This window comes from Pusillimonas sp. MFBS29 (assembly GCF_020687695.1).
Lineage (GTDB): Bacteria > Pseudomonadota > Gammaproteobacteria > Burkholderiales > Burkholderiaceae_B > Pusillimonas_C.
Map to the genome: position 1 here is coordinate 57,672 of NZ_JAJEWL010000008.1, position 176,309 is coordinate 233,980.

Sequence of the window (176,309 nt, forward strand, 5' to 3'; positions counted from 1 at the left end):
GGCAATGGATACCCAGATACCGAAGGCGAGGCTGCCGATAAGGGCCACGACGAGAATGAGTGACATCAACAGGTCGGACATTAAAGGGTCTCCTCGGGGTCGGTTTCGGTACGCAACCCTTCGCTACGACCTGCGCGCAGCATGTCGACCAGTGTGTCGATAGCGGCCACAAGAAAGACGCCGGCGCCTATGCACAATACGCTTTGCGGTATCCATAGTGGTACCCTGAGCAAGCCGGAGGCGCGATCTCCCCACATGAACGACTGATAGGTCAGTTGCCCAAGCCCGTAGGTAAAGAGCACGCCCATTACAACGCCGACCAGCGCAACAATCGTCAGGGTCGTGCGCCGGGCCGGGGCCGGAAGCCGTGACTCGAGCAAGGTGACCCGTATATGGGCAGCCTTGCGAAAACCCAGTCCCAGGGAAAGGAATGTGGCGAACCCCAATGCGTAGCCCGACAACGAGGCATAGGATGGTATGAGCAACCCGAAGCTGGTGTTGAACACACTTAATGCCATGAAATCGATGATATTGAGCACCACCTGCCCAAAAACTATCACCACGATGGCCACAAGTGACAAAGCGGCCAGGCCGCCGCTATAACGGTACAGACCGTCAAGGAATCTACGCATAATCAGGTTCGCAACAAGTCAGGACACGGTGTGAGCAGGTCACACCGTGTGGATAGGCCTTTTATTGGGCCTGGTAGGCCTTGAGGATTTCAGCGCCTTTTTCGCCGGCCTCTTTGCCCCAGTCGTCGGCCATTTTCTTGCCGATTTCTTTCAGGGAAGCATTCAGGGCGTCGGAACCGTTGCCAACTTTAATGCCATTTTCTTCCAGCACCTTGCGCTGGGCCGAGTGATCGGCTTCGGACATTTCCCAGCCACGTTTTTCAGCAGCGGCGGCGGCATCAAGCACCGCCTTTTGCGTGGATTCGTCAAGCCCGTCGAACACGCGCTTGTTGACCACAACGATGTTCTTGGGAAGAAATGCGGCTACGTCGTAAAAATGGGTAAGGTAGTCCCATGCCGTGGTGTTCACGCCCGTGGAGGTGGAGGTGATCATGGCGTTGACGCGGCCCGTGGTGAAGGCCTGGGCAAGATCGGGCACTTCGACCTGGGTGGGCACGGCGCCGGCCAGCTGGGCCAGACGCTCGGTTTGCGGGCTGTAGGCACGCATTTTTATACCTTTCAGGTCTTCGATTTTTTCAATCGGGCGATCGGTGTAAAGACCTTGGGGAGGCCACGGCACCGAGAACAGCACTTTCAGGTTCTGGCGCCCCAGCTCTTCTTCGAGTGCCGGCTTGGAAGCCCTGTACATTTTGAGGGAGTCGTCGTACGAGACGGCGACAAATGGAACCGAATCGAGCGCGAAGATGGGGTTTTCGTTGGCCAGGTTGGAGATGATGAATTCGCCGATTTCAACTTGCTGTGAACGTACGGCGTTCTTGATTTCCTGGTGCTTGATCAGGGAACCCGCAGCGTGCACGTTAATGGTGAGCTTGCCATCAGTGGCGGCATCGATATCTTTGACAAACTTCAGAATGTTCTGGGTGTGGAAATTGGACTCTGGGTAAGGCGTGGCCATTTGCCAACTTGCTGCGTGCGCTGCCGTAGCCGAAAGCGCCAGCGCCGCACCTGCGATCATTGTTTTGTAGAAACCCATGTGTCCTCCGGAATGTGTGTATTTGAAAGTAATTGCTCGCTCATGATATCAAGATACCCACCTCGTCATCTACGGGGTTTTCCCGTTTCAGCCCTGGAATATGGTCTTGCCCGTTTTAATCATGGGCAAGAGTGCCGGTCTGTGTAAGCCGGCACTCTGCGTGGTACTGAATGCTCAGGGTTTTTTCAGATTGCGCTCTTTGATGATCGCACCCCATTTGTCCCATTCCTTGTGCACGAAATCGGTAAATTCCTGGCGGGTAGTCGGTTGCGGTGTCATGCCGAACTCCGTTAGCTTTTTCTCGACATCGGGGTCAGTCAGCACCTTGGTTATTTCCTTATTCCAGCGGTCAAGAATGGCTTCTGGCGTGCCGCCCGGCGCAACAAATGCATACCAGTTCAAGGCCTCGAATCCTGGATAGCCCGACTCGGCGATAGTGGGGATATCAGGCAAATAGGCAGGCCGTTTCAAGCCGGTGGTGGCCAGGGGAATCAGCTTTTTTTGCTCGACATAGGGCATGGCGGTGGGAGGAGCCGAATAGTAGGTCATTACACGCTCGCCCAGCAGGTCTTGCATAGCTTGTGCGCCGCCTTTGTAGGGGATATGCACCATATTGACCCCTGCCGCCATATTCAGCAGTTCGCCAGCCATGTGCGAGGCAGCGCCGAAGCCGGATGAGGCATAGTCGACTTTCTCGGGCTGCGTTTTGGCCAGATCCAGCAATTCCTTCAGTGTACTTACACCCGCGGCGGTATGGGCTACCAGCACGTTGGGGAAGTTAACGCCGCCCGAGACCATTGCCAGATCCTTGAAGGGATCGTAGTTCACGTCCATCAAATGAGGGGAAATCGTAAGCGGGCCCACCGAGCCCAGCAACAGCATGCTGCCATCCTTCGGGCCGTTGGCGACGTATTGGTGAGCAATATTGCCACCGGCACCTGGCTTGTTGATGATGGCGATGGAACGGTTGGTGTTTTGCCCCAGCCGTTCGGCAATCAGCCGCGCAGATGTATCGGCCGCACCGCCGGCCACAAAGCCGACAACCAGCGAAATTGGTTTGTCCGGCAGTTCCTGTGCATAGGCCCCCTTCACCATTAATCCAGCCGTGCATAAAAGCACGCCGCCCACCAGTTTGGTAAATTTCATGGGTAATCTCCTTAAGTGTCCCAGTAATTATCAATCGGCATTTTGTGCCGATTTCTTTTGCCGCTTTTCAACCGCATACCTCACCAATGAAGCGCTGCGGAAAAAACCATGTGCAAACTTGCCGTAAGGCATGGTCAGGAACAGGGCCATGACCGCACCAAGGTGCAAGCAGAGCATCAAAGCCATTGCCGTCGTGTCACGGCCCAGCCACAAAGCCAGACCCGTGGCGCTGATCAGGAACAGCAAGGCAATGAAGCCAAGATCCATAGGCTTTTGTGCCGCGTCACCATGCAAGGGGTGACGACGATGGTGCAGGATCCAGAGTCCGGCCGTACCCAGTATCAGGGCCACACCGCCGACCGCGCCCAGCACCTTGGGCAGGCTGGGCAGATCGTAGGGTGCCTCCCATCCGAAGACATAGTGGTACACCGTGCCCAGACTGGTCGCAGCAAAACACAACATAAAGCCGTAGAACGTCAGATGATGAAAGCGCCTGCGCGACAAGGTGAATTTGTCGTCCTCGTTGTTGCAGCCCTGTCCATGCCCGCCGTCCAGGTATTTCAGTTGCAACACGGCACTGCCCGCTTCCAGCGCAGCCGATGTGCCGGCCGGAGCCCCGCTGGTTGCCGGCCCGATATCGCGCAGGAATCGACGTACGCCCATGCCCAGCGCCAGCACCGCAAACAGAAAGATCGGTGCAAACAGGCTTACCAGAAGATTGTGCGGGAAAACGTTATAGAAGTTGCCGGAAGTCGCACTGTTCCATAGTCCGCCGCCCATAGATACCGCGAGCGCCAGGAACAGGGCCAGCCCTGCCGCCAGGGCCAAAGCAACGGCCAGGCCGTTGCGCTCGTAGAGCTTGCCCAGGCTGGGGGGCCAGGCATAATCTTTGTAGGTCTGACCGCGCACCTCAGCCATGACCTGGGGCACATTGATCCCGAACTCGTGGGGAGGCGCATACTGACAGGCGTGCAAGCACGCGCCACAGTTATGACACAAATTGGCCAGATAGTGGATATCTGCCTTTTCAAACATAAGGCGTTGCGTCATTGCCGGGAACATGGCACAGAAGCCTTCGCAATACCTGCAGGCATTGCACACCTGCAACTGTCTCGCCGCCTCGGCCTCGGTCGCGGTCAGGGCAATTGCTCCACCGCCCAGATCCAGTGCGTCTTGGGTCAGGGATTCAAGCTGTTGCATGGTTTGCCTCTGTGCTGTTCGTTTTGTTTAAAGCCACCTTGGCTGCATTGGTGCCGGCAATCCGCCCGAATGCAGTCCCTATCGACATTCCTATTCCCGCGGTATAACCCTTGCCCAGCACATTGCCGGCCATCATTTCGCCCGCGACGAACAGGTTCTCGCTGGGTTGGCCCTGGAAACGCGCAGCGGCTGTTTCATCGGTCAGCAGGCCCTGGTAGGTAAAGGTGACCCCGGGGCGCAGCGCATAACCATAGTAGGGAGGCTTGTCTATCGGCAATGCCCAGTGTGTTTTGGCGGGCTCCAGCCCTTCGGTATGACAGTCATCCAGTTTGGTGTGATCGAAGGTACCAACCCGGCAGGCCTGGTTATAGCTGTTCAATGTGTGCATGAACACGTCAATGTCCAGACCGAGCTTGGCTGCCAGTTCAGGCAGGCTGTTGGCCGTCTCGCCAGGAAACACCGGCGGCATGAAACGTCCGACCGCCTTGCTGTCGATAATGGAATAGGCAATCTGGCCTGGCTGGCCTGCCAGCAAGCGCCCCCAGATGGCATAGCGCTTAGGCCAGAAATCTTCGCCTTCATCGTAAAAGCGCCGTGCCTCGCGGTTCACCACCACGCCCAGCGACACACAGTCGATACGGGTACAGATACCGCCGTCATACAGCGGCGCACGCGCATCAATCGCGACCATGTGTGCCTGAGTAGGATCACCGATCTTGTCGACGCCATGGTCCTCGAACAGGTGCTTGAGCAGCACGCCCTGGTTGTAGCGGGTGCCACGGATAAGAAAGTTGTCGACCGGCCATTCTCCGCGCTCATTCTGGGCCCAGGCTTCGCGCAGCCACTCGCGATTGGACTCGAAACCTCCGGCTGCCAGAACACAGCTGCGCGCTTCTATCCGCACGCCGCCGACGTAGGCCGCGACAAAGCGCCCATCCTTGATCTCGAGCCGATCGACCGGGGACTGATAGCGTATCTGCACGCCCAGATTTTCTGCGCTGCGGTAGTAAGCATTGACGAGGGCTTTTCCGCCCCCCATGAAGAAGGCATTGGTACGGGCAACATGCAGCGCACCCGACAGAGGCGGCTGAAAATGCACGCCGTGCTTGCGCATCCAGCCCCTACAGGTCGAAGACGCGCGAATCACCAGCCGTGCCAGCTTTTCATTGGTCTGGCCGCCGGTTACGGCAAGAAGATCACGCCAGTACTCTTCTTCGGGATAGGCATCGACCAGGACATCCTGGGGCGCATCGTGCATGCAACGCAAGTTACGGGTATGGCTGGAGTTTCCACCCCGCCACTCGCGCGGCGCGGCCTCAAGGAGCAGGACACTGGCGCCGGCTTCGCGTGCACACAAGGCGGCGCACAGGGCGGCATTACCACCACCAATTACAAGGACATCCAACATATAGGGGCTCGTATCGCAATATATATTGGCGATACTGTATGCTCATTTCTGTTGCCCCGCCATGATCTATTTCACTACAGGCATTCACAAACCATGAAGACTTTGTGGTTTTAGTTTGCCAGCGTAGCACCCGGCCAGCGACCGTCGGCCACCAGCGTACGCATGACATCCATCAGGACGACTCTTGCCGCCAAACCCGCGGGAGACAGTTGATCATCGGACAGGCTGGCAACCATATTGCGTCGCACCATCAGCTCGTGCATCAAAGGAATTCGCAGCAATTGCCTGTCGTTTGCCCGCACCACAGCTGCGCCCGGCTGTATGGTGGCTGCCAGGCCTGCGTGCACGATATCCATCAGGACAGACAGGCCGTCCACGTCTGCCACCACATTGGGCTCATGACCATAATGAAAGAACGCGGCATCAATAATCGCCCTCAGGCCGTGCGAGCCTGTGGGCAAAACCAGCGGCAGCTCAACAATATCCTGCAGCGTCAACGCGTCTGCTTCTGGCAAGGGGAAACGATCAGGCCGGAGCACGACAAATAACTGCTCGGTCAGTACAGGCAATAAAGTCCAGCCTTGCCGGCTGCCTGCGTGGAACAACACCGCCAGGTCAAGCTGGCGCCTGCCCAGCAACTGTGACAGGTTGCCCGACAGGCTTTCAACCAGATGCAGCCTGACGTCGGGATAGCGAGCTTGCATGGCCTGCATGAAAGGCACGCCCAATACAGAAGAGGTCGTGGGCGCCATGCCTATCGAAACCCGCCCTGCCAGGCGCGCCGCCTGGGCTGCTTGCACGGCGCTGGCAGCATGGCGCAGCACCAGTTCGGCTTCCTGGCGCAACGCCAGGCCGGCCGCCGTTGGCACAACCCCCGTAGAGGTGCGTTGCAGAAGCCGGGTGCTCAGCTCGCTTTCAAGGCGGCTGATTTGCTGGCTGAGCGCGGAGGTCACCACACCCAGATCACGGGCGGCCCGACCCATGCTGCCCACCTCGACGACCTTGACAAAGTAATGCAGCTGACGCAGTTCCATATCCGTGATAACTCAGCTAGTAAGGAAAATCATGATCATGTCCGGATTGTAGCCAGCCTGGTCCTTAAGCGTAACGGGGCCTGCGGCGCTACACTGCACGACCCGACTACCGCATGCCAACAGATGAAGAAATCCTCCAGAACCTCATCGGCCGTATCCTGCCCTTGCGGCAGTACAGAGACATACGAGGCCTGCTGCGCACGCTGGCATCACGGAGAACGCTATCTGCAGGCGCCGGATGCGGAAACCCTGATGCGATCACGATACAGTGCATTTGTGCTGGACGAGCTGGAGTATCTGTTGAAAACCTGGCATGCCAGCACTCGCCCGGCCAGTCTGGAAGCAAATCCGCCCGGCATGAAATGGCTGGGCCTGCAGGTGCGCAGCCATACCTTGCAGGATGCAACCCACGCTACCGTCGAGTTCGTGGCCAGGTCCCGGCTGGCCGGGGAAGCAACGCGCTTGCATGAAGTCAGTCATTTTGTCCGGGAAGACGGACAGTGGTTCTATCTGAACGGTGAATTTATCCAGAAATAAACAGGCGAAAGCACGCGCTTGCACAGCAGAAAATCTTTTGACTTTGCGCTCATAATGCATTATTTTAGTAGCCACAACTAGAATAAATAGCTTTTTTTCTCACTTTTTCCCTATAGCATCGATCAGATTCGGTCTTTTTTCATTAAGTATAGAATGCATTCTGCATTACTATTTAACCAGTAAACAAATTATTGGAGGAGACATGTCCATGTATTCCCTAAGCAAACTTGCAAGGCTGGGCGCAGTCCTGCTTCTGGCCGGCGGCGCGGTCGCAGGTGCCCACGCTGCATACCCCGAGAAACCTGTCAGCCTGATCGTGCCGGTTGCGCCGGGTGGTGGAACCGACTTCACCGCGCGCCTGCTGGCCGACGAGATGTCCAAAAAGCTGGGCCAGACCGTGGTGGTGGAAAATCAGCCCGGCGGAGCCGGCAATGTAGGGGTAACCCAGGCTACCAGGGCCAAGCCCGACGGCTACACGCTGGTCATGCCCATTACCTCTTTTCCGATCAATGCGACCTTGTACAAGAAGCTGCCCTTTGACACGCAGAAAGACCTGACCCCCGTTGCGCTGGCCGCAACCTTGCCGCTGATATTGGTTGTCAATCCTCAGTTGCCCGCGCAGACGCTGGATGAACTGATCACGCTGGCCAAACAGAAGCCAGGCACCATCAACTTTGCGAACTCGGGGGTTGGAACCACGGCACACCTGTCGGGCGAACTGTTCAAGCAAACGACCAATGCCGACATCGTCAGCGTTGCTTACAAAGGCGGTGGCCCAGCCGTGACTGACCTGCTGGGCGGCCATGTGGAAATGTACTTTTCCACACCCAGCGCCGTACTGCCACATATCGAGGCAGGCAAATTGCGTGCACTGGCAGTGACCAGCAAGAATCGCCTGGATGAGTTGCCTGACGTGCCAACTTTTGTCGAGTCAGGCTACCCTGACCTGCACATTACCGCATGGTTTGGAATATTTGCACCTGCCGGAACGCCCGACGCTGTTGTCAGCAAGCTCAACACCGTGGTGAACGAGGTACTGCAACAAGACAATGTGCGCCAGAAACTGGCCACCCATAGCTTTAATGCCGAAGGCAATATGACTCCGGATCAGCTCAAGGAATTTCTGGATATGGAAATCAACCGGTGGGGCGCCGTGATCAAAAGCCTGGATCTGAGCGTCGACTGATTGTTGAAGGCCATGCCTGCCCGATTGCAGGCATGGCCTGAAGGGTCACGAATCTTTTTTCACGTCGAGCAAGACATCCCAGCCCGACTCGATATGCTTGCGCATTGCCAGCATTGCAGCCGTTGAGTCACCTGCAGCGAACGCACTCAGGATCTCATCGTGCTCATCGACGGCATGCTTGCCACGCCCCGAAGCCGAGTTGATCAGATCAAAGGGATAGCGCGCCCAGAGTATCTGGACAAAGTGCAGGGTTTGGGGCAGCTGGGCAATATCGTAGAGTCGCCGGTGAAAGCGGTAATTGACGCCGCGAGCGGTAGCCCGGTCGCCTGAAGCAAATGCCTGCTCGAACTCGTTGGCCAGAGCACGCAAATCTTCTATGTCTTGTGTGGTGATCTTTTCAACGGCGCTACGCACCAGTTGCGACTCCAGTTGCAGGCGCAACTGAAGGATCTCGTTGGATGCTGACGCATCAAAGGGAACCACACGCGCCCCGCGATACGACCCGCCTTCGACGTAACCTTCGGCCTCGAGCAGTTTGAGTGCCTCGCGCACCGGCGTGATACTGAGTTGCAGCTGCTCTGCGATCTCTGCCTGTTTCAAGCGTGAGCCCCTTGGGTATACACCCGAAATAATGCGTTCGCGCAGATAGTCTGCTACTTGCTCTTCTTTTGTTCGGTAGTCCATAGGTTCAGCTTAATGTGTGCGTTCCAGACCGGAAAACCGATAAAAAGCTTCGGAGCCGGTTCCACTTATAGTTATTGACCCGTAGAATTTTACCTGTTATGCCTTCCCGCGTCGCTCGTTATCAGCCAAAACCTGGCGCGCATGGTCTACGACCGGCTTATCTATCATCTTTCCGTCCAGGGCAGTAGCACCGCCACCACTGGATTCGAAGGCCTGCAGCACCCGCCGGGCCCAGTCGACTTCCTCGGCTGTCGGCAAATAGGCATTGTTTACCGCAGCGGTCTGGCGTGGATGTATGCACAGCTTACCGCCAAAACCCAGGCTGCGTGAACGCAAGGCGTCAGCACGCATGCACTGCTCGTCTGTAAACTCGGTGCTGACCCCATCTATCGGAGCAGCCAGGCCGGCATACCGGGAAGCCAGCACAATCTGGGTCCGGACGGCCGTCAGGGCCTCGCCCTCGTCTGCGATACCGCTATCGACGGAAAAGTCGATGCTGCCAAAGGCAATACGCTTAAGACCTGTTACCGCACAAAGCTCTGACAGCTTCACATAGCCTGCAACAGTCTCAAGCAGGGCGATGAACTGATGGCCGGGCAGTGCATCAGAGGCGCGCGCAAGCGATATATCGTCAGCCTTGGCCAGCATGACGACCGCACTGGGAAACGCCTTCAGCATCTGAAGGTCGTCTTCGTGCCAGGGCGTGTCGACGGCATTAATGCGTACGGCCGCCTGGTTACCTGCTGCCAGCCATTCACGCACCATGGTTCTGGCCTGATCCTTGGATGCCGGCGCAACGGCGTCTTCCAGATCAAGAACGACCTGATGCGCGCCAGAAGCTACCGCCTTGTCGAAGCGATCCGGCCGGTCGCCGGGCACAAACAGCAAACTGCGTTCAGTACCGCTCATGCAGGGCTCACTCAAAAACCACGTCTTTGGAATTGGTGATTGTGCAGAAGCGCTGCAAGCCCTTCAGCGCATTATCGTGCTCTTCTGCCGTAATGCCGGCGCAGCAGTCTTCCAGCACCACAATTTCGTAGTCTCGGTCGTGGCCTTCACGCACCATAGCCTGTACTACCGCATTGGTGGAGATACCTGAACAATAGATACGGCGTATGCCTTTGGCCCGCAATATGGCTTCGAGGTTAGTCGCATAGAACGGGCTGACGCGGTGCTTCACGATATCGAAATCGCCGGGCTGCTTGCCCAGATCGGGGTGCACTTCAGTGCCCCACTCACCCAGCTTGAAGATGCCATTCTTGCGCGCCCCCGAGAATATCGGCGAATTTGGCGGGCATTCACGGTAGTCGGGCGAAAAGCCGACACGGACAAAGCCGATGTGCAGACCGGCGGCACGCGCCTTGCTGATCGCATCACGTGTGTTTTCGACGATCCGGCGGCCACGCACCTGTTCGCTGTACCCGGCCTTGCCATTGGGGCCGTCAGCATGGACCAGGTCATTCTCCATGTCGAGCACCAGGTAGATTGAAGTTGTTGCGTTATCGCCTTGCATAGAGAAGCCCTTTTCAAGTTAACTTTTAAAAATAATACCTTGGAATCAGAAAATGATTTCGCGCTGCTGAAGTTCAGCACGCTGAGCCGTGCTCAGCCCCAATAATTCGCCGAACACATAATCTTCGTCCTGACCCAGTGCAGGTGTGAGCCTGCGTATGCCGACATCGCCGGTTTTACTGTAATGAACGGGAGAACCCACAACCAGCCTGGGCGGGATGTTCTCTCCGCTGACTTCTACCGTTGCCTTGCGCTCGCGCAGGTGCGCATCGCCGGCAACATCTTCCATATTCCAGGAAACATGTGCGCTAACGCCGTTTGCCTGCAACTGCCCGGCAATGCTGTCGGCATCACGGGAGGCGAGCCACTGACCCAGGCAGGCATCGAGTTCTTCGCGATGCTGTCGACGGGCGGCTGCCGTGCTGAAGCGGACATCTGAATTATCCTGCCCCAATACCCGCAGCAATGCCAGCCATTCCTCGTCATCCCTGACTGCCAGAGTCAGCCAGCGGTCGTGCTTGTCGGTGGCATACACACCGTGCGGCGCCATGGCCAGGTCGCCGTTTCCGGTACGTTCCGGAATCTGGCCGAGGCTGGCCAGCAACAGGGCATCGCCTATCATGGCCGAAGCGACCTCACGTGCGGCCAGGTCCACATGCTGAGGCAAGCCTGTACGCCGTTTCTGGTGCAGTGCCGCCATCAGGGCAAGCGCCGCGTGTGTGCCTGCCGCATGGTCCATGACGTGACGCATTTCGACTGGCGGACCATCGCTGTAGCCGCTCATCCAGCCCAGCCCACCCCAGGCGCCGAATAGCGGTGCATAGCCGGCAAAGTGTGAATCCGGACCGTCCTGGCCGCAGGATGACAAGGAAAGCATCACCAGATCGGACTTGATCTCTTTCAGCGCATCAAAATCCAGACCCAGGCGTTTCATGACACCCGGACGGAAGCTCTCGGCGGCGACATCGGAAACACCGACCAGACGCTTCGCCAACGCAACGGCTTCGGGTTGCTTCAGGTTCAGCCGGATGGACAGCTTGTTGGCCGAAACCTGATCAAATGTGGCCGCCGACATCCGGCCGTAAACCGCATGCGGCTTGCGAAAGGCATCGGGCCTGGTCTGGCTCTCTATCTTGATGCACTCAGCCCCCAATTGTGACCATAAGTGCGTGCAGAAAGGTCCGGCGGCATGAATGGTGAAATCAGCAATCCGCACGCCTTTGAGCGGTGCAGCAACAGCCGTCTGGCTCATGATGATGCCTCCTGGGCCAGTTCATTGAGTTCAGGCACTTGTCCACCGCCCTGCAGCGGCGTACAGCGAAACTGAAACGGTGCTTTCAAAAACAGCGCACTTTGCCCACCTGCCAGCGTGCCGGCGGCAAAAAGCTGGCGCGCCCTTTCGTGCTCGCCCTGGACGACCTCGGCAGGCGGGCGGTACTTGCCAACAGGCACACCCAGTTGCTGAGCCTTGTCCACGATCTCGTCAGATGGGTGCTGTCGCATCCACCCACGAATTTTTTCATTGATTTCCGCACCGCGTTTGCTGCGCTCAAGCGGGTCAGAAAATTCCGGTTCCGTAGCCCACGCAGGAGCACCCAACAGTTGCACCAGCGATGCCCATTGCCGGTCTTCGAGCGTAAGCAGTTCTATATAGCCGTCTTGGGTTTCAAACACACCACCGTATTTGAAGCTGCGTTGCAGGCGATGTTCAAGCGACCCATCTCCCAGACGCTGCAGGGCAAACGCCCCCACTGCCAGAACGGCGTCCTGAACAGAGACATCCACATACTGGCCGCCCACCTGATCCACCACCCACCAGGCAGACAATGCGCCAAGGGCAGCCATACAGCCTGCCTGATAGCTGCCAAAGTTTCCGTATATTTTCAACGGCGGGCGATCGGGAAAGAGCTCGGTCGACAAGCCGTTAGGCAGCAAATAACCTTCACCGCCGGCATGCAGCAGGTTGATTTCCTCGCCATCCCAATCTGCCTTCGGGCCGGTGGCACCGAAGGGCAACACGCTGACATGTATCAACCTGTCGTTGATCTGCTTTACCACCTCCGGGTCCACGCCATGCGCGGCCCGGCTTTTTACAGGTGTATCGTCGATAAGAATATCGGCTTCCCGGAGTTCTTGCTGCAACAGCTCCTGGCCTTCCGCCGTATCGGTATCACACACAATACTGCGCTTCCCAACAGACAGGTAGGCGAACAACGCACTCTCGCCGGTTTCCTCGACGAAAGGCGCTGCCCGGCGCAGCCGGGACCCGCCTGATGGTTCCAGCATGATCACTGTCGCCCCCATGGCGGCCAGCAGCCGACCGGCATACGCCGAAGCCGCGGTGCGCGAACGCTCCAGAACCCGGCAACCCGAGAGGGGTTGTCCGGACACACCAGCTGAATCATTCAAATGCATAGGACTGTCTCACAGCTAATCCGGGAGTGATATCTCAACGAACGACTGGCAACTCGAGATCGATTGCCGAACCATCCAGGAATACGGAATGCTTCACATCACGCGAAGGCAATGCAACCGTAGCCAGACCCGGAGTGGTGACTTCACCACGCTGGTTGACTGCTGCCAGTTCGATATCGACCAGGCCGACGTTGTCTTTCACGTACTTGCGGATGACTTTGCCTTTGCAGTAGGTGGTATCGCCCATGATATTGAAACGGCGCATTTCGGTACGAACACGCTTGAGCACACCTGCATCACCCATCCAGTTGGTGACCAGCGAGCACATCCACGACGAACGCTGTGGACCGTAGTCGTAAGTGCCGGGCACACCGACCTCTTTGGCAACCGATTCACGGTGGTGGCCAATACCTGTGTATTCCACGCCGCCGCCCGCTTCAGGGTTGCGGAAGAAGTGGCCAGGGTGCTTGACGGCAGCCTGAAGCACGACACCGTGAGTATGGCCGCGACCGCAGCCCACCAGGAAGCCCATGGTGTCCATCAGCGACAGAGGGCCGCGTGCGATGGTTGGCAACTCTTCACCAACCTCGACTTCTTCCCAATAGCGCACCGAGGCGCCGCGAATATTCTTGGGCTCATTCAGGACCATCATGTCGATGTTGTCGCGCTCTTCATCGGTGTACTGGTGCTGTTCGATTTCCTTGTACTTGCCGGCGTCACGGGCGGCCTTGCGCTCGTGGCGTGTGCAAGTACCCAGCGCACGTGCGAGCAACTCGCCACGCTGGTTGAAATAGGACGCTTCGACATATTGCAGCACCAGGCGGCCGGAGAACTTGCTTTCTTTTTCCTCGACACCCACTACGCGCTCGATCGCGGTTACACGGTCACCGGGACGAACATGGCGGAACAATTCCCAGTCGTTACCGGCATAGAAGCCGTGTACGCCTGGCAGGCCCCAGCGGGTACGACCCAGCCAGCCGAATGCCATGGGAAACATGGGATGGCCGATCTGTGTGCCATAGCGCGTGCCCGAAGCGTAGCCGGTCTCACGGTACAGAGGGTTCAGGTCACCAATACCGTTACACCAGTTGCGCAGCGTATCGGCAGTTGCGTCTTGCAGGTAAGGGCCTTCCGGACGCAGTTGCAGGCCGATCATGGCGCGAGCGGCGGCAACGGCCTCGTCGGTGATGCGGCCTTCTGCGGGTGCGTTACCAACGGCCGATTGGATTTCTTCAACTTGAGCTGTAGTCACTTTACTTTCTCCTGGTCATTTCTTAAATCGATAATGCATAATGCATTTTTTTTAAAAGCGCGTCAAGGCGCTTTGAAGGTATCCAGCCAAAACTATGGTTTATCTGAGTTTGATACCGGCTTCTTTAATGATGTTTCCCCACTTTTCGCGCTCTTTCGCAACGAAATCAGTAAGCTCCACGTCATCCATGGAGAGTGGTTCAACTCCTATATCCTGCATTTTCTTTTGAACTTCAGACTGTTCGACAATCGCCTGGATATGCTTGCTCATGGCTTTGACGATTTCAGGCGGCGTCCCTTTGGGTGCAAATAATGCATCCCAGGCCACAATATTGAAGCCAGGCAGCCCCTGCTCGGCAACGGTTTTCACACCAGGCAGCATGCTGGTCTGACTGGGTGACGTGACCCCCAGCGGCGTTAACTTGCCGCCCGCAACCTGTGGACGGGTTGCCGTGACGGTATCGATAACCAGGGGAACACGGCCGCCGATGGCATCGGTCATGGACTGCGAAGACGATTTATAGCGTACCGAAAACAATGGCGCCTTGGCCGAGCGCACGAACTCGGAAAATACAACTTGTGCGGTCGTACTGGGCAGGCCGACCTCGAGGGCGTCAGGCCTGGCCTGAGCCTGCTTGATCAACTCCTGGATTCCGTTCTGCGGAAACTGGTCTGTCGAGGTGGAGATCACCATGGGCAAGAGGCCGATCATGGCCACTGGTGCAAAATCGCTTGCCGGGTTGAATTCCATGTTTTCATAAAGAAACTCGTTTGCTGCGTTCGTGGCATTCGTGCCTAGCAGAAAGGTGTACCCATCTGGTTGCGCCCTGGCTACCGAAGCTGTCCCTATATTGCCTCCGGCACCGGCCTTGTTTTCGACCACGATAGGCTGGCTTACACGCTTGCCCAGCTCATCCGCAATGACACGGGTCAGGATGTCGGCACCCTGGCCCGGTGCATACGGCACCACAATACGAATGGGCTTTTGAGGCCAGTCCTGCGCTGCGGCGGACAACGGCATACCCGCCACGGCCAGCACCACAGCACCCGTAGCCGCTCCCAGAACGCTACGACGAATAGCATTGATTTTCTGCTTCATGCTTGAATCCTTGAAAGATAGATGGTCACGCACACAGGGGCAGGCCAGCCCTTGGCCATTCCACGGCCAGAAGCTGCCCGTAACCCGATAAGGTGATGTAAGCCGTGCGCCGCTCAGGTCCACCGAAACAAATATTGGTGCAGTAGCCTTCAGGAGCCTCGTGGAATTCCAGCAACTCACCTTCCGGAGAGAAAACACTGATGCCACCCCGCACCAGAGTCGCCACGCAAATATTGCCGTTCTCTTCCACGGCAAGTGAATCAAAGCGTTGATAGCCCGGCAAGCCGTGAACCAGACGCCCGCCATTGGGAGACGGCCAGGGCTCGAGTGCCAGCTCGCCCGGCCCGAGCACAGGATAGGACCACAAGCGACTGGTCTCGGTTTCCGGCACATACAGCGTCTTGCCGTCCGGGGAAAGCCCTATGCCATTGGCGGTCAGAACATGCTTGGCCACACGACGGATCGAGCGCCCGTCCGCCGTGGCGTAGTACACCGCTCCACGCATAATGCGATCATCGAAAGTCTTGCCAAAATCGGTGAACCAGAAGCCGCCATGCTTATCGAAAACGATGTCGTTCGGGCCGTGCAAGGGCTCGCCATCGCATTCGGTGTAAAGCGTCTCGACCTTACCGGTGGCAATATCCACGCGTTGAATGGATCCGTGCTTGTAATCGTGAGCGGCACCGGTAGGCCGTGTAAAACCGTCGTCGGTACGCCAGCTGAAGCCACCGTTATTGCATACATAGCAGTGGCCATCCGGACCCAACGCCGCACCGTTGGGTCCGCCCCCGACTTTGGCCACAATCTGCTTTTCGCCGCTGTCCGTAACCCGTACAAGATTGCCCGAGGCAATCTCGGTTACCAGGACACTGCCATCGGGCAGCGCAACCGGACCTTCCGGAAACTGCAAGCCGCTGGCGATGATCCTGCCTTCCAACTTGAATGTCTTCATCATTTGCTCCTCAGGCGTGAACAGCCTCTTCGGTTTCCTGGCGCGCCCCCAGATAGGCATCTATGGCCTGCTGACGACCTTCACGACTGCGCATGGCCTGCGCATCCAGTTGGCCCACAATGTGACCATGACGCATGACCCAGGCATGATCGGCCAGCTTGGCCGCAACGTGAAAGCTTTGTTCGACCAGCAGGGCCGTCAGGCCCTGTTCTTTCTGAATGGCACCCAATCTTTCATAGACCCGCGCAACCAGCAAGGGCGCCAGACCCAGTGAGGGTTCATCGAGCAACAGCAGGCGCGGACCCGACATCAATGCCCGCCCGATGGCAAGCATCTGCTGCTCGCCGCCACTGAGCAGACCCGCTGGAGACTTCAGCCGGTTGACAATCTCCGGGAAGAATTCCAGGACCATCTGTTGACGCTGCGAGCGGGTATTCTTGTCTACAAAATAAGAGCCCAGCACCAGGTTTTCGGCAACCGTCAGGTCGGTAACGATTGCACGCCCTTCCGGCACGTAAACGATACCCCGCTGGAAACGTTGCCCCGCATTCAGACCGCTTATATCGTTACCGTCGAAAACGATCTTGCCCTGGGCCGGCTCCAGGCCGGCAATTGCCCGCATGGTGCTGGACTTGCCTGCACCGTTGGCACCCAGCATGGCGGCTACAGCAGATTCGTGCATGCTCAGGGATATGCCGTGCACCACAGGCCCGGCACCATAGCGAATCACCAGATCCGAAACTTCGAGCAGTTTGCGACCGCCTTCACTCATCTTCATCCCCCAAATAGACCCGAACCACATCGGGATTGTCCCGAACCTGATCGGGGCTGCCCGACGCCAGGAGCTTGCCAACGTTCAACACATAGATCCGGTCGCATACATCCATGATCAGATCCATGTCATGCTCGACCACGACCAGCACAAGGTCGGGGGAACGCAACGACTTAAGTGCCAGCGCCAGGCTTCTGGTCTCGACCGAGTTCAATCCCGCTGCCGGCTCGTCCAGCAACAGCACCTTGGGTTCTCCGACGATGGCGCGTGCAATCTCGGCCAGCCGCAGCAAGCCTGGCGGCAACTCCGAAGGCATAAGGTCTGCCACGTGGGCTATACCCAGACGTTCAAGTGCTTCTTGCGCACGTTGCCGGTTATGCTGGCGCTCGGCGCGCCCACCGGCCAAAGGCAGGAAAGCACTCAGCCATCCAGTGCGCGACAAACGGTCAAGCCCTATCATCACGTTTTCGGCCACGGTCAGCTCGGGGCACAAGGCAACGTGCTGGAAGCTGCGGGAAAAGCCCAAAGCGGCGCGCTGGGTCGGAGGTACTTTCTCGAGTCGCTCCTCACCCATTCTGATGCTGCCCTTCTGGGGTGAATAAATCCCCGTCAGGCAATTGAAGAAACTGGTCTTGCCTGCTCCGTTGGGACCGATCAATCCGGTAATGTCGCCTGCGTTCAGGCTCATGCTGATATCGGTCAGCACCTTGACCCCGCCAAAGGACAGCGACAGGTTATCGACCAGCAAAGAGTCCACTTTTGTCATGACGGCTGTACTCATGATCGGCTCCCATCCAGACGTGCGCGCAAGTGCGCCGGCAAAGCGTTAAATCCCTGAACAACGGATAGCAAGGCCGCACCGTAAAGTATGGGCACCCAGTCGCCCGCACCGGCAAGCAGCAAAGGCACCAGGGTAAGGAACAAGCCACCAATGACGCTGCCAACCAGAGTCAGTGAATACAGGCTGACAACCGACCCCACCAGCAGGAAAATGGAAGTCCACAGCGTAAAGCTGTTGGGCGATACCGTGGATGAGCTGAACGACAGCAGTGCACCGGCGATGGCAGCGATCCCTCCGCTCAGGGCCATGCACGACAGACGAGCCCAGCTCCTTCTGATGCCAAATGATTCGGCCGCATGTGCCGAGGTGCGAATCAGCAGCAAGGCCATGGCCTGGCGCGAAGAGCGGAAGTGGCGCAGCAGCAAGACCACCGCAATCAGCCCGGCCAGCGGCAGGTAATAGCGCTGAAGGTCCTTGGACACGCCGGCAATTGCATCCAGGCCTACATACAGACCGCCATAGCCGCCTGTGATTTCCGAGAAATGCAACAGCACTTCAGGCAAGGCCAACGCAAGCGCCATCGTGGCCACTGCAAGATAAATTCCCGACAAATGTCTCGACGGGAATGCAAAGATGGCACCGAGCACAGCGCCCACCACAGCGGCAACAGGCAGACCGACCAGCACCGACAGGCCCAGATACTTTTCGACCAGCGCAACCGTATACGCGCCGGACGCGGCAAACACACCGTGACCGATAGACACTTCCCCCCCGTAACGCACAAGGAAGCTGACGGAAAGAATGGCGATGGCATTGGCAAAGCACAGACCAAGGGTAAAGGTCCAGTAACCACCGGCCATCATGGGCAGCACAAGCAGAATGACCAGCACAGCCACGGTGAACGCGCTGGACAGCAGACTGCGCTTCGGCTTGTCCTGCAGTTCAGACGCATCCGAAGCGTCCGGGGCCTGGTTGGCCGATAAACTTAAATTAGACACGAGCACCTCCGCGTATGGACAGCACACCTTGCGGGAAGGCATTCAGCACCAGCAAGATAATAAGCAGCATGTAGGTGTTGCTGAACTCGGCCGCGATGTAGAACGACAGCAGGTTCATGACGACACCGATGAAGATTCCACCCACGACCGCTCCGGGCAGGCTATTGAAGCCACCAACCACGGCAGCACCAAACGCCTGCAGCATGAAAGACGCCACGCTGGTTGAAGAAAGAAAGGTGGTGGGCACGATCAACAGCGATGCAATCAGGCCCAGCAAGCCGGCCACAATAAAGGAAAACATATGAGTGCGCCGCAGGTTCAGGCCGCACACCCGGCTGGCAAACGGATTGGCCGACACCGCCCGGAAGGCAATGCCAAGGCGGGTGCGCTCAATCAGCAGGTACAGGCCGCCAATAGCCAGCGCGGTTACACACAGCACCGCCAGATCGTAGGACGACACACGTATGGGGCCGAGCTCGACCATCCACCTTGGCAAAGGCAGATCCAGTGACACCACGTTTGACCCGAACAGCAATTGCGTGACGCCTTGCGCGATCAGGCCAACACCCAGCGTGGCAATCGTACTGGTCAGATCGGACTTGAACACCAGCGGTGCGATCAGAAGGTAAGTGACCGCCATGACCAGCACCATGATGGCCAGGGATATGACGACCGCCGCCCCCCAGGACAAATTGGCGAAGGTACCGGCCGTGAATCCGAAGACCAGAAACGCCGCCAGGCCAGCAAGATTACCGTGGGCAAAGTTCACAACGTTAGAGCTTTTATAGATAAGCACAAGCCCAACCGCGCCCATCGCATACAGACACCCGCTTATGGTGCCCGCCCAGATCAATCCAATGATGTCAGCCATTTGAGTGCATCCCTTCAGGTTGAAGCTTTTGCCGGACCAATGCCTTGATCAATGACTTCGATGACGGCCGGAAAATAGCGTCCGCTCCATCCTTCGCTGGCCGTAGCCGTGTAGTAGCGCTGGGCCAGCTCGGTGACGTGTGCCGTCAGGCCCGATTGTGAGGCCAGCTCCAGCACATAGCTGATGTCCTTGAGCACGTACTCAGGCGGAAAGGCCTTGTCCGGGAACGTCCTGGGCAGCATCGCCTTGCGTCCGTGATTGCGCAGCACAAAGCTGTCGCCCGATCCCTTGGAAACAGCATCCAGCAATACTTCCGGCTCGACACCGGCACGCTTGCCCAACACCATCATCTCGGCAAGCGCCACGGTGTTCTCGAACACCAATGCGTTGTTGATCAGCTTGACGACCTGGCCACAGCCTACGTCACCACAATGCGTGACATCTGAAGCGATGTAATCGAGCATGGGCTTGACGCGTGCATACACATCGGAGGAAGCTCCGACCATTATGCTCAGCTCGCCGCGCTGTGCCGCTTCACGAGTGCGGGCGACCGGGGCGTCGGCAAACTCCACACCCAGGTCCGCGAGCTTGGCCGCGACCGCACGCGCTGAGGCAACGGTGGTGGTGCTCAGGTCCACGATGGTTGCCGGGCGCCGTGCGGACTCAGTCAATCCGCCGGCACCCAGACATACCTGCTCGACCTGCGGCCCACCGGGCAACGATAGGAAAACGTAATCCGCTTCTGCGGCCACATCGGCTACCGTTTCAACGCGGCGCGCCTTGGTGCCTTCCAGAATCTGGAAGGCTTCGGAATTCATGTCGTAGGCAACGACGTCACCGCCGTGCTTCAGGGCCATGTTGCGGCACATTACACCGCCCATGACACCCAGCCCGATGAATCCAATCACAATCGGTTTTTGTCCTGTCATAGTGTTGCTCCTGATTTAGTCCATCCACATGCCGCCACTGATATCCAGCGACGTGCCGGTAATCCAGTTGGAAGCAGGAGAGCAAAGAAACAGCGCAGCCTGTGCAATGTCTTCAGCATTGCCATAACGGCCGAGGGGTACGGTGGCGTTGGCGGCGGGCGCACCTTCTTTCGTGATACTTGCCCACATCGCGGTTTCGACCGGTCCGGGAGCCAGCGTGTTGGCATATACGCCATGCGGCGCACCTGCCTTGGCCATCCAGCGCACCATGCCGTGCACAGCCGATTTCGCGGCCACATAGGCCGGACCGGAAGCCACACCACCGTTCTTCGCTGCAATGGATCCAGCAGCCAGAATCTTGCCGAAACCCTGCTTGCACATGATGGGGAACAGCTTGCGCGTGGGATTGACGACACCACGAACATTCACCGCCATGATGGAGTCCCATTCTTCGTCTGTACTGTCTTCCAGCGAGCTGCGGGCAATAATGCCGGCACACAGAACGAGAATATCGACCCGGCCGTGTTCAGCAATCACGGCATCAAGCAGAGTGTCGGTTTGCTCGCGCGACGTCACATCGTACTGGCGATATTCAACGCCCTCGCCTATGCTGGCTGATTCTGCAATGTCGGTTGCAATAACCGTTGCGCCGGCTTGTCTGAAAGCATTGGAGATCGCCCGCCCCATGGCCCCTGCTCCACCAGTGATCACCGCCACCTGGCCATTAAGATTTGCCGGCCCACTCATATGCTGTGTCATTTTCTATCCGCTCCTGTCTACGTCTACTAAGTTTTCACTGAAATAAATTATCGAAATGTGGCGGTTGCCGACATGGCAAGCTCGCCGTCTGGCCCACGCGCCCACAGCGCCAGCGAACCGTCGTCCTGTGTACGTCCTTCGATCCTGAAAGACCGGCTCACGAACAAGGGGCTGACGCCGCGAAACTCGAAGCAATCCAGCGACTTGCCTGCACCCTGTTCAAGCGCCAACTGCTGCAGAAGCGTTGCCGTGAGTGGTCCGTGCACGACCAGGTCGGGATAACCCTCTTCGTTGCGGGCATAGTTCTGGTCGTAATGAATGCGATGACCATTGAAGGTCAGGGCCGAATAACGGAACAGCAACGTGGTGTCGGGCTGCACCTCGCGGCCCCACTCGGCCTGTGCGTCGTAACGCTCGGCTGTGGGCGCCGGCGTGGCGTTCGGCGGCGTAGCCTCGCGATAGACAATGTCCTGTTCTTCGACAATGCACGGCTTGCCATTCACACCGGTCGTGTGTTCGACCGTTACGAACCACAACGAACCGCGTTTGCCCACTTTGTTTACCACCTTGGCAATGCGACTGCGCCGGATAGCTTCGTCACCCACATGTATATCGGCGAGATACTGCAGGCGACTGCCCGCCCACATTCTGCGAGGCAGCTCGATAGGCGGCAGGAAGCCGCCGCGCTTGGGATGACCATCAACACCCAGACCGCTGCGGCGTACCGCAGGATTGAAGAACAGCCACTGCCAGCCGGGCGGCAGGGCATCACCTTCTTCAAGGCCGGCCGGCGTATCCAGCGTCGCCGCCATGGCCTGAGCAACCGACGCATGGATACGTTCAGCCCTCTCTTCTTCCCTACCTACCCATGCATCGTATTCGTTGCTCATGACTACCTCTTGTTAACCTACTTTTGCGTTGAAAACATCGGCCGGGAAAGGTTTGAAATCGCGCACCAGCTCAAACTTGCCGCCCTCCTTGGCCTGAATAATCCCTTCCTGGCGAGCGCCGCGGTGATCACCCTTCTCAAAACTCACACCACGCGCACCACCAACCGTCACATTCCGGAGGGTCTCCATAACATCGACCAGCGAAGCTCTGGTTAGCGGTTTGCCGCTATCCAGCAGAGCCTTGAAACCGGTCAGGAATAGCGATGCGTTACTCCAGCCATTCAGGCCAAATACACCGATAGGATCGCCCGGATAGTGTTTGGCCACGCTTTCACGGTAAGCCTTGATGCCCGGATCATCGGCCGTAACGGGCAGCAACCAGGAGGAGAAATAGGTGCCATCCAGCAAGGGACCTGCGAGCTTGTAAGTGGTTGGGTCAGCCGTGAAGAACGGCGCCATCCAGTTGGCCTTGAAGCCCAGCCTGTCGGCAGCCTTAAGCGCAGCCGCCAGGTTGGCATTGGAGCCGAACAGAATCACGGACTCGGCCTTGGCATTGGCGATACGGCGCAGATGCGGGGTGAAATCGGTATTGCGTACCTCGAAAGGAATCGATTCAGCGGCTTCCTTGCCCAGCGTTTTCATATGCATGTCAAAGCCACGCTTGGCCGATCGTCCCAGCTCATCGTTTTCCCACAACAGGGCAACGCGCTCGTTCTTCAGATCATTGATGGCGAAATCGAGGTTCGATGCTGCCGACCAACCGTAGTCGGGCAAGAGCGGAAACACCAGGCGCTCGGAGAATAATGCGGTCGCTCCGCCGATGGGCCCTATCATTGGCAGGCCCACTTCCTTGGCGTAAGGAATTACGGCAACCGACTGAGCCGTACCTACTGGCGCCGCCAGCGCAAAAATCTTGTCCTCTCCGACCAGGCGCCGTGTAACGGCCACGCTGCGTGCAGGCTCATAGCCGTCATCGTAGGTAACGAACTTGATCTTCCAGCCGTCCAGCGCGTTGGTTTCGTTCGCCCACTTGAAGCATGCATCCGCCGCGTGCGTAAGAATCGCATAGAACGGAACCGGGCCGGTAATAGGCGTGAAGGCACCGATAGTCACGGTCTTGCTGGCCATGTCAATACCCGGCGCACTATCTGCGGCCCGCACTATTCCGGGTAGGGAAAATGTCGCTGCAGCAGCAGTGCAGCCTGTAAGAAATGTCCGTCTTTGCACGATGTGCCTCCTGGTTGTAAGAATGGGAAGAGGACTCTTTGGCCCTTAATAATGCATTATATATTTTTCAGTTTGCCAAATAATTCGGGATTTCCCCAGTGCCAGCTAGATTTTTATATAGGCTGATAGTTTCTTTAATAAAAGAATATATAATGCATTATCGATTAGATCAATTGGAGTCTACTACCATGCAACATCCCCGTCCATTAAACGGCCGTCGCGTCATCGAGCTGGGCACCATGCTGGCAGCCCCTTTTGCTTCCCATATCCTGTCGCAACTTGGCGCAGAGGTCATCAAGGTCGAGCCGCCTCGCGGAGACCCTACCCGCAGCCTGGTGCGTGGTGGCCCCAGCGGCACCTTCATTGCCTACAGCCACGGCAAGAAAAGCGTCTGCATCGATCTGTCCAAGCCAGAAGGGCGCACCGCATTCCAAAAACTGCTTGCCACCGCTGACGTGCTGGTACACAACCTGGCACCCAAGGCTGCACGCAAGCTGGGCGTTACGCCCGAAATCTGCAAAGAGATCAACCCGGATCTGATTTATTGTCATATTCGCGGCTATGCCGAAGGCCCTCAAGAAAACGATCTGGCATCCAATCCTGTGGCAGAAGCCTCAAGTGGTGTCATGGAAGGCAACCGCACCAACGGTCGTCCCAGCCGCCTGGGGCCGTCCTATCACGACCAGTTCGCCGGGGCCTATGCCGTCATCGGCGTGCTCTCTTCGTTGCTGCAGAAAAACGCCGGCAACGAAGTGTCTCCCGTCGAAGTCGGCCTTTATGAAATCGGCCTGCATGTTGCTGCACGAGACCTGGTGGGCGTGCAACTGAAGACCCAGCTGCTGGGTAAACCGGAAAGAGAACCTCACGGCGAGTTCAGCATGCCTGGTTATGGCGCCTACCAGACCAGCGACGAACGCTGGATCTACCTTTTGATGCTCACTGACGCCCACTGGCTCAAATTCTGCACGGCCATGAGCCTGCCTCAAGCCAACGACGAACACCTGGCGACCTTGCGCAACCGCAAGAAGGCACGCGAACAGGTGGAAGATATCGTCAAGCAGGCCGTCGCCGCCTGTTCCTACGATGAGGTGGTTGCCAAGCTAAGTGCGGCCGGCGTGGGCTTCACCGAAGTGCTGCCGCTCGAGCGTGTGCTTGAACCCGAGCAGGCCCGTCAACCCGGTAAACTGCGCGACGTAGGGCTGCGCGGCCTGGAATTCGAAGTTCCCGAGTTCCCATGCGTAACAAAGAATACGGCCGCCATTGAGACGCTTTCGCCGCCCGAGCTTGGCGAGCACACGCTGGAAGTACTTGAGTCAGCAGGATTGTCCGCCGAAGAGTGCCAGGCCATGCTGGAAGCTGACGCAGTAGTCGCTGCCCAGCCAGACAGCTTCCCGTGGGCACCGGTGCGGGAAAAGGCAAAAGCAGACGCTTAACCCCCGGATTGCGGTTTCCAGACACAGGGCGCTTGAACCGCCCTGTGTTCGTATGATAAATTACTACACACGTTAATGAATCAAAATGCCTGCATTCTGCCGGCCATTACCTGAAATGCCTTGACGCTGCCGGCGAATCGAGCTTGATACAGAGCGGACCGGTACCGGCAAACGTAATTTACTGGAGACAACATGCCTCATCCCATTCTGACCGCCGCCAGCCTTGGCATTGCCATGGCCCTGAGCGTTGCCGCACCTGCCCAAGCCGATACCTACCCCGACCACGCCGTTACCCTGATGGTACCTTTCGCCGCCGGCGGCGGTGGTGACACCTTGGGCCGCATCTACGCCGACGCCCTGTCCAAAACGCTAAACCAGACCATTGTGGTAGAGAACCGCCCCGGCGCTGGTGGCAATATTGGTACGGCCTCGGTCACCCGGGCCAAACCCGACGGCTACACGCTGGCCTATGGCACCAATGGCACAGGCGCCATCAATCACTGGATCTACAAGGATCCCGGCTTCACCATCGACGACCTGGAGCCCATCTCGCGCCTGACCACCATTGCTGCCGCGCTGGTGGTTCAGCCCGGCACAAATATCCAGTCGGTCAAGGATCTGATCGCCTACGGCAAGGCAAATCCCGAGCAGCTGACCTGTGGCTCTGCAGGCAATGGCACGACCTCGCACATTGCCTGCGAACTGTTCAAGCAAATGACGGGTGTCAAGATCCTGCATATCCCGTACAAAGGCGGCGCTGCGGCAATGACCGACCTGCTGGGCGGACGGATCGACATGCTGATCGATGTCATGCCCAATCTGGCCGGCCAGATTGCTGCAGGTACTTTGCTGCCTTTGGCCGTAACCACCAAAGAGCGCGCGGATTCCCATCCTGAAATCCCGACGATGGATGAAGCCGGAGTGCCTGGCTACTACTTCTTTGCCTGGGACGCCATTTATGCACCCAAGGGCACGCCGACCGCAACGCTGGACAAGCTGAATGAAGCGGTCAAAGCTGCAGTTGCCCGTCCAGAGACCACCGGGATACTGACCTCGCGCGGCGCAACACCTGCAACGACATCGCGCGAAGAGCTGAAGGCATTTGTGCAAGAAGAATATAAGCGTCTTGGCGAAGTCGTCAAAAAGGCCAGCGTACAAATAGACTAACTGGAGCCGGGCAACCATGTGCATCTCAGGCGCACATGGCCGATAAAAAGGGCGGGTGCGACTTAAAGCGCACCCGCCCTTTTATTTAAGCTTCGCGATTCAGTAGGCCGAGCCAGGCTGGCTGGGGACCGACTCAATATTGTGCTTGAACTGCGCCAGCAAGTCGGTTGCAGCACGTCGCAGCAAGACCGCATCAACCCCGACGGCCACAAACTGTGCGCCGAGCTCCAGGTATTGCTTCGCCAGGGCGATATCTCCTTGCAGAATCCCTGCAGCCTTGCCGGCCTTGCGGATACGCACAATCGCATCAGAAATGGCTGTCTTGACATCCGGATGCCCCGGGTTGCCGGTATGACCCATGCTCGCAGCCAGGTCAGCTGGACCGATGAAGACGCCATCGACGCCTTCTACGGCCAGGATGCCGTCAAGCTCTTGCAGGGCACTGGCCGTTTCTACCTGACAGAGCAGGCAGATTTCGTCGTTGGCTCTCGCAAGATAGTCAGATACGCCGCCCCATCGGGATGCCCGGGCCAACGCAGCACCTACGCCTCGCACGCCCTCAGGCGGGTAACGGACCGCCGCCACGGCAGCACGCGCCTCGTCGGCATTCTGCACCATGGGAATCAGCAGGTTCTGTGCTCCGATATCGAGCAGCCTCTTCAGTTCGACCGGATCATTCCAGGCCGGACGCACCACAGGTGCAACCGGGTAGGCTGCCACCGCCTGCAACTGGCTCAATACGGTCTGTATGGTATTGGGCGCATGCTCGCCGTCGATCAAAAGCCAGTCGTAGCCTACCGTGGCACACAACTCTGCCGTGTATGAACTGGCCAGACCTTGCCAGAGGCCTATCTGGGCCTCGCCATTGCGCAATGCGCGCTTGAATGAGTTCGCAGGATGCTGCATGGTGAACCTTCCGTTTTAATTTAATTAAATAAAGCGACAGTTAATGGTGCCCAGCGCACCATAGTCGGCGCAGAATACATCCCCCTTGCGGGCGAACACCGGACGCGTGAAGGATCCCGAAAGTATCGTCTGCCCCGCTTTCAGGCCAACGCCCACTTGTGCCAGCTTGTTCGCCAGCCATACAACACCGTTGGCCGGGTGATTCAGCACGCCGAAAGCCAGACCGGTTTCTTCAATTATGCCGTTACAGATAAGCCCAGCGCCAATCCAGCGTAGATCCAGCTCATCAACACGCGCCGCGCGGCCTCCGGTAACCACCGCAGCATTGGCTGCATTGTCGGAAATGGTGTCCAGCACCTTGCGTGTAGACTTGGTTTCCGGGTCAACCTGATGGAAGCGGGCATCAATGATTTCCAGGGCCGGCATCACATACTCGGTAGCCCGCAATACGTCGACCAGCGTCACATTCGGTCCTTTCAAATCACTGCCCAACACGAAAGCCAGCTCTACCTCGACACGCGGAACAATAAAGCGATCGAAGGGCAGCTGCGCCCCGTCCGTATAGAACATATCGTCAAGCAGCACACCAAAATCAGGCTCGGAAATATTGGAGGCAAGCTGCATCGCCCGCGAGGTCAGTCCTACCTTATGGCCTCGCACAACACGCCCGTCGTTGATCTTGCGCTTTACCCATGCGTGCTGAATGGCATAGGCGTCATCCATTGTCATTTCGGGGTACTGTAGCGACACCTGTCTGATCTGCTGGCAACTTTTTTCGCTCTCTTCGAGCTGATTTGCGATATCCTGAATTATTATTTGATCCAACACTGACTACTCCTGTTAACTAATTTCAGCTCATGACGCATGTCCAACAACGCCTTCAAACACCGTAACCTGCCGCATTTATTCCTTTCAGCACGCGAAACCCTTATGCAGAGATTTCGCCCGATCCTGAACGATGCGGGGCTTACCGAACAGCAATGGCGGGTTCTGCGTACCCTCCACGAAGAAAAAAATCTCGACGCGGCAACTTTGGCACAACGTGCGCAAGTGCTTGCCCCCAGCCTGACCCGCATGCTGCGGGTACTGGATGAAGCCACGCTCATAGAGCGCCACCCCGATCCGGAGGACTTGCGCAGACAAGTCATACGTCTTAGTGCCAAAGGGCGCAAAACAGTCACCCGCCTGAGCCCCAAAATCGAGGCCGTTTACCGCGAGCTTGAGGCCACCATAGGCCCCAAACTACTTACATCGCTTTATAGCAATGTCGACAACATGATGGACAAGATCAAGAATTCTTGATCCAGATCATGCAGTCGCCAGTGCCTTAGTTCTTATCCCACCATGGCTGCAGATCGATTCCCAGGCCTGGCGTAGGCGGAACCGTCATGAAACCATTCACAATGGGAGGCGGTTCTGCAACATCGTTGCTGAAGAATCGCGCTGTACCCATGCCACAAGGCTCGATCGGTTGTTGCAGCAAGGCAGCGCAGTGCAATGCAAGGTGCAAGCCTATCGACGTTTCCAGGCTGGCAGTCACCACACAACGCGTACCCGAGTCACGCGCCATTCTGATCACTTCAGCCGTTCTATCTGGTCCACCCAAACGTGGCGGCTTGAGAATCAACACCTTCGCTGCCTTCATCTCGATAGCCCGACGCGCATGGAATGGCGAACGGGTAGAGTCGTCAAGCGCAAGTGGAATACTCGTTTTGCTCGACAGCTCAGCATAAGTGCTTAGATCAGTACCCCGAGGAAATGGCTCTTCGATGTAATCGATATTGAACTGCTCCATCGCGTGAATCTGCTCGAGCGCCCAATCCAGATGCCAGGACTCGTTCGGATCGAGTCGAATGCGCAGGTCCGGGAAAGCATTGCGCAGGGCTCTGATTCGCTCAATATCCAGCTCTCGCTCGTCAGTGCATTTAACCTTGACAGTATCCTGCCCGATAGCAATGGCGTCTTTTGCCCTTTGTACGCATACTTCGGGATCAGCATCCCCAATCAAATCATTGACTGGCACGCGATCAGCCGGTGTCGAATCCCCCGCCAAATAACTTGCCAACGTTACGCCTTGCGCTGCAGCCCTTGCACTGAGTACAGCCGAGCTAAGGCCGCACCGTACTCGTGCCGAGACCTCACGCAAGTCCAGCTCCTTGAAGAAACTCTCGTCTGCCGGATCCAGGCCGTTAAGCAAGGCCGCGCAGTGCGCAGCAAAGCTCCAGCCGTCAAAAACAACATGAGGAGGCAAAGCCGCCTCACCCCAACCCACGTGGCCATCAATCTCCGCACGCACGAGGAAGCCACGCCGTACGTACTGTGTGCCCTTGGACCAGCGGTACGGCACCTTCAGATGCTGGTTATAAGGCTTTAATTGCAGACCGTTCATGGTCCCTCTCCTGACTTATAGTTGGTTAATCTCTTTCCAGCAGCACGCTGCGCTCGGGCTTGAATTGCAAGGTGACCTGGCGGCCTATCGGCAGATCTATGTAGGACGGTGAGACGGCACTTAGCTTGGTGTTGCCTGCCGTGGAAAATTCATACTCTGTTTTTTGGCCCACAAACACGCGCCGAATGACCGTTGCCGCCACGCAGTTAACTCCCTGCGAACCCTCAGGCAAGATTTCGACCGCCTCAGGGCGCACCATCACATATCCAGCGCGCTTGCCAAGGGAATGCGGATCACTGACGCTGAAATCTCCCAGAGAGGTTCTGACTCGACCCATCCCGTCTTCGGCACCGAGATGCTCACATTCGAAAACGTCAGCTTTGCCGATGAAGCGGGCAGTGAATAAATGGCGAGGTGTGTGATAAAGCTCGGTGGGTGTACCCTGCTCAACAATCGCGCCTTTATTCATCACGACAATGCGATCAGACATGGCCAGCGCCTCGTCCTGATCGTGCGTCACAAAAACGGTCGTTGTCCTGAGCTTGAGCTGCAGTTCGCGCAACTCACCGCGCATCTGCTCGCGCAGCTTTGCATCCAGGTTGGACAAAGGCTCATCCAGCAGCAATACTTTGCCGTTACGCACGATGGCCCGTGCAAGTGCCACCCGCTGTTGTTGGCCGCCTGACAATTGAGTGGCCGAGCGCGCGGCAAAGTCACCAAGACCCACCATTTCGAGCGCACGGGCGACCTGACTTCGAATTTCGCTCTTGTCCATGCCGGCGCCCTCCAACGGGAACGCCACATTTTCATAAACACTCATGTGCGGCCAAATCGCGTACGACTGGAACACCATGCCCAAATCGCGCTTGTGCGTCGGTACATTGACACCAGACTGACTATTGAAGACATCCTCGCCGTTCAACGATATATGCCCTTTTGTAGGCTCTTCCAGGCCAGCAATACAACGCAGTGTCGTTGTTTTCCCGCAGCCGCTAGGGCCGAGAAATGTACAAAACTCACCCTCTTGAATTTCGAGGCCGATCGACTTTACCGCCTCGACTACTCCGTGCTCGGTCGGGTAATGAACCTGCAAGTCCGCTATACGTAACACTTTTGCCTCTCAATTATCGATTATCAGCTTTACGACCGCCCCACATCTGCCATATGAGCATAGTGAGGAACAGCAATACCACCAGCCACAGTCCCACTGCAGCAGCCTTGTTCGGCTCACCGCCGACCCAGAAATTCCACAACACCACCGGCAGCGTCTGGTTTTCACCGCCTTGCAAGAGCAACGCAGAGGACAGCTCACGTATGCAGTGTGCAATAACCCAGATCCATACAGCCAGAGCTGCAGGCAGGGTAAGCGGCAGAACGACTCGACGCATTACACGTCCCCATGATGCGCCTGAAGTCCTTGCAGCCTCTTCCAGCTCTTTGTGTAGCTGCAACATGACCGAGTTGGTGCTGCGCGTTCCGAAAGGAATATAGGTAGTGATATAGGCGATCACGATGATCCAGACACTGCCGTACACGCTAAGGAACGGCATATTCAGATACACATAGACCAGGGCAACACCTATCATGGTTCCAGGTATCGCTATAGGCAGGAAAGCCAGAAAGTCGACAACTTTTCCGCTCTTGCCCCCCTTGCGCACAACAATCCAGGAAACCAATACCGAAAACAACGCCACCACGGTCGCCGCTACGATGCCTATCAGCAGCGAGTTGCCCAACGCACGCAATGTGAGGGAATTGGTGAAAAAGGCCAGGTGATTGGACCAACTTGCCAGACTGATCGCCTTCATCGAGGGTGGCATCAACCATGGCATCAGGCTGGTCCACCCCAGTATTCCCAGCGGAATAATGGTCGCCAGGCAGAAATAGACAAAAATAGCGCCAAGTACAGGCAGCTTCCAGCGTCCAAGCTTGATCAGACGAGGCCGGAAATTCTTGCCGGTGACGGTAACGAAGCGGCTTGCGTTGCGTGTGAGCCGATGATATGCCCAGGCTTGCAACAACAGAATGACGAGGAAGAAGACCGCTATCGTGCTGATGATGTGGTAAGCCGACATGCCTCCGGCGCTATCCGTGGCCAGGTAAACAATACGGCTGGACAGCACAAAGATATTGACGGGCATGCCCAATGTGCCAGGAACGTCGAACACCAAGAACCCCACCATCAGCATGAAAATGGCGGCAGCCAGCAACGACGGCGACAGCAGCGGCACAAAAATTCGACGAAACAGCTTGTAGCGTCCTGCGCCCGACGCCATGGCGGCCTCTTCAAGACTCGGATCCATGTTCCGAAAGGCGGGGCACAGAATAAGAAAGGTTGAAGGAACCAGAGACAAGGCCTGAACAAAGATCATTCCACCCAGCGAATAAATATTGATGGAAAAATCATCTATGCCGGTTATGTCTCGAATCAAGGTATTGATGAAGCCTATACGAGGGCTCAACAGCAGAATCCAGCCAATCGCCAACAAAAACGGAGGGATGGCCATAGGCAAAGTCAGGCAAATGCGCAAGCCGCGCTTGCCGGGCAGATCAGTACGTTCGACCGCCCAGGCCAAGGCAACACCCAGCACCATCGCCCCCAGCATGGAACCCACTGCAAACTGCACAGTGGTCCACACCATTTTCCAGAACTCTGGGTCACCGTATACAGTAAAGTAATTCCCTATGGTCCAACCGGGATCGAAAGGCAGGCCCGACGGCGTCAGGCTACTAACAATAAGGATCCCGAGGGGAACCAATACAAGATAAGCCAGAACCAAAAGAACGACCAATACAGGCAGGCCGTTCGAGAATCGATTCTGTGCTGCTGAACCAGACTTCATACTGCTAGTATCCTATGGGGAAGGCACGCGACACCATCAAGGCACCGCGCGCATAACTGCGATTAAGGCAGTGTGCAGGCGAGTTCGACTTATCGGGCCTTGGGGCCGTCCGCAAGAATCGCGTTATATTTTTCGTTCAGACCGGCCAACTTCTCCGTGTCGTCGAAAGACCATTCAGCCACTTCTTTCCCTTGCAACATCTTATAAGTTTCCGTGCTGGGTACCAGCGGATTGCCCCGGGACGTTGCACTTTCGTAGATTTTGGCACCCTCATCCGTCATCAACCATAAGGCCAGCAACATGGCTGCATCCGGGTTTACCGACGATTTTGTTATGCCGCTCGAGATAGTGTGCATGGGTGTTGGGTCGAGCAAACGAAAGTTGACTGGCGCACCAGCTTTCAAGACCGGCTGCATTGAATGATAGAAGCCAATCGCTATATCGACCTCGCCGGATGCCACACCTTGTGCCAGAGGGAATGTCGACTTGAAAAGATAGGGCTTCATTGTGACCAGCTCACGGAGCTCTTTCTCGGCCTTTTCCTCGCCCCACTTGCTGGCCAGCTGCGCAAACGCTGCCGCGCGCACCCAACTGCCGATCTTTCCATTCCATTTGGGATCGATAAGCTGGTCCCAGGTTGTGGGGACATCCGCCTCCTTGACCAATCCTGTATTCCATATCTGGACATATACCGAAGCCGTTGTCGGCACTGCGTAAGAAGCAGGAAGAAGTTTCTCCGGCAGGCCCAGATTCTCTGCGCTCAGGTCTTTCAACAGGCCACGATTATGTAGCTGCCACAGGTGATCAGGTCCGCCGGTCAGGACATCTGCGCTTTTTCCCGATGCCTGTTCTTCCTGAATGACCCGTGATGCGAGTTCGTTGCCACCAACCAAGCGCACATACCGAACTTTGACATCGGGATACTCCTTGGCAAACCCTTTCAGTACTTTAGCGATTTGATCCTCAGGAGAGCTCTCATACCATGTGATTTGCTGGCCATTGGCCACGGCCGCTTTTGCCAACCTATCCATAACTTCTGCGCTTTGCGCATGTGCCCCGGTACAGAACCCTGCCGCAGCCATAGCGAGAACAGGTGCCAATGCCTTCAGGCGGGTGCGAAATTTTTTCATGCTTGCCTCCATAATTAGTTAACGCGTGTACTAATATAGCATGCCGCTTTTGCCTGCTCAACAAGCAAGCATCACTCAATAATTCTTTAATTCGTCAGGCGCTTATGGCATGGGCCACGAGTTCGGCCGGACCGATATCCGGAAGGTCTCCACGGCTTTCCCGCTGCTGGCGCAGCTCCTCGATTAATTGGCGCTTGTTCTGCCGGCTGCGATAGGCGTGCTCGCGCATCAGAGCTTCGGCGCGATTGGCCTGACGATTTATCAGCGCCTGCAGAACATCTTCGTGGTCGCTTTGGGCTCGCGCCACGAATGAGGTTTCGAGCCGGGTCGGAACCAGCGGCAAGGTCAGTGAGCCAGGCCCCACGAAGGGCAGCTTGTTGTTATGATCCAGCGCCGAAACCAGGGCGGAGTTACCGCAAGCATCTACCAACACTTCATGAAAGCGCTGGTTCAGCCGCCGCCACGCTTCGGCGTCAACCATGCGACTGTCTGAATTGGTGGCCCGGTCAACCAGCTCGCGTCCCAGACGTACGATTGCCTCCAGCGATGCCTGCACGTCCTGACTCAGTCCGTTCTCGGCAATCAGCCGCACGGCCATGCCTTCGAGCAGTCCTCGAACATCGACGGCATCGGCAATATCAGACATGGAAAACGTGCGCACACGATAGCCGCCCGAACGCATGCGCTCGAGCAGCCCTTCTTTTTCAAGTTCGGCGAAGGCCAAGCGCAGTGGCGTACGCGAAACACCCAGTCGGGCGGCATACCCAAGTTCGGTCAGCCGCTCGCCTGGCTGCGCCTGACCGGACAGAATCAGATCCCGCAGCTCAGATATCACACGATCAGTTTGCACAGCCATATAAGTTCCCCTGGTGAGTTGTCGTTCGAGCCATGCATCACCCAGACTCAAGCGTATTGTATGCAATTTGGTTGAAAACAGAATGATTGCATGCAATAATTTAACCGATTAACTAATTATCGCCTTAATTTCGAGTTATTGTATGCAATATACATACACTCAGCGATCAAGGAAGCAAATGCGTATCGCCCGTTATACACATCAAGGTCAATGCCACTGGGGGCTTACCGACGAGAAGCAGGTTTTTTCCCTGGATGCCCGATGGCCCACGCTCGACCAGGGTCTGGCTCAGGGGACGGACGCCCTGCTGCGCGCAGCCAAGGACGCTGCCGGCACCGGCATACCTGTGGATCAGATCCAGTGGCTGCCCCCTGTCGAGGCCCATTCAAAGATTCTTTGCGTTGGTCTGAACTATGGCCGCCACGTACAAGAGACAGGCAAGTCTCAGGCCGATCACCCTTCCCTCTTTCTGCGCCACCTGGATTCTTTCGTCGGGCATGAGCAGGCTATCGTAAAGCCCGTTCATTCCGGGCAGTTCGACTACGAAGGCGAACTCGTGGTGGTCATCGGACGCGAGGGCCGGCATATTGCACCAGAGCAGGCCATGGACTATGTTGCCGGATATACCTGCATGGCAGAGAACTCCGTGCGTGACTTCCAGAAGCACACCACCCAGGTCACAGCGGGCAAGAACTTTGCGTCCAGCGGTTCAATCGGGCCGTGGATCACGCCCGCCGGCGTTGATCCAGCCACGCTGCAACTGACAACACGCCTGAACGGCCAGACAGTGCAGGATGCAAGCGTTTCGGATCTTATTTTCCCGATTCCCACACTGATTGCATACATCAGCACGTTCTGTGTGCTGCGGCCGGGAGACCTCATCGCTACGGGCACACCCGAAGGGATAGGCTCCAAACGCACCCCACCGCTGTTCATGAAAGAAGGAGACATCCTGGAGGTCTCTGTATCTGGCATGGGTGTATTGCGCACGCCGGTCATTAATGAACAGCTCAGCTCATAAAGGAAACACGATGCACGAAGGAGTTCTCTATCTCACCGAACAGGACGTGGTCTCGGTGCTCGACATGCCCGCAGCCATAGACGCCCTGCAAGGCATGCTTACTGCACAAGGTCACGGCAAAGTGAAGAACGTGCCCAAGGCCCTGGGCACCTGGGGCGATGGCAGCTCGATGCACGCCTTGGGGTCGGTCATGACTGAAGACGGTCAGTGCGGATTCAAGACCTGGGTCTACACCAAGAAGGGTGGCGGCTCCATGTACAGTCTGTTCGACAGCGAGAACGGCCGTCTGCTGGCACTGATAGAGGCCCGTGCCCTGGGTATGATGCGCACGGCAGCCATCAGCGGCGTGGCCACATCGGTTCTGGCCCCCCAGGACAGCCATATTGCCGCGCTGATCGGCACTGGCCCCCAGGCCGTCACTCAGCTTTCCACACTGGCCGCCGTCCGCGAACTGAGCGAGGTTCGTGTCTATAGCCCGACACCTGAAAAACGTCAGGCTTTTGTTGAAAAGCTGGCTTCGCGTTATCCGTTCAAGCTGCGTGCCTGCGACTCTCTCGAGGCGGCAATGGATGGCGCCGAAATTGCGACGACCATTACTCGCGCCACCGATCCATTCCTGACGCCCGCCCACATGACCACCTGCAAACATCTGAATGCGGTCGGAGCTATTCTGGCAACCAAGGCTGAAGTAGACCAGGCAGTCATGCAAAGCGCTGATCTCATCGCTGTCGACGACAAGGAAAATGCCGTGCGAGGCTCACGCGAATTGCGTGAATTGCTGGGCACCGACGGTTCCACCTGGACCGATGTGGCCGTGCTGAGCAATCTGCTTGCCCAAGGCCTGCGTCGCCCTGCCGATGCACAACTGACCATCTTCAAGGGCATGGGCATGGGTATGTCTGACCTGGCTGTTGCGGGTCGCGTCTACGAACGTGCGATCGAGCGGAATCTGGGGATCGCCTTGCCGCCCCAGACTCGCGAGAACCTTCTGCTTAAGTAATACACCAATCATCGTCATACCCGAGGAATAATCATGAGCAATCAAACCCATCAGTTCGTCGATGTAAGCGGCGCAGCCCCACGTGAACAAAACATGTGGCCATCCATTGTGATTCCCAAAGAGGCGATCGAGCTGGAAGCTGCCCGCCTGCAGGATATCGCCAAGCCGGACAATGGTCGACGCGCCAGCATGATCGTTCACCCGCAGGCGGCCAAACCGGGTCTGGGCCTGGCCCCGGGCATTGACGTAACGATCAACGTCCTGAATCCGGGCGAGCGCACCTTCAATCTGCGCAAGAATTCCAATATGGTGGAAATCTGTATCGCAGGCAGTGGCGTTGCCGTCTGTGACGGGAAAAGCACGCGGGTATCGCGCTTTGATGTGTGGAACACACCGTCCATGTCCATCCACAGCTATTACAACGACAGCAATACCCCCTGGGTGCGCCTGTCGTACTCGAACGCACCGCTGCTGGAAAAGCTTGAAGTCCACTACGTGGAAGAATTCGAAGGCGATGTGCCTCCGGCCGATGCCGGTACATCGCTGCCGGCTACACCTGGCCAGTCCGGTCCGCGCGCGCGCGATCTGGCCCTGCGCGAGCAGATTACTGAAGAAGGTGCCTGGCTGCTGGGCTATGAATGGCTGATCGACATCGACGTGATCGAATCCAAATCGCTGCACTGGCCATGGTCCAAGGTTTCCAGCTACCTGCCTTCGGTTGAAGACATCGCCAAGGGCTACAACGGGCGCCGCCTCTTCGTGCTGTACAACCCGGCCACCGAACGCCGCATCGGTACGACACACAGCTTCTTCGCCACCATTTCTTCGTCGCCACCCGACACTCACCACGTTCCTCATCGCCATAGTTCGGCCGCAATGAATTACTACCTGCGCGGACGCGGATACAGCAAAGTCAATGGCGAGCGCCTGGAATGGAAAGAAGGTGACTTGATTCTGTCCGCACCCGGCTGGGCCATGCACTCGCACCACTCCGGCGATCAGGTCACGTCAGCCCTGACGATACAGGACCATCCGCTGCAGATTGCTATGGAATCCCTGATCTGGCAGGAACGTATCAAAGAGCCGATTCTCACGCTGGGTCGTCAAGTCGGTTTTGAAAGCAACCGTGCGCAACTCACCACTGCCGGCTGATCGCCGCTACACAGGAGTCTGAATATGAATGCCGTTCTGGAAGCCGACACCCAAGTGTCCGCATTGCGCACCACCTTGCGCGATTTTTACGATGATTACGGAACCTGTCTGGACGAGTTCAGGCTCGAAGACTGGGTCAATTTCTTTACCGACGATTGCCACTACCGTGTGATTTCCCGGGAGAACATGCAGGCCAATCTGCCCCTGGGCCTGATCTACTGCATGAACAAGAACATGCTGGTCGATCGTGTCACCGCCATACATGAAACCACCATGTACGAGCCCCGCATGCTGCGTCACTTCATCAGTGGCGTACACATCAACAGCATCGAAGGCGACGTCATCAAGTCACAAGCCAATTTCATGATCACCGAAGCGCTGTCCGACCAGGAGCCCACAGTCAATCTGGTCGGCCAATACCAGGATGTAATCGTACGCACCGACAAGGGCCTGCTGCTGCAGCGCCGTGACTGCGTCTACGACAACTATCGCATCCGCAACTCGATGATCGTTCCGGTTTAAGCCCGGACAAGGAGAATTTGAACATGAGCTGTACTCACGAACATACGCCGACCGTCGTCAAGGCACCCATAGTCATCAACCGACGCTGGCCAGAAGAAGGCCATACACGCATCCCGGCCTGGGTCTATACCGACCCCGCCGTCTACCAGAAAGAGATGGACGTGTTCTTCGCCGGCAAGACATGGAACTATGTGGGCCTGGAATGCGAAGTACCCGAAGTCGGCAGCTACAAGCGCCAATGGATAGGTGACCGCCCCGTTATTATGGTGCGCAACGAGCAAGGCGAAATCAATGTCATTGAAAATCGCTGCGCACACAAGGGCGCCCAGATTTGCTGGCAGAACACGGGGACCGTCAAGGACTTTACCTGCCCCTACCACCAGTGGAACTATGACCTGGACGGCAACCTGCAAGGCATTCCGTTTCGTCGTGGCGCCCTGGGCAAGGGCGGCATGCCCAAAGACTTCGATCTGAAGAAATTCGGCATCAATCGCTTGCGCGCCGTAAACCGCGGCGGCTCCATCTGGGCCACCTTCTCTGATGAAGCGCCCAGCTTCGAAGAATATTGCGGTGAAGAGGTGCTGGCCGAGATCGACCACATGCTGCCCGGCAAGAAGCTCAAACTGCTTGGCTACAGCCGCCAGCTGATCCCCAGCAACTGGAAGATGTACCTTGAAAACCTCAAGGATCCTTACCATGCCACCCTGCTCCACTCCTTCTACATTACGTTTGGCCTGTGGCGTGCCGACTCCAAGTCGGAGTGCATCCCTACAGGTGGTGGCGCCCACAGCGTCATGGTTTCACACAACGAAGGCAAGAAGAAGACTGAAGCCACCGCGGAAATGCAACGCTTTCGCGACGACCTGCAAATTCACGACCTGGAGACGGTGACTCCTCGCGCCGAGTTCAACCGTGGTCGCGTCGGTGGTGCCTGGGTTTTCCCCGCAGCACAGTTCGGCATTCAGGCCAACTCGTTGAAGACCCGTCACGTCATTCCACGTGGCCCTGGTGCCCATGAGCTGGTGTTTACGTATTACGGCTATGAAGATGACGATGAGGAAATGACCCGTCTGCGCCTGAAACATGCCAACCTGCTTGGTCCTGCCGGCTTTGTGTCTATGGACGACAGTGAAATGCTCAAACAGGTTCAGACCGGCATCTCGGGTTACCCGGATAGCGTCAGTGTGGTCGAAATGGGTGGTCGCGATACCGAGCCCGCCGATTACATGGTCAGCGAGGTCCTGATCCGCGCCTTCTATCAATATTATCGTGGAGCAATGGGACTATGAGCAGCACAGAGAACTGGATAGCCGTAGGCAGCGTATCCGACATTTCACCCGACACGGGCACCTTGCGTGTCATGGTCGAGGGCGAGGCGGTCTGCCTGTACAAGCTGGACGACACGGTCCATGCAACGCAGGATCGCTGCACGCATGGCCAGGCCAGCCTGGCCGAGGGTTATATTGAAGACGGCCTGATTGAATGCCCCCTGCATCAAGGCTGCTTCGACATTCGCACCGGCGCTGCTGTTACGGCACCGTGCAAGGAACCCATCAGGGTCTACCCGGTGAAGGTCGAGGGCGACACGATTTACGTCGAGGCCAACCCATGACGACCAATCGCGTGGTGATCGTCGGGGCGGGCCAGGCCGGTGGCTGGGCTGCCCGCACCTTGCGCGATGAAGGTTATCAGGGAAGCATCGTACTGGTGGGCGCAGAAACACACGCCCCCTACGAAAGGCCTCCGCTTTCCAAAGAGATTCTGCTTGGGCAAAGCGAACCGGAAGCGCTGACCATTGTTGACCACGCAACGCTGGAATCACTCAATGTCGAAACCCGACTGGGTGCCGAAGCCGTCGCCATCGAGCGCACCACACAGCAAGTGGTGCTGACTGGCGGCGAGCATCTACCATACGATAAGCTCATTCTGTGCACGGGCGGACGCGCTCGCCAGCTTCCCATTCCGGGCATGGATGACGAACGCGTTCATACCCTCAGGTCGCTGGACGATGCGCTGCGCCTGAAACAGGCTCTCACCACCCGGCCAGGCCATGTGCTTGTGATAGGCGGCGGCTGGATAGGCCTGGAAGTTGCCGCCTCTGCCCGACAACTCGGTTGCCCGGTCACCATCGTTGAGTTTGCCGACCGGGTATGCCAGCGCAGTATCACCGCCGACGTATCAGAAGTCCTGCATGATCTGCATACCAGTCAGCAGTCCCGCATTTTGCTTGGCACACAGGTCCTGGCCATCAATGCAGCGGAACAGGGCCTGAGCGCCGAACTTTCAAATGGGCAAACGCTTCAGTGCGACCACGTCATCATGGCTGCAGGCCTGCTCGCCAACGATGAACTGGCCCGCCAGGCCGGCCTGATCTGCAACAACCATGGCATTCAGGTCGACGGACAATGCAGGACCAATGATCCCGCTATCTACGCGGCCGGAGACGTCGCGGTCATGGAAACCGCCGGTGCACCGGGCCTGTCGCGCCTGGAATCCTGGCAAAACGCCCAGGACCAGGGCATGGCCGTTGCACGCTCAATATTGGGCCAGGAAGTCGAATACCGGCCAACGCCCATGTTGTGGTCACAACAGTTCGATCAGTTCATCCAGATTGCAGGACATGTGCACGGCGGAGCCATCACCGCCATGCGTACCATGCCCAACGGCGGCACATTACGCTTCTATCTGACTGCAGATGAGGTAGTCGCAGGCGTCATAGGCATGAATGCAGGTCGTGACTACCGTTTTGCAAAGCAACTGGTCGAGCGTGGGCTGCGGGCTGGAGCGGCCGATCTGGCCGACCCCGGGATCCCGCTGAAACAGCTTGCCGCAACAAACCTGGTCGCCTGACCGTTAACAAAAAGATCTTCAAGGTATCTATGTCGACTTCAATACCGTACAGCCAATGCGCGCAAGCCATAGCCCGCTTCTACCTTAACCTGGACCAGGGCGATACCGACGAATTGCTTGCCTGCGTGGCACCCGACACCGTATGGCTAAGGCAGGGCAAGACACTGACTGGCCCGGACCAGATTCGTGCCGCCCTGGCCGAGCGCAATCCCGATCGCATTACGTCGCATCAGTGCAGCAATCTGCACGTCACCATGGAAGATGCTACAACGGCATCTGCTGTGTATTATCTGACGGTATACGACAACCAGCACCCGTCGGGCGGTTTGCAGCTGAAAACCATACTGCGCAGCGAAGACACTTTTTCACTGCGTGATGATAGCTGGGTGCTGACGCACAAACGCAGCAAGAAGCACCTATAGCCGCCTGCCAGGCCTGAAACTTTCCGGAGAAAAATGACTACGCAACCCAAACTCTACGTCGCCTGCAATTTTCCCCCGGAAGTCCTGGACTTTTTCACCAGTCAGTTCGATGCGGCCTATAACGACATGGGCCGAGTACTGAGCACCGACGAACTGATCGAGCACGCCCAAGGCGCAGACGTTGTCGTACTGACCGCAACCGACCCACTGGACCAGGCAGCAGTCGCAAGACTACCTGCATCCGTCAAAGTGGTGTGTACCTATTCCGTTGGCAACAACCATCTGGATCTTGATGCCCTGGAGGCCCGGGGCATTGCCGTATTCAGTACACCGGGAGTGCTTGACGAAGCTTGCGCCGATGCCGCCTGGCTGCTCATGCTGGGCGCCGCAAGGCGTGTAATCGAAGGTATAGAGCTCATCCGCGAAGGCACCTGGCAGGGCTGGAGCCCAAGGCAACTGATTGGACGTGAAGTATGGGGCAGCCGGCTGGGCATACTTGGCATGGGTCGCATAGGCCGTGCAATCGCCCGACGCGCTCGCGGCTTCGACATGACGGTTCACTACCATAACCGCAACCGGCTTGGGCCCGAACTTGAGTCTGGCGCACAATATCATTCCACCCTGGAAAGCCTTGCACGGGAAAGCGACTTCCTGTGCATCGCCTGCCCTGCCAGTCCTTCCACCCAAGGGCTGGTCAACAGAGAGATTCTGCAGCTTCTGCCGCCCAATGCCGTTGTGTGCAATATTTCGCGCGGCGATATCGTTTGCGATGAAGACCTGGTGCATGCGCTGGAAACCGGCGTGGTGGCGGCAGCCGGCCTGGATGTATTTGCCGGCGAACCCGACATACACCCCGCCTACCGGCAGCTGCCCAATGTATTTGGCCTGCCGCACATAGGCAGCAGCACCCTGCGCACACGATTGGCCATGGCTGAACTATTGTGCTCCAGCATCAAAGCGCACTATTCCGGCGAAACGCCCGAAAATCGCATACGCTGAACGCCAGGAACAAGGCGTCCGGCAGAGCGCCTTGCACCATTTCCTTACATCGTTAAAAACCGTGAAATATGGCGCAATGTTATGATTATTAAAGAAAATTACGGCGCCGCATATTTCCAGTCCAATGAATAGCAAGCAAAAATCACTTTTTCCTGCCCGAGGATTCCCCTCTTTTTCGCTGCAACGCAACATCTCCCGACCCATTCTAAGCATGGTGCTGACGTGTTGTCTGGCGATCCCTGCGGTTGCGCTTGCCAACACTTTGAAGCCGTTGCAGGACGGCGTATTTTCCAATCCCATTACACTGAAACAGTGGCCCGAAAACCAGATAGCACCCATTCCGCAACTGGAGCAGCTGGGCGATCAGCGTATACAGGCACTGATAGAAGAGGCTGCCAAACAGGCACAGGCCAATTATCTTGCAGCCAAATTCCGGCAGAATCCGAAGTCACTACGCGAGTATGTGGACCTTGCCTGGGCCGAAGCGGCAAAACGCGATGGCATTGAACCCGAGCTGCTGATTGCCATCATGCAGAAAGAAAGCGGTTTTCGCCCTAAGGTGCAAAGTCGTTATGGCGCCCAAGGCCTGATGCAGGTCGTACGCCGCTGGCATCGTGAAAAGCTGCACTCTTCGGAATCGCTGTTCGACCCCAAGGTGAATGTGCGCGTAGGCACCGATGTTCTGGAAGAATATCTTGAATCAGCCAACGGCAGCCTGCCCAAGGCCCTGCGCAAGTACTCAGGCAATGCGCGCGGTTACACCAACAAGATTCTTAAAGAGTCACGCAAGCTGGCCCAGCTTGCCGACCAGGCCAACTTGAATGCAACCATGGCACAGGCGTCAGCCGCTGCAGAAGCGGGCTGACGCCATTCAAGGCATTTAGCCGCAAGCGCCTATCGCACCACACACCGTGCAGAACTCGCAGCCGTCTTTCTTGATGACGGCATGGTTACCGCATTCATTGCAGCGCTTGCCCTGCATGGGCTCAACAGCAACCGCCTGACTGGCGGGCTCGGCGGCCACCACGCCCATGGCCTTGATGGGCATGCCCTCTTCGGTCAGCAGACCCAGCATGGCATAACGATGTATGACCAGTTGCGCCACGTACGCCACGGTTGACGGGTAATTGGCCTGCTTTTCGCTGCCCGGCACACGCGCCAGGAAATCACCACGCGGCTCGGCGTAGTTCAGCAGCTTGCGCAGTTTCATGCCTATCCAGGCCGGGTCAACCACACGCATATCAAGGCTAAGCAGCTTGCACAAGCCGTCGAGTGCGCGCGGGTGCCCGCCCGTCAGCCACATGCTGTAAGGACGACGGCTGCCATCAGGCATCTGCAATTCCTTGAGCATCAGCACGAAGTCGTCGTCCGTGGACGGGTTGCGCACGTCGGCGACCCAGGCCAGGGTACCGTCGGTGCCCGTTTTGGGTTCATGGGGTGCGAACAAGGCGTTAAGCACCGGCGACGGGTCGTTTTCGCGCTCGTCGAGCGCGCCCAGATCGTTATAGCGCCACTCGACCAGTCGTGCCAAGGCTGCAGTTGCGCTGGGCACCTGCACCCGATCGCCATTGGGAGGCATGGGCATCTGGAAGCCGTCGCCATAAGCGTGGGCCAGCACAGACAGCTTCTTGCGCAACCAGCCCCTGTCATTGGCCCGCATATCGGTGGACAGTGTTTTGGCAATGGCGTCGAGGCCGCGCGGAGGCTGCCCGCCCAGCACCCAGACCTCAAAGGGTACGCGATCCTTGTCGGCCACCACGACGGCGAATTCGCCCTGCGGGGTCTGTATGGTTTCGCTGACCCAGCCCGACGCGCCGGAGGGCAGGCCTGGCCGCGACGGCCAGCGCAGGGAGGCGAGCGGCGGCGAGTTCGCAACCTTGGTCAGGACCAGGCGCTTGTCTTGTTCGGACAGAGTGATGGGCTGTGGTGCGCCCTCGGGTTCATTGGACACCGACAGCACCGCTCCCAGAATGTTGTTGGGCCGGTAAGTGGTGATGCCTTTCAGGCCTTTATGCCAGGCCTGCATATACAGGTCTTTGAAGTCGTCGTAGGGGTAATCGGCCGGAACGTTCACGGTTTTGGAAATGGCCGCATCGACATAGGGTGCCACGGCGGCAACCATCAGCATGTGATCGATGGCGGAAATTTCCAGTGCCGACACGAACGCTTCGGGCAAGGCCTCGACGTCTCCGCCCATGGCGCGATAGACACGGTAAGCGTGGTCTTCGACCGTATAGTCTTTCTTGCTGCCGTCGGGCATGCGCTTGCTGCGCTTGTAGAACCAGGAAAACGCCGGCTCAATGCCATTGGACGCGTTGTCGGCGAAAGCCAGCGAGATGGTTCCGGTAGGCGCGATGGAAGTCAGGTGGGAATTGCGTATGCCGTGCTCGCGGATGGCCTGCTTGATCTGTTCGGGAAGGCGCTGGGCGAACTCGCTGCGCAGGTATTCCTCGGCCTGCAGCTTGGGGAAAGCGCCCCGTTCCTGGGCCAGCTCTATGGACGCTTCGTAGGCAGCGTCACGCATCTGGCGAGCAAACTCGCCAGCCAGTTCACGCCCTTGCTCGGTGTCGTAGCGTACGCCCAGCATGATCAGGGTATCACCCAGGCCGGTAAAACCCAGGCCCAGACGACGTTTGTCATCGGCCTCACGGCGCTGCTCTTCAAGAGGCCATTTGGTGGCAATCAGCACGTTATCGAGCATGCGCACCGCCAGCTTGGTGGCCTTGCGCATTTTTTCGAAGTCGAATGCCGCGGTTTCGCTGAATGGCGAGGTAACGTAGGCCGCCAGGTTCAGGCTGCCCAGGCAGCAGCAACCATAGTCGGGCAATGGCTGCTCACCGCAAGGATTGGTGGATTCGATCTCTTCGCAGTAAGCAAGGTTATTTTCCTGATTGATACGGTCGAGGTACAGCACGCCTGGCTCTGCCGCAGCATAGGTGCTCTGCATGATCAGGTTCCAGACCTCCTGGGCGCGCACCGATTTGTATACCCACTGGCCGTCGTCGCGTAGATAGGCTCCGGCGTCTTTAAGTTCCTGCGTGGGCTCGGCCACATGCGACAGCTCGAACATGCCGTCAGTTTCGACAGCCTGCATGAAGGCGTCGGTTACCCCGACCGAGACGTTGAAGTTGTTCAGCTGGCCACGCTCTTGCTTGGCCGTGATGAACTCCATGATGTCGGGGTGGGTAACATTAAGGACAGCCATTTGGGCGCCACGGCGAGCACCGGCGGATTCGACGGTTTCGCAGGAGCGATCGAAGACGCGCATGTAGGAAATGGGCCCCGATGCACTGCTGCCCGTGCCTTTGACACGCGCTCCGCGCGGGCGGATGGCGGAAAAGTTGTAGCCCACGCCACCGCCGCGGCGCATGGTTTCGGCCGCTTGCGCCAGCGCCGTATAAATACCCGGCTTGCCGTCGGCGTCTTCGGTGATCGAGTCGCCCACGGGTTGCACAAAACAGTTGATCAGGGTGCTTTGCAGATCAGTGCCGGCGGCGCTGTTGACCCGACCGGCCGGAATGAAGCCATTGTCCATGGCCCACAGGAACTCTTCAGCGTAGCGTTTACGCTGCTTGGCAGGTTCTACCTGCGCCAGAGCCTGGGCCACGCGGGCCCGCACTTGTCCAATATTGGTTTCGTCCCCTTTGGCGTATTTTTCTATGAGGACTTCAGTGGAAATAAGTTGCGGTTCCGCCAACGCAATGGCGGCGCTTTCCAATTGTTGCATGATATTTCCTAGGTACTTTTGGATGTTCTTTGATGGTGTTTACGACGATATCATAACCAACTCACCGTGCCTTTGATCCATATCCAGGATAGCAGCATGGTTCCCCCGACCGGACCCTTCCTGCAATATCAATATAGGCAGCTGATCACCGACATGCGTGGCTTGAAGTCGTCGAACAGGCCCTGAATAATCTCCTGCCTTGCCCTGCACCGCACAAAACCTGAGGCGGTGGCAGAAATGGCACGAACCCCTCCTGAAGCCATGGCTTTTTACAGTTTGCCGTCTTATACTCGCACCCATAACAGGGGCATTCACTCTAGCCTCCAAAATTTTGTATCGACTTTGTTTCAATCACCTGGGGGACGGCATGGTAAACATGAACCGGCGTCAATTCTTCAAGGTGACAGGTACTACACTGGCCAGTTCCAGCCTTACGTTGCTGGGTGCGGCGCCAACTCCGGCCATGGCCGAGGTTCGCCAATACAAGCTGGCGCGCATGACTGAAACGCGCAATACCTGTCCTTACTGTTCTGTAGCATGCGGCGTACTTCTGTACGGCCTGGGCGATGGCGCGAAGAACGCCGAACCCAGCATCATGCACATCGAGGGCGATCCCGATCACCCCGTGAATCGCGGAACGCTCTGTCCCAAGGGCGCGGCACTCACCGATTTCATCAACAGCCCCAACCGGCTGAAATATCCCGAGTATCGCGCCCCCGGCTCCGACAAGTGGGAACGCATGTCATGGGACGACGCCCTTGACCGTATCGCCCGTCATCTGAAAGATGACCGCGACGCCAACTTCATCGAGCGCAACGAGCAGGGTCAGCTGGTTAACCGCTGGCTCACCACCGGCATGCTGGCGGCATCGGCCAGCTCCAACGAAGTTGCTTACGTTACGCACAAAGTATTCCGCAGTCTTGGCGCACTAGCATTCGACAACCAGGCACGTGTCTGACACGGCCCGACGGTGGCAGGTCTTGCCCCGACGTTTGGCCGTGGAGCGATGACGAACCATTGGGTCGACATCAAGAACGCGGATATAGTACTTATCATGGGCGGCAACGCAGCCGAGGCTCACCCCTGCGGGTTCAAATGGGTCACGGAAGCCAAGGCGCACAATAAAGCCAAGCTGGTCGTGGTCGATCCGCGCTTTACGCGCTCGGCATCGGTCGCCGATTACTACGCACCCATCCGAACCGGTACAGACATCGTCTTCCTGGGCGGGGTCATACGCTATCTGCTGGAAAACGACAAAATCCAGCACGAATACGTACGGAACTACACCGACCTGCCGTTTATTGTTCGCGAAGACTTCAACTTCGAGGACGGCCTGTACTCGGGCTACAACGAGGAAACGCGCAAGTACGACAAGTCCAGCTGGGATTACGAGATGGGCGACGACGGCTACGCCAAGGTCGACCGTACCCTGCAGCACCCACGCTCCGTGTACCAGTTGCTCAAGAAGCACTACGAGCGCTATACGCCCGAAATGGTGGAAAATGTCTGCGGTACACCGCGAGACAAATTCCTTAAGGTCTGCGAGATGCTTGCCTCGACGGCAAGTCCGAATCGCGCGGGCACCATTTTGTACGCACTGGGCTGGACGCAACACTCCATCGGGTCGCAAATCATTCGCACCGGCGCCATGATGCAGTTGCTGCTGGGCAATATTGGTATTCCGGGCGGCGGTATGAACGCGCTGCGCGGGCACTCCAATATTCAGGGTCTGACCGACCTGGGCCTCATGTCCAATCTGTTGCCGGGCTACCTGACCTTGCCGTCAGATGGCGAGCAGTCCTATGCAGACTACATCAGCCGCCGTACGCAGCTGCCGCTGCGGCCCAACCAGCTTAGCTATTGGCGCAACTACAGCAAGTTCCACGTCAGTCTGATGAAGGCCTGGTGGGGCGACGCCGCTACCGCCGAAAACAATTGGGCTTACGACTACCTGCCCAAAATGGACAGGCCGTACGACATGCTGCAGGTGTACGAGCTCATGCACCAGGGCAAAATGACGGGCTATATCTGCCAGGGCTTCAACCCGCTGGCGGCCGCCCCCTACAAGCGCAAGCTGCTCGAGGCCTTCTCCAAGCTCAAGTTCATGATCATCATGGACCCCTTGGTCACTGAAACCTCGGAATTCTGGCGCAATGTGGGCGAGCACAACGATGTGGACTCTTCAAAGATCCAGACCGAGGTCTTCCGTCTGCCTACCACTTGTTTTGCCGAGGAAGAAGGCACGCTGGTGAACTCCGGGCGCTGGCTGCAATGGCACTGGAAAGGCGCCGAGCCTCCGGGTGAAGGGAAAAGCGACATTGAAATCATGGCGCTTATCTACCAGCGCCTGCTGGCTCTGTACAAGAAAGAGGGTGGCGCCTATCCAGATCCCATCGTCAACCTGTACTGGCCCTACGCCACACCAGACAACCCCCATGCCCACGAACTGGCCAAGGAAATTAACGGCCGTGCGCTTGCCGACCTTGTCGACAACGCCAGCCCATCCAGTCCGGCCAAAGTGCTGCGCAAGGCGGGCGAGCAGCTGTCGGGCTTTGGCGAACTGCGCGACGACGGCACAACCATAAGCGGATGCTGGCTATACACCGGCAGCTGGACATCAGCCGGCAACCAAATGGCCCGACGCGACAACAGCGACCCAACCGGCATAGGCCAGACCCTGAATTGGGCCTGGTGCTGGCCGGCCAACCGCCGCATCATGTACAACCGTGCCTCATGCGACGCCGACGGCCAGCCGTTTGATCCGGGCCGCGCCCTTATCCGCTGGAATGGCAAGGCCTGGGTGGGTGCCGACGTACCCGACTTCAAGCTTGATGAAAACCCGGCCGACGGCATGGGGCCCTTCATCATGAACCCCGAAGGCGTGGCCCGATTCTTTGCCCGCAAAGGCATGGCCGAAGGGCCGTTCCCGGTGCACTATGAACCGTTCGAAACGCCGGTGGGCTACAACCCGCTGTTCCCCGACAACAAGTTGGCGGTCAGCAACCCTGCCGCGCGTATCTTCGACCAGGATCTGGCCGCCATGGGCAAGGTTGCCGACTTCCCTTATGTGGGCACCACTTATCGCCTGACCGAGCACTTCCATTACTGGACCAAGCACGTCAAGCTCAATGCCATTCTGCAGCCCGAGCAATTTGTTGAAATCGGCGATGCACTGGCTGGCGAACTTGGCATCGCGCATGGCGATCGTGTCAAGGTATCGTCCAACCGGGGCTATATCAAGGCAGTGGCTGTTGTCACCAAGCGCATCAAGGCACTAACGGTAGAAGGCAAAACCGTACACCAGGTGGGCATTCCCTTGCACTGGGGCTTTGTCGGTCTGGCCAAGCCGGGCTTCCTGGCCAATACACTGACGCCGCCCGTGGGCGACGGCAACTCGTATACGCCTGAGTCCAAGTCATTCCTGGTCAAGGTCGAAAAGGTATAGGAGCGCACACCATGGCATTGCAATCACTTGATATAAAACGGCGCTCCGCCACCACCACGCCACCACCCAGCGTGCGTCAGGAAGTCATCGGCGGTGGCGTAGCCAAACTGATCGACACCACCAAATGCATAGGCTGCAAGGCCTGTCAGGTGGCCTGTATGGAATGGAACGACCTGCGGGACGAAATCGGCACCAACGTCGGGGTATACGACAACCCGGCCGACATGACCGACCAGTCCTGGACGGTCATGCGGTTCTCCGAATATGAAAATACGGCCGGCGACCTGGAGTGGCTGATCCGCAAGGACGGCTGCATGCACTGCGAAGATCCGGGCTGCCTGAAAGCCTGTCCGGCTCCCGGTGCCATCATCCAGTACAACAACGGCATCGTCGACTTTCACCAGGAAAACTGCATAGGCTGCGGCTACTGCATCACGGGCTGTCCCTTCGATGTTCCGCGTATCTCCCAGAAAGACAACAAGGCTTATAAATGCAACTTGTGTTCTGACCGGGTGGCCGTGGGGCAGGAGCCGGCCTGCGTCAAGACCTGTCCTACGGGCGCCATCGTTTTCGGCACCAAGGAAGACATGTACGAACATGCCGCAGAACGCGTTGTCGACCTGAAGTCACGCGGCTTCGACAATGCCGGCCTTTACGACCCGGCTGGTGTCGGAGGCACTCACGTCATGTACGTGCTGCACCATGCTGATCGCCCGGGCCTGTACAGCGATCTGCCCAAAGACCCGGAGATCAGCCCCATGGTCGGGCTATGGAAGGGTATTGCCAAACCGCTGGGTGTCGCAGCAATGGCCCTGGCGGCCCTTACAGGTTTCTTCCACTACATACGCACCGGACCAAACGAAACCGACGAGGAAGACGAACGTAAAGCCCAGGAGGTCATCAATGAACGAGGTGAATAAACCCAGGCTGATCCAGCGCTATACCGCCAGCCAGCGCATCAACCACTGGATCATTGCCATTACGTTCGTGCTGCTGGCACTATCGGGGCTGGCCTTGTTCCATCCGTCGTTCTATTGGCTCACCAATCTGTTGGGTGGCGGCGTCTGGACACGCATCCTGCATCCGTTCATCGGTGTGGTGATGTTCGTATGCTTTGCCATATTTGCTGCACGCATGTTCGGCCATAACCTGATGAACCGCAACGACGTGCAATGGATCAAGCATTTTGGCGATGTCATGAGCAACCGTGAAGACAAGATCCCGGCGGCGGGCCGTTACAACGGCGGGCAAAAACTCCTGTTCTTCGCGTTGATCCTTCTGATGATCGGGCTGCTCCTGACCGGCGTGGTGATGTGGCGTTCGTACTTTGCGTATCTGTTCCCCATCTGGGGGATACGTCTGGCGTCCCTGCTGCATGCGCTCTTTGCATTTCTGATGATTTGCGCGATCATAGTGCACATCTATGCAGGAATCTGGGTCAAAGGTTCGGTGCAGGCCATGACACGCGGTACAGTAACGCCGGGCTGGGCCTGGAAGCACCACCGCAACTGGTTGCGTCAGCTGCGCGGCACAACTACCCACAACAAATAAACGCCTATCCGGCTTGTTATCTCTGCATGGCTGCCCCGCGTTCACCGCACGGGGCAGCCATGTTTTTTCAGGAGTGACTGCTTTGCAGCGAATTCTTCCACGTGGCGAGATCGAAAGCCTCGACCATACAACCATCCCGCGCTTGCGCCAGCCCGTACGCGCTTCTGTTTTCGCCGATCGTGCAGCCCGCCTTCGTCAACTGGCACAGGATAATCCGCTGTCCGCCTACCTTCTGCTGCTTGCCGATCTGGCCGATGGTCAGGGCAAAGTACTGAAAGACTGCAATATGCCCGGCCCGGGCAGTGAACGGCTGGATCTGGCTCAGGCCCATGGCATGCCACCACTACAGGCGGTAGGCTGGGAGCGCGATCCAGGCTGGCGCCAACTGCTCGCCGCCCTGCTCGACCACATGGCAGGCACAGGCAAGCTGCCCGAAGCGGCCCTGGAAATAGTCAACAAATTGAAAAGCACGTTGAACAATGACCCATCGGCCATCGAGGCCCAGGCCGATGCTTTGCTGGCAGAGCGCGAAGAAGACGTAGATGCCGCCAGCGCACCGTTCATTATGGCCGCGCTGCAGGTTTACTGGACCAGCCTGGCCGCCGACTTCGAGGAAAGCGCCCTGCCTGTCGTGACGCCACATGGCGTTTGTCCTCTGTGCGGCAGCCTGCCAGTCGCCAGTGTGGTTCATGTCGGCGGGCAAGCCGATGCCTGCCGCTATTTATGCTGCTCGTTGTGTTCCGCCGAATGGCATCTTGTACGTGTCACCTGCTCGCACTGCAAAGACACCAAAGGCATTGCCTACCATTCCATCGAAGGCGGACCGGAAGGCATCAAGGCCGAATCCTGCGACAACTGCCATACCTATCGGAAGATCTTCTATCAGGAAAAAGTACTGGGGGTTGACGCCATCGCCGATGACCTGGCCAGCCTCACACTCGACATGCTGATGGGTGAGGCGGGTTACTCTCGCGCCAGTGGCAACCCTCTGTTGTGGCAAAGCGAACAGGTTGAACCATGACGGCACGGTCAGCGTCGCGCACGCAGCCCACCGGCCAGCCGGCGCTGGCCACAGACATCCCGTCACTCGAACGCTTGCTTGGATCGGCAGCCGGGCAAACTCTTGCTGCCGAAGTCGGCCGTAGTCGCCTGACGACAACCCTACGCCAGATTCTGGATGAAGCCCGCTCGCAAGCGCTGGCCGGCACACTTGCCGCCAGCGCACTTGAAATCGACACGCTTCTAAGCCGGGCACAAACGCAGATCCAGGCACAAGACCAGCCGCGCCTGCGGGCCGTATACAACCTGACAGGCACTGTTTTGCATACCAACCTGGGCCGGGCACTTTTGCCTGACCATGCCGTTCAGGCGGTGGTACAGGCCTTGTCGGCGCCCGCCAATCTTGAGTTCGACCTGAGTACCGGCCGCCGTGGCGATCGCGATGATCTGATCGAAGACCTTTTGTGTGAGCTGACCGGCGCCGAAGCAGCGACCGTGGTGAATAACAATGCGGCAGCCGTGCTGCTGATGCTCAACGCACTGGCCAACCGCCGTGAGGTCGTGGTGTCACGCGGCGAGCTCGTGGAAATCGGCGGTGCTTTCCGTATTCCCGACATCATGCAGCGGGCAGGCGCTCGCCTGGTTGAGGTCGGCACGACCAACCGCACCCACCCTGCAGACTACGAAAACGCACTGGGGCCTCGCACATCCATGCTGCTGAAGGTTCACTGCAGCAACTACGCTGTAACGGGCTTTACCCGCAGCGTGAGCGTGGCCCAGGTTGCCCGGATCGCCCACAATCACGGTCTGCCGGCTGCCGTGGATCTGGGCAGTGGCACCTTGCTCGACCTTACACAGTGGGGCTTGCCCCGCGAAGATACCGTAAGGGAAACCATAGAGGCCGGCGCCGACATCGTTACCTTCAGCGGCGACAAACTGCTTGGAGGCCCCCAGGCAGGGCTTATCGTTGGTCGTGCCGAACTGATACGCAAAATAAAAAAGAATCCGCTGAAACGCGCATTGCGTGTGGGCAAGCTTACGCTGGCCGCGCTCGAACCCGTACTGGCCCTGTACCGTTCGCCCGAACTGCTGGCCGACAGGCTCACCACCCTGCGTCTGCTCACACGGCCGGCTGCCCAAATGCACCAGCAGGCTGAACGCCTGCAACCTGTGCTGCAACAGGCGTTAGGCCCGGAATATGAAGTGCAGTCCAGCCCCTTGTTCAGCCAGATAGGCAGCGGCGCTCTTCCCATAGATCAACTTCCCAGCCATGGCCTTAGCGTACGCCACGCAGGTACCGGACGCTCGGGGCGAGCCCTGAAAGCGCTGGAAGAGCGTCTGCGCCAACTGCCTCGCCCCGTAATCGGCCGCATCGCGCATGACGCGCTCTGGCTCGATTTGCGCTGCCTGGAAGATCGCGATGAAGCAGCCTTTGCCTTGCAGCTCCAGGGTCCGGTCGCATGATTGTCGGTACGGCAGGCCATATCGACCATGGCAAAACAACGCTGGTTGGCGCCCTGACCGGCGTTGAAACCGACAGGCTCAAGGAAGAAAAGGCGCGTGGCATCTCCATCGAGCTGGGTTATGCATACACCCCTCTGAACAACGGCGAAGTCTTGGGCTTCATCGACGTACCCGGCCACGAACGCCTGGTCCACACGATGGCGGCCGGTGCGAGCGGGATAGACTTCGGCTTGCTGGTCGTGGCGGCCGACGACGGCGTCATGCCCCAAACGCAAGAGCATCTGGCCATTCTGACCCTGCTGGGCGTCAGCCAGGGAGCAATCGCAATCACCAAGACAGACCGGGCAGATCAGGCAAGATTGCGCGACGTCGAGCAACAGCTCACCGCGCTGGCGGCTGACACCTTTCTGCAAAACAGCCCCGTATTTTTCGTGAATGCCACCTCATCTGAAGACGAAGGCTTGCTGGCATTGCGCACCCATCTGCATCAGGCGGCCCAATCGGCGGCAGCCCGTGCCACAGACGGATTGTTTCGCCTGGCCATAGACCGGGTCTTTACCCTTAAGGGGCATGGTACCGTTGTCACCGGCACCGTTCATGACGGCATGCTGCGCCTGGGCGACGATACCCCAGACCTGCGGTTGATGCCTTCAGGCCAGAAACTGCGCGTACGCAGCATTCATGCTCAGAACCAGCCTTCGGAAACGGCCGGCGCCGGCCAGCGCTGCGCCTTGAACCTGGGCGGTATCGACAAAGACCTCATCAATCGCGGCGACTGGATTGCCGATGCCCGATGCTTTCTGCCATCGCGCAATATCGACGTGGAGCTGAGCTTGCTGCCCCATGCCGACCCGGTCCGCGCCTGGAGCCCCTTGCACATACACTTGGGCGCCGCTCATTTCCTGGCGCATGCCGTGCCTTTATCGGACAGCTCGTTGGCGGCCGGTGACACCGGTCGGGTTCAACTGGTATTTGATCAAGCCGTGTGCGCCATCCCCGGCGACCGCTACATTGTTCGCGATGCACAAGCCAGACATACGATAGGCGGGGGCATCGTGCTTGATCCGAATGCGCCGCAACGCAAGCGCCGCTCACCGGAACGCCAGGCCTGGCTACAGGCGGTTGCCGACCTTCATGCCGGTGGCGGCTTGCCAGGCCTGCTGAAGCAGGCTGCGTGGGGGCTGGACGAACATCAGGTACTGCGCCTGGCGCGCCATCTGCCTGCAAATCTGGAAGCGCCCGAAGGGGCACTGTGGGTAGACACCCGTGGCAGCCAGTCTTCCAGAAGCCTGATCCTGCAATCACGCTGGGAAGCCTTGCTGGACCAGGCATTGCAAACCATGGCCACCTTCCATGAACGCTGGCCCGACGAGCCCGGTGTAGACATGGCCAGGCTGAAACGCATGGCATGGCCCGCGCTGCCCGAACCCATGTGGCTGGCGGTCTGTGACCACTTGATTTCCAAAGGCAGGCTGGCGCGTAACGGCCCCTGGCTGCACCTGCCCGGGCACGTCGTTACGCTGTCGTCGGAAGAGGCGGATCTGGCCGCCGTGTTGCTGCCGCTGGTGCAGGCTGGACGTTACGATCCGCCATGGGTGCGTGATCTGGCCGGCACGCTGAATGCGCCAGAGCAACAGATACGGGAAACGCTGCTCAAGCTGCTGCGGCGCGGCGACGTCTACCAGGTGGTACGCGATCTGTTCTACCACCGTGCATCCATCATCAGCCTGGCCGAGCTTGTCGCAGCCACAGCAGGTAGCGAAGGCGTCAGCGCAGCCGGTTTTCGTGACAGCACAGGCCTGGGCCGCAAGCGCGCCATCCAGATCCTGGAGTTCTTCGACCGTTCAGGCTATACGCGCCGCTTGCGTGACAGTCATGTTCTACGCAAGCATGGCGCAGATTTCTGGCACCGGCTATCATAGCGGCCTACAGGAAGGCATTCGTGTCCGGTGGCATGGCTGGGCTTCAAACCCAGTTGGGGACGTCAGACGTTCCCAGGTAGGTTCGACTCCTGCTGCTTTCCGCCAACCCCTGGCTATCAGTTTGTTCGATCGAACGATGCACGGCTCAAGACCTGGCCAGGGCGCATGGCTGTCACATCGGTGCCGTTCCACACATGCACGCCATTTACCCAGACATCACAAATACCTTGGCTGACTTGTATGGGATCTTCAAACGTAGCGCGGTCAGCAACCCTTTCAGCATCCAGCAGCACCAGATCGGCACAATACCCGGGGCGCAGCAAGCCCCGGTTTTTCAAACGATAGTTTTCTGCCGGCAAGCCGGTCATTTTGTGAATGGCCTGTTCAAACGTCATCTCGTTCTGTTCACGCACCATGGCACGCAAAACACGGGTGAAAGTACCCCACTGCCGAGGATGCGGATGCGAGTCGAAGGGCAGTCCGTCGGAGCCCACCATGGTCAGACGATGCGACATGATTCTGCTTACATCGGACTCATTCATCAGAAAATAGATCGCGCCGGCGGGGGCCAGGTAGTCGATGGTGCCTTGTATGTCCAGTCCGAGCTCAGCCTGGATATCCGCAAAGTCTCGCCCGGCACCCTGAGGATATCCTTTGGACCAGGTCACCATGGTGCGCTTGGCAATCCGGACACGATCAGGCCGCAGCATGGTCGATGTAGCCGGATAAGGATGGCAGTCTATGCATACAGGCTGGGTCTTGTGTGCCTCATCGATAATTTTCAGGGTCTCTGAAGATCTGCCATGGTTCTTGCTGCCAGCCAGTTTATGGTGGGAAAAAACAACCAGGCTTTCGAGCTCGCGCCCGATTTCAAGGGCTTCTTCCATTGCTGGCACGATATGATCGGCCTCGTCGCGCAAATGCGTGGCATACAAACCCCCACGTGCCTTCATCGGCGCCCCGACCTCGACGATTTCTCGTGTCGGTGCGTGCGCGGCTGGTGGATAGAAGGTGCCTGTCGACATGCCAAATGCACCGGCTTCAAGAGCCTCTTCCAGCAACTGCTGCATGGCCTCTGTTTCAGCACGAGTTGCCGCGCGCCCGGTATCAGACATGCAGGCAACCCGCAAAGTCGTATGACCCACGAGAGGCACAACATTCACTGTTGCGGGGGTTGCCCTGAGCTGCGCCAGCCAGCTGGCGAAGGTTTTGAAACGGAACAGCTCTTTGGGCCCCAGCAAATCCAGCGGTTGAGGTAGCGTGGCGTCGGAGAGCGCTGGGGCCAGGCTGATTCCACAGTTGCCGGTGACGACGGTTGTTATCCCTTGAGAAACCTTGGGTTTCATGTCGGGATACGCCAGCAGATAACCATCGTCATGCGTATGCGAATCAATGAAACCCGGTGTCAGCATCAGCCCATCGGCACGTTTGACATGCATTGCCTCGCCGATATCGAATTTACCTATCTCGGTAATCACGCCATCAGCAATTGCCAGATCAGCCTGAAAGCGTTCCTGCCCTGTCCCATCGACCAATGTTGCACCGGAAATAACAAAACTCATTATTGCATCACCATCTTCAGTCCAGTTTCTCGATACCTGCTTCTTCGATAATGGACGCCCACTTCTTCGCCTGGCTGTCAATCAGGTCCTTGAACTGCTCAGGCGTGGTATAGCTTGCCTCGGCACCAAAGGTTGCCAGCGATTTCTTGACCTCGCCATCCTGCAACGCCTTCTCCAGAGACTTGTTAAGCCTTGTTATAACTTCTGCAGGCGTTCCGGCCGGCGCAACGATTCCACCCCATGAAATGGTTTCATAGCCTTTTACGCCTGCTTCATCAACGGTCGGCACATCGGGCAGCAGAGGCAAGCGATGAAGACTGCTGACACCCAGGCCGCGAACTTTACCGGCCTGAATCAGCGGCACGGCCTCGGAGGAATTCGAGAACATGTAGTCCAGACGACCTCCAATCAAGTCCTGCAGCGCGGCCGGCCCGCTGTTGTAGGGCACGAACAAGACGTCTATTTTGGCCAGGCTCTTGAACAGCTCGCCACCCATATGGCCGGTCGTTCCCACTCCGGACGCTCCGTAGGAAAGCTTGCCTGGTTCGGCTTTGGCCTTCTTGAGCAAGTCGGCAACAGAATGGATGTCTGATTGCGCCGGCACAATCAGCACGTTATAGAGGCTGAACATCTGCCCCACCGGGGTAAGATCCTGGTCCACATCGTACGGAAGCTTTTTGAACAAGGCCTGATTGACTGACAAGGTGTTGATATTGCCGTAACCGACCGTATAGCCGTCGGCCTTGGAGTCTTTAAGCGCCACGATCCCGATACCGCCGGCCGCACCTGGCTTGTTTTCAACAATAATGCTCTGGCCTACGTCCTGAGCAATCGCGTTGGCAATGACACGCGACAGCACATCCGGCGAACCACCGGCCGCAGAAGGCACAATAAACTTAATGGGATGCTCGGGATACTTTCCCTGAGCCGCCGTTGCTGCTACCAGACTCAGCCCTGCAATAGCTATGGCTATTTTTTTTGGAATAGTTAGGGTATACATTTTTTGTTATCCTCCTTTGGAACATAAAGGCTACAAATTAGCACCGTCCGTCCCAAACGTATCCATAGAAAAATGTACCAGCACCATAACGTTGGTCTATCGTTGCCTTTCCTATGCAAGAAGCACCACCCAGAAGCGCGCGCACCCCTCTGAGCTTTCGACAGATCGAAGTATTTCGGGCCATTATGGTGACGGGCTCCATCAGCGCTGCCGGTCGTATGCTCCATGTGTCGCAGCCGGCAATCAGCCGTGTCCTCGCCTTGAGCGAAACCCGTCTGGGCTATCAGCTTTTTGAGCGCAGCAAAACCCGCCTGATCCCGACACGCGAAGCAACCCGGCTTTTTACAGAAGTCGAGAAAATCTACGAAAACATCCAGTCGATCAATGACCTGGCGATCAGCCTGGGAGAGTCGGAAATTGGCCCCCTAAAGCTGATCAGCAGCGCAAGTTTTGCTCAGCGCATGATTCCATCGGCGCTCATGCATGTCTATACGAAAAATCCCAATGCCAAGGTTGATTATCGCAATACCACCTTCGACCAGATGCTCGGACATTTCCTGGCAGGCAGGGCGCATCTTGGCATCACGCTGCAACCCTCGGACAACCCGTCGCTGACCTCGGTTGCACTGGGCACAGAGCCTCTGGTTTGTATTGCACCAAAAGGCCACCCGTTGCAAACCCTGGGCGTCGTCACACCCGGCGACATCACTGGTCATCAATGGATAGACTATCCGGCCGACGCCCCCCTGGGCCAGGCCTTAAGCGCCTTCTTCGCCGATACGGCCAAACCAAAAACCACCATCGAAGTGCACTCGTCTGCGACAGCAGTCGCTTGCGTCATGCAGGGGCTTGGCATTGCCCTGGTCGATAGCTGGAGCATTCCCACCGAAGCCTTGCCTCATATTGAAATCAGGCAAATCACACCCAGAACTGCCTTGACCATCTGGGCCACTTATTCCCATGTTGATCCCCTGCCCTTGCTGGGCCGGCGCATGTTGGCCGCCATCGAAAAAGTTCTTGCCGAAGAAGCCATCAAACTATGACGGCAGGTCATAACCTGACATTATCAACGGGATGGCCGCCAGTCGTGCATGAACCACGCCAAACCCAGCAGGCAAGCCGGAATCTGAGGCAATACCCCGAGGCTTGAGCATATCCACGGCACTATCGTCCGGGATTTACGAAACCCTCTGTTATTGGCATGCTGGGTACAGTTCATGCAAAGAGGAGAATCATGACCATGCATTCGAGAAAGGTGGGCCTGGCCGTCGCCCAGATGGGAGCTGTCAATCTTGCGGACAGCCGCGCAAGCGTCGTAAAGAGACTTGTGGAAATGATGCGCGAAGCGCATGGCCGAGGGGCTGATTTCGTGGTCTTTCCGGAACTGGCCTTAACCACATTCTTTCCGCGCTACTGGATGTCCATGCAAGAAGCGGAACAACGCTACTTTGAAACAAGCATGCCCAATGCCGACGTTCAACCCCTGTTTGATACGGCAAAAAGTCTGGGCGTGGGCTTTTACCTTGGTTATGCCGAACTGACACCAGATGGCCAGCGGTTCAACGCGTCGATCCTGGTCAACAAACAGGCTGAAATAGTCGGCAAGTACCGCAAGATTCATCTGCCTGGCCATGACGACCATAAGCTCGACGCACCGTTCCAGCATCTTGAGAAGAAATACTTCGATGTCGGTGATCAGCCGTTCGGCGTTTGGAACCTGGACGAGATCAAAATGGGCATGTGCTTGTGCAATGACCGCCGCTGGCCGGAAACGTGGCGGGTGATGTCGTTGCAGAGCGCTGAAATCATTGTATTGGGCTATAACACGCCATCCCGGAACATTCATTGGCCCGAACCCGTGCACCTTAGAATGCACCACCACTTGATTACATTGCAAGCCAGTGCCTACCAAAATTGTGTCTGGGCTGCAGCGGCCGCAAAATGTGGATACGAAGACGGGCATCACATGATTGGCGGCTCGGTCATCGTGGCTCCAACCGGAGAAATCGTAGCCCAGGCAAGTACCGAGGACGACGAGGTAATAAGCGTCAGTGCCGACCTGGCACTGGCAGAAACCTTCAGGAAAAATGTTTTTGACTTTGCACGGCATCGCCGCCCTGAACATTACCGACTGATAGTAGAGCGGACTGGTCCCGGAGAGCCGCTGGAACGCGCTTAGCCTTGTTCGTGCAAGACCAGTACAATGAGCGGGCAGATATTCACCATGATTTTGCACCAGCATCTCGGGAACCTGAAAATGAAAGACTCAGCCTCCACTCCAGAGCCAGTACGCCTGACTTCTTTGTCCCACGGTGGTGGCTGCGGCTGCAAGATTGCCCCTGGCGTGCTGTCGGAACTGCTGGCGGGTATCCCGGCAACACAACCGTATGCCGCACTGATGGTGGGCAATGAAACATCCGACGATGCAGCGGTGTACAAACTGAATGATCAGCAAGCCCTGATTGCAACCACCGATTTCTTCATGCCCATTGTCGACGATCCTTACGACTTCGGGCGCATTGCAGCTGCCAATGCCCTGTCGGACATCTATGCCATGGGCGGCTCGCCCATCATGGCATTGGCCCTGGTCGGCATGCCGATCAACGTGCTGCCAAAGGCCGATATCGCCGGCATCCTGCAAGGTGGGGCGGCCATCTGTGCCCAGGCCGGCATACCGGTTGCAGGCGGACACTCCATAGACTCGGTCGAACCCATCTATGGGCTGGCAGCGATGGGCCTGGCCCACCCTGACCAGATCCGGCGCAACAGTGACGCCCGCGCAGGTGACGTGCTGATATTGGGCAAGGCATTGGGCGTAGGCATTCTTTCGGCTGCCCTGAAGAAGAACATCCTGGATGCCGATGGCTACAAGGCCATGATAGACAGCACCACGCTGCTGAACCGGCCGGGCGCCACGCTGGGTGGGCTGAACGGCGTACACGCCATTACGGACGTAACGGGATTTGGTTTGCTGGGCCATACACTGGAAATTGCACGGGCTTCGGGGCTGACCGCAAAACTGCGTTATGCCGATCTGCCGTGGCTGGCCGGCGTACAGGCATTGGCAGCCCAGGGAGCCATTACCGGGGCCTCGGGCCGCAACTGGGCTTCTTATGGTGAACACATCATGCTGGATCCATCGATAGGTGGCACACAGCAAGCCTTGTTGTGCGATCCGCAAACTTCAGGCGGCCTGCTGGTGGCATGTGCGCCCGATACAGTCACTCAAGTGTTGGACATCTTCCAGTCTGAAGGCTTTGCGCAAGCCGCCGTCGTAGGTGAGCTGACCGAAGGCCCGGGGCAGGTGCAGGTTGCATAACAGGTTGCCGGCACCGGCGCGCCGTGCTATTTGCGCAGGCGCTGCACGACCTTGACCAGGCCCAGCACGACAAACCCGGCAGCCACACCCAGCATGCCATTGGCCAGTGTGGGGCCCGCCACCGCCAGTAAATTTGCGATAAAACCCGGCCAGCTATCGGCGGTGGGCAGCAAATTGTGCAACCACGCTTCGAAGCCTGGCAAGCCATGGGCCAATATGCCCCCGCCCACCAGAAACATGGCGATCGTACCGACTATGGACAGCCCTTTCATCAGGTAGGGAGCCACGGAAAGTATTGCGCGCCCTGTTGCGGACAGTATGACGCTTGAGCGCTGGCTGAGATAAAGCCCTGCGTCGTCCAGCTTGACCACACTCGCCACAAATCCATAGACCCCTACCGTCATGATCAAGGCAATGACAGAGACCACGGTTGCTTGCGTTGCAAAGGGGGCCGTAGCCACTGTACCCAGGGTAATGGCAATGATTTCGGCCGATAATATGAAATCGGTCTGGATGGCCCCTTTGATCTTGGCTTGTTCAGGCGTCACGCCTTCGGGCGATGCCACATCGGCCTTCAGGCTATTAGCATCAAGATGAGCGCGGTCTTCCCGATGAAAAAGGCTATGCAGGACTTTTTCCACCCCTTCGTAGCACAGGTATAGCCCGCCCAGCATCAGCAAGGGCGTAATTGCAACGGGAAAGAATGCGCTGATGGCCAATGCGGCCGGCACCAGGATGAGCTTGTTCAGGAAGGAGCCCTTGGCGACCGCCCAGACCACGGGTAACTCGCGCTTGGCCACCACACCGCTGACCTGCTGGGCATTCAGCGCAATATCGTCACCCAAAACGCCGGCTGTTTTCTTTCCTGCTGCCTTGGTCAGCAGGGCTACGTCATCGAGTACGCTTGCTATGTCATCAAGCAAGGCTAACAGGCTTGCACCGGCCATTGATTTCCTGGGTGTTTGCAGATCAAACCATAATAATGCAATCGGCGGCCGTTAGCCAAACAATCCGTCTTCGTCGAGCAAGTCGTATACGATCTGTTCGTTGGCTGCAAGACCGCGCCGGATTGCCGCGGGAATGGAACTGCGCACTTTCCTGCACAACCCCGGCTTCTCGATTACCTCGATATTCAAGCCCATAACCGTCCGCACCTCGTTCGGGCCCACGGTGACCTGCACCTCCACGCCCAGCTGCTTGTAGATGAGCGCCTGCACATGGCGCAGGTCAGCCAGGCTGGAAACTCGCTCCAGCCGCATAATCAGACGCTTTTCTTCTTCACGTGTCAGCCACAGCACCCGCATGTCGCTATCGGGACTGGACAGCAGTTGCTCTCGATCGCAAATGCAGGAACCCGGCGGGCACGCCGTGCGCAGAGAAGGCATTGCTGACACATTCCTAGGTTGGGCTGACCTCCGTTTCAGCCCAGAGATCAACCAGTTTCAAACGCTGCACTTTACCCGAAGGCCCTTTGGGCAGCTCATCGATAATACGAATTTCACGCGGCGATTTGTATGAGCCCAAGGCGCTACGACAATGTACCAGCAGTTCTGCTTCGTCGACCAGCGCACCGGGCTTGAGGGTAACCGCCGCATAGATTTCCTGCCCGTAGTTTTCATCGGGCAACCCCACCGCAGCCGCTTCAAGCACGGCCGCATGCCCCAGCAAGGCTTCGTCGATTTCGCGTGGTGCTATGTTCTCTCCGCCTTTGATGATCAGCTCTTTGATACGGCCGGTGATTCTGTAATAGCCCTCGGCATCACGATAGCCCAGGTCACCCGTGCGCAACCAGCCATCGGAATCGAAGGCCTTGGCGGTTTCTTCGGGGTTGTCGAGATAACCCTGCATGACGTTGGGACCACGCAGCATGACCTCACCTATCTCGCCATCTGCCGCATTCCCGCCATCTTTACCGGCAACCCGCGCCTCAACGCCGCAGGGCAAACCGGGTGAGCCATAGCGTCTGCCGGCCGGATCCTGAGGATTGCAGAAGATCACCGACGAGGTTTCGGTCATGCCCATGGCCTCGATGACAGGCACGCCGAAGCGTTGCTCAAAAGCCTGGTGATGCTCTACCGGCAACGGCGCAGATGCGGACCGTCCAAAACGGACGCTGGTATGCGACCCGTCAGTGGCGGCGGGTTCCGCATTGAGCAAATAGGCAATGATGGTGGGCACCATATTCAGCCAGGTGCATTCATAGCGTTCAACGAACTCCCACCAGCGGCTGGCACTGAAACGTCGTGGTGCAACAATGCTGCCGCCCGAAATAAAAGGCGTCAGTGTCGCGATGACTTGTCCGTTGATATGATAAAGAGGCAATGCCGACAGCACTCGGTCATCAGGACCCAGACCATGCCATTGGGCCACGGAGCGTGCTCCGTGCAGCAGATTGGCGTGGCTGAGCGGCACCCCCTTGGGCACGCCTGTGGTGCCGGATGTGTACATCAGCAGAGCAATGTCATCTGGCCCGGGGGCCGGGGCGTGCTCCAGCGACGGCCCGTCAAACTCGAACTGCGCTGCATCAGGATCCACCTGAATGATTTCCGGTATCGCCTGGGCTTCCGGGAGCTGCGGAAGAACAGATTGAACGGAATCGACCAGATCCTCACAGGTAATGACCTTACGTGCCTTGCTGTGGCGCAGGCAATGCAGTAATTGTGCAGGCGTGGCCAGCAGGTTCAACGGCACGATAACGTGGCCGGTGGCCATCGCCGCCAGAAATATCAAACCCGCCTGCATGCCATTGGGCAGCAGCATGGCAATACGGTCACCCGGCTTCAGGCCCGCGCCTGCCGCCCAGCGGGCAAAGCGCCCGGTCTGCTGCGCCAGTTCTCCGTAGCTCAGGCGCCGGTCGTTTTCGGGTGCAATAAGAAACAATGCTTCGGACTGTTGTTGCGCATGAAGGCGAAGCTGTTCCTGCAAAGTCTGGGCAGTATGGATTTTCATCTTCCGAACCTGTCAAAGAAAGAGCCAAAGATTTGTTCCTCGGTGGGCTCGCTGCCCGCTATCGGGAACACTACCCGTGTGGTGTTCAAGTACTGCCGGTAGTCCATATTGGAAGAGAAATTGTTGCCGCCCCAGGTACCGCAACCCATGGATAGCGAAAAAGGCAGCCCGTTCTCGAAGCTGCCGCCGGTGGCCACAGTATGAGGCTGATTGACGATGACGCGGGCAACGGGCAGTGCTTCGGCCAGGTGTCTGGATGGTGCATCGGCCTGGGCAGGATCTATATGCAGGCTGACCGAGTGCCCCGCCCCCTGATACGCATAGATCGAGGCGACGATCTGAACGGCATGCGCGCGATCACGGCTGCGGTACAGCGTCAGGACCGGAGACAGTTTCTCACCTGAGAACGGATGATCAGGGCCAAAACCATCTTCTTCCACCAGCAATGCCTTGGCCTGCGTCAGTTCCGGGCGCTGCAAGCCGGCAGTCGATGCAATCACACCGGCCGACTTGCCGGTAACTGCGGCAGACAACTTGCCTTCCGGCCACATGGTCGCCTGCAATGCTGTCTTTTCTTCCGCGTCAAGCAAAACGCCGCCAAGCCTCGCAAACTCCGCGGCAAATTGGTCGACAACGGATTCATCGACAATAACGCTGTTTTCGGACGAGCAGCTCGTCGCGTTGTCAAAAGTCTTGGACAGCATGATCCGTTCAGCGGCAGCCTTCAGGTCGGCCGTGGCATCAACGATGCTGGCAACGTTGCCGGCTCCGACACCAAACGCCGGGGTACCACTGAGATAGGCCGCACGCACATTGGCCTGGCTGCCGGTGGCCACCACCAGATCAGCCTGCATCATCAGTGCATGGGTCAGTGCCTTGGATACCGGAGACGGCAACATTTGCACCAGACCTTCGGCAAGATCGCGATCCATACCGGTGCGTTCAAGCTCGTCGTGAATATAGCCCAGCAGCATTCTGCAAGTACTTACCCCCTTCGGAGAAGGGGCAACGATGACGGCATTCCGGCACTTCAGCGCGTTGATGATCTTGTTTGCAGGGGTCGCACCAGGGTTGGTGGACGGTGTAATCGCCGCCACCACACCTACGGGTCGTGCAAACTCGATCAGGCCGAGCTCGGGAGACTCTGACACCACCCCTACGGTACGGGCACGCTGCAGATCGCGCAGCAAGCCCAAGGTCTTGCGATGGTTCTTGGTGATCTTGTCTTGCACATTGCCCAGGCCCGTATCGTGTACGGCAAGCTCGGCCAGCTTGCGATTGCGGTCGGGCTCCATAATGGCCCACCCGCACGCCACCGCCAGATCATCCGCTTGCTGCTGTGTGTAATGATCGATGGCCTGCTGGGCGTGACGTGCACGCTGCACCAACTCAGCCACTTGAGCCATAGCCTCATCGTCGGTGCGCAAGGGTAAATCGGACGGTAACTTCTGCATGATGCCAATACTCCTGTAATGTCTGTATACGTTAATTAATCTGGATGTGAGCCTCTTTGGCCAAAGAAGCCCATTTGGTCAGTTCGGTGGTAACGACCTCGTTCAGTTCCGCCGATGTACTGCCTACAGCCTCGGCTCCCTGACCAAGCAGCTTCTCTTTGATTTCCGGCTTTTGCACAGTCACTGATACTGCCTTGGCCAGACGGTCGATAACCGGCTGTGGCGTCGTGCTCGGCACGAACATGGCATACCAGGAATCCACTTCGAAATCAGGAACGCCAGACTCTTGTATCGTGGGTACATCGGGGAACATAGGACTGCGTTTCGCTGTGGACACTGCCAGGGCTTTCAGCTGTCCAGTCTTGACGAAACCTGCCGCGGCAGGAATCGACACCCACAGCAACGGAATCTGATTGCCCAGCACATCATTGATGCCCGGCCCACCGCCACGATAGGGGATATGCTGCATTTTGGTATTGGTGCGCAAGCCCAACAGTTCACCGGCTATGTGGCTGGGCGAACCATTGCCTACCGACCCATATGAAATTTCGCCTGGTTTGGCCCTGGCCTGTTCAAGCAGCTCGGCGACGTTGTTGGCCGAAAACTGTTTATTGGCAACCAGAATCTGGGGTAAGGAGGCAACCATCGATACGGGGGCAAAGTCTTTGGCGGTGTCGAAGTTCAGCTTCTTGTAGATGGCGGGATTGATAGTGTGCGACGACAAGGTAAACAAGACGGTATAGCCATCAGGATCCGCACGCGCTACCGCTTCGGTACCTATCATGCCGGCGGCGCCACCGCGATTCTCTATCACTACCGTCTGCCCAAGCTGCTTGCTGAGATCCTCTTGCATGATTCGGGCAATGATATCGGTGCCACCACCTGGAGGATATGGAACCACCATGCGTATGGGGCGATCGGGCCAGTTGTCGGCCATGACAACTGGTGCGGTCATGGTCAGACCAGTCGCCACAGCCATTCCTGCAGCTAATTTTGACCAACGACCAGATTTCTGGAACTGACTGCCACTACGGGAACCACTGTTCAACGCTGGAATAGACATTGTTGTCTCCTTGCCGGTGTTGCCGCCAGACTGGCGGCTTGTGATTAACCTCTTGTTGTCATGTTCTGCTCGAGTTCTTTCGTATCAATAATGAGTGCCGGACCGGCGGATACCCGCGCGATAGCCCAGCAGCTCCGAAGTGGTGGCCGCAGCCACACACAAGGGTTCAATCAATTCAGGCAAGCGTTCCGGCGTAGCCCGCACACTGGGCAGGCTGATTCCGAGCGCACCCACGGCGACTCCCCGGCTGTCGAACACTGGCGCCCCAAGCCCCGAGACGTCTGCGCGCCATTCACCACTGTTCATGGCATAGCCCAGTTCTCGAACCTTGCAAAGGTCGTCACGCAACGCCTCGTAGGTGGTATGGCTGGCAGTGGTATGTGCCTCCAGTGTCGGCACCTCGTGCTGAAGCCACGACAATATCTGCCCATCGTTGGCCGGCATTGCCATGGCAAGCAAGACCTTCCCGCTTGCCACACATTGCGCGGGCGCCCGCCCCCCGATGCGGGAATAAGCCGCAACCGGTTGCGGGCTGTCGACCTTGTCCAGATAAATGACATGGTCACGATCACGGACGACCAGATGTATGGTTTCGAGCGTATCCGAGGCTAGCGCCGACATGGCCTGGTGTGCGACCTGGCGTATGTCGCGGGCGCCGACCACCCGGGAGCCAAGTTCAAACAGATACAGGCTGGGTTCGTAGCGGGAATCGGCCACTTGCTGTATGTAGCCCAGCTCAAGCAGTGTTTTCAGGGTGCGATGGGCATTGCTGGGAACCAGCGAAAATGCCCTGGCAACATCCGACACACTGCAAGGCGCATCGCTGTTGACCAGAAACTCGAGTACTGAGAGGCCTTTTGCCAGGGTTTTATCCATATTCCAAATATTAGAATGATATTCTAAATTTAGTATATGACGGACTCGGGTCCAGGTAAAGTCATAAATACGTAACTTCCCATTACGCGCACGCCTGCCTGCAAGAGACGTCACAAGTGCCTGTTAAACTTGCCGTTGCCCTGCCCAAGCCGCCCTTAGCGGCTATGTATTGCAATTTCTGCCAATTTTCCTGCTCGGCGCCCTGTTTGGCCAATTGATGGCCGACTCGGGTGCTGCACACAGCATTTCGCGCTGGATTGTCGGCAGACTGGGTCACAAGCATGCCATCATTACTGTTGTACTGGCCTGCAGCGTGCTTACCTATGGTGGCGTATCGCTGTTCGTGGTGGCTTTTGCGATTTATCCGATCGCGATCGACCTGTTCCGCACGGCAGACATTCCCAAGCGCCTGGTACCGGCTTCGATTGCGCTGGGCTCGTTCACCTTCACCATGACGGCTTTACCCGGCACCCCGGCCATACAGAACGCCATCCCCATTCCCTATTACGGCACCAATGTATTCGCAGCCCCCGGCTTGGGCATCATCGCATCGTGCATCATGCTGGGTGGCGGATTATGGTGGCTGCGTTCGCGCGCGGCAGCAGCCCGCCTGAAGGGTGAAGGCTATGGTCGGCATGTCGAAGCAGAAGCCCAAGACACACAACCGAACGAACATGATAGCGCCATGTCGCAAATGCCCCTGGCACTGGCTGTTTTGCCACTGTTCCTGGTGATCGCCGTCAATGGCCTGTTCACCTATATCGTTTTCCCCGGAATGGATCTGACTGTCCTGGCAGACAGATTCCCCAATGTGTCGCCGGCAAAAATGACGGGGCTCTGGGCGCTAATCATCGCGCTGGTCGTTGCCTGCGTGACACTGGTCGTATCGCGTCTGGGGCACTGGAGCAACCTTAAGGAAACCATCAACAAGGGTATTTTCGGCTTCATGTTACCGCTGTTCAATACCGCCTCCGAGGTGGGATATGGCGCGGTCATCGCCAGCCTGGCGGGCTTTGCCATTATTCGCGATGCCGTGTTGAACGTAGCCCCCGGGAACCCCCTGATTTCGGAAGCTGTCGCCATGAACGTGCTGGCGGGCATCACCGGCTCGTCGTCGGGCGGCCTGAGCATTGCCCTACAAACCCTGGGGGCGGACTATCTGCGCATGGCGCAGGAAGCCGGCATCAGCCCCGAGCTGATGCACCGCGTGGCTGTCATGGCAGCCGGCGGATTCGACACCCTGCCCCATTGCGGCGCCATCATCACGCTGCTGGCCATCTGCAACCTGACCCACAGGCAGTCTTACCTGAACATCGCCGCCGTCACCATGGGCGTTCCCCTGATCGCACTGATTTCCGTGATTACGCTGGGTACGATTTTCGGCAGCTTCTGAAAAAGCCAGTTTGCCACCTACCAGGAATTCAATCGCAAGAAGCGGATTTGTCCCGTTCTGGTTTAGGATTACTCTGGTAAGCGTTCACAGGCTTTCCAGGTATCCAATATGATTCCAGCTTCTACTTCTGCTGATGACTACGCCACCGACGAGGCTCGGTGGCGTGCCGTGCAGGCACGCGATCACGGTGCCGACTCGCACTTTGTCTATGCCGTTCGCACAACGGGCGTGTACTGTCGTCCAAGCGCCTCGGCACGCCTGCCCAAACGCGAAAATATTGAATTTTTCGATACGCCCGTGGCGGCGGAAATGGCGGGTTATCGCGCCAGTCGCCGCATCAAGGGCGACCAGACGCGCGCTGCGGCAGAGCGCAGCGAAATGGTGCAACATGCCTGCCGTCTGATTCAGTCCAGCCCGACACCGCCCAGCCTGGACGACCTTGCCGCTAAGGCCGGCCTGAGTCCATTTCACTTTCACCGGCTGTTCAAGGCTGAAACAGGCCTGACACCCAAAGCGTATATCTCGGCCGATCGCGCCGGCAGATTGCGCAAGCAATTGCACAGCAGCGACACCACCGTCACCGAGGCGCTTTACCAGGCGGGATTCAATTCCAGCAGCCGTTTCTACTCAACGGCAGACGACATGCTGGGCATGCCAGCGCGCAGCTACCGGTCTGGCGGTACCGGCGCAGCCATACGTTTTGCGGTCGGCCAGTGCTCGCTGGGCGCAATCCTCGTGGCGCAAAGTCAGCGCGGCATTTGTGCCATCTTTCTGGGCGATGATCCCGACGCCCTTGTACGAAGCTTGCAGGATCAATTCCCCAAAGCCGAACTGCTTGGCGGCGATGCGGGTTTTGAAAAGCTGGTTGCCCAGGTTGTTGGCTTTGTCGAAACTCCGGCACTAGGCCTGAACCTGCCGCTGGACATACGCGGCACCGCTTTCCAGGAGCGGGTCTGGAGAGCATTGCGTGAGGTTCCCCCCGGGACCACCATCAGCTATAGTGAGCTTGCCCGACGCATCGGCCATCCCAAGGCAGTCAGGGCGGTAGGCAGTGCCTGCGGGGCCAATTGCATTGCGGTGGCCATTCCTTGTCATCGCGTGTTGCGGCGCGACGGTGACGTCTCGGGCTATCGCTGGGGCGTGGAGCGCAAGCGGGCACTGCTGAAGCGTGAAATCTCAGATTGAATACTTCATGAGTACTGCCAGGCAATGACCCAACAAGCCACACCACACGCCATCATCATCGGAGCCGGCATCGTCGGCCTTTATACGGCTTATCACCTGCACAGGGCCGGCTGGCGTGTTCAGATCATGGATCGCGCAGAACCCGGTATGGGCTGCTCTGCAGGCAATGCCGGAGCACTCAGTTCAGCCTCTGTGGCCCCGCTGGGCATGCCAGGCATTGTGCGCCAGGCACCGCGCATGTTGCTGGATCCCTCGGGCCCTTTGTCGGTGCCGCCGCATTACTGGCTGTCGGCCGCCCCTTGGCTGCTGCGCTTCATACGAGCCTCAAGGCCCGATCATGTTGCCGCCATCTCAAGGGCGCTCAAGCAGCTGCTGGCGCCTGCCATAAACAGCCACCAGCAAGTGATGCGCCAGTTGGGCCACGAGGACCTTATACAGATCACCGGGCAGCTTCATGTGTATCCCGATGAGCAGGCCGCTGCCAAGGACAGTGGGGGCTGGACCTTGCGGCGCGAGCATGGCGTACAGGTCGAAACGTTGAATCATCAGCAGATATGCAGCCTGGAACCCCAGGTCGGGCCACATTATCAGTTTGGCTATTTCATGCCCGACCAGGGCATGGTCGTGAATCCACTGCGCCAGGCCCAGACTATTGCCGCCGCCCTGGCCGCAGACGGTGTTGAGTTTCTGCGTGACGAAGCACAGGCGCTGAAAATTGACGGGCAGCGTGTCACCGGAATAGCAGCCGGCCAGAATAGCTACCACGCCGACCACGTCATCGTATGCGCCGGCGCATGGTCGGCAAAACTCCTGGAAACGGCGGACTACAAGATCCCCCTTGAAACCCAGCGCGGCTATCACCTGACCCTGGCCGACAGCGGCATTTCCCTGAGCAGGCCAGTCGTCGCCGCCGATCGCAAGATATTCGTCTCGCCCCAGGAAGCCGGATTGCGACTGGCCGGCACAGTAGAGTTTGGAGGACTGAACCGCCCTCCAACGCAACAGCGTCTTGAGCCACTGCTGCGTTATGGCAAGCTGTTGTTTCCCGAATTGAATACATCGTCCCAGGCGCAATCATGGATGGGGCACCGTCCCTGTCTGCCCGACTCGCTGCCGGTGCTGGGGCCAGCCAGAAAACTGAAGGGGTTATGGCTGAATTTTGGTCATGGCCATCTGGGTCTGACCATGTCGGCCATCAGCAGCCAATTGCTAAGCCAGGCCCTATGCGGCCAGACCCCAGATGTCAGCCTCGATCCTTATGCGGCAGAACGGTTTCAGGCATAAACGGGCACTGACTTTTATTGCCCTGCCCCTCGTCCGTATCGTCGCCAGACCGTTACGGCAACCAGCAACAGCAGCGCCGCGCAGCTGCCCATTACAGCGGCATAGCCCTGGTCGAAGGCTCCCCTGGCCAGATTAAGCAAGTTGCCGGCCGCTTCCGGGGACATGGTTTCAGCCGTACGCAAAGCCTCGTCCAGACTGTCACGCACAAGGTGACCAGCGGGCAAGTCCGCAGGCAACTCAAGAACGGCATCGTATACCGCGGATAGGATGCTGCCCATCAAGGTAACGCCTATGGCTCCACCGAGTTCATACGAGACCTCCTCGATCGAAGCCGCCATGCCTGCGCGATCTGGCGGTGCCTTATCCATAATTGTGGAGGAAGCCGCGGTCATGGCAGCGCCCAGGCCTAAGCCCAACACGAACAGAATTACCAGTTGTGGCAACATCGGTGCGTCGTAAAACAGCATGCAGCCGGCCATGCCCAGGCCCGACACAAACAGGCTGCCGGTCAACATTTTTCGACTGCCGATACGAGGCAGCCAGCGCCCCGCCAGAGGACCGGAAATAAATGAAGCCAGTGGCAAGGGCAAGATAAAGATGCCCGCTTCCAGGGGCGACATGTCCAGCACCAGTTGCAGCCGTTGCATATAGACCAGCTCCATGCCCATCAAGGCTATCGACGCCACCAGCGCCGAGAGCACGGCAACACCGAACCCAGGGTGCCGGAAAATGGCGAAATCAAGCATGGGTTCGGTACTACGGCGCTGGCGGCGCACGAACAAGGTCATGAACACACTGCCAATAACAGCCGCGATAAGCATGTCCTGGAAAGAGGGAACCGGCTTACCCAGCTCCTTGATGGCGTAGGCCAGCCCGATTAGCCCCGCCATGACCAGCAGGGAGCCGGTCATATCCCACTTGCGATCCGGGTTGCCGGCTTGCGCAGGAATCAACCACACTGCCAGCGCCAAAGCCACAAGAACTATCGGGACGTTGATGAGAAAGACCGACCCCCACCAGAAATGCTCCAGCAGCACGCCGCCCAGGACGGGCCCGAATGCCGCTCCACCCGATGCAACGGCAGCCCACAAGCCGATGGCCATGGCACGCTCGCTGTCATCGATAAAAACCAGCCTCAGGATGGACAAGGTAGCGGGCATCATCATGGCCGCCCCCACCGCCAGCAGCGCACGCGACGCAATCAGCAGCGCCGGTGTTACGGAAAAGGCTGCCGATAGCGATGCCAGCCCGAAGACGACCAGCCCTGCCACGAACAAACGCTTGTGGCCCAGACGGTCGCCCAGCGTACCCGTGCCCAGCAGCAGGCCGGCCACGACCAGTCCGTAAGCATTGACTATCCAAAGCTTTTCGGACGCACTCGCGCGCAGATCGTGAGTCAGGGTGGGCAGCGCCGTGTAAAGGATCGTCATGTCCATGACGATCAGAAACAGGGCACTGGAAATAATGGCCAGGATCAGCCAGCGATTTGCATGATTGTCACGCATGAAAGCTCTTGAGGCAGCACAAGACGGGATCGTAACTGATTCTCTGGAGCTGTGTCTGCGTGTCGGTATGGGGTCAGGTTGCCGGGCGTGCCGCTACACGGCGGCGCACCCGGCCGGTCTTATTTCACTTCTTCGATTTGTTTAACTTCAGACGTGTTGGTGCGGACTTCCTTGCCATCCTTTTCGTATGTGACAAAGCCCTTGTCTTCGTTGATTTCGGGCTCGTCCGCCGTCATGGTGGTTTGTCCGTCTTTGGTCGTGATTTCGGTGGGGGTGGAACATCCTGCCACCACCCCTGCTCCCGCAATCGCAAAAGCCAGTAAGAATTTATTCAACGTCATAGTATGCTCCGTGAAAAAGTACATTTTCACGGTAGCAAAACGCCGTACTACATACTGTAAGGCTGTTTAAGCAATGGCATCCAGCGCTTGTTCGAGTCTGGCCACTGTACGCTCGACATTGTGCAGTTTGTCGAGCCCGAACAGGCCTAGCCTGAACGTCTTGAAGTCGCTCGGTTCGTCGCACTGCAACGGCACGCCGGCGGCGGCCTGCAAGCCTACTGCGGCAAATTTTTTGGTGGAATGGATGCCGTCGTCGGCGGTGTAGCTGACCACAACACCCGGTGCCGTGTAGCCATCGGCAGCCACACTCTTGTAGCCTTTGCGGCGCAGCAACGCACGCACGGAATCGCCCAGTTCCTGCTGCTCGGCCTTGACCTTGTCGAAACCATAAGCCTCGGTTTCAAGCATGACATTACGCAAGATCGTCAGGCTATCCGTAGGCAAGGTGGCATGGTACGCATGGCCGCCGTTTTCATAGGCTTCCATGATTTGCAGCCACTTGCGCAGGTCGCAGGCAAAGCTCGAGCTGACCGTGTCATCGATACGCTTGCGCGCCTGTTCGCTCAGCATGACCAGCCCGCAGCAAGCGGATCCCGTCCAGCCCTTTTGTGGCGCACTGATAAGGATATCGACACCGGTAGCCTGCATGTCGACCCAGATGGTGCCGGACGCAATGCAGTCAAGAACAAACAAGCCGCCTTCGGCATGCACGGCATCGGCGACCTGGCGCAGGTAGTCATCCGGCAGAATAATGCCCGAGGCGGTTTCCACATGCGGTGCAAATACCAGATCGGGCTTGTGTTGCCTGATGGCTGCTACCACCTCTTCAATCGGCGCGGGCGTGAACGGTGCCTGGTGTTCGCCGCTGACCGGGCGCGCCTTGAGCACGATGGATTCCGACGGAATGCCGCCCATATCGAAAATCTGGGTCCAACGGTAGCTGAACCAGCCATTGCGTATGACCAGGCAACGCTTGTTCGTGGCGAACTGGCGTGCCACCGCCTCCATGCCGAAGGTACCGCTACCCGGAACCACAATGGCCGACGAGGCCTTGTAAACCTGCTTCAGTACCCTTGAAATATCCTTCATGACGCCCTGGAAGGCGTTCGACATATGATTGACGGCACGATCGGTATATACAACCGAGTATTCCAGCAATCCATCGGGATCGACATTGGGCAAGAGACTGGGCATGGTGGATATCTCCGGAAATGAGTATACGAACGCAGCAGCTACCGTGGCGCCAGGCGTTGGCGCAGCAGACTGGCTGCGACGGGTTTTTCGACCGATTGTAGACCATAGTTGCCGGGACTAGCGGCCTGTCTTATGCAAGACCATTGCCCAGCCAGTCTATGCCAGTCTCGCCACGCTCGCGCAGCCAGTCATTGGCCTGGCGGAAATGGCCGCAGCCCATGAAAGGACGCGGCGGACGCGTGGCCGACAAGGGAGAGGGATGATTGGCCTTGAGCACCAGCACCGGCCCGGCGGGCGGCTGTGCCTGCAGCAGCATTTCTTTTGACTGGGCATGCGCCCCCCAAAGCAGGAAGACTTTGGGCCGGGATTCGCGCAGCACCCGGCTGATGATCGCATCAGTGATCACTTCCCAGCCGCGTTTTGCGTGCGACGCAGGCTGGTGCGCTTCCACGGTCAGCGCCGTATTCAACAACAGCACGCCCTGCCTGGCCCAGCGCACCAGGCTATGACTTTGCTTGGCAAAACCATCCGGATACTCTTTGGCCAGTTCGGCGAACATATTTCTCAGACTGGGCGGAATACGGCAGAAGTCGGGAACAGAAAAGGCCAGCCCCTGAGCCTGGTTAGGCCCGTGGTATGGGTCCTGCCCCAGAATGATCACCTGGACCTGCTCTGGTGCCGTTTCAAGCAAAGCCCTGAAGGGCCTTAAAGGAAAGATTTGTGCACCTTCCTGCAAGCGCTGGTCCAGAAAACCATCGAGATCAAGCAGCGTTTGCTGTTCCCGCATGCTCGAAAATGCGTCCTGCCAGCTCGGAGGCAAACTGGCAGCCTGCGCCAGCAAATCACCCTGAAAGGCGTTTTGCACCGGATCGGAGGCAGACGGCTGCGCCTTGGAAAGTTGGTCGTTATCCATAGGAATCAGATGCTAGCACAGCCCGCTGTGGGGTAACTGTTTCTGAACACACCCAACAAGACCGGGCAATTAAGTTATTCTGTTGGAATCTTTATGAAGGAGTATCCCTATGACCCAAGCCTCAGCTCGCCACATTCTTGTTTCCACCGAAGAGAAATGCCAGGAGCTCAAGGCCGCCATTGAAGGCGGCGCCGATTTTGCACAAGTAGCCCGTGAAAACTCCAGTTGCCCATCCAGCCGCGATGGCGGAAACCTGGGCACATTTGGCCGTGGCCAAATGGTCAGGGAATTCGACGAGGTCGTTTTCAGCGCGCCTGTGAACGTCGTGCAAGGCCCGGTAAAAACCCAGTTTGGTTATCACTTGGTCGAAGTGACCAGCCGCCAGGACTAAAAGCGCACCGCACCGGCGCCCAACCCCGGGGGCCGGTGCGGCCGGCCTGCGCTGCCTAGCGCGTTGCCAGCACGTATATGCCCTGCACCAAATACACCACCCCGATCGTCATCACCAACCCCTTGGTCCAGCGCCTGAACTGACTGTCCGTCAGTTTTTCAAGTACGAATTTACTAAGTGTGGTGCCCGTTATGGCCATCACAACTGCGATCACCATCGCCACTTCCTCGGCCCCGCTGTCACCCTGCATGAGCTGTGCAAAATAGATCAGCTTGGCCAGGTGGGACACGGTCTGGCAGGCCGCCTTGGTGGCCACCACCGAACGCCGGTCCATCTCGCTGCGCACAAAGAAAATATCCAGCAAAGGCCCCGACACACCCGCAATAAACTGCATGCTGACGTTTACAAACCCGCACACTTCCGCCCCCCAGCGGCTGCTGGCCTGCAGAACATAGCGCGCAGGCACCAGCACGGCAAAAAACGGAACAATACCCAGGCTGATGAGCACCATCGCCCGGTCGGGCACGAACCCCACGAACGAAAACAGCAGTCCGGCGGCCAGCAAACCCAGGATATAGCGGCCGAATATCCGGAAATCAACATTGCGTCGCCAAAGTATGGCTCGCCAGCCGTTGGAGGTCATCTGTGCGGTACCGTGCAGCACCATAGCTGTCGATACGGGCACTACCGCAATCAGGATACCCATGAGCACCATGCCGCCGGCCATGCCGAACACACCCGACAAGAAAGAGGTTCCCAGCACCGAAAGCGCCAATACCGCCAATAAGCCTGTTTGCACTATATATATCCTTACCTTACGCACAACCGCCGTCGCATGGCGGAAAATTATATAGTGCCGCCGCCAGGCACTGCAGCCAACTGCAACAAAGCCCGCCGGCGGCTGAGAACTGCGCTGGCTTGATTCCCGTCAACACAAGGTAAAAATACCCATGCCAACATTAGGGTAATTACCAGCAACACTAAGGGGATCACCATGTCAAGAAAGCTTTTAATTTCCACTTTGTGCGCTGCGCTCGCCCTGGGCGCCTCTGCAGTCAGCGCAGAAACTCAACCCACAGACCAGCTACGGGAAACTGCTCGCCAGCTGTTCAAGCCCATTCCCGAAATGGAAGTCGTCATCAAGGAAAAAAATCTGTCATCCGAACAGATAGAACTGGGTAAATGGCTGTTCTTTGAACCGCGGCTGTCACGCAGCCAGATCATCACCTGTAATACCTGCCACAGTGTCGGTACCGGCGGAGCCGACAATATTTCCACATCGATAGGCCACGGCTGGCAGGCCGGGCCTCGCAACTCACCAACCGTACTGAACGCCGTATTCAATGTGGCCCAGTTCTGGGACGGCCGCGCCAAAGACCTGGCCGAACAGGCCAAGGGCCCGGTGCAGGCCAGCGTGGAAATGAATGCTACACCCGAGTATGTGGAAGAAACCCTGCGCAGCATTCCCGAATACGTGGAGTTCTTCGGTCGCGCCTTCCCCAACGAACAAGACCCTGTCTCTTTCGACAACATGGCCAAGGCCATCGAAGCCTTTGAAAGCACGCTGGTCACGCCGAATTCCCGGTTTGACCAATACCTTGCGGGCAAACCCACCCTCAATGCCTCTGAGCTGAACGGGCTTGGCCTGTTCATCAACAAAGGCTGCGTCGCCTGCCACTCCGGCATCAACCTGGGTGGGCAAGGCTATTTCCCCTTTGGCGTCATCAAGAAACCCGGTGCCGATATCCTGCCCCCGGGCGATAAAGGTCGTTTCACCGTCACCAACACCGCCTCTGACGAATATGTATTCCGTGCAGGCCCTTTGCGCAATATTGCCCTGACCGCACCCTACTTCCACACCGGCGAAGTATGGGATCTGGAACAGGCCGTCGCCATCATGGGTTCCAGCCAGCTGGGCCACGAGCTGAACGATGACGAGGTCAAGGCCATTACCCAGTTCCTGCACACCCTGACAGGCGATCAGCCACAAGTGGTTTATCCCACATTGCCACGCAGCACGGCGGCTACGCCCAAGCCTCAGCAGTAAGCTTACGATCGGCGCCCAAGGGGCGCCGTTCTCTTATAGCGGGAACTTGGGCAGTGACCGCTTGTGCTCCGACCCGCGGTAAATGCGCACTATGGTCTCGTACGCTCGCTCAGATACCTGCTTGCCTTCCAGGAAGTCATCAATTTCGTCGTAACTGACGCCAAAGGCGTCTTCGTCGGGCTTGAGCGGCGTCAGTGTTTCAAGGTCGGCGGTAGGCACTTTCATGACCAGGGATTCGGGGGCACCCATGGTTCTGGCCAGCGCCCTTACGCGACGTTTGTTCAGGCCGGTCAGCGGTGTCAGGTCGGCAGCACCATCGCCAAACTTGGTGAAGAAACCCATCAGGGCTTCGGCTGCGTGATCGGTGCCCACGACCAGGCCACCATGCGCCCCCGCCACGGCATACTGCGCGATCATGCGCTGACGCGCCTTGATATTTCCGTGCAGAAAATCCTGATGGGCCGCATCACGAAAAACCGTCCCACTGGCCAGCACCTCATTGAGCATGGCATCGGCAGCCGGTCTGATATTCACTGTAAACAGGCGATCAGGCTTTATGCATTCAAGTGAGGCCTGGGCATCAGGCTCGTCGCGCTGCTCGCCATAAGGCAGGCGCATGGCTACGAACGTGGCGTCACCACCCTGCTTGCGCACGCGCTCGGCAGCGCGCTGGGAAAGCAAACCGCCCACCAGGGAATCCACACCGCCACTGATTCCCAGCACCAGGGCCCGCGCGCCTGTGGAAAGCAGGTAATCCGCAAGGAAAGCCACCCGGCGTTCTATTTCACGTTCCGCGTTGAAGTCGCGGTCGACACGCAGGTCAGCAATAATGTCATTCTGAACGGCAAGGGGGTCGCAATTGTGCACGATATTTTCTTTCCAAAGTGAGATCGGAGGCACTGCGCCTACATCTGCGCAGCCTGCAGGGCTATGATACGACACAGAACAATACAGGTTTTCTCCCCATGAGCGCTACACCCTCAACCAGCATCGTGCTGGCGGCTACCCTGGCCGTGCAATCGCTGGTCTCCATGTGCCTGATCACCTTGCCAGTAGTCGCCCCTGCCGTTGCTGAATCCCTCGGCATATCTGCAGCTTATGTGGGCCTGTATATCGCGATCGCCTATGCCGGCGCCATGACGGCCAGCCTGCTTGCCGGCGGCGCGGTACGACGGTTCGGTGCCATACGTGCCAGCCAGGCGGGTCTGATTCTGTGTGCGATCGGGGTTTCGGTCTGCGCCATCGCCTCGCCGTTCGCTTCGGCTGCCGGGGCCTTGCTGATTGGTTTGGGATACGGCCCCATTACACCGGCCAGCTCTCATTTGCTGGCACTGAGCACGCCGGCACACCGCATGTCGTTTGTGTTTTCCATCAAGCAAACAGGCGTGCCGGTTGGAGGCATACTGGCCGGCGTAGTCGTGCCGGGGCTCAGCGGCATTATGGGCTGGCAATCGGCCTTTCTGATCGTTGCACTCGTCAGCCTGCTGTGCGCACTATGCATACAGCCACTTTGCGCCGCTCTTGATGCCGACCGGAATCCGGCACAACGCCTTTCCTTCGGCAACGGGCTGGCAGGCCCGCTGAAACTCGTTTTCAGTCATCGCAGCCTGGCTGTCATGGCCGCCGTGTCTTTTCTGTTCTCCATCTCGCAAGTATCGCTCACGACCTACATGGTGACTTACCTGCACGAAGACTTGAGCATAGGCCTGATTGTGGCCGGCTTCATCCTGGCGGTCGCGCAAATGGCGGGCGTTGCCGGACGCCTGCTATGGGGCTATATGTCAGATCGATTTCTTGGGCCGATCAGAATGCTGGCCTGCCTGGCGCTGATTATCGGTATCTGCGCCCTGATCACGCCTTTGCTGCAATACATGAATACGTACTGGCTCATACTGCTGGTGCTATCCATTTTTGGAAGCAGCGCCATAGGCTGGAATGGCGTATACCTGGCTGAAGTGGCGCGCCAGGCACCCGCAGGGCAGGCCAGCATCGCCACGGGCGGTACGCTGTCGATGACTTTTCTGGGGGTTGTGGTCGGGCCGCCTTTGTTCGGCCTGATTGCCAGCCTGACGGGCAGCTATGGTGCGGCCTTCGCATCGCTGACGGTACCTGTGGCGGTCTGTCTGTGGCTGCTCTGGCGCTACCGGGCCGCATTCGCGGCCCCCGCCGGCAAGTAAACTCGTGCTTTCGGCCCGGCAACGACCGGGCCTGATGCTCTGTTCTAGAAGTTATCGAGCACGGCGCCCGTGCTGGCCGTAGACGCATTGAAGGCGAACTTGGCCTGCACACCACGCGTATAGCGCGGTGCCGGAGCCTTCCATGCGGCACGCCGTTTTTCGATTTCGGCTTCGGGCACGTTCAGCTGCAGCAACAGCTGATGCGCGTCGATGGTGACGGAATCGTTTTCTTCCACCAGGGCAATGGTGCCACCCACGGCCGCTTCCGGCGCCACGTGACCCACCACCATGCCCCAGGTTCCGCCAGAGAACCGGCCGTCGGTGATCAGACCCACGGAATCGCCCAGACCGGCACCTATCAGGGCTCCGGTAGGTGCCAGCATTTCCGGCATGCCGGGCCCGCCCTTGGGCCCCAGATAACGAAGAATCATGACGTCGCCCGCCTTGATCTTGCCGTCGAGAATGGCCTGGAGCGCGGACTGCTCGTCGTCAAACACACGTGCAGGGCCTGTAATGACCGGATTTTTCAGCCCCGTGATTTTGGCCACGGCGCCTTCGGGCGACAGATTGCCTTTCAGAATGGCCAGATGGCCCTGCTTGTACAAGGCTTTGTCGAGCGTGCGGATAACTTTCTGATCGGCGCTGGGTGTATCGGGGATATCGGCCAGTTGCTCGGCAATCGTTTGTCCGGTAATGGTCATGCAATCGCCGTTGATCAGGCCGGCGTTCAGCAGCATCTTCATGACCTGCGGCACGCCACCCGCCTTGTGAAAATCGACCGCCAGATACTGGCCGCTGGGCTTGAGGTCGCAGATGACGGGCACGCGCTGACGCACACGCTCGAAATCGTCGATGGTCCATTCCACACCAGCCGCATGGGCGATGGCCAGAATATGCAGCACGGCGTTGGTTGAGCCACCGGTTGCCATTACCACGCTTACAGCGTTTTCTATGGATTTACGGGTAACGATGTCGCGCGGTTTCAGATCGAGTTCAATGGCCTTGAGCAGCACACGGGCGGATTCAGCCGCCGATTGTGTTTTTTCATCGTGCACGTTGGCCATGGTGGACGAATACGGCAGGCTCATGCCCAAAGCCTCGAAGGCCGAGCTCATGGTGTTGGCGGTATACATGCCGCCGCAGGAACCCGGCCCGGGAATCGCGTGCAACTCAATCTGCTTGAGCTCCTGGTCGCTCATGCGTCCGGCGGCGTTTTCACCCACGGCCTCGAAGACGCTGACGATGTTCAGGTCTTTGTTGTTCAGGCGGCCCGGCAATATGGTTCCGCCGTACACATAAATGGACGGCACGTTGGCGCGCAACATGCCCATCATGCCGCCCGGCATGTTTTTGTCGCAGCCGCCGATAACCACCACGCCGTCCATCCACTGGCCCTGCACGCAGGTTTCGACGCAATCGGCAATGACCTCGCGCGAGACCAGCGAGTACTTCATGCCTTCGGTGCCCATGGCCATGCCATCGGAAATGGTGGGGGTACCAAAAACCTGGGCATTACCACCTGAAGCCTCGATGGCCTCGATGGCCGCGTCGGCCAGCTTCTGCAGGCCGCTGTTACAGGGCGTAATGGTGCTGTGCCCGTTGGCCACACCCACCATGGGCTTGCTGAAATCTTCTTCTTTGTAGCCCAGGGCGTAGTACATGGAACGATTGGGCGCGCGGGCCGGCCCCTGGGTGATATTGGCGGACCGCAGACGTTTGGACGAGCTCATTACCTTCCTTGTATTTCAGACCATTGAATTGCAGGCGCCGTCTGGCGGACCGGCCTGCCTGAGATTGAATTAGTTTATTCCATTTCCAGTTTGAGCGGGCGCATACGCAGGCTTTTAGAGCCCGGCAAGGTCGGTACTACACCCTATCGGCATGCTGGCAGCCGGCGACTATCCCGGCCAAACTTGACTTGCATCATGGATGCCCACAAGAAAGCATGCAATCATCCATAACTGAGAATCGTTAACAATAGGATCGGCCAAAAAATGCTGTACAAACGCTATGCCACACTGGCCCTCAGCCTGTTTTTGGGTCTGGCGACGGCAGCGTCTCCGGCTCAGGCAGCCAAAAAATACAAATCCCTGACTTTGGCCGGCCCCGCCGCAGTAGTCACCTACCCCTTGCTGCATATGGTCGAAACCGGCGCCTTGGCCGAGTACACCGACAAGCTGAATTTCCAGCTGTGGCAAAGTCCCGATCAACTGCGCGTTCTGCTGGCCAAGAAAGAAATCGATTTCAGCGCATCACCCAGCAATCTGCCGGCGCTCATGGCCAACCGCGGAGCGCCTGTACGACTGCTGAATATATCGGTTTGGGGTATTTTATGGCTGGTCAGCCGCGACCCTGAAGTCAATACCTTTGCCGACCTGGCCGGCCGTGAACTGCTGGTGCCTTTTCAGCGCGACTTGCCTGCCGCCCTGCTCGAGGCCTTGCTGGCCAAGCAGAACTTTCCCGCCGATCAGCAGGTCAGTCTGCGCCACACCCGGGACGCGCAAGACGCAATCGCCCTCATGCTTACCGGCCAGGGCCAGAACGCCTTATTGGTCGAACCCACGGCTTCACTGCTGGTATGGCGCAATCGGCAGCAGAACGGAGCGCCGCTGCGCAAAGTCGAAAGCCTCGAGTCCAGCTGGCGCCTCAGCTTCCCCGAACAGGCCGAGCTGCCCCAGGCCGGCATCATGGCCAACTCAACCGTCGCCAACGACATCGAGCTAAGCCGTGCCGTAGAGCAAGCCTATGCACGTTCGGCCACCTGGTGCAAAGAGCAGCCCCAGGCCTGCGCCCAGCTAGTGCATGCCCACATTCCCCATCTGCCCGCCGAAGCCGTTGAAAATGCCATCCGAACCACCCGCCTGGACAGCCGTTCGGCCAGCAGTGTGCGGCCACAATTGGAAGCGCTTTACTCCTTGCTGGGCAAGCATAACCCTGATGCCATAGGCGGCCGACTGCCCGACGCAGCGTTCTACGGACCATGAAAAACGTCATGCCAAAAAAGCCGCAACGCACCTCGCGGCTCTGGTCATTGATCGGTGTACTGCTCATTTTGCTTGGCTGGGAGCTAACCGCCCGCTACATGGGGCCCTTGCTGATGGCCACGCCCATGCAGGCACTGCGCGCAGCCGTCACGCTGGTACAAAGCGAGGCTTTCCGCGAGCATGCCGGCGCCAGCCTGACACGCATAGTCATAGGCGTGGGCACGGGTTGCCTGATTGGCTTTTTCCTGGGTGTACTGGCCGGCCATAACGCCAGGCTGCGCGGATTGCTCGAGCCGCTGCGCTGGCTGCTCATGGCCATCCCCCCGGTCATTGTGGTGGTGCTGGCCATGCTCTGGTTCGGACTGGGCTCGTCCATGGTGATCTTCATAACCGTGCTGATGATGATACCCGGCATGTACGTCAATACGGTCAAGGGCATGCTGCTGGTCGACAGGTCGCTGGTCGAAATGACACACGTCTATCGCTTCGGACCCTGGCTGCGGCTGCGCCATCTTTATCTGCCCGCCCTCGCCGCGCCCCTGACGGCTGCGCTTCTGATCGCCACCTGCGGCGGCGTACGGCTGGTGGTCATGGCCGAAGTGCTGGGCGCCAACAGTGGCGCCGGTTTCGCCCTGGCCAATGCACGCAGCACCTTTGACAGCGCCGAGCTTTACGCTTGGGTCATTCTGATCCTGTTGCTGGTGGCAGTGCTTGAGTTCGCACTGCTGCAACCGGTGCAGCGCCGCCTGACCCAATGGCAGGAGCCCAGCCATGCTTGAGTTGTGCGCCGTCTCATTGAACTTCGGAAAGGTTGCCGTCCTGGACGGCATAGATTTCGCTCTGCGCCCAGGCGAGCGTGTTGGCATTCTTGGCGCCAGCGGCACAGGCAAAAGTTCTCTGCTGAAAATGGCGGCCGGCCTGCTGGCCGCCAGCAGCGGCGCCTGCATCAATAGCTACCGACACCCGCTGCTTGTTTTCCAGGAGCCGCGCCTGCTGCCCTGGCGCCGCATTCACCAGAACATAGAAATTCCCTTGCTGGCGGCGGGCCTTTCCGCCCGTCAGGCGCAGGTCCGCGCCGAACATTGGCTGGCCCGGGTAGGGCTGGCCGCTTCCGCACAGGCCTGGCCGCATGAGCTGTCCGGCGGCATGGCCCAGCGCGCCTCGCTGGCCCGCGCCTTTGCGCTGGAACCCGATCTGTTGCTGCTGGATGAACCCTTCAGCGCGCTCGATCCGGCCCTGCGCGCCGACCTGGGCAAGCTCTGCGTGCAATGTGCCGCCGACACCGGCGCAGCCATGCTGTGCATCAGCCATCACCCCCACGAACTGGTCGAAATGGTCGAACGCTGCATACTGATTGCCGACCAGAAAATCCAGTCATTTGAACTGGGCGACTCCGCAGCCAGTCGCCAGGAAGTCGCCCACTTGCTGCATCGTACTTTGCTAAACCAAGAGCCCTTATCTCCATGAGTTATCCAATCCTGTTAACCCTGCATCTGTTTGCCGCCCTGATCTTCATCGGCACGGTTTTTTTCGAAGTCATATTCCTGGAAGGGGTGCGCAAGCATGTGCCGCGCGAGGTCATGCGCACCATGGAAACCGCCATCGCCACAAGGGCACGCAGTCTGATGCCATGGGTGCTGCTGGTGCTGTACAGCGCCGGGATAGGCATGGCCTGGTATCACCGTGGCGCCCTGGCACATCCGCTGGACAGCAGTTTCGGGTTGCTGCTGACCATCAAGATCGTTCTGGCCCTGAGTGTTTTCGGGCACTTCCTGACCGCCATGACCCTGGGAAAGAAAGGCAAGCTGCGCTCCGTACATTTCAAGTACATCCACATCAGCGTGTTCTGTCACATGGTAGGCATCGTTTTGCTGGCCAAGGCGATGTTCTACCTGCACTGGTGATACCCACCGATCTTTTTTTCACAGGCACAACACTTCCATGACCACCAGCCCTTTCCCCCTAATGGTGCTAAGCACCGCACTGGGTGCTGTATGGCTGTCCGGCGCACAAGCCCAGGACGCCACCACCTTGTCTCCCATCGTCGTCACCAGCGAAGCTGCGGCCACGCCACTGCAACCCGGACCCGCGGCCGAGCGCGCCAAGCTGCAGCGCGTCCCCGGCGGCACCAATCTGATCATCCCGCAAGACGAAGTCAAGCTCGTCACCCTGCGCGATGCGCTCGATTATCAGCCCGGCATTGTGGTGCAAGACTTTTTCGGCGGCATCGACCAGCCACGCCTGAATATCCGTGGCTCCGGCATACAAAGCAATCCGCTCAACCGGGGCGTGCTGCTCATGCAGGACGGCCTGCCCTTGAATCAGGCCGACGGCTCGTTCGTAATTGGCTTGCTGGAACCGCGCAATGCGCGCCAGATCAGCGTGCGCCGTGGCGCCAATGCCTTATCGGCAGGCGCCACCACCCTGGGTGGCGAACTGGACTTTCAATCGTTCACAGGAACCGGCAATGACGTCATCAGCGTGGAAGGCGGCAGCTTCGGGCGCCTGGGCCTGCATGCCGCCAAAGGCCTGGAGGGTGAAAAGCTCGACGGGCGCGTTGCCCTGAGCTATGACAAGGCCGAAGGATACCGGCATCACTCCGACTCCGAGCGTACGGCATTCCATGGCAACTTCGGCATACGCGGCGAGAACTTCGAGAACCGCACTTATATATCGTATACCGACCTTGAATTTGACATTCCCACCGTCGTGCCCAAGACCCGGGTCTGGGATGACCCACGCGGCGTCATGGGAGATCAGCCTGGCGACCAACCCAATATCTACCTGCGTGATCCACACCGCAAAACCGAACAGTTGCGTCTGGCCAACCGAACCTACTGGGGCAACGAGGATCTGAACCAGACTTTCGGCGTGTACTGGCAGAATCTTGACGACACCTTTACCGACCCCACGGTTTCAACACCCACCAAAGGGGATACCTACGGCGCCCAATGGGCACTGAACGGCAAATGGAATACGCTGGACTATCGCCTGGCACTGGATTGGGCCCGCAGCGATCTGGACCGCGATCAATATATAGTCAACCCGGCCAATGGCAGCAACCTGAAGCGCTTCGGAGACTATTCCCTGCAGGCCGAAAACCGCAGCGCCATGCTGGGACTGCAATGGCACGTTACCCCGCAATGGAGTCTGGTCGGCGACATCAAATACACGCAGGCCGTGCGTGACACCCACGACAACAATACAGGTGTGAATACGGATCAGGACTGGTCTTATGCCAGCCCCAGAATCGGTGTGATCTGGCAACCGGACGACAGGCTGCGCATGTTCGCAAACATCAGCCGCAGCAACGAAGCCCCGAGCTACTGGGAGATCATCACAGGCAGCGTCCAGAACCCCATGATGGGCCTGGCAAGCACCGGCGTCACCGAACTCGATGTACAGCGCGCCACGACTTATGAGCTGGGCGCCGAAGGCAGCCTGTTCGACGGGCGCTATGCCGCCAACTGGTCGCTGGTTCTATACCGCAGCAACGTCGAAAACGAACTCATGAGCCTGACCAATGCCTCGGGCTTCGGCTCGGCGGGTACTTTCAACTACACCGACCGCACCCGGCACCAGGGTATCGAGGCCGGCCTGACGGGCACGCTGCCCGGTCCCGCCATGGGGGCTTTTGATTACCGTATCGCCTACACCTTCAGCGACTTTCGCTTTCGCGGCGGCGAATACGACGGCAACCGGATCGCAGGCGTACCCCGCCACATGGTCAGCGCCGAGCTGATGTACCGCAAAGGCGGCCTGCGCTTTGGCCCCAACCTGCGCTGGATGCCCACCGACACGCCCGTCAACCACGCCAACGTGCCCGGCACCGAACAGAACTCGTACGCACTGCTGGGCTTCAAGGTCGCCTACCAGCACGACAAGCACTGGAATGCCTGGCTGGCCGCCGACAACCTGACCGATCGCCGCTACATCAGCAGCTACGCCATACGCAATGTATCGGTGGCGACGGCGCCAGGCTACCTGCCCGGCAATGGCCGCAGCATCAGTGCGGGGCTGAGCTACAAGTTCTAGGCGGTCATGGCGGCGGGCCTGTCTCGGGCCGCCGCACGCTGGTCATGGCGGCGCGCATTTTGGCGCATAATGTTCCTGAAATAAAAACCCAGGAACCGCCATGACCCAACTTGCGCCCGTCGTACTCATCACCGGAGCCAGCCGCGGCATCGGTGCAGCCACCGCCATTGCCGCTGCCCGCGATGGCTACAACGTCGCCATCAATTACCTGAACGATGCCGCCGCGGCACAAGCAGTCGTCGACGCAGTCAGACAACATGGACGCAAGGCTGTGGCGATTCAGGGCGACGTCGGCCTGCCCGCCGATATTCCACGCCTGTTCCAGCAAACCGAGCAGCACCTGGGGCCTCTGACCGCACTGGTCAACAATACCGGCATCACCGGCCCCATAGGGCCGTTTTCCCAAACAACGGACACCACCATAGAACGCGTCTTCCAGGTCAATGTGTTCGGTGTCATGCAATGCGCACGCCAGGCCCTGGCGTGCTTTGCCCGCAATGGCTCGAATGGAGTCATTGTGAATGTGTCGTCGGTAGCTGCCCGCACAGGCAGTCCCAACGAATATATTCATTATGCAGCCAGCAAGGCGGCAGTCGATACGTTCACACTGGGACTCGCCCGCGAAGTCGCCACGACCGGCGTGCGCGTGTGCGGTGTCTCGCCAGGATCCACCCTGACGCAAATCCATGCAACGGCAGGTGAGCCGGGCCGCCCCGAGCGCGTTGCCCCCAAGATACCCATGGGCCGACTGGCCCGGCCGGAAGAAATCGCCGAAGCCGTGGTATGGCTGCTGTCGCCTGCGGCTTCTTATATGACGGGCACCGTCGTACAATGCGCCGGCGGGCTGTAAACACCACCGGCATTACAATGGCGTCCCGCATTCACACTCCGGCTCGCTTCCCATGACCTCCAACGCCATCATCGTCTGCCCTTCTTCTGATCTTGTGGACGGCGGTCTGGCCTGCAAGCTGCCCGTGCAGCACAAAAGCGGGACCACGACAGCGTTTTTCGTCCGCTATCAGGGACAGGTGCGTGGATACCTGAACCGCTGTCCGCATATGGGATCGGAGCTGGACTGGGAAAATCAGGTTTTTACCCGGGCCGGCGATCAGCTGATGTGCGCGCGTCATGGCGCAACTTTCGAACCCGCCACCGGAGAGTGCACGGGCGGGCCGTGTCAGCCCAGCAGGTTGACCGCCCTGACTGTTACAGAGGCAGAGCACGACGGAATACCGGTCGTGCTCTGGTGGCCGCAAGACTAGAACAGCTTGGCGCCGGAAACCTCGACGATTTCCTTGTACTTGGCCAGGTCATTCTTGACCAATGCCGCCAGGTCTTCGGGCGTGCCCGGTTTGGTGTCGGAGCCCATGGTCAGCAAGTTCTTGCGTACATCGGGGTCGTTCAGGGCCTTGGCATAGGCAGCATTCAGGACATCGATTTTTGCCTTGGGAGTACCGCCCGTGGCAAACACGCCAAACCAGGTGCCGATATCAAAATCCTTGATGCCTGCTTCCTGCATGGTGGGCAAATCAGGATAAATGGATGAGCGTTCGGCAGTGGTAACCGCAAGTGCTTTTACCTTGCCGTCCTTGATCAGCGACGAAGCCGATGCCAGGTTGTCGAACATGAAATTGGTTTGCCCGGCCAGCAATGCCATTTTGGCAGGTGCCGCACCGGCATAGGGTACGTGCACAGTGTTGATGTCGGCACGCACGTTGAGCAATTCGCCTGCCAGATGGCCGGCGCTGCCATTGCCGCCGGAACCGAAATTCAGCAAGCCAGGGTTCTTTTGCGCGTAATGGGCCAGGTCCTGCACGGTATTGATCTTGTTGTTAGCGGCAAACTCGCTGTTCAGGATCAGGACATTGGGCACCGATGCCACCAGAACAACAGGCTCGAAGCTGGTAACCGGGTCAAAAGGCAGTTCGCTGTAGAGCCAGGGATTGATAGCGTTGATGGCAACGGCCCCCATGACCAGGGTGTAGCCGTCGGGTTTGGCCTTGGCTGCCTGGCCCGCACCTATATTGCCACCCGCGCCGGGTTTGTTCTCGACAACCACCGTACCCAGATCATCTTTAACTTTTTCCGCCAACAGGCGGGCCATGCCGTCAAGCGGGCCACCTGCTGCGTAAGGCACGATAAATTGTATGGGTTTGGAAGGATAGCTTTCCTGTGCCGCTGCAGGAGAGGCACCGACCGACAGAGCCAGGCAGGAGACTACGACGCCCAGGGCAGACGTAACGGATTTGAAACCAGACAACATACAAATACCTAATAATGAGTTACAGAAAAATAGAACCCTACACCAATTTTCGCCTTTAGTGCAGAATTTGGCTCAGAAACAGCTTGGTCCGCTCATTCTGGGGGTTGTCGAAGAATGCGTCGGGTGTGTTTTCTTCTATGATCTGACCCTGATCCATAAAGATCACCCGGTCGGCCACTTTGCGTGCGAATCCCATTTCGTGCGTCACGCACAGCATGGTCATGCCGCTTTCCTCAGCCAGACTCACCATCACTTCCAGCACTTCCTTGACCATTTCGGGATCAAGTGCGGAGGTGGGTTCGTCGAACAGCATGATCTTGGGGCTCATGCAAAGGGAGCGCGCAATGGCCACCCGCTGCTGCTGCCCGCCAGACAGCTGGCCTGGAAACTTCGAGGCCTGCTCGGGTATACGCACACGCTCCAGATACTTCATGGCCGTAGCCTCGGCCTCGGCTTTGGATTTTTTCAGAACCCAGACCGGGCCCAAGGTCAGGTTCTCGAGCACCGTAAGATGGGGAAAAAGATTGAAGTGCTGAAACACCATGCCGACGTCGCGTCGTATGGTTTCGATTTGCTTTAAATCATTGGTCAGCTCGGTACCATCGACCACAATGCTGCCTTGCTGGTGCTCTTCCAGCCGGTTGATGCAGCGGATCATGGTCGATTTGCCCGAACCCGAGGGGCCGCAAATAACGATACGTTCGCTGGGCGCAACATTCAGATTGATATTGCGCAGCACATGAAACTGACCGTACCACTTGTTGACATCCGCCATGCGAATAATGGCCTCTGGCATGTCTGTACTCCCTTGTTATCTCTGCCCGCCCTATGGCGGGCAACATGCTGATTAGCGCTGATAGCCCGTTTGCAAATGCTTCTCCAGCGATTGGCTGTAACGGGAAATCGAAAAGCAGAAAATAAAATAAATGACCGCGATGAACAGATAGGCCTCTGTGCTGAAGCCTCGCCATGCGGCATCGGCTACCGCTGTCTTGGCCGCCAAAGTCAGATCAAAGATGCCAATAATGACCACCAGCGAGGTATCTTTAAACAAAGAGATAAAAATACCGACCAGCGGCGGAATCACGACCTTCAGTGCCTGTGGCAGGATGATCTTGCGCATCTGCTGCCAATAACTCAGGCCTATGGACTCAGCCCCCTCGTACTGGCCTTTGGGTATGGCCTGCAGGCCGCCCCGCACAGTTTCGGCAATATAGGCAGCCGCAAAAAGAATGATGGCAATTTGCGCCCGCAGGAGCTTATCGATGCTGAAGCCCTCGGGGAGGAACAATGGCAGCATGACCGACGACATGAACAGCAGGCTGATCAGCGGCACACCGCGTATCAGCTCGATGTAGACCACACACATTGCTTTCACTGCGGGCATGTGCGAACGCCGGCCCAGCGCCAGCAGCAAACCGAAAGGAAAGGCCACCGCAATGCCGAAAGTAGCCAGAATCAGCGTTAGCGGCAGACCACCCCAACGCGAATTCTCGACAGGCGTGAGGCCAAACACGCCGCCCCACATCAGTATGCCGACAACGACCAGGGCCACCGCCCAGATCAGGCCCAGAAACGGCTTCCAGAACCACCTTATGCAACTGCACACAATGACACTGACAAGAATGATGCTGGCCAGCAGCGGACGCCACTGCTCATCATAAGGATAGACACCAAACAGGATCAAACGATGCTTCTCGGCGATGAAAGCCCAGCATGCGCCACCCGAAGCACGGCATTCCTGCGCGTTCTGGGCATCGAAGTTGGCGTCGATAAACAACCAGTCGACCAATGCCGGAATCGAAAAGACCAGCAGCCAGACAACCAGAACGGTCAGCAGCGTATTCAGCGGAGATGAAAACAGACTGGCACGCAGCCAACCCAGGACGCCTTGCTGCGTACGCGGCGGTGGCAAGGCTTGCACCGAAGTAGTATTCGTGCTCATTTAGCGCTCCACCAGCGCAATGCGCTTGTTATACCAGTTCATGAAGATCGAGATCGACAGACTGACCGTAAGGTAGGCGGCCATAATGATCAGGATACCTTCGATGGCCTGCCCGGTCTGATTCAGTGTCGTGTTAACCACCGATACGATGTCGGGATAGCCAATGGCTACCGCCAGCGAGCTGTTTTTGGTCAGGTTCAGGTACTGGCTGGTCATTGGGGGAATAATGACCCGCAGCGCCTGCGGCAGAATAACCAGTCGCAACATGCGGCCACGTGGCAATCCTATGGCTTCGGCTGCTTCCCATTGTCCCCGGTTGACTGACTGTATGCCCGAGCGCACGACTTCGGCGACAAAGGCCGAGGTATAGATCACCAATCCGGCCAACAGTGCGGCAAACTCGGGCGACAAATTGATGCCGCCAACAAAGTTAAAACCCTTCAGGGCAGGCATATCAAGCGAAAGCGATGCTCCGCTGATCAGCCAGGCAACCACAGGAAAGACTATCAGCAGCCCCAGAGCAACCCGGACCAACGGAAAAATAACGCCGGTCGCTTCCTGGCGTTTCCTGGCCCAATGGCCCAGAAAGATAATGACCAATATGGCCAATCCCAGGCCGGCCAGTATCCAGTCCAGCGCATCGCCCTGCAGCGCAGGCAGCTTCAGGCCACGATTGGAAAGAAAGACTCCCGCCACCGGATTCAGTGCATTGCGAGGGCCGGGCATCACTTCGGTGATGATGGCATACCAGAAGAACAGTTGCAGCAATAACGGTATATTGCGCATGACTTCTATATAGGCACTGGTGACCCGGGAAAGCAGCCAGTTTTTGGAGAGCCGGGCTATGCCGAGCAGGGTGCCGAACACGGTCGCCGCAACAATACCGATCACAGAGACCCGCAGCGTATTCAGTATGCCTACCCAGATGGCACGGCCATAGGTGTCGGCAGGGGTATACGGAATGACCGATTCGCCGATGGCGAAACCTGCCTCACGGTGCAGAAAGTCAAAACCGGTCGAAATATTGCGCACGGCAAGGTTATGCAAGGTGTTGCTGACCAGGTACCACACGCCCAGGCCAACAACTCCCAGCACCAACACCTGATAAATCAGGGAGCGGAAGCCCGGATCGTTCCAGGACAAGCGTCGCTTGGGTGCTTGAGGTACAGAAGTTTTATTCGTCATAGAGATGCAACCATTGGGGAACCTGACGCAGCACTCCCCTTACTGAACGGCCAGGCCGGGTGTAATACCCGGCCTTGTTGAACGTATCCGCTCAGTCTTAGCGGATAGGCCAGCCGTACATCAGGCCGCCGTCACGCCACTGGGCGTTGATGCCGCGCTCGAGCTTCATGGCGGAACCCCCACCAAGGTTGCGATCGAAAGACTCGCCGTAATTGCCCACTTGCTTGACGATGTTGTAGGCCCATTTGTTATCGAGCCCCAGGCCCTTGCCCATTTCACCGGTTACACCCAGTATGCGCTGGATGTTGGGGTTGGAGCTCTTGAGCATTTCGTCGACATTCTTGGAGGTAATGCCGTATTCTTCTGCTTCGAGCATGGTGTTCAGAGCCCAACGCACCACCATGAACCACTGATCATCACCCTGACGCACCATGGGACCCAGCGGCTCTTTGGAGAAGTCTTCGGGCAGAATGACGTGATCGTCTGGTTTTTCGAGCGTGGTGCGAATGGTTGCCAGGCCTGATTTATCGGTGGTGAACGCATCGCAACGGCCGGCCACATAAGAGCGCATGGCTTCGTCGGGGCTGTTGATGACCACCGGTTTGAAGTCAAGGTTGTTGGCGCGGAACCAGTCGGCCAGGTTCAGCTCGGTAGTTGTGCCCGGCTGTACGCAGACTGCGGCGCCGCTGAGTTCCTTGGCACTTTTTACACCCAGTTCCTTGCTGACCATGATGCCCTGGCTGTCGTAGTAGTTGACGCCTGCGCTCATGAGGCCCAGGGTGGTGTCACGCGTCATGGTGGCGGTGGTGTTGCGGGTCAGGACATCGATTTCACCCGACTGCAGTGCGGTGAAGCGCTGCTGAGTTGTAACGGGTGTTGTCTTGAATTTGGTGGCATCGCCAAACATCATGGTGGCAATTGCCTTGCACAGATCGACGTCGATACCGGACCATACGCCCTTGCTGTCTGCAATGGAAAACCCGGGCAGCGCAGTATGCGTGCCGCACTGAACAAAACCCTTGGCTTTGACAGCGTCGTAGGTTTCACCGGCCTGAGCCGTTGCGGCAACAAAAAACAAGGAGGCGCCAATGGCAGCTGCTTTAATTAGTTTCATGGGTTGTCTTCCGTTTTAGTTCGAATTGATATTCACGGCATACAATAACTATTGAGCCGTTAGCGATCGAATCGTAGCCGCTGAGGCTCATTTGAAACATGGGGGATATCCCTTGCGACATGATTTGTAACATCCACCGCCCCCAACAAGGAATCCATTTTTACTAGCTCATGATCGAATTTCAGCATGTGTTCAAATCATATGGTCGCAGCCGAAACATCCTGGCTGACATCAACTTTCGCATCGAGCCGGGCGAATTTATTTTTGTCTCCGGCCCCTCGGGTGCCGGCAAGTCGACGCTGTTGAAGCTGATAGGCGGGCTGGAACTTCCCAGCCGGGGCTCGGTGCATGTAAACGGTCATCGCGTCGACAAGATGCCACGACGCGCCCAGCCCTATCTGCGACGGGCAGTCGGTGTCATTTTGCAGAACATGCACTTGCTGCACGATCGCAGCGCGATCGACAACGTACTGCTGCCATTGGCCGTTACCGGCCTGAGCACACGGCTTGCCAACACCCGCGCGCGAGCGGCAATGGAAAAGGTTGGCCTGTCGGGCAAAGAAGACTTGTATCCGGTCGAGATGTCGGGTGGCGAGCAGCAGCGTCTGGCCATTGCCCGCGCCATCGTTAACCGCCCCACCATACTGATCGCCGACGAACCCACGGCCAACCTGGACGAAGAAAGCGCAAGACGCATCATGCAAGTTTTCCGTGACTTCAATCAGGTTGGTGTAACCACACTGATTGCCTCCCATGACCGCAATCTTATGGCGTCATACGCCAGACGCACCCTGCGCATAGACGCAGGCCGGTTTTACGATACACCTGGAGTCGCCCAATGAAGCGCTGGCTGCGACAACACCGTTATGCCCTGCTGGTTGCCATCAGGCGCCTGGTGACACAACCCTTTTCTTCCCTGGCCAACATATTGGTCATAGGCCTGACGCTGGCCGTACCCATCATTGCCGCCTCGGTATTAGTATCGGCCCAGCCCATCGCCCGGGAGATACCGGTGTCACCTGAACTGACCTTATTCCTTAACCCGTCCACTTCCCGGGAAGATGCAGCAGGCCTGGTTCAGGAGTTACGCAAGACACAGCCCGAAGCCATCTTGTCCACCCGCCTGATCACGCGTGATCAGGCGCTGGAAGCACTGCAGGACAATCCGTCCTGGAGCGAAGCGTTGGCTGTCCTGCCAGGCAACCCTTTACCTGACGCCATTGTTGTCACCTTGCGCGATACACCCCAGCTGGCGCAGCATGCCAGCGAACTGGCGCAGGTCTGGCGCGCACTGCCACAAGTCGACTCTGTGCAACTGGACAGCGACTGGGTCCGGCGACTCGAAGCCATGCTGCGATTCATACGCATAGGCCTTGGCATGCTGGCCATAGGCGTCGCACTGGTCGTGCTTGCCACCGTATTCAACACGGTACGCATGCAGGCCCTGAGTCAACGCGAAGAAATCGGCGTGGCACGCCTGGTGGGCGCCACCGAATCCTTTGTGCGACGTCCCTTTCTTTATCTGGGTGCTCTTACGGGCATAGTAGCCAGTGTAGTGGCCATTGGTCTGGCCGCCCTTGCGCTACAGCCCATTAATACTGCCCTGGCACGACTGGCCAGCCAGTACGGCGCAAGCTTTGCGTTGCATCTGCCGGACCGCCTGAGCCTCTTGATGGCCATCGTTGTGGTTGCCATACTGGCGGCCCTGTCGGCCCGCTGGTCAGTCACGCGCAATACAAAGTTTTAAGCCGGTGCTGAACAGCAACCCTGACATAACCGGCTTTGCCCGGACCGTGGCTTCCTGGCAGAAGACACAGGGCAGGCAACACCTGCCCTGGCAAGGGACGCGCGACCCGTACCGCATCTGGCTCTCGGAAATCATGCTGCAGCAAACGCAGGTGTCCACCGTTATCGCCTATTACCAGCGCTTCCTCGCACGCTTTCCTGATATTCGCAGCCTGGCCCAGGCCAGCCAGGATGAGGTCATGCCATACTGGGCAGGGCTGGGCTACTACGCCCGGGCGCGCAACCTGCACCGCTGTGCGCAGGCCGTTTGCACCGACTGGGGAGGTCAGTTTCCGGATAACTCCCGGGATATCATCACTCTGCCTGGCATTGGCCGCTCAACTGCCGCCGCTATCGCTGCGTTCGCCCATCAGGAACGCAGCCCCATCATGGACGGCAACGTAAAGCGCGTTTTCACACGCTATTTCGGCATAGAAGGCGTCACCAGCGAACGAGCCACCGAGCAGTTGCTGTGGCACACAGCCGACGAAGTGTTAAGCGCCGCCCCCCAGGATCTGGACATGACTGCCTATACCCAGGGCTTGATGGACCTGGGTTCGCAATGCTGCACACGCAGTCGACCAGCATGTGAACGCTGTCCGCTGCAGCAAAGCTGCTATGCCCGCCTTCATGACCGGCAAAACGAATTGCCCACACCGAAAAAAAAGAAACCCAGCCCCGAAAGATATTGCAGCATGCTGGTCGTAAATATGGCGGGGCATATTTTGCTGGAGCAGCAGCCCTCGCCAGGCATCTGGGGAGGGCTTTGGAGCCTTCCCAGGTTCGATAGCGGGGACGATTTGCTGAGCGCCTGCCACAAGTGGGGCACGCCTGACATGCCGGCGCAGAAGATGGCCGGCCTGAGCCATGTGTTTACCCATTTCAGGCTGCACATAGAGCCATGGTACCTGAGCAGCGACACGCCCCGGATTGCCGAACCACTACCCAATCAGCGCTGGGTCGCACTGGACGAGCTGCACAAGGCCGCCTTGCCAGCTCCTGTCAGGAAAATACTTGAAGGCCTGTTTCCTGCTAGGTTCGCACAGGCCGATAGCGACTGATACTCATGAGAATTCCGCTGGCAATGCCCAGGGTCAGCAGTGCAGTACCGCCATAGCTCATGAAAGGCAGTGGCACACCCACCACAGGCAGTATGCCCGTGACCATGCCCACATTCACAAAGACATAGACAAAAAACATCATCGACATGGAGCCGGCCAACAGCCTGCCAAACTGTGTGTGCGCCTTCACGGCTATGCTCAGTCCGCGCAGCACCAGCAGACCGTACAGCACCAGCAGCATGATGCCGCCATACAGGCCGAATTCTTCAGCATATACCGCGAAAATGAAATCGGTAGTACGCTCGGGAATGAAATCCAGATGGGTTTGCGTACCCATCATGTAGCCTTTTCCGTAAATGCCGCCAGATCCCACAGCAATCATGGACTGTATGGTGTGGAAGCCTTTGCCCAACGGATCGGAGAAAGGATCCAGCAGCGTACAAACCCGGTGCTTCTGATATTCGTGCAAGACCACCCAGTCGACGCCTGGCTGACAGATGTCCTTCTCGTAATAGACCAGCAAGCCCAGCCCTGTCACGATGGCCAGCGCTATCGGGATCAGCAGCTTGAACGACAGCCCGCCGAAATAAATAATGCAAAATCCCGAGGCAAATACCAGCAGGGCCGTACCCAGATCGGGCTGCAGCACGATCAGTGAGAATGGCACCGCCAGCAATACACCGGCCACCAGAAAATCGAGTACCCGCAGACGACCCTGATTACGGTGAAAATACCAGGCCAGCATCATGGGCACGGCTATCTTCATCATTTCTGACGGCTGGATGCGCACCACGCCCAGATCCAGCCAACGCGTCGCTCCCTTGCTGGTTTCACCAAAGAACTCAACACCCAACAACAACGTGACACCCAGCAAATAAAAAGGCAGGGCCAGGCGCATCAGCAAAGGCGGAGGCAGCATGGCCGCCCCCCACATGCACAGGAAGGCCAGCAGGAAATTGCGCGACTGCTCGGCGAACCGCCAGTCGGTTCCACCCACGGCCGAATGCATGACCGTCAGTCCCAATATGGTCATCAGCACCAGCAAGGCCAGCAAAGGCCAGTCAAACGCGGTGGCGGCCTTGAACAGCCATTGCATGACTCGCTTCATTGATTACCCTCTGCTGCCTGCGCCTGAGCGACTACAGTTTCATCCTGCTGATGCTCACGATCCGGCGATAGCCAGTAATCAAAAACCGTACGGGCGATAGGTGCAGCCACCGTCGCGCCCCAACCACTGTTTTCCACAATCAGAGCCAGCGCAATTTTTGGATTCTCAACCGGCGCGTAAGCCATGAACAGGGCGTGATCCCGCAAACGTTCATCAATCTCGCTGGCTTTGTATTTTGCACCGCGCAGACTGTAGACCTGGGCCGTGCCTGTTTTGCCGGCGGCCTGATACGGGGCACCTGCAAAAGCCCGCCTTGCAGTACCTGAACGCAGGACGTCGGCCATTGCATTACGAATAATGGCAAGGTTCTCGGGCTTCAGGTCTATAACATGTGAAGGCTGGGTAACCGTACGCTCCACCCTGCCGGACTGGGGATTTTCGATCTGGCTGACCAGATGTGGCTGCATGTAGACGCCGTTACTGGCCAGTACCGACGTGGCCTGTGCCAGCTGCAGCAAGGTAAACGAGTTGTACCCCTGGCCCACCGCTACCGATACGGTCTCTCCTGTGTACCAGTGTTGCTGTTCGGGCTTCTTGTACGCTTTACGCTTCCAGTCGGTCGATGGCAACACACCCCGCCGCTCACCATCCAGATCTATACCGGTAATCTGCCCAAAGCCGAACTGTTTGCTGAAGTCGTGCAGCGCATCGACCCCGATTTCCGGCCCCAGTGAATAAAAATAGGTATCGGACGACACCACAATGGCGCGATGCATGTTGGTCGGGCCGTAGGCGGCGCCGCCTGCATTACGAAAACGTTGGCCCGCCAGTTCGAAATAGCCTGGATCAGAGATACGCTCGTTAGGGCCGCGCTTGCCCAGCTCCAGCGCAGCCAGCGCCACGAAGGGTTTATAGGTGGAACCAATGGGATAGGTGCCATACAGCGGGCGATTGATCAGGGGATGGTCGGGCGAGTCATTCAGCTTGCGCCAGTTCTCAACGTCAATGCCATCTATGAACAGGTTCGGATCGAAAGAAGGTGCAGAGACAAACGCCAGCACTTCGCCACTGGACGGTTCTATGGCGACCAAGGCACCGCGCCGGCCGGCAAACTGAGCTTCGGCAACCTTTTGCAGCCCTATGTCCAGCGAAAGAACAAGATCCGAACCCGGCACCGGATCAGTGCGCTTCAGGGTGCGCACGGGCCGGCCTGTCGCGGTCACTTCAACCTCTTCAATGCCCGTACGACCGTGCAGGGTCTCTTCCCACGTTTTTTCTATGCCTTTTTTACCTATGGTGCTGCTGCCCCGGTAGTTGCCCATACGCCCTTCTTTTTCAAGGGTCTCCAGATCATCTTCGGAGATACGACCTACATAACCCAGCACATGGGCGGCTGATTCGCCCTGGGGGTACTCGCGCACCCAGCGGGCACTGAGCTCCACGCCAGGAAACTTGTAGGAATGTGCGGCGAACCAGGATGCTTCGGTATCGTTAAGGTTATTGCGCAACAGAACAGATGTGTAGTGCCCGCTTTGCTTGAGATTCTGAAAGAAACGGCGGCGGTTGCTGGGGCTCAGGTACACCAGCTCTCCAAGAGCATCCACCATCTGCTCGGGCGGAACATCGAGATGGGCCCTGGTCACCGACAGCGTGTAGTCACGATAATTCCGTGCGAGCACCTCTCCGTTCCGATCGAAGATTTCGCCGCGCCTGGGCGGGATGGGCACCACAGCAATCCGGTTTCGGTCAGCCCGTTCGGCCAGCCCTTCGTAGCGCTCTACCTGCAGATGCCAAAGGCGCCACCCCAGTCCGGCAAAACACACAGCCGCGAAGACACCTGCCACCACAACGCGTATCAGCAAGCGTCGCTTCAGGTGATGAGTCGTCTTCTTGAATTCGAACATCGGCAGGCCCCGGTTACCGCTGGATCATACGGAACCCGCGTCCGCATCGTCCAGCCTGCGCTGAGGCATGTGCAGCAGGATATCCGCCAGCGGCCACAGCACTCCGGTAAAAAGGGCGGACAGCAGCCAGCCCCAGCCGGCCCACTCTCCCGACAGCCAGGCATTCACCAGACGGGAAACGGCGACGGCCAATATGAACACCGGCAGCATGTGTATGGTCTGGATAATGGCGTCAAACCGCAGCAGGCGGCGCCTGAGCACCAGCGCTCCATAGGCCGCCAGGGTATAGGTCAGGGCATGGCCACCCAGCAAGGCTGCATCATGCACGTCCATGAACAAACCCAGGACAAATGCCGCGAGCATGTTGACTCGTTGCGGCTCATGCAGGCACCAGAATGTAACGACGAGCAAAAGCAGGTCGGGCGCCGGCTCCCAGATGCGCCAGGGCAACAGCGAAAGCATCCAGACCATCAGAATGGTAAACCAGATGAACAGTCGTCCCGAGGGCTGCTTGAAAGGCGAGGTATCGATGGGCTGCAGGCTGGTCAAAGACGACTGACGGCCCATTACCACTGCGCGATTATTCGGCTTGTTCACCATGCTGCTGGCCCTCCGTATTTTCGCCAGCCGGAACCTCGACCCGCAAGACCAGGAAATGTCGATGACGCTCAGGGTGCGAGTACGGCGTGGCGACCGCCTTGGCGAAGCCCGAGGAGGCATCCCGCTCTACCTGGTCGATAGATGCAACCGAAAGCCCTGCCGGAAACAATCCACCAATTCCGCTGGTAATCAGTTTGTCTCCCGGTACAAGGTCGACATCGGCGTTCAGATATCTTACCTCGACCTTGTCGGACACGGCACCACCAAAAGCGATCAGGCGCAGGCCGTTGCGCAGCACCTGCACGGGTATGGATACCTTGTCATCAGTCAGCAAGGCTGCCTCGGAGGTAAATGGCGTGACCCTGACGATCTGTCCGACGATACCACCCACGTCTATCACGGGCATGCCGGGAAGAATGCCACTGGAGGACCCTTTATTGAAAACAAGATGATGCGAGAAAGCGTTGGATGGTTCATACAACACTTCAACCGCTACCGATGGCTGCGTAACCGCATCGGCTACGCTCAACAGACGACGCAGCTGCTCATTTTCGGCGGCCAGTTGCGCTGCATGCGTGGAAATTTGAGCCAGCTCGATGCGCTGGCGCTGCAATGCTTCCTTTTCCTTCTGGGCGACCGCCGCAGCGTCGGTCCAGTCGCGCACGCGCTCGACCGCATCGCGCGGTGCCAGCATGGCTCGCTGGAAGGGATAAATCACTACCGAAATCGCCTGGCGGGCGGGCTGGAGCACCGGCCATCGCGCATCCACCACCAGCAGGACGAGCGACAACAGCACGAGTATGAATGCCTGGAGTTCGGCAGTGGGCCCGCGCTTGAACAGCTTGATCGTGCCGGATTCTTGCATGGATTAGTGCGCCTGCGCCTGATGGGTGCGGCGCATATCTGGGACACCACACCCTGGTCGAACCAAATTTAATCGTATATGAACACAGTACCCAGGCGCTCGAGGTGCTCGAGTGCTTCACCGCAACCGCGTACGACGCAAGTCAGTGGATCTTCGGCCACAACGACAGGCAGACCTGTTTCTTCCTGCAGCAAGCGGTCAAGATCATGCAGCAGCGCACCACCACCGGTCAGGGCAATACCCTTGTCGGTGATGTCGGCACCCAGTTCGGGCGGCGTCTGTTCCAGTGCCGTCTTGACGGCTGATACGATCTGGTTCAGGGGATCGGTCAGGGATTCCAGTATCTCGTTGGACGAAACCGTAAAGCTGCGGGGCACGCCCTCGGAAAGATTACGGCCCTTGACTTCAATTTCACGAATTTCCGAGCCAGGGAAGGCGGAACCGATTTCCTTCTTGATCAGTTCTGCGGTGGGCTCGCCTATGAGCATGCCATAGTTGCGCCGGATGTAATTGATGATGGCTTCGTCGAACTTGTCGCCACCCACCCGGACCGAGCCCTTATAGACCATGCCGCCCAACGAGATAATGGCAACTTCGGTGGTGCCGCCACCGATGTCAACCACCATGGAGCCGCTGGCATCCGATACGGCCAGACCGGCGCCGATGGCTGCGGCCATGGGTTCTTCAATCAGGTAGACCTGGCTTGCGCCGGCACCAAGTGCAGACTCACGGATGGCACGACGCTCGACCTGGGTGGAGCCGCAAGGCACACACACAATAATGCGCGGGCTGGGTGCAAACATGCTGCGCGGATGCACCATGCGGATAAACTGCTTGAGCATCTGCTCGGTAACGGTGAAATCGGCGATCACGCCGTCTTTCATGGGCCGTATGGCTTCAATATTGCCCGGTACACGACCCAGCATCTGCTTGGCCTCGCGACCAACCGCCTGAATGATCTTCTTGCCACTGGGGCCGCCATCATGACGGATAGCGACGACCGAAGGCTCATCAAGCACAATGCCCTTGCCGCGAACATAGATCAGGGTGTTGGCGGTACCGAGGTCGATCGCCATATCGCTGGAGAAATAACTACGAAGGAATCCGAACATGGGCGCTCAGTGATATGAAAATTGAAAGAAATCCGCTGGTTTCGGGGCCGCCGACGCAAACAGGCTGGCACCCGGAATATTCATCAACGAATTAAACCAACAATGATAACTTATAATTGTCGGCTGATAAGGTCGAATGACGGCAAATTATTCCCCGAAAGCAGTCGGCAGGCATCTTCACTTACCTCTTATTGCAAATCGACGGTAACCCTTTCTTATAGCAAAATCCATGTCAATTACCGAGCAAGACGTAGCCCGCATCGCGCGGCTCGCGCGTATCGAACTCTCGCCAGCAGACAATACCCGCGCCCAGCATGAACTGAACCGCATCATGGGGCTTATCGAGCAGCTGCAGGCGGTTGACACGTCTGGCATCGAACCCATGGCTCACCCCCTTGAAGCGCACCAGGAGATCAAGCTGCGCCTGCGCGACGACAAATCCGCCGCCACGCACACCCTGGAACAACGCCAGTCCCTGATGGCCAATGCGCCGGCAAACGAAAACGGCCTGTTCCTGGTCCCTACGGTAATCGAGTAAAAGATGTCACGCACACCTCTTCATACAGAATTCGACGGCATCGCCCAACTGCGCGATGCCTTGCAAAATCGCAAGATCAGCGCCCGCGAACTGGCAACCAGCGCCCTGGCGGCCGCCGAAGCACGCGCCGATCTGAACACATTCCTGCACATAGACCACGACCTGACCCTTGCGCAGGCCGACGAAGCCGACCGCCGGCTGGCTGCCGGCCAGGCGCCTGCCCTTGCCGGCATTCCCATTGCGCACAAAGACGTATTCGTAACACAGGGCTGGCGCACGACAGCCGCCAGCAAAATGCTGGCGCAATATGTCAGCCCCTTCGATGCCACCGTTGTCAGTCGCCTGAAGCAAGCCGGCGCCGTTTCGCTGGGCAAGCTCAACTGCGATGAGTTCGCGATGGGGTCGGGCAACGAGAACTCGGCCTTCGGGCCCGCCCTGAACCCCTGGGACACCACAACGGTGCCTGGCGGTTCCTCGGGCGGATCGGCGGCAGCCGTAGCCGCCGGCTTGCTCATGGGAGCTACCGGCACCGACACCGGTGGCTCGGTACGCCAGCCCGCCGCTTTGTGCGGCGTCAGCGGCATCAAGCCAACTTACGGCACGGTCTCGCGCTTTGGCATGGTTGCCTACGGCTCCAGCCTGGACCAGGCAGGCCCCATCGCACGCCATGCACGCGACCTGCTGGAACTGCTGGACCCCATGTCGGGCTTCGATCCGCGCGATGCGACCAGCCTTGAATTCTGCGATGGCATCGCCAACCAGCCCGGCCGTATCCGCGAACAGTTCGACGCCGCTGCCGCGCAGTTTGACGCAGCGGGCAGCCAGCCCCTGAAAGGCTTGCGCATAGGTGTACCCCAGGAATTCCTGAACGACGGCCTGTCGTCCGATGTGGCCAGTGCCGTGCAGGCAGCCTTGCAAACTTTCGAGTCGCTGGGCGCCGTACGTGTCGATATTTCCCTGCCGCGCACAGCGCTCTCCATCCCGGCCTACTATGTCATCGCTCCAGCCGAGGCATCCAGCAACCTGTCACGCTACGACGGCGTGCGCTACGGCCACCGCGCCGCACAATACGGCGATCTGGCAGAAATGACCAGCCGTTCGCGCACTGAAGGATTCGGCGACGAAGTCCTGCGCCGCATCATGGTCGGCACTTATGTGCTGTCGCATGGCTATTACGACGCATACTATCTGCAGGCACAGCGCGTGCGCCGCATGATCGTGAACGATTTCCAGCAGGCTTTTGCCCAACATTGTGATGTCATCATGGGGCCGGTCACGCCCGGCGTGGCCAAACCTATAGGCGATAACCGCGATGACCCCACCGCCGACTGGCTGGCCGACATTTATACGCTCAGCATCAGCCTGGCAGGCCTGCCTGCCATGTCCGTACCTTGCGGCTTTGGCACCGAGCGCCCCCTGCCCGTCGGACTCCAGATCATCGGTAACTACTTCACCGAAGGCAAGCTGCTTGCCCTGGCTGACCGCTATCAGCAGGCAAGTGACTGGCATCAACGCACACCGGAACAGAAATAATGGAATGGGAAATCGTCATCGGCCTGGAAACGCACGTCCAGCTTTCCACCGAATCCAAGATTTTTTCTGACAGCAGCACACGCTACGGCGCCGAGCCCAATACCCAGGCCAATGAGGTCGACATGGCTTTGCCCGGCAGCCTGCCCGTCATGAACAAAGGCGCTGTCGAACGCGCCATCCGCCTGGGCCTGGCACTGGGGTCGCATATTGCGCCCCGCTCCATCTTTGCCCGCAAGAACTACTTCTACCCCGATCTGCCCAAGAACTACCAGATCAGCCAGTTCGAGATCCCCGTCGTGCAAGGCGGCTCCATCTCATTTTTTGTCGATGGCGAAGAAAAGACCGTCAATCTGACCCGGGCCCACCTGGAAGAAGATGCCGGCAAATCGCTGCACGAAAATTTCACCGGCCCTCACGGAGAATCCTCGACCGGCATCGACCTGAATCGCGCAGGCACACCGCTGCTTGAAATCGTAACCGAGCCCGAAATGCGCTCGGCCGCCGAGGCCGTCGCCTATGCCCGCGCACTGCATGGTCTGGTTGTATGGCTGGGCATCTGCGACGGAAACATGCAGGAAGGTTCGTTCCGCTGCGACGCCAACGTATCGGTGCGTCGCAAGGGCGACCCGGTTCTTGGTACGCGCAGCGAGATCAAGAACGTCAACTCCTTCCGTTTCCTGGAACGAGCCATTCTGTTCGAAGCGCGGCGCCAGATTGAGCTGCTTGAAGACGGCGGCAAAGTGGTTCAGGAAACCCGGCTTTACGACTCCGATCTGGATGAAACACGCAGCATGCGCAGCAAGGAAGACGCGCACGACTATCGTTACTTCCCCGACCCCGACCTGCCTCCACTGATCATAGAACCCGAATGGGTGGAAAGCGTCAGGGCTTCCATGCCCGAACTGCCGGCCCAGAAACGGACCCGCTTTGAACAGGAACTTGGCTTGAGCGCCTACGACGCAGCCCAGCTGACCATGTCGCGCGCCAGCTCGGATTACTTCGCGGCGGTTGCCGAACAGCTGCCAAAAGGCCAGGCCAAGCTTGCCGCCAACTGGATCCTGGGTGAACTATCGGCAGCGCTTAACCGCGAAGAGCTGGATCTGGAGCAAAGTCCGGTTGCCCCAGCCTCACTGGCGGCCCTGATTGCCCGCATCATAGACGGAACCATTTCCAACAAAATGGCCCGCGAAGTCTTTGGCGCCATGTGGGCGGGCGAGCACGAGGGCAATCCCGACGCCATCATCGAAGCACGCGGCCTGAAACAGATCAGCGACAGCGGAGCGATCGGCGCCATGATAGACGAGGTTCTGGCGGCCCATCCGGCCATTGTCGAGGAGTATCGCGCAGGCAAGCAGAAAGCCTTCAATTCGCTGGTCGGCCAGGTCATGAAGGCAGCCAAGGGCAAGGCCAACCCGCAGCAGGTCAATGACCTGCTGAAGGAAAAATTGGGCTAGATTCTGCCAGGCGCCGCATTAACCGGCGCCTGCAGCATAGTCAAACGCCGTAGCGGGCGCGATAGTCGGCTACGGCGCCGCGATGCTCGGCCAGGGACGCATCACCTTCCAGCACGGCCATGATATCGGCCAGGGAAGCAATGCTGACCACCGGAATACCGTAAGTCATGGCAACGTCCTGCACCGCCGAATGTTCCGACAAGGCATCATCGGCGCCGGCGCGTTCCATACGGTCGAGCGCGATCAGCACGGCAGCCGGTTCCGCACCAGCCTGGCGAATGATCTCGACTGACTCCCGCACCGACGTTCCGGCAGTGATCACGTCATCGATAATCACCACCTTGCCTTGCAAAGGCGCCCCAACCAGTACGCCACCCTCGCCGTGATCCTTGGCCTCTTTACGATTGAAGGCGAAAGGCACATCACGCCCGGCGAGCGCGGAGTGCTGCGCCAGCGCAACAGCCGTTGTCGCAGCCAGGGGTATCCCTTTGTAGGCGGGGCCAAACAGCATATTGAATTCGACACCGGCATCAACCAGCGCCTGCGCATAGAACTGCGCCAGTCGCCCGACCGAACGGCCGGTATTGAATAGTCCGGCGTTGAAAAAGTAAGGACTCATGCGCCCCGACTTGACCTTGAAGCTGCCAAAGCGCAAAACGCCCTGCTCGAGAGAGAAACGCACGAACTCTGAACGGTTGGAGGTATCAGCCATAATTTGAACGAGAAGAGAAAACCAGTATTATCGGCCAGAATTCCAATTACGCCCGGAAAAGCGTACTCAGGACGCCACAGTGACGCAGATTCCTGGATACTTCCCGAAGTTATTCCTATAAACTTGCTTGATATAGATTAAGTATCTACAAGCTTTCGCAGTATCCACTTCACGTTTACTTGGGGAACGCTATGAATAACTCGTGCACGGTCTGGACTCCACGCATGCTGAGCATCTTGCGCATTGTCGCCGCTTACTGCTTCATCTGGCATGGAACCAGCAAGTATTTTGGTTTTCCGGGCAAAGCCATTGAAGGCCTGCAGATCTTTTCCATGATGGGCATCGCCGGTCTGATAGAGCTGGTGGCGGGTGCACTGCTGATCATAGGCCTGTTCACCCGGGGTGCCGCCTTCATAGCCTCGGGCTTTTGCGCCGCAGCGTACTTTATCGGTCACGTAGCCGGCAAGGGCATGCTGCTGTTTCCGGTCATGAATGGTGGCGAAGCCGCCGTGCTGTTCTGCTTTGTTTTCCTGTACATTTTCTTTGCCGGCCCCGGCCCCTGGAGCGTCGACGCCGCACGCAGCAAAGCCTAGTCTTTGCCCCCGGCAGTTGCAGGGCGACTGCCGGCTGCTCCTTCCTGCATGGCCTGCGCTGCTCGCCAGGCCCTAATGATCCAGGTTAAAGTCGTGAATTCGATTGCCACTCTGGACATCCATCATCATGCTTCGTGTTATTTCAGCCAATCTCAACGGCATCCGCTCCGCCGTGCGCAAAGGCTTCCTGGACTGGATCCCCAAACAAAACGCCGATTTCATCTGCATGCAGGAACTGAAGGCACAAGCCGACAACCTGACCGCAGAGATGCTGAATCCAGAGGGTTATTACGGCTATTTTCACTATGCCGAGAAAAAGGGCTATAGCGGCGTTGGCCTGTATGCCCGCCAGCAGCCATTACAGGTAATACAAGGGTTGGGCGTCCCCGAAATTGATGCCGAAGGCCGCTATCTTGAACTGATCTATGACGGGCTTTCCATCATTTCGCTCTATTTGCCCTCAGGCTCCAGCGGCGACCATCGTCAGGCCGCCAAATACGTGTTCATGGAGCATTTTTTCACGCATCTGCACGAGCTTGCCGTATCAGGGCGGCAGGTGATTCTATGCGGGGACTGGAATATCGCCCACAAGGAAATTGACCTCAAGAACTGGAAAGGCAATCTGAAAAACAGCGGCTTCCTGCCTGAAGAGCGCGCCTGGCTGACCCGTGTCTTTGACGAAATAGGCTGGATGGATGTCTATCGCAGCCTTTATCCGGACGCCACCGGCGAAGCCTACACATGGTGGAGCAATCGCGGACAAGCCTGGGCAAACAACGTGGGCTGGCGTATCGACTATCAGATAGCCACTCAGGAAATCGGAGCAACGGCAAAAGCGGCATCCATCTATAAGGAAGAACGCTTCAGCGACCACGCCCCTCTGACCATCGATTACAACTGGACGCTGTAGAGGCCAAGGAAGCCCTGAGCCCGGGCTTGCTTAACGCCATTCGTCGCGATAGACGAATTTGGGCATTTGCCAGTTAAACCGCAAGGCCAGCATCCGGAAGGCAAAGCCAATGGCCATCGCACCTATCATGGACAGGTTCAAGTCCAGACCAAGATGCTGAGCGCTCAGGAATAAGGCACCTGTGACCACCGATACGCTGGCGTACATTTCTTTGCGCAGCAAAAGCGGAATATCGTTGCACAGGATGTCGCGCAACATGCCTCCGGCGCAGCCGGTGATCATGCCGCTGATCAACACCACGGTGATCGGCAGGTCCATGCCCAGGGCCACCTGGCACCCAATCACCGTGAACACGACCAACCCCAATGCATCGAGCATCAGAAAAATGCTGCGCAAGCGCCGCATGACAGGCGCAACCAGCGCGGTCAGTATGGCTGCGCCGGCTGTAATCCACAGATATTCGGGGTGCAGCACCCAGGTAACAGGATAGTGTCCCAGCACCACATCGCGCAGCGTTCCGCCCCCTAATGCCGTCACGCAGGCAATAATGGAAACGCCCACCCAGTCCATATCCCGACGCCCGGCAGCCAGCGCTGCCGTCATGGCTTCGGCCGTAATGGCAATCAGGTAAAGGACCAGCAGCATGTCAGGCTTTCCCGTCCAGACCGTCTATTTCCGATTTGCGCAAACGCAGCAAAATCAGGCCGGGCAGAGCAATCAGGACGGTAACCACAAAGAACCCTGGCCACCCCAGCGACTCGACCAGTGGCGGCGTAAGGGGACCGGCCAGATAGGTTCGCCCTACCGCTGACAATGCCGACAGCAAGGCAAACTGCGTTGCCGAAAATTCCTGTTTGCACAGTGCCATGAGCAGGGCCACGAAGGCTGCCGTTCCCAGCCCGCCACACAGATTTTCAATGGCTACGACCATTGCCATGGAATACAGATGCGGCGGAGTGACGGCCAGCACCCAATAGCCAAAATTTGACGCCGCCTGCAACAGGCCAAACAGCATCAACGATTTGTACAACCCGAAGCGCGACATGATGCTGCCACCTGCCAGCGCTCCGATAATGGTGGCCGCCAGCCCGAATACCTTGTTGATCGTACCCACTTCTGACACGCTGAAGCCCGCACCACGCAACAAAAAGGTGGTGGATAGTGCGCCCGCAAAGGCATCGCCCAGCTTGTACAGAATGATCAGCAGCAGAATCGTGACGGCACCGCGCCGCCTGAAAAACTCCATCATGGGTTCGACCACGGCCAGCCCCAACGTACGGGGCGCGCGCGCCACGACCTCGGGTTCGGGGGCCAGCGTTGTGGCAATGGCACATATCGCCATAAATCCACCCATCAGGAAATACATGTTCTCCCAACCCAGCCACTGGTCTGCAAGAATCAGGGCCAGCCCGCCCGACACGATCATGGCCAGGCGATAGCCCAGCACCTTGATCGCCGCGCCGGCAGCGCGCTCTTCCTTGCGCAGAACATCGGTACTGTAGGCGTCGAAGGCAATGTCTTGCGTGGCCGACAGGAACGCGACCAATACGGCCAGTGCGGCCAGCATGCCCAGATTTGTTCCCGGTGAAAACAGGCCCATGCCCGCGATCGTTGCCGCAAGCAGCAACTGGGTAATGAATATCCAGCCTCGACGCCTGCCCAGCAGGGGTGGCGCGTAGCGGTCTACCAGCGGAGCCCAGAGAAACTTGAGTGTATACGCGGTGCCGATCAGCGTGAGGAACCCAATATTCTGCAACGATACGTTGGCCACTGTCGCCCACGCCTGCAGCGTTCCACCGGTCAAGGCCAGCGGCAAACCACTGGCGAACCCCAGCACGAGTAAGGGAAAGACTCGCGGGCTGGCATAGACACGGGTTATTGAGCTGATGATGGAGCCTTTGTATGGTTAGGAGATTCGAAACGATACACCGCCAGGGTACTGCGCCAGCCAGGCAAAAGTTTAACTTCTTTATTGCCGTTAAAGGTAGCCAGATGGGTAATCTGCAACTGCAGCGATGCGGCCAGGCTTTCAAAATCCTTCAACGTGCACAAATGGATGTTCGGCGTGTTGAACCACTGGTACGGCATTTCACCCGTTACCGGCATGCGTCCGCGCAAAATGGACCATCCATGCGGCCAGTACCCGAAGTTAGGGAAGGACACAATGCCAAAACGCGCGACCCGTGCCATTTCGCGAAGAATATGCTCGGTATTGTGCATGGACTGCAAGGTGCGCGACAGCACCACGGTATCGAAATGCTGGTCGTCGAACAGCGCCAGGCCTTGCTCCAGGTTTTGCTGTATGACTCTGACTCCGCGCCGAACGGCAGCAATCACCTGCGCGTCGTCAAGCTCCACCCCGGTACCCACCACATTTTTCTGCTTCTGCAGATAAGCCAGCAGCGTGCCATCGGCGCATCCCAGATCCAGCACCCGGCTGCCCGGTTCTATCCAGCCGGCGATACGCTGCAGGTCGGCCCGCACATGCTGCGGGGCAATGGCTTCCTGGCTCATGCCAGCACTCCCGTTGTATGTTGCCGCTCGCCCAGGCCCAGGCTTGCCGCAATCCGATCGTAATACCCCTGAACGACGGCATGGTAGCGCGGGTCATCCAGCAAGAAGGCGTCATGGCCATGCGGCGCATTGATTTCGGCGTAAGTCACCGGCACCTGATTCTTGAGCAGCGCACGGACGATCTCATGTGAGCGTTCGGGCGGAAAACGCCAGTCGGTGCTGAAAGATACCAGCAGGAAACCGGCTTTGACGTTCTGCAGGGCTCGCGCAAGATCCCCCCCGTAATTGCGGGAAGGATCAAAATAGTCCAGCGCCCGGGTAGTCAGCAAATAGGTATTCGCGTCGAAGTAAGTGGAAAATTTCTCGCCCTGATAGCGCAGATAGGACTCGACCTCGAACTCCACGCCGTAGCCATAATGGAATTCACCATTGTCTGCAGGCGCGCGCTGCGTTCGCCCGAACCTGGAGGCCATGTCGTCATCCGACAGGTAAGTAATATGCCCGACCATACGCGCCACCGACAGCCCGTCCTTGGGCACGGTATTGTGAGCGTAGTAATCGCCACCCTTGAAAGCCGGATCGCTGATGATGGACCGTCGCGCTACCTCGTTGAAACCGATATTCTGCGCAGACAGACGGGGTGTGCTGGCAATGACTATGCAATGCTCGACCCGTTCGGGGCAGGTAATGGCCCAGCTCAGTGCCTGCATCCCGCCCAGCGACCCGCCCATGACGGCCGCGAATTTGTCTATCTGAAAATAATCGGCCAGCCTGGCCTGTGCACGCACCCAGTCTTCAACCGTCAGCATGGGAAATGCTGCCCCCCACGGCCGTCCGGTTTCCGGATTGATGCTGGCCGGCCCGGTAGAACCAAAGCACGACCCAATGTTGTTCACGCCGATCACAAAGAACCGGTCGGTATCCAGTGCCTTGCCCGGCCCCACCATGTTGTCCCACCAGCCCACGTCTTTGGGATCATCGGCGGATACGCCGGCAACGTGATGCGAAGCATTAAGTGCGTGACAAACCAGAACGGCATTATTGCGCTGCGCATTGAGCGTACCGTAGGTTTCCACAGCGAGCTCGTAGCTGGGCAGCACTTGCCCGCTGGTCAGCGCCAGTGGTTCGGTGAAAGAGATGAAGCTGGGAGAAACAATCCCTACTGATCCCGCAGGCAAGCCGATGGCGTCAGGCTGGATGGCGGGAGCCGTTGCAGCGGATGGGGTTGAGGATGTATCGGGTACGGATAGTTCGGCCATGTGGACCTCTTTAGCTGGATTTATGAGGCGCCCGCAAGCAGATCAAGCAAATCGGCGCTGTGTAAGTCAGGAATTCTACCACTCCTGCCCTGTGCCGCCACCTGTAACGCCCAACCTGGCTGTAAAGATCACAATATCGGGGGCACGATAGCTCAGAAGGTAGAAAAATTTCGATACATTTATTACAGATTAATGTAATTTGAAATTATTGCCCTCATAATCGCGCCATTCAAGTACAAGGAAGCCGATATGAAACCACTGACAGAACGAGAACTCACCTGCCTGCACTGGGCCGCCATAGGCAAAACCAGCTGGGAAATGGGTGCCATACTGGGCCTGTCGGAAAGAACCATCAACTTCCACGTTACCAACGCATGCCGAAAGCTGGGCGTGCATGGTCGTCAGGCCGCCATTACCGCGGTGCTGCGTGCCGGTTTGCTGCCTGCCCTTACCGAGCCACTTCCAGGCCTTGAAAAAACTGCTCTGCCTGAGGCTCCGGAAATTCGTCAGGCGTAGCCATTACCAGCCCTTCCACCAGCGCCCCCTGGCTCAGCCAGACTGTGGCCCGCAAGCGCATGTCGCCTTGCGGCGTCTTGCCATTTATGGCAAACGACTCCCCCAGTGCCGGCAAAGGATCCGACTCGGTCGCCCCCATATTGCGATAAAGTGACTGCATGACTGCCCGGGCAAACTCCTGGGCAAGTGCTTCGTCGTTGCGCACGGCAGCGGGCAGCGGTGCATGCGCAACGGTAAACAGCACATCGCCCACCTTGGCGCTGGTGAGTGCAAATTCAATGTCGTGCCCCGAGAACTGCAGCGTACGCGACTGCGTAACCGGTTTTTCGGGGAAAAATGCCATGACAGCCCCGTCGCCCACAGCAACCTGACGCCAGTTGTAGTCGGGAGAGCAGGCCGCCAGAACCAGCGACATCAACATTATCAAAGCAGCACGTATCAAAGCCATACCTCAGGTAAAATCGCCAGCTATAAAAAACTTCTTTAAAGATATCCCGTAATGACATCCACTCACCCACGCCTGACCCTGCTCGGCCAACATCCGTCTGCGCTGAAGGGCATATTGCGCGGTATTGAAAAAGAAGGTCTGCGGGTCGATCAGCACGGCAAGCTTGCCCAAACACCGCATCCGGCTGCACTGGGTTCGGCGCTGACCAACCCACGCATCACCACTGATTATTCCGAAGCGCTGCTGGAGCTGATTACAGGCACCCACGATTCTACCGAAAGCCTGCTTGGCGAGCTCGAACAAACCCATCGATTCGTGGCGCAGAACCTTGGAAGCGAGCTGATCTGGAACCAATCCGCACCGGCCGGCCTGCCACCCGAAGCCGACATTCCCATCGCCTGGTACGGCACATCCAACACCGGCATGCTCAAGCATGTGTATCGCCGCGGCCTGGCCGAGCGCTATGGCAAAGCCATGCAGTGCATAGCAGGCGTGCATTACAACTACTCCCTGCCCGATGAGCTATGGGAGCTGCTGGACACCGCCGGCAAAGAACCTCAGCAGCGCCGCTCTGAAGGCTACCTGGCCCAGATACGTAATTTCACCCGCTATTCATGGCTGCTCATGTACCTGTTTGGTGCATCACCGGCCATATCGAAAGGTTTTCTTCAAAACGCCGGACAATATCTGCAAGAGTTCGACGAAACCACTTTGTATCTGCCGTACGCGACCAGCCTGCGCATGAGCGACCTTGGTTACCAGGGCAACAAGGCCCAGTCAGAACTGCAGCTTTGTTATAACGACCTGGACACCTTCTTGAGCCGCATGCACACCGCCGTTACTACGCCGTGGCCTGATTACGAAGCCATCGGTACGCATCGCAATGGCGAATGGATACAGCTGAACACCAATATCATCCAGATCGAAAACGAGTACTACTCCAATATTCGGCCCAAACGCGCTACGGGTCGGGGCGAACGACCCGCCACGGCCCTGGCCGAACGCGGCGTGCAATATATAGAAGTACGCTGCCTGGATATCGACCCGGCATCGCCCATAGGAATTTCAGCCGACACCAGCCGGTTCATGGACGCCTTCCTGCTGTTCTGTGCCGTCGAGCCCAGCGACAACTTTGCCAACAATGGATTTTGCACTGACAGCCACAGCAACTTCGGTACTGTCGTGAAAGAAGGACGCAAACCTGGGCTTACCCTGATCAAAGACAGGCAGACCATTTCGCTGACAGACTGGGGCACCGAACTCATAGAGCGCATCGCCCCCTATGCACAATTGCTGGATCAGGCACACGACAGCGGCGACCTCCATGCTCAGGCAGTTGCGCGCCAGCAGGAAAAGCTGGCCGACAGCACCCTGACCCCTTCGGCCACCCTGCTGGCCGACATGCGCAAGCTGGGTCTGGGCCTGCAAGACTACACCTTGCAGCAAAGCCTGCGGCATCGCGACACCCTGCGGGCCAGCCCGCTGAATGGCAAGTTGCAGCAAGAGTACGTACAGCTTGCCAGCGAATCATTTCTCGAGCAAAAGCGCCTTGAAGACGGTGATACCGAAGACTTCGACAGCTACGTCGAGCGCTTTCATCGCGCACTAAAACCCTAAGGCGCGCCCAGTTTGTACGAACACATGCCGGTTTGAATTGCGGGCTTCCATAAAGCCTATACGACCAGTTCCACCTTGCCCGTGTCGAGATGATAGAGGCCGCCTGCTACTTTGGTTTTGCCCGCCTGAACCGCCCGGCTTAGTATCGGTGTGGCCTGTTGCAGGCGTTGCACGTTCTGCTTGATGTTTTCAATGGTGGCTGCCTGCGCCAGCGTGCCCTGATGCGGTTCGGCCGCAGCCGCACGCACCGCAGGCATAAGTTCGGTGACCAGACTATTGATATGACCGGGAAATTCGGCCTGCTTTTCATACGCGCCGACTGCCGCACTGACCGCACCGCAACTTGTGTGCCCCAGCACCATAATAAGCGGCGTGTTCAGGACCGCAACACCGTACTCCAGACTGGCCAGGATATCGCTGGTGACATAGTTACCCGCCACACGCGTAACGAACAGATCGCCCCTGCCCTCGTCAAAACATAGCTCAGGGCTGACCCGCGAATCGGCACAACTAAGGATGGAGGCATAGGGATTCTGGCCGCCGGCCAATGCCGCGCGTGTCGCGGCATAGCTGCGGATCGTGACCTTGCCCGCCGTGTATCGTTCGTTTCCCGCCACCAGGCGCTTGAGTGCCTGGTCTGGCGAGAGCACATTTTCGGGCTTGGGTGACGCCTTGGCATGCGCAAGTCCGGCGGCTGCGGACATGCCAAGCAAGGAAAACGCGCCCAGAGCGCCCAGGGCGGCACGCCTGGAGGGTGACGCAGGCCGATTGCCGAATAGACTGCGTGAAAGGCATAGTTCACACATGATTATCTCCTGGTGCGAGCGATGCCAGCGAGCCCATGCGGGCCGGCCAGCCTTGATACCTTGCTTCGCCCTATTCAGTTGTTTTTATTTACAAATGGATAATAATCAAAAATGCAAAAAAACACCCGTTATTTTTCGTTTTCCGGTCGCGGCCACGTATAGTCAGGAGATCAGTCTTTGCGAACGAAATCCTCGCGGCCGCTGCCCCCAACTCGCGTAACAACAATGTCAGATAAAAAAATTGCCACTAACGCTTCTGCAGCTTCCTGACTACTGGCGTGACCACTTCCTGAAGTTCACGACAAATCCCCTTGAAAACCCCTATGGGTACCCATCATTGCGCAGCGTTCTGCTGTCGCTTCGAGACATGCCCTATGCGCGCCCTTCGCGCGGAAATACCGTTCGGGATTGCATTACGGAATGGACCGGTACCTGCTCTGCCAAACACATGGCGGCTCATGAATGGCTGACCCTGATGGGCCATGCCCCGCAATTCTGGATGGCATGCTACATCATGGATTTCAAGCGGCCCTATTATTCCGATCAACTGCGCACAGCCGCCAGCGCCTATCGGGTCTATGATGTGCATAACTTCGTAACGTGTGACCTGGGGCATGGCGAGATCACTATCGACATCACATTCCCCGCGCCACTAGGCCGCCACGGCTTTCCAATCACCCAAGACTGGGAGGGAAACAATAACTTCACGCTCTGCTGCGATCCACTGGAACGCATTGCATTGCATGACCTGAACTCAGCTGATCAGCACAAACGCAGTTGGTTACAGTCTCTGAACACGAGCAAGGCGCTTCGGCTCAGAGAAGCAGCCATTCTGGAAATGGCTGGGTATGTAGGAACAGACTGACTTGATTTTTCGCCCGCGAATTTCCGGCCACATTGATCCTTTCCACAAGTCTCACAGCACCCGATTACCAAATCGCGACCAGCAAAGTTGAAGGCCAAAAATGCAGCAACTTGTCTATATTATTCCTATATTAGAAATATAACATGAATATAAGACCAATTTATTCATCAATCAGGAAGTTTTAAAGTTGCTACATCGACGAAACATAAGGCACAAGCATGATTACACTACGCAAATCTGAAGCACGCGGCCGGTCCGCCCATGGCGGCTGGCTGCAAAGCGCCCACAGCTTTTCCTTCGGAGACTACTTCGACATCAAGCATCAGGGCCATGGCAATCTTCGCGTGATCAACGACGACACGGTTGCCCCAGGCCGTGGCTTTGGTACCCATGGTCATCGCGACATGGAAATCATCAGCTATGTGCTGGACGGCGAACTCGCTCACCAGGACAGCATGGGCAATGGCCACGCCGGTGCCGACAACAGCGGCATCATCCGCCCCGGCGATGTGCAGCGCATGAGCGCCGGCACCGGTGTGCAGCACAGCGAATTCAACAACTTGCAGGATGGCAGCACCCGCTTTCTGCAGATCTGGATCAAGCCTAAGTTCAAAGGCATCCGGCCCGGCTATGAGCAGAAGCATTTCAACCCTGAGCAGCGGCGCGGCCGCCTGGCGCTGGTGGCCTCACCGAACGGGCAAGAAGGCTCTGTAAGCATGAATGCCGATGCCAGGATCTACGCCGGCCTGTTCAATGCCGACGAGACAGCAAGCCAGCGGCTGGATACGGCGCGCCTGACCTATGTGCACCTGGCCCGGGGCAAACTGACTGTGAACGGCCATGATCTGAAGGAAGGCGACGGCGCCTTGCTTGAGGATGAAACGGAACTCGACTTGTCTGAGGGGCAGAATGCGGAAGTACTGGTATTCGATCTTGTAAAGGAATAAAAAGACTCTACCGGCCCGCGGCCGACACCCGAAAAAAAAGCAGCCCGCAGGCTGCTTTTTTATAATCTGGCGCGCCCGACAGGAATCGAACCTGTATCAAGAGCTTCGGAAACTCTCATTCTATCCATTGAACTACGGGCGCAGGGTCGCTATTGTAGCGTGTTTATGCAAACCTTTTTGAAGCTGGTTTCAAAGGCCCTGCGCACGGCTGTGCATTACGACAGGCGCTATTTATGCATTGAACCATGACTCTAGTTATAATCGCAGATTCAAGAGCGCCTGCTATTGATACTTATCAAGCAAACAGGCCTCCTGCAAACAACTCAAACCATACAGAATTCAGGCCTTGGCGCCCCAGACTAGGAACACGCAGGATTCGATTATGAACAATACGGAAGAACACGTTGAAGAGACCATCGAGGAGCACGAAGGCCTCATCAAAACGCCCAAGCAGTTGATCGTAACCGTAATCCTGGCGTTTATCGTGCCGGTTATCGTGATCCTCTTGCTGGTCAACCTGGTTCAGGCAAGCGCACAAAAAGGCTCGGGATCCGACGCCCAGACTGAAGAATCCATTGCCAACCGCATCAAACCGGTTGCTGGCTTTAATCTGGTCGATGCCAACGCGCCCAAAGTCTTCCAGACGGGCCAGCAAGTGTTTGAAACCACCTGTACGTCCTGCCACACGGCTGGCGTTGCCGGCGCTCCCAAGCTGGGCGACAAGGACGCCTGGGCGCCTTTCATCAAGGCCGGCTACGAAGAAATGGTCAAGGTCGCTATCCACGGCAAGGGTGCCATGCCTGCCAAGGGCGGCAACCCGGCACTTAGCGACTTCGAGGTAGAACGCGCTGTCGTCTACATGGCGAATCAGTCCGGCGCTTCTTTTGAAGAACCCAAAGAGCCCTCCGGCGACGCGCCTGCCGACGAAGCCAAGCCTGCTGAAGCTCCTGCCGCTCCGGCACCGGCTCCCGCAACTGAAGCGCCCGCTGCCGCCGAGGCACCAGCCGCTCAGGAACAGGCCGCCGCACCTGCCGAGCAGGCAGCTGCCATCGATCCCGCCGGTGAAAAACTTTACAAGTCGGTCTGCTTTGCCTGCCACGCTGCTGGTGTGGCCGGAGCTCCCAAGCTGGGCGACAAGGACGCCTGGGCGCCACTTATTGCCGCCGGTATGGACAGCATGCTCTCCATCGCCATCAACGGTAAGGGCGCCATGCCTCCACGTGGCGGCTCCCAGGCCAGCGACGACGAGATCAAGGCCGCTGTCCAATACATGGTGCAGGCTTCTCAGTAACGACATCTGCCACGCTCTTCAGGGCATGAAAAAACCGCTGCATATATATGCAGCGGTTTTTTTTTTGGCCTCCTCCAACAGCAATGGGAAGGCTGTACCTCTGGATCTTTTAGCGGGCGACGCAGGCCGCCTCGGTACGCAACGACAGGCCCAATAATGCCCGGCGCTGCAACCACGGGCTGGGCCGGTAGCGCATATCGCCGGTCGTGCGCTGCAGCGTACGCAGGATTTCCAGTATATGGGTGACACCCAGGCTGTCACCCAGACCCAGAGGCCCGCCTTTCGGATAACCCAGCCCCAATGCCACTGCCTGGTCAATATCGGCGGGAGTTGCGATGCCTTGCTGGGCAATATCGCAGGCAATATTGACAATGGTGGCCGCGATGCGCTGGCCGACAAAGCCTGCGGAATCGTCAATCACTGATACGGCTGTACCATCTGAAGCGAGCAACGCGTGGGCGGCATCCCGCCACTTGGGCAGCGTTGCGAGCGTACACATCAGCACGCGGCGCTTGCCCTGCTCCAGGCCGAAAAATGTGTCGAGTGCGACCGTACGCTCGGCATCAAGCTGGTGCGAGCCGGCCACGCTGGCCGCGTCCTCGCCATAAGGCGTAATCATGATCAAGGCATCATCGGGCGGCGTCTCGGCCGCCACGACGGTTGCCCCCAGCGTTTTGAGCAACGCCGCCGCACGCCTGTGCCCTACCGAGTGAAAAGGCGCCAGCCATACCTTCAGGTCAGCGGGCAAGGCAGGCACGGCGGGCTCGTCGGGCGACTGCTTCTGTCCGTCCGGATAACGATAGAATCCTTCGCCGGTTTTCCGGCCCAGCAAACGGCCCGCAAAACGCGACGCAGCGATGGGGGAAGGACGAAAGCGCGGCTCATCGTAGAACTGCTGGTAAATCGACTCCATGGCCGGCTGCGAGACATCGAGACCGGTCAGGTCGAGCAGCTCAAATGGCCCCATGCGAAAACCAGCCTGCTCCCGCATGATTGCGTCGATCTGATAAAACGGTGCGACCGATTCCTGCGCCGTCTTCAAACCTTCCACACTCATGCCACGGCCGGCGTGGTTCACGATGAATCCCGGCATATCCTTGGCCCGGACCGGCGTGTGTCCCATGGTACGGGCCAACGCCATCAACGCATCGCCAGTCTTTGGATCACCAAGCAGGCTGTCGATGACCTCGACCACCTTCATGAGCGGCACTGGATTGAAGAAATGGAAGCCTGCAACACGAGCGGGATGCAGGCAAGACTGAGCCATGGCGGTAATCGACAATGACGACGTGTTGGAAGCGAGGATGCAGTCGGAGGAAACAATCGCCTCAAGCTGCTTGAAGAGCTCGCATTTCACATCCAGGCGCTCAATTACGGCTTCGATCACCAGGTCGGCACGACTCATGTCCTGCAGGGCCGTCGCAGGCACAACCCGGTCATGGGATTCGCTGGCCAGCTCAGCGGTAATTTTTCCTTTCCCGACCAGTTTGGCCCATACCTGCTGCAGGCTTGCACGCGCATTCTCTACAGCCGAGGCATCGAGGTCATACAGCAGAACCTCAATACCCGCCTGGGCAGCGATTTGTGCAATGCCGCGTCCCATGGCGCCAGCACCGATGATGCCTATGGTTTTGATACTTTTCATCTTATGAATCCTTGTGATGGGTTATTGGGTCAGTTGCCGGATTTCGTCGTCGGATAGCCCCAGTCGCTCACGCAAGACCTGTTCGGTATGTTCGCCCAGCAGCGGCGCCGCATGACGATAGTTCACTGGGCTGTCGGAGAACCGCAAGGGACTGGCGGCAACCGGTGCTTTTCCTGCTGCGCTGTGCGGCAGGTCCAGGCGCATGCCTCGCGCCTGGACCTGAGGGTTATCGTAGACCTGATCGATAGTGTTGATGGGGCCTGCCGGCACCCCGGCACGCTCGAGCGCCTGCAACCAATGATCACGTGCCTGGGTCTTCATGGCATCGACCAGCATCGGGATCAGGATATCGCGGTTGATCACACGATTAGGGTTGGTGCTGAAACGAATGTCTTCAGACAATCCCGGACGCCCTATGACCTGGCAATAGGCCCGGAACTGGGAATCATTGCCCACAGCGACAATCAAATGCCCGTCAGCCGCGCCAAACACCTGGTAAGGAACAAGGTTCTGATGCGCATTACCCGCCCGCTTGGGTGCAACACCCGATGTCATGTAGTTCAGGTTCTGGTTGGCAAGCATGGCAACCTGGCAATCGAGCAAGGCCATATCTATATGCTGGCCCAGACCACTGCGGCTGCGCTCATGCAAGGCTGCCAGAATCCCTACGGTGGAGTACATGCCTGTCATCAGGTCGGCAACCGCGACACCCGCTTTTTGTGGCCCGCCACCCGGCAGGTCATCACGTTCGCCGGTAATGCTCATGAGCCCGCCCATGCCCTGGATCATGAAATCGTAGCCTGGCCGGCTCGCATAGGGGCCGGTCTGGCCAAAACCGGTAATGGAACAATAGATCAGCGCCGGATTGATCGCCTTCATGCTTTCGTAATCCAGCCCGTACTTGCGCAAACCGCCGACCTTGAAGTTTTCGACCAGAATGTCGCATTGCAGAGCCAGTTTGCGTACCAGATCGGCGCCACGCTCGCTGGCGATGTCGATGGCAACGGACTGCTTGTTCCGGTTTGCTGAAGCGTAGTAGGCGGCCTCGGTCGTATCCTGACCGTTTGCATCCTTCACATACGGCGGCCCCCAGCTGCGGGTGTCGTCGCCGGCACCAGGACGCTCGATCTTGATGACCTCTGCGCCCAGATCGGCCAAATTCTGCGTACACCAGGGCCCCGCCAGCACACGAGTCAGGTCAAGAACACGGATTCCGGTTAGGGGTGCGGGTCGAAAAGACATGGTGGCTGCTCATTAAGACAAAAGCGTATTTTGCCTTAGATACGCCAGGTACGTTGTTTAAGCAACAACCCGTCTCACTCTCCGGCCAGATTCAGCCCTGACAAGGAAAAGGTGCAAATAAACCACACTTCCGGCACCATTAGGGGTTATTAGGGTTTACCCCTAGCTTTATTCTAGGGTTAACCCTATAATTACTCATGTCAGTACAAACATTCGGTTTGTCAGTACATAACCTGAACAGAGGTAATTATGTCGGATCTTTCTTACAACCAATACAGCCGCTTGAGTGACTCTCTTGAGCGCGACCTGATGCGTAAAGCATTGAGCAATGGTGAGTCAGTTTCGATGATTGCCCTGATCCAGAAAGCATTTGCATCCGTCAAGAACGGTGTCAAGGCAGCGAACAACTACATTATTGATGTAACCGCAGCCCTGAACGACGCCCGTGCAAAGGATGCCCGCTTTTCCGGCTCCCAGTGGTAAGTCACAAGCATCAAGCTTGAATCGAAAGCGCTGACTCAGCGCAAAAGGCTAAAAGCCTGCCGTTTGGGCAGGCTTTTGTTTTTTCAGCACTAGTGATCAATCGCTTTTATTGAGCATGGCCTTGAGCATGCCCAGCCTGTCTTTAGGACTGGGCTCTCTGGCCGCAGCGTCTTCGACCACTTCGGGCTGACCCAGCCCCATTTCCTCGATAAAGCGGGATTTTTCCCGCACGACATCCTCACGCGCCCGCCTTCTTTTCTTGCACCAGCTCAGGTGCAGACTGCGCTGGGCGCGGGTAATGCCCACATACATCAGACGGCGCTCTTCCTGAATGCGCTGCGCGAGTGCCTCTGCCGCGCTCGCAGGATCAACGTCATCTTCATCCCGCCCCAGATGCGGCAACAGCCCCTCTTCCACCCCAACCAAAAACACATGCGGGTATTCCAGCCCCTTTGAGGCATGCAAAGTAGACAGTTTGACGGCGTCTGGGTCCTCGTCGTCATTGCGATCGAGCATCGTGACGAGCGCGACGTGCTGGACCAGCTCCAGCAGTGTCAAACGGTCTTCTTCGGATTTGCGCTTGAGCCAGCCCACGAGCTCCATGACATTCTGCCAGCGGTTCTGGGCCGGACGCTCTTCCAGAGTGTCGTACAGGAAGCGCTCGTACTGTATGGTGCCCAGCATGTCACCCAGAACGATGCTGGCGGTATCGGTAACCGCCCCATCCACGCCGGAAGCCCGACCCATGGCCGCAGACTCAGGTTCCGGCCCATCCAGCTGCAGGCTGGCCTGGGATGGCTGCCAGACAGGAACTTCGCCCTTGCGGCCCGCCCTTTTTTGAATGCTTTGTATGAATGTGCCGAATGTCTGCAGCGGCTCGAGTTGCTTGGCTGCCAGCCGGCCACTGTCGCCTATCTCGAAAATCGCCTCGAACAGGGAAAGCTGGTGTTCGGCCGCGAACTGCCCCAGAGTTTGCAAGGTAGCCTGGCCTATGCCGCGTCGCGGCGTTGTGACGGCACGAATAAATGCAGGATCGTCGCTGTCGTTCGCAACCAGTCGCAAATAGGCAAGAATATCGCGGATCTCAGGTTTGTCGAAAAAGCTCTGCCCTCCGGAAATGGTGTACGGGATTCTTAGGTTGCGCAAGGCTTGCTCGAGCACACGCGCCTGCTGATTACTGCGATAAAGCACCGCAAAATCACGCCATTCGGCCCGGCGCTCAAAGCGTGCCGCCGACAGCCGGATGCCTATCGATTCGGCCTCGGCCTCGTCGTTATCCATTGGGGTGAGCTGTATGGGTTCGCCCGCTCCAAGCTCGGACCAAAGCTTTTTGCCAAACAGATTAGGGTTGTGGCTGATGACCTGATTGGCGGCTGACAAAATGCTTTGCACTGAACGGTAATTCTGCTCGAGCTTGATGACCTTGATCGAGGGATAGTCCGTTGTGAGGTTTGCCAGATTCTCAACCGTGGCGCCGCGCCAGGCATAGATGGCCTGATCATCATCACCCACCGCAGTAAACATGGCCCGCTTGCCGGTCAACCATTGCACCAGACGGTACTGGCACACGTTGGTGTCCTGATACTCGTCAACCAGCAGGTAATGCACACGAGCCTGCCAGCGCTGCCTGACTTCGGAATTGTGCTCAAGCAGCATGGCGGGCAGGCGAATCAGGTCATCAAAATCAACAGCCTGATAAGCGGCCAGCGTCGCGCTATAGCTGCGATATATTTTTGCGGCCTCCGCTTCGCTCGGCGATGAGGCGCTGCGATCCGCCGCATCAGGATCCATCAAGGCATTTTTCCACAGCGAAATATTCTGCTGCACTGCCCGCAGACGCGCCTTGTCGGTGGTTGCAAGCAGTTCCTGGATAATCGCCAGTGCATCGTTCGAATCAAGGATGGAAAACTGCGGCTTCAGGCCGGCATGCACAGCCTCTTCCCTGAGAAAACGCAGCCCCAGCGAATGGAAGGTACTGACAGTCAGACCTTTGGCAAGCTTACTGTCCACCAGCTGCCTGACCCGCTCGCTCATCTCGCGCGCGGCCTTGTTGGTGAAGGTCAGGGCAACCACCTGCCTGGCCTGATAGCCACATTCTCGCAACAAATAGGCGATCTTCTGTGTAATTACGCGCGTCTTGCCGCTGCCTGCACCAGCCAGCACCAGGCACGGGCCATCCAGATACAACACCGCCTGGCGTTGCATCGTGTTCATGTCGGTGGCGACGGTGTGGCCTGGCTGCTGACTCAAGTGATAGCCTTCCTTATATTTCCAGGGGATCGACTTCGAGGTTCCAGCGTACCCGGAAAGCCCTGGCCTCGGTCGCCAGCGCACTAGCCCAGGTTGTGAGGAAGGCCTGCAACGCAGGACGATTGGCACTTTCCACCAGCAACTGGGCCCGCTCAATGTTGGCCACCCGCACGACGCGCAATGGGACCGGATCATACAGCGTGAGCGCGGATGCGGTCGGATATTGATCTGCGAACCTTTCAGGCAATTGACGTGCATGCGCAAGAAAGTCCAGAGCGGCGGCCAGCTCTCGGGCTTCGGCGGTAAGCAGCGCCTGATAGGCATACGGAGGTAGTCCCACTGCTTCCCTTTCCGCCAGACCATATTCGGCAAAGCCTGGATAATCATGGCGCAACAGCGCCTGGTAAACAGGTTGTTCGGGGTAATCGGTCTGGATGATAACTTCGCCACCCTTGACATGACGGCCCGCGCGGCCCGCCACCTGCATCAACTGTGCAAACAAGCGTTCGGGCGCACGAAAGTCTTGTGCAAACAGCATCGCATCGGCATTAAGTACGCCGACCAGCCCCAGATTGGCAAAGTCATGTCCTTTGGCAACCATTTGCGTTCCCACCAGCAGGTCGACTTCACCGGCATGTACCTTGGCAAACAACGCTGCCGCACTCCCCTTGAGTCGTGTGCTGTCGGCATCAATGCGTGCAATCCTGGCAGACGGGAACAGCTCCGCCAGATACTCTTCCACGCGCTGCGTACCCCGGCCCATGGGTTTCAGGTCCTGGTCGCCGCAATCGGGACAGGCGTGCGGGACACGTGCCTGGTAACCACAATGATGACATTGCAAATAATTGCGCCGCGCCGTACCTGCCCGGTGCAATACAGTATAGGCGGTGCAGCGTGGGCACTGACTGACCCAGCCACAGGACGCACAATTGAGTACCGGGGCATATCCGCGCCGGTTCAGAAAAATCAGCGATTGCTGCCCCGCCTCGAGACGTTCGCCCAGGGCCTTGATCAACTGTGGTGAAAACCCTTGCTGCATTGCCAGCCGTCGGGTATCGACCAGCCTGACGCTGGGCAGCTCCACGGCTTTGGCACGCTCCGGCAGGGAGAATCGCAAATAATGGCCGGTTTCGGCGTGGTTCCAGCTTTCCAGCGAGGGAGTGGCCGAACCCAGCACAACCGGAATATTCCGGTCACGTCCACGCCATACCGCCAGATCACGGGCTGAATAGCGCAGACCATCTTGTTGCTTGTACGAGGCGTCGTGCTCTTCGTCAACGATAATCAGACCCAGGTCGGGCAAAGGAGCAAAAATCGACAGCCGCGTACCCAACAGAACCCGTGCTTCGCCCCGATGCGCCCTCATCCACGCCCGGAGGCGTTCCCCGTCGGCCAGGCCACTGTGCATCACAGCCAGCATTTCGCCGCCCGCGATGCCCGCCAGACGGGTTCGCAGCGATTGCTCGAGCTGTGGCGTGAGATTGATCTCGGGCACCATGAACAACACCTGGCCGCCACGCGCCAGCACGGCCTGGGCGGCATGCAGATAGACCTCGGTCTTGCCACTGCCCGTGACGCCATGCAGCAATATGGTTTTATGGCCTTGCTGCCCTGCGATGGCCTGCATTGCCTGCGCCTGAGCCGGATTCAGGGCGGGCGGAACATCAGCCCCGACTATGGCGGGCTCAGGCTTGGCCCGTTTGTCCATACGCCTGACCGGTCCGCCGGCCGAACGCTTGCCTTGATAGGCTGATACCTTGCGCAGCCCTGCAGGCAAGGCCGGCAGCATCACTTCGCCCAAAGGCCGCTGATAGTACTGCGCGGCAAATGATGCCAGGCGCAACCAATCAGGCGGAAGCGCAGGCGTGTCGTCAAGGACTTCTTCGACCAGCTTGGCTATACCGGGATCAATCGCAGGCTGCGACGGGGTATCGACCACAACACCCACGAGCTTGCGACGACCAAAAGGCACAATGACTCGTGTGCCAATCGGTACAAATACTGCGCTGCAATAATCAAAAAGGCCTTGCACTGGTACATCGAGCGCCACACGCACCCAGAAACCCATTCCGGCAGGTTGCCCCGCCCCAGTGGATTCAGGTATGGGGGAAGTGTGGAGTGTGGGCATCAATACTTCAAGTAAATTCTTGCTTAGGGCGTTAAACGCCCGTGGTTACGGGCTTTCGACAAATTCCAGCGCAGCCTGTGGATAACTTTGGGGAAAATTTGTCGAACAACTGCCGAAAAGTCAACGCACTCAGCCTTATTATTTTGCTTCAAGGCAGCATGAAATTCAATTTTTCATTTAAAATTAAATACTTATACTCAAAATCAAGATTGCAACCCAGCTTATTTCAGAAATGTTGCATAGCACCGAAATCTGTGCACAACCTTGACAGGCGGCACATGAAACAGGTTGGTTCCAATGGCCGCCAGCCCCGTTCAGTGCTTTGAACGACTGTATGTATGCACCTCGTCGACCAATGCCGTAACTGCCTCGGGTGGGGTAAAGCGCGATATGCCGTGACCCAGGTTGAATACGTGGCCACCTTGCCCTACGGGGCCAAAGTCATCGATGACCTTGCGTGCCTGGGCACGGATCGCGGCATCTCCGCCAAACAGCACCATGGGGTCAAGATTGCCCTGCAAGGCAACGGCATCACCAAGGCGTTGACGGATTTTGGCCATATTGGCGGTCCAGTCCAGGCCCATGGCGTCGCATCCGGTGGTGACGATGTCTTCTGCCCACTGAGCACCACCCTTGGTAAAGACAATGACCGGGACCCTGCGCCCTTCGTGCTCGCGGATCAGGCCCTGCACAACCTGGCGTGTATAAGCCAGCGAGAATTCCTGGAACTGGTGATCAGCCAGCACACCGCCCCAGCTGTCGAAAATCATGACCGCCTGCGCACCAGCCTGGATCTGCTGATTCAGGTATTGCTGCGTAGCCTGGGCGTTGATATCGAGAATGCGATGCAGCAGGTCGGGGCGGCTGTACATCATGGACTTGATGAGGCGATAGTCGCTGGAACCTTGCCCTTCTACCATGTAGCAACCTACTGTCCAGGGGCTGCCTGCAAAACCGATAAGGGGAACCTTGCCGTCGAGCTCTTTGCGTATAAGGGATACGGCATCGAAAACGTACTGCAGCCTGGACATATCGGGCACAGTGAGCTTGCGGACGTCGTCTTCATTGCGCACGGGATGGGCAAACTTCGGGCCCTCGCCTTGCAGGAAATCCAGGCCCAATCCCATGGCATGGGGAATGGTCAGGATGTCGGAAAACAGGATGGCCGCGTCGAGATCGAAGCGCTCGAGAGGCTGCAACGTGACTTCACAGGCGTAGGTGCGATTTTGCGCCAGCGCCAGAAACGACCCTGCTTTTGCTCGGGTTTCGTTGTACTCGGGCAGATAACGACCTGCCTGGCGCATAAGCCAGATAGGAGTGTAAGGCACTGGCTCGCGCAAAAGCGCACGCAGGAAGACATCGTTTTTCAGGGTTGGAGCGGTCACGTTGATCCTTATTTGAAGACTATTGATTTTACCCGTCTACGGGGAAGTTAGGGCTGGACTCGCAGCGGTATGGCGCGGCATCGATATTGTGTTTGCGCATAAGCGCCCAGAAGGCACGCCGATGCTTCTGGGCTGAACGGGCGGCCATGGCAATATTACCTGAATGACGCCCCAGAGCGGCCTTGATATAAGCCCGTTCGAACCTTTCGATTACCCTGCCCTTTGCCGCGCGGAAAGATTCTTTGGTGGTAGCACTGCGCGAGGCCGAAGCAATGGCAAAGGCCTCGAGTTCGGCACCACTGCGGTCCAGTATGGACTGATGCATGGCCTCTTCGTCGAGAAGGGCGAGCTCGGTGGATTGGCGATACTGATTTGCCGCGTCGACCAAGGCCTGGCACCCCACACCCGGCGAACTGACATTATACCGACGTGTACCAAGCAAGCGTTCGATACGCGCACGCAGCTCTTCCATGCAGATGGGATCGCGGATGAAGTCGGCCAGGCCCAGGCTGAACAGATCGTGAAGCGCGCTTGCCTTCAGGTCGCTGACCAGGGCAACGACTGGCGTCTGCAAGATTCCGCCCGCACTGGACAGCGCCATGCGTATCCAGCCCAGATTGGGTGGCGATACCGGTACAAGGCAGGCATCAAAGCGCTGCAGGCGCATGCAGGCGTTAGCCAGCACATGCACGGACTCGGTATCGGTGCTGTCTATGGTGCTGTCGAACACCTGCAGGTGCAAGCGCCCGCCCGCATGAACGCCATGGTACTGACCGATACGGTCGGCGTCGTAATCGGTGCACAGCAAGGCGCAATCGAGACGTTCCCTCATGGTTTTCTCCTGAATTATTGTTTGTCGGGACGGCCCCAGCATAGTCAGCCGCCTGTAGCGCAACAATTCGGAAAAATCTGAACTCGGGAAATACGTACAAAAAAGCCCTGCCGTAAAAACCGACAGGGCTTATCAGAGGGGCCGACGCTACTGCGCATGGCCCGATTCGTGTATCAGTGCTTGCGTCGCAACTGGCTTAGCTTGCGCGCGGCCGCAGCCTGGGCTGCCAGCATGGCCAGCTCGGCTTCGACAACGGCAATATCAGCCTTGTCCTTGGTGTTGCGCAGTGCTTCTTCAGCACGTTTGCGTGCATCCAGAGCCTTGGCTTCATCAAGGTCTTCGGCACGGATGGCAGTGTCGGACAACACGGTTACCGCACCGGGCTGAATCTCGAGGATACCGCCGGCAACAAAGACATTAACTTCTGTGCCATCGGCCTGAACGACTTTCACGGTTCCCGGGCGTATGCGCGAGATAAGCGGCGTGTGGCCGGGCAGTATGCCCAGCTCACCGGACTCGCCAGGCAGCGTCACGAAAGTTGCCTGGCCGGCAAAAATCGACTCTTCCGCACTGACGATGTCAACTTGCAAGTTGGCCATGTGTAATCCTTATTGGAGTTTCTTGGCTTTTTCGAAGGCTTCGTCGATGGAACCAACCATGTAGAAGGCCTGTTCGGGCAAAGCGTCGCACTCGCCGTCAACGATCATCTTGAAGCCGCGCAGGGTTTCTGCCAGAGGCACGTACTTGCCGGGAGAACCGGTAAATACTTCTGCCACGTGGAAAGGCTGGGACAGGAAGCGCTGAATCTTGCGGGCACGTGCAACAGCCTGCTTGTCTTCCGGCGACAGTTCGTCCATACCCAGAATCGCGATAATGTCACGCAATTCCTTATAGCGCTGCAGTGTTTGCTGAACGCCGCGGGCAACCGCGTAATGCTCTTCACCAACGATTTGCGGATCGAGCTGACGGCTGGTGGAGTCGAGCGGATCAACGGCGGGGTAGATACCCAGCGCGGCGATGTCACGCGAAAGCACAACCGTGGAGTCCAAGTGCTGGAACGTTGTAGCGGGCGAAGGGTCGGTCAAGTCATCGGCAGGAACGTAAACGGCCTGGATCGATGTAATCGAACCGGTTTTGGTCGAGGTAATACGTTCTTGGAGCTTACCCATTTCTTCAGCCAGCGTAGGCTGATAACCCACAGCCGACGGCATACGACCCAGCAGAGCCGATACTTCGGTTCCGGCCAGGGTGTAGCGATAGATGTTGTCAACGAAGAACAGGATGTCGCGGCCTTCATCACGGAATTTTTCCGCCATGGTCAGACCCGAAAGCGCCACACGCAGACGGTTGCCGGGAGGTTCGTTCATCTGACCGAAAACCATCGCAACCTTGGATTCCTTCAGGTTATCCATTTTGATAACGCCGGCATCTGCCATTTCGTGGTAGAAGTCGTTACCTTCGCGAGTACGCTCACCGACACCGGCAAACACGGACAGACCGCTGTGTGCCTTGGCGATATTGTTGATCAGCTCCAGCATGTTCACGGTCTTGCCCACACCGGCACCACCGAACAGGCCAACCTTACCACCCTTGGCGAACGGGCAAACCAGGTCAATAACCTTGATACCGGTTTCCAGCAGCTCAACCGAAGGCGACAGTTCGTCGAACTTGGGGGCGTCTTGGTGAATGGCGCGCACTTCGTCGCTTTCGATGGGGCCACGCTCGTCGATCGGACGGCCGAGAACGTCCATGATGCGACCCAGTGTGCCTTCACCGACGGGCACCGAAATAGGCGCGCCGGAGTTGGCTACTTCCATGCCACGACGCAGACCGTCGGACGAGCCCATGGCAATGGTACGGACCACGCCGTCGCCCAACTGCTGCTGAACTTCGAAAGTAAGGCCGGCTTCGGCAAAGGCCGAGCTGGTGTCGACGAGCTTGAGCGCGTCGTAAATTTTTGGAATGGTGTCGCGGGGGAACTGAATATCCACCACGGCGCCGATGCACTGAACGATGGTTCCGTTGCTCATGTTTAGTCCTTGCTAAATATCTTTGACGGGTTGCCTTTCTGTTTAACCTCAAACAGCGGCAGCGCCCCCCACGATTTCTGAAATTTCTTTGGTAATGGCGGCTTGACGGGTCTTGTTGTAGACCAGTTCAAGTTCACCGATGACTTTCTTGGCGTTATCGGAAGCGGCCTTCATGGCCACCATGCGCGCCGATTGTTCGGAGGCCATATTTTCGGCCACCGCCTGGTACACCAGGCCTTCGACATAGCGCATCAACAGGTCGTCAATCACGGTTTTGGAGTCAGGCTCGTAGATGTAATCCCAGCCATAGCTGGTCTTGACCACATCTTTCTCTTCTTCAGCCGCACCATCTTGCGATTGAAACGGATCAGCCAGGCCGCTGGGCAAAGGCAACAAGCGGATAAAGCTGGGATCCTGCTTCATGGTATTGACGAAACGGTTCGTTGCCAGATAAATGGCATCGACCTTGCCGTCGATAAAGTCGTCTATCTGTACCTTGATGGCACCGATAAGACGCTCAAGGTTGGGAGTATCGCCCAGCTGCACTTCCTGGGAAACCAGGTTTGCGCCAATACGCGACAGGGTACTAGCACCCTTGTTACCCAGCGCAGTTGCCTGCACCTTGATGCCTTTCTGATCGAATTCCTTAAGACGGGCCAGCACCAGACGCATGATGTTGGTGTTCAGGCCGCCGCACAGACCCTTGTCTGTAGTCACGACAACAACACCGACGGATTTAACGTCGCTGCGTTCGATCATGTAGGGGTGCGTGTAGTCGGGATGCGCCTGCATCAAATGAGCAGCGATCTCGCGCACCTTGGTTGCATAGGGACGGCCGGCACGCATCCGCTCTTGCGCCTTGCGCATCTTGGATGCCGCCACCATCTCCATGGCTTTGGTGATCTTGCGCGTGTTTTGCACGCTCTTGATCTTGGTTCGAATTTCCTTGATTCCGGCCATCGCTCTTTCCTGAAAGGGCGTTATGACAGAGCCCGGATGGGCTCTGCATTACGTATGGATACTGAAGCAGCCATGCTTCATCACCCTAAACAGTCAAAATTAAAAAGCACCGTGCTTTTTGAACTCTTGTATGGCTGCGGCCAATTCGGCTTCGTCTTCCTTGGACAGTTCCTTGGTGTCTTCGATACGCTGGATCAGACCTTCGTTCTTGGACTTCAGGTTTTCCTTCAGCGCTTTTTCGAAAGCCAGGATCTGTTCAACTTCGAGGTCGTCGAGGTAGCCGTTATTGACCGAGTACAGCGTTACAGCCTGCTCCCAAACCTGCAGAGGCTGATATTGGGGCTGCTTGAGCAGCTCAACCACACGCTTGCCGCGCTCGAGCTGACGACGTGTTGCGTCGTCGAGGTCGGAGGCGAACTGGGCGAATGCTGCCAATTCACGATACTGTGCCAAGTCGGTACGAATACCGCCGGACAACTTCTTCACGACCTTGGTCTGTGCCGAGCCACCCACACGCGATACCGAGATACCAGCGTTAATGGCGGGGCGCACACCTGCGTTGAACAAGTCGGTTTCCAGGAAGATCTGACCGTCGGTAATCGAAATTACGTTGGTCGGAACGAATGCGGAAACGTCACCAGCCTGGGTTTCAATGATAGGCAATGCTGTGAGCGAGCCGGTTTTACCCTTGACTTCGCCGTTGGTGAACTTCTCGACGTAGTCGGCGTTCACGCGTGCGGCGCGTTCCAGCAAGCGGGAGTGCAGATAGAACACGTCGCCGGGATATGCTTCACGGCCTGGAGGACGACGCAGCAGCAGCGAAACCTGGCGGTAGGCCCAAGCCTGCTTGGTCAGGTCATCATAAATGATGAGGGCGTCTTCGCCGCGGTCGCGGAAGTATTCACCCATGGTGCAGCCCGAATAAGCCGACAGGTACTGCATGGCAGCGGAGTCGGATGCGGCGGCAGCCACGATAATGGTGTATTCCAGCGCGCCGTGCTCTTCGAGCTTGCGAACAACGTTGCTGATTGTGGACGCTTTCTGGCCAATGGCGACGTACACGCAGGTAACGTCTTTGCCTTTCTGGCTGATGATGGTGTCAACAGCGACAGCTGTCTTACCCGTTTGGCGGTCACCGATGATAAGTTCGCGCTGGCCACGACCAACGGGAACCATGGAGTCGATAGCCTTGATGCCGGTTTGCAGCGGTTGCGATACCGACTGACGGGCAATCACGCCTGGCGCGACTTTTTCAATGATGTCGGTTGCCTTGGCGTTGATGGGACCTTTGCCGTCGATGGGCGAACCCAGAGCGTCGACGACGCGGCCACGAAGTTCGGGACCGACCGGCACTTCAAGAATGCGGCCGGTGGTTTTGACCGGGTCGCCTTCCGACACACCGGTGTAGTCACCCAGAATAACGGCGCCAACGGAGTCACGCTCGAGGTTGAGCGCCAGACCGAACACGTTATTCGGGAATTCAAGCATTTCGCCTTGCATCACGTCGGACAAACCGTGGATGCGGGTAATACCGTCGGTCACGGAAACAACCGTGCCCTGCGTACGTACGTCGGTCGACGCGCCCAAGCCTTCGATGCGGCTTTTGAGCAGTTCGCTGATCTCTGACGGGTTAAGTTGCATGTTCAGACTCCTGGAATCCTGTTATACCGGCACGCGTCAGGCGGCCAGAGTATCGCGCATGCGGGCCAATTGGGCCTGCACGGACGTATCAAGTACTTGATCACCTACCGTTACGCGTACGCCACCGATAAGGTCGGCATCCACCGTAACAGCCGGTTTGAGCTTGAGGCCGAATTTCTTTTCCAGCCCCGACACAAGCTGCTGCACCTGATCGTCGCTGAGCGCATACGCGCTGCGAATATCAGCCAGCGCGGTGCCTTCGTGCTGGTTTTTCAGTATTTCGAATTGCTCGGCAATCTGCGGCAAGACCAGAATACGATTGTTGCTGATCAGCAATTCTATGAAATTGCGTGCTTGAACCGGCAACTGCGATTTGATCAGGCCTGCAAACAGCTCGATGCGTTGAGCTGCATTCAGGCGCGGATCGGTCAGCGCTTCGCGCACGTCGTCCTGGCTTGCCACCTGTGCAAGCTCGGACACCAGACCGGACCACGACTCCAGGCCGGTGGCCTGGTCGTTGCGTGCCGTTGCGAACAACGCTTCGGCGTATGGTCTGGCAATAGTCGATAGTTCAGCCATGGCCTGCCCTGAGTTTAGAGTTGCGCCTTGAGCTGGTCCAACAGCTCGGCGTGTGCCTGTGCGTCGACTTCTCGTTTGAGAATCTGCTCGGCGCCTTTAACCGCAAGGACGGCTACATCGTTGCGCAGGCTTTCACGGATACGCTGCGCCTCTTGGGCTGCGTCTTGCTGAGCCTGTGCCACAATGCGCGCTTTCTCGGCTTCCGCTTCACGGCGAGCCTGGTCCAGAATAGCGGCAGCCTGCTTCTCGGCTTCGACCATGCGAGCATGGTTTTCTGTTTTTGCAGATGCCTCGATCAGGCTGATGCGTGCCTGGGCCTGGGCCAGATCGGCCTTGCCCTTATCGGCGGCGGCAAGGCCGTCGGCGATTTTCTGGCGACGATCATCCATTGCTTTCGTGAGTGGCGGCCATACGAATTTCATCGTAAACCAGCCAAGCACGAAAAACACGATCATCTGAAAAAAGAGAGTCGCGTTTAAATTCACGGTCGTTTCCCTTTAATACCACGGGTGCCAGGCAGCCCTGCTGCATGACACTGGATGTCCAAGCCGCGAACCAGCGAGAAAGCCGGCTCGTAGCTGCTTAACCCGCCGGGAGGCGAGCTGCAATGCTTATCCGACAAACGGATTGGCGAATGCAAACAACATGGCAATACCAACACCGATCAGGAATGCAGCGTCGATAAGACCAGCCAACAGGAACATCTTGGTTTGCAAAGCGTTCATCAGCTCAGGCTGGCGAGCCGAAGCTTCCAGATATTTACCACCCATGATAGCGATACCAATGCAAGCACCGATAGCGCCAAGACCAATAATAATACCGCAAGCTAGAGCAACGAAAGCAACGTTGGTCATAACAACTCCTTGGTTAAAAACCGTGTAATCAAAAAGTCAAAAAACTGCATCGCAAGAAAATCTTGCACCCCGGCTGGACTTACCGCCCAGACCGAAAACTATTAATGGCCTTCGTGAGCCTGACCCACATAGACGAGAGTCAGCATCATGAAGATAAACGCCTGCAACAGCACGATCAGAATGTGGAAGATGGCCCACATGGATCCTGCCAGAACATGCCCAATACCCAAGCCTAAGCTTGCACCATTAAATCCGGTCCATGCGCCGCCCAGCAAGGCAATCAGCATGAAGATGAGTTCGCCGGCAAACATGTTGCCGAACAACCGCATGCCCAGCGACACCGACTTGGCGGCGTACTCGATGCAGTTCAAAAGAAAGTTGAAGGGTGCCAGGAACAGACCGGCAATACCGGGCGCATGGAAGGGCGCGGTAAACAGTTCTTTGACAAAACCACCGGGGTGCTTGATTTTGATGCCGTAGTAGAACATCAGGAGCAGCACACCCAGCGACATGCCCATAGGCACGTTCAGGTCGGCCGTAGGCAGAATACGATGGTAATAGAGGAAATCGCCATGCTCGGCACCCAGACCTGTCATTTTGAACACCCATGCCAGGAAGTCGACAGGCACCAGGTCGAGTACGTTCATGAGGATGATCCACAGGAACACGGTCAGGGCCAGCGGCGATACAAATCGGCGGGAGGTTTCATTGGGAACAATGCTTTTGGCTTGCTCTTCGACCATATCGACGAGCATTTCAACCGAGGTCTGAAAACGACCCGGGACCCCTGCAGTGACGCTTTTGGCCGCACGCCACAGGAAAAACACAACGATCAAGCCCATAAGTATGGACCAGAACAAGGAGTCGAAATTGACAACACCAAAGTCAGCGATGGCAGACTGCTTTTCACCAACGCTGTTCATGTGAACCAAATGGTGTTGAATGTACTCAGACTGGGGCGAAATATTGCTAGCAGCAGCCATCTGTAACCTTATCCTGTATGCTTGAATCAGAGCCCGCAGGCTACTGGAATTAACTTGTGGCTATGGCAGTTTGCGAAACAACAGCAACAGCACATAACCCTTTAAAACACATAACAACCCGAACAACACTGCGGGCCATACCAGCCAGTCGTTACCCAGCCACGCAGCCAGCCCCAGCACCAATACTGCGGAACCCAGCTTGAACGCTTCGCCCACAAAAAAAGTCAGCGGACTGGACTTAAGCGGACCGAACAAACCCAGCAGCAATCGCAAGGCAAACAATGCGTTGGGCACAAAATATGCAGCGGCGCCAATAAAGGCTGAAACCGCTGCAGCACCGCCCGCCACCAACCAGGAGCACAGCACGGCCACTACCAGCATGACTGCCTGGGCAGCAAGCGTACGCATAATGCCACTGCTTGCGCGCCGGGTAATGGCCACACGATCCTGATCTGTCAGTACGAGCCGGGGAACATCTGTGCCACCCGGAGCATAGTCTGGATTCATTGCCGGAAAGACCGCCGTCGTTGTGGTCAACAAAATCTGGATCACCGCCTTACAAGTTCCTGTATCAGGAAGACTCTTGGAGCGGCAAACTCATAGAGTATAGCTTTATTTTTCAACTGTAAGCAACTTGTCAGCTGACTTTTTACTTGTCGGGTGCCATAAATTTGTGCGATCGCAACACAATATTCTTCCGGCCGTGCTTGACCGGAAGAACTTGTGCGCGAACGAGAACGCGCCTTATCTATGCTTGAAATCGGGCTTGCGTTTCTCGACGAAAGCTTTCATGCCTTCCTTCTGATCCTCTGTCGCAAACAGCGCATGGAAGTTGCGGCGCTCGAACATGAGCGTATCGTTCAGCGAGCCTTCGTAGGCCATATTGACGCACTCTTTGGCCATGATGACCGAAGGCAGCGACATAGAAGCAATGATGGTGGCGGCCTCGATCGCCTCGTCCATCAGACGCTCAAGCGGTACAACGCGGGAAACCAGGCCTGCGCGTTCTGCTTCTTCGGCATCCATCATACGGGCAGTCAGGACCAGATCCATAGCTTTGGCCTTGCTGATGGCACGCGGCAGGCGCTGCGTGCCGCCATAGCCCGGGATGACGCCCAGTTTGATCTCGGGCTGGCCGAACTTGGCATTGTCGGCAGCAATGATGAAGTCGCACAGCATGGCCAGTTCACAACCACCACCCAGGGCGTAGCCCGCCACTGCGGCAATCACAGGCTTGCGGATACGCCGGGGGCTGTCCCATTGACCGCCCAGGTAGTCGTTCTTGTAGACGTCCATATAGGACCAGCCCTGCATGGCACCGATATCTGCACCGGCCGCGAACGCTTTTTCGCTACCGGTAAGCACGATGGCGCCAATGTTTTCGTCGGCATCAAATGCCTGCAGCGCTGCGGCAAGCTCATCCATGACCTCGTTGCTCAGTGCGTTCAATGCCTTGGGCCGGTCAAGCGTAAGCAAGCCTACACGACCTATAACCTCAACTTTTACCAATGGCGCATTCATGCCGTCTCCTTGTTGCAAAGTAATATAGTGGTATGAAAAAAGAAAATTTACTCTATAGCGTAACGCCTTTTGACCCGGCAGGTCATCGACTGACGGTCAAGCTGACCATAAACAACCCGAATCCCGGCGGACAGGTACTTTCCATGCCGGCCTGGATTCCAGGCAGCTACCTCATCCGTGACTTTTCACGCCAGATAGAAACCCTGCATGCATACTGCAATGGGCAAGCTGTTGCAGTCTCCAAGACGGACAGCCACAGCTGGCTCTGCGCACCTTGTTCCGGCCCGCTCGAGCTCGAATACACCGTATACGCATGGGACCTGTCGGTTCGCGGCGCACACGTCGATGAAACACATGCCTTCTTTAACGGAAGCTGCGTGTTCCTGAGCGTCGACGGCCAGACACACGAGCCCTGCCATGTGGAATTATGCCCGCCGCCGCACACCAAGAGCTGGAAGGTATACACCAGCCTGCCCGAAGCAACCGGACACCCAGGCGCGGCACAACGCCATGGCTACGGCATGTACATTGCCCCAGACTACGACGCACTGATCGATCACCCCGTGGAAATGGGGCAACCGCAGGTTGTGCAGTTCACGGCACACGGCGCCGAGCATGAAATGGTGTTCACGGGCGTAATTCCCGAACTTGACCTTGAACGCATCGCTGCCGATACCGCCAGGATTTGCGCCGCCCAGATCGAGATGTTCGAGCCAGAAAGCCGACGCGTGCCATTTCTGGACAGCAGCAACCGCTATGTTTTCATGACCATGGTTACCGGCGATGGTTACGGCGGACTGGAACACCGCGCATCGACAGCCCTGGTAACTTCGCGCGGCGACCTGCCCACGCGCGGTCAGACCAAGGCACCGGAAGGCTATCAAAACTTTCTGGGCCTGGTCAGCCACGAATATTTCCACACCTGGAACGTCAAACGCATCAAGCCCGCAGCTTTCGCTCCCTACAACCTTAGCCGTGCCACACACACCGGACTGCTTTGGGTCTTTGAGGGCTTTACGTCTTACTACGACGACCTTATGTTGCTGCGCTCGGGCGTAATCAGTGAAAGCGATTATCTGCGCACGCTGGGCAAGGTTATTGCAAACGTGCGACGCGGCACCGGCCGGCTCAAGCAAAGTGTGGCCGAAAGCTCTTTCGATGCCTGGACCCGCTATTACAAGCAAGATGAAAACTCGCCGAACGCGCTGGTCAGTTACTACACCAAGGGCTCGCTGGTCGCACTGGGGCTGGATATCACCGTGCGCCAGGCCACCGGGAATACTCGCTCGCTGGATGACGTCATGCGCCTGATGTGGCAGCGTTATGGCCGCGACTTTTACCAGGGTGGCGGCACAGGCATCGCCGAAGACGCCATGCCTGCCCTTATCCTGGAAGCCACCGGTGTCGATACCACCGAGTTCATTGAACGCCATGCCTATGGCCGTGAAGACGTGCCGCTCGAGGCACTGCTGCCGCAGCAAGGTATTTCAATGGACTGGAAGGCGGCCTCGATGACCCCCTCGCTGGATGTGCGCCTGCGCACCGTGCATGGCGAGACGCAAATTGCGACCGTTCATGAAGGCGGCAGCGCCCATGCTGCGGGCCTGTCTGCGGGCGATATCGTGCTTGCCATCAATGGCTTAAGGGTGAGCGATGCTGCGTCAGCAGATCGCCTGCTGGGCGCCTATCAACCGGCGGACAGTGTGGACGTGCACGTATTCCGGCGCGATGAACTGCGTGCTTTCCGTGTGAAGCTGGCTGCACCCGGAACGCACGAGTGCGTGCTTGAGCGTAAAACGCCCTCAAACACTGTACAGGCCTGAGTCTGCCGGCATAGCCGCCAGGCGCGAACAGAGCGGCTCAGGCCGCCGCCTCTATGCGCGCCTGTATGGCTTTGGCGGCCGTGACACCATCGGCCAGCGCGGTGACCACGCAGGGATGCTGGCGCTGCGCCACCTCGCCGATGGCATAAACACCCGCGCAACTGGTTTGCGCGGTTTGCATATCGGTGGCAATAAAACCCTGGCGACTGCGCTGCAGACCCAGGTCTGCAGCGAATTCCACACAGGGCTCCCAGCCATAGAACACCATGATTACATCGTAAGCCTGGTCGTTGACCGTCAGGGCATGAGCATCCACGACATAGGAACCATGTGTAATGCTATCGGGCGACATTTGTCGCACAAACTGCTTCTGGGCGCGCAAGCTGCGCGCATAGACCTGCACACTGGCCGCGCCCCGCCCCAACGCATATAACGCATTCTCGAAGGCGTTATCGCCTCCGCCCAGCACGGCGACGCGCTTGCCGCGAAAGTCCTGCGCCACCACATGCGCCCCCGGCCCCACCAGCAAGCCTTTGGCCGTGCCACCGAAATCAGAGAGGCAGCCCAGGCCGCGCGCCCGTACACCGGTAGCCAGCACAACATAAGGTGCACGCGGCGCCACAGCAAAGGCAGACCCTTTCAGAACGAAGCCGTCGTGGACGCGCTGCACGCTTTCCACCCTGCCCGAGAGCCAGGTCTGTACACTCGCCTGAGCCAGACTGAGTGCCAGGTTATCAGCCACCTGGACTCCCGACATGCCCGGCAGGCTTGCGTTCCAGTCATCCTTATAAGGATTGTGCCGGCACAGTCCGCCTATCGTATCGCCGGCCTCGATCAGTAGCGGCGCAAAACCCAGCCGTGCGAGCCAGACAGCGCACGAAACACCGGCCGGCCCACCCCCGACAATAATTGCATCATAATTCCCGTTGCCCGCACTCATATTGCTTTCAATTTGCCTCTTATCACTTTTGGAAACCACCCGCACGGCCCAGGAGCGTGGGCGGCTGCAGCGCTAAAGCACTACAATGCCCTCAATTCTACAAGGCCCGTTTATGCCCACCCGACGCATCTTCTTTAACCAGCTCGCCCTCGACGCACGCATAGGCATCCTGGAGCACGAGCTGCGCGCTACCCAACCCCTGCACATCGACGCAGAGTTCGACGTTGACATCACCCAGGAAGTAAATGACCAGAACATACAATCTGTACTGGACTACCGCCTGTTGCGCAACGCCATCGTCGACGAGTGTACGCATGCGCATGTAAATTTGCTGGAAACGCTCAGCGAACGGGTGGTTCAGCGCATACTCGATGAATTCCCGCTGGTGCAGTTCGTCAAGATACGCATCAGCAAACCTCTGGCCTTTTCCGATTGCTCCGCCGTGGGCATAGAGCTGCAGCGCAGCCGCTGATTTTTTAATTTCCACCATCATGCAAGCCGACATCTCATCTCCCGTCACCACAGAACAAGGCGCCGCCGAGGCCAGCCGCCAGGCGCAGAAACAACGCGTCAATGACAACAAGCTGACCAAGCGCCTGATACGTGAAACAGGCCGTGCGATTACCGACTTCAACATGATAGAAGACGGTGACAAGGTCATGGTGTGCCTGTCGGGCGGCAAAGATTCGTACACCATGCTCGATGTCCTGCTTACGCTCAAGGCTCGCGCACCCATCAATTTCGACATCATTGCGGTCAACCTGGACCAGAAACAGCCAGGCTTTCCCGAGCACGTACTGCCCGACTACCTGCGTTCGATAGACGTGCCCTTCCATATCGAGAATCAGGACACCTATTCCATCGTCACCCGCGTCATACCCGAAGGCAAAACCACGTGTTCCCTGTGTTCGCGGCTGCGACGCGGCATTTTGTATCGCGTGGCATCCGAGCTTGGGGCCACCAAGATTGCATTGGGCCATCACCGCGACGACATCCTGGGCACCTTCTTTCTGAATCTGTTCTATGGTGGCCGCATGAAGGCCATGCCACCCAAGCTGATGTCCGATGACGGCAAGCACATTGTGATTCGCCCTTTGGCCTACGTGCCCGAGAAAGACATCATCGCGTACGCGCAGCTCAAGCAGTTCCCCATCATTCCCTGCAACCTGTGCGGATCACAAGAAAACCTGAAACGCAAAGAGGTCTCCCGCATGATCACAGAATGGGACAGACACTTTCCCGGGCGTTCCTGGAATGTGTTCGGCGCCCTGTCACGCGTGGTGCCCACACACCTGATGGACACCAGCCTGTTCGACTTCGCCGGGCTTGTACCCACTGGCCAGCGCGACGACAACGGAGACAAGGCGTTCGACGACGAGCCCATCGCCCCCGCGTTTCATCCAGGATTTGAATCCGACGACATCCCGACAATCAGGCGCGCAGGCGCGTCACCACCTACGCAAAAGGAGTCTGCCTAGTGGCACCAAGAAACAGACATACGCCTATTTCTCACACCCTCTGCACACATTTACTTGCCGTTCTGTTTTTGCTCTGCAGCCTGGCGCTCACCTCAAGTGCCACTGCCCAGACTGCCGACGCACCATCAGCCAGTGCCCCCTCTTACAGCGCGCTGGCTGACCTGCTGGAAAATGACCAGGCCCGCGATCAACTGATCGAACAACTGCGCAACCTGGCGCCACAAGACGGACAGGCACCTGCACCCACCGCCACAGCCGCGCAGCCCGCACCCGTAGCCCAGCCCGAAAACCTGTCACTGTCGCAGCGCATGGCGGCCGGCCTGCAAAACTTTACCACCAGCATATTGCACGACCTGTCTGCCACCATGCACGCCGTTCGTGCCGCGATCAGCGGCCAACCGGTTCCAGGCAACAGGCTGCATGCCTTCCTGCCTGCGCTCGAGCTGTTGCTTTACACCGTGCTTGGCACGTTGCTGGCCTACTTTATTTTTCGCTCTCTGGCCCAGTATGGCTTTGCGCGGCTGAATGTATGGATACTGCACGACAGCAAAAAAGCCAATGCACCGGCCGCCGAGCCATCATCACCACTGGTGACATCCGTTCGGCGCCATCGTTTCGCCTCGCTGGCCATTGGACGCAAATTACTGGGCGTGATCGCCGCCCTTCTGATCGATGTGGCCGCCACCTTGCTGGCCGCTCTGGCAGGCTACGTACTGACCACCACACTGGCAAGCAGCCAGGGCGAGAATACGGCCTTGCTGTCGCTCCAGTTCCTGACCGCCTTTGTGATGATAGAAGTGGCCAAGTCCATCTCTCGCGGCATATTTGCCACTCGCTACGATCAGCTGCGCCTGCTGCCGCTTGCGCCTGAAACGGCCAACTACTGGAATCACTGGCTGACGCTTCTCATTGGCCTTACCGGCTACAGCATGCTGGTTGCCGTGCCAGTGGCAGCAACGGTCTTCCTGCCTGCCGCCGGCAAGATCCTGGGCCTCATTCTGATGCTGTGCGTATACATCTATGGCGTGCGCGTGGTATGGAAAAACCGCAAGACAGTACGCACCGCACTTATCGCACGGGCAGAGCAGTCTTCTACCGCCATATTCGGCACGCTGCTGCAGGTGCTCGGCCGAGTGTGGCATCTGCTTGCCTTGGCCTACTTCACCATCTTGCTCATCGTGACCCAGGCTGAACAGGATCAAGCTTTGGCATTTATGATCCACGCCACCGCCCAAACCCTGATCGCAATCGCGATAGGCCTGATCCTTGCGGCAGCACTGTCGTCGTTGATGTCACGCCGGGTTCAATTGCCCGACCATTGGCGCGGCAGGCTGCCATTGCTGGAAAACCGCATCAACTCTTACGTTCCCGTTACCCTGAAAACCTTGCGCCTGCTGATATTCATCACTGTGTCTTTGGTGGTGCTGGACGCCTGGCAGGCGTTCGACCTGCTTGCCTGGCTCAATTCATCGAGCGGGCGTGCCACCATCGCGATGATATTCAGGGTGGCGTTTATCCTGTTGCTGGCGGCTGCAACCTGGACTGTGCTGGCCAGCCTGATCGAGCATAGACTCGGCGCATCCAAGGGCACACGAAAACCCAGCGAACGGGAAAAAACCTTGCTGATGCTGTTTCGCAATGCCGCCGCAATCATGATCATTACCATGACCGCGCTGATCGCACTGTCGCAGATAGGCATAGATATCGGACCACTTATTGCCGGTGCCGGCGTTGCAGGCCTGGCCATAGGCTTTGGCGCACAGAAGCTGGTGCAGGACGTGATCACGGGTGTATTCATACAACTGGAAAACGGCATGAACCAGAACGACGTGGTCGAACTGGCCGGCATTTTCGGTACGGTGGAAAAAATCACCATACGCTCAGTCGTCATACGTACGCTGGACGGCGGTTACCACCTGATTCCGTTTTCAACCATAGACAAGCTGACCAACCATACTCGCGACTATGGCTACCATTACGGGGAATACAACGTTGCACATCGCGAGAACGTGGACGAAGCCATCGCGCAACTGGAACTGGCCTTCAAGGACCTGATGCAGGACCCCGAACTGGCGCGCGAAGTACTGGAAGAAATCTCCATACCCGGCGTTACCGGCCTGACGGAGCGCGGCTTCACCATACGCGTGCTGATCAAAACCACGCCGGGCAACCAATGGGCCATACAGCGTGGATTCAATCGCCTGGTCAAGCAACGCTTCGACGCAGCAGGCATAGAGCTGCCTTACCCGCAAACCGTACTGCACTTCGGACGCGATAAAGAGGGTTACGCGGCGCCCGTCGATGTGCGCGGTGTCGACGCCCTGAGGCATGCGCCCGGCGCAACACCTGCTCCGGGCCAGACCATGCGGCCTGCCCTGGACGAAGGAAGCTGAATGAATGGCGGGCGCTTGCGCCTGCCAGGAACCCGCCTCAGGCCGACCCGATTCAGTCTATGCCGTTCCAGCGCGGGCCGGGCACTTCGATATCGAACAGCTCGAGCACCCGCGCCACGGTGTGGTCCACCATGTCGTCCAGCGTTTTGGGATGATGATAAAAAGCCGGCAGCGGTGGAAAGATAATGCCGCCCATTTCGGTAACGGCCGTCATGTTGCGCAGATGCGCCAGATTTAAAGGCGTCTCGCGCACCATCATGACCAGGCGCCGCCGCTCTTTGAGCGTAACGTCGGCTGCCCGTGTAATCAGGTTGTCGGAAAAGCCGTGGGCCACGGCCGCCAGCGTACGCATGGAGCATGGCACAACCACCATGCCCGCCGTGGCAAAGCCGCCGCTGGATAGCGTAGCGCCGATATCACGAAAGCTATAGACCTTGTCGGCCAGTGCGTGGATATCCTGACGGGTCAGCTGCAGTTCGTACTTGATATTGAGCACACCCGGCGGAGAAACCACCAGGTGTGTTTCAACATCGGCAACATCGCGCAAAACCTGCAACATGCGCACGGCGTAAATCGCACCCGTGGCACCTGTTACCCCGACGACAAGCCGACGTTTGCTGGTCACGCAAGTGCCCCAGCCTCTTTCAGTACGGTTACCAGCTCACCGTTTTCGTGCATTTCGGCGATGATGTCGGAACCGCCGATGAATTCACCGGCCACGTACAACTGGGGAATGGTGGGCCAGTTGGAGTATTCCTTGATGCCCTGACGCACTTCTTCGTCATCCAGCACGTTGACGGTAACCAGCTTGGTCACGCCCGACGCCTGCAGCACCTGTATGGCGCGACCCGAAAAACCGCACTGCGGAAACTGGGCAGTGCCCTTCATAAATAGCACTACGGGGTTCTCCGTGACAGTTTCACGAATAAAATCTTGTACTTCGCTCATGATGCTCTCGATTCCAGGAAAAAGTGTTTGATAGCCTGCTGGCCATCATTGATTATAAATACCACCGGTCACCCGTTCTATGCCAGCCAAATCCTTCAGGCTGGCAACGCGGGCAAACCCGGCTTGCTGCAGCAACTGCCGTACCGCTAACGCCTGATCCCAGCCATGCTCAAGGAACAGCGCTGCCCCCGGTTTCAACCTTGCCCCTGCCCCTTGCACTATTGTGCGCAGTGCAGACAAGCCGTCGACGCCGTCGGATAATGCCAGCATGGGTTCGAACCGCACATCACCCTGTTCCAGGTGCGGATCGCCAGCGGCAATATACGGCGGATTCGATACGATCAGATCAAAACCACTATGACCAACCAGGGCATCGTACCAACTCCCCGACAAAAATTCGACCTCGGCACCCAATTTCTGCGCATTGCGCTGCGCAACAGCCAAGGCATCGGCACTGACATCAGTGGCTGTCACCTTGGCATTCGGGGCCCCCAGGGCAACAGAAATCGCGATGGCTCCGGTGCCCGTGCCCATGTCCAGAACCAGCGGCGCCAAACGATCCTGCAGATAGTCTAACGCAGTCTCGACCAGAAGTTCGGTGTCTGGTCGGGGAATCAGCGTGCCCGGGCCTACCTCGAACTCTCGCCCCATGAATTCCTTGTAACCCAGGATATAAGCCATGGGCTCACCCGACAGACGGCGCGCCTGAAGTGCACGGAAGCTGGCCACCGCCTCTGGCGCGAGCGCATCTGTATCGTGAGCGATCAGCCTGGCGCGCGATACGTTCAACACGTGCTGCCAAAGCATGTGCGCCTCAAGCCGGGGCAAACCGCTGTCTTGAGAAATGCTGCGCACGCTATCCATGTTGCCGCCCCCCCTAAGGCCTGCCGGCCTTAATCCTGCCCCAGCGCAGCCAATTGCTCGGCCTGATGCTCGGCCAGCAAGCTGTTGGTCAACTCATCCATATCGCCATCCATGATGGCACCGAGCTTGTACAACGTAAGGTTGATACGGTGATCCGTGACCCGCCCCTGAGGGTAGTTGTAGGTACGTATGCGCTCTGAACGATCGCCCGTGCCCACCAGACTCTTGCGCTGTGCGGCTTCCTTATCGTGCTGTTCCTGCTGCTGCTTGTCTTTCAGGCGTGCAGCCAGCACCTGCAAAGCCTTGTCCTTGTTGCGATGCTGGGACCGGTCGTCCTGGCATTCCACCACCAGCCCGGTCGGCAGGTGCGTTACGCGCACGGCCGAGTCCGTCTTGTTAATATGCTGCCCGCCGGCGCCACTCGCCCGAAAGGTATCGATACGCAGATCGGAAGGATTGATCACAATGTCGCTTTGCGCATCAGCCTCGGGCAGTACCGCTACCGTGCAGGCCGAAGTATGGATGCGGCCCTGCGTCTCGGTCTCGGGCACACGCTGCACCCGATGCGCGCCCGACTCGAATTTCAGGCGGCCATAGACACCATCGCCATCCACTCGGGCAATCACTTCCTTGTAACCGCCAATCTCGGACTCGCTGGCCGACATAAGCTCGACACGCCAGTTGTTGTTCTCAGCAAAACGCGTGTACATGCGCAGTAGATCGCCGGCAAACAGCGCACTTTCATCGCCCCCTGTGCCGGCCCTGATTTCCAGGAAAACACTGCGCCCGTCATCGGGGTCACGCGGCAGCAGCAAGACCTGAAGCTCGGACTCAAGCTGCTCCAGCTTTTCCTTGCCCAGCTTCAGCTCTTCTTCGGCCATGGCACGCATGTCCGGATCAGAGACCATTTCCTGCGCCACTTCGATATCACCTTCCGTGGACAGGAAAGCGTTGAATACCGTCACTACAGGCTCGAGCTCTGCCCGCTCGCGCATGATTTTCCGGTAGCGATCCATATCGCCGGCGATTTCGGGTTCAGCCAACAAGGCATCGACTTCGATCAATCGGTGAGCCAATTGCTCCAACCGATCACGCATGGAAGATTTCATATATAAAAGGGAGTCAGACGATGGAAAGAACGCAAAATAGCGGCCGGACTGATACAGCCACAGCGTCGCTAACGGCGGCGTTCGGTCGTGGGCAGCAAGCGCGGCAGCAGCGTCAGCAACTGCTGACGCTCGTCGCTGGCGCTGCGATTCAGGGCAGCCAGCGGGCCGTGCATGTATTTTTGCGTAAGGCCATGGGCCAATTGTTCGAGCACTTGCTCGGGAGACTCTCCGCGCGCCAGCAGACGGCGGGCACGTTCCAGCTCATTCTGGCGCACCTGTTCGGCAGCCTGCTGGAAATCGATGATGGCAGGCACGATTTCGCGCGACTGCAACCAATGCATAAAATTCTGGACTCGTGTTTCGATAATGGCTTCAGCCTGCACCACAGCCGCACGGCGGGCATCGGTGCCGCTTTGGACCATGCGACCCAGGTCGTCGACGGTATACAGATAGACGTCGGCCAGGCGGCCGACCTCGGATTCGATATCGCGCGGCACCGCCAGATCGACCATGACCATGGGGCGATGACGCCGCGAGCGCGTAGCCCTTTCCACCATCCCTAAACCAAGGATGGGCAAGGAGCTTGCCGTACAGGACACAATGACATCGAAATCGGATAATCGCTCGGGAATGTCGGACAGCTTCATGGTCTTGGCCATAAAGCGTGACGCCAGCGTATCGGCGCGCTCCAGCGTGCGATTGGCCACCACCATATTCTGCGGTTTCAGGGCAGCGAAGTGCGTGGCACAGAGCTCTATCATTTCGCCCGCGCCTATGAACAGCACGCTGGACTTGGACAGATCACCAAACACCCGCTCGGCCAACCTGACGGCAGCAGCCGCCATGGACACCGAGTGAGCGCCAATGGCAGTTTGCGAGCGAACCTCTTTGGCAACCGAGAACGTGCGCTGGAACAGCTGATGCAGCAAAGTACCCAGCGAACCTGCCTGTTCGGCCGCACGCACCGCATCTTTCATCTGGCCAAGTATCTGCGGCTCGCCCAGCACCATGGAGTCAAGCCCGCTGGCCACGCGAAACGCATGGCGCACCGCGTCATTCTGCTGATACTGGTACAGATGAGGCTGCAGGCTGCCCGCTTCCAGCCGATTGAAGTCGGCCAACCAGGTAGGAATGTGCTCTTGCACCTGCGGATCGGCCGCACAGTAGATTTCGGTGCGATTACAGGTGGAAAGAATGGCGGCTTCCTTGACCGACGCGCCAAACGTGGAGCGCAGGCCATCGAGAGCAGGCTTCAGGACGTCGAGCGGAAACGACACACGCTCGCGCACCGAAACCGGGGCCGAGACATGATTGAGACCGAAAGTTAAGACGTCGACGGACATAATTTTTTATATATGGTGACGCAAGCGCCTGTATCGGGGTCGATTATAGTCGCCTTATAGGGTTTTTACCGAATCCGGCGTTTGCGCTGGCTCAAGTCCAGGCAAAATATGGGTTAAAACAGTGGCGCAAAGCACACATTTTAATTTTCGTGTATTATTTCGCCTTTCGATGGCCTGGTAGCTCAGTCGGTAGAGCAGAGGATTGAAAATCCTTGTGTCGGTGGTTCGATTCCGCCCCAGGCCACCATCTTGCTGTTCCAGCACGCTTCAAAACATCCCAAAACGCAGAAATATCAATATCTTAGGCGACAATCATCGCCCAGGACGTCTCACTGCGCGTCGCTATATCCCGCATTTGTCTGTACCCCAGTTTGTACCCCACAATGGTTTCGTGAAAAACAGCCTTTGGGGGTACAAGTCTTGGGCTTACTAAGCGAAACACAGATCAAAGCGGCCAAGCCTGGCCAGAAGGAATACCTACTGAATGACGGGGACAATCTGTACCTGCGTGTGCGAACCACGGGTAAGGCCTGGATTTACCGTTACATGAAGGATAGCAAGCCCATCAAACTTGGGATGGGGCCATACCCGGAAGTTTCCCTCGCGCAGGCACGAGCCAAGGCATACGAAGCCAACAGTCAACGAGCCAATGGCCTGGACCCGAAAGAAGTCCGTGAGCACCAGGAAGAGCTGGCGCGCATCGCTCGTCTGCATACCTTCGAGTTACTAGCCCGCGCCTGGCACACCAGTGCCAAGAAAGACCGGGAATGGTCGGAGGACTACGCCCAGAAAGTCATCCGACATTTGGAAATCCACATCTTCCCATGGGTGGGACACAAACCAATTGAGGTGATTCTGCCCACGGAAATTGTCCGGTGCCTGCATCGTCCGAAGGATCGCGGCAATCTGGAAACAGCCCAGCGTGTGCGCGAGGCCGTTCAGCACGTCTACCAATACGCTGTAGACGTGGGAGCGCTGGAGCCGAGCAAGAATTTCGTCAACAAGAACACCGGCGGCCTGCCACCGCCACGCAGTCGGCATTTCGCAGCGATTACCGAACCTGCCCAACTTGGACAACTGCTCCGCGATATTCGCAGCTACCACGGCCATTTCATCACGCGATGTGCATTGAGGCTTGCGCCCATGATGTTTCAGCGGCCAGGCCAGATCCGGCTCGCTGACTGGGAGGACATCAACTTTGAAGTTGAACTATGGCGCTGCCCGCCCGAGAAAATGAAGATGCGTGAGTGGCAAAAACGGGATAGCCGCACGCCGGCACACATCGTACCGCTACCTCGCCAGGCCTTGGAAGTTCTGCGGGAGCTATATCCATTGACTGGCCCCACCGGCCCCGTGTTCCGCAGCATGTCACGACGCTCGGAGAAAAGCCGCTACATCAGCGATAACACGATTAACGCGGCGCTGCGCACCATGGGCTATGACACGAAGGAAGAAATCACCGGTCACGGCTTTCGCGCCACAGCACGCACGATGATCCGCGAACATCTGGGCTGGGAGCCCGACGTCATCGAACGCCATCTGGCCCACACTTCAGACGAAGAGCTCGGCAGCAGTTATGACCGCGCAGCCTTCATTGCCCAGCGCAAAACGATGGTGCAGCAATGGGCCGACTTTCTGGATGAGCTGGAAGTTGGGCAGATGCCTATGCCCGAGGACAACATACTGCAATTCATCCGTCATCGGCCACGGCCTGCGCTACGGGTCGGGACATGACGAAACTTAGGGCATTGCTATCTGGTGGCAATGCTCAAGTGACGACTGACTGTATCTCCCAAGGAACCTACCCATGAATGAGTCCCTTTCTGAAGTCATCCGCATCCGAGTGACTCCCTCCCATGCCGCTCGTCTGGGCGAGGCGGCAGCTCTCTCAGGGCTGTCCCTCTCGGATTACATGAGGAGGCGACTGTCCGCCGATGACATGCTGCAGGAAGAATTGACGCTGTTGCGTCAGATCGTGGCAGACCTGGGTCATCTGCGCGATACCCGTCTGGCCGCCATCGAAACCGCCCATCTGCTGCGCGCCATGGCCAAGCCTGAACACATTGCCATCGCGCAACAAACACTGCAGCATCAACGCTGATTCTTACTGGACGTAGTCAAACTATCCCTGAAATGGTATATTAACGTGAAGCCTGCCCCTATAAAACCGCTTTTTTGGCTTGGTAGCAGCAAGAAAGATCTGCTGGCGTTACCTGTGCCAGTACGGAAATTCTTTGGCCATGTTCTTGATACCGCCCAACGAGGTGAACAGCACGAAGCAGTAAAGGTGCTGAGTGGCTTCGGCAGCGCAGGTGTACTGGAGATCATCGAAGACGACTCCGGCAGCACATACCGAACCGTCTACACCGTGCGGTTCTCTGAGGCCGTGTTTGTGCTGCATGTCTTTCAAAAGAAGAGCAAGCGCGGTATTGAAACGCCCAAGCCAGATATGGACATCATTCGCCAGCGCCTCAAAGCCGCCGCCCTCGTTGCTCAGGAGTTGAAAAAATGACTAAACGCATTGTTGCAGGAGTTGAAATCGAGGCCAGCTCGGGCAATGTATTCGCAGACCTCGGCCTACCCGATGCCGAGAAGCTACAGATCAAATCGGGGCTGACTACCGAAATCGCCAAAGCCATTCGGGAGCGTGGACTTACCCAAGTCGAAGCGGCACAGCGCATGGGTCTGACACAACCCAAAGTATCGAGTCTGCTGCGCGGTGAGTTCTCAAATCTATCCGAGCGCAAGCTGATGGACTGCCTGAACCGCCTGGGCTATGACATAGAAATTCGCCTGCGTAAAACACCGGAGACAGTCGGCCATCTGATGCTGACTCATGCCTAAGACTATAGCCGTACAGGCTGCGGGCCATGGCCAAGCCTGAACAAATCGCCATCGCCCAACAGAATCTCCAGCGTCAACGCTGATTCGTCCTCGGCCTGTTCCAAGGCCTGCCGTACCCATTCCCGGAGACATCTTCATGCACACCCTTCCCGCCTTGCGGGCTGGGGCGCTGGCGCTCGCCTGCGTCCTGGCTCCTGTCACTCATGCTGCCGACACCGCTGACCTGCTCACGGGCGTCCCCCGCCTAGCCTGCGAAGCAACGCTCTGCCTGTCTTCCAGCTTGCGACCGGGCGAATGCAGTCCATCCCTGGACCACTACTTCGACATCAGGAAGTACAACAAGCACGGCCTGGACTGGTCTGCTACCGTCTCAGCGAGACGTTCCTTTCTATCCCAGTGTCCCGCGTCCGGCGACTCAGGCATGTCAGAGCGCATTGATGCCATATCACGCGGTGCTGGCAAATGCGACGCGGAATTCTTGAACCAAACCTATGCCGATACGGCGTACAAATGGCGCAAGCGTGAATACGGCGGTGACAGCGGTCAGACCGTCTACGAAGTCCATCCGCTACCTACAGTCACACTCGACCAGCTACCCACCTATTGTGTCGTTTACAACGATCACGCCTGGACGTATGAGCTGTCTGTACGCTACGTCGGCAGGCCAACCATGGGCGGGCATTGGGTCAAAGCCGAAGAATTCGAAGCGGCACAAGCCAAATGGGATGCCGACCATAGCGGGTTATGGGCGAAAGGCTGGAATTTTTCCCTAACGAATCCCAGACACCGGCGTGGACGCTGAAGGAGCCAGGCATGATCGCAGAAATAGCAGCCTTGGCCCTCACCTGCGCGCCCAACATCCACCCAGTCACCCTGCATGCACTGATTCGTCATGAATCCCGAGTCCAGCAGTACGCCATCGGCGTCAACCGCAAGGGCCAGCACCTTCGACGGCAACCTCAAACCTTGGCCGAAGCGACCACAGTCGCTGATCGCCTCATTGACCAAGGCATTGACTTCGATGCCGGGCTGGGACAGATCAATGTTCGCAACTGGGCGTGGTTGAATCTGGATAGCAAGACCGTCTTTGATCCCTGCCGCAACTTGGCGGCTGCCCAGACAGTACTGGCAGAGTGCTATGCCAGAGCGCTACCCCGACAGACGGACCCGCAGCATGCCTTACGCGCCGCACTGTCCTGCTACAACACCGGCAATTTCAAGCGTGGTTTCACCAATGGCTATGTCGGCAAAGTACTGGCCCAAGCCAAGATCAAGGTTCCTGCCTTGGCACCGTTGAAAAACGAAACGGCCGAGCCCGCGACAAAGGCCACGCCGGCAGAGCCAGCGCAGAAACCCGATCAAGGACCACCGGCTCCACCAGAAGGCGCACCGGACGGTTTCAGCGCCAATCCGGCAACCGACGGTTTTTCACAAACGCGTGACGACGAGCCAGAAAGCAGCGCTAACTCCGACACCTGACGCACTTTTGGCCAACGTGGCCGCGCTTATTCCTTTTCTTACCAACCACCACCCCTGCGCCACTTGGTCCCCAGGGGCAGGAGTCTTTACATGTCTCTACTGACACGCATCAAGAACGCTATGTCCTTCCTACGGATCATCAGTAAACCGACTACAGCCGCACTACTGTTCGGTATCCATCAGGCTGCATTTGCACAATCCATCGGCGGACTTTCCCGAGCGCAAACGACATTGCAGACCCTCCGAGACAATCTGGATGTCATCCTGCCCATTGCGGCCATCATCATCGGCGTCATCATTTTTGTACTGTATTCCGCAGAGGTCATGCGTAAAGACGATGCCATTCGTTGGGGCATTGGCGTGCTGCTGGCCGGATCCGTTGCCGAACTGGTTGTGTTGCTTTGGAGGTAAGCCATGGCAACCAACACCTATCCGGTCTTTAGAGGACTGGGCCGCAAGGCCACCTTCATGGGCGTTCCCACCAAGCTATTACTGGGTGCCTTTACCTGCGTAGCCATAGTCGCCATGACGGCAGGTCTGGCCTGGTGGGGCTTGCTCTTCATCGTCATACCCACGCTCGCCATTCTCACCCGCGATGATGATAAAGCGCTGGATGTGCTGTGGCTCGAATTGAAAACGCGGCGGCGCAATCGCAACCAACGCTTCTGGCGAGGCTCAAGTTACGCCCTGCAGGGCTATCACCGGCGTCGGCCCTGGCGCGCACTCATCAAATAAAGGATGTTTTCATGACTGCTGCCACCACCCTGGCCGTGGACGAACGGCGCGTCTCGCGCTATCTGCCCTACTCCCACCATGTCACCGACCAGATCATTGCCTGCGACAACCATGAATACCTGGCGGTCATAAAGGTAACAGGCCGCGCGCCGGATGCCTATGCACAAGATGAGCTGAAAGATTGGATCGAAGCGCTGCATAACGTACTACGCGGCCTACCCATGGGATCGCTTGGCCTGTACTCCCACATCGTGCGCCGCCGCGTCACGGAATATCCCGACAGCACTTTCAAGCAGCCTTTTGCCTCCCGATTCGATGCTGCCTACCGCGCCACGTTCGATGCCTCGGGCCTGATGGTCAACGATCTATACCTGACGGTGCTTATTCATCCGGTACAAGATCCGATACTGGGCACATTCGCCAGTCTGGAAAAAGCCGACGCGCAACGCATTGCGCACTGGCAAGCCGAATCCATCGAACGCCTGAACGGCATCATACGTGCCTTGAGCGCGGGCCTTTACCGCTACGATCCACAAACCCTGGGGATCGTAGCTCGCAAGGGCTTTGCCTTCAGCGAAGCCGCCGAGTTTCTTGGATTTCTGCTTTCCGGTACCCACCGGCCCGTACCAATCAGCCGAGAACGCTTGCGAGACACCCTGCCCTACGCCAGACCGATCTTTGGCCGCCATGGAGAATTGGGCGAACTGCGTACCGTCGCCAGCTCCCGCATCTTTGGCATGATGGAGCTGCGCGACTACCCGGAAGCGACAAAACCGGGACACCTGGATCGGCTACTGGGCCTGCCGCACGAATTCGTGCTCACCCAATCGTGGGGCAGCCATACTGGGGCCGCAGCCAAGAAGCTGGTCAAGAAGCATCACAAGCTGCTGGTCGATTCCGGCGATGATTCGATCAGCCAGGTCACCCAACTGACTGAGGCCATGGACGACCTGACGTCAGCGCGCCTGGGTCTGGGCGACCATCACGCCACGATGCTGATTTATGGCGACACGGCTGAAGGGGTGCGCCAGGCCTTGGCCCAGACCGCCACGGCGCTGGCCGAAGAGGCAGTCGGCTTCCGGCCACTGGATCGAGCGCTGGAAGCCGGGTTCTGGGCGCAACTGCCCGGTAACTGGCATTGGCGGCCACGCCCGGTGCCCATCACATCGCTCAACTTCCTGTGCTTTTCCAGCCTGCATAACCAGCTGACTGGCAAACCGGTCGGCAACCCCTGGGGGCCCGCGGTCACGCTGCTCAAAACCCAGACAGGTAGCCCGTTCTTCTTCAACTTCCATGCCTCTACTGAGGACTTGGACGAAACCGGAAAGCGTCGTCCGGGCAACACCATGATCATTGGGATGACCGGCACGGGTAAAACCGTGCTGCAGGGAATGCTGCTTACCCAGGCGCAGAAGTTTGGCGCAACGTGTGTTGTCTGGGACAAGGATCAGGGCATGCAGGTGCTCATCATGGCGCTGGGGGGCCGCTACTTCAACATCCGACTTGGTGAAGCAACAGGCTGGAATCCGTTCCAGATGGAGCCCACCAAAGGAAACGTCGCCTTCATGGTGCGCCTGGTCGTATTCCTGGCCGAGCGCCGGGGCGAAGCGGTCACCACACGGCAGCAGGCCGAGATCACGCAGGCCGTGCAACAGCTGACCACGCTGATCGACCGGGAAGCCCGCACGCTATCGACCTTAAATACCTTGCTGCCCAACCCGTACAGCGACGATGACACGACAAGCACCATTCATGCTCGCTTGGCTCCGTGGTGCCAGGGCGGTGAATACGGCTGGGTGTTCGATAACCCTGCCGATGAACTGAGTCTAGCCACCGACACGGGCGACCCTGCCATCTTCGGATTTGATCTGACCGAACTACTCGATGATGACGTAGTACGAGGCGCAGCCACGATGTATCTGAAGCACCGCATTGATGCCTTGCACGATGGCCGGCGCATCATCAATCTGTACGACGAATGCCAGCACCCATTAAAGGACAGGCATTTTCAGGAAGACATGCAAGATGCCAGCCGCACCATCCGCAAGAAAAACGGCGTGCTGGCCTTCGCTACCCAGGAGCCGGGGGCTATCACGGACAACCCGGTCGGCCCCTCCCTGGTTCAGCAGACAGCCACCTTGATTCTGCTGCCCAATCCCAGAGCCAAGGCCCGCGACTACATCGAGGGCTTCGGCCTGTCGCCCACTGAATTCGAACTGTTGAAGTCTTTGGGCGAGGCCAGCCGAAAATTTCTCGTCAAGCAAGGTTCAAGCGTCACGGTCGCGCAACTGGACTTGTCCGGCTGCGAAGACGAATTGCTGGTGTTCTCTGGCAGCCCCGACATGGCGGAGATAGCTGAGCAGGCCGTGGCCCATGCCGGGCATGATCCGGCCGCCTGGCTACCCGTGTACCTGGACACCGTCAAACAAACCCGCCAGTTAACCGCCATCTCATAAGAAGGTAGCCTATGAAACCAGACCCTCATGATCGGGAAAAGCAGCTAGCAGCGCTTGAACACAACCAGCGCCAAGCACAGGCCCGCGACGATTTGCAAGCAACGAAAGGTCAGGACTTCTATGCCCGTCTGGGACTTTCCGGTCCGGACGCAGAGGCGGACACCCCAGAGGATGCATTTGTCATTTCCATCCACTGCGAACGCTGGACGCTTTCAGATCTGGAAGCAGGCGGAGGCAGTACCCACGACATCGAACTCGACCGCGTCACCTTCAATGCCGATGACTTGGTGCGCCATAGCAGGGATTACGGAATTTCCGAACCATCGAGCACCGATCCCAGCATGACCCCGAACATCTGGTTCCGTTCCACGTATCCGCGCGAAGATCGTGCTTACTTTGAGCAAGGTGTAGAAAAATATTACAGCCTACACATCCACGAAGTGAACGGCCACCCACCTGGCTCCGCCGAGTATCAACGGGTGGCTGACTTGGTCGGCGTCCGCTTCGATCAAGCCATACTAAGGCAGGAGCAGGAGCTCGAACAAGACGGGCCAGACCTATGCTCATGAATCCATTCAGCCTCCAACATATCCCTGCTCCGAATGACGACATGGGCGTACTTTGTCGGTACATCCTGAAACATAAACAAGCGCCCGACTGGCTTACAAAGGCTGGGCACGTCTGCAGCGTGACCGATGCCTGGGCGGCAGTCAAACGCAGCCCGGCCCACCCCAACAACCGTTCACCATAGGAAACCCAATGAATCGACGACATTTCATCACTACTGTTAGCGCCGCTGCGCTGCTGACCATCGTAGCCGGATGCAAGACTGAACCAGATGGTGAAAAGTTTCTTGGTTATTGGAAGTCGGATAGCAAGTATGACCCTGATGCCATCCACATCACCCGAAACGGCGATAGCTTCCTCTTCACGCTCGTCACCAAGGACCCTTTTGGTGGCGGCTACCAACTCCACAAGCTACCCGGCAAGCTGGATGATTCAGACAACATTCTGGCTGTAGGTGATAAACGCGTTGCCTACGATGAAAGCGCTGACCTCATTGTGTCGGGCCAGATGAAAGCGCATCGCACGACCGAAGCCGATTACCAAGCCATTGCGAAGCAGGCCAGTACCAAACCCTGACCTTCGCGCCTGAAGGCGCATTCTCCGGAGTATTTCCCATGACACGCTGCAAGTCATTTGCGGCGGGCATCGTCCTGTCCGCCGTTTTCTTAAACCCTGTCCAAGCTAGCGGCATCCCTACGGTCGATGCTGCCACCATTGCGCAGTTACAGGAGCAATTGCTCACTGCCAGAGACCAACTGAAGAATCTGACCGAACAGCTGGCCACCGCCAAAAGCCAACTCGCCGCATTCACACAATCCAGTGGTTTCGGAAATGTAGTCGGCAGTCCTGACATGCGTGACCAGTTACGTTCAGCTCTGCCTTCGAATGCCCAAGGGCTACTTGATCCCTCAAACGGCTCAAGCCTGGATGGCGACGTTAGCCGCGTTACCGACTCGGTCATGGCTCCGGTAAATTTTGAAGCGGATCGTGCAGAACTTTCAAAGAAGGCGTTGAACATCGAAGCGACCGCCAAGGCCATGAGTCAACGAGCCTACGACTCCATGACCCAACGTCTGGCCAATGTGGATGCACTGCAAGACAAGATCAATCAGACGACTAACCCCAAAGAGATATCCGAGCTACAGGCTCGAATCCAGATTGAGCAGGCCAATATCTTGGCCGAGCAAACTCGCATTCAGCTAGCCTCCCAACAACTGGAGGCAGAGCGTCACCTGCTACAAGCCAGAGCAGAACGGGTATATGGTGGCTGGTTTGGGGATAACGATACTGCTGGCGTAAAGGCCGGCTCCAACGAGTAAGGCCGCACCATGTCTGGCTCCACTCCTTCCGTAACCCCGCCTTCAGCCCCTAGCGACATTGCCCAATGGGTGATGACCCAAACCGAAAATACATTGAGCGATGCGGTTAACGGCCCAATGCAAGCGCTATTTGAAGCCCTAATGCCGGTCATCACGGTAGGGCTTACGATTCAATTTGTGGTCTACGCGTTTGCACTGATGCAGGGCCAGAGCAGCATGACCGTCACAGAGTTCTTTCGCAAGGCTATTCTTGTAGCCATTGTCGCAATGATTTTTGGTACGGGAGGCTTGTACCAGAACGATATCGCCGAAACCATGATTGCGCTGCCCGACGATATTACGCAGATCGCCCTGAGTACCGGCAGCGTGGCCCAAGAGGTGGACAAGCTGCAGAACGAAACCGGCAAGGCATCAAACGCCATGATGGGCAAGGGCCAAGACGCCTGGTTCAACTTTCTACCATCTACCAAGGAAGTCTTGGTCAGTCTTCTTGCCACGATGGTACGTGTCAATGCTGCCGTGGTAGGTAGCATCATCATGGTGATAGTTGTGGTCTGCAAGGTCGGCATGGCGCTCGTCGTCGCCACGGGTCCCATTTTCATTGCAGCCACTCTGTTTGAACCCACCAAACCACTCTTCAACAGCTGGGTCTCTCAAGCATTGAATTTTATATTTCTGGCGCTATTGGCCGGCCTGATTTTCGGACTATTGCTGCAGATGAATATCCAGCTCATCCGAATGATTGCCGATCAAATCAATGGCGGAGCCAAGGATATTATCGGACTCTTCGGTGCCCAGCTGCTTGTCGGCATCGCTAGCCTTGTCATCATGGTCATGATCCCAGGCCTCGCCGCCGGTCTCTCCAACGGCTTTGGCGCTCAGCTCGGTGTGGGTACCGCTGCCAAAGGGGCGTTCTCAATGCTACGGCTGCGTAGCATGCTGCGCCTGCGCGCCAAATAGGCAGTCCGCCTGTCGGCCCATGCCGGGCCAATCGCCCTACCATCCATCCCCAATCCTTCTGCCAGTCCGGCAGGATAGGAACCATTCCATGAAAAACCTCTTTGCCGCCCTCGCGCTGGCCGGGCTGTTGGCTGGCTGCGCCTTTCACGCGCCCCAGCCGCCGCAACCGGCCGATACACCACGCGTGCCGGTCAATGCCACGCCGCCTCTTTTCAAAGGAGTTTGACTCGTGTCCGCATCACTTAAATCCGAAGACATTGCCGCTTACCTGGAGCAGTCGCGCGGCCTGGAGCGCGATCACCTTGGCGAGCTCGTCAGCAGCCGTAAACGCGCCTGGCAGGTGGCCCTCGGTGCTGGCCTGATCGCCCTGGCCTCCATCGCTGCTGTTGCGGGCCTCACTCCTTTGAAGCAGCCACCTGAAATGTATGTGGTCCGCGTCGATAGCGCCACCGGCTCCATCGAACATGTCAGCAGCCTGGGCCAGCCGCTCGAAGACTACGGCCAGCGCATCGCCAAGTATTTTCTGAACACGTACGTGCTGAACTGCGAGGGCTACAGCTGGCAGACGATACAGGAGCAATTCGACACGTGCGCCTTGCTGTCCTCTGCACCCATCCAGACGCAGTACGGCAAACGATTCGAAGGGCAGGACGCCGTCACGACACGCCTCGGTACTCAGGGCACAGTCGATGTGCAGGTTCATTCGATCACATTGGGTGCCAACCAGGCCGCTATCGTGCGCTTTACCAAGACAGAGCGGGAAGTCACCACGGGCAACATCACCAAGGCTCAGCACCTGATTGCCACCATGGCGTATCAGTACACCGACGTGCCGCTCACCGAAGAGGTCGCCCGCCTGAACCCGCTGGGCTTTCAGGTCATGCGCTATGACTTGGCTGCCGACCTGTCGCGCTGACACCGACAAGGATCTGAAGGAATTCTTATGTTTAAACATTTCCCCAGTCGGCAGGTGCTGGCGTTGTTTCTTTGCTTGGCCATCCCTGCCAGCGCCCTGGCGCTGGAGACCCCTCGTTCCTCGCGGCTCGACCACCGCGTGCGCTATGTCAATTACAACGACGCCAATGTCATCCAGCTCAATGCCGTGATCGGCGTGGCCACCCATATCGTGCTGGAGCCCGGCGAAAAGTACGTCTACCACGTCTTTGGCGACAGCCAAGCCTATGCGTTTACCTACAAGAACAATCACCTGTTCTTCAAACCCACGGCAGAAGACGCCAACACCAACCTTATCGTCGTCACTGACAGGCGCGATTACAGCTTCCGGCTCTCGTACAGCGACAATCGCAATTCAGCCGCCTTGTACAAACTCGTGGTTCGTTATCCAGAGGTTCAAGCCAGGCAACGGACCCAGGCCGCACAAAAGGCTGCGATTGAGCGATCCTTACAAGCCGTCAGCGCGAACATGAACTGGCAGGCCTACACCCGCAGCGGCGATGCGGCCATCGCACCGATACACGCCTGGGACGATGGTCGTCAGACTTGGCTGCAGTTTGCACCGCAAGCCGACATTCCAACCGTGTACCGCGTCACACCAGATGGCCAGGAAGTCATCACCAATCACCACATGGCAGATGAGCGGACGATGGTGCTTCATCGCACCTCTGCCTTATGGCATCTGCGCCTGGGCGACCAAGTGCTGGCGATTCACAACGGCGCCTACGGCACCACACCCGTACCAGCACATACCGGCACGGCATCACCAGCGGTCAGACGCAGCATCAAGGGTAGTGCGAGCCCGCAATCGTCCACTGCGGCACCTGTGCCCACCATCCGCATACGCGAAGCCACGCAAGAAAGGAATTCCCCATGACGGAAAACGAACAAGACCAGGCACAAGCCTCGCAAGAGGGGAACCCTAAAGACGCCAATCTGGAGCGGGAAACACTGAATCTGGAGGCAACCGGGCGCAGCGCCCCACGCGGTGCCCGCGCTTTTCTCTGGCTCACCATTCTAATCGCTGTGGCAGTGGCTGCCGGCGTGCTCATGAAGGTCTGGAGCCGCGAACCAGCGGCAAAAGCCGATAGCGGTCTGGAAGCCGATCAAAGCGGCATTACCAATCGCCTCAAGGCCCCCAACGTGGAGCGCCCCACGCCACCTCTCGCACCGCCGCCTCCGTCACCCGAACCAACGGTGGTGCCCAGCTACAACGTCCCGGCACCCATGCCCGCAGCTCCACCTCCTGCCGATGAGCTTACCCAGCGTCGGCTGACCAGCCCGCTGCAGGCGGGCGGTGCAGACGCTAGCGGCACGACCCCAAGCCAGTCAAACGGGCCTCAAGGCCCTTATAGCGATGCTGGCCCTCTGGCCGACAAGCTGCGACCGCTGGAGCTGGCCCCATCAGTGGCCGGGCAACTGGGTGACCGCAACTTCCTGCTCACGCAAGGCACCATGATCGACTGCACCCTACAGACAAAACTGGTCAGCACCCAGTCCGGGCTTCTGACGTGTCTTGCCACGCACGATGTCATGAGCGCCAACGGCAAGGTCAAGCTCATTGATGCCGGCACCAAGTTCACGGGTTATCAGTCTGGAGGCATACAGCAGGGCCAGGCCCGCGCCTTTGTGACATGGAACCGGCTGGAAACGCCTACCGGCGTCATCGTGAATTTGAGTTCGCCCGGCACCGGCCCGCTGGGCGAAGCGGGATTGGGCGGACATATCGACAACCACTTCTGGGAACGCTTTGGCAACGCCATCATGCTTTCTCTGGTGGGCGACTTCGGTAACTGGGCATCCAATCAAGGGCAATCGGGCAGCAACAACATTCGCTTTGACAACACCGCCGAAGGCGGTCAGGAAGCGGTCGCAAAGATTCTGGAGAAGTCCCTGGACATTCCTCCCACCCTTTACAAGAACCAGGGCGAGCGTATCGGCATCATGGTCGCCCGTGATCTGGATTTCAGTCACGTCTATGAGCTTGAACCCATCCACTGAAGCGATCCCCTTTGATCGATCCATTGCGGTTCGCACCTTTCTGCGACCTTTGTCCAAACATCAGGAGGATCCCAATGTCACTGAAATCGCCATCGTGCGAGCCGGTGAGCTTTACACCCGCACACGCGGTGCGTGGCAGCTTCACGAGTGCCCCAAGCTTTCCTACCCCCACCTGGAGGCCCTGGCTACGGCCCTGGCCGCGTACAACCACATGGCACGCAGCCCCATTCAATCTGTCGTCCTGCCCGATGGCGAGCGCGGCCAGATCGTATTGCCACCAGCCTGCATTGACGGCACGTTGGCCATCAACATTCGCAAGCACGCCCAAGTGGCGCTCTCCCTGGAGGAACTGCACTCGCAAGGTGCTTTTGAGGCCACTCACGACGCCGCCGCCCAATACACGCCAGACGGTATTTCGAGAACCGATCAAGAACTGATGGCGCTGAAGGATGCTGGTGATATTCCCGGATTTCTGCTTGCCGCCATTCAGGCTCGCAAAAACCTGGTCATCTCCGGCGCGACAGGTTCGGGCAAAACCACCTTTGCAAGATCGCTGATCGACCGTGTGCCCGTCGATGAACGCCTGGTCACCATCGAAGACGTGCATGAGCTCATTCTGCCCCGGCACAGAAACCGCATTCATCTGATGTATGGCGGCACACGCGGTCGGGTTTCGGCCACCGAAAGCCTGGCCGCCTGCATGCGCTTATCGCCAGACCGGATATTCCTTGCCGAGCTGCGCGGCCCTGAAACCTGGGATTACCTGGCGGCCTTGAATACCGGACATCCAGGATCCGTCACCACCACCCACGCCAACGGGGCAGCCGATGCCTTTGACCGCCTGGCGATCCTCATCAAGCAATCACCCACGGGCGGCAACCTCGATCTGCCAACCATTCAAGCATTTCTGCGCCAGACCATAGACATCGTGCTGCATTTCGAGCGGTTCAGGCTGAAAGAGCTTTGGTTTGAACCCAAACGGCAAGCCAACGGCTGACCCGAAGCCAACAACGCCCTGAGGGGCACCCGTTTCCATCCTTGCGGACTGGCATCGCTGCCTACCCGCACCTACCCCTGAACCCGTGTGAGGCACTGCACACGTTCCGGGCAGGCCTTGCATGGGCTCGCCTGGAGCTTTACCCATGACCTCATCCACCCGTATGCCCTTTCACAAGGACAAGAACCTCCTGCGCCTGTCAGCAGCCATGCAGCGTGCTCAGCAAAAAACCACCCAGGCACTGGCCGCCGCAGCAGAAAAGCAGGCCTCAACCCCTACGCCATTCATACTGCCCGGTATCAACGAAACAGCACGCGCCATTCCGAATTACATCGCCCGTAGTGCCATCTTCGCACCGGTTCGCCGGGGCTGGCGCACACTGCATGACGACACCGTATTTCTGGAAGGCAGCAACATCCTACTCAAAGGTTCCGGCAAACAGTTGAGCGAAGACCACGCCGACATCTGGATGCACGCGATGTACCTGCAGACGACAGCCCTATTGGGCGAAGCGCCAACGATCAACCGAGCCGACTTCCTACGCGGGATGGGCCGGCCCACAGGCGGCAGCGCCTACGAATGGCTGCATGAAAGCATGAAAGACTTGGCTCGTTTCACCCTGTGCATCGAAGCCCGCAGAAAGGATGGCTCAGTCAAATACAGCTATGGCAAGAACCCTTCGACCCGAGTCCTAGCCATGCTGGGCGGTTTCGATTACCACGAGCCTACCGGCAGCTATACCTTGTACGCCGATCCTCGCTGGGCACAGATCTTCGGAAACCGGGAATACGCCCTGGTTGACTGGGCCAAGCGCCTGCAAATGCGTCATGACCTGTCCAAAAGCTTGCAGCGCCTGATCGGCACGTCCGCCGACATCCAGCAGAAATACAGCCTGGACATTCTCAAGCAACGTGCTCAATACACTGGCCGCATGCGTGATTTTCGAACGAGCCTGGAGCGCAGCTTGACAGAATTGGAAGCGCTGCAAGTGATCACGGAACCCCACATAGAAACGGCCACCCGTGGCCATGAACAAGCGGTCTGGACACGACTGGATCGCTAGACTCTCCATCGTCATAACATCGCGCCTGACTCCAAAAACAGCCGATTCAAAGGCCTTTTTCAGGCTGTGGATAAGTGGTTTGTACCGTCGTCATAGCATCGCGCCTGCATCGTCATAAGATCGCGGCTTTTCGTCATAGCATCGCGCTTTATCGTCATAACATCGCGCATCATTTTTTGAAACCTGCATGAACAGGCGCTTTCCAGCCATCAGAACGCCTTCTACCTTATTTCTACCTTATTACTACCAGCAAGTCCTGTGGATAAGTCCAACTCCCGCTCCACCTGATCGCAACACCTTGCCTGCATAATCCAGGCCGTTTTGAATTGCCACGCTGAGCAGCCGCATCGCGGCTGCATCGGTCTGCAATTGACCACATCCGCCCTTTCGGACACACCTCACCCTCATCCCCCATCACTGCCCTTCAAGCTGCTGGGCAAAGGAGTCCTCATGCACTCGACCATCGACACCCGGATATTGCACATCGTGCAACAAGCCGCCCACTACGGCATTGGCACCATGGGCCTGGGCGAAGCGCTCACTGCCGCCCTGGTGCTGGATCGCAGCGACTGGCTGCGCGAGCGTGGCTACAGCATCGCCCAAGCCCTGGATCGAATCGGTCCGGAATGGGCTGCCCGCCTCTCCGAAGTCGCCCGGCAATTTCACACCGAAGTGACTCACGCCCGACTTCGGTTTTCATTCGAGATCATCCCTCACCACTCCGACTCCGGCGGCTACACCCTACGCCTACTGAGCGACGGTCAGGAAGTCGGCGGCGGACGTTTCTCCGCACGTGGCAGGTCGGTCCAGTTCGCAGACGAACAATCTGCCTACGACGAAGCCCTGGCCGTCGGCTGCGCCTGGCTGGAAGGCAAGCAGACCGAGGTCTTTCCTGAGCTGTCGCACTAAGCGGCACTGTCTTCAACCCAACTCCTGGAAACCTATGTACTCACCCCAACCCGTGTCACGCTATCGGGCCGTACTTTCTGCCCTCGACCCACGCATCAGCCTTTCAGCCCAACTACGCGCGCTGTTTCCAATGATCGAAGCCGAGTTTGCTGCAGGTGTGCCACACGCCGCCGTACTGGAGGATTTGGCCGCTGCAGGTCTGACCGTGCAACGCAGCACCTTCGCCATCACGCTGTATCGCTGGCGTAAAGCCCAGCGATCCGCAGCCAATCCTTCGGCTTCTACGGTGAAACCGGCCTCACCTCCTGCGGCACTTGATGCTATTCAAGGCCGACCACACAACCTCCAAACACCCGGCGATCTACGCAAGATTCGCGACATGCAGATAGACCTGGAGGCCTTGCGACGTGAAGGCTTGGCCAGCCGTACCCAATCTAGTGAAAACAACCCCATGAAAAGGAATAAACCATGAAAGTCGCCGTCCTGAACTACACCGGCTCTGTTGGCAAGACAGTCGCTGCCTCTCACCTTCTGGCACCACGCATGAACGGTGCCCAGATTTTTGCAGTGGAATCCACCAACGAAACGGGCGCTGACCTGGGCCTGAATGTCGATCAGCTACGCGGCGAACACTTTGGCCGATTGTTTCGCGAGCTACTCACCCGCGAAGATGCGATCGTCGATGTGGGTGCCAGCAATATCGAGGACTTTCTGACGCATATGATGCGCTACGAAGGTGCACACGAGGAAATGAACTATTTTGTACTGCCTGTGATCAATACCGGCAAGGCCCAGCGCGAAACCATCAAGACGGTGGCTGCCCTGGCAGAACTGGGTGTTGACCCAGAGCGGGTACGGATACTTTTCAATCGTGTCGATAGCAGCGTGCAGGATGAATTCCCCTCCATCCTGGCCTATGCCGCCAAAACAGGCGAAGTGCAGGCCAACCCCCAGGCTGCCATTTACGAAAACGAAGTCTTCGAGTTGCTGGCCGACCAACGCACCACAATTGCCGATGTACTGGCTGATCAGACCGACTATCGCGCCCTACTTCGCGCTGCCGAACCTGATGACCACTTCCGAATTTCACAACTGAGCAACCGGCACGCCCTGCGCGCCCTGGCCAAACCGGTGGACAGGCAAATGAACGCGGCTTTTACCGCGCTGTTTTCCTGAGCTGGCCACCATGGAATCACACTCGAATGTCAGTGGCGCTCGTACCAAGCTGGATTTGCTGTACCACGAAGTATTGGGTGAAGTCGCTGGCCTGGTGAACAGACTAGAAAGCGCCACCCAAAGCCTGGATGCAGTGCAAAAGCAGATGCAATCCATGGGCGAAGCGCAGCAAGTCTTGCCTGAACAACTCAGCCGCCATCTGACCGCCACGATGGAAACGGCAGCCAAACCCATCAATCAGCAGGCTCAACACGCCATCCAGACCATGCTGGATGACACCGGCAGCCGGCTGGATCAATTGGCCCGGGATGCCGCGCAGTACGCCAGCATCGCCCACCAATCCGCACGACGTATGGCAATCATCGCCCTGGTCGTAGGCGGTATAGCAGGCATTCTGGGTGGCTTGCTGGCAGGCCTGGCCCTGGGTCAGATTTTGATCTCTTGAGGACCGGTACTTATGTCCACCTTGATTTCACCCATTACCCGGCGGCGCATTGCCGCCTTTTCTTTGGCGCTCTTGCCGACTGGTGCCTGGATGGCTGCCGCCACCTGGGGCAGCCATATGCGCTGGCGGGACTGGAACGCCAAAACGTTCTGGCATTTTGTGATGCTAACGCCGCAGTACCCAGTGCTCTACGGCGCACTGGGCATAGGTTTGGTCCTCGCCTTGGTGCTTATCCTGCTTATCGGGCGCACCGCTAGAACCGAAGGGTTTGAGGGTGCTGCCTACAAACGCTTTGTACGTGGCACACGCACCACCTCGGCAAAAAGCCTGGCTCGCCAGTGCCAAGAAGTCGGCAAACAACAAATCGACGTGGGCGGCATCCCCATGCCGACCGCCAACGAGAACCTGCATTTGCTCATCAGCGGTGCCACGGGCTCCGGTAAATCGGTGTTGTTGCGCAACATGGCCGCTTCGGTACTCAAGCGCTCACAGAACGACATGAACAACCGTTTGTTCGGCCAAACTCCAGAGCGCAACGATCGCATGATCGTGATCGACCCCAATGGGGACCTGCTCAGCAAGCTCTGGCAACCCAACGATGTGATTCTGAATCCCTACGATGCCCGCAGCCAGGGCTGGTCGTTCTTCAATGAAGTCCGTGCCGACTATGACTGGAAGCGGTTGGCCCATTCCATGGTTCCCATGAGCCAGGACAAAAACGCTGAAGAATGGAACGACTTCGGCCGCCTGCTGCTACGCGAGACGGCCAAGAAACTCCATCAGTTGCAGGGCGCGGAGGCTAGCGTGATGGATCTATTCCGCCTATGCACCATCGAAGACCCCAAGGTCTTGAAGCAATTCCTGGAAGGCACCCTGGCCGAATCCCTTTTTGTTGGCTCCAGCGAAGCCAGCAAAGCGCTGTCTTCCGCCCGCTTCGTGCTGTCAAACAAGCTGTCCGAGCACACTGGCATGAAGCCCGGGCGGTTCTCCATCCGGGACTGGCTGGCCAAGCCCGATGGTGGAAACCTGTACATCAACTGGCGCGAAGACATGATGAGTTCCATGAAGCCGCTGGTGTCGTCATGGGCTGACGTGTTCATTACGTCCATCTTATCCATGCCTGAAGGCACCCACCGACGCTGGTGGTTGTTCATTGATGAGCTGGCTAGCCTGGAAGCCCTGCCGTCACTGGAAGCGGGCCTGACCAAGGGTCGGAAAAATGGCCTGCGTATTGTGGCGGGTTTGCAGAGTACGTCGCAGTTGGAACATATCTACGGGCGCACCATGTCCACCACTATCCGGGCGAGCTTTCGCAACCTGGCTGTGCTGGGCGGCTCCCGTACCGACCCGCAAACGGCAAAGGATATGAGTGAGAGCCTCGGAAAGCACGAGGTCGAACGGCCTAAGTACAGCATCAGTCGCAGTGTGGATCATCGGAATACGTCGGACAACATGGATCGGACGACAGAAGATGTGGTGGCGGCGGCACAGATACAAGCGCTGCCAGCGCTGGGCGGGTATGTGGCCTTGGCGAGGGATTTTCCGATTGCGAGGGTGAGTTTGCCGTTCAGGGAGTTTGGGGCGACTGCGATGGCGTTTCAAGAGTCGGGAAGAGTGCTGAATGCTGCTACTTCCACAACAGCACCATCTAATGGTTAGACTAATCGATCACGATTAGTTGCCCCGTCACTTATCCACATAATCTGTGGATAAACTTGTGTAAACCCTTCCTCCTTACCTTCAAGAGCTAGCACTGGTAAGGGTTAGTGCCCTGCTGGCCAATTTCTCGCCACCACCCTTGCCTGGAGCTCACATGATCTCGCACAGCCAGATCTATCGCGCCCGCGCGTCCCTTGCAACCCACTACTACGCCGATCAAGCCGATGATTACTACAGCCGTGACGGCAACGCCGCCACGTGGCAAGGCGAAGGCGCTCGACGTCTGGGGGCCATCGGTGAAATCGACCCTCAACGCTTCAAAGCCATGCTGCAGGGCGATTTTGGCCGTGGCGTCGCAGCCGGCCGGTCAATCCGCAAAGATGCCAAAGCTCGCGCCGCCCTCGATCTGACCTTCGGCGCACCTAAAAGCATCACCCTGCAGGCCTTGATCGGTGGCGACGAACGCCTGATTCACGCCAACGATAAAGCGGTCGCCTCGGCTCTCGTCTATGCCGAACAGCACCTAACCATGGGCCGTCGCAAGGAAAACGGCAAGTCAAGGGTAGAACACACAGGCAATCTCATTATTGCCAAGTTCCGCCACGAAACCGCACGTCCCACCGAAGGCGCTGCCCCCGATCCTCATCTGCACATTCACGCCCTACTGATGAATTTGACTCAGCGGGTCGACGGCAGTTGGGTAGCGTTGTCCAATGAAGAAATCTTCAAGCTGCTGCGCGTGACGGACTCAATCTACCAGGCGGAACTGGAACGCAATGTCCGTGCGCTGGGGTACGCGGTTCGCCATGAAAAAAGCCATATCGAACTCGCCCATATCAGCCGTGAGCAGATCGAGTTTTTCAGTAAACGCAGCGCCGGCATCACGGCTGAACTATCTGCACGCGGCACCAGTCGTGAAGCCGCCCCTCACGCCCTACGTCAAGGCATCACTCTAGCCCACCGCCAGGCGAAGACACAGGAACTCAATCGAACGGAACTGTATCGGCAATGGCGTGACGCCGCTACAGCTATCGGGATGCAGTTTGACCATGCCAACCAACAAGCGGATATCCAGCCGACACAGGAATTGGAGCATCGATCCGATTTGGTGGCTCAAGCCTCACTGAACTGGTCGATCCAACATCTGGCCGAAAGGGAATCCGTCATGCCTCTGGCGGATTTACTGCAAAACGCCGTTCGCCATGCCGGCGGCCATACGGACATTACAGCCATTCAGGCAGCGATCCAGGGCCGTGTGAAGTTCGGCGCACTGATCCGAGAGGCGCCCCACTACCGCAGCACGCAGGACATGCAGGCCTTTCCCATGACGCGCGAAGGCTGGGCCACAGAGGTCGTACGCCTGCGCGGCCTACCCCAGGAAACCGCTCTGCAACTCGTTGATCAGGCCATTGGCGAAGGACGCCTGTTGATGGAAAGCCCACGCTATGCGACCCGGAAGGCCTTTGAGGCAGAATCCAGAATACTGGCCGCCGAACAAGCTGGACGCAGTGCCTGGCACGCCACGATTGACGCCACCAAAGCAGAAAGCAGCCTAGACACACGCCTCACACCAGGACAGCGCGAAGCCGTCATGTTGATCGCAACCGGCTCCGATCAAATTGCCGGGATTCAGGGGCTAGCGGGCACCGGAAAATCCTTCGCCCTGCAAAGCGCCCAAGTGATCCTACATCACCAAGGGCACACCATGGCGGCCCTGGCCCCCTACGGGAACATGGTTCGAAATCTGCGCGAAGATGGCATACCAGCCAGCACGATTGCATCGGTCCTGTCTGCCTCTGACAAACGCCCCTTCACCGACACCCTAGGGCAAAAAACGGTCGTGGTGATTGATGAAGCCGGCGTCGTGCCCCTGCGGCAGATGGACAAACTACTGGCACTTATTCAGCCGACCGGCGCCAAAGTCATATTGCTGGGCGACACCGCCCAGACCAAGGCCATCGAGGCTGGCCGCGCCTTTGCCATGCTGCAGGAAAATGGCATGAAAACCGTATTAATGGCAGACATCCAGCGGCAACGCTGCGAACGGCTACGCCAAGCGGTGCAACTGGCTGCCGGTGGTCAGGCAAGCCGATCTCTGCCGCTTTTGAATCGTGTGCTCACCATCCCGGATCAGTTCACTATTGACGAGCATGGTCGAAAAACCCGAGACAGTTCCTCCCGGTATGAAGCAATTGCCCAGACCTATACGCAGCTTTCAGCCGCAGAACAAGCAGGCACCATCGTGGTGACAGGGACCAATGCGTCCCGGGAAGCCATCAATGCACGGATCCATGCGCTACTCGGGCTGGAAGGCAGAGGCCATCAATGCCAGTTGCTTGCTCGTCATGACACCACTCGCGCAGAGCGCAGTGTCGCCCGGTATTACACCGTTGGCGACATTGTCGTTCCGGAACGGGATTACCAGTGCGGTCTGAAACGCGGCGAGCTGTACAGCGTCACCAGCAGCACGCGCCATGACCGCATCACCGTGGAACCGCTCAAGCCCAGCCCAACCCATGCCGAACCCATAGAGATCATCCCGAAAACCATGTCCAAGCTATCGGTCTACCACCTGAGCCGGGCAGAGCTGTCTGTGGGCGACCATGTCCGCATCACACGCAACGATGCCCAGAACGACCTAGTCAACGGCCAATTGGCGAAGGTCGCGGCGATTGATGCAAGCAGCGTCACCATCGAAACCAACGGTCGCCGCGTGCAGCTATCAACAGATCGACCGCTACACATGAACTATGCGTACACCACCACCGCGCATAGCGCCCAGGGTTTGACCTGCGACCGGGTGCTTTACAACGCTGAAAGTTTCAGCCGCACGACCGCCCAGGACACCTACTATGTCAGCATTTCTCGTGAGCGGCACGAAATTGTGGCATTTACAGATGATGCGTCCAAGCTGCCCCAACGCGTGGATCGCCTGACATATAAAGGCTTAGCTCATGACCTGCAGCAGATGGCGGCACATGAGTTGGAGCCTGGAAAGAACGAGCTTGGCACAGCGCCCCTGAAAGCGGAATCCGAGTTGGACATTGCATGATTTCCAAGATCGCCCATCAGTTCAGGCACCTGTGCCCTATCTGGAGGCGCCTCAGAAATCGAAAAAAAATCGTACGCTAAGGCGCGCGACAGCTTTGACCTAGCAGCAGTGCAACGCTGCAATCAACGGGCAGGAAATATTGCCGTGGTGCGCACTGCACTCGCTCACTAACTTCGACAGCGCTGCTTCCATTCGCGTAAGGTCCGCCATGCGTGCGCGCACATCGGCCAGCCGGTGGGCGGCCAGTTCGGCCGCCTCGCTGCAATGGGTGCCATCCTCCAGTTTCAGGAGCTGGCCAACCTCATCCAGGCTGAACCCTAAGCGCTGGGCTGATTTCACGAACGTCACCCGCGCCACGTCCGCCTGCCCGTAGCGGCGGATCCTCCCATAAGGCCGCTCTGGCTGGGACAGCAAACCCTTGCGTTGATAAAAGCGGATCGTCTCTACGTTGACCCCGGCTGCCTTGGCGAAGGCACCAATGGTTAGATTCTCTTGAGCGCTCTGCACGGCCTTGACTCCGTAGTTGACTACGGAAGTAACATTACAGCATCAAGCGAAGACTCGGAAGGAAAACCTTATGTCGGAACCCAAGAACGGTCGCGGCGCGTTGGCCGCTGGCGGTCTCGCGACCATCTTGGCCTCAACGTGCTGCCTCGGCCCGCTCGTCTTGGTCGCTCTCGGCTTCTCGGGCGCATGGATTGGCAACCTGACCGTGCTGGAGCCGTACCGGCCAATCTTCATCGTCGTAGCGCTCATCGCGCTGTTCTTCGCCGGGCGCAGCATCTTCCGACCGCCCCATGCCTGCAAGCCCGGCGACGTTTGCGCCGCACCCCAAGTTCGGACAGCCTACAAGGTGATTTTCTGGATCATGTCCACCCTGGTCCTGGTGGTCCTCGTTTTCCCCTACGTCCTGCCGCTGTTCTATTGAAAGGAAATCCTCATGAGAAAACTCACTGTCCTGTTCGCCCTTGCCACTGCGCTTTCCTCCCCGGCTTGGGCGGCCGATAAGTTGGTAACGCTGTCCATTCCAGGCATGACATGCGGCGCTTGCCCGATCACTGTGCGCACTGCACTCAACCGCATACCTGGCGTGGAGAAGATTGGCATCGACGAGGCGCACAAGCTAGTCAGTGTCACCTATGATGACAGCAAGACCAACGTACAGGCTCTGGTTGAAGCGACCAAGGACGCTGGCTATCCCTCCAGCGCCAAACAGCAGGGGCGGCTATGACCGAAACCACATCTCTTCACATCGAAGGCATGACCTGCACGTCATGCGCCGAGCACGTCCAGGAGGCTTTGAAGAACGTGTCCGGCGTGCGCTCGGCCTCGGTGTCCTATGCGCAACGGCAAGCCGACATTGAGGCGGACGCAGGCGTGAGCGTGGCCACGCTGGTTGCCGCAGTGGCCACGCTCGGCTATCGCGCACGGATTGCCGATATGCCGAACAAGCCTACCGGCCTGCTGAACAAGGCGCTGGGCCGGCTCGGTGGAGAAACGAAGCATGAAGGCAGTGAACAAGCTCTGCACGTGACCGTAATCGGCAGCGGCGGCGCGGCGATGGCGGCAGCATTGAAAGCTGTGGAGCGTGGGGCGCGCGTGACGCTGATCGAGCGCGGCACGATTGGCGGCACCTGCGTCAATGTGGGCTGCGTGCCCTCCAAGATCATGATCCGGGCCGCGCATATCGCCCACCTGCGTCGCGAAAGCCCATTCGATGAAGGTCTGCCTGCCGTAGCACCTGCCGTGCTGCGCGAGCGTCTGCTGGCCCAGCAACAAGGCCGAGTCGAAGAACTGCGCCGCGCCAAGTACGAAGGCATCCTAGCGAGCACCCCGGCCATCACGCAGCTAGCGGGCGAAGCTCGGTTCAAGGACGGGCGTACACTAACCGTGGCAACCGATGACGGCAGCACGCGCGAAGTGACCTTCGACAGTTGCCTGATCGCTACCGGCGCGGGTCCAGCGATCCCGCCGATCCCCCGCTTGAAGGACACGCCGTACTGGACGTCTACCGACGCGCTGGCGAGCGATACGATCCCCGAGCGGTTGGCCGTCATCGGCTCGTCGGTGGTGGCGGTGGAGTTAGCACAAGCCTTTGCACGACTAGGCAGCCAGGTCACGATTCTGGCGCGCAGCACGCTATTCTTCCGCGAAGACCCGGCCATTGGCGAAGCCTTAGCAAACGCCTTCCGTGCCGAGGGCATCGAGGTGCTGGAGCACACCCAGGCGAGCCAGGTCGCCTACGCGGACGGGGAATTCGTGCTTACCACCGGGCATGGTGAGTTGCACGCCGACAAGCTGCTCATCGCCACGGGTCGCGCACCGAACACCGGCAACTTGAACCTCGAAGCGACGGGCATCGAGGTGAACACGCAAGGGGCCATCGTCATCGACCGCACCATGCGCACCAGCGCGCCGCACATCTATGCGGCCGGCGACTGCACCGACCAGCCGCAGTTCGTCTATGTAGCGGCGGCGGCCGGCACGCGCGCAGCGGTCAACATGATCGGCGGCAATGCTGAGCTGGACCTGACGGCGATGCCAACGGTGGTGTTCACCGATCCGCAGGTGGCGACTGTGGGCTACAGCGAGGCGCAAGCGCACCACCACGGTATCGAGACCGACAGCCGCACACTCACCCTCGACAACGTGCCGCGTGCGCTCGCCAACTTCGACACGCGTGGCTTCATCAAGCTTGTGGTGGAGGCCGGCTCGGGGCGGTTGATCGGGGTGCAGGCGGTGGCTCCAGAAGCGGGCGAACTGATCCAGACGGCCGCGTTGGCGATCCGCCACCGGATGACCGTGCAGGAGCTGGCCGACCAGTTGTTCCCGTATCTCACGATGGTCGAAGGGCTGAAACTCGCGGCGCAGACTTTCAGCAAGGACGTATCGCGCTTGTCCTGCTGCGCCGGGTGAGGAAAAGGAGGTGTTCGATGACCGCCTACACGTTATCCCTCCTGCCCATACGTCGTAATGAATCTGTCCAGAAGAATTGATGGAACGCGCTCAGTCCCAGGATGCAGCCCTCTAGTGGATCTATTGCGGCGATCCTGTAATCCCATCACAGCCCATCTGCAATCATGGCGTGGCGCTCATGCAGCTTTGATGCTGTCACAGTGCAGAAGAAAAGCTGTCGATTTGTAGTCATAGTGTTGGGGCCATATGGTCGCCACCCTGTCTACGCACCAGAAGGCCACGATCGTGGCCTCAACCCTCCCCGCCATATCATAGCCTTACACCAGTTTGTTGCTCTGTCTGTCCTACGACGGTGCACGTGACCGTTTTCCTGCAAGCATTTGATAAATAAGATCCTTCCTCACCCCGTCAGGGGTGCGTCTTGTGTGGCACTTTTAAGGCCACAAATGAGCGAAAGCGAATTTGGGGATTTAGAAGTGCCTGCCAGATCGAAGAGCTGGCAACGTCACATCTCAGGGACCCATCGAAGATGGGACGCCAATCCTATTCAGTTGATAGCCGAGACATAGGTTCTGTCACAATAAAGCATGTGCAATCGCTATGTGACACCGACCGAAGCTGAGATTGAAAGGCTTTGGCATATTGGAAACCGGAACCAGCCTCGATGGTGGGAGGCCGCCGTTCACCCTCGTGCTGCTGGCCCATTTATTCGGGGGTACGATATCGGGCGTGAGCTGGTGGTCGGCCAGTGGGCCCTCATCCCGCACTTTGCCAAGTCGGCGAAGCTGCCATATCAGACGAACAACGCTCGTTCAGAAGAACTGGCCAGCAAGGCGAGCTATCGCCAACCCTGGCAGCGCGGTCAGCGCTGTATTATGCCGGCGATGTCTTTCGACGAGCCTTGCTGGGAAACCGGCCGCAATGTGTGGTGGCAATTCCAGCGGTCAGACGGTGCCCCTTGGGGCCTGGCCGGCCTGTGGAATGCTTGGACCGACCCGGCGACGGGCGAAGTACTGGAAAGCTACACGATGCTCACAATCAACGCCGATGCACATCCGTTGATGCGTCGGATGCACAAGCCTGATCCGAAGAAGTCAGCCACTGCCCAAGACAAGCGCTCAGTCATTCCGATCGAATTGAATGATGTCGATTGGTGGCTGACAGGCTCAGTTGAGGAGGCTAGCAGCCTCTTGCGCTTGGCACCGGAAGATATTTTAGATACCAAGCCCATCGAGGTGCCTTCGCTGGGCGGTGCCAACGTCATCACCCAACAGGCTCTGTGGTAGCTACTTCGACACTTTTAATAATAGCTTTACCGTCTGAGGCAACGTCAATCCGTCCTAATGCCTGCCCCAGCTAAAGCCGGGGCAAACCTTCTCACATGCACAGCCAGCTGCGTCCCGCACCTACCAGATTGAACGGTATATCATCCGCCACGACAGCACCGCCACTCGTGAGGCTAGGAGCAGCAGCGGCCTTACGCGCTGCTGGCTTAGCTGACGACGACTGGCCATCTGCACCACGGCCCCCGAGCATCTGCATTTGCTCAGCGACGATCTCGGTGCTGTAACGATCAGCACCTGCTTCCTTATCCTGCCATTTCCTAGTCTTCAACCGCCCTTCTACATAGACCGCACTACCCTGGCGCAGATACTCGCCGGCGATTTCTGCCAAACGGTTATAGAACACAATCCGATGCCATTCGGTTTCTTCTCGTTTCTCGCCTGTCGCCTTGTCTTTCCAGCTTGTCGATGTAGCCACGGAAATGGTGCAGATCCCGACTCCATCCGCGCTATAGCGGATCTCTGGATCACGGCCCAAGTTGCCGATAATGATGACTTTGTTGACTGATGCCATGCTGTTGCTCCTGGTAGTGGTTCGGCGTAATCTCGCCGACAAATTGCCCAGGCCGATAAAGCGGCCTGGGTTTCGGTTTAGCTATCTGTTGATCCGTTCAAAACCTGCATGACGGCTTTTGCCTGCCATATGGCGGCGTTGTTCAGTTGACGCACCCATGCGCCACGGGTTGGGCTCCACCGAAAACCATGGCGTTTTAGAATCTCGCGGGTGGCTTTTTCCGGTTTACCTTCGAACATAAACATCACACGGTTCTCTTCCACGTCCTCAGCGTATGCATACCCCGTCCCCTGTATGCTGACCGGCTTGCGGTCCTGGATTGCCCGTAGTTGTTTGATCCGTTGCTGAATACGGCGAATGTTCGCGTTATTGTTGGTCAAGGCATAAGGCGGGAAGCCTACACGCCCGGCATAGTCCGGCGTGATCAGCTTCTGTGCGCTTTCTTCCGAGTATCCAAGCTCAAGCAAAGCGCGCCGTTGGCCCTCTGCATCGCCCTTGTGCTTACGGATCAGCTGATTACTCTTTTTCATGCGTTCCTGATTTTCTGTCAGTTGCTCCACCTGGCGCATGAGTTTGCTTATTGCATCCGGGTCATCGCTGGAAATTCCCCCATCGCCTACTGCAGCCGCCTTCTGCACATAGTGGTCAGCCTTCTTTTGCAGATCAAAGGCTTTGCCGTACGTGTTATGAATCCGCTGCCGGTAATTGCGGTCTCGGCCTTCGCTATGGTGGCCAACTAGGATCGGCTGTCCGAATGGAATCGCCTCACCCATTTGCTTTGCCCGGTCGTAGGTGGTTGCAGCCTGTGCCTCGGCCTGAACTGCCCTAGCCTCTAGCTTGGCCTTGCGGTCTGCCTGCTTTGCTTCGTAGTGGTTCATGTCGTTTTCCTTCAAAAAGTGCGCAGTGGCGCGGTTGTGATGTCATTGCTGACCGGGCCTGAAGATTCTTGAGCCCGTTTGTAGGTTTTTGCTGCCGGGTTGTGTGTTGGTCCCATCGCGTTTTGCCGCCAGTCCTGTGAGTTCCATCGCCCTTGCCGTGCTGAATCAGGCAGTGACTAGCGGAAAGGGGGAAGATTTGTAAAAGTCGCGTAGCGGGTTTTATGAACACTCCCTTGAAGCGCCGGAACGTAGTGATACAGTCGGCGTTTTAGGGCGATGGAACTATCAGGACCAGGCATGCTGTGTCACGACGCACAACCCGGCAGCAGCCCGCGCGGCGAGCGCCACCATCACCGAGCCGGTGATCTAAATTGAAGGTAGTTACTCAAGATGTATCCAGCTTGCGCCAGCAAGCCGCTATGCCCGTCCTGGTACACAGGGACGGGCTGCTTTTGTCGAGAAGGAAGAAAACGGATAACACTTGTGCGGCAGCACAAGTCCAACTTGCGCCGCAACGCGCAGCGTCTACCTGTGCAGGCGGGCTCTCACCCGCCTTGCTCCAGGTTTACACCTGGCCTCGTTCCGCTAACGAAGTAGTGTTCTGCCCGGTCACGATGATGTGATCCAGCAAACGAACATCAACCAACGCCAAAGCATGTTTTAAGTGCCGCGTCAGTGCCAGATCGGCTTCGCTGGGTTCAGGTATACCGCTAGGATGGTTATGTGACATGATGATTGCAGCGGCATCCAGGCGTAGCGCGGTTTTAACGATTTCGCGCGGGTATACGCTGGCCTGCGTCAACGTGCCATGGCTCATTTCCATGTAACGGATCACCTTAAACTGGCTGTTCAGGTACAGCACAGCGGCAACTTCATGCCC

172 protein-coding genes, 3 tRNA genes, 1 pseudogene and 1 riboswitch (1 of these 177 only partly in view) are annotated in these 176,309 nt (G+C 57.9%); of the genes and pseudogenes, 86 read left to right on the top strand and 90 right to left on the bottom strand.

The window, feature by feature from the left end:
• The 7 genes from LKR43_RS12580 to LKR43_RS12610 form a co-directional block, all read right to left on the bottom strand.
• On the bottom strand, window positions 1-81 hold the start of the coding sequence (locus LKR43_RS12580) for a TRAP transporter large permease (RefSeq protein WP_227684415.1). The gene continues 1,221 nt to the left of window position 1, outside the view; 81 of the gene's 1,302 nt are visible here — the first part of the coding sequence; its start codon is at window positions 79-81; the stop codon falls past the left edge of the window.
• On the bottom strand, window positions 81-632 hold the full coding sequence (locus LKR43_RS12585; protein WP_227684416.1) for a TRAP transporter small permease: 552 nt from the start codon (window positions 630-632) through the stop codon (window positions 81-83). Before LKR43_RS12585 ends, LKR43_RS12580 begins: the two co-directional genes overlap by 1 nt.
• A gap of 61 nt (window positions 633-693) precedes the next feature.
• Window positions 694-1,665, bottom strand: coding sequence for a TRAP transporter substrate-binding protein (locus tag LKR43_RS12590; RefSeq protein ID WP_227684417.1), 972 nt, complete (start codon window positions 1,663-1,665; stop codon window positions 694-696).
• Window positions 1,666-1,839: 174 nt separating this feature from the next.
• Window positions 1,840-2,811, bottom strand: a complete 972-nt coding sequence (locus LKR43_RS12595) for a Bug family tripartite tricarboxylate transporter substrate binding protein (RefSeq protein ID WP_370632114.1) — start codon at window positions 2,809-2,811, stop codon at window positions 1,840-1,842.
• A gap of 30 nt (window positions 2,812-2,841) precedes the next feature.
• Window positions 2,842-4,011, bottom strand: coding sequence for a tricarballylate utilization 4Fe-4S protein TcuB (gene tcuB, locus LKR43_RS12600; protein WP_227684418.1), 1,170 nt, complete (start codon window positions 4,009-4,011; stop codon window positions 2,842-2,844).
• Window positions 3,998-5,419, bottom strand: a complete 1,422-nt coding sequence (gene tcuA, locus LKR43_RS12605; RefSeq protein ID WP_227684419.1) for an FAD-dependent tricarballylate dehydrogenase TcuA — start codon at window positions 5,417-5,419, stop codon at window positions 3,998-4,000. Before tcuA ends, tcuB begins: the two co-directional genes overlap by 14 nt.
• A gap of 110 nt (window positions 5,420-5,529) precedes the next feature.
• Window positions 5,530-6,453, bottom strand: a complete 924-nt coding sequence (locus LKR43_RS12610) for a LysR family transcriptional regulator (protein ID WP_227684420.1) — start codon at window positions 6,451-6,453, stop codon at window positions 5,530-5,532.
• A gap of 123 nt (window positions 6,454-6,576) precedes the next feature.
• Here LKR43_RS12610 and LKR43_RS12615 point away from each other — a divergent pair, with 123 nt between their 5' ends.
• A complete protein-coding gene (locus LKR43_RS12615; protein WP_227684421.1) occupies window positions 6,577-6,990 on the top strand; it encodes a YchJ family protein in 414 nt (137 codons plus the stop codon).
• Between the two features lie 208 nt (window positions 6,991-7,198).
• Window positions 7,199-8,176: a tripartite tricarboxylate transporter substrate binding protein gene (locus LKR43_RS12620; RefSeq protein ID WP_227684422.1), complete on the top strand. Its 978-nt coding sequence runs from the start codon at window positions 7,199-7,201 to the stop codon at window positions 8,174-8,176.
• Window positions 8,177-8,221: 45 nt separating this feature from the next.
• Here LKR43_RS12620 and LKR43_RS12625 read toward each other — a convergent pair whose 3' ends face one another.
• From LKR43_RS12625 to LKR43_RS12700, 16 genes are all read right to left on the bottom strand, one after another.
• Window positions 8,222-8,860: a GntR family transcriptional regulator gene (locus tag LKR43_RS12625; protein ID WP_227684423.1), complete on the bottom strand. Its 639-nt coding sequence runs from the start codon at window positions 8,858-8,860 to the stop codon at window positions 8,222-8,224.
• Window positions 8,861-8,956: 96 nt separating this feature from the next.
• Window positions 8,957-9,769 carry a CoA ester lyase gene (locus tag LKR43_RS12630; RefSeq protein WP_227684424.1) on the bottom strand — a complete coding sequence of 271 codons (813 nt, stop codon included), beginning with the start codon at window positions 9,767-9,769 and terminating at the stop codon, window positions 8,957-8,959.
• A 7-nt stretch (window positions 9,770-9,776) separates the two neighbouring features.
• Window positions 9,777-10,373, bottom strand: coding sequence for a cysteine hydrolase family protein (locus LKR43_RS12635; RefSeq protein WP_227684425.1), 597 nt, complete (start codon window positions 10,371-10,373; stop codon window positions 9,777-9,779).
• A gap of 45 nt (window positions 10,374-10,418) precedes the next feature.
• Entirely contained in the window at window positions 10,419-11,624 is a 1,206-nt protein-coding gene (locus tag LKR43_RS12640) for a CaiB/BaiF CoA-transferase family protein (RefSeq protein ID WP_227684426.1), read from the bottom strand.
• On the bottom strand, window positions 11,621-12,763 hold the full coding sequence (locus LKR43_RS12645) for a CoA transferase (RefSeq protein ID WP_227684427.1): 1,143 nt from the start codon (window positions 12,761-12,763) through the stop codon (window positions 11,621-11,623). The genes LKR43_RS12640 and LKR43_RS12645 overlap by 4 nt, the downstream gene beginning before the upstream one ends.
• A 58-nt stretch (window positions 12,764-12,821) precedes the next feature.
• Window positions 12,822-14,039 (bottom strand): MaoC family dehydratase N-terminal domain-containing protein, encoded by a 1,218-nt coding sequence (locus tag LKR43_RS12650; protein ID WP_227684428.1) that lies wholly within the window; start codon window positions 14,037-14,039, stop codon window positions 12,822-12,824.
• A gap of 99 nt (window positions 14,040-14,138) precedes the next feature.
• Window positions 14,139-15,137, bottom strand: a complete 999-nt coding sequence (locus tag LKR43_RS12655) for a tripartite tricarboxylate transporter substrate binding protein (protein WP_227684429.1) — start codon at window positions 15,135-15,137, stop codon at window positions 14,139-14,141.
• A gap of 25 nt (window positions 15,138-15,162) precedes the next feature.
• Window positions 15,163-16,089 (bottom strand): SMP-30/gluconolactonase/LRE family protein, encoded by a 927-nt coding sequence (locus LKR43_RS12660; RefSeq protein ID WP_227684430.1) that lies wholly within the window; start codon window positions 16,087-16,089, stop codon window positions 15,163-15,165.
• A gap of 10 nt (window positions 16,090-16,099) precedes the next feature.
• Window positions 16,100-16,861: an ABC transporter ATP-binding protein gene (locus tag LKR43_RS12665; protein ID WP_227684431.1), complete on the bottom strand. Its 762-nt coding sequence runs from the start codon at window positions 16,859-16,861 to the stop codon at window positions 16,100-16,102.
• Window positions 16,854-17,642 carry an ABC transporter ATP-binding protein gene (locus LKR43_RS12670; RefSeq protein ID WP_227684432.1) on the bottom strand — a complete coding sequence of 263 codons (789 nt, stop codon included), beginning with the start codon at window positions 17,640-17,642 and terminating at the stop codon, window positions 16,854-16,856. The genes LKR43_RS12665 and LKR43_RS12670 overlap by 8 nt, the downstream gene beginning before the upstream one ends.
• Window positions 17,639-18,640: a branched-chain amino acid ABC transporter permease gene (locus tag LKR43_RS12675; protein WP_227684433.1), complete on the bottom strand. Its 1,002-nt coding sequence runs from the start codon at window positions 18,638-18,640 to the stop codon at window positions 17,639-17,641. The genes LKR43_RS12670 and LKR43_RS12675 overlap by 4 nt, the downstream gene beginning before the upstream one ends.
• A complete protein-coding gene (locus LKR43_RS12680; protein WP_227684434.1) occupies window positions 18,633-19,511 on the bottom strand; it encodes a branched-chain amino acid ABC transporter permease in 879 nt (292 codons plus the stop codon). The genes LKR43_RS12675 and LKR43_RS12680 overlap by 8 nt, the downstream gene beginning before the upstream one ends.
• A 14-nt stretch (window positions 19,512-19,525) precedes the next feature.
• A complete protein-coding gene (locus tag LKR43_RS12685) occupies window positions 19,526-20,440 on the bottom strand; it encodes an NAD(P)-dependent oxidoreductase (protein ID WP_227684435.1) in 915 nt (304 codons plus the stop codon).
• Window positions 20,441-20,455: 15 nt separating this feature from the next.
• Complete coding sequence (locus tag LKR43_RS12690; RefSeq protein WP_227684436.1) at window positions 20,456-21,199, bottom strand: SDR family NAD(P)-dependent oxidoreductase; 744 nt, start codon at window positions 21,197-21,199, stop codon at window positions 20,456-20,458.
• Window positions 21,200-21,246: 47 nt separating this feature from the next.
• Window positions 21,247-22,089 (bottom strand): MaoC family dehydratase N-terminal domain-containing protein, encoded by an 843-nt coding sequence (locus LKR43_RS12695; RefSeq protein ID WP_227684437.1) that lies wholly within the window; start codon window positions 22,087-22,089, stop codon window positions 21,247-21,249.
• A gap of 12 nt (window positions 22,090-22,101) precedes the next feature.
• Window positions 22,102-23,217, bottom strand: coding sequence for an ABC transporter substrate-binding protein (locus tag LKR43_RS12700; RefSeq protein WP_227684438.1), 1,116 nt, complete (start codon window positions 23,215-23,217; stop codon window positions 22,102-22,104).
• Between the two features lie 287 nt (window positions 23,218-23,504).
• Between LKR43_RS12700 and LKR43_RS12705 the strand changes: the two genes are divergently transcribed.
• Together LKR43_RS12705 and LKR43_RS12710 are read left to right on the top strand one after the other, a co-directional pair.
• Window positions 23,505-24,749: a CaiB/BaiF CoA-transferase family protein gene (locus LKR43_RS12705; protein ID WP_227684439.1), complete on the top strand. Its 1,245-nt coding sequence runs from the start codon at window positions 23,505-23,507 to the stop codon at window positions 24,747-24,749.
• A 192-nt stretch (window positions 24,750-24,941) separates the two neighbouring features.
• The gene (locus LKR43_RS12710) at window positions 24,942-25,916 is read left to right on the top strand and encodes a tripartite tricarboxylate transporter substrate binding protein (RefSeq protein WP_227684440.1); all 975 of its coding nucleotides are present in this window, start codon (window positions 24,942-24,944) and stop codon (window positions 25,914-25,916) included.
• 99 nt (window positions 25,917-26,015) lie between these two features.
• Here LKR43_RS12710 and hpaI read toward each other — a convergent pair whose 3' ends face one another.
• Entirely contained in the window at window positions 26,016-26,822 is an 807-nt protein-coding gene (gene hpaI / locus LKR43_RS12715; protein WP_227684441.1) for a 4-hydroxy-2-oxoheptanedioate aldolase, read from the bottom strand.
• A gap of 24 nt (window positions 26,823-26,846) precedes the next feature.
• Window positions 26,847-27,650 carry a 2-oxo-hept-4-ene-1,7-dioate hydratase gene (hpaH, locus tag LKR43_RS12720; RefSeq protein WP_227684442.1) on the bottom strand — a complete coding sequence of 268 codons (804 nt, stop codon included), beginning with the start codon at window positions 27,648-27,650 and terminating at the stop codon, window positions 26,847-26,849.
• A 36-nt stretch (window positions 27,651-27,686) separates the two neighbouring features.
• On the opposite strand from hpaH, the gene hpaR reads away from it, so the two are divergent.
• The gene (gene hpaR, locus LKR43_RS12725; protein ID WP_227684443.1) at window positions 27,687-28,124 is read left to right on the top strand and encodes a homoprotocatechuate degradation operon regulator HpaR; all 438 of its coding nucleotides are present in this window, start codon (window positions 27,687-27,689) and stop codon (window positions 28,122-28,124) included.
• 25 nt (window positions 28,125-28,149) lie between these two features.
• Here the strand turns inward: hpaR and LKR43_RS12730 are convergent, their stop codons facing one another.
• From LKR43_RS12730 to LKR43_RS12750, 5 genes are all read right to left on the bottom strand, one after another.
• Window positions 28,150-29,211, bottom strand: a complete 1,062-nt coding sequence (locus LKR43_RS12730; RefSeq protein WP_227684444.1) for a mandelate racemase/muconate lactonizing enzyme family protein — start codon at window positions 29,209-29,211, stop codon at window positions 28,150-28,152.
• Between the two features lie 25 nt (window positions 29,212-29,236).
• A complete protein-coding gene (locus tag LKR43_RS12735) occupies window positions 29,237-30,322 on the bottom strand; it encodes an ABC transporter ATP-binding protein (protein WP_227684445.1) in 1,086 nt (361 codons plus the stop codon).
• Window positions 30,323-30,335: 13 nt separating this feature from the next.
• Window positions 30,336-32,054, bottom strand: coding sequence for an iron ABC transporter permease (locus LKR43_RS12740; protein ID WP_227684446.1), 1,719 nt, complete (start codon window positions 32,052-32,054; stop codon window positions 30,336-30,338).
• An 89-nt stretch (window positions 32,055-32,143) separates the two neighbouring features.
• Window positions 32,144-33,184 carry an ABC transporter substrate-binding protein gene (locus LKR43_RS12745; protein ID WP_227684447.1) on the bottom strand — a complete coding sequence of 347 codons (1,041 nt, stop codon included), beginning with the start codon at window positions 33,182-33,184 and terminating at the stop codon, window positions 32,144-32,146.
• Window positions 33,185-33,278: 94 nt separating this feature from the next.
• Window positions 33,279-34,040: a GntR family transcriptional regulator gene (locus LKR43_RS12750; RefSeq protein ID WP_227684448.1), complete on the bottom strand. Its 762-nt coding sequence runs from the start codon at window positions 34,038-34,040 to the stop codon at window positions 33,279-33,281.
• A gap of 178 nt (window positions 34,041-34,218) precedes the next feature.
• Here LKR43_RS12750 and LKR43_RS12755 point away from each other — a divergent pair, with 178 nt between their 5' ends.
• From LKR43_RS12755 to LKR43_RS12800, 10 genes are all read left to right on the top strand, one after another.
• Window positions 34,219-35,061, top strand: a complete 843-nt coding sequence (locus LKR43_RS12755; protein ID WP_227684449.1) for a fumarylacetoacetate hydrolase family protein — start codon at window positions 34,219-34,221, stop codon at window positions 35,059-35,061.
• A gap of 10 nt (window positions 35,062-35,071) precedes the next feature.
• Window positions 35,072-36,061: an ornithine cyclodeaminase family protein gene (locus LKR43_RS12760; protein ID WP_227684450.1), complete on the top strand. Its 990-nt coding sequence runs from the start codon at window positions 35,072-35,074 to the stop codon at window positions 36,059-36,061.
• A 33-nt stretch (window positions 36,062-36,094) separates the two neighbouring features.
• Entirely contained in the window at window positions 36,095-37,213 is a 1,119-nt protein-coding gene (locus tag LKR43_RS12765; RefSeq protein ID WP_227684451.1) for a cupin domain-containing protein, read from the top strand.
• A gap of 24 nt (window positions 37,214-37,237) precedes the next feature.
• Window positions 37,238-37,735 carry an aromatic-ring-hydroxylating dioxygenase subunit beta gene (locus LKR43_RS12770; protein WP_227684452.1) on the top strand — a complete coding sequence of 166 codons (498 nt, stop codon included), beginning with the start codon at window positions 37,238-37,240 and terminating at the stop codon, window positions 37,733-37,735.
• A 23-nt stretch (window positions 37,736-37,758) separates the two neighbouring features.
• Complete coding sequence (locus LKR43_RS12775) at window positions 37,759-39,024, top strand: aromatic ring-hydroxylating dioxygenase subunit alpha (RefSeq protein ID WP_227684453.1); 1,266 nt, start codon at window positions 37,759-37,761, stop codon at window positions 39,022-39,024.
• Window positions 39,021-39,347: a non-heme iron oxygenase ferredoxin subunit gene (locus LKR43_RS12780; RefSeq protein ID WP_227684454.1), complete on the top strand. Its 327-nt coding sequence runs from the start codon at window positions 39,021-39,023 to the stop codon at window positions 39,345-39,347. The genes LKR43_RS12775 and LKR43_RS12780 overlap by 4 nt, the downstream gene beginning before the upstream one ends.
• A complete protein-coding gene (locus LKR43_RS12785; RefSeq protein ID WP_227684455.1) occupies window positions 39,344-40,585 on the top strand; it encodes an NAD(P)/FAD-dependent oxidoreductase in 1,242 nt (413 codons plus the stop codon). Before LKR43_RS12780 ends, LKR43_RS12785 begins: the two co-directional genes overlap by 4 nt.
• Before the next feature lie 29 nt (window positions 40,586-40,614).
• Window positions 40,615-41,007 (top strand): nuclear transport factor 2 family protein, encoded by a 393-nt coding sequence (locus tag LKR43_RS12790; protein ID WP_227684456.1) that lies wholly within the window; start codon window positions 40,615-40,617, stop codon window positions 41,005-41,007.
• A 33-nt stretch (window positions 41,008-41,040) separates the two neighbouring features.
• Window positions 41,041-42,006 (top strand): D-glycerate dehydrogenase, encoded by a 966-nt coding sequence (locus LKR43_RS12795; protein ID WP_227684457.1) that lies wholly within the window; start codon window positions 41,041-41,043, stop codon window positions 42,004-42,006.
• Between the two features lie 124 nt (window positions 42,007-42,130).
• On the top strand, window positions 42,131-42,871 hold the full coding sequence (locus LKR43_RS12800; protein ID WP_227684458.1) for a transglycosylase SLT domain-containing protein: 741 nt from the start codon (window positions 42,131-42,133) through the stop codon (window positions 42,869-42,871).
• Between the two features lie 15 nt (window positions 42,872-42,886).
• On the opposite strand, the gene LKR43_RS12805 is transcribed toward LKR43_RS12800, so the two are convergent.
• Window positions 42,887-45,733: an adenosylcobalamin-dependent ribonucleoside-diphosphate reductase gene (locus LKR43_RS12805; protein ID WP_227684459.1), complete on the bottom strand. Its 2,847-nt coding sequence runs from the start codon at window positions 45,731-45,733 to the stop codon at window positions 42,887-42,889.
• A gap of 367 nt (window positions 45,734-46,100) precedes the next feature.
• Between LKR43_RS12805 and fdnG the strand changes: the two genes are divergently transcribed.
• The 7 genes from fdnG (at window position 46,101) to LKR43_RS12840 (ending at window position 55,219) form a co-directional block, all read left to right on the top strand.
• Window positions 46,101-49,178 (top strand): formate dehydrogenase-N subunit alpha, encoded by a 3,078-nt coding sequence (gene fdnG, locus LKR43_RS12810; protein ID WP_227684460.1) that lies wholly within the window; start codon window positions 46,101-46,103, stop codon window positions 49,176-49,178.
• Window positions 49,179-49,189: 11 nt separating this feature from the next.
• Entirely contained in the window at window positions 49,190-50,098 is a 909-nt protein-coding gene (gene fdxH / locus LKR43_RS12815) for a formate dehydrogenase subunit beta (RefSeq protein ID WP_227684461.1), read from the top strand.
• Window positions 50,082-50,729: a formate dehydrogenase subunit gamma gene (locus LKR43_RS12820; RefSeq protein ID WP_227684462.1), complete on the top strand. Its 648-nt coding sequence runs from the start codon at window positions 50,082-50,084 to the stop codon at window positions 50,727-50,729. Before fdxH ends, LKR43_RS12820 begins: the two co-directional genes overlap by 17 nt.
• A gap of 82 nt (window positions 50,730-50,811) precedes the next feature.
• The gene (gene fdhE, locus LKR43_RS12825) at window positions 50,812-51,750 is read left to right on the top strand and encodes a formate dehydrogenase accessory protein FdhE (protein ID WP_227684463.1); all 939 of its coding nucleotides are present in this window, start codon (window positions 50,812-50,814) and stop codon (window positions 51,748-51,750) included.
• Window positions 51,747-53,192, top strand: a complete 1,446-nt coding sequence (gene selA, locus LKR43_RS12830; protein ID WP_227684464.1) for an L-seryl-tRNA(Sec) selenium transferase — start codon at window positions 51,747-51,749, stop codon at window positions 53,190-53,192. The genes fdhE and selA overlap by 4 nt, the downstream gene beginning before the upstream one ends.
• Window positions 53,189-55,114, top strand: coding sequence for a selenocysteine-specific translation elongation factor (selB, locus tag LKR43_RS12835; RefSeq protein ID WP_227684465.1), 1,926 nt, complete (start codon window positions 53,189-53,191; stop codon window positions 55,112-55,114). The genes selA and selB overlap by 4 nt, the downstream gene beginning before the upstream one ends.
• 9 nt (window positions 55,115-55,123) lie before the next feature.
• Window positions 55,124-55,219 (top strand) — tRNA-Sec (locus LKR43_RS12840).
• An 11-nt stretch (window positions 55,220-55,230) separates the two neighbouring features.
• On the opposite strand, the gene LKR43_RS12845 is transcribed toward LKR43_RS12840, so the two are convergent.
• Together LKR43_RS12845 and LKR43_RS12850 are read right to left on the bottom strand one after the other, a co-directional pair.
• Window positions 55,231-56,676, bottom strand: coding sequence for an amidohydrolase family protein (locus LKR43_RS12845; RefSeq protein ID WP_227684466.1), 1,446 nt, complete (start codon window positions 56,674-56,676; stop codon window positions 55,231-55,233).
• Window positions 56,677-56,692: 16 nt separating this feature from the next.
• A complete protein-coding gene (locus tag LKR43_RS12850; RefSeq protein ID WP_227684467.1) occupies window positions 56,693-57,676 on the bottom strand; it encodes a tripartite tricarboxylate transporter substrate binding protein in 984 nt (327 codons plus the stop codon).
• Between the two features lie 113 nt (window positions 57,677-57,789).
• Here LKR43_RS12850 and LKR43_RS12855 point away from each other — a divergent pair, with 113 nt between their 5' ends.
• The 3 genes from LKR43_RS12855 to selD all read left to right on the top strand — a co-directional run bounded on the left by LKR43_RS12855 (window position 57,790) and on the right by selD (window position 60,995).
• Window positions 57,790-58,719 (top strand): LysR family transcriptional regulator, encoded by a 930-nt coding sequence (locus tag LKR43_RS12855; protein WP_227684468.1) that lies wholly within the window; start codon window positions 57,790-57,792, stop codon window positions 58,717-58,719.
• 191 nt (window positions 58,720-58,910) lie between these two features.
• Window positions 58,911-59,855: an N-carbamoyl-D-amino-acid hydrolase gene (locus LKR43_RS12860; RefSeq protein ID WP_227684469.1), complete on the top strand. Its 945-nt coding sequence runs from the start codon at window positions 58,911-58,913 to the stop codon at window positions 59,853-59,855.
• A gap of 78 nt (window positions 59,856-59,933) precedes the next feature.
• Complete coding sequence (gene selD / locus LKR43_RS12865) at window positions 59,934-60,995, top strand: selenide, water dikinase SelD (RefSeq protein WP_227684470.1); 1,062 nt, start codon at window positions 59,934-59,936, stop codon at window positions 60,993-60,995.
• Window positions 60,996-61,021: 26 nt separating this feature from the next.
• On the opposite strand, the gene LKR43_RS12870 is transcribed toward selD, so the two are convergent.
• From LKR43_RS12870 to LKR43_RS12895, 6 genes are all read right to left on the bottom strand, one after another.
• Window positions 61,022-61,942 (bottom strand): DUF808 domain-containing protein, encoded by a 921-nt coding sequence (locus LKR43_RS12870; RefSeq protein WP_227684471.1) that lies wholly within the window; start codon window positions 61,940-61,942, stop codon window positions 61,022-61,024.
• Between the two features lie 51 nt (window positions 61,943-61,993).
• The gene (locus tag LKR43_RS12875; protein ID WP_227684472.1) at window positions 61,994-62,380 is read right to left on the bottom strand and encodes a hypothetical protein; all 387 of its coding nucleotides are present in this window, start codon (window positions 62,378-62,380) and stop codon (window positions 61,994-61,996) included.
• Between the two features lie 13 nt (window positions 62,381-62,393).
• Complete coding sequence (locus tag LKR43_RS12880) at window positions 62,394-63,944, bottom strand: AMP-binding protein (protein ID WP_227684473.1); 1,551 nt, start codon at window positions 63,942-63,944, stop codon at window positions 62,394-62,396.
• A complete protein-coding gene (locus tag LKR43_RS12885) occupies window positions 63,941-65,398 on the bottom strand; it encodes an aldehyde dehydrogenase family protein (RefSeq protein ID WP_227684474.1) in 1,458 nt (485 codons plus the stop codon). The genes LKR43_RS12880 and LKR43_RS12885 overlap by 4 nt, the downstream gene beginning before the upstream one ends.
• A gap of 31 nt (window positions 65,399-65,429) precedes the next feature.
• Window positions 65,430-66,353 carry a tripartite tricarboxylate transporter substrate binding protein gene (locus tag LKR43_RS12890; protein WP_227684475.1) on the bottom strand — a complete coding sequence of 308 codons (924 nt, stop codon included), beginning with the start codon at window positions 66,351-66,353 and terminating at the stop codon, window positions 65,430-65,432.
• A 192-nt stretch (window positions 66,354-66,545) separates the two neighbouring features.
• Window positions 66,546-67,337: an IclR family transcriptional regulator gene (locus LKR43_RS12895; RefSeq protein ID WP_227684476.1), complete on the bottom strand. Its 792-nt coding sequence runs from the start codon at window positions 67,335-67,337 to the stop codon at window positions 66,546-66,548.
• A gap of 151 nt (window positions 67,338-67,488) precedes the next feature.
• On the opposite strand from LKR43_RS12895, the pseudogene LKR43_RS12900 reads away from it, so the two are divergent.
• The 3 genes and pseudogenes from LKR43_RS12900 to LKR43_RS12910 all read left to right on the top strand — a co-directional run.
• Window positions 67,489-68,730 (top strand): annotated as a pseudogene (locus LKR43_RS12900) (GntP family permease); the annotation flags it as partial.
• 108 nt (window positions 68,731-68,838) lie between these two features.
• Complete coding sequence (ada, locus tag LKR43_RS12905; RefSeq protein WP_227684477.1) at window positions 68,839-69,915, top strand: bifunctional DNA-binding transcriptional regulator/O6-methylguanine-DNA methyltransferase Ada; 1,077 nt, start codon at window positions 68,839-68,841, stop codon at window positions 69,913-69,915.
• A 24-nt stretch (window positions 69,916-69,939) separates the two neighbouring features.
• Entirely contained in the window at window positions 69,940-71,199 is a 1,260-nt protein-coding gene (locus LKR43_RS12910) for an FAD-binding oxidoreductase (RefSeq protein WP_227684478.1), read from the top strand.
• A 14-nt stretch (window positions 71,200-71,213) separates the two neighbouring features.
• On the opposite strand, the gene LKR43_RS12915 is transcribed toward LKR43_RS12910, so the two are convergent.
• The 4 genes from LKR43_RS12915 to LKR43_RS12930 all read right to left on the bottom strand — a co-directional run bounded on the left by LKR43_RS12915 (window position 71,214) and on the right by LKR43_RS12930 (window position 75,152).
• Window positions 71,214-72,704: an MFS transporter gene (locus LKR43_RS12915; protein WP_227684479.1), complete on the bottom strand. Its 1,491-nt coding sequence runs from the start codon at window positions 72,702-72,704 to the stop codon at window positions 71,214-71,216.
• Between the two features lie 119 nt (window positions 72,705-72,823).
• Window positions 72,824-73,045: a YgdI/YgdR family lipoprotein gene (locus LKR43_RS12920; RefSeq protein WP_227684480.1), complete on the bottom strand. Its 222-nt coding sequence runs from the start codon at window positions 73,043-73,045 to the stop codon at window positions 72,824-72,826.
• A 66-nt stretch (window positions 73,046-73,111) separates the two neighbouring features.
• Complete coding sequence (locus tag LKR43_RS12925) at window positions 73,112-74,239, bottom strand: aminotransferase class V-fold PLP-dependent enzyme (protein WP_227684481.1); 1,128 nt, start codon at window positions 74,237-74,239, stop codon at window positions 73,112-73,114.
• 130 nt (window positions 74,240-74,369) lie between these two features.
• On the bottom strand, window positions 74,370-75,152 hold the full coding sequence (locus LKR43_RS12930) for a uracil-DNA glycosylase (protein ID WP_227684482.1): 783 nt from the start codon (window positions 75,150-75,152) through the stop codon (window positions 74,370-74,372).
• A 109-nt stretch (window positions 75,153-75,261) separates the two neighbouring features.
• Here LKR43_RS12930 and LKR43_RS12935 point away from each other — a divergent pair, with 109 nt between their 5' ends.
• Window positions 75,262-75,543 carry a peptidylprolyl isomerase gene (locus LKR43_RS12935; RefSeq protein ID WP_227684483.1) on the top strand — a complete coding sequence of 94 codons (282 nt, stop codon included), beginning with the start codon at window positions 75,262-75,264 and terminating at the stop codon, window positions 75,541-75,543.
• Between the two features lie 55 nt (window positions 75,544-75,598).
• Here the strand turns inward: LKR43_RS12935 and LKR43_RS12940 are convergent, their stop codons facing one another.
• Window positions 75,599-76,342, bottom strand: a complete 744-nt coding sequence (locus LKR43_RS12940) for a TSUP family transporter (protein WP_227684484.1) — start codon at window positions 76,340-76,342, stop codon at window positions 75,599-75,601.
• A 195-nt stretch (window positions 76,343-76,537) separates the two neighbouring features.
• Between LKR43_RS12940 and LKR43_RS12945 the strand changes: the two genes are divergently transcribed.
• The gene (locus tag LKR43_RS12945) at window positions 76,538-77,590 is read left to right on the top strand and encodes a cytochrome-c peroxidase (protein WP_305080629.1); all 1,053 of its coding nucleotides are present in this window, start codon (window positions 76,538-76,540) and stop codon (window positions 77,588-77,590) included.
• 33 nt (window positions 77,591-77,623) lie between these two features.
• Here LKR43_RS12945 and nadE read toward each other — a convergent pair whose 3' ends face one another.
• The gene (gene nadE / locus LKR43_RS12950; RefSeq protein WP_370632116.1) at window positions 77,624-78,457 is read right to left on the bottom strand and encodes an ammonia-dependent NAD(+) synthetase; all 834 of its coding nucleotides are present in this window, start codon (window positions 78,455-78,457) and stop codon (window positions 77,624-77,626) included.
• A 98-nt stretch (window positions 78,458-78,555) separates the two neighbouring features.
• Between nadE and LKR43_RS12955 the strand changes: the two genes are divergently transcribed.
• On the top strand, window positions 78,556-79,767 hold the full coding sequence (locus tag LKR43_RS12955) for an MFS transporter (protein ID WP_227684485.1): 1,212 nt from the start codon (window positions 78,556-78,558) through the stop codon (window positions 79,765-79,767).
• A 44-nt stretch (window positions 79,768-79,811) separates the two neighbouring features.
• Here the strand turns inward: LKR43_RS12955 and ilvD are convergent, their stop codons facing one another.
• A complete protein-coding gene (gene ilvD, locus LKR43_RS12960) occupies window positions 79,812-81,497 on the bottom strand; it encodes a dihydroxy-acid dehydratase (protein ID WP_227684486.1) in 1,686 nt (561 codons plus the stop codon).
• A gap of 264 nt (window positions 81,498-81,761) precedes the next feature.
• Between ilvD and LKR43_RS12965 the strand changes: the two genes are divergently transcribed.
• From LKR43_RS12965 to LKR43_RS12995, 7 genes are all read left to right on the top strand, one after another.
• Complete coding sequence (locus LKR43_RS12965) at window positions 81,762-82,751, top strand: ABC transporter substrate-binding protein (protein ID WP_227684487.1); 990 nt, start codon at window positions 81,762-81,764, stop codon at window positions 82,749-82,751.
• A gap of 8 nt (window positions 82,752-82,759) precedes the next feature.
• On the top strand, window positions 82,760-83,530 hold the full coding sequence (locus LKR43_RS12970; protein WP_227684488.1) for an ABC transporter permease: 771 nt from the start codon (window positions 82,760-82,762) through the stop codon (window positions 83,528-83,530).
• On the top strand, window positions 83,523-84,218 hold the full coding sequence (locus tag LKR43_RS12975; RefSeq protein WP_227684489.1) for an ATP-binding cassette domain-containing protein: 696 nt from the start codon (window positions 83,523-83,525) through the stop codon (window positions 84,216-84,218). Before LKR43_RS12970 ends, LKR43_RS12975 begins: the two co-directional genes overlap by 8 nt.
• Window positions 84,215-84,655, top strand: coding sequence for a CopD family copper resistance protein (locus LKR43_RS12980; RefSeq protein ID WP_227684490.1), 441 nt, complete (start codon window positions 84,215-84,217; stop codon window positions 84,653-84,655). The genes LKR43_RS12975 and LKR43_RS12980 overlap by 4 nt, the downstream gene beginning before the upstream one ends.
• Window positions 84,656-84,692: 37 nt before the next feature.
• A complete protein-coding gene (locus LKR43_RS12985) occupies window positions 84,693-86,786 on the top strand; it encodes a TonB-dependent receptor (protein WP_227684491.1) in 2,094 nt (697 codons plus the stop codon).
• 100 nt (window positions 86,787-86,886) lie between these two features.
• Complete coding sequence (locus tag LKR43_RS12990) at window positions 86,887-87,636, top strand: SDR family oxidoreductase (protein ID WP_227684492.1); 750 nt, start codon at window positions 86,887-86,889, stop codon at window positions 87,634-87,636.
• Window positions 87,637-87,688: 52 nt separating this feature from the next.
• A complete protein-coding gene (locus LKR43_RS12995; protein ID WP_227684493.1) occupies window positions 87,689-88,048 on the top strand; it encodes a Rieske 2Fe-2S domain-containing protein in 360 nt (119 codons plus the stop codon).
• Here the strand turns inward: LKR43_RS12995 and LKR43_RS13000 are convergent.
• From LKR43_RS13000 to LKR43_RS13020, 5 genes are all read right to left on the bottom strand, one after another.
• Window positions 88,045-89,049, bottom strand: coding sequence for a tripartite tricarboxylate transporter substrate binding protein (locus tag LKR43_RS13000; RefSeq protein ID WP_227684494.1), 1,005 nt, complete (start codon window positions 89,047-89,049; stop codon window positions 88,045-88,047). The genes LKR43_RS12995 and LKR43_RS13000 overlap by 4 nt on opposite strands.
• Before the next feature lie 55 nt (window positions 89,050-89,104).
• Window positions 89,105-89,845 (bottom strand): amino acid ABC transporter ATP-binding protein, encoded by a 741-nt coding sequence (locus LKR43_RS13005; RefSeq protein ID WP_227684495.1) that lies wholly within the window; start codon window positions 89,843-89,845, stop codon window positions 89,105-89,107.
• A gap of 51 nt (window positions 89,846-89,896) precedes the next feature.
• Window positions 89,897-90,994, bottom strand: coding sequence for an amino acid ABC transporter permease (locus LKR43_RS13010; RefSeq protein WP_227684496.1), 1,098 nt, complete (start codon window positions 90,992-90,994; stop codon window positions 89,897-89,899).
• Window positions 90,995-92,179, bottom strand: a complete 1,185-nt coding sequence (locus LKR43_RS13015) for an amino acid ABC transporter permease (protein ID WP_255676055.1) — start codon at window positions 92,177-92,179, stop codon at window positions 90,995-90,997. It abuts the gene before it with no gap.
• A gap of 97 nt (window positions 92,180-92,276) precedes the next feature.
• Window positions 92,277-93,293 carry an amino acid ABC transporter substrate-binding protein gene (locus tag LKR43_RS13020; protein ID WP_227684497.1) on the bottom strand — a complete coding sequence of 339 codons (1,017 nt, stop codon included), beginning with the start codon at window positions 93,291-93,293 and terminating at the stop codon, window positions 92,277-92,279.
• 170 nt (window positions 93,294-93,463) lie between these two features.
• On the opposite strand from LKR43_RS13020, the gene LKR43_RS13025 reads away from it, so the two are divergent.
• The 3 genes from LKR43_RS13025 to mutY are packed head-to-tail and all read left to right on the top strand — an operon-like array spanning window position 93,464 to window position 96,139.
• The gene (locus LKR43_RS13025; RefSeq protein WP_227684498.1) at window positions 93,464-94,135 is read left to right on the top strand and encodes a cell division ATP-binding protein FtsE; all 672 of its coding nucleotides are present in this window, start codon (window positions 93,464-93,466) and stop codon (window positions 94,133-94,135) included.
• Complete coding sequence (locus tag LKR43_RS13030; protein WP_227684499.1) at window positions 94,132-95,040, top strand: ABC transporter permease; 909 nt, start codon at window positions 94,132-94,134, stop codon at window positions 95,038-95,040. The genes LKR43_RS13025 and LKR43_RS13030 overlap by 4 nt, the downstream gene beginning before the upstream one ends.
• 46 nt (window positions 95,041-95,086) lie before the next feature.
• Entirely contained in the window at window positions 95,087-96,139 is a 1,053-nt protein-coding gene (gene mutY / locus LKR43_RS13035; RefSeq protein ID WP_370632117.1) for an A/G-specific adenine glycosylase, read from the top strand.
• Here mutY and rodA read toward each other — a convergent pair.
• The 5 genes from rodA to LKR43_RS13060 form a co-directional block, all read right to left on the bottom strand.
• The gene (rodA, locus tag LKR43_RS13040; RefSeq protein ID WP_227684500.1) at window positions 96,111-97,247 is read right to left on the bottom strand and encodes a rod shape-determining protein RodA; all 1,137 of its coding nucleotides are present in this window, start codon (window positions 97,245-97,247) and stop codon (window positions 96,111-96,113) included. The genes mutY and rodA overlap by 29 nt on opposite strands.
• Window positions 97,244-99,151 (bottom strand): penicillin-binding protein 2, encoded by a 1,908-nt coding sequence (mrdA, locus tag LKR43_RS13045; RefSeq protein ID WP_227684501.1) that lies wholly within the window; start codon window positions 99,149-99,151, stop codon window positions 97,244-97,246. Before mrdA ends, rodA begins: the two co-directional genes overlap by 4 nt.
• A gap of 24 nt (window positions 99,152-99,175) precedes the next feature.
• Window positions 99,176-99,718, bottom strand: coding sequence for a rod shape-determining protein MreD (gene mreD / locus LKR43_RS13050; RefSeq protein ID WP_370632121.1), 543 nt, complete (start codon window positions 99,716-99,718; stop codon window positions 99,176-99,178).
• 13 nt (window positions 99,719-99,731) lie between these two features.
• Complete coding sequence (gene mreC / locus LKR43_RS13055; protein WP_227684503.1) at window positions 99,732-100,616, bottom strand: rod shape-determining protein MreC; 885 nt, start codon at window positions 100,614-100,616, stop codon at window positions 99,732-99,734.
• Window positions 100,617-100,684: 68 nt separating this feature from the next.
• Window positions 100,685-101,728 (bottom strand): rod shape-determining protein, encoded by a 1,044-nt coding sequence (locus tag LKR43_RS13060; protein WP_041682717.1) that lies wholly within the window; start codon window positions 101,726-101,728, stop codon window positions 100,685-100,687.
• A 229-nt stretch (window positions 101,729-101,957) separates the two neighbouring features.
• Between LKR43_RS13060 and gatC the strand changes: the two genes are divergently transcribed.
• From gatC to gatB, 3 genes are read left to right on the top strand one after another with little or no spacing between them, the layout of a single operon-like run.
• Window positions 101,958-102,266, top strand: a complete 309-nt coding sequence (gatC, locus tag LKR43_RS13065) for an Asp-tRNA(Asn)/Glu-tRNA(Gln) amidotransferase subunit GatC (RefSeq protein ID WP_227684504.1) — start codon at window positions 101,958-101,960, stop codon at window positions 102,264-102,266.
• A gap of 3 nt (window positions 102,267-102,269) precedes the next feature.
• The gene (gene gatA / locus LKR43_RS13070) at window positions 102,270-103,799 is read left to right on the top strand and encodes an Asp-tRNA(Asn)/Glu-tRNA(Gln) amidotransferase subunit GatA (protein WP_227684505.1); all 1,530 of its coding nucleotides are present in this window, start codon (window positions 102,270-102,272) and stop codon (window positions 103,797-103,799) included.
• A complete protein-coding gene (gene gatB, locus LKR43_RS13075; protein ID WP_227684506.1) occupies window positions 103,799-105,253 on the top strand; it encodes an Asp-tRNA(Asn)/Glu-tRNA(Gln) amidotransferase subunit GatB in 1,455 nt (484 codons plus the stop codon). The genes gatA and gatB overlap by 1 nt, the downstream gene beginning before the upstream one ends.
• Before the next feature lie 40 nt (window positions 105,254-105,293).
• On the opposite strand, the gene pyrE is transcribed toward gatB, so the two are convergent.
• Complete coding sequence (gene pyrE, locus LKR43_RS13080; protein ID WP_227684507.1) at window positions 105,294-105,965, bottom strand: orotate phosphoribosyltransferase; 672 nt, start codon at window positions 105,963-105,965, stop codon at window positions 105,294-105,296.
• Window positions 105,966-106,156: 191 nt separating this feature from the next.
• Between pyrE and LKR43_RS13085 the strand changes: the two genes are divergently transcribed.
• A complete protein-coding gene (locus LKR43_RS13085) occupies window positions 106,157-106,558 on the top strand; it encodes a DoxX family protein (protein ID WP_227684508.1) in 402 nt (133 codons plus the stop codon).
• A gap of 127 nt (window positions 106,559-106,685) precedes the next feature.
• Window positions 106,686-107,468 (top strand): exodeoxyribonuclease III, encoded by a 783-nt coding sequence (locus LKR43_RS13090; protein WP_227684509.1) that lies wholly within the window; start codon window positions 106,686-106,688, stop codon window positions 107,466-107,468.
• A 30-nt stretch (window positions 107,469-107,498) separates the two neighbouring features.
• Here the strand turns inward: LKR43_RS13090 and LKR43_RS13095 are convergent, their stop codons facing one another.
• The 4 genes from LKR43_RS13095 to LKR43_RS13110 form a co-directional block, all read right to left on the bottom strand.
• Window positions 107,499-108,113, bottom strand: coding sequence for a trimeric intracellular cation channel family protein (locus tag LKR43_RS13095; protein WP_227684510.1), 615 nt, complete (start codon window positions 108,111-108,113; stop codon window positions 107,499-107,501).
• A 1-nt stretch (window position 108,114) separates the two neighbouring features.
• The gene (locus tag LKR43_RS13100; RefSeq protein WP_227684551.1) at window positions 108,115-109,347 is read right to left on the bottom strand and encodes a muropeptide transporter; all 1,233 of its coding nucleotides are present in this window, start codon (window positions 109,345-109,347) and stop codon (window positions 108,115-108,117) included.
• Window positions 109,344-109,982 carry a methionine biosynthesis protein MetW gene (gene metW, locus LKR43_RS13105; RefSeq protein WP_227684511.1) on the bottom strand — a complete coding sequence of 213 codons (639 nt, stop codon included), beginning with the start codon at window positions 109,980-109,982 and terminating at the stop codon, window positions 109,344-109,346. The genes LKR43_RS13100 and metW overlap by 4 nt, the downstream gene beginning before the upstream one ends.
• Complete coding sequence (locus LKR43_RS13110) at window positions 109,979-111,241, bottom strand: homoserine O-acetyltransferase (protein ID WP_227684512.1); 1,263 nt, start codon at window positions 111,239-111,241, stop codon at window positions 109,979-109,981. Before LKR43_RS13110 ends, metW begins: the two co-directional genes overlap by 4 nt.
• Window positions 111,231-111,309, bottom strand: a riboswitch (SAM riboswitch). Its footprint overlaps the gene before it by 11 nt.
• 181 nt (window positions 111,310-111,490) lie before the next feature.
• Here LKR43_RS13110 and LKR43_RS13115 point away from each other — a divergent pair.
• Entirely contained in the window at window positions 111,491-111,757 is a 267-nt protein-coding gene (locus tag LKR43_RS13115) for a helix-turn-helix domain-containing protein (RefSeq protein WP_227684513.1), read from the top strand.
• On the opposite strand, the gene LKR43_RS13120 is transcribed toward LKR43_RS13115, so the two are convergent.
• Window positions 111,690-112,172 (bottom strand): hypothetical protein, encoded by a 483-nt coding sequence (locus LKR43_RS13120; protein ID WP_227684514.1) that lies wholly within the window; start codon window positions 112,170-112,172, stop codon window positions 111,690-111,692. The two genes, LKR43_RS13115 and LKR43_RS13120, sit on opposite strands and share 68 nt — an antisense overlap.
• Window positions 112,173-112,256: 84 nt before the next feature.
• Here LKR43_RS13120 and gshA point away from each other — a divergent pair, with 84 nt between their 5' ends.
• Entirely contained in the window at window positions 112,257-113,822 is a 1,566-nt protein-coding gene (gshA, locus tag LKR43_RS13125; protein WP_227684515.1) for a glutamate--cysteine ligase, read from the top strand.
• A gap of 56 nt (window positions 113,823-113,878) precedes the next feature.
• On the opposite strand, the gene LKR43_RS13130 is transcribed toward gshA, so the two are convergent.
• Window positions 113,879-114,628 carry a carbonic anhydrase gene (locus LKR43_RS13130; protein ID WP_227684516.1) on the bottom strand — a complete coding sequence of 250 codons (750 nt, stop codon included), beginning with the start codon at window positions 114,626-114,628 and terminating at the stop codon, window positions 113,879-113,881.
• A 241-nt stretch (window positions 114,629-114,869) separates the two neighbouring features.
• Between LKR43_RS13130 and LKR43_RS13135 the strand changes: the two genes are divergently transcribed.
• Entirely contained in the window at window positions 114,870-115,493 is a 624-nt protein-coding gene (locus LKR43_RS13135) for a hypothetical protein (RefSeq protein WP_227684517.1), read from the top strand.
• Between the two features lie 218 nt (window positions 115,494-115,711).
• Window positions 115,712-116,440, top strand: a complete 729-nt coding sequence (locus tag LKR43_RS13140; protein WP_227684518.1) for a pirin family protein — start codon at window positions 115,712-115,714, stop codon at window positions 116,438-116,440.
• 67 nt (window positions 116,441-116,507) lie between these two features.
• On the opposite strand, the gene LKR43_RS13145 is transcribed toward LKR43_RS13140, so the two are convergent.
• Window positions 116,508-116,582, bottom strand: a tRNA-Arg gene (locus LKR43_RS13145).
• A gap of 240 nt (window positions 116,583-116,822) precedes the next feature.
• Here LKR43_RS13145 and LKR43_RS13150 point away from each other — a divergent pair.
• Entirely contained in the window at window positions 116,823-117,731 is a 909-nt protein-coding gene (locus tag LKR43_RS13150; protein ID WP_227684519.1) for a cytochrome c5 family protein, read from the top strand.
• A gap of 109 nt (window positions 117,732-117,840) precedes the next feature.
• On the opposite strand, the gene LKR43_RS13155 is transcribed toward LKR43_RS13150, so the two are convergent.
• On the bottom strand, window positions 117,841-119,376 hold the full coding sequence (locus LKR43_RS13155) for a 3-hydroxyacyl-CoA dehydrogenase (protein WP_227684520.1): 1,536 nt from the start codon (window positions 119,374-119,376) through the stop codon (window positions 117,841-117,843).
• 21 nt (window positions 119,377-119,397) lie between these two features.
• On the bottom strand, window positions 119,398-120,618 hold the full coding sequence (locus LKR43_RS13160) for a CaiB/BaiF CoA-transferase family protein (RefSeq protein WP_227684521.1): 1,221 nt from the start codon (window positions 120,616-120,618) through the stop codon (window positions 119,398-119,400).
• A gap of 249 nt (window positions 120,619-120,867) precedes the next feature.
• Between LKR43_RS13160 and LKR43_RS13165 the strand changes: the two genes are divergently transcribed.
• Window positions 120,868-121,101 (top strand): hypothetical protein, encoded by a 234-nt coding sequence (locus LKR43_RS13165; RefSeq protein WP_227684522.1) that lies wholly within the window; start codon window positions 120,868-120,870, stop codon window positions 121,099-121,101.
• Between the two features lie 96 nt (window positions 121,102-121,197).
• Here the strand turns inward: LKR43_RS13165 and LKR43_RS13170 are convergent, their stop codons facing one another.
• The 14 genes from LKR43_RS13170 to LKR43_RS13235 form a co-directional block, all read right to left on the bottom strand.
• Window positions 121,198-123,315, bottom strand: a complete 2,118-nt coding sequence (locus LKR43_RS13170; protein ID WP_227684552.1) for a UvrD-helicase domain-containing protein — start codon at window positions 123,313-123,315, stop codon at window positions 121,198-121,200.
• Between the two features lie 49 nt (window positions 123,316-123,364).
• Window positions 123,365-125,419, bottom strand: a complete 2,055-nt coding sequence (locus LKR43_RS13175) for a primosomal protein N' (RefSeq protein WP_227684553.1) — start codon at window positions 125,417-125,419, stop codon at window positions 123,365-123,367.
• A gap of 374 nt (window positions 125,420-125,793) precedes the next feature.
• Window positions 125,794-126,864, bottom strand: coding sequence for a uroporphyrinogen decarboxylase (gene hemE / locus LKR43_RS13180; RefSeq protein ID WP_227684523.1), 1,071 nt, complete (start codon window positions 126,862-126,864; stop codon window positions 125,794-125,796).
• A gap of 28 nt (window positions 126,865-126,892) precedes the next feature.
• Complete coding sequence (locus LKR43_RS13185; protein WP_227684524.1) at window positions 126,893-127,696, bottom strand: hypothetical protein; 804 nt, start codon at window positions 127,694-127,696, stop codon at window positions 126,893-126,895.
• Window positions 127,697-127,869: 173 nt separating this feature from the next.
• A complete protein-coding gene (locus tag LKR43_RS13190) occupies window positions 127,870-128,295 on the bottom strand; it encodes a F0F1 ATP synthase subunit epsilon (protein ID WP_227684525.1) in 426 nt (141 codons plus the stop codon).
• Window positions 128,296-128,304: 9 nt separating this feature from the next.
• A complete protein-coding gene (atpD, locus tag LKR43_RS13195; protein ID WP_227684526.1) occupies window positions 128,305-129,726 on the bottom strand; it encodes a F0F1 ATP synthase subunit beta in 1,422 nt (473 codons plus the stop codon).
• 48 nt (window positions 129,727-129,774) lie between these two features.
• Window positions 129,775-130,686, bottom strand: coding sequence for a F0F1 ATP synthase subunit gamma (gene atpG, locus LKR43_RS13200; RefSeq protein WP_227684527.1), 912 nt, complete (start codon window positions 130,684-130,686; stop codon window positions 129,775-129,777).
• A 99-nt stretch (window positions 130,687-130,785) separates the two neighbouring features.
• Window positions 130,786-132,327 (bottom strand): F0F1 ATP synthase subunit alpha, encoded by a 1,542-nt coding sequence (gene atpA / locus LKR43_RS13205; protein ID WP_227684528.1) that lies wholly within the window; start codon window positions 132,325-132,327, stop codon window positions 130,786-130,788.
• 36 nt (window positions 132,328-132,363) lie between these two features.
• Window positions 132,364-132,906 (bottom strand): F0F1 ATP synthase subunit delta, encoded by a 543-nt coding sequence (locus tag LKR43_RS13210; protein ID WP_227684529.1) that lies wholly within the window; start codon window positions 132,904-132,906, stop codon window positions 132,364-132,366.
• A 14-nt stretch (window positions 132,907-132,920) separates the two neighbouring features.
• Complete coding sequence (locus LKR43_RS13215; RefSeq protein WP_227684530.1) at window positions 132,921-133,391, bottom strand: F0F1 ATP synthase subunit B; 471 nt, start codon at window positions 133,389-133,391, stop codon at window positions 132,921-132,923.
• Between the two features lie 126 nt (window positions 133,392-133,517).
• Complete coding sequence (gene atpE, locus LKR43_RS13220) at window positions 133,518-133,760, bottom strand: F0F1 ATP synthase subunit C (protein ID WP_013743507.1); 243 nt, start codon at window positions 133,758-133,760, stop codon at window positions 133,518-133,520.
• A gap of 101 nt (window positions 133,761-133,861) precedes the next feature.
• Window positions 133,862-134,743, bottom strand: a complete 882-nt coding sequence (atpB, locus tag LKR43_RS13225) for a F0F1 ATP synthase subunit A (RefSeq protein ID WP_227684531.1) — start codon at window positions 134,741-134,743, stop codon at window positions 133,862-133,864.
• Window positions 134,744-134,803: 60 nt separating this feature from the next.
• Window positions 134,804-135,250: an ATP synthase subunit I gene (locus LKR43_RS13230; RefSeq protein WP_227684532.1), complete on the bottom strand. Its 447-nt coding sequence runs from the start codon at window positions 135,248-135,250 to the stop codon at window positions 134,804-134,806.
• A gap of 237 nt (window positions 135,251-135,487) precedes the next feature.
• Complete coding sequence (locus LKR43_RS13235) at window positions 135,488-136,264, bottom strand: enoyl-CoA hydratase (RefSeq protein ID WP_227684533.1); 777 nt, start codon at window positions 136,262-136,264, stop codon at window positions 135,488-135,490.
• 32 nt (window positions 136,265-136,296) lie between these two features.
• Between LKR43_RS13235 and LKR43_RS13240 the strand changes: the two genes are divergently transcribed.
• On the top strand, window positions 136,297-138,087 hold the full coding sequence (locus LKR43_RS13240; protein ID WP_227684534.1) for a M61 family metallopeptidase: 1,791 nt from the start codon (window positions 136,297-136,299) through the stop codon (window positions 138,085-138,087).
• Between the two features lie 37 nt (window positions 138,088-138,124).
• Here the strand turns inward: LKR43_RS13240 and LKR43_RS13245 are convergent, their stop codons facing one another.
• A complete protein-coding gene (locus LKR43_RS13245) occupies window positions 138,125-139,027 on the bottom strand; it encodes an NAD(P)/FAD-dependent oxidoreductase (protein WP_227684535.1) in 903 nt (300 codons plus the stop codon).
• A gap of 112 nt (window positions 139,028-139,139) precedes the next feature.
• Here LKR43_RS13245 and folB point away from each other — a divergent pair, with 112 nt between their 5' ends.
• The 3 genes from folB to LKR43_RS13260 all read left to right on the top strand — a co-directional run bounded on the left by folB (window position 139,140) and on the right by LKR43_RS13260 (window position 142,898).
• Window positions 139,140-139,499 (top strand): dihydroneopterin aldolase, encoded by a 360-nt coding sequence (gene folB, locus LKR43_RS13250; RefSeq protein WP_227684536.1) that lies wholly within the window; start codon window positions 139,140-139,142, stop codon window positions 139,497-139,499.
• Between the two features lie 19 nt (window positions 139,500-139,518).
• On the top strand, window positions 139,519-140,505 hold the full coding sequence (gene ttcA, locus LKR43_RS13255) for a tRNA 2-thiocytidine(32) synthetase TtcA (RefSeq protein WP_227684537.1): 987 nt from the start codon (window positions 139,519-139,521) through the stop codon (window positions 140,503-140,505).
• Window positions 140,506-140,573: 68 nt separating this feature from the next.
• Window positions 140,574-142,898, top strand: a complete 2,325-nt coding sequence (locus tag LKR43_RS13260) for a mechanosensitive ion channel domain-containing protein (protein WP_227684538.1) — start codon at window positions 140,574-140,576, stop codon at window positions 142,896-142,898.
• A 52-nt stretch (window positions 142,899-142,950) separates the two neighbouring features.
• Here LKR43_RS13260 and LKR43_RS13265 read toward each other — a convergent pair whose 3' ends face one another.
• The 5 genes from LKR43_RS13265 to hemA all read right to left on the bottom strand — a co-directional run bounded on the left by LKR43_RS13265 (window position 142,951) and on the right by hemA (window position 147,162).
• A complete protein-coding gene (locus tag LKR43_RS13265; protein WP_227684539.1) occupies window positions 142,951-143,523 on the bottom strand; it encodes a UbiX family flavin prenyltransferase in 573 nt (190 codons plus the stop codon).
• Window positions 143,520-143,846: a Grx4 family monothiol glutaredoxin gene (grxD, locus tag LKR43_RS13270; protein WP_227684540.1), complete on the bottom strand. Its 327-nt coding sequence runs from the start codon at window positions 143,844-143,846 to the stop codon at window positions 143,520-143,522. Before grxD ends, LKR43_RS13265 begins: the two co-directional genes overlap by 4 nt.
• Before the next feature lie 45 nt (window positions 143,847-143,891).
• Complete coding sequence (prmC, locus tag LKR43_RS13275; RefSeq protein WP_227684541.1) at window positions 143,892-144,710, bottom strand: peptide chain release factor N(5)-glutamine methyltransferase; 819 nt, start codon at window positions 144,708-144,710, stop codon at window positions 143,892-143,894.
• 29 nt (window positions 144,711-144,739) lie between these two features.
• Window positions 144,740-145,819, bottom strand: coding sequence for a peptide chain release factor 1 (prfA, locus tag LKR43_RS13280; protein ID WP_227684542.1), 1,080 nt, complete (start codon window positions 145,817-145,819; stop codon window positions 144,740-144,742).
• A 68-nt stretch (window positions 145,820-145,887) separates the two neighbouring features.
• Window positions 145,888-147,162, bottom strand: a complete 1,275-nt coding sequence (hemA, locus tag LKR43_RS13285) for a glutamyl-tRNA reductase (RefSeq protein ID WP_227684543.1) — start codon at window positions 147,160-147,162, stop codon at window positions 145,888-145,890.
• Window positions 147,163-147,333: 171 nt separating this feature from the next.
• Between hemA and LKR43_RS13290 the strand changes: the two genes are divergently transcribed.
• The 26 genes from LKR43_RS13290 (at window position 147,334) to mobF (ending at window position 169,778) form a co-directional block, all read left to right on the top strand.
• Window positions 147,334-147,409 (top strand) — tRNA-Phe (locus tag LKR43_RS13290).
• Between the two features lie 173 nt (window positions 147,410-147,582).
• Window positions 147,583-148,896 (top strand): integrase arm-type DNA-binding domain-containing protein, encoded by a 1,314-nt coding sequence (locus LKR43_RS13295; RefSeq protein WP_167670768.1) that lies wholly within the window; start codon window positions 147,583-147,585, stop codon window positions 148,894-148,896.
• 73 nt (window positions 148,897-148,969) lie between these two features.
• Window positions 148,970-149,263: a hypothetical protein gene (locus LKR43_RS13300; protein ID WP_113933113.1), complete on the top strand. Its 294-nt coding sequence runs from the start codon at window positions 148,970-148,972 to the stop codon at window positions 149,261-149,263.
• Between the two features lie 45 nt (window positions 149,264-149,308).
• Window positions 149,309-149,674 (top strand): type II toxin-antitoxin system RelE/ParE family toxin, encoded by a 366-nt coding sequence (locus LKR43_RS13305; RefSeq protein WP_170977026.1) that lies wholly within the window; start codon window positions 149,309-149,311, stop codon window positions 149,672-149,674.
• Window positions 149,671-150,006: a helix-turn-helix domain-containing protein gene (locus LKR43_RS13310; protein WP_129968209.1), complete on the top strand. Its 336-nt coding sequence runs from the start codon at window positions 149,671-149,673 to the stop codon at window positions 150,004-150,006. Before LKR43_RS13305 ends, LKR43_RS13310 begins: the two co-directional genes overlap by 4 nt.
• A gap of 136 nt (window positions 150,007-150,142) precedes the next feature.
• The gene (locus LKR43_RS13315; RefSeq protein WP_130008178.1) at window positions 150,143-150,808 is read left to right on the top strand and encodes a TrbM/KikA/MpfK family conjugal transfer protein; all 666 of its coding nucleotides are present in this window, start codon (window positions 150,143-150,145) and stop codon (window positions 150,806-150,808) included.
• A gap of 11 nt (window positions 150,809-150,819) precedes the next feature.
• Window positions 150,820-151,485 carry a lytic transglycosylase domain-containing protein gene (locus LKR43_RS13320; protein WP_130008179.1) on the top strand — a complete coding sequence of 222 codons (666 nt, stop codon included), beginning with the start codon at window positions 150,820-150,822 and terminating at the stop codon, window positions 151,483-151,485.
• A 90-nt stretch (window positions 151,486-151,575) separates the two neighbouring features.
• On the top strand, window positions 151,576-151,896 hold the full coding sequence (locus LKR43_RS13325; RefSeq protein WP_137237431.1) for a TrbC/VirB2 family protein: 321 nt from the start codon (window positions 151,576-151,578) through the stop codon (window positions 151,894-151,896).
• A gap of 3 nt (window positions 151,897-151,899) precedes the next feature.
• On the top strand, window positions 151,900-152,220 hold the full coding sequence (locus LKR43_RS13330) for a type IV secretion system protein VirB3 (RefSeq protein WP_102070982.1): 321 nt from the start codon (window positions 151,900-151,902) through the stop codon (window positions 152,218-152,220).
• An 11-nt stretch (window positions 152,221-152,231) separates the two neighbouring features.
• A complete protein-coding gene (locus LKR43_RS13335) occupies window positions 152,232-154,676 on the top strand; it encodes a VirB4 family type IV secretion/conjugal transfer ATPase (RefSeq protein ID WP_137237430.1) in 2,445 nt (814 codons plus the stop codon).
• A gap of 11 nt (window positions 154,677-154,687) precedes the next feature.
• Window positions 154,688-155,245, top strand: coding sequence for a hypothetical protein (locus LKR43_RS13340; RefSeq protein WP_137237429.1), 558 nt, complete (start codon window positions 154,688-154,690; stop codon window positions 155,243-155,245).
• Between the two features lie 190 nt (window positions 155,246-155,435).
• Window positions 155,436-155,819, top strand: coding sequence for a hypothetical protein (locus tag LKR43_RS13345; RefSeq protein WP_137237428.1), 384 nt, complete (start codon window positions 155,436-155,438; stop codon window positions 155,817-155,819).
• A 38-nt stretch (window positions 155,820-155,857) separates the two neighbouring features.
• Complete coding sequence (locus tag LKR43_RS13350) at window positions 155,858-156,562, top strand: type IV secretion system protein (RefSeq protein WP_137237427.1); 705 nt, start codon at window positions 155,858-155,860, stop codon at window positions 156,560-156,562.
• Window positions 156,563-156,571: 9 nt separating this feature from the next.
• A complete protein-coding gene (locus LKR43_RS13355) occupies window positions 156,572-157,522 on the top strand; it encodes a type IV secretion system protein (protein WP_137237426.1) in 951 nt (316 codons plus the stop codon).
• 88 nt (window positions 157,523-157,610) lie between these two features.
• Window positions 157,611-157,748, top strand: a complete 138-nt coding sequence (locus LKR43_RS13360; RefSeq protein WP_012250609.1) for a hypothetical protein — start codon at window positions 157,611-157,613, stop codon at window positions 157,746-157,748.
• A 3-nt stretch (window positions 157,749-157,751) separates the two neighbouring features.
• On the top strand, window positions 157,752-158,438 hold the full coding sequence (locus LKR43_RS13365; RefSeq protein ID WP_137237425.1) for a virB8 family protein: 687 nt from the start codon (window positions 157,752-157,754) through the stop codon (window positions 158,436-158,438).
• A gap of 27 nt (window positions 158,439-158,465) precedes the next feature.
• Complete coding sequence (locus tag LKR43_RS13370; RefSeq protein ID WP_137237424.1) at window positions 158,466-159,353, top strand: TrbG/VirB9 family P-type conjugative transfer protein; 888 nt, start codon at window positions 158,466-158,468, stop codon at window positions 159,351-159,353.
• Window positions 159,350-160,477 (top strand): type IV secretion system protein VirB10, encoded by a 1,128-nt coding sequence (virB10, locus tag LKR43_RS13375; protein WP_137237423.1) that lies wholly within the window; start codon window positions 159,350-159,352, stop codon window positions 160,475-160,477. The genes LKR43_RS13370 and virB10 overlap by 4 nt, the downstream gene beginning before the upstream one ends.
• The gene (virB11, locus tag LKR43_RS13380; protein ID WP_137237422.1) at window positions 160,455-161,474 is read left to right on the top strand and encodes a P-type DNA transfer ATPase VirB11; all 1,020 of its coding nucleotides are present in this window, start codon (window positions 160,455-160,457) and stop codon (window positions 161,472-161,474) included. The genes virB10 and virB11 overlap by 23 nt, the downstream gene beginning before the upstream one ends.
• A 145-nt stretch (window positions 161,475-161,619) precedes the next feature.
• Window positions 161,620-162,537: a TrfA gene (locus LKR43_RS13385; protein WP_137237421.1), complete on the top strand. Its 918-nt coding sequence runs from the start codon at window positions 161,620-161,622 to the stop codon at window positions 162,535-162,537.
• Window positions 162,538-162,987: 450 nt separating this feature from the next.
• Complete coding sequence (locus tag LKR43_RS13390; RefSeq protein WP_137237420.1) at window positions 162,988-163,446, top strand: hypothetical protein; 459 nt, start codon at window positions 162,988-162,990, stop codon at window positions 163,444-163,446.
• 34 nt (window positions 163,447-163,480) lie between these two features.
• On the top strand, window positions 163,481-163,918 hold the full coding sequence (locus LKR43_RS13395; RefSeq protein WP_227684544.1) for a hypothetical protein: 438 nt from the start codon (window positions 163,481-163,483) through the stop codon (window positions 163,916-163,918).
• Window positions 163,915-164,622 carry a StbB family protein gene (stbB, locus tag LKR43_RS13400; protein WP_137237418.1) on the top strand — a complete coding sequence of 236 codons (708 nt, stop codon included), beginning with the start codon at window positions 163,915-163,917 and terminating at the stop codon, window positions 164,620-164,622. The genes LKR43_RS13395 and stbB overlap by 4 nt, the downstream gene beginning before the upstream one ends.
• 10 nt (window positions 164,623-164,632) lie before the next feature.
• Entirely contained in the window at window positions 164,633-165,067 is a 435-nt protein-coding gene (locus LKR43_RS13405) for a hypothetical protein (RefSeq protein WP_137237417.1), read from the top strand.
• 12 nt (window positions 165,068-165,079) lie between these two features.
• Window positions 165,080-166,726, top strand: a complete 1,647-nt coding sequence (locus LKR43_RS13410; protein WP_137237416.1) for a type IV secretion system DNA-binding domain-containing protein — start codon at window positions 165,080-165,082, stop codon at window positions 166,724-166,726.
• 154 nt (window positions 166,727-166,880) lie between these two features.
• Window positions 166,881-169,778 (top strand): MobF family relaxase, encoded by a 2,898-nt coding sequence (gene mobF, locus LKR43_RS13415; RefSeq protein ID WP_137237415.1) that lies wholly within the window; start codon window positions 166,881-166,883, stop codon window positions 169,776-169,778.
• A gap of 99 nt (window positions 169,779-169,877) precedes the next feature.
• On the opposite strand, the gene merR is transcribed toward mobF, so the two are convergent.
• The gene (merR, locus tag LKR43_RS13420) at window positions 169,878-170,285 is read right to left on the bottom strand and encodes an Hg(II)-responsive transcriptional regulator (protein ID WP_137237414.1); all 408 of its coding nucleotides are present in this window, start codon (window positions 170,283-170,285) and stop codon (window positions 169,878-169,880) included.
• 70 nt (window positions 170,286-170,355) lie between these two features.
• Here merR and merT point away from each other — a divergent pair, with 70 nt between their 5' ends.
• The 4 genes from merT to LKR43_RS13440 all read left to right on the top strand — a co-directional run bounded on the left by merT (window position 170,356) and on the right by LKR43_RS13440 (window position 173,980).
• A complete protein-coding gene (gene merT, locus LKR43_RS13425) occupies window positions 170,356-170,706 on the top strand; it encodes a mercuric ion transporter MerT (protein WP_137237413.1) in 351 nt (116 codons plus the stop codon).
• Between the two features lie 12 nt (window positions 170,707-170,718).
• On the top strand, window positions 170,719-171,009 hold the full coding sequence (merP, locus tag LKR43_RS13430) for a mercury resistance system periplasmic binding protein MerP (RefSeq protein WP_137237412.1): 291 nt from the start codon (window positions 170,719-170,721) through the stop codon (window positions 171,007-171,009).
• Window positions 171,006-172,694 (top strand): mercury(II) reductase, encoded by a 1,689-nt coding sequence (gene merA, locus LKR43_RS13435; protein ID WP_137237411.1) that lies wholly within the window; start codon window positions 171,006-171,008, stop codon window positions 172,692-172,694. The genes merP and merA overlap by 4 nt, the downstream gene beginning before the upstream one ends.
• A 587-nt stretch (window positions 172,695-173,281) precedes the next feature.
• Window positions 173,282-173,980 (top strand): SOS response-associated peptidase, encoded by a 699-nt coding sequence (locus tag LKR43_RS13440; RefSeq protein ID WP_137237410.1) that lies wholly within the window; start codon window positions 173,282-173,284, stop codon window positions 173,978-173,980.
• A 91-nt stretch (window positions 173,981-174,071) separates the two neighbouring features.
• On the opposite strand, the gene ssb is transcribed toward LKR43_RS13440, so the two are convergent.
• The 3 genes from ssb to LKR43_RS13455 form a co-directional block, all read right to left on the bottom strand.
• Complete coding sequence (gene ssb / locus LKR43_RS13445) at window positions 174,072-174,551, bottom strand: single-stranded DNA-binding protein (protein WP_137237409.1); 480 nt, start codon at window positions 174,549-174,551, stop codon at window positions 174,072-174,074.
• Window positions 174,552-174,628: 77 nt separating this feature from the next.
• Window positions 174,629-175,429, bottom strand: a complete 801-nt coding sequence (locus LKR43_RS13450) for a DUF3560 domain-containing protein (RefSeq protein WP_137237633.1) — start codon at window positions 175,427-175,429, stop codon at window positions 174,629-174,631.
• A 565-nt stretch (window positions 175,430-175,994) separates the two neighbouring features.
• A partial coding sequence (locus LKR43_RS13455; RefSeq protein ID WP_305080630.1) for a RadC family protein occupies window positions 175,995-176,309 on the bottom strand: 315 nt, incomplete at its 5' end.

What these genes read in the sequence shown, in the direction of transcription:
- merP (WP_137237412.1), top strand. Translation starts at nt 170,719, where the DNA reads ATGAGAAAACTCACTGTCCTGTTCGCCCTTGCCACTGCGCTTTCCTCC.
- LKR43_RS12655 (WP_227684429.1), bottom strand. Translation starts at nt 15,137, where the DNA reads ATGAAGCAGAAAATCAATGCTATTCGTCGTAGCGTTCTGGGAGCGGCT.
- prfA (WP_227684542.1), bottom strand. Translation starts at nt 145,819, where the DNA reads ATGAAATCTTCCATGCGTGATCGGTTGGAGCAATTGGCTCACCGATTG.
- LKR43_RS12620 (WP_227684422.1), top strand. Translation starts at nt 7,199, where the DNA reads ATGTATTCCCTAAGCAAACTTGCAAGGCTGGGCGCAGTCCTGCTTCTG.
- LKR43_RS13155 (WP_227684520.1), bottom strand. Translation starts at nt 119,376, where the DNA reads ATGAAAAGTATCAAAACCATAGGCATCATCGGTGCTGGCGCCATGGGA.
- LKR43_RS12965 (WP_227684487.1), top strand. Translation starts at nt 81,762, where the DNA reads ATGCTGTACAAACGCTATGCCACACTGGCCCTCAGCCTGTTTTTGGGT.
- tcuB (WP_227684418.1), bottom strand. Translation starts at nt 4,011, where the DNA reads ATGCAACAGCTTGAATCCCTGACCCAAGACGCACTGGATCTGGGCGGT.
- LKR43_RS13140 (WP_227684518.1), top strand. Translation starts at nt 115,712, where the DNA reads ATGATTACACTACGCAAATCTGAAGCACGCGGCCGGTCCGCCCATGGC.
- LKR43_RS12805 (WP_227684459.1), bottom strand. Translation starts at nt 45,733, where the DNA reads ATGCAACAATTGGAAAGCGCCGCCATTGCGTTGGCGGAACCGCAACTT.
- LKR43_RS12775 (WP_227684453.1), top strand. Translation starts at nt 37,759, where the DNA reads ATGAGCTGTACTCACGAACATACGCCGACCGTCGTCAAGGCACCCATA.
- selB (WP_227684465.1), top strand. Translation starts at nt 53,189, where the DNA reads ATGATTGTCGGTACGGCAGGCCATATCGACCATGGCAAAACAACGCTG.
- LKR43_RS13005 (WP_227684495.1), bottom strand. Translation starts at nt 89,845, where the DNA reads ATGCCAGAGGCCATTATTCGCATGGCGGATGTCAACAAGTGGTACGGT.
- gatB (WP_227684506.1), top strand. Translation starts at nt 103,799, where the DNA reads ATGGAATGGGAAATCGTCATCGGCCTGGAAACGCACGTCCAGCTTTCC.
- LKR43_RS12970 (WP_227684488.1), top strand. Translation starts at nt 82,760, where the DNA reads ATGCCAAAAAAGCCGCAACGCACCTCGCGGCTCTGGTCATTGATCGGT.
- LKR43_RS12660 (WP_227684430.1), bottom strand. Translation starts at nt 16,089, where the DNA reads ATGAAGACATTCAAGTTGGAAGGCAGGATCATCGCCAGCGGCTTGCAG.
- LKR43_RS12695 (WP_227684437.1), bottom strand. Translation starts at nt 22,089, where the DNA reads ATGAGCAACGAATACGATGCATGGGTAGGTAGGGAAGAAGAGAGGGCT.
- atpB (WP_227684531.1), bottom strand. Translation starts at nt 134,743, where the DNA reads ATGGCTGCTGCTAGCAATATTTCGCCCCAGTCTGAGTACATTCAACAC.
- LKR43_RS12925 (WP_227684481.1), bottom strand. Translation starts at nt 74,239, where the DNA reads ATGCCCAGTCTCTTGCCCAATGTCGATCCCGATGGATTGCTGGAATAC.
- LKR43_RS12750 (WP_227684448.1), bottom strand. Translation starts at nt 34,040, where the DNA reads ATGGCTGTGCAAACTGATCGTGTGATATCTGAGCTGCGGGATCTGATT.
- LKR43_RS13025 (WP_227684498.1), top strand. Translation starts at nt 93,464, where the DNA reads ATGATCGAATTTCAGCATGTGTTCAAATCATATGGTCGCAGCCGAAAC.
- LKR43_RS12915 (WP_227684479.1), bottom strand. Translation starts at nt 72,704, where the DNA reads ATGCGTGACAATCATGCAAATCGCTGGCTGATCCTGGCCATTATTTCC.
- grxD (WP_227684540.1), bottom strand. Translation starts at nt 143,846, where the DNA reads ATGAGCGAAGTACAAGATTTTATTCGTGAAACTGTCACGGAGAACCCC.
- LKR43_RS12980 (WP_227684490.1), top strand. Translation starts at nt 84,215, where the DNA reads ATGAGTTATCCAATCCTGTTAACCCTGCATCTGTTTGCCGCCCTGATC.
- LKR43_RS13210 (WP_227684529.1), bottom strand. Translation starts at nt 132,906, where the DNA reads ATGGCTGAACTATCGACTATTGCCAGACCATACGCCGAAGCGTTGTTC.
- LKR43_RS13330 (WP_102070982.1), top strand. Translation starts at nt 151,900, where the DNA reads ATGGCAACCAACACCTATCCGGTCTTTAGAGGACTGGGCCGCAAGGCC.
- LKR43_RS12685 (WP_227684435.1), bottom strand. Translation starts at nt 20,440, where the DNA reads ATGACAGGACAAAAACCGATTGTGATTGGATTCATCGGGCTGGGTGTC.
- LKR43_RS12665 (WP_227684431.1), bottom strand. Translation starts at nt 16,861, where the DNA reads ATGAGTGAAGGCGGTCGCAAACTGCTCGAAGTTTCGGATCTGGTGATT.
- atpE (WP_013743507.1), bottom strand. Translation starts at nt 133,760, where the DNA reads ATGACCAACGTTGCTTTCGTTGCTCTAGCTTGCGGTATTATTATTGGT.
- LKR43_RS12955 (WP_227684485.1), top strand. Translation starts at nt 78,556, where the DNA reads ATGAGCGCTACACCCTCAACCAGCATCGTGCTGGCGGCTACCCTGGCC.
- LKR43_RS12670 (WP_227684432.1), bottom strand. Translation starts at nt 17,642, where the DNA reads ATGAGTACAGCCGTCATGACAAAAGTGGACTCTTTGCTGGTCGATAAC.
- gshA (WP_227684515.1), top strand. Translation starts at nt 112,257, where the DNA reads ATGACATCCACTCACCCACGCCTGACCCTGCTCGGCCAACATCCGTCT.
- LKR43_RS13300 (WP_113933113.1), top strand. Translation starts at nt 148,970, where the DNA reads ATGAATGAGTCCCTTTCTGAAGTCATCCGCATCCGAGTGACTCCCTCC.
- mobF (WP_137237415.1), top strand. Translation starts at nt 166,881, where the DNA reads ATGATCTCGCACAGCCAGATCTATCGCGCCCGCGCGTCCCTTGCAACC.
- gatA (WP_227684505.1), top strand. Translation starts at nt 102,270, where the DNA reads ATGTCACGCACACCTCTTCATACAGAATTCGACGGCATCGCCCAACTG.
- LKR43_RS12885 (WP_227684474.1), bottom strand. Translation starts at nt 65,398, where the DNA reads ATGCAGAAGTTACCGTCCGATTTACCCTTGCGCACCGACGATGAGGCT.
- ilvD (WP_227684486.1), bottom strand. Translation starts at nt 81,497, where the DNA reads ATGAGCTCGTCCAAACGTCTGCGGTCCGCCAATATCACCCAGGGGCCG.
- LKR43_RS13315 (WP_130008178.1), top strand. Translation starts at nt 150,143, where the DNA reads ATGCACACCCTTCCCGCCTTGCGGGCTGGGGCGCTGGCGCTCGCCTGC.
- LKR43_RS13150 (WP_227684519.1), top strand. Translation starts at nt 116,823, where the DNA reads ATGAACAATACGGAAGAACACGTTGAAGAGACCATCGAGGAGCACGAA.
- LKR43_RS13340 (WP_137237429.1), top strand. Translation starts at nt 154,688, where the DNA reads ATGAAACCAGACCCTCATGATCGGGAAAAGCAGCTAGCAGCGCTTGAA.
- merA (WP_137237411.1), top strand. Translation starts at nt 171,006, where the DNA reads ATGACCGAAACCACATCTCTTCACATCGAAGGCATGACCTGCACGTCA.
- LKR43_RS13390 (WP_137237420.1), top strand. Translation starts at nt 162,988, where the DNA reads ATGCACTCGACCATCGACACCCGGATATTGCACATCGTGCAACAAGCC.
- LKR43_RS12585 (WP_227684416.1), bottom strand. Translation starts at nt 632, where the DNA reads ATGCGTAGATTCCTTGACGGTCTGTACCGTTATAGCGGCGGCCTGGCC.
- LKR43_RS12920 (WP_227684480.1), bottom strand. Translation starts at nt 73,045, where the DNA reads ATGACGTTGAATAAATTCTTACTGGCTTTTGCGATTGCGGGAGCAGGG.
- stbB (WP_137237418.1), top strand. Translation starts at nt 163,915, where the DNA reads ATGAAAGTCGCCGTCCTGAACTACACCGGCTCTGTTGGCAAGACAGTC.
- LKR43_RS13110 (WP_227684512.1), bottom strand. Translation starts at nt 111,241, where the DNA reads ATGGCCGAACTATCCGTACCCGATACATCCTCAACCCCATCCGCTGCA.
- LKR43_RS13185 (WP_227684524.1), bottom strand. Translation starts at nt 127,696, where the DNA reads ATGAGGGAACGTCTCGATTGCGCCTTGCTGTGCACCGATTACGACGCC.
- LKR43_RS12850 (WP_227684467.1), bottom strand. Translation starts at nt 57,676, where the DNA reads ATGTATACCCTAACTATTCCAAAAAAAATAGCCATAGCTATTGCAGGG.
- LKR43_RS13355 (WP_137237426.1), top strand. Translation starts at nt 156,572, where the DNA reads ATGTCTGGCTCCACTCCTTCCGTAACCCCGCCTTCAGCCCCTAGCGAC.
- prmC (WP_227684541.1), bottom strand. Translation starts at nt 144,710, where the DNA reads ATGGATAGCGTGCGCAGCATTTCTCAAGACAGCGGTTTGCCCCGGCTT.
- hemA (WP_227684543.1), bottom strand. Translation starts at nt 147,162, where the DNA reads ATGTCCGTCGACGTCTTAACTTTCGGTCTCAATCATGTCTCGGCCCCG.
- pyrE (WP_227684507.1), bottom strand. Translation starts at nt 105,965, where the DNA reads ATGGCTGATACCTCCAACCGTTCAGAGTTCGTGCGTTTCTCTCTCGAG.
- LKR43_RS12590 (WP_227684417.1), bottom strand. Translation starts at nt 1,665, where the DNA reads ATGGGTTTCTACAAAACAATGATCGCAGGTGCGGCGCTGGCGCTTTCG.
- LKR43_RS12595 (WP_370632114.1), bottom strand. Translation starts at nt 2,811, where the DNA reads ATGAAATTTACCAAACTGGTGGGCGGCGTGCTTTTATGCACGGCTGGA.
- virB10 (WP_137237423.1), top strand. Translation starts at nt 159,350, where the DNA reads ATGACGGAAAACGAACAAGACCAGGCACAAGCCTCGCAAGAGGGGAAC.
- ttcA (WP_227684537.1), top strand. Translation starts at nt 139,519, where the DNA reads ATGCAAGCCGACATCTCATCTCCCGTCACCACAGAACAAGGCGCCGCC.
- selD (WP_227684470.1), top strand. Translation starts at nt 59,934, where the DNA reads ATGAAAGACTCAGCCTCCACTCCAGAGCCAGTACGCCTGACTTCTTTG.
- LKR43_RS12630 (WP_227684424.1), bottom strand. Translation starts at nt 9,769, where the DNA reads ATGAGCGGTACTGAACGCAGTTTGCTGTTTGTGCCCGGCGACCGGCCG.
- LKR43_RS12640 (WP_227684426.1), bottom strand. Translation starts at nt 11,624, where the DNA reads ATGAGCCAGACGGCTGTTGCTGCACCGCTCAAAGGCGTGCGGATTGCT.
- LKR43_RS13350 (WP_137237427.1), top strand. Translation starts at nt 155,858, where the DNA reads ATGACACGCTGCAAGTCATTTGCGGCGGGCATCGTCCTGTCCGCCGTT.
- LKR43_RS13010 (WP_227684496.1), bottom strand. Translation starts at nt 90,994, where the DNA reads ATGAGCACGAATACTACTTCGGTGCAAGCCTTGCCACCGCCGCGTACG.
- LKR43_RS13085 (WP_227684508.1), top strand. Translation starts at nt 106,157, where the DNA reads ATGAATAACTCGTGCACGGTCTGGACTCCACGCATGCTGAGCATCTTG.
- LKR43_RS12820 (WP_227684462.1), top strand. Translation starts at nt 50,082, where the DNA reads ATGAACGAGGTGAATAAACCCAGGCTGATCCAGCGCTATACCGCCAGC.
- gatC (WP_227684504.1), top strand. Translation starts at nt 101,958, where the DNA reads ATGTCAATTACCGAGCAAGACGTAGCCCGCATCGCGCGGCTCGCGCGT.
- ssb (WP_137237409.1), bottom strand. Translation starts at nt 174,551, where the DNA reads ATGGCATCAGTCAACAAAGTCATCATTATCGGCAACTTGGGCCGTGAT.
- LKR43_RS13360 (WP_012250609.1), top strand. Translation starts at nt 157,611, where the DNA reads ATGAAAAACCTCTTTGCCGCCCTCGCGCTGGCCGGGCTGTTGGCTGGC.
- LKR43_RS12890 (WP_227684475.1), bottom strand. Translation starts at nt 66,353, where the DNA reads ATGACCGCACCAGTTGTCATGGCCGACAACTGGCCCGATCGCCCCATA.
- LKR43_RS13385 (WP_137237421.1), top strand. Translation starts at nt 161,620, where the DNA reads ATGACCTCATCCACCCGTATGCCCTTTCACAAGGACAAGAACCTCCTG.
- LKR43_RS13310 (WP_129968209.1), top strand. Translation starts at nt 149,671, where the DNA reads ATGACTAAACGCATTGTTGCAGGAGTTGAAATCGAGGCCAGCTCGGGC.
- LKR43_RS13335 (WP_137237430.1), top strand. Translation starts at nt 152,232, where the DNA reads ATGACTGCTGCCACCACCCTGGCCGTGGACGAACGGCGCGTCTCGCGC.
- LKR43_RS13090 (WP_227684509.1), top strand. Translation starts at nt 106,686, where the DNA reads ATGCTTCGTGTTATTTCAGCCAATCTCAACGGCATCCGCTCCGCCGTG.
- LKR43_RS13405 (WP_137237417.1), top strand. Translation starts at nt 164,633, where the DNA reads ATGGAATCACACTCGAATGTCAGTGGCGCTCGTACCAAGCTGGATTTG.
- LKR43_RS13325 (WP_137237431.1), top strand. Translation starts at nt 151,576, where the DNA reads ATGTCTCTACTGACACGCATCAAGAACGCTATGTCCTTCCTACGGATC.
- LKR43_RS12985 (WP_227684491.1), top strand. Translation starts at nt 84,693, where the DNA reads ATGACCACCAGCCCTTTCCCCCTAATGGTGCTAAGCACCGCACTGGGT.
- LKR43_RS13170 (WP_227684552.1), bottom strand. Translation starts at nt 123,315, where the DNA reads ATGAACACGATGCAACGCCAGGCGGTGTTGTATCTGGATGGCCCGTGC.
- LKR43_RS12690 (WP_227684436.1), bottom strand. Translation starts at nt 21,199, where the DNA reads ATGACACAGCATATGAGTGGGCCGGCAAATCTTAATGGCCAGGTGGCG.
- LKR43_RS12935 (WP_227684483.1), top strand. Translation starts at nt 75,262, where the DNA reads ATGACCCAAGCCTCAGCTCGCCACATTCTTGTTTCCACCGAAGAGAAA.
- LKR43_RS12785 (WP_227684455.1), top strand. Translation starts at nt 39,344, where the DNA reads ATGACGACCAATCGCGTGGTGATCGTCGGGGCGGGCCAGGCCGGTGGC.
- LKR43_RS12795 (WP_227684457.1), top strand. Translation starts at nt 41,041, where the DNA reads ATGACTACGCAACCCAAACTCTACGTCGCCTGCAATTTTCCCCCGGAA.
- LKR43_RS12780 (WP_227684454.1), top strand. Translation starts at nt 39,021, where the DNA reads ATGAGCAGCACAGAGAACTGGATAGCCGTAGGCAGCGTATCCGACATT.
- LKR43_RS12875 (WP_227684472.1), bottom strand. Translation starts at nt 62,380, where the DNA reads ATGCCTTCTCTGCGCACGGCGTGCCCGCCGGGTTCCTGCATTTGCGAT.
- LKR43_RS12910 (WP_227684478.1), top strand. Translation starts at nt 69,940, where the DNA reads ATGACCCAACAAGCCACACCACACGCCATCATCATCGGAGCCGGCATC.
- hpaR (WP_227684443.1), top strand. Translation starts at nt 27,687, where the DNA reads ATGTCCAACAACGCCTTCAAACACCGTAACCTGCCGCATTTATTCCTT.
- folB (WP_227684536.1), top strand. Translation starts at nt 139,140, where the DNA reads ATGCCCACCCGACGCATCTTCTTTAACCAGCTCGCCCTCGACGCACGC.
- rodA (WP_227684500.1), bottom strand. Translation starts at nt 97,247, where the DNA reads ATGAAGCGAGTCATGCAATGGCTGTTCAAGGCCGCCACCGCGTTTGAC.
- LKR43_RS13240 (WP_227684534.1), top strand. Translation starts at nt 136,297, where the DNA reads ATGAAAAAAGAAAATTTACTCTATAGCGTAACGCCTTTTGACCCGGCA.
- selA (WP_227684464.1), top strand. Translation starts at nt 51,747, where the DNA reads ATGACGGCACGGTCAGCGTCGCGCACGCAGCCCACCGGCCAGCCGGCG.
- LKR43_RS13060 (WP_041682717.1), bottom strand. Translation starts at nt 101,728, where the DNA reads ATGTTCGGATTCCTTCGTAGTTATTTCTCCAGCGATATGGCGATCGAC.
- LKR43_RS12845 (WP_227684466.1), bottom strand. Translation starts at nt 56,676, where the DNA reads ATGAGTTTTGTTATTTCCGGTGCAACATTGGTCGATGGGACAGGGCAG.
- LKR43_RS12945 (WP_305080629.1), top strand. Translation starts at nt 76,538, where the DNA reads ATGTCAAGAAAGCTTTTAATTTCCACTTTGTGCGCTGCGCTCGCCCTG.
- LKR43_RS13370 (WP_137237424.1), top strand. Translation starts at nt 158,466, where the DNA reads ATGTTTAAACATTTCCCCAGTCGGCAGGTGCTGGCGTTGTTTCTTTGC.
- LKR43_RS12770 (WP_227684452.1), top strand. Translation starts at nt 37,238, where the DNA reads ATGAATGCCGTTCTGGAAGCCGACACCCAAGTGTCCGCATTGCGCACC.
- LKR43_RS13235 (WP_227684533.1), bottom strand. Translation starts at nt 136,264, where the DNA reads ATGAATGCGCCATTGGTAAAAGTTGAGGTTATAGGTCGTGTAGGCTTG.
- LKR43_RS13000 (WP_227684494.1), bottom strand. Translation starts at nt 89,049, where the DNA reads ATGTTGTCTGGTTTCAAATCCGTTACGTCTGCCCTGGGCGTCGTAGTC.
- LKR43_RS12705 (WP_227684439.1), top strand. Translation starts at nt 23,505, where the DNA reads ATGCAACATCCCCGTCCATTAAACGGCCGTCGCGTCATCGAGCTGGGC.
- LKR43_RS13095 (WP_227684510.1), bottom strand. Translation starts at nt 108,113, where the DNA reads ATGCTGCTGGTCCTTTACCTGATTGCCATTACGGCCGAAGCCATGACG.
- hpaI (WP_227684441.1), bottom strand. Translation starts at nt 26,822, where the DNA reads ATGCAGCATCCTGCGAACTCATTCAAGCGCGCATTGCGCAATGGCGAG.
- atpG (WP_227684527.1), bottom strand. Translation starts at nt 130,686, where the DNA reads ATGGCCGGAATCAAGGAAATTCGAACCAAGATCAAGAGCGTGCAAAAC.
- LKR43_RS12800 (WP_227684458.1), top strand. Translation starts at nt 42,131, where the DNA reads ATGAATAGCAAGCAAAAATCACTTTTTCCTGCCCGAGGATTCCCCTCT.
- tcuA (WP_227684419.1), bottom strand. Translation starts at nt 5,419, where the DNA reads ATGTTGGATGTCCTTGTAATTGGTGGTGGTAATGCCGCCCTGTGCGCC.
- LKR43_RS12755 (WP_227684449.1), top strand. Translation starts at nt 34,219, where the DNA reads ATGCGTATCGCCCGTTATACACATCAAGGTCAATGCCACTGGGGGCTT.
- LKR43_RS13175 (WP_227684553.1), bottom strand. Translation starts at nt 125,419, where the DNA reads ATGGGTTTCTGGGTGCGTGTGGCGCTCGATGTACCAGTGCAAGGCCTT.
- LKR43_RS12930 (WP_227684482.1), bottom strand. Translation starts at nt 75,152, where the DNA reads ATGGATAACGACCAACTTTCCAAGGCGCAGCCGTCTGCCTCCGATCCG.
- LKR43_RS12990 (WP_227684492.1), top strand. Translation starts at nt 86,887, where the DNA reads ATGACCCAACTTGCGCCCGTCGTACTCATCACCGGAGCCAGCCGCGGC.
- LKR43_RS12880 (WP_227684473.1), bottom strand. Translation starts at nt 63,944, where the DNA reads ATGAAAATCCATACTGCCCAGACTTTGCAGGAACAGCTTCGCCTTCAT.
- LKR43_RS13345 (WP_137237428.1), top strand. Translation starts at nt 155,436, where the DNA reads ATGAATCGACGACATTTCATCACTACTGTTAGCGCCGCTGCGCTGCTG.
- LKR43_RS13165 (WP_227684522.1), top strand. Translation starts at nt 120,868, where the DNA reads ATGTCGGATCTTTCTTACAACCAATACAGCCGCTTGAGTGACTCTCTT.
- LKR43_RS12730 (WP_227684444.1), bottom strand. Translation starts at nt 29,211, where the DNA reads ATGAACGGTCTGCAATTAAAGCCTTATAACCAGCATCTGAAGGTGCCG.
- LKR43_RS12870 (WP_227684471.1), bottom strand. Translation starts at nt 61,942, where the DNA reads ATGGCCGGTGCAAGCCTGTTAGCCTTGCTTGATGACATAGCAAGCGTA.
- LKR43_RS12975 (WP_227684489.1), top strand. Translation starts at nt 83,523, where the DNA reads ATGCTTGAGTTGTGCGCCGTCTCATTGAACTTCGGAAAGGTTGCCGTC.
- LKR43_RS12615 (WP_227684421.1), top strand. Translation starts at nt 6,577, where the DNA reads ATGAAGAAATCCTCCAGAACCTCATCGGCCGTATCCTGCCCTTGCGGC.
- LKR43_RS12745 (WP_227684447.1), bottom strand. Translation starts at nt 33,184, where the DNA reads ATGAAAAAATTTCGCACCCGCCTGAAGGCATTGGCACCTGTTCTCGCT.
- LKR43_RS13320 (WP_130008179.1), top strand. Translation starts at nt 150,820, where the DNA reads ATGATCGCAGAAATAGCAGCCTTGGCCCTCACCTGCGCGCCCAACATC.
- LKR43_RS13015 (WP_255676055.1), bottom strand. Translation starts at nt 92,179, where the DNA reads ATGACGAATAAAACTTCTGTACCTCAAGCACCCAAGCGACGCTTGTCC.
- atpA (WP_227684528.1), bottom strand. Translation starts at nt 132,327, where the DNA reads ATGCAACTTAACCCGTCAGAGATCAGCGAACTGCTCAAAAGCCGCATC.
- LKR43_RS13440 (WP_137237410.1), top strand. Translation starts at nt 173,282, where the DNA reads ATGTGCAATCGCTATGTGACACCGACCGAAGCTGAGATTGAAAGGCTT.
- LKR43_RS12740 (WP_227684446.1), bottom strand. Translation starts at nt 32,054, where the DNA reads ATGAAGTCTGGTTCAGCAGCACAGAATCGATTCTCGAACGGCCTGCCT.
- merT (WP_137237413.1), top strand. Translation starts at nt 170,356, where the DNA reads ATGTCGGAACCCAAGAACGGTCGCGGCGCGTTGGCCGCTGGCGGTCTC.
- LKR43_RS13245 (WP_227684535.1), bottom strand. Translation starts at nt 139,027, where the DNA reads ATGAGTGCGGGCAACGGGAATTATGATGCAATTATTGTCGGGGGTGGG.
- LKR43_RS13115 (WP_227684513.1), top strand. Translation starts at nt 111,491, where the DNA reads ATGAAACCACTGACAGAACGAGAACTCACCTGCCTGCACTGGGCCGCC.
- LKR43_RS13450 (WP_137237633.1), bottom strand. Translation starts at nt 175,429, where the DNA reads ATGAACCACTACGAAGCAAAGCAGGCAGACCGCAAGGCCAAGCTAGAG.
- LKR43_RS12680 (WP_227684434.1), bottom strand. Translation starts at nt 19,511, where the DNA reads ATGGCTGACATCATTGGATTGATCTGGGCGGGCACCATAAGCGGGTGT.
- LKR43_RS12895 (WP_227684476.1), bottom strand. Translation starts at nt 67,337, where the DNA reads ATGGATAAAACCCTGGCAAAAGGCCTCTCAGTACTCGAGTTTCTGGTC.
- LKR43_RS13410 (WP_137237416.1), top strand. Translation starts at nt 165,080, where the DNA reads ATGTCCACCTTGATTTCACCCATTACCCGGCGGCGCATTGCCGCCTTT.
- LKR43_RS13395 (WP_227684544.1), top strand. Translation starts at nt 163,481, where the DNA reads ATGTACTCACCCCAACCCGTGTCACGCTATCGGGCCGTACTTTCTGCC.
- LKR43_RS12765 (WP_227684451.1), top strand. Translation starts at nt 36,095, where the DNA reads ATGAGCAATCAAACCCATCAGTTCGTCGATGTAAGCGGCGCAGCCCCA.
- LKR43_RS12790 (WP_227684456.1), top strand. Translation starts at nt 40,615, where the DNA reads ATGTCGACTTCAATACCGTACAGCCAATGCGCGCAAGCCATAGCCCGC.
- LKR43_RS12625 (WP_227684423.1), bottom strand. Translation starts at nt 8,860, where the DNA reads ATGGACTACCGAACAAAAGAAGAGCAAGTAGCAGACTATCTGCGCGAA.
- LKR43_RS12995 (WP_227684493.1), top strand. Translation starts at nt 87,689, where the DNA reads ATGACCTCCAACGCCATCATCGTCTGCCCTTCTTCTGATCTTGTGGAC.
- fdxH (WP_227684461.1), top strand. Translation starts at nt 49,190, where the DNA reads ATGGCATTGCAATCACTTGATATAAAACGGCGCTCCGCCACCACCACG.
- LKR43_RS12700 (WP_227684438.1), bottom strand. Translation starts at nt 23,217, where the DNA reads ATGGCCAGCAAGACCGTGACTATCGGTGCCTTCACGCCTATTACCGGC.
- LKR43_RS12760 (WP_227684450.1), top strand. Translation starts at nt 35,072, where the DNA reads ATGCACGAAGGAGTTCTCTATCTCACCGAACAGGACGTGGTCTCGGTG.
- LKR43_RS12855 (WP_227684468.1), top strand. Translation starts at nt 57,790, where the DNA reads ATGCAAGAAGCACCACCCAGAAGCGCGCGCACCCCTCTGAGCTTTCGA.
- LKR43_RS13030 (WP_227684499.1), top strand. Translation starts at nt 94,132, where the DNA reads ATGAAGCGCTGGCTGCGACAACACCGTTATGCCCTGCTGGTTGCCATC.
- atpD (WP_227684526.1), bottom strand. Translation starts at nt 129,726, where the DNA reads ATGAGCAACGGAACCATCGTTCAGTGCATCGGCGCCGTGGTGGATATT.
- LKR43_RS12635 (WP_227684425.1), bottom strand. Translation starts at nt 10,373, where the DNA reads ATGCAAGGCGATAACGCAACAACTTCAATCTACCTGGTGCTCGACATG.
- LKR43_RS12710 (WP_227684440.1), top strand. Translation starts at nt 24,942, where the DNA reads ATGCCTCATCCCATTCTGACCGCCGCCAGCCTTGGCATTGCCATGGCC.
- LKR43_RS13120 (WP_227684514.1), bottom strand. Translation starts at nt 112,172, where the DNA reads ATGTCGCTGGTTCTGGCGGCCTGCTCTCCCGACTACAACTGGCGTCAG.
- LKR43_RS12610 (WP_227684420.1), bottom strand. Translation starts at nt 6,453, where the DNA reads ATGGAACTGCGTCAGCTGCATTACTTTGTCAAGGTCGTCGAGGTGGGC.
- LKR43_RS13160 (WP_227684521.1), bottom strand. Translation starts at nt 120,618, where the DNA reads ATGTCTTTTCGACCCGCACCCCTAACCGGAATCCGTGTTCTTGACCTG.
- metW (WP_227684511.1), bottom strand. Translation starts at nt 109,982, where the DNA reads ATGAGCCAGGAAGCCATTGCCCCGCAGCATGTGCGGGCCGACCTGCAG.
- LKR43_RS13130 (WP_227684516.1), bottom strand. Translation starts at nt 114,628, where the DNA reads ATGTGTGAACTATGCCTTTCACGCAGTCTATTCGGCAATCGGCCTGCG.
- ada (WP_227684477.1), top strand. Translation starts at nt 68,839, where the DNA reads ATGATTCCAGCTTCTACTTCTGCTGATGACTACGCCACCGACGAGGCT.
- mreC (WP_227684503.1), bottom strand. Translation starts at nt 100,616, where the DNA reads ATGCAAGAATCCGGCACGATCAAGCTGTTCAAGCGCGGGCCCACTGCC.
- LKR43_RS13230 (WP_227684532.1), bottom strand. Translation starts at nt 135,250, where the DNA reads ATGAATCCAGACTATGCTCCGGGTGGCACAGATGTTCCCCGGCTCGTA.
- LKR43_RS12860 (WP_227684469.1), top strand. Translation starts at nt 58,911, where the DNA reads ATGACCATGCATTCGAGAAAGGTGGGCCTGGCCGTCGCCCAGATGGGA.
- mreD (WP_370632121.1), bottom strand. Translation starts at nt 99,718, where the DNA reads ATGGGCCGTCAGTCGTCTTTGACCAGCCTGCAGCCCATCGATACCTCG.
- LKR43_RS13190 (WP_227684525.1), bottom strand. Translation starts at nt 128,295, where the DNA reads ATGGCCAACTTGCAAGTTGACATCGTCAGTGCGGAAGAGTCGATTTTT.
- virB11 (WP_137237422.1), top strand. Translation starts at nt 160,455, where the DNA reads ATGAGCTTGAACCCATCCACTGAAGCGATCCCCTTTGATCGATCCATT.
- LKR43_RS13020 (WP_227684497.1), bottom strand. Translation starts at nt 93,293, where the DNA reads ATGAAACTAATTAAAGCAGCTGCCATTGGCGCCTCCTTGTTTTTTGTT.
- mrdA (WP_227684501.1), bottom strand. Translation starts at nt 99,151, where the DNA reads ATGTTCGAATTCAAGAAGACGACTCATCACCTGAAGCGACGCTTGCTG.